The following is a 220,798-nucleotide window of genomic DNA, read 5'->3' as shown; positions in this document are numbered from 1 at the left end:
ATGCAGTACCCAGGATTGGAGCGCTCGCCATCGCGGCGGGATGCTCGGCAGGTCAAGCCTGATACCCATAGCAAGGTGGTACCACTCCTTCCCATCCCGAACAGGACAGTGAAACGCCTTCGCGCCGATGATAGTGGACGGACGTCTGTGAAAGTAGGTCAGTATCAGGCAGTTATTCCAAAAGAAAACCCCGCAGGCTAGCGCCTGCGGGGTTTTTGCTTTCTGGCCGCGGGCGGCTTCTGCTCACATCAACGGGCCTGGCGCTGCGCCGCATCCGGTAGCTGGCGCCGCAGGGCGGTGAAGAACAATTCCGACTGCAGGCGTTCGCTCTGGATCTGCTCCGCGACCTTGGCGGCGATTTGCGGATCCGCCGGCGCCATGGGCCGGCCAGTGGATTGCGCCAGCACCTGGGCGGTACAGGCGCGCTCGAGGAAGAACAGGTCATCGTAGGCATAGTCCAGGCGCTCGCCGCAGACCACCACGCCGTGATTACCGAGGAATGCGATATCGGCGCCTTGCATGGCGTGGGCGATGCGTTCGCCTTCGCTGGCATCCAGGGCCAGGCCGTTATATTCGCGATCGACGGCGATGCGGCCGTGGAAGCGCATGGCATTCTGGGACAGCGTGGTGTCCAGCGTCCGATCGACCGTCAGCGTCAGGGCCGTGGCGTACGGCATGTGGGTGTGCAGCACACAGGCCTTGCCGGCGATGCGGTGGATCGCGGCGTGGATGAACATGGCGGTGGGCTCGACTTCGTGGCGTCCCGCGAGCTTCCGCCCCTGGGCGTCGACCAGCACGATATCGTCGGCCTGGACCTCGTTCCACATCAGGCCGCGAGGATTCAGCAGGAAATGGTCGGTGTCGCCGGGCAGCGCCACGCTGAAGTGGTTGCAGACGCCTTCGCCGAGTCCGTGCGCGGCGGCCGCGCGCAGGGCCAGCGCCAGGTCGGCGCGCAGGGCAGCGACGCGCTCGGCATGAAAGAGCGCATCGGCGAAGTGGGGATCTTTGTTCATGGGCAACCCGAAGTCAGAGTCGAAAGTGATGGGAGGGTGGAGGAATGCCGAAGTCCTGATGCCCATCGCAGTGCCTTGTGGGCGCGCGGGCCGGGATCTTGTCGGGCGGGGCCGGCAACGGTGTTCGCCGCCGGCCCGCGGATTCAGATCCAGCCGGCCTGTTGGAACAGGCTGGGGACTTTGTCCAGACTCGATACAGTAGCGTCGGGGCGATAGTCCGGCAAGGGTTGGCGGCCGGTGCCGCGGTCGATCCAGATGCAGCGAAAGCCAATATCGCGCGCGGCGGCATGGTCCAGGTGCGGACTGGCGCAGATGTGCACGACCTCATCGGGCGTGACGCCAAGGCTGTCGTGGGCATGGGCGAAGATGCGCCGCGACGGCTTGTAGGCGCCGGCCTGCTCGGCCGTGATGACGCGGTCGATGTGGCCGCCCAGCTGCGCCACGTTGCCGGCGATGATGGCGTCATCGGTGTTGGAGATGATGCACAGGCGGAATCCGGCGCGTTTCAGTGTGGCCAGGGTGTCGACCACCTCGGGAAATGGCGGCATGGCCGAGATGCTGCCCGTCAGCAGCTCGGCGTCCTGCGGCCGATAGGCCAAGCCGAGATCGCCCATGGTGAGCCGTAGCGATTCGCGGGTGACGTCGACGAAGCGCATATGGGGCGGCGTGCGTTCCAGGCGGTGTTCGTGTTCGTCGTAGACGTGCAGGAATTGCGCCGGCGTGGGCGTGTGCTGGCGTGCTTCGCCCGCGGCCAGGATTCGAGCGGCCGCGGCCTGCAGGCCTTCATCCCATTGGATCAGGGTGCCGTAGCAGTCGAACGTGAGCCATTGCGGGCGGGGGAGATGGTCCAGGGGCATGGGAATTCCTTTGTGGCGCCGTTGGAGATGGGACCAGCTTAGGGTTCGGTCAAGTGAGTTGTAAAATTAATAATTGGACTCTCATCAGTGGAATAATAAATATCTTTGGGGCGTGGCTCCTGATCCGTGCGCGAGTGCACACCACGAGTGCACACCACGAGAACACACCAAGAGAACACACCCGAGGACACATCCGAGGACACACCATGCTTGATCTTGAATTGTTGAGGACCCTCGTCTGCGTGGTCGATGAAGGCAGTTTCACGCGGGCCGCGGGGCGGGTGCATCGGACGCAATCGACCGTGAGCCAGCAGGTGCGCAAGCTGGAGCAGACCGTGGGCAAGACCTTGCTGCTGCGCGACCGGGCCGGCAACCAGGTGCAGGCCACCGAGGATGGCGAGTTGATGCTGGCCTATGCGCGCAAGCTGCTGGCGATGGCGGACGAGGCCGAGCTGGTGCTGTCGGCGCCACGGCGGATGCAGGCGATCCGGTTGGGCATTCCGGAGGACTTCGATGTGTCGCGGCTGGCGGCGCTGCTGGCTGGTTTTGCCGCCAGCCATCCGGAGATCCGTCTTGAAACCGGCAGCGGCATGAGCACCGACCTGAAGGCGGGGCTGGCCGCGGGGGAGCTGGATCTGGCGTTGATCAAGCGTGAGCCGGGTGATGGCCCGTGCCTGGCGTCCTGGCCCGAGCGCCTGGTCTGGGTGGGGGACAAGGCCCTGCTGCGGGGTGATGAGGCACCCGTGCCGCTGGTGCTGTTTCCGCAGGGCTGCATCTATCGCAAGCGCATGATCTACGCGCTGGAAAGCGCCGGCCGGCCTTGGCGCGCCGCGTATCACAGCCAGAGCCTGGCGGGCGTGCAGGCGGCGGTGGCGGCGGGACTGGGGATCTCGTTGCTGCCGGCGTTCGCCTGCCTGCCGGAGCACGGGATACTTGGCGCGGCGCAAGGGCTGGCGCCGGCGCCGCATACCGAACTGGCGATCGTGGGCGAGGCGCGGGCCGCGGCGGGTGGCGCGGTGGCGAATCTGATCGAGGTGTTGAAGCGGGCCGTGGGCGATGACGGCGCGGTGCCGCGCCGCCGGTTGGCGTCAGCTTAGGTCGCCGTCGACGTAGTACCAGCGTCCGCCTTCGCGCACGAAACGGCTGACTTCGTGCATCCGGCTGGCGCGTCCGGCCAGGCGGCTGCGCGCGACGAATTCGACGGTGGCGTGATCGGCATCCTGGTCGCGGGCCTGCTTGACCGTCAGGCCCAGCCATTTCAGGCCCGGCGGGTTCGGTTCAAGCGAGGCCGGCCGGGTGCCGGGATGCCAGGTGTCGAGCAGGTAGGCGAGCCGGTCCAGCACGAAGGCGCTGTAGCGCGAGCGCATCAGGTCTTGCGCGGTGGGGGCCTGCAAGGCCTGCGGGCCCTGGTGCCAGCGGCCGCAACAGGCGGCGTAGGGCTTGGCCGTGCCGCAGGGACAGGCAATCGGGTCTGGCGTGGTCACGGTGAATCAGGCGAGCAGGTCGTTGTATTCGGGATGGCGGCGCATGTAGACGTCGGCGTAGGAGCACTGCGGCCGTACCTTCCAGCCCTGCGCGCGGGCCGAGTCCAGCGCGACGCGGGTGAGTTCGGCGGCGATGCCGCGGCCGCCGACCTGGCTGGGCACGCCGGTATGGGTGATGGTCATCACGCCGTCGCGCAGATGGTAGTCGAGCACGCACAGTACGCCGTCGACGGTGGCGGTGTAGCGTGAGTGCTCGGTATCGTGGATGACGGAAACCATGGGGCCTTCCTGCGTGGGAGTGGGGAGCCTGCGTGGCAGGGTGTCGATATAGGATACCAGCGGCGGCAGGCGGCCCGGGTCAGCGTTGCAGGATCTTCAGCAGCGCCGTCAGTTGCGCATCGCGCGTTTCGACCAGGTCGGCGATGCTGCGCGTGCCGGCCTCGGCGTTGACGCCGTCGATCAGGCGGCGTTGCAGTTCGGGCGTGACCTCGGGCGAGCCCAGGTCGTCCCACCAGGTCTGCACCGGTCCCAGCAGGTGGTCCATGAAGTTGGCCAGGCCGCCGGCGCCGCCGCCGAGGTTGAAGGTCATGTGCGGGCCGAACAGGGCCCAGCGCAGGCCGGGGCCTTGCGACACGGCGGCGTCGATGTCGGCCACGCTGGCGACGTTGTCGGCGGCCAGGTGGATCGCTTCGCGCCACAGGGCGGCCTGCAGGCGGTTGGCGATGTGACCCGGCACTTCCTTGTTCAGGCGGATCGGGTGCTTGCCCAGCTGGCGATAGAAGGTGATGCAGCGCTCGATGGTGGCGTCGGAGGTCTGCTTGCCACCCACCACCTCCACCAGCGGAATCAGGTGCGGCGGATTGAACGGGTGGCCGATGACGAAGCGCTCCGCGTGCTGGCAACGCGCCTGCAGCCGGCTCATGATGAGTCCGGACGAACTGGAGGCGACGATTGCATGGGGCGCGAGCAGCGCGTCCATGCGGGCGAACAGCTCGGTCTTGAAGTCTTCGCGCTCGGGCGCGTTTTCCTGCACGAAGTCGACGCCTTGCAGCGCGGTGGCCAGGTCGGGCTCGAAACGCAGGGTATCGGGCGTCGCGCCGGCGGCGACGCGGCCCAGTTCGGCCAGCACCGGCCAGGCGGCGGCGACGCGCGCGCGTGTCAGCGGCTCGGCGTCGGCGGCGGGATCGCAGACCACGACGTCGAGTCCGTGCGCCAGGAACAACGCGGCCCAGCTGGCGCCGATGGTGCCGGCGCCGACGATGGCGACGCGGCGGATGGCGGGGTGGGGGGACGAATCGGTCATGCGGCGCTCCGGAGGATGTCGATGGGAAGGCCCATTGTGAAGCAAAGCGGGCAGGGTTGCCACGCGCGGGGCCGGCGGGCAAGATAGCGCAGCCCCGGCGCCATCGTGGCGGCTGCGTGGCGTGTTTTTCCGCGGCGCGGCCCGGCGTGGGCCGGCCGCGCGCATCTTCACTGCTGACTGGAGCGTTTCATGGAGTCGTCGCGATCCGGCGAAGGGCGAGCGGTGCCGTACTTCTGCCAATGGGAATCGGCGCATCGGGCGGGCGAGATCATCCGGCAGGAACTGCGCCTCGAGGATGACCCGGCGTGGCGCGCGTCGGGCGCGCGCGACGTCGAGGAATATGCGCGCTGGGCCAGCCATGTCTGCGGCATGGCCTGCCTGAAGATGGTGCTGGCCGCCGAGACCGGGCAGGTCCATCCGACGCTGGAGCTGGCGCGTCGCAGCCTGCCATACGGCGCCTACACGGAGAACGCCGAGGGGCACATCAAGGGAATGATCTACGCGCCGTTCGTGCGCTTCGTGGCCGAGCAATTCGGGCTGCGGGCGCAAGTGCGGGTGGATCTGCGCGCGGACGAGTTGCCGGCGCTGATGGGCAGCGCGGCCTATTTCATGGCGTCTGTGCATCCGTGGATCCGCTGGCCGGAGCGCGAGCCGCCGGCCAGGGGCGGGCACCTGGTGCTGGTGACGCGGGCCACGCCGGCGCATGTGACCTTCCACAATCCTTCCGGCGAACCCGGCGCGCAGGCCGATGCCTGTGTGCCCATGGCGGCGTTCGAGCGCGCGTTCGCCGGGCGGGGCGTCGCGATCCTGCGCGCGGCCTGAGGGGCCCGGCGCGTCAGGCGTTGCGGGCGCGGCGCAGATAGCGCCACACCAGCACCGCGGCGCCGAGATAGCCCGCCGTGATGATGGCGTAGGCGGCGGGCAGGCTGGCGTGCCAGTCCGGCAGCAGGTGCAGGATGGTGCCCATGATCGCGACGCCGACCAGCGCGCCCGATTGGCGGTTGGCGTTCAGCGCGGCGGCCGCGCTGTTGGCGTGGTGCTTGCCCGAGACCTGCATCACCACGCTGGTCATGGCGGGCACCGCGATGCCGACGCCCAGGTTCGCCAGCGCCACGATCACCGCGAACGGCCAGTAGCGCATGTCGGGCGCGAAGGCGAACAGGCCGACCGCGCTCATGGCGGTGGCCAGGGAGATGCCGCCCAGCAACGCGGCCGAGACGTTCCAGCGCGCCGACACGCGGCTCGACAGCAGGTTGCCGATCGAGAACACGGCCAGCATCGGCACCAGCTGGATGCCGGTCTGCAGGGCGTCGGCGCCACGCGCGTGCTGCAGGAACAGGCTCAGCAGGAATAGCTGGCCATAGGCCGCGAGGTTGATCAGGAAACCGACGCCGTTGGCCGCCGCGAACTGCGGGGTCTGGAACAGCGTGCGCGGCAGGATGGGCTCGGCATGGCGCCGCTCGCGGCGCACCAGCGCCAGCGTGGCCGCCGCGCACAGGGCGACCGCGCCCAGGATGGGCGCCGACGACCAGCCGTAGGCGTTGCCCTGGATCAGCGCGAAACACAGCGCGGACAGCGCCACCACGCCGAGCACGTGGCTCAACGGGTTGAGCGCGCGCGGACGGCGCGGTGCGGCCTGGATGCGACGCCGCGCCAGCCACAGGCCGGCCAGGCCCAGCGGCAGGTTGATGAGGAAGATGCCGCGCCAGCCGAACTGGTGGATCAGCACGCCGCCCAGCAGCGGGCCGGCGGCGCCGGCCACCGCCACGATGGCCGACCAGGCGGCCAGCATGCGGTTGCGCACCTGCTCGTCTTCGTAGGCATGGGTCAGCAGGCTGAGCGAGCTCGGCATGAACAGCGCCGCGCCCAATCCCTGCAGCATGCGGGCGGCGATCAGCAGGTCGCCGCCGGGCGCGATGCCGCAAAGCAGCGAGGCCAGCGTGAAGACGCCCAGCCCGGCCAGGTAGATGGTCTTGGCGCCGTAGCGGTCGGCCAGGGCGCCGGCCACCAGCAGCAGGGCGGCGAAGGTCAGCGTGTAGCCGTCGACGATCCAGACCAGGTCGGTGAGCGGCACGGTGAATTGCTGCGCGATGCTGGGCAGGGCGACGTTGACGACGGTGACGTCCAGCATCGCCATGACGAAGCCGATGGCCAGGGTGACCAGGGGCAGCAGGCCGGTGGCGGCGGGACGCGGGACGGGATCCGCCGGGACGGGCGGGAGAGGGGCGGTGGAGCAGGCGGTGCGCATGGGGGGGGACTTCCGGGGACTATCCGAGGCGCACAGCTTAGGGCGTTTCTGTGATGCAAAAAATAGGAGAATCTGCTCTATAGTGATGCAAAATTGCATCACGCAATCGCTCTATGCTCTGATCGTTTCTTGAAGGCATCCGTCACCATGGATTGGGACAACGCGCGCATTTTCCTGGCGATCTACCGCAACGGCACCCTGCGTGGCGCCGCGGCGCTGTTGCAGATCGACCAGGCCACGGCCGGCCGCCGGCTGGCGGCGCTGGAAACCTCGCTGGACGCTCGCCTGTTCCTGCGCACGCCGTCGGGCTATGTGCCGACGGCCGCGGGCGAGCAGGCCTTCGCCGCGGCCGAGCGCATGGAGCAGGCCGCCGACCAGCTGCAGCGCCAGATGCAGGGGCTGGACCACCGGCTGTCGGGCGTGGTGCGGGTGGCGACGTCGGAGACGGTGGCGAGCCACTTCATCATGGAGGCGGTGCGCCGCCTGCACCTGCAGCATCCCGATATCCGCATCGCGCTGTCGACCTCGATCCAGCTCAGCAATCTGACTCGGCGCGAAGCCGACCTGGCGATCCGCAACGTCAAGCCGGACAACCCCGACCTGATCACGCGCCACCTGACGCGCAGGGAGGTTGGCCTGTTCGCGTCGAAGTCCTACATCGCGGCGCGAGGTGAGCCGCGGCCGGGGACCGCGTTTGCCGGCCATACGCTGGTGACCTATCAACAGTCGGTACTGCCGGGCTGGTCGGACAGCTTTTGCGGTGAACCGACGGGCAATGGCCACATTGCGATGGAATTGAATTCGGGGCTGATGATCATCGAGGCGGTCGCGGCGGGGCTGGGCATCGGTGAACTGTCGGTCCACATCGCCGAACGCTGTCCGGACCTGGTGCGCATCTGGCCCCACCGCAGCGAACCGTATGACCTGTGGCTGGTGATGCACGGCGACCTGAACCGCACGGCGCGGGTGCGCGCGGTGGCCGACGCCATCGTCGAGGTGTTCGAAGCGGGCTGAGGCGCGGGCCTCGTGGCAAACCGCGGCTTGTGGCCGCGGGCCGGCGGCGCTAAGGTTGACCGTCCGGCGGCGTCAGGCTGGCCGGTCGTGTTCCATGACCTGAACGAGGAGTCCCGCGTGTCCGATCTTTGGCGTTTGTCCGCAGTTGAACTTGCCGCCCGTATCCGCCGGCGCGACGTATCCGCGGTCGAGGCCGCGCAAAGCGCGCTGGCGCGTCTGGAGGCGGTGAATCCCCGCATCAACGCCGTGGTCGACCATCGCGCCGAAGACGCGCTGGCGCAGGCCGCGCAGGTCGACGCGGCGCTGGCGCGCGGCGAGGATCCCGGCGCGCTGGCGGGCGTGCCGGTGACGGTCAAGGTGAACGTGGACCAGGCGGGCTTCGCCACCACCAACGGCGTGACGCTGCAGAAGGACGTGATCGCCACCGTCGACAATCCGGTGGTGGCCAACCTGCGCAAGGCCGGCGCGGTGATCGTCGGACGCACCAACACGCCGGCGTTTTCGTTGCGCTGGTTCACCGGCAACCTGCTGCACGGCGATACGTTGAACCCGCGCAATCCGGCCCTGACGCCGGGCGGGTCTTCCGGCGGCGCGGCGTCGGCGGTGGCGGCCGGCATCGGCCATCTGGCGCACGGCACCGATATCGCGGGCTCCATCCGCTATCCCGCCTATGCCTGCGGCGTGCACGGACTGCGGCCGTCGCTGGGCCGTGTGCCGGCCTACAACGCGGCTTTGCCCGAGCGCACCATCGGCGGCCAGATCACGGCGGTGTCGGGGCCGTTGGGCCGCAGCATCGCCGACCTGCGGCTGGGCCTGGCGGCGATGGCCGCGCCCGATCCGCGCGATCCGTGGTGGGTGCCCGCGCCATTGGAAGGCCCGGACGTGCCGCGTCGCGCGGCGCTGTGCCTGAACCCGGACGGAATGGAAACCGAGCCCGCGGTGGTCAAGGCCTTGCAGGATGCCGCCCGGCGCCTGAGCGAGGCCGGCTGGTCGGTGGATACGGTGGATACCCTGCCGCCGTTGCGCGAAGCCGCCGACCTGCAGATTCGCATGTGGATGGCCGATGGCTACGAGGGCATGGTCGAGGCCGCGCGCAAAGAGGGCGACCGCGGCGCGCTGGCGGCGCTGGAAGGCCAGCGCGAGCATGTCGCTGGCATGGACCTGGCGAAATTCTCGGCGGTGCTGACGCGCCGAGCCACGCTGACGCGCCTGTGGGAACTGTTCCTGGCGGACTATCCGGTGCTGCTGTTGCCGGTGTCGGCGGAACTGCCGTTCGAGGACAACCTGGACCTGCGGGGCGAGGCCGACTACCGCCGCGTGTGGCGCGCGCAGATGACCCAGATCGGGCTGCCCTTCATGGGCCTGCCGGGACTGACGGTGGCGATGGGCAGCGCGGGCGGCAGCCCCGTTGGCGTGCAGGTCGTGGCTGGGCGCTATCGTGAAGACCTGTGCCTGGCGGCCGGCGAGGTGATCGAAGCGGCCGGGCCCGCGGTCGAGATCGCGGAGCCGGTCGCGCGTTAGGCGCGGCGCGGTCCGGTTCTTGGCCGCCATTCGGATCGCAACAGCCCCATCATGCCGGTATCCCAGCGCGCCTCGCCGGCGCGGGTGGAGGAGCGGCGCACGCCTTCGAGCGTGAAGCCCAGCGCCTGGTAGGTGCGGATCGCGGGCGTATTGAACATGTAGACGTTCAGCTCCAGGCGCTCGATGCCGGGCGTGCGGAAGGCCTCGTCGATCATCAGCGCCACCATCGGCCGCGCCAGGCCCTGGCCGCGCGCGTCGGGGGCGATGGCGACACGGCCCAGGCGGGCGTTGCCGTCGCGCCAGTCGTAGGCCAGTTGGGCGTGGCCCACCGGCGTGTCGTCGTTGCAGGCCATCCAGCAGCGCCGCGAGGGCGGTTGCGACTGGCCTTCGCGCAGCATGGCGTCCATGTCGGCCGCGGTCAGCGGATACGACACATGCGAGCCGCCCCATTGCACGACCTCCGGCAGGCTGGTGAACCAGCTGGCGAGCAGGGGGTAATCCGAGGTCGAGAAGGGGCGCAGGGTCAGCATGGAAAGGGGGCCGTGGCGGTGGACGGCCCCCAGCTTAACCGGCGCGGGCGCGGGGCTTCAAGACGCGGTTCAGCGGAAGCTGAAACGCACCTTCAGGACGCCGAGATCGCCGTAGGCGAGTTCGACGTCGCGGTTGGCGGGCACATCCAGGTAGCCGGCGTACGAACCGGTGATGACGTGCTGGCCGGCGGTCAGGCCCTGGCCCTGCTCGCGCAGGAAATTGGCAAGCCAATACAGCCCGGCCTTGGCGTGGCCGTTGGGATGGATGCCGGCGTGCTGCTCGACCTCGGCGCCGTCGACCGACAGCGTGATGGCCATGCTGGCGGGGGCGGCGTCCGGCGAAGCGATGCGAGGCCCCAGCACCAGGCCGGCATTGAACATGTGGTCGGCCAGCAGCTCGGGCAGGCTGGCGTGCTCGGGCGCGGCGTAGCGGCAACCCAGCACTTCCAGCGCCAGCCGCGCGCCGGCGATGGCGGCGTCGATCTCGGCGTGGCTGTACGGTTCGTCGCGCGCGGGCAGGTCGTGCGCCAGCTCGAAGGCGATCTCGGGCTCGACGCGGACCAGGGGCGCGGGCGTCTCCAGCGTGCCGGCCAGCGCCACGGTCGAGGCGTAGATCGGCGCGACCACGGTCTTTTCGGGCGACGGCAGCGCACTCTTCCAGGCGCCGATGCCGTCGCGGCGGGTCTCGCGCAACAGCCGGGCGGTGCATTGCTGGACGGCGAACGCCTGGCCCAGCGTCTGCGGGCGGCAGGCCGCGGGCAGGCGCGGACCGGCCACGCCCGAATCACGGGCCGCGATCAGCGTGCGGGCCGCGTCGACGCAGCCGGGATAGTCTTCGATCTGGATCTGCATGCGCGTCAGGCTCCCAGGAACAGCAGGGTCCACAGCACGATCATGGCGATCAGGCCCAGCCAGCAGGAGCCCCAGAAACCGACGATCGGCCATTTCAGGGCCAGCGGCGTCTTCTTGGGATCGACGTGGCCCAGCAGGTCATTGGCGTTGCCGATGAGCCAGAAACGGGTGCCGGGGAACATCAGGCGGAAGAAATAATCCAGCATGATGGCGGCCTTGATCGCCAGCGGATACTGTTCGAAGGGGCGGTGCTGCAGATAGGGGTGCTTGAGCGTGGCGTTGATCTGCTTGCTCTTGACGAAGAACAGCACCAGGCCGCTCAGCGAGCAGGTGATGAAGCACAGCACGAAGAGGCTGAAGGCCATGGCCATGGCGGGTGAATGCATGGAAATCCCGGTAACGCGCGGCGCGGCCGCGAACAGAAGGTTGTAGGAAAGGGCGGTCAGCCGCGGGTCTGGCCTTCACCGGTCAGCACCCACTTGAGCGTGGTCAGGCCTTCCAGGCCGACCGGGCCGCGGGCGTGCAGGCGGTTGGTGGAGATGCCGATTTCAGCGCCCAGGCCGTATTCGAAGCCGTCCGCGAAGCAGGTCGGCAGGTTGACGTAGACCGAGCTGGAATCGACTTCGCGCTGGAAGCGCTGGGCCGACGACAGGTCTTCGGTGACGATCGCGTCGGTGTGGCCGGAACCCCAGCGGGCGATGTGCTCGATGGCGTCGTCGAGCGAGTCGACGATGCGGATCGCCAGGATCGGGCCGAGGTATTCGGTGCCCCAGTCTTCCTCGGTGGCCGGCTTGGCGTGCGGCAGCAGCGCCAGCGTGCGCGGGCAGCCGCGCAGTTCGACGCCGTGTTCGGTCAGCGCGGCCGCCAGGCGCGGCAGGATCGAGACGGCCGCCACGGCGTCCACCAGCAGCGTTTCCATGGCGCCGCAGATGCCGTAGCGGTAGGTCTTGGCATTGAAGGCGATGGCGTGGGCCTTGTCCGGATCGGCGGCGGCGTCGATGTAGATGTGGCAGTTGCCGTCCAGGTGCTTGATGAGCGGCACGCGGGCTTCCTGCGCCAGGCGCGCGATCAGGCCCTTGCCGCCGCGCGGCACGATGACGTCGATGTGCTCGGTCATGGTGATGAGCTTGCCGACCGCGGCGCGGTCGGCCGTGGCGACGACCTGTACCGCGTCTTGCGGCAGGCCGGCGGCCGCCAGGCCCTGCTGGACGATGCGGCCCAGCGCCACGTTGGAGTACAGGGCTTCGCTGCCGCCGCGCAGGATGGCGGCGTTGCCGGACTTCAGGCACAGCGCCGCCGCGTCGATGGTGACGTTGGGGCGCGATTCGTAAATGATGCCGATGACGCCGAGCGGCACGCGCATCTGCGCCACGCGCATGCCATTGGGGCGCACGCTGGTGGCCGTGACGCTGCCGATCGGGTCGGGCAGGGCGGCGATCTGGCGCAGGCCCTCGGCCATGTGCGCCAGCGTCTTTTCCGACAGGGTCAGGCGGTCGAGCAGGGCCGGCTCCAGGCCGTTGGCGCGGGCGGCGGCGACGTCCTTGGCATTGGCGGCGAGCAGCTCGGCCTGGTTGGCGGCGAGCGCGTCGGCCATGGCCAGCAGGGCCTGGTTCTTGGCGGCGCTGTTGGCGCGCATCATGGCGCGCGAAGCCCGGCGCGCGTTGTCGCCCAGGGTCAGCATGGCTTGTTCGATGGAGGACGAGGACATGGCGGCGTCGATCATGGTGAGGGGGCGGCCAGGGCGCCGCTTGCGATGGGGGTAGTTTATCCGGCCGGGGCCGGGAGGATCAGGAGGCGGCCGGTGCCGCCTTCACGGTCGGTTGCCGGCGGCGGCGACGCGCAGGGCCAGGCGGGTCATTTCTTCCCAGGGGTCGGATAGCCGGCCCGGGACGGACAGCCCCTTGATGAGGCGGTCCACTTCGTGCGCATGCTGCACCGCGGCGGGCCAGACGTCGGGGCGGACCCGGCCCAGCGCCTGCAACGCGAGGCGTTCGTGCGCGCCGAAAATGCGCAGCCGGCGCATCAGGCCGTTGGCATCCTGCCCCAGGCTGCGGGCCTCGGCCACGCGCGCCAGCAGGCGGATTTCCTCGCCCACCGCCCACAGCACCAGCGGCAGGGCTTCGCCCTCGGCGCGCAGGCCGTCGATCATGCGGATGGTGCGGGCGATGTCGCCGGCCAGCATGGCGTCGCGCAGGCCGAACACGTCGTAGCGGGCGACGTTGAGCACGGCGCGCTCGACGTCCTCGGCCGCCAGCTGGCCTTCGGGATAGAGCAGGCCCAGTTTCTGGATTTCCTGGTGTGCGGCCAGCAGGTTGCCTTCGACCTTGTCGGCCATCCATTGCAGGGTGGCGTTGTCGGCGCGCTGGTTCTGCCGCGCCAGGCGCTGGCCGACCCAGGCGGGCAGGCGGCCGCGTTCGACGCTGGCGATGTCGACCATCATGCCGCCGCGCGCCAGGGCCTGCACCCAGCGGCCTTCACGGGTGGCCTTGTCCAGGCGCGGCAGCGATACCAGGATCAGCGTGTCGGGGTTGTCGGCCTGCTTTTCCGCCTGCTCAGCCAGGCGCGCCAGCGTATCGGCGCCGGGCTTGCCGGGCTTGCCGGTGGGAATCTTGAGCTCGAGGATGCGGCGGTCGCCGAACAGCGACACGCTCTGGGTGGCGGCGATCACCGCGCTCCAGTCGCTGCGCGCATCCATCACCATCGACAGGCGCTCGGTGTAGCCCGCCGCGCGTCCGGCGGCGCGCAGCGCGTCGACCGCCTCGGTCACCAGGAGAGGCTCGTCGCCGGACACCGTATACAGCGGCGCGAGACGGTTGCCCGCCCGCTGCAGGTGGTCGGCCAGGCGATCCGCGTCCAGGACTTGTGCCATCGGTCAGCGCAGGTTGGCCGGGTCGGTGGTGGACGGGGTCTGCCACGGTGCCGGGGTGCTGCGCGGCATCGGCGCGGTCGGATCGTACAGCGGGGTTTCGCCGTCTTCGCCAAGCTGTTCGCGGTTCTCGAACGCCTTGCGCACGTCTGGCGCGGTCATGCGGCGCAGCAGACGCGAGACCAGGTCGCGTTGCATGGCGATGTAGAGCGTCTCGATCTGGCCTTGCTTGGCCTGGACGATCTGGTCGTCGTACGGCATTTCGCGGTAGATCGACAGGGTCGTATCCGGGATCAGGGCACGGCCCTTGGCGTCGATCAGGCGGAAGGTGTAGTTGATGCCCAGTTCGTATTCCTCGACACGGCCCTGGGCGTTCAGCGATACCTCGCGCAGGGTACGGTCATTGCCGACCTGCTGCAGGATGGCCTGCGCTTCCTTCGGCGCCGTAACGAGCTTGGTATTGGGGGACGCGGCCCGCAGTGCACGGCGCACGTCGGCGCCGAACTGGGTGTTGTCCGGGATACCGATATACAGCGTATCGAACGGCAGCGGCGTGACGCCGCGCAGTGTGAAACCGCAAGCGGAGATCAGCATGAACAGCGCCAGGCAGGCGCCGCGCAGCAGCCAGGATTGGCGGGGGGAGTGCGTTTGTTGCCCGGCGAAGTACATGCTTGACCTCATCAGCCTACGACGTTGACCAGTTTGCCCGGAACCACGATGACCCGCTTGGGCGGGCGGCCTTCCAGGTAGCGGGCGACTTCGTCCTGGGCGGCGGCGAGTTTCTCGATGTCTTCCTTGGCGGCCTTGGCGGCGACGCGGATCGAGCCGCGCAGCTTGCCGTTGACCTGTAGCATCAGTTCGATTTCGTCCGCCACCAGCGCGGCCTCGTCGACGTGCGGCCACGGCGCGTCGAGCAGGTCGCCCAGCTCGTTCGAGTAGCCGAGATCGCGCCACAGGTGCCAGGTGACGTGCGGCACCACCGGGTACAGCACGCGCAGCAGCACGCCCAGCGTTTCGGCGTAGGCGGCATCGGCGTGCGCGCCTTCCGGCAGCTTGGCGTCGTCGATGGCGTTGAGCATCTTCATGCACGCGGACACGACGGTGTTGTACTGGATGCGCTGGTAGTCGTAGTCGGCCTGCTTGAGCAGGTTGTAGACCTCGCGGCGCAGATCCTTGACGGCGGCGGGCGCGTCGGTCCAGTCGGCGCCGGCGGCCAGGCCGCGGGCGACGGTGTCGCGCTGCGCGTAGCTGATGGACCACAGGCGGCGCAGGAAGCGGTTCGAGCCTTCGACGCCGGAGTCGGACCACTCGAGCGTCTGCTCGGGCGGGCTGGCGAACATGACGAACAGGCGGGCCGTGTCGGCGCCCAGCGTGTCGATCAGCGATTGCGGATCGACGCCGTTGTTCTTGGACTTGGACATCGTGCCCACGCCGCCGTAGGTCACGTCGGAACCGTCGGACTTGAGCTTGGCGCCGGTGATGGCGCCGCGCGCGTCGTAGACGTTCTCGACTTCCTCAGGCCAGAAATACTCGATGCCGCCCTGGGCGTTCTTGCGCGAGTAGATGTGGTTCAGCACCATGCCCTGGCACAGCAGCTTGGTGAAGGGCTCGTCGAAATTGAGCAGGCCCATGTCGCGCATGACCTTGGTCCAGAAGCGCGCGTACAGCAGGTGCAGGACCGCGTGTTCGATGCCGCCGATGTATTGGTCCATCGGCATCCAGTAGTCATTGCGCGCGTCGACCATGGCGTTGTTGTTGCCCGGCGAGGTGTAGCGCATGAAGTACCAGGACGAGTCCACGAAGGTGTCCATCGTGTCCGTCTCGCGGCGCGCCGGCTTGCCGCAGCTGGGGCAGGCGCACGACAGGAAGGCTTCGTTCTTGGCCAGCGGATTGCCGCTGCCGTCCGGGATCAGGTCGGCCGGCAGCACCACCGGCAGGTCCTTTTCGGGGACCGGCACCGGGCCGCAGTCCGGGCAGTGGATGATCGGGATCGGGGTGCCCCAGTAGCGCTGGCGCGAGATGCCCCAGTCGCGCAGGCGCCAGGTGGTCTGCTTCTCGCCCAGGCCTTGCGCGCCCAGGTCGGCGGCGATGGCGTCCACGGCTTCCTTGTGGGACAGGCCGTCGTACTTGCCGGAATGGATGGTGCGGCCGCTCTGCTTGTCGCCGTACCATTCCTGCCAGGCGTCGGTGGAATAGGCCTTGCCGGCCACGTCCACGACCTGGCGGATCGGCAGGTCATATTTCTTGGCGAAGGCGAAGTCGCGTTCGTCGTGGGCGGGCACGCCCATCACGGCGCCGTCGCCGTAGGTCATGAGCACGTAGTTGCCGACCCAGACCTCGACCTGGTCGCCGGTGACCGGGTGCGTCACGAACAGGCCGGTGGGCAGGCCTTCCTTTTCGCGCGTGGCCAGTTCGGCCTCGGTGGTGCCGTCCAGCTTGCACTGTTCGATGAAGGCGGCCAGCGCCGGGTTCGACTGCGCGGCGTGGGTGGCCAGGGGGTGTTCCGGCGCCACGGCGCAGAAGGTCACGCCCATGATGGTGTCGGCGCGGGTGGTGAAGACGTACAGCTTGCCGTCCTGGATCAGCTGGCCGTCCTGGCCGGCGATCTGGTGCGGGAAGGCGAAGCGCAGGCCCTCGGACTTGCCGATCCAGTTTTCCTGCATCAGGCGCACGCGCTCGGGCCAGCCGGGCAGATCGTTCTGCACCGCGCCCAGCAGTTCGTCGGCGTAATCGGTGATGCGCAGGTAGTAGCCGGGGATCTCGCGCTTTTCGACCGGGGCGCCCGAGCGCCAGCCACGGCCGTCGATGACCTGTTCGTTGGCCAGCACGGTCTGGTCGACCGGGTCCCAGTTCACGACCTGGGTCTTGCGGTAGGCGACGCCCTTTTCGAGCATCTTCAGGAACAGCCACTGGTTCCACTTGTAGTACTCGGGGTCGCAGGCGCACATTTCGCGCGACCAGTCGATCGCCAGGCCCATCGCCTTCATCTGCTTCTTCATATAAGCGATGTTGTCGTAGGTCCACTTGGCCGGCGGCACCTTGGACTTGATGGCGGCGTTCTCGGCCGGCATGCCGAAGGCGTCCCAGCCCATCGGCATCAGCACGTTGTAGCCCCGCATGCGCAGCTGGCGCGCCATCATGTCGTTGATGGTGTAGTTGCGCACGTGGCCCATGTGCAGCTTGCCGCTGGGATACGGCAGCATCGAGCAGGCGTAGAACTTTGGCTTCTCGGAGCCGTCCGGGTTCTTCGCGTGTTCATGGACCAGATAGGCGTCGCGGGCCTGCCAGTCTTGGTGGGCGGCCGCTTCGACGGTAGTGGGGAGGTAACGTTCCTGCATGGGCTCGTGCGCGATGGCGAAAAATGGGTGAACCGCCCCCGCGCGCCAGGCGCGGGGGCGGCCAAAACCCCTGATTATAGGAGGTGCTAGGCGCGGATAGGGGACGGGGCGATTTCCGGGATGCGGGCACTGGCCCCCAGCATGCCGTAAGCCAGGGTCATGGCCCCCAGAACCGCGCCCGCGGTGACCACGCCGGGCCAGCCGTAATGGGAGTAAAGCCAGGACGATACCAGCGATCCGGTCGCCCCGCCGATGAAGTAGCTGGTCATGTAACCGGCCGTCAGGCGGCTGCGGGCCTCGGGCCGGGTGCGGTACAGCGAGCTGGTATTGGTGACATGGACGCCCTGGATCGCCAGGTCCTGGATCAGGATGCCGACCAGCAGCGCGATGACCGAGGCCTGGCCGAAGGCCATCAGCCCCCAGGAGGCCAGCAGCAGCAGCAGGCCGATGCGGGTGGCCTGGTTGCCCAGGCCGCGGTCGGCCAGGCGGCCGAAGCGGTTGGCGGCATAGGCGCCGGCCGCGCCGGCCAGCCCGAACAGCCCGATGGTGGTGTTGTTGAAACCATAGTCCGGGCCCGACAGCAGGAACGTCAGCGGCGTCCACAGCATGCTGAAGGCGGCGAACAGCAGGCCGCCCAGCAGCGAACGGCCGCGCAGCAGCGGTTCCTCGGCGAACAGGCGGAAGATCGAACCGAGCAGGCGCGGATAGCTCATGGCGGCGTGGCTCTTGTGGCGCGGCAGCACCTTCCAGAGCGCGGCGGACATGGCCAGCATCAGGATCGCGGCGACCCAGTAGACGGTGCGCCAGCTGCCCAGGTCGGCCAGCACGCCAGCCGCGGTGCGGGCCAGCAGGATGCCCAGCAGCAGGCCGCTCATGACGGTGCCGACCGCCTTGCCGCGCTCATGCGGCGCCGCCAGGGTGGCCGCGAACGGCACCAGCACCTGCGCCACCACCGACAGCATGCCGGTCACGGCGGTGCCGAGCATCAGCATCTGGATATTGGGGGCGAAGGCCGACACCAGCAGGCCGCCGGAGGACAGCAGGGTCATCAGCACGATCAGGCCGCGGCGCTCGAACAGGTCGCCCAGCGGCACCAGCAGGATCAGGCCGAGCGCGTAGCTCAGCTGCGCGATCATGACGATGCTGCCGGCGGTGGCGTTGGACAGCGTGAATTGCTGGCTGATGGTGTGCAGCAGCGGCTGCGCGTAATAGTTGCTGGCGACCGCCAGGCCGGTGGCGACGGACATCAGCAGGATGACGGGCGCGGTGAGCGGGGCGGGTTGGGCGGGAGCGGCGTTCATGTGAGGCGGGGCGTTGGCGTGTAGGGAAAGGAGAGCTCAGGCGATGCCGCCGGGCGTTTCCTGGTCATGCGGGATCAGCAGTTTCTTCAGCAGGCCGGCCATCTGGCGGCGTTCGGTGGCGTTCAGGGGGGCGAGCAGCGTTTCCAGTTCGCGCAGGTAATCCTTGAGCACCTGCTTGATGACGCGCAGGCCTTCGGCGGTCAGCGCCACGATGACGCCGCGGCGGTCGTCGGGGTTGGGCGTGCGCGCCAGCAGGCCGGCCTGTTCCAGGCGGTCCAGCCGGTTGGTCATGGCGCCCGAGGTCAGCAGCAGCGCCGCGACCAGTTTCTGCGGATTCATGGCGTACGGCGCGCCGGTGCGGTACAGCGTCGCGAGCACGTCGAATTCGCCCTGGTGCAGGTGGTAGCGCTTGAACGCCTGGCCCACGTCACGCGCGGCGAAGGCGTGGAAGCGGAACACGCGGCTCAGGACGCTCATGGGCGAGATGTCCAGGTTGGGGCATTCCTGCTCCCATTGCGACAGCACCAGGTCGACCAGATCGTTCATGATGTTTTTATATAAAGTATCTTTACGTGAAGATAAATTCTAGCAGGCCGGCCACGGATCATGCAAGGCGCGCCAGCCGGCAGGCGCGGGCGCGCAAAAAAGAAAGGGCCCGCCCCTTGCGGGGCAGGCCCTTTCCGGCTTGACCGGATAACCGTGCGGAATTACTGCGCGGCGTCCTTCAGCTTCTTGAGCGGGCGAACCTTCACCTTGACCGAAGCCGGCTTGGCGGGGAACCAGCGTTCTTCGCCGGTGAACGGATCCTTGCCGAAGCGCTTGGCCTTGGCGGGAACCTTCTGCACGGCAACCTTGAACAGGCCGGGCAGCGTGAATTCGCCAGCGCCCTTCTTGTCCACGGAGCTCAGCACCGAGGTTTCCAGGCTGGCCAGGACGGCCTTGACCGACTTGGCTTCAACGCCGGACTGCTCGACGATGTAGGCGACCAGCTGGGTCTTGTTCAGAGCAGCCTTGATAGCCTTGGGGGCGGCAGCGACCTTCTTGGCGGCAACGACCTTCTTGGCTGCCGGCTTCACAGCGGGTTTGGCGGCGGTAGCCTTCTTTGCGGGCGCCTTGGCGGCGGGCTTGGTGACTTTCTTGGCAGGAGCTTTAGCTTTCGTGGCCATGGTCAAAATCCGTATGTTGAGGACATGGGGCAGCGCGCGCGCCGGGTATCGGCGTTTAACGCTACGCGCCCGATGATAGCGGAAGAGTGGCGGTTGTAGCCGCTTTCGCAAGGCCTTTCGCGCAATCTTTGTTGTTTTCAAGGCAGAAAAACCCCTTCTACAAGGGGTTCTGCAAAATGCAGTGACATTCACTGCGATTTTTTCAATGCCGCGTGCATCGCGCAAAGTGCTTCTGCAATGGGGTTTTGAACCATCCGCGGCCGGCGTGTTCCAATGCTTCGCGCCGCGCGTTGGCGGTGCGCGTGGGCGGCCGGTTGCCGCCTGCCCGCATTGCCGGCGCGCCATCCTTACCCCGCATGGAAGTGAAGCACCCTATGTTGATGAAGAAGTTGGCGGCGAGCCTGCTCGTTGCAACCGCATGCATGTCAGGCGCCCTGGCGCAATCGATGCCCCAGCCCGACCTGTCCGCCAAGGCCTGGTTGCTGCTGGACGAGACCAGCGGCCAGGTGATCGCCTCGCACGCGGCCACCGCCCGGATCGAGCCGGCCTCGCTGACCAAGATCATGACGGCGTACGTGGTGTTCAGCGCCATCCACAACAAAGAGCTGTCGCCGGACCAGAAGGTGACCATCTCGACGCGCGCCTGGAAAGTGCCGCCCGGCAGTTCCAAGATGTTCCTGGAGCCGGGCTCCAGGGTGTCGGTGGACCAGTTGCTGCGCGGCCTGATGATCCAGTCCGGCAATGACGCGGCCATCGCGCTGGCCGAAGCGGTGTCGGGCAGCGTCGAGGCGTTCGTGGCGCGCATGAACGACACCGCCGTGCAACTGGGCCTGCATGGCACGCACTTCGCCAGTCCCCACGGGTTGCCGGATCCGGGCACGTATTCCACGGTCAGCGACCTGTCGATCCTGGCCACGCGCTTCATCCGCGATTACCCCGAGCTGTACAAGACCTACGATTCGGCCAAGACCTTCACCTACAACAACATCACGCAACCCAACCGCAACCGGCTGCTGTGGCTCGATCCCAGCGTCGACGGCCTGAAGACCGGCCATACCGACGCGGCGGGCTACTGCATCGTGGCGACCGCGCACCGGCCCAACGGCCGCGACCAGCGGCGCCTGATCACGGTGGTGGTCGGCACGGCCTCGGACAAGCTGCGCACCCAGGAAAGCCGCGAGTTGCTGGAATGGGGCTTCCAGGGGTTCAATACCATCAAGTTATATGCAAAGGGCCAGGCGGTGGCCACGCCCGAGGTCTGGAAGGGCCAGGCCGACACGCTCAAGGCGGGTTTCGCGCGCGACGCCTATGTCACGGTGCCGGCCGGCGCCAAGGTCGAGCCGGTCTGGACGCCGCAGGATCCGCTGGTGGCGCCGATCGCGGCCCAGGCCACGGTCGGCTCGCTGCGCGTGATGGTCGACGGCAAGCCCGCCATGCAGTTCCCGGTGGTGGCGCTGGAGCCGGTGGCCGAGGCCGGATTCGCCGGCCGCGCCTGGGATTCCATCCGCTTGTGGTGGCGCGGGCATTCTTGATCCGACGGGAGGGGACATGGCGGTGAGTTTTCCGGGTGGGCCGGCCGCGGCGCCGACCACCGATGATCCCCTCGGGCTGCTGTCAGCCTGTCATGGGCGCATTGCGCGGCAATGCGCCACCTTGCGGCGCCTGGCCGCGCATCTGCCGATGCATGGCAGCGACGACGCGGCCCAGGTCGCGGCCGCGGGCGTCGCGCGTTATTTCCAGACGGCCGCGATCCACCACCACGAGGACGAGGAAGAGGACCTGTTTCCGGCCCTGATCGAGTCCATGGCCGGTTCCGACGCCGTCTGCCTGCATGCGCTGGTCGACGGGCTGATCGCCGATCACGCGCGGCTGGCGGCCTTGTGGGCGCCGCTGCGGCGGATCCTCGACGAGATCGCGGCGGGCCGTCCCGCGGCGTTGCCGCCGGCGCAGGTGGAGGCGTTCGCGGCGGCCTATGCGGCGCATATCCAGCGGGAAGAGGACGAACTGCTGCCGCTGGCCGCGCGCCTGATCGGCGATGACGCGCTGGCCGCGATCAGCCGGGCGATGAAGGCGCGGCGCGGCGGCGAGGCGGGCTGAACCTCGTCGCGCGCCCGGCGGGCGCCCGCCGTTTTTAGTGTTAAATGGTCGCAGCCGGGGCAATCCGCGCCGGATCTCGAACCGCCACGCCATGCACCGCAACGCACGCTTTCGCCGGAAACTGCAGGATCCCGCCCTGATGCACGCCATGTCGGCGCACAACCCGCTGTCCGCCCGGCTGGCGGCGGACGCCGGGTTCGACGCGATCTGGGGCAGCGGCTTCGAATTGTCGGCCAGCTACGCGGTGCCGGACGCCAACATCCTGTCGGCCGGCCTGCACCTGGACATGATGCGCGCCATCGCCGCCACGGTCGACGTGCCGGTCATCGCCGACATCGACACCGGCTTTGGCAACGCCATCAATGTTTCCTACGTCGTGCCGCAATACGAGGCCGCGGGCGTGTCGGCGGTCGTGATGGAAGACAAGACCTTTCCCAAGGACACCAGCCTGCGCACCGATGGCCGCCAGGAACTGGTGCGCGTCGAGGAATTCCAGGGCAAGATCGAAGCGGCCTGCGCCGCCCGCCGCGATCCGGATTTCTGCGTCATCGCGCGCACCGAAGCGCTGATCGCCGGGCTCGGCCAGGCCGAGGCCCTGGCGCGCGCCGCGGCCTATGAAGCGGCCGGCGCCGATGCCATCCTGATCCATTCCAAGCAGGCCACGCCCGACGAGGTGCTGGCCTTCATCGCGGCCTGGTCCGGCGGCGTGCCGCTGGTGCTGGTGCCCACCGCGTACCCGCAACTGCGCGAGCGCGACATCCAGGCGCTCGGCAAGGTGGGGCTTGTGATCTACGGCAACCACGCGATCCGCGCGGCCGTGGGCGCGATGCGCGAGGTCTTCGCCCGCATCCGCGAGGATGGCGGCATCCATGCCGTCGATGCCGGCCTGCCGACGGTGCGCGATATCATCGGCCTGCAGGGCGACGCGGACATGCGCGAGCTGGAACGCAGGTTCCTGCGCTGAGCGCGCGGGAATACAAAAAAAACGGGGCAGGGGATCGATGGCGGCGGGAAGCAAAGCGTGGTTGGCGCGCGTATTTGGCGATTGGGTGCCGGAAGTCGGCCCCGCGACCCTGCGCGCGGACCTGGCGGCCGGGCTGCTCGGCGCCCTGCTGGTGCTGCCGCAGGGCGTGGCCTTCGCCACGCTGGCGGGGCTGCCGGCGCAATACGGCCTGTATTCGGCCATCGTGCCCTGTATCGTGGCGGCGTTGTTCGGCTCCAGCCGCCATGTCATGTCCGGCCCCACCAATGCCAATTCGCTGGCGCTGTTCGCGGTGCTGACGCCGCTGGCGGTGGCGGGCAGCCCGGGCTACATCGAGCTGGCGCTGGCGGTGACGGTGCTGGTCGGGCTGATGCAATGGCTGGTGGGCGCGCTGCGGCTGGGCTCGCTGGCGCACTTCATTTCGCCGTCGGCGCTGTTCGGCTTCACCAGCGGCGCGGCCCTGCTGATCGCGGTGCATGCGCTCAAGGATGCGCTGGGCCTGCCGGCGCCGGATTCGCATGGCGCCGGCGCGTTGCTGGCCAGCCTGGCGGGCCATTGGGACCGGCTGCAGGCGGGCGCGCTGCTGGTGACGGCCGTGACGATCGCCGCGGCCCTGTTGCTCAGGCGACTGGACAAGCGCAAGCCCTACATGCTGGCCGGGCTGGTGGCGGGGGCGCTGGCCGCGGCGGCGTTCAATGCGCTGGCGCCGCGCTTCGGCGCCGCGCCGGTGCCGCTCCTGGGCGACCTGGCGCAGCCGTGGCCGCCTTTCCACGTGCCCAGCATCGACTGGCGCGCCTTGCCGGATCTGCTGAGCCTGGCGTTCGCATTGACCATCGTGGCGCTGGCGCAATCGATTTCCATCGCCAAGGCGGTGGCGACGCGGTCGGGCCAGCGCATCGACGCCAATCGTGAATTCGTCGGGCAGGGCCTGTCCAACGTGGTCGGCGGCTTCTTTTCCTGTTATCTGTCCTGCGGCTCGCTCAACCGTTCCATTCCCAACTACGAGGCGGGCGCGAAGACGCCGCTGGCCGCGGTGTTCTCGGCATTGCTGCTGATGGCGCTGGTGGCGCTGAGCGGTCCCCTGCTGGCGCGGATTCCGCACGCGGCCATCGCGGGCCTGTTGCTGCTGGTGGCCTGGACCCTGCTGGACGTTCCGCGCTGGCGCCTGCTGATCCGTACCCAACCGGGTGAAAGCGCGATCGCCGCGGCCACGCTGGCGGCCACCGTGACCATCCGCATGGAGGTAGCGATCCTGCTGGGCACGGTGCTGTCGCTGATGGCGTACCTGCATCGCACCTCGCGGCCGGCGATGCGCACCATGGGCTTCGATTCGCGCGGGCTGGACCGCCGTTTCGTGGTGCTGGCGCAGCAGCCCGAGGCATTGCCGGAATGCCCCCAGCTCAAGCTGTTGCGCATGGAGGGATCGGTCTATTTCGGCGCCGCCGCGCACGTGGCGCAGCGCCTGCAGGAACTGCGCACGGGCGTGGATGCGCCGCGCCATCTGCTGGTGATGGCCAAGAGCATGAATTTCATCGACCTGGCCGGCGCGCAGGTCTGGGAGGACGAACTGGTGGCGCGCCGCGCCATGGGGGGCGACCTCTATTTCCACCGGCCGCGCCCCGAGGTGCTGGCGATGTGGCGCCGCACCGGCTTCCTGGAGCGGCTGGGCGCGGACCACGTGTTCCCTGACAAGGCGACCGCGCTGCACGCGATCTACGCGCGGCTGGACCGGAGCATCTGCGCCGGTTGCCAGGCCAGGGTGTTCTGGGAATGCCAGCCGGACAGCCCGCAGGCCGGCCACTGAGCCGGTCTCAGCCAGGCGCGTCGGTGCCGAGGTAGGCGGCCTGGACGCGCGCGTCGGCCGCGATCAGGTCCGGCGGGCCTTCGGCCAGCAGGCTGCCGCGCACCAGCACGGCGATGCGGTCGGCATGCTTGAAGACCACGTCCAGGCTGTGCTCGGTGAACAGCACCGCCAGGCGCTGGGTGTCCGCCAGTTCGCGCGTCAGGCGCATGAGCGCGTGGCGTTCGTTGGTGGCCATGCCGGCGGTGGGTTCGTCCATCAGCAGCAGCTTCGGCCGGTGCGCCAGCGCCATGGCCAGCTCGACCCGCTTGACGTCGCCGTAGGCCAGTGCGCCGCAGTGCGCGCCCGCCTGGGCGGCCATCCGCACCTGTTCCAGCAGCGCCATGGCTTCGTCGGCGCGGTGCGCCGCGGCGCGGCGCCAGGGGCGCAGCAGCAGGCGGTCGCGCGACAGCAGGGCCGTCTGCACGTTTTCCAGCACGGTCATCGAGCGGAAGGTGGCGGCGGTCTGGAAGGTGCGCCCGACGCCGAGGCGGCAGATCTTGCCCGCCGGCAGGCCCACCAGCTCGCGGCCGTCCAGGCGCACCGAGCCGGCATCGGGCCGCAACTGGCCGCCCAGCACGTTGAAGCAGGTGGACTTGCCGGCGCCGTTCGGGCCGATCAGCGCCAGCATGTGGCCGGCCTCCAGCTGGAACGAGACGTCCGCCAGCGCGTCGATGCCGCCGAATGATTTGCGCAGTCCCTGGACCCGCAGCAAGGCATCGGCCGCGGTCATGCGCGCCTCCGCGTCCAGCGCGCGGCGGCGCCCGCCAGGCCCGCCGGAAACAGCATCACCAGCGCCAGGATGGCGAGCCCCAGCACGGCGTGCCAGTAGTCCGTGCTGCGCGCGGCGGCGTCCTGCAGCCAGGTGTAGGCGGCCGCGCCGACCAGGGGGCCGGCCAGCGTCTGCAGGCCACCCAGCAGCACCATCACCAGCCCGTCCACCGAGCGGCTCACGCCGAGCACGTCGGGGGCGATGCTGCCCTTCGAGAACGCGTACAGCGACCCGGCCAGGCCCGCGGCCAGCGACGCCGCCACGAAGCCAGCCCACTGGACGCGGCGCGTGTCCATGCCCAGCGCCTCGGCCCGCAAGGCCGAATCGCGCGCGCCGCGCAGCGCGTAGCCCAGCGGCGAGAACGCCAGGCGCCGCAGCCAGGCAATGCCCAGCGCGCACAGCGCCAGCGTCAGGTAGTAGAACCAGGGGCCCTGCGTCAGCCAGCGCGACGGCCACAGGCCGATCAGGCCGTTGCTGCCGCCGGTGACCTCGTCCCATTGATAGGCCAGCGCCCACAGGATCTGCGCCACCGCCAGGGTCAGCATCGCCAGGTAGACGCCGGACAGGCGCACGCAGAACCAGCCGAACACCACCGCGCCGAGTCCGGCGGCCAGCGGGCCCAGCAGCAGGGCGGCTTCCATCGGCAGCGCCGCCAGTTTCAGCAGCAGCGCGGCGCCATAGGCGCCCAGGCCGAACCAGGCGGCGTGGCCGAAGGTGGTCATGCCCGCCAGGCCGGTCAGGAAATGCAGGCTGGCGGCGAACAGGGCGGCGATCAGCACCTCGGTCAGCAGGATGCCCAGATAGGGCCACTGCGCCGCCGCCAGCGGCGCCAGGACCAGCAGCGCCAGCAACGCGCCGTAGGCCAGCCGCAGGCGACGGCCGGCGGGGGCGATGGGGGCTTCGGCCGCCAGCGCATGCGAGGAGGGCGCCGGCGGCTGGCCCAGCAGGCCCCACGGACGCGCTACCAGCACGACCGCCATTACGGCGAATTCGGCCAGCAGGGTGAGCTTGGACAGGTTGAACAGCCAGGGGCCGATCTGCACCTGGCCCAGGAAGACGAAGACGGCCTTGACGCAGCAGATCAGGACCGCCGCCAGGAAGGCGCCAGGAATCGAGCCCAGGCCGCCGACGACCACGACCACGAAGGCGCTGGCGATGATCTCCAGGTCGAGCCCGAGCGTGGCGGGCACCCGCGGCGCGGCCAGCGCGCCGCCCAGCCCGGCCAGGAACGCGCCCAGCGTGAAGGCCGAGGTGAACAGCCAGGCCTGGTTGACGCCGAGCGCGGCCAGCATGTCGCGGTTCTCGGCGGCGGCGCGCAGCAGCCGGCCCCAGCGGGTGCGCATCAGCAGCAGCCACAGCAGGCCCAGCACCACCGGGCCGGCCACGATCAGCAGCAAGTCATATTGGGGAAAGCGCCGGCCCAGGATCTCGATCGCGCCGGACAGGCCGGGGGCGCGGGCCGAGAACAGGTCTTCCGGGCCCCAGATCGCCAAGGCGGCGTCGCCGATGATCAGCACCAGCGCGAACGTTGCCAGCAGCTGGAACAGTTCCGGCGCGCGGTACAGCCGCTTGAGCACCAGCAGTTCGGCGGCGGCGCCGACCAGGCCGGTGGCGAGCGCCGCCAGCAGCAGGCCGGCCCAGTAGCCCGGGCCATCGCCGAAATACCGGGTGAAGCTCCAGGCCAGGTAGATCCCCAGCATGTAGAAGGAGCCGTGCGCGAAATTGACGACCCGCGTGACGCCGAAGATCAGCGACAGGCCGGCGGCCACCAGGAACAGCGCACTGGCGTCCGCCAGGCCGTTGAGCAGCTGCGACAGCAGCCCGGACAGGCTCATCAGTGCGGGCGCATCTTGCGAACTTGTTCGTCCGGCGGTTGCAGGCGCGCACCGTCGATGTAGGCGAAGTCCTTCATGATGCCCTTGCCGTCCTCGACCGCGGTGACGCCGATGTAGACGCCCATGGTCGACTGGTGGTCGATCTTGCGGTACTGGATCGGGCCGTAGGGCGTGTCCACTTTCAGGCCGGCGAAGGCGTCGACCAGTTTTTCGGTGTCGACCTCGCCGGCCGCCTTCAGGCCCTGGGCGATCGACATGAGCGAGGCGTAGCCGACCACCGAGCCGACCTTGGGCGTCTCGTTGTAGCGCTTGCGGTAGGCCTCGACGAAGGTCTTGTTGGCCGGGGTGTCGATGGCATACCAGGGGTAGCCGGTGACGATCCAGCCCGACGGCGTGTCGGCGCCCAGCGGCTCCAGGTATTCCGGTTCGCCGGACAGCACCGAGACCACGGCGCGGTTCTCGAACAGGCCGCGGGTGTTGCCTTCGCGCACGAAGCGCGTCAGGTCGGCGGCGAACAGCACGTTGAAGATGGCGTCCGGCTTGGCGTCGGCCAGGGCCTGGACCACCGCGCCGGCGTCGACCTTGCCCAGCGGCACGGCCTGCTCGGCGACGAATTCCACGTCGGACTGGAACGACTTCATCATGGCCTTGAAGGTGGCCACGGCCGATTGCCCGTACTCGTAATTGGGGTAGACGATGGCCCAGCGCTTCTTGCGCAGCGCCAGCGCCTTGGGCGCCAGCGCGGCCACGTGCATCCAGGTGGACGGGCGCAGGCGGTACGTGTAGCGGTTGCCTTCCTGCCAGGTGATCTTGTCGGTCAGCGGCTCGGCGGCCAGGAAGAACACCTGCTGCTGCTTGGCGAAATCGGTCAGCGCCAGGCCGGTGTTGGACAGGAAGCCGCCGAACAGCAGGTCCACCTTTTCGCGCGCCAGCAGTTCCTGGGCGGCGCGCACCGAGTCGCCGGGGTTGCCATTGTCGTCGCGCGAGAACACCTCGAGCTTGCGGCCCAGCACGCCGCCGGACGCGTTGACTTCCTCCAGCGCCAGCTGCCAGCCCTTCTTGTACGGGCCCAGGAAGGCGGGAATCGCCTTGTAGCTGTTGATCTCGCCGATGCGGATCGGCGGTTCCTTGTCTTTGGTGTCTTTGGCGGACGCGACGGGAGTCAGCGCCAGGGCCAGGAGCGCGGGGGCGAGCGCGCGGCGCAGCAGGGTCAGGCAGGGACGGAGCATGGCGGGTATCGCTGGCAAGAAGGCCCGGCCAGAGCCGAGACTTGTAATGGACGATTGCTGTTGCGGCCCAATTGAAGCATGCGCGGCGCCCGGGCGTCAAGAAAAACGGCGGGGACAGGCCCGCCGGGTTGTATCCCGCCAATGCAAAAGGCCCTGCGATGCAGGGGCCGTCAATGAAAAAACCCTGCGATGCAGGGGCCATCAATGAAAAAGCCCTGCGAAAGCAGGGCCTTTTCGACTTTCCGGAGACCGGCTGAATTACTTCAGCTTGGTTTCCTTGTAGTCAACGTGCTTGCGAGCGACCGGATCAAACTTCTTGATCAGCATCTTCTCGGGCATGTTGCGCTTGTTCTTGGTGGTCGTGTAGAAATGACCCGTGCCGGCAGTCGACTCGAGCTTGATCTTTTCGCGGATACCTTTGGCCATGTCGTGCTCCTAGTATGTCAGATTGGCGGGGGGCCGATTAGGCCAGTTCGCCGCGGGCACGCATGTCGGCCAGCACGGCGTCGATGCCGTTCTTGTCGATCGTGCGGATGGCCTTGGCCGAGACGCGCAGACGCACCCAGCGGTTTTCGCTTTCAACCCAGAACCGGCGCGATTGCAGGTTGGGCAGGAAGCGACGCTTGGTCTTGTTGTTCGCGTGCGAAACGTTGTTGCCCACCATCGGGCCTTTGCCGGTCACTTGGCATACGCGTGCCATGGATGCACCTCATTTATTCTTGCGCATCGCCGGGGGGTAGACAGGGCTTCAGCCGCCGGGCTGTGAGAGGCTTGCCGTCGGGTCTTGCCCGAGGTGTCTGCCATCTTGCCGGCCACCCAGTCTTAGTGGATGAGGGGGAATCCTGAGATCCCACCCAGTGCTTATACCCGCTGCCTGCCATCCGCAAAAATGCGCTGGGGGTCAGAGTGTTGAACTACAAAGCATAGTAGTCCAGCACGGGAAACTTCATGTGAAGACTTAGATTCTAATACGAAAAATCCAGATAAATCAAGTGGTAGGGTGGCTGCACACGGAAAAGCGTGGCGTCCGAGCCGCGCCAAGCGCGTCCGCGCGGTGCGCATCGGCCAGATTTCAGCTGGCCGACGGCGCCTTCGCGCCAGTCACCCAGCGTCCCTGTAATCAGGCCGGGTGCGATTGCGCCACGCGCCCCGACAGCCAGGACAGGCAGGCGCAGGTGGCCAGCGTGGTCGTCAGGGGCAGGGCGCTGTCGGTCTGCCAGGCGCTGACGGCGAAACCGGCCAGCGCGCCGCACGACAGTTGAAGCGTCCCCAATAGCGCCGAGGCCGCGCCCAGCCGCTTGCCCTGGTCGGACAGCGCCAGCGCCGCCGAGTTGGGATTCACGAAGCCCTGGCTGCCCATGTAGCAGATCAGGCACGCCATCAGCAGCGGCAGCGTCATCCAGCCCACCAGGGTCAGGGCCACCGCCGCCAGGCTGGCGCAGGCCAGCGAGGTCAGGGCGCGGCGCTGCAGCTGGCGCGGGGTGTGGGTGCGCAGCAGGCGCGCGCTGATCTGCGAGCAGATGATGAGCGACAGCGCGTTGGTGCCGAACAGCAGGCCGTAATACTTGGGGTCGACGCCGTACAGTTCGATGAACACCCGCGGCGAGCCGATGATGTAGGCGAACATGCCGGCCTGGCCGAAGCCGCCGGCCAGGCTGTGCGCCATGAAGCCGCGGTGCGCGAACAGGGCGCGGTAGTTCTGCACGATGGTGTGCCAGCGCAGTGGCACCACCCGTTCGGGCGTCAGCGATTCCTTCATGATGAGGACGACGGCCGTCATCAGCATGGCGCCGCCGGCCAGCATCACCCAGAACAGGCTGCGCCAGCTGGCGATGCCCAGCAGTTGTCCGCCGGCCAGCGGCGCGAGGATCGGCGCCAGGCCCATGATCAGCATCAGCAGCGACATGGCGCGCGCCGCTTCGTGGGTTTCGTAGTGGTCGCGGATGACGGCGCGCGGAATCACGATGCCGGCCGCGCCGCCCATCGCCTGCACCACGCGCCAGCCGGTCAGCGCCTCGACCGAGCCGGCCAGGGCGCAGCCCAGCGACGCGATCATGAAGAGCGCCAGCCCCACCATCAGCGGCGGCTTGCGGCCGAAGCGGTCGGCCATCGGGCCGTAGAACACCTGCGCCAGCGCCAGGCCGATCAGGTAGGCCGCCAGCGTGCGTTCGACGTCGCCGCGCGGCACGCCGAGGTTGGCGGCGATCGTCGGGAACGCCGGCAGGTACATGTCGATGGCGAAAGGACCGATCGCCGTCAGGGCGCCCATGAGAATGAGCCAGCCCGGCAGCGCGCCGCGGGAAGAAAGGGTAGGGGGCATGTGGACCGCGATGGGGATCGCGCAAGGGACAGGGTGCGTCGCGCTGCATTGCGCGTTTTGCACCAAGCCAATGACTTTATCACGCGCTGCCTTACACGCAAATTGCAAGGGATTTCCGATACAGTCTGTCCGTGTCCGTACGTATTCCAGAGGAGATGCTGTGAGTCCTTTGTTGTCTGTTGTGGAACGCAAGCTCCAGGCCTTGCCCGTCACTGTCCAGCTGGTGCTGCCCGATGGCACCGTGGTCGGGCCGCCGGATCCCAGGGTGCGGTTCGTGACGCACGACAAGACCGCGCTGGCCCACCTGGCCGAGGGCGCCGTCGGCGTGCTGGGGCAGGACTACGTCGAAGGCCGCATCGATATCGAAGGTTCGATGCGTGACGTGATGGCGGCGGCCGCGGCGCTGCTGCCGGGTTCGCCGGTGGACGCGGCGCGCGGCGGCTGGCTGACCGAGTTGGTGCGCAAGGTGATGTCGGTGTGGCGTCACTCGGTGGAGCGCGACGCCCGCCAGATCGAATTCCATTACGACCTGTCCGACGATTTCTACGCTCTGTGGCTGGATCCGCGCCGGGTCTATTCCTGCGCCTACTACCGCGAGCCAGGCATGAACCTGGCGCAGGCCCAGGAGGCCAAGCTCGACCACATCTGCCGCAAATTGCGGCTGCGGCCGGGCGAGCGCTTCCTCGACGTGGGCGCGGGCTGGGGCGGCTTGCTGCTGTGGGCCGCCGAGCACTACGGCGTGGACGCCACCGGCATCACGCTGTCGCGCAACCAGCATGCGCACGTCACCAAGCTGATCCAGGAGAAGGGCCTGGGCGACCGGGTGCGGGTGGAACTGCTGGACTATCGCAAGCTCGACGAGGCCGGGCCCTATGACAAGATCGCCTCGGTCGGCATGTTCGAGCACGTCGGCCGGGCCCAGCTGGAAGGCTATTTCGCCAAGCTGCGCCGGCTGCTCAAGCCGGGCGGGCTGATCATGAACCACGGCATCACCGCGGCCGGCGTCTACAACGCCGAGCTGGGCAGCGGCATGGGCGAGTTCATCGAGAAATACATTTTCCCGGGCGGCGAGCTGACCCACATCAGCGTCGTCATGGAGGCCATGACCAACGGCGGCCTGGAAGAGGTGGACGTCGAAAACCTGCGGCCGCACTACGCCCGCACCCTGTGGGCCTGGAGCGACGCGCTCGAGGCCAACCTGGCCGAGGCCGCGCGCATCCTGGGCGGCGAGCAGGGCGAGCGTTCGCTGCGCGCCTATCGGCTCTACCTGGCCGGTTGCGCCATGGGCTTCGAGCACGGCTGGATCGCGTTGCACCAGATCGTGGGCCAACACCCGGCCACGGGGCGTCCCGACGAGCTCGACAATCCGCCCGACCTGGCCTACCCGTGGCGGCGCGATTACATGTATCGGGACCCCGATCCGAAGGCTTGAAACCGCGCTTTTGGGCTTAAAAATGTATTTATAAGAACAAAATATTAACTATATGTATCTTTATTTTCGAGCGGCGATTCCCCAGGGGAAAACGGGGAATCGCCTCTTGGGAATAAGGGTTTTTCCGCACGGTTTTCGGTCTGAATGTATCTGATTCGTTCAGGCTCGGGGTTGGGTCATGCATCAATTTCGGTTAAGATGCTGGCTTCTTCTTTCAGTTTGTTCACTATCTGTGGGTTCTCGAAAACTCCGTTTTTGAGGCTCCTGTCTTGCAAGACCCCGCACCCTGCGGATCCTCTTGTTGCTAGTGTCGGTTTGTATTGGCGGTTCTGCCCGTCTTCCGCACAACCCCCTTAGCTCCATGGCACGGCCGGACCAGCGCCGCCGTGTCCCTGAACCTATGGAGGCAAAAGCCAATGCGTTTCACCCCCGTCAAGACCCTGGCCGCCGCGGCCGTCTTGTTTGCCTTCGCCGGATCGGCCCAAGCCGCCGATGCGCCGCAATGCGAACTCAAGCGTCCGATCAATTTCGGCGCCATGAACTGGGAATCCAACCTGGTCCTGGTCGATGTCGAACGTTTCATCATGGAAAAGGGCTACGGTTGCAAGACCGAAACCCTGCCCACCGAGACCTTGCCGGCCCTGGCCGCGCTCGAGCGCGGTGACCTGGACATCAACACCGAGATCTGGCTGAACAGCGTCGCCGACCCCTGGGAACGCGCCGAAAAGACCGGCCGCGTCAAGCGGATCGGCGATCTCTACATGGGCGGCGAGGCCTGGTACATCCCGCGCTACACCGCCGAGCGCCTGCCCGAGCTGAAGTCCGCGGCCGACCTGCCGAAGTTCAAGGACAAGTTCAAGGACCCCGAGGAACCCGGCAAGGGCCGTTTCTACGGCTGCCCGGCGGGCTGGGGCTGCGAAGTCACCAGCACCAACCTGTTCCACGCCCTCAAGCTGGACGACACCTACACGCTGTACTCGCCGGGCACCGGCGCGGCGCAGAAGGCGGCCCTGATGTCGGCCTACAAGCGCAAGCAGAACGTGGTCTTCTACTACTGGTCGCCCACGCCGCTGGTCGGCGCCATGGACCTGGTCAAGCTCGAAATGCCGCCCTACGACGCCGAAAAGCACAAGTGCCTGACGTCGCCCAAGTGCGCCAAGCCCGAGCCCAGCGCCTATCCCGACAATCCCGTCTTCACGGCGGTGAACACCAAGTTCTCGCAGGAAGCGCCGGTGCTGACCGAGTTCCTGTCGAAGGTCTCGGTGCCGCTGCCCGTGATGAACGAAACCCTGGCCCACATGGAAGAAACCGGCGACGAGTCCGGCGCCGTGGCCAAGTGGTTCCTGAAGAACAAGCCCGACGTCTGGACCAAGTGGGTCCCCGCCGACGTCGCCGGGCGCGTGCAAAGCGCGCTGTAACCCCCGCCGCCTTTCCGGCGGTGGGCCGTTCCGGCTTGCCGGGACGGCCCACCGGGTTGGACTTTTTCCCCTTGGGATGCCCCCAAGGGGAAAAAGCCCTCCGGCAGGCGGACTGCCCGCCCTCGCGGGCAATGCGCGGGAGGTCTTGCTTCCGCGCCGGACTGTAAGCAGTTTTCGCCCTGGCCGATGGCGGCTCCCCGCGAGGGGCGCCGGCCCGGCCACCGTGCCGGATGCCGTGCTGGCGCACGGCATGGCGCGTGGCGAACGCGCTGAAATGGAGTCAAAACATGTTCCCTGAAATCATTCCCGCCCGTCAGGTGCGGGGGGCCATCGACGGATTCGTCGATCACCTGGTCACCAATTACGCCGATACCCTGGAGACGCTGTCCCAGCCCGTGCTGCACGCCCTGGTGTGGCTGGAGCAGGTGCTGCGCAGCTCGCCGTGGTGGGCCGTGGTCGGCGTGACCATCGCCATCGCCTGGCTGGTCAGCCGCCGCATCGGCCTGAGCCTGGCCATGGGCGCGCTGCTGTGCGTCATCGGCGTGCTCGGCCTGTGGGACGCCGGCATGCAGACGCTGGCGCTGATGATCATGGCGGCCGGGCTGTCGGTCATCATCGGCATTCCGCTGGGCGTGCTGATGGCGCGCGTCAACTGGCTACGTTCGATCATGCTGCCGGTGCTGGACGTGATGCAGACCATGCCCAGTTTCGTGTACCTGATTCCGGTCGTGATGCTGTTCGGCCTGGGCAAGATCCCCGCCATCATCGCCACCGTGATCTACGCCGTGCCGCCGCTGATCCGCCTGACCGACCTGGGCATCCGCCTGGTCGACCGCGAGGTGCTGGAAGCGTCGCGCGCCTTTGGCGCCAACCCGCGCCAGCAGCTGTTCGGCGTGCAGCTGCCGCTGGCCCTGCCCAACATCATGGCCGGCATCAACCAGACCACGATGATGGCGCTGTCGATGGTGGTGATCGCCTCCATGATCGGCGCGCGCGGCCTGGGATATGAAGTGTTGCTCGGCATCAACCGCCTGGAAGTGGGCCGCGGCCTGCTGGCGGGCCTGGGCATCGTGGTGCTGGCCGTGCTGTTCGACCGGATCACGCAATCGTATGGACAGCGCATGCGCATGGGAGGCCAGCGATGAGCAAGATCGAAGTCAAGAACATCTACAAGATTTTCGGGCCGCATCCGAAGAAGTGGCTGCAAGCCGCGCAGGGCGGCATGAGCAAGGAAGCCCTGCTGGCCGAAAGCGGCCACACGCTGGGCCTGCGCGACATCAGCCTGTCGATCGAAGAGGGCAGCATCTACGTCATCATGGGCCTGTCGGGGTCCGGCAAGTCGACGCTGATCCGCCACTTCAACCGCCTGATCGAGCCGAGCGCCGGCCACATCCTGGTCGATGGCGTCGACGTGGTCAGCCTGAACAAGCGCGACCTGGAGACCTTCCGCCAGAAGAAGATGAGCATGGTGTTCCAGCGCTTCGGCCTGTTCCCGCACCGCACCGTGCTGGACAACGCCGCCTACGGCCTGGCCGTGCAGGGCGTGGGCCGCGCCGAGCGCGAGCAGCGCGCCCGCGAATGGCTGGAGCAGGTCGGCCTGTCGGGTTTCGAGCAGCAGTATCCGCACCAGCTGTCGGGCGGCATGCAGCAGCGCGTCGGGCTGGCGCGGGCGCTGGCCACCGATGCCGAGATCCTGCTGATGGACGAGGCCTTCTCGGCGCTCGACCCGCTGATCCGCCGCGAGATGCAGGACCAGCTGCTGCAACTGCAGTCCAAGCTCAATAAGACCATCGTCTTCATCACCCATGACCTGGACGAAGCGCTGCGCCTGGGCAACCGCATCGCCATCCTGAAGGACGGCGAGCTGGTGCAGGAAGGCACGCCGGAAGACATCCTGCTGAACCCGGCCAACGATTACGTGCAGTCGTTCCTGCAGGACGTGAACCGCACCAAGGTGCTGAACGCGACCCACGCCGTGAACCCGGCGCGCCTGACGCTGACCATGCGTTCGCGTCCGGCCCATTCGGTGGACCGCATGCGCGCGCTGAACTACGAGTACGCGCCGGTGCTGGACGGCAAGCGCCTGGCCGGCGTGCTGACGCTGGTCGCGGCCGAGCAGGCCGTGCGCGAGGGCGGGCGCGACGTGTCGCGCTTCGTCGAGGACCTGGCCTCGGTGCCGGCCACGGCCGGCCTGGGCGAGGTGCTGGCGCAACTGGTGCACAGCGACCAGCCGGTGGCGGTGACGGGCGAGAACGACGAGTTCATCGGCATGCTGTCGCGCAAGAAGGTGGTCGAACTGGTGACCCCGGTGCTGGCCGAGACGGCGCCGACGGACGAGTCCGCCGTGTCCGCCGAGACGCCGCCGGAGGGCGGCCAGGCGGCGCAAGCCGAACTGCAGGGCCAGCCGCAACCCGCGCAGCGGGGCGAGGCGGCCTGACGGCCAGAGGTTGCCGTCAGGCGGACGGGCGGCGGCTGCCGCCCGTCATGACGATCCGGTTCCGGCGCGGCCAGGCTTGCGCCCGGGGCCAGTCCGGATATGATGGCTGGCCGGCGCCGACTGCCGGCGAGCCACTATTCGGAATATCGGAATCCGTCATGCCAATCTTGAATGTCCAGATCATGCAGGGCCATTCGGCCGCCCAGAAGACCGCGTTGCTGAAGGCGGCCTCGCAGGCGGTCGTGGAAAGCATCGCCGCGCCGCTGTCCAGCGTGCGCATCGTGCTGCAGGAAATTCCCGCCGAGCACGTGATCGTGGCGGGCGAGATCGGCAAGGCCATGGCGCGCGTCGACGCGGCGCTGATCGAGGGCCGCGACGAAGCCAAGAAGTCGGCGCTGATCGCGGCGCTGAACCAGGCCGTGTGCGCCAGCATCGGCATCTCGGGCGAGGACGTGCGGGTGCTGATCCGCGACGTGCCCAAGACCGACATGGGCGTGGCCAACGGCCTGAGCGCCAAGGCCGCGGGCCGCTGAGCGGGACTCCGGCATGGCGACCGGCAAGGACAAGGGTTCCGTCACCGTCGATGACGTGGCGGCCGAAGCGGGCGTGTCGATCAAGACCGTCTCGCGGGTGCTGAACAACGAGCCGAACACCAGCGAGAAGACCCGCGCCAAGGTCATGGCCGCGATCGCCTTGCTGAAGTACCAGCCCAATCCGTCGGCCCGCCGGCTGGCCAGCAAGCGCTCGGACCTGATCATGCTGGTCTACGACAATCCCAGCGACAACTACCTGATCAACATCCAGCACGGCGCGCTCGACGCCTGCAAGCGCTATTTCTACAGCCTGCTGCTGCATCCCTGCGACTACCGCGCGCCCGACCTGGCCGCGCAGATCGTGCAGGCGGCGCGGCAGCACGCCAGCGCCGGGCTGGTGCTGACGCCGCCGCTGTCCGACGTGCGCGCGCTGATCGAGGCGCTGGACCACGGCGACGTGCCCTACGTGCGGCTGGCGCCGGGTTCGCCCAGCGCCCGGGGGCTGGAAGTCAGCACCGACGATCGCGCCGCGGCGCGCGACATGACCCGCTACCTGCTGGACCTGGGCCATCGCCGCATCGGCTTCGTGGCCGGCCATCCCGACCACGGCGCGGTGGGCGAGCGCCTGCACGGCTACCGCGACGCGCTGGCGGAGCAGGGCGTGGCCTACGACCCCACGCTGGTGGAGCAGGGCCTGCATTCGTTCGACTCGGGGGTGCAGTGCGGCCAGCGCCTGCTCGATCGCGCGCAGCGCCCGACCGCGATCTTCGCGGCCAACGACGACATGGCGGCGGGCGTGCTGTACACGGCGCACGCGCGCGGCCTCAAGGTGCCGCAGGAATTGTCGGTGGCGGGCTACGACGACACGCCGCTGTCGCGCCAGACCTGGCCCAAGCTGACCACGCTGCGCCAGCCCATCCGCGAGATGGCCTACGCGGCGGTCGAGCAGCTGGCCTCGCGCGAACCGCAGGCGCGGGTGCGCACGCTCGGCTACGAGCTGGTGGTGCGGGATTCGACCCGTCCGCCCGGCTGAGCGCGGCGCGCGCGCCGGCGGTCAGCGCAGGCGCTTCTGCACGTCATCCTGCGGCGCATAGCCGATGCTGTCGCGGGCGTCGGCTACGTTCCACGCGCTGCCCTGGTTGGCCGACACGCCATTCACGGTGACGCTGCCGTCCTGCCAGCCCGACGCATCCGCCGTCAGCGTGGCCAGCAACAGCCGTTCGAAATCCCCGTTGGACAGCCACATGTCGTGGAACCACGCCAGCGCGCGGCGGGCGGGCTCGTCCAGTGATGCGGGCGCCGGCGCGCGCTGGTGCGCCACGCCGGAATAGGTCATGTCGCGCGGATCGTTGTCGTCCGGCAGGATCCAGCCGATGCGCGCGATCACGGTGGACAGCTTGCCCTGCGTGACGGCGGAATAGGCGCGGCACAGCCGCTCGCCCATCACCTTCGAGGTGCCGTAGGCCAGCGAATGCACCTCGCGCTCGCCGTCGAACCAGCGGGTGCCGGGCGCCGGCTCGGTGCGCGCGGTGAGTTTGCCCGGCCCGATCGTGGCGGCCAGCGGCAGGTCCTTGTAGCCGCCCATGGCGTGGTTGGACGACGAGAACACCAGCCGGCGCACGCCGTGCGTGGCGGCGGCGGTCAGCACGTTCAGCGTCATGTCGTAGGAGCCCAGCGCCTCTTCCCAGCTGGCGTCGGGCGTCGAGTGGCGCGCCGCCAGGTGCAGCACCGCGTCCGCCCCGGCGAAGTGGCGGGTCCAGTCGGGATCGGGCCGTTGCAGGTCGGCGGCCACCAGGGTCATGCGGTCGCGCAGCTCGGGGCTGAAGACGCTGGCGTCCGCGTGCAGGTCGATGCCGACCAGGTGCTCGCACCAGGGCTGGCGCGCCAGGATGGCCAGGGCCTTGCGGCCGAGCTGGCCGGTGGCGCCGGTGACGATGATGCGGGCGGGGGGCAGGGGAGTGGTCACGTTGGATGCTTCCGGTTCAAGGCAGGGGGCACAGGCAGGCGGGCGAGCGCAGCGGGTAGGGGGCGCCGTGCGACTGCGCCAGGCCGGTGGCCGGATCGATGCGCACGGCGCGAAGGAGGTGGTCGTCCTGCGCGGCCAGCAGCAGGAATTCGCCATCGGGCGTGAAGGCGATGTCGCGCGGCGCGCGGCCGCCGACGGCGATGAAGCCGAGCGGTTCGAGCCACGGCGCCGCGTGGTGCAGCCGGTAGACCGCGACGCTGTCGTGGCCGCGGTTGGCGGCATACAGCAGGTCGCCGCGCGGATGCAGGCGCAGCGCCGATGTGGTGTTGGCGCCCCGCCAATCGGGCGGCAGGGTGCTGGCGCGGGCCAGGGCGTCGCCGGCGCCGTCCAGCGCGTATAGCGCCAGGGTGTTGGACAGTTCTTCCACCACCGCCGCCAGCGTGTCGCCGGCCGCCAGCACGAGATGGCGCGGTCCGGCGCCGGGCGGCGTGCGCCATTGGCGCATCGGCTCGGGGTCCAGGCCGTCTGGCATGACGCGATGGCAGGCGATCGTGTCGGTGCCCAGGTCGCACAGGTAGACCCGCGTGCCATCGGCGCCGGGCGCCGCGTAGTGCACGTGCGGCCCTTCCTGGCGATCCGCGCGCGGGCCGGCGCCGCGCCGCGCGATGACCTGGGGCGCGGCGCGTGGCAGGCCAGCGGCGTCGAGGGCGTAGCACAGCAGTTCGCCGGAGCCGTAGTTCGACACGTACAGTTGCCGCGCCGCCAGGTTGACGCTGACGTGGCAGGGGGCGGCGCCGGGCACGGCGACGCGCCCGATGGGGCGCAGGGCCGACGCCCCGTCCTCGATCGCGAAGACTTCCAGCGCCGCCTCCCGATCCTGTTCGCTGACGCTGTAGAGGCGGCCGGCCGCCACGCACAGGTAGGAGGGGTTGACCGGGCCGGACAGCACCTGCCGTTGCCGGAACGAGGCCGTCGCGCCGTCGAACGCGAGCAGGTGGATGCCCTGGCCGCGGCCCTGCACGTGGGGCAGGATTTCCGTATAGGTGCCGACGGCGAGCACGCAGCTGCCGGGCGCGGAAGAAAGCATGTCGTTATGCACGTTCGGGCCTCGTCGCCACGTCGATCCACACCGCCAGCACCAGCACGGCGCCCTTGACGATCATCTGCCAGGAGGTGTCCACGTTCATCTGCTGCATGCCGTTGTCCAGGCTGGCCATGACCAGCGCGCCGATCAGCGCGCCGTACACGGTGCCGGAGCCGCCGCGCATCGAGGTGCCGCCGATGAAGCAGGCGGCGATCGCGTCGAGCTCGCCGCCCACGCCGGCGGACGGCGAGCCGGCCGCCGAGCGCGCGGTGGTGACGATGCCGGCGAAGGCGCACATCAGCCCCATCAGCATGAACACCATCAGCTTGACGCGCTTGACGTTGACGCCCGACAGACGGCTGGCCTCGACGTTGCCGCCGACCGCGTAGATGTGGCGGCCGAACACGGTCTGGGTGGTGATCCACGAGAACACGCCCAGCAGGCCCAGCAGGATCAGCACCGGTAGCGGCACGCCGTGGGCCTGGTTCAGCACCAGCACGAAGCCGGCGGCGGTGGCGGTGATGGCGCCGATGCGCAGCGCGTCGATCCAGCGCGGCGCCACGGCCAGCCCCAGGCGGCGATGGCGGCGCCGGCGCGCCAGCGTCAGGCCGCAGGTCAACGCCACGATCAGCGCGGCGAACACCCAGGACAGGGCGGGCGGCACGAAGGCCTGGGCGATCGCGCCCAGGTCGTCGGGCACCGGCGCGATGGTGACGCTGTCGGTGCTCAATTGCAGCAGGCCGCGATAGGCCAGCATGCCGCCCAGGCCGACGATGAACGAAGGCACCCGCAACCGCGTCGTGAGGCAGCCGTTGACCAGCCCAAGCGCGGCGCCGGCGGCCAGCACCACGGCCACCGAGAGCCAGGTGTTCCAGCCCAGGTTGACCGTCAGGATGGCGACCAGGCCGCCGAGCAGCCCGAGCAGCGAGCCCACCGACAGGTCGATTTCACCGGCGATGATGACCAGCACCATGCCGCAGGCCAGCATGCCGGTGACCGACATCTGCAGCAACAGGTTGGAAATGCTGTTGGGCCGCAGGAAGCTGCCATGGGTCTGGTGCCAGAAGAACAGCCAGATCAGGGCGAGCGCCAGCAGCATGGCCAGCAGTTTGTGGCGCGCGAACAGCTGCCGCAACGGCGGGTGGCCGCTGCGCGGGCGCGGTTCGGAGGAAGAGGAAGCGAGCATCTGGGTCATGGCGTTCAGGCGGCGTGCCGCAGCGGGTCGGTGTTGAGGGCGGCGGCGAGCACGCGTTCCGGCGTCAGGCCCTGGATGGGAAAGTCTCCCGCGATGAGGCCGGCATTCATGACCAGCACGCGATCGCTCATGCCGAGGATCTCGGGCAGTTCCGACGACACCATGATGATGGCCACGCCGCGGTCGGCGAGGTCGAAGATCATCTTGTAGATGTCGTACTTGGCGCCGATGTCGACGCCGCGGGTGGGTTCGTCCAGGATCAGGATCTTGGGTTGCTTGAGCGCCATCTTCGCCAGCACCACTTTCTGCTGGTTGCCGCCGGACAGGCTGGCCACCGGTAGGCCGGGGCTGGCCGTCTTGATGCGCAGGCGCGCGATTTCGCGCTCGACCGTGGCCAGTTCCGAATCGCCATCCACCCGCGTGGCGCGGGCATGGTCGGCCAGGCTGGCCAGCGTGATGTTCTCGGCCACGCTCATCAGCGGCACGATGCCGTGGCGCTTGCGGTCCTCGGGCACCAGGCACAGGCCGTGCGCGATGGCCTCGGCGGGCGAGGCGATGCGCACCGGCTGGCCGGCCACCAGCACCTGCGCCTGGTAGCGGCCGGCGTAGGCGCCGTAGATGGCCGACACCAGTTCGGTGCGGCCCGCGCCCACCAGGCCGGCGATGCCGAGGATCTCGCCGGCGCGGACCTGCAACGCGGCGTCGTCCACGCGCTTGCGCCGCGGGTTGGTGACGTCCCAGCAGGTCACGCCGCTGGCCTGCAGCACCACCGCGCCGGGCTGGCGTTCGGTGCGCGGGAAGCGCGATTCGAGCGCGCGCCCGACCATCAGGCCGATGATGCCGTCTTCGTCGAGGGCGGCCGCCGGCTGGGTGGCGATGTGCTGGCCATCGCGGATCACGGTGATGGTGTCACAGACGCGCTTGACCTCGTCGAGCTTGTGCGAGATGTAGATGCAGGCCACGCCGGCGCGCTTGAGGTCTTCGATGATGGCCAGCAGCACCTCGATTTCCTTGGCGCTGAGCGAGGAGGTCGGCTCGTCGAAGATCAGCAGGCGCGCTTGCTTGGCCAGCGCCTTGGCGATCTCGAACAGCTGCTGGTGGCCGTTGCCGTAGTTCATGACGGGGGCGGCCACGTTGACGTCGGTGAGCTTGAGCCGCGCCAGCAGCTCGGCGGCGCGCCGGTGCATGGACGGGTAGTCCATGCGCCCGCCGGGCAGGCGCATTTCGTTGCCCAGGAAGATGTTCTCGGTGACGCTCAGTTGCTGCACCAGCATCAGCTCCTGGTGCAGGATGACGATGCCGGCGTCTTCGCTGTCGCGGGTCGAGCGCGCGCGCAGCTCGCGCCCTTCCCACAGGATCTGGCCCTGGTAGCTGCCGTGCGGGTAGACCCCGGACAGCACCTTCATCAGGGTCGATTTGCCGGCGCCGTTCTCGCCGCACAGTCCCAGGCATTCGCCGGGCCGCACGCTCAGGCTGACGCCCGAGAGCGCGCGCACGCCGGCGAATTCCTTGACGATGCCGCGCATTTCAAACAGCGGTTGCTGCTGCTCCATGGTGCGTCTCCCGGCTACTTGCCCGCGATCTGGTCTGCCGTATAGAACCCGTCCTTGACCAGGATGTCCAGATTGTCGCGCGTGACCAGCGTGGGCGTGATGAGGAGGGAATTGACCTCGCCCTTGCCGTTGTCGAGCTTGGCGTTGAAGGCGGGCGTCTTGCCCTGCACTAGGTTGACCGCCATCTGCGCGGCCGCCTCGGCGATGGCCTTGATCGGCTTGTAGACCGTCATGGTCTGCGTGCCCGCCGCCACGCGGCGCACGCCGGCCAGGTCGGCGTCCTGGCCGGACACCGCGACCTTGCCCGCCAGTTTCTGGCTCGCCAGCGCCTGGATCGCGCCGCCGGCGGTGCCGTCGTTGGAGGCGACGATGGCCTGGATGTTGTTGTCGTTGGCGTTGAGCGCGTTCTCGATGATGGTCTGGGCCTTGGACGGATCCCATTCGGGCGTCCACTGCTCGCCGACGATGGTGATGTCGCCCTTGGCGACCAGCGGCTTGAGCACGTTCATCTGGCCTTCGCGGAACATGCGCGAGTTGTTGTCGGTCGAGGCGCCGCCCAGCAGGTAGTAGCGGCCCTTGGGCACGGCGTCGACCATGCCCTGGGCCTGCATTTCGCCTACCTTGATGTTGTCGAACGACACGTAGCCGTCCAGCGGCGCGCCCAGGATCAGGCGGTCGTAGGCGATGACCTTGATGCCGTTGCGGTGCGCCTTGGCGATGGCGCTGCCCAGCACCTTGGAGTTGAACGGCACGATGACCAGCGCGTCCACGCCCTCGGCGATCAGGTTCTCGACCTGGGCGATCTGGCGCGACTCGCTGGCGTTGGCCGATTGCACGTTGACCTTGGCGCCGAGCGCGGTGGCGGCCTCGACGAAATAGTTGCGGTCGCGGGTCCAGCGCTCGACCCGCAGGTCGTCGATGGAAAAGCCGATCACCGGCGCGTCCTTGCTGGCGTGGGCGGCGGGGCTGGCCAGCAGGACCGCGGGCATGGCCAGCGCGCAGGCCAGCAGGCGGCGGAAGAATGGGGTCATGTCAGTCTCCTAGTGGCGCGTCGCGCTCAGAAAGTGATACCGGTCTTCAAGCCCACGATGAAGGCGTCGTGGTTGGCGCTGGTGCCGCCAGGATGCCTGATGTACTGCAGATTGGGGCGCAGGTAAATGGACGGGATCGGCGACCAGCTGTAGTAGGCCTCGGCCACGTACTCGTAGCCGTCGCCCACCTTGGTGCTGGTGCCCAGGCGCTGGTCCTGCTGGCGCACGTAGTCGGCATAGCGGCCGTTGTTGTGGGTCGCGCCGATCGCCACGCCGATGACGTCGCGCGCCAGGCCGAACGGTCCTTTGTACTGCAGGCCGAGCGCGACCTGGTGATCCTGCGCGGCGGTGGCGCGGTCGGCCTGCGACACGTTCAGGAACACCGAGGCGCCGCGGCCGCCGGCGGTGCCGCTGACCTGCTGCTCGAAGTTGATGTAGAAGCCATACTGGCCGTTGCGTTCGCGCGGCGCCAGCCCGGTCTGGCCGCGCGGCGCGTGGTTGATGTCCTGGTACAGGTCCTTGCCGTCGGAGGTGTTGTACCAGGCGCCGAACTTGTACGAGCTGGGCAGGCCGTTCCAGGCCGGCAGCCAGCCGACTTCGACCGGGATCAGGGCGCCGGTGGTGCCGCCGGGGTTGTCCAGCGACAGCCCGTGGCGGCGCGCGTAGCCGTCGTCCACGTAGTTCGGGTTGACCTGGTAGACGCCCGCCTGCACGTAAGTCTGCTCGGACGTGTTGACCTTCAGGCGCGTGGCCCACTGACTGGTCGGCCAGTTGACCCAGTAGCTGCCCACCAGGTTGCCGGGCTGCGAGCCGCAGAAGGTCAGGTTCTGGAAGTCGCAGGAAAAGCTGGCGAAGTCCTCGCCCACCGTGAGGCGGCCGATCTTCCACTGCACCCGGTTGTCCAGGAAGGCCTGGTTCAACCAGAACTGCGTCATGTGCCAGGTCTGGCCGCGGCCGTAGACCTCCTGGATCAGCATGTTGTTGCCGATGCCGGCGTCCGCGCCCAGGTTGCGGCCGTTGCGGTCGGTGATGGTCATCTGGAAGGTGCCGCCATGCCAGCCGAGCAGCTTGTCCAGGTCCATCGTGGCGCCGATGACCCACTGGTCGGTGTAGCGCGTCAGCTTGTCCTGGCCGCCGCTGAAGTTGTGCGCGGCCTCGCCGGTGTAGCCCAGGTTCAGGGTTACGCCGCTTTCGGCCAGGCGGGTGCGCAGGCCACCCCAGTCGCCCAGCAGGTAGGGGCTGGTCTGCAGGTCGTAGGCCTGGGCGGCGCCGGCGGCCGACAACAGGCCGGCCATCAGCAGCCGGGGCAGCCAGCGGCCGGATGGCGCGGGAGGGGACGGGAAACGCAGGGGCCGCAGGTGCACGCCGGTCCCTGCCGCTGCCGGAAGGCAGGGAGGTATTGCCATGACTTTGTCTCCTGATGCCGCCCGTGCCGTGGGCCGTCGCGGCTTGTTTTCGTTGACCGGCAGGTACCGGCGAAGCTAGTGTCTGTAAAAATGACAGCGCTGTCAATTGTGATCGGGATTAGGGATTGCCCGGGGAGGGCGGTGTTTTTCCAGGGGCCGGGAAAGGCGACTTTCGCCTGGCGAGAGTGGTGCGTCGAGGGGCGGCGGGAGGCGCCGGGCGCGCGAGTATGATGGGCAGATAACCAGGAGGAAACATCATGAATGAAGTCATCGTCGCGTCCGCCGTCCGTACCGCCATCGGCGACTTTGGCGGCGCGCTGAAGGACGTGCCGCCCTGCGATCTGGGCGCCACGGTCATCAAGGCCGCGCTGGAACGCGCGGGCGTCAAGGGCGACGAGGTCGGCCATGTGGCCGTGGGCCACGTCATCAATACCGAACCGCGCGACATGTACCTGTCGCGCGTCGCCGCCATGAACGCGGGCATCGCCAAGGAAACGCCGGCCTTCAACGTCAACCGGCTGTGCGGCTCGGGCCTGCAGGCCATCGTCTCGGCGACCCAGACTATCCTGCTGGGCGACGCCGAGATCGCCATCGGCGCCGGCGCCGAGAGCATGAGCCGCGCGCCGTACATCGCGCCGGCGCAGCGCTGGGGCGCGCGCATGGGCGACAGCGTCATGCAGGACATGATGACCGGCGCGCTGTCCGATCCGTTCGGCCGCATGCACATGGGCGTGACCGCCGAGAACGTCGCGGCCCAGTTCGGCATCAGCCGCCAGGACCAGGACGCGCTCGCCGCCGAATCGCATCGCCGCGCCGCCAACGCCATCGAGGCCGGCTATTTCCGCGACCAGATCGTGCCGATCGTGCAGAAGACGCGCAAGGGCGAGGTGGTGTTCGATACCGACGAACACGTGCGCCGCGACGTCACGGCCGACAGCCTGGCCACGCTCAAGCCGGTGTTCCAGAAAGAAAACGGCACCGTCACCGCCGGCAACGCCTCGGGCCTGAACGACGGCGCCGGCGCGCTGGTGCTGATGAATGCCTCGGTCGCCGCCAAGCGCGGCGTCAAGCCGTTGGCGCGCCTGGTGGCGTACGCCCACGCGGGCGTCGACCCGACCATCATGGGCATCGGTCCGGTGCCGGCCACCCAGGCCGCGCTCAAGCGCGCCGGCCTGACGGTGGACCAGCTGGACGTGATCGAGGCCAACGAGGCCTTCGCCGCGCAGGCGTGCGCGGTGGCCCGCGAGTTGAAGCTGGACCCGGCCAAGGTCAACCCGAACGGCAGCGGCATCGGCCTGGGCCATCCGATCGGCGCCACCGGCGCCATCATCACCGTCAAGGCGCTGCATGAACTGCAGCGCGTGCAGGGCCGCTACGCGCTGGTGACCATGTGCATCGGCGGCGGGCAGGGCATCGCGGCGATCTTCGAGCGCATCTGAGCGAGGCGTCATCGATGCGCCATTGACGGCGCATCCCGCATCCGGGGCGGGCCGCAATGGCCCGCCCTTGTCGTCACTGGCGCCGGCCCTACAATCGCGCCATGTACAAATCCAAATTCCCCTCCGAACTCGACCAGCCGACCCTGTCGGAAGTGGACGGCGTGCGCTATCTGCACTTCAACACCGAATGGGTCCAGGGCGCCATGCGCATCAAGAACCCGGCGGAACTGGTGCTGGAATACACCAGCCAGATGATGGCCTGGCTGCTGTTCCTGGAACCGCCCAAGGACGAGGCCATCGGCATGTTCGGCCTGGGCGCCGGTTCGCTGGCGCGCTTCTGCGCCAAGCAGACGCGCGCGCCGCTGCTGGCGGTGGAATGGAACCCGCGCGTCACCGCCGCCTGCCACATGTTCTTCCGCCTGCCGGGCGAGAACCGACTGCGGGTCGAGCACGCCGATGCCGCCGAATGGGCCGCCGATCCGCTCAACGCCGGACGCTGCCCGGTTCTGATGGTGGACCTGTACGACGCCTCGGCCCAGGGGCCGGTGCGCGACAGCGTCAAGTTCTACCGCGATTGTCGCCGCGTGCTCGGCGAGGTCGGGGTGGTGGCGGTGAACCTGTTCGGCCGTCACGAAAGCTTCGGCAAGAACATCGACAATCTGTCCAAGGCCTTCGACGACCGCATCGTGCTGCTGCCCGAGATCGACGCCGGCAACCAGATCGTGCTGGCGTTTTCCGGGCCGCGCCTGGCGGTCACGCCGGCCGACCTGCTGGCGCGGGCCGAGGTGGTCGAATCCCGCTACGGCTTGCCGGCGCGCCGCTGGGCGCGCTCGCTGACCCGCCACGCGGTCGACGGCATCCTGCATTTCTAGGCCGTCCCTGTTTCCCGTGGCCGGTGCGGCCGCGGGCGACAGTTCCCGCTCGCATGTTTTCGTCCCCCGCGAACGGCGCCTTAGGGCAAGTCCTTACAACATCCGACTAGTCTGATCCATTGGGGCAGGACTATGATGGGCTTATTCATAATTATGAATTACGGCGCTGTCAGGCCGTCTGCCCATGACCTCACCCATCGTCCGGCAAGCCCTGTACCTGGAAGTCGCGGATCGCCTTCGCGCCATGATCCATGCGCGCGCGCTGCGCAATGGCGAGTGGATCGACGAGCTGCGCCTGGCCGGCGAACTGGGCATCTCGCGCACGCCGCTGCGCGAGGCGCTGAAGGTGCTGGCCACCGAGGGCCTGGTGCGGCTGGAGCCGCGCCGCGGCTGCTTCGTCAATGAACTGTCGGCGCAGGACCTGGAAGACATCTTCCCGCTGATGGCCATGCTGGAAGGGCGCTGCGCCCACGAGGCCGCATGCAAGGCGTCGGACGCGCAGCTGGAGGCGCTGGCGCCGCTGCACGAGGCGCTGGCCGGCCATGCCGCCGCCGGCCGCATCGACGCGTATTACCAGACCAATTACCTGATCCACGAAGCGGTGCAGGCGCTCGCCGGCAACCAGTGGCTGGTCGACATGGTGGGCAACCTGCGCAAGGTGCTGAGCCTGTCGCGCCACCGCAGCCTGGCCTGGCCCGGCCGCATCGAGGAATCCTGCGCCGAGCACCTGGCCATCTTCGAGGCCCTGAAGGCCCGCGATCCCGAACGCGCCGAGGCGCTGGCGCGCCATCACCTGATGCGCCAGCTCGAAGTGCTGCGCGCACTGGCCGCCGATGACGAGGCGCCACCGCTTTCCGATCTTCCCGTTGCAGAGGAGTCCGTCCATGAACGCACCCGTCCATCTCGAGTCCGCGCGCGGCGCACGCACGCCTGACACCGACGCCGAGTCGGGCGAGACCGCCGCGGATGCCGGCGACAGCCTGATCACGCGCCTGGGACGCCTGTGGGAACGCGGCCGCCTGCCGAGTGAATCCGAAGTGCGGCGCCTGTTCGAGGCCCGCCTGACCGACGTGGCCGCCAACAAGCTGGCGCGGCGCTGGCGCGAGCTGTACGTGGCCGCCGACGGCAAGGACCGCCGCCTGATGCTGGCCGCGCTGACGCAGGTGCGCGGCACCTTCGCCGGCGATGGCGGCGAGGGCGTGCGGTTCTTCAAGCGCCTGAACGCGCAGCCGGCGGGCCTGCGCTTCCTGGTGGAGCTGCGCGCCGACATGCTGCGCTGGCGCAAGCAGGTGGCGGGCGTGCAGGCGCTCGACAAGGACCTGGAAGGCCTGCTGTCGGCATGGTTCGACGTCGGCCTGCTGGAGTTGCGGCCGCTGACCTGGGATTCGCCGGCCTCGCTGCTGGAAAAGCTGATCATCTACGAGGCGGTGCACGAGATCCAGTCGTGGGACGACCTGCGCCACCGCGTGGCGCCGGATCGCCGCTGCTACGCCTATTTCCATCCGCAGATGCCGGACGTGCCGCTGATCTTCGTCGAAGTGGCGTTCGCCGGCAGCATGGCCGACAACGTGCAGGCGGTGCTGGACAGCGCCGCGCCGCGGCAGGACCTGGGCAAGGCGCGCTGGGCGATCTTCTATTCGATCTCGAACACGCAGGCGGGCCTCAAGGGCATTAGCTTCGGCAATTTCCTGCTCAAGCGGGTGGTCGAGCAGTTGCTGGAGGAACTGCCGCAGCTCAAGTCGTTCGCGACCCTGTCGCCGATTCCGGGTTTCGCCGACTGGCTCGGCAAGCTGGACGCCGACGCGGTCGAGGCCATCGTGCGCGAGGACAAGTCGCGCGCCAAGACGCGCCAGCGCGCCGGCGTGCCGGACGGCCAGCGCTGGGTGGCGCGGCTGGCGCGCGCCGCGCAGGGCAAGGCGACGCCCGACGTGGTCAAGCGCGCCGGCTTCCGGCTGGCCGCGCACTATCTGCAAGCCATGAAGAACGGCCTGCCGCTGGACGCGGTGGCGCGCTTCCACCTGGGCAACGGCGCGCGCATCGAGCGCCTGAACTGGGCGGCGGACCTCTCGGCCAAGGGCCTCAAGCAGTCCTGCGGCCTGATGGTCAATTACCTGTACGACCTGGATGAACTGGACGGCAACCTGGCGCGCCTGCACGACGGCAAGCCGCAGGTCAGCCGCAGCGTGGGGCGCGCGGCCTGAGCGGCGGCGCGCCGCGACCCATAAAACACATAACCAGCGAGGGGACATGACGGACGACACGGCAGGCCGTGTGCGGCTGCACCGCGACGGGCAACTGGCCTGGGTGACGCTGTCGCACCCGGGGCGGCTGAACGCCATCACCGTGGGCATGTGGCGCGAATTGCGCGATGTGTTCACGCGCATCGCCGCGGACGACACGCTGCGTTGCGTGATCGTGCGCGGCGAGGGCGGCAATTTCGCCGCGGGCGCGGACATCCGCGAGTTTCCGGTCGAGCGCGCCGACGCCGCGGGCGTGCAGCGCTACCACCGCGAGATACTGGCGCCCGCGTTGATGGCCGTGGCGCAATGCCCGCATCCGGTGGTGGCGCAGATCGAAGGCGTGTGCGTCGGTGGCGGGCTGGAGATCGCCTGCCAGTGCGACCTGCGCATCGCCGGCGAATCGGCGCGCTTCGGCGTGCCGATCAACCGGTTGGGCTTTCCCATGGCGCCCGATGAAATGCGCGGCCTGCTGGCATTGGCCGGCCGCGCCGCGACCCTGGCCATCCTGCTCGAAGGCCGCGTGTTCGGCGCCGCCGAGGCGCGCGACCTGGGCCTGCTGACGCGCATCGTGGCCGACGCCGAGGTGGCCGCGCAGGCCCAGCGCAGCGCCGAGCGCATCAGCCAGGGCGCGCCGCTGGCCGCGCGCATCAACAAGCGCCTGTCCGCCCGCCTGGCGCAGGGCGGCGCCTTGACCGAGGCCGAATACCAGGATTATTTCTCCTACGCCGACAGCCACGACCACAAGGAGGGCGTGCGCGCCTTCCTGGCCGGCGTAGACCCCCACTTTTCCGGAGACTGAAGACGGTGAGCAACGCCAATCTATATGCTGTGCTGGAGGGCGGATTCCCCGCCGATCGCAAACAGGTCGCGCTCGAAACCCCCGAGCTGGCCTACACCTGGGACGACATCGACCGCGCCACGGCCTGCCTGGCGAATCTGCTGACCTCGCTCAAGCTGCCCGCGGGCGCGCGGGTCGCGGTGCAGGTCGAGAAATCGCCCGAGGCCCTGCTGCTGTACCTGGCCACGCTGCGCGCCGGCCTGGTGTACCTGCCGCTGAACACCGCCTACCGCGAAGCCGAGATCGAATACTTCCTGGGCAACGCCGAACCGGCGGTGGTGGTCTGCGCCGGCAAGAACCGCGACTGGGTCCAGCGCGCCGCCGACAAGGCCGGTTGCGCCCACGTCTACACGCTCGACGAAGACCGCACCGGCACCTTGCTGGATGCCGCCGGCGGCCTGTCGCAGGCCTTCAAGACCGTCAAGCGCAAGCCGGACGACCTGGCCGCGATCCTGTACACGTCCGGCACCACCGGCCGCAGCAAGGGCGCGATGCTGTCGCATGGCAACCTGGCGTCCAACGCGCAGGTGCTGCACAAGTACTGGGGCTGGCGTTCGGACGACGTGCTGCTGCACATGCTGCCGATCTTCCACGTGCACGGCCTGTTCGTGGCCTCGCACGGCGCGCTGCTGGCCGGCGCCAAGATGATCTGGCTGCCCAAGCTGGACGCCGACCAGGCGCTGCGCTATCTGCCGCAGAGCACGGTGATGATGGGCGTGCCGACCTATTACGTGCGGCTGCTGGCCGACAAGCGCTTCAACCGCGACGCGTGCGCCAACATGCGCCTGTTCATCTCGGGTTCGGCGCCGCTGCTGTCCGAGACCTTCAACGATTTCCGCGAGCGCAGCGGCCACGCCATCCTGGAACGCTACGGCATGAGCGAGACCGTCATGCTGACCTCCAATCCGTATGACGCGGCCGATGGCGAACGCCTGGCCGGCACCGTGGGCCGGGCCTTGCCGGGCGTGCAGGTGCGGGTGGTGGACGACGCCGGCATCGCGCTGGCGCCGGGCGAGATCGGCAATGTGCAGGTGCGCGGGCCCAACGTGTTCTCGGGCTACTGGCGCATGCCGGAAAAGACCCGCGAGGAATTCACCCAGGACGGCTGGTTCAAGACCGGCGACGTGGGCCGCTGGGGCGGCGAATCGGCCGGCCGCGACGTGCCCGCCGACTACCTGTCGATCGTCGGCCGCAGCAAGGACCTGATCATCTCCGGCGGCTTCAACGTCTATCCGAAAGAGATCGAGACGCTGATCGACGACATGCCGGGCGTGGCCGAGTCGGCCGTCATCGGCGTGCCGCACGCCGACTTCGGCGAAGCGGTGGTGGCGGTGGTGGTGCCCAAGGACGGCGTGTCGCTGGACGCCGCCGCGATGCAGGCGGAGCTGAAGGCGCGCATCGCCAACTTCAAGGTGCCCAAGCGCGTGCACATCGTCGACCAGTTGCCGCGCAACACCATGGGCAAGGTGCAGAAGAACGTGCTGCGCGAAACCTATCAGGCGCTGTAGCGCCATCATGCCGGGCCGGTCCATCGGGACCGGCCATTTTTTTCAAGGAGCCCGATCCCTTCCAGAACGATTCCCGAACCAGGCAGCATCCCAACCCAAGAACACAAGAGACGAGACGCGGGAAACGCGCCGTCCCCACGCTGCAGCAAGAGGAGACAATATGAAATACCGCACACTCGCCGCGGCCCTGCTGGCCACGCTGGCCGCCGGTTTCGCCGGCAGCGCCGGCGCCGCGTCCTGGCCGGAACGGCCCATCACGCTCATCGTGCCCTTTCCCGCCGGGGGCGGCACCGATACCTTCGCCCGGCCCCTGGCCCAGCAGTTGACGATGCAACTGGGCCAGTCGGTGGTGATCGACAACAAGGGCGGCGCGGGCGGCACCGTCGGCGCGGGCGTGGCCGCCAAGGCCCGGCCCGATGGCTACACCTTCTTCATGGGGGGCGCGCACCACGCGCTGGCGCCGTCGCTGTACAAGAGCCTGAACTACAACATCCAGAAGGACTTCGTGCCGGTGGCGCTGGTGGCGCAGCCGCCGCAGGTGGTGGTCATCAACGCCACCAAGCTGCCGGTCAAGACGCTGCAGGAATTCATCGCCTACGCCAAGCAGCATCCTGGCGACGTCAACTTCGGCACCGCCGGCAAGGGCAGCACGCACCACCTGGCCGGCGAGCTGTTCGCGATGCAGACCGGCATCAAGCTGGTCGACGTGCCGTACCAGGGGGCCGGCCCAATGCTGACCGCGCTGATCGGCGGGCAGGTGGACCTGGCCTTCGACGGCCTGGGTTCGTCTTCCGGCCACATCCGTTCGGGCGCGATCAAGCCGCTGGCGGTGGCCGCGGAGCAGCGCTCGCCGTCGCTGCCGGATGTGCCGACCGCGGCCGAGGCCGGGGTGCCGAACTACGTGGTGTCGACCTGGTATGCGATCTGGGCGCCCGCCGGCACGCCGCAGGTAGCGGTGGACCGCATGACCGCCGAGATCACCAAGGCCCTGAACACGCCGAAGATCAAGGAGACCTGGGAGAGCAACGGCACGTCGGTGCCGACGCTGACCGGTCCGGCCTTCGGCAAGTTCGTCGACAGCGAAGTGGCGCGCTGGGCCAAGGTGGTGTCGGACTCGGGCGTCAAGCTGGATTGACGCCCGCAGGGCGCTGGCGCGGCCCCGTCAGCGCCAGTCGCTGGCCAGGCTCAGCCTGGCCAGCTGGTCGCGCGTCAGCGTCAGGCTGGCGGCCTTGACCAGTTCGTCCAGCTGCGCCAGCGATGTCGCGCTGACGATCGGCGAGGTGATGCCCGGCTGCGCGATCTGCCAGGCCAGCGCGGCCTGCGCGGGCGTACAGTTGGCATCCTCGGCGACTTCATCCAGCGCCTTCAGGATGCGGTAGCCGCGATCGTTCAGGTAGGTGTCGACGATCTTCTTGCCGCGCGCGCTCTTGCCGACGTCGGCCGGGCTGCGGTACTTGCCGCTGAGAAAGCCGCTGGCCAGCGCGTAATAGTTGATGGTGCCCAGGTCCTGCGCCTTGACCAGCGCCTGCAGGTGGCCTTCGAACGGCTCGCGGCTGTACAGGTTGTATTCGGGCTGGATGCTCTCGTAGCGCGGCAGGTTGTGCCGTTCGCTGGCGATCAGCGCTTCGGACAGGCGCACCGCGGTGTAGTTGGAGGCGCCGATGGCGCGCACCTTGCCGGCCTCGATCAGCTTGGCGTACTCGCCCAGCGTGTCGGTCAGCGGGGTGTCGGGGTCGTCCTTGTGCGACTGGTACAGGTCGACGTGGTCGGTCTGCAGCCGCGCCAGCGACGCGTCCAGCGAGCGCCTGATGTAGGCCGGCGCCAGGCCCTTGGCGTCCGGGCCCATCTCCATGCCGACCTTGGTGGCGATCAGCACGCGGTCGCGCTTGCCCGAGCGCTTGAGCCATTTGCCGATCAGGGCTTCGGATTCGCCGCCCTGGTTGCCGGGCACCCAGCGCGAATAGACGTCGGCGGTGTCGATGAAATTCAGGCCCGCGTCGACCAGGGCGTCCAGCAGCGAGAAGGTGCCGGCTTCGTCGACGGTCCAGCCGAAGACGTTGCCGCCGAAGGTGAGGGGAGGGATCTGCAGGCCGGAACGGCCCAGTGCGCGTTTGATCATGATGTGGCCCTTTGGATGTCGCGGATGTCGTGTCGCGCGGGGGCGGCGCTTTTAGTATATTGGCGCCGCGCGCCCCGGCATGGGGCAGGCGTGCCGCGCATGCACCATTTCAGGGATTCCCCCCAAGTGAATTTGTGTTGCGACACGTTAGACTATACGGCTTTACGACTGTCCGGACCGTGGGGAAGCCCGCGGAACAGCCGTAATAATGAACAAATACCAAGGGTTCAAGGAGCTTACCTATGCTGATCGGAAAAAAACATTTTCTGACGGTTGGCGCGATGGCGCTGGCGATGGCGATCGCCGCGCCGGTGGCGGCGCAGCAGAAGTCGGTGGCGATCACCGCCATCGTCGAGCATCCGGCGCTGGACGCCGTGCGTGACGGGGTGCAGGACGCCCTCAAGCAGGCCGGTTACGAGCCGGGCAAGAACCTGAAGTGGCAATACCAGAGCGCGCAGGGCAACACCGGCACCGCCGCCCAGATCGCGCGCAAGTTCGTTGGCGACAAGCCTGACGCCATCGTCGCCATCGCCACCCCGTCGGCCCAGGCCGTCGTGGCCGCCACCAAGGACGTGCCGGTGGTCTATTCCGCCGTGACCGACCCGGTCGCCGCCCAGCTGGTGCCCAGCATGGACGCCTCGGGCACCAACGTCACCGGCGTGTCCGACCTGCTGGCGCTGGACAAGCAGGTCGAGCTGATCAAGAAGATCGTGCCCAACGCCAAGCGCGTCGGCATGGTCTACAACCCGGGCGAGGCCAACTCGGTCGTGGTGGTCAAGAAGCTGCAGGAACTGCTGCCCAAGTCGGGCATGAGCCTGGTCGAAGCCGCCGCCCCGCGTTCGGTCGACGTGGCTTCCGCCGCCCGCAGCCTGATCGGCAAGGTCGACGTCATCTACACCAACACCGACAACAACGTGGTCTCGGCCTACGAGTCGCTGGTGAAGGTCGGCAACGACGCCAAGATCCCGCTGATCGCCTCGGACACCGACAGCGTCAAGCGCGGTGGCATCGCCGCCCTGGGCATCAACTACCGTGACCTGGGCGTGCAGACCGGCAAGGTCGTGGTGCGCATCCTCAAGGGCGAGAAGCCCGGCGCCATCCCGTCCGAAACCATCTCCAAGCTTGAGCTCTACGTGAACCCGGGCGCCGCCGCCAAGCAAGGCGTGACGCTGTCCGACGCGATCATCAAGTCGGCCGCGGTGGTGGTAAAGTAAAGCGCAAGTCGTTCGGCCCCGCCCGTGCCCACCCGGCATGAGCGGGGTTTTGTTTTATCTTGTTTTCTTGTGTTTTCCCCGCGCCGGTACGCGGGGTCCACAGGGCGGCAGCATTCACAAGATGCGCGCGGCCCGGCGCGATGGCGTTGGCCTTGAACGGCAGGTCGGTCACGGACCGCATGCCGCGTTTTGCTCCCCTGGAGCGTCCATCAAGCAGCCCGCTTGCGGCCCTGGCCGCCAAGCCCGGCAACGCCTTGGCAGGAATCGAGAGAAAATCGCACGGCAGGAAACGTTTATTGCGAAAGCTCGGGTAAAACTGGCCCCGAAACGCAAGAATTTGGACGTTCCCAATCTCTAATATGCTCGTTCCTTACCTGATTGGATTTGACCCATGTCATTGTTCTCGTTGCTAGGCGCGCTGGAGATCGGCCTGATCTTCAGCCTGGTGGCCTTGGGCGTATATATCTCCTTTCGCCTGCTGCGCTTTCCGGACCTGACCGTTGACGGCAGCTTCCCGCTGGGCGGCGCCGTCTGTGCCACGCTGATCGCCTCGGGCACCGACCCATTCGTGGCCACCATCGCCGCCACCTTCGCCGGCGCGGCCGCGGGGCTGGTCACAGGCTGGCTCAACGTCAAGCTCAAGATCATGGATCTGCTGGCCAGCATCCTGATGATGATCGCGCTGTATTCCGTGAACCTGCGCATCATGGGCAAGCCCAACGTGCCGCTCATCACCGAACCCACCGTCTTCACCATCCTGCAGCCGGGCTGGCTGTCGGACTACGTGGCCCGGCCGCTGATCCTGGTGGTCATCGTGATCCTGGCCAAGCTGGCGCTGGACTGGTTCTTCGCCACCCAGACCGGCCTGGCGGTGCGCGCCACCGGCTCGAACGGCCGCATGGCGCGCGCGCAGGGCGTGAACACCGGCCGCATGATCCTGGGCGGCATGGCGCTGTCGAACGCGCTGGTCGCGATGGCCGGCGCGCTGTTCGCGCAGACCCAGGGCGGTTCCGACATCTCCATGGGCATCGGCACCATCGTCATCGGCCTGGCCGCGGTGATCGTCGGCGAAAGCATCCTGCCGTCGCGCAAGCTGGTGCTGGCCACGCTGGCCGTCATCATCGGCGCCATCGTCTACCGCTTCTTCATCGCGCTGGCGCTGAACAGCGATTTCATCGGCCTGAAGGCGCAGGACCTGAACCTCGTCACCGCGGTGCTGGTCACGGTCGCCCTGGTCATTCCCATGCTCAAGCGCCGGCTGTTCGGCAAGAAGGGGCGCTGATATGCTGTCCGCAAAAGACCTCAAGATCACCTTCAACGCCGGCACGCCGATCGAGACGCGCGCGCTGCGCGGGCTGTCGCTGGACATTCCCTCGGGCCAGTTCGTCACCGTCATCGGTTCCAACGGCGCCGGCAAGTCGACCTTCCTGAATGCCGTGTCGGGCGACCTGCCGATCGATTCCGGCCGCATCGAGATCGACGGCGCCGACGTCACGCGCCAGCCGGTCTGGTCGCGCGCCTCGCGCGTGGCGCGCGTGTTCCAGGATCCGATGGCCGGCACCTGCGAAGACCTGACCATCGAAGAGAACATGGCGCTGGCGCAGTTGCGCGGCGCGCGCCGCGGCTATGGCCGCGCGGTCAAGGCCTCGATGAAGGAAGGCTTCCGTGAACGCCTGGCCACGCTTGGCCTGGGCCTGGAAAACCGCCTGACCGACCGCATCGGCCTGCTCTCGGGCGGCCAGCGCCAGGCCGTGAGCCTGTTGATGGCGGCGCTGCAGCCGTCGCGCATCCTGCTGCTGGACGAGCACACTGCCGCGCTCGACCCGCGCACCGCCGACTTCGTGCTGCAGCTGACGGCGCGCATCGTGTCGGAAAGCAAGCTGACCACCATGATGGTCACGCACAGCATGCGCCAGGCGCTGGATGTGGGCGACCGCACCGTGATGTTGCACCAGGGCCAGGTGGTGCTGGACGTGTCCGGCGACGAACGCCGCGGCATGGACGTGCCGGACCTGCTGGCCATGTTCGAGCGCGTGCGCGGCGAGAAGCTGTCGGACGACGCCTTGCTGCTGGGCTGATCGACCGGTCCGGCCGCCGTCAGGCGCAAGACCCGGCGTGGATCCCTCGGGATCACGCCGGGTTTTTTCATGCCGGCGCGTGGGGCAAAAGGCCGTCAGGCCGCCAGCGCGCGCCAGGTGCGCAGCAGCAGCGTCTCGATGTCGTGCACCGGCAGGCCGGTGGCGCGCGCCACGGCCTCGCGGTAGGGCGGCATGTTGGTGCATTCGAGCACGATGTCGCTCAGGCCCGGGGCGCGCCGCGCTAGCCGTTCGGCCGCGGCGATCACGTTGCGCTCGGCCTCCCGCAGGTCCATGTCGATGGCGTTCTCCAGGATACGCGCCTGCATTTCGCAGCCGGGCTCCAGGCCTTCGACCACGGCGTTGGCCGGCACGCCGGCCGCGTCCAGCACCGCGCGGTCGAGCGAGGCCGCGTCGAAGGTGACGATGCCCACCCGCGCCAGCCCGCGGCATTGCAGCAGGCTCGACGTCACCACCGGCACCGGCACGGCCGCCTGCAGGGCATTCTGGTAGCGCGCCAGGAAGCCGCAGCTGGTGGAGATCAACGCCGCGCCGTCGCGCGCCAGGCCGACGGCGGCATCGATGAACGGTTGCAGGAAGGCCGGGTCGGCCTCCTGCACGATCTTGCGCGGCGAGGCGCCCCGCACCGTGACGAAGCGCGCCGGGATGCCGGCGCGGGCATAGGTCTGGGGATTGCCGACGTCGCCGGGCGGGCGCGGAAAGCGCGTGTCCAGCATCAGCAGGCCGAGGAAGCCGGCGGGAGCGGTGGTGGTCGGATCCATGCGGGCTGGCGGCATGTCAGAGGAAGCGTTCCGGGCGGAATGCGCCGTGGCGGCTCGCGGCGGCGCCGTCGGTCATCAGTTCCCCCAGTATCTGCGCGGTGCCGGGCGCCGTGCTGAAACCGATGTGCTGGTGGCCCAGCGCCAGCCACAGGCCCGGATGGCGCGGCGCCTGGCCGATCATCGGGCGGCTGTCCGGCAGCGTGGGGCGGCGGCCGAGCCAGGCCTGCGGATCCAGCCGCGGGCCCAGGCCGATGGCCTCGCGTGCCCGGGCCTCGGCCAGGTCCAGCTGGACGGGACGGGCGGGCGCGTCGCAGTCGTCCAGCTCGACCCCGGTGGTCAGCCGCAGGCCGCGCGCCATGGGCGACAGCACGTAGCCGCCGCCAGTGTCGTAGATGGGACGGCCCAGCGCCGGGCCGTCGGCGGCGCCGTAATGCATGTGATAGCCGCGCTCGAACGCCAGCGGCAGGTCGATGCCGGTGGTCTTGAGCAGGGCCTTGGACCACGGGCCCAGCGCCACCACCAGGTCGGGGGCAGCCAGGGTTTGCGCGCCGGCGTCGCCCTGCACGACCCAGCCGCGCCCGCCGTCGCGGCGGATGGCGGCGGCCCGCAGCGTGCGCAAGACGCCGCCCGAGCGCTGGAACAGGTCGGCGTAGGCCGCGGTCACGGCGCCGGGATCGTCCACCGAATACGAGCCCTGGATCCACAGCGCGCGCGGAAAGATCGGCGCCAGGGCGGGCTCCAGCCGCGCCAGGTCGGCGCCATCCAGCGCCTGGGTCGGCACCTGGTGGCGGGCGTAGGCCTCGCGCGCCAGGGCGCCGCCCTGCCACGCCTGTTCGCTGCGGAACAGGAAGATCCAGCCGCTGTCGCGCAGGCGGTGACGGGCGCCGGCCTGGTCCAGCAGGCGCAGGTGTTCGGTCGCGGACCGCCGGATCAGGCTGTCGAGCGCCGCCGTGGTTTCGCGGAACACCGATGGCCGGGCGCGCGCCAGGAAGCCCGCGGCCCAGCCCAGGTTGCGGGCCAGGTACGAGGCGCGGTAGCGGAACTGGACGGTGTCATTGCCCAGCAGCCGGGGCAACTGGCGCCACAGGCCGGGGTGGTTGAAGGGCATGAGGGAGCTGCGGGCCAGGACGCCGGCATTGCCGAAGGACGTCTCCCGGCCGGGATCCTGGCGGTCGACCAGGGTGACCTGCATGCCGCGGCGCTGCAGTTCCAGCGCGCAGCAGACGCCGACGATGCCGGCGCCGAGCACTATGACTTGCTTTCCCATCGTCGCTGTCGCTGCTTGAGTCGGTACGGGATCAAGGGAGGGTAAGCGGCCGATTGTAGGGCAGCGGGCGGGCGTCAGCGAGAGCGGACAATCCATGATTGCGACGCCCCGCCGGGCGGCCGCCAGGCGTGTCCGCCAGCGGCGGTCAGGCCGGCGGCCGCTGCCCCAGGATACGGCCGGCCGCCGCCACGCCCCACCACGCCGCCTCTTCGAACACCGAATACCCGGACAGGTCGGCATGGGCGAACAGCACCGGGCCGTCGACCTCGCGCAATGCCGCCAGGCCGGCATTCGACAGGTAGCCGCAATAGGGCGACGCCATGGCGTGGCCGCGCACGGTGATCTCCAGCTGGCGGGCGCGGCGCCAGAACTCTTCGCCATAGGCGGCGACCAGGTCGGCGGCGGCCTCGTCGCGCAGCGCCTCGGGCGAGGCGCCGGCCAGCCATTGGCGCGCGTCCTGCGGCGTGCGGGCGCTGAGCGCGTGATAAGCGGTGAACACGGTGCGGGGCGAGCGCGCCACGCGCAGCAACTGGTGGGTCGAGACCACGTAGCCCAGGGCCTGGCCCTGGTAGACCACGTTGTCCCACGACAGCGGTTCGCCCGGCGCCTCGCGCGGATAGCCGTCCATCACGAAGTTCGACACCAGCCAGGGCGCGTGCGGCGAGGCATGCGTGGCCGGATCGTAGCCATAGGCGCGGATGTCCGGCAGGATGCGCTGCGCCACGAACAGCGGCATGGCGCAGACCGCGCGTTGCGCTTCCAGCGTATAGACGCTGGCGGCCGCGCCCGGGGCGAGGCAATCGATGCGCGGGCCGGCGGCGCTTTCGCGCAGCCGCACGGCGGTGCCCGGCAGCAGCCAGCCGCCGTGGCCGAGGCGCGCGCTGATGGCGTCGCGCAATCGCTGCGCCAGCGGCGCCAGGCCGCCCGGCCAGGTCAGCACCGCGCCTTCGTTGGCGTTGGCGGCATGGCCGTCGCGGCTGGCGAAATAGTGCAGGCCGGCCCAGGCCGAGACCCGGTCGTAGGGCGCGCCGTAGTCGTCGCGGCAGCAGTAGTTCAGGTACCAGTGCAGCGCGGGCGAGGTATAGCCCTCGCGTTCCAGCCACTGTTTGAAGGTCAGCGCATCCAGCGCGCGCCAGGCCGGATCGCGCGAGGACAGCACGATCGGGATGCAGAAGACCTTGCGGCCGTCGTTGCCGGTCGCGCCGTGCAGCTGGTCGACCCGCGCCAGGAACTTGCGGTGCTGTTCGATATCGGCCTCGGGCAGCCCGTGCATCGGCAGCAGGCCGTCTTCCCAGCGGCCGTCGCGCAGCAGGCGTTCCTGCGGCGAATGCGCCAGGATGGCCTCGTCGTAATAGGGCCGTTCGCTGAAAGCGTCGCGTTCGGCGATGCCGAAGTCGGCCAGCATTTCGCGCACGTGGGTGGACTGCATCGACGGCAGCGGCAGGTAGTGCGCGCCAAGCGGATAGTCCAGGCCGTCGCGCGCGCCGGCGGCGGCGTTGCCGCCGTACTCGGGGCCCTCGACCACGACGAAATCGGTAAAGCCTTCGCGCGCCAGTTTCCAGGCGCACGACAGGCCGGCCACCCCGGAGCCCAGGATCGCCACCTGGCAGCGGCGGCTGCCTGAGGACGGCGGCAACGCCGCGCCATCGCGCAGCGCGTGGCCGGCCTGCATGCCGGGATAGCGCACCTCGGGCGTGGTCTCGACCACGCGCGAGCGGTAGTAGCCCGCCGTGCCCGCGGCGGCGGCGGTGGCCGCGCCCAGCAGGAAGGTGCGGCGGCGCATCAGCGGATGACCCTGCGCCAGTCCTCGTCGAAGTAGCGCACGAGCGACTGTTCGTTCAGGCGGTTCGGCGGCATGGCCAGCGCCGGCATGTCGGCGGGAAAGTGGAACAGCTCGCGCAGGGTGGCGGGGTCGAGGTAGCGGGTGGACACGCTGATGGCGTCCGGCGGCGTGTAGTCGCGGCGCTTGCCGGCCAGGATGAAGCCCCAGTCGCCGAACGACGGCACGTAGGCGTGGTATGGCCAGGTGTTCAGGCCGGCTTCCTTGAGCGTGGCGTCCACGCTCCAGAACGAGCGCGGCGCGAAGTAGGGCGAGGTCGACTGGATCACCATGTAGCCGTTCTCGGCCAGGTGGCGCGCCATCAGGTGGTAGACCGGCACCGAGTACAGCCGGCCCAGGCCGAAGTTGGACGGATCCGGAAAGTCCACCACGATGAAGTCGTAGACCTCGGCGTGGCTTTCGAGCCAGCGGCCGGCGTCGTCGTTGATGACGGTGACGCGCGGATCGGTCAGCGAGCCCTGGTTCAGCTTGGTCAGCGGTTCGGAACGCGAGAACAGGCCGGTCATGGCCGGGTCCAGGTCCACCAGCGTGACGTGCTCGACGTGCTTGTACTTGAGGATCTCGCGCACCGCCAGGCCGTCGCCGCCGCCCAGCACCAGCACGTTGCGGGCCCACGGCAAGGCCTGCAGGCCCGGGATCACCAGCGACTCGTGATAGCGGTGTTCGTCGCGCGACGAGAACTGCAGGTTGCCATTGATGTAGAGCCGCAGATCGTCGTGCCAGCGCGTCACGATCAGGCGCTGGTAGGGCGTGGTCTCGGCGTGCACCACGTCGTCGCCGTACAGGCCTTTCTCTGCCCAGGCCGTCATCTGGCCGGAAAACAGGAAGCCCAGCGCCAGCAGGCCCAGCACCACGCCGCCGCGCACGGCGCGTTCGGCCGGGCGCCGGATCTCGTTGCGGAACAGCCAGGTGGTCCACAGCGCCACGCTGGCGTTGAGCATGCCGAACAGGAAACCGGTGCGCAGCAGGCCCAGCTTGGGCGCCAGCAGCAGCGGAAAGATCAGCGACACGGCCAGCGCGCCGAGGTAGTCGAAGGTCAGCACGCGGCTGACGATCTCGCGGAACTCGGCCTTGCGCTGGTTGAACACCCGCATCACCAGCGGGATCTCCATGCCGACCATCAGCCCGATGATGAATACGCCGACATACAACGCCGCGCGAAACGGCGCCGACAGCCAGGCGAACACCAGGAACAGGACGGCGGCGGAAACACCTCCCAATAATGCGACGGCCAGCTCGACGTCGATGAATCGATTCAAAACGTCGTCGTCTTTTACATATTTTGACAACCACGATCCGATGCCCATCGCGAACAGGTAGCAGCCGATGACGGACGAGAACTGGAGAATGGAATCCCCCAGCAGATAGCTGGCGAGCGCGCTGCTGATGAGCTCGTAGCCCAGGCCGCAGGACGCGACGATCAATACCGACAGGATGAGAACGCGGTCGCGCATGGGGGTTCCGACTCTGAAAATGCGTTCGCAGTATATCGAAAGCGCCGTATATACTGCGCGCAATTAGGGGCCTGAAGGGGGCGAATATGGGAGAAGCAATGCATCCGGCCGTGACCTATCTGATCTACATCGTTTCGGCGTTGGTGATGCTGGGCATTTTCACCGCGGTCTACACCACGGTGACGCGCTACAAGGAATTCGAGCTGATCCGCCAGGGCAACATTGCCGCGGTGCTGTCGTACGGCGGCGCGCTGGTGGGCTTTTCCTTCACCCTCTGCTCCAGCATCGCCATTCATGCGAGCTTCGTCATGTTCCTGGTCTGGGGCGTGGCCGCCATGGTGGTGCAACTGGTGGTCTACGCCGTGGTGGCGCGCGCCATCCGCGGCCTGAACGAAGCCATCGAGGAAAACAACATCGCCATGGGCGGCCTGATCGGATCGATCTCGCTGGCCGCCGGCGTGGTCAACGCCGCCTGCCTCACCTGAGCCGCCGGGCGCGCTGATTCGTATCTGACACAGGAGAACTAGCCATGAGTCTCGGTTCATTTATCCGCAAGCAGTTTATCGACATCCTGCAATGGAACGAGGACGGCGACGGCGTGCTGGCCTGGCGCCATCCGATGCAGGATTTTGAAATCCAGTACGGCGCCAGCCTGACGGTGCGCGAGTCGCAGATGGCGGTGTTCGTCAACGAAGGCAAGGTGGCCGACGTGTTCGGCCCCGGCATGTACAAGCTGACCACCCAGACCCTGCCGGTGCTGACGTACCTGAAGAACTGGGACAAGTTGTTCGAGTCGCCCTTCAAGTCGGACGTGATCTTCTTCAGCACCCGCCTGCAGCTGGGCCGGCGCTGGGGCACGGCGCAGCCGGTGACGCTGCGCGACAGCGAATTCGGCATGGTGCGGCTGCGCGCCTTCGGCGTGTATTCGTACCAGATCACCGACCCGGCCAAGTTCTACCGCGAGATCAGCGGCACGCGCGACGTCTACACCGTCGACGACCTGGAAGCGCAGTTGCGCAACATGGTGGTCGCGGCCATGACGACCGCGCTGGGCGGCTCGAAGGTGCCGTTCCTGGACATCGCCGGCAACCAGGGCCTGATGTCGCAGAGCATCGGCGAGCAGCTCGGCCCGGTGTTCGACCGCTACGGCGTCAAACTCGACAACTTCACGGTCGAGAACGTGTCGTTGCCGGAAGAATTGCAGAAGGCGCTGGACACGCGGATCTCGATGGGCATGGCGGGCGACCTGGGCAAGTTCACCCAGTACCAGACCGCCACCTCGATTCCGCTGGCGGCGCAGAACGAAGGCGGCATCGCCGGCATCGGCGCGGGCCTGGCGGCCGGCGCGGCGCTGGGCCAGACCATGGCGGCCGGACTGGGCGTGGCCCCGGGCCAGCCGGCGGCGGGAGCCGCGACGGCCGGCGCCGCGGCGGGTGCGGCGGCCGCCGCGCCGGCATCCGGCGGCGGCGATCCGGTGCAGCGCCTGCAGCAGCTCAAGGATCTGCTCGACAAGGGCCTGATCACGTCGGCCGACTACGACACGGCCAAGGCGGAAGTCCTGAAGAAACTCACCAGCTGAGCGCCGAACGCCCATGCAGCAGGTCCTGTGTCCGCAGTGCGGAGCGCCCGTCAAGTTCACCTCCACGGCATCGGTCATGGCGGTTTGCGGCGCCTGCCGCAGCACGCTGCTCAAGGATGCCGAGTCGGTCAAGCGCATCGGCGAGACGGCCGATGTGCTGGAAGACTATTCGCCGCTGTGCCTGGGCGCCGCCGGCCAGTTCGAAGGCAAGCGCTTCGACCTGATCGGCCGCATCCAGCTGCGCTACGAAGACGGCTTCTGGAACGAGTGGTACCTGTGGTTCGACGACGGCTCCGATGGCTGGCTGTCGGACGCCTCAGGCCAGTACGCCATCACCCGCCGCCGCAAGGCCAAGACGGTGCAGGGCCTGCCGGCGTTCGCCGACATCTCGCCCGGCGACGACATGAAGCTGGACGGCCAGCGCTTCACGGCCTCGGACGTGCGCCGCTGCCGCGCCGGGGGCGCGCAGGGTGAGCTGCCGTTCGTGCCGGGCGACGGCTGGGAGGCCAAGGTCGCCGACTTCCGCAGCCTGGATGCGTTCCTGACGCTGGACTTCTCCGACGGCCCCGAACCCGAGCTCTATATCGGCAAGGCCTTCGACCTGGCGGGCATGCAGGCGGCCTCGCTGCGCCCGAACGAGCAGGTCGAGGAAACCGCCGGCCGTTTCCGCGGCCAGATCAAGGCGCTGGATTGCCCCAGCTGCGGCGCGCCCATCAGCTTCGTCGCCGCCATGGCGACCCAGGTGGTGTGCCCGTCGTGCGCGGCCACGGTCGATTGCGCCGGCGACACCGCCGAGGTCATCGAGAAGGCGCGCAAGGTCAAGGCCATCAAGACCACGCTGGCGCTGGGCGCCACCGCCCGGATCGATGGCGCGGTCTTCACCCTGATCGGCCTGATGAAGTGCGCCGACCCGGATCCCGAGGAGCCGTCGGACTGGATCGAATACCTGTTGTTCAACCCGGCCAAGGGCTTCATCTGGTTGGTGGAAACGGACGAGGGCTGGGAGCGCGTGCAGGTCTGCGACACCTGGCCCAGCTACAACAACGCCACCAGCGTGCGCTGGCGGTCCAAGCTGTACCAGAAGCTGTACGACTACACCTCGCGCGTCGACCTGGCGCTGGGCGCCTTCAACTGGCGCGTCAAGGTTGGCGACAGCACCAAGATCACCGACTTCAAGGCCGGCAACCTCAAGCTGACCCGCGAGCAGGGGCCGGCCGAGCTGGGCTGGTCGGCCTCGGCGCCGGTGGCGCCGGCGCAACTGGCGGAATGGTTCGGCAATCCCGAGCTGGCCAGGCAGAAGGCGATGCCACGGGCGGCCGCGGGCGGCGGCTACCGCAAGTGGGCCTGGTTCGCCACCATCGCCATGGGATTCCTCAACATGGGCAACATCTTCAGCGGCCGCATCCTGCCGCTCGTGATCGGCCTGGCCTTCCTGTGGCTGCCGGCCAGCCTCGCGGACAAGATCTCGGCAAAGGACGACTGAGGCATGGGCAAGTTCATCTACGCGATCTACGCCGTCATCGTGGTCATGGCCGCCACCGGCGCCAGCTCTCCCGGCGCCCGCTTCACCAGCGGCGGCGGCGGCAGTGGCAGCAGCAGCAGCTGGGGCGGCGGTTCTTCGGGCAGCTCGGGCTGGTCATCGGGCGGATCGCACAAGTGACGCCGCACGCGACGCCCGGCCGCCACATCCTGGCCGATTTCCGCGGCGTGTCCGCGAGCCTGCTGGCCGATGCCCGGGCGCTCGAACGCGAACTGATCCTGGCCGCCGAGGCCGCCGGGGCGCGGGTGCTGGGCGCGCACTTCCACCATTTCGGCGAAGGCGCGGGCGTGACCGGGGTGGTCATGCTGAGCGAGTCGCACATCAGCGTGCATTCCTGGCCCGAGCACCAGTTCGCGGCGCTGGACATCTTCATGTGCGGGGCCGCCCGCCCCGAACTGGCGCTCGAGCGCCTGCGGACCGCGCTGGGTCCGGACACGGTGCGCGTCACCACGGTCGAGCGCGGCTGAGCGCCGCTTTCCCTTTTGGCGTTGATCTGGCGCAAGCCGGCCGTTCGCGGCAAATTGACGAGCGTTATATACCTATATATATTTCGTTACCGAGATTGATCTTGTCCGAGGAGAGATTCATGTTCCGCAAACACCCGATCCTGGCGGTATCGCTGGCCCTGGCCGCCGTCTGGGGTCCCAGCGCCCACGCCGGCGACCTGGTCGTGTCCGCCGCCGCCAGCCTGACCAACGCGTTCAAGGACGTGGCCCAGGCGTACGAGAAGGAGCATGCCGGCACCAAGGTCATCCTGAACTTCGGCGCTTCCGACGTGCTGCTGCAGCAGATCGTCAAGGGCGCGCCCGCCGACGTGTTCGCGTCCGCCGACCAGAAGGCGATGGACAAGGCCGTCGAGGAAAAGGCCGTCAAGCCCGAATCGCGGGTGGATTTCGCCGCCAACCAGATCGTGCTGATCGTGCCGACCGACAGCAAGGCCAACATCACCGCGCTCAAGGACCTGACGCGCGACGACGTCAAGCGCATCGCCTACGGCAACCCGGCCTCGGTGCCGGTGGGCCGCTATACGCAGGGCGCGCTGCAGGCCGCCGGCCTGTGGGACGCGGTGCAGGCCAAGAGCGTATTGGCGCAGAACGTGCGCCAGAGCCTGGACTACGTGTCGCGCGGCGAAGTGGACGCGGGCTTCGTGTTCGCCACCGACGCCGCCGTGATGCCGGACAAGGTCAAGGTCGCGGTGCGCGTGCCGTCGCAGACGCCGGTCACCTATCCCATCGCCGTGACGGCGCGTGACACCGCCGCCAAGGAAGCCAAGAGCTTCGTGGCCTACGTGATGTCGCCCGCCGGACAGGAAATCCTGTCGCGCTACGGCTTCCAGAAGCCCTGAGGCCGCGGCCGGTATTCAATCGCGGTCAGTGATGAGCGATCCAGTATGGGTGCCCCTGCTGCTTACCCTGAAAGTGGCGGGCTGGGCAACGTTGTTGGCGACCGTGGCCGGCACCGCGGCCGCTTACGGTTTGTCCCGTTGGCGTTGGCCGGGGCGGGACCTGCTGGATGCGATCCTGACCCTGCCGCTGGTGCTGCCGCCCACGGTGCTGGGCTATTACCTGCTGGTGCTGCTGGGACGCCGCGGCGTGCTGGGCGAAAAGCTGGCTGAAATCGGCATCGAGCTGGTCTTCACCTGGCAGGGCGCGGTCATCGCCGCGTCGGTGGTGGCCTTCCCGCTGGTTTTCAAGTCGGCCCGCGCCGCCTTCGAGAACGTCGATCCCCAATTGGAAAGCGCGGCCCGGGTATTGGGCGTGTGCGAGGCAGGCGTGTTCTTCCGCGTGACCTTGCCGCTGGCGGCGCGCGGCATCGTGGCCGGCGTGCTGCTGGCCTTTGCCCGCGCGCTGGGCGAGTTCGGCGCCACCCTGATGATCGCCGGCAACCTGCCGGGCCGCACCCAGACCCTGTCGGTCGCCATCTATGAGGCGGTGCAGGCGGGCGACGACGCCACCGCCAATTTCCTGGTGATGGTCACGTCGATTACCTGCATCCTGGTGCTGCTGGCGGCCGGCAAGCTGGTGCCGATCCGCGGCCGGCGCGGCGGAGACGGGCAATGAGCGTCGATCTGCGCATTCGCAAGAACATGGTGTCCGGCGACCGGCATTTTTCGCTCGACGTGGCGTTTTCGTCGGCCTCCAAGCGCATCGCGCTGTTCGGGCCGTCGGGCGCCGGCAAGAGCCTGACGCTGCGCGCGGTGGCCGGCCTGTTGCGGCCCGATGCCGGCCGCATCGAGGTCAACGGGCGGGTGCTGTTCGATTCCGACGCCCGCGTCAGCGTCGCGCCGCAGGCCCGCCGCGTGGCCTACCTGTTCCAGGACTACGCCTTGTTCCCGCACCTGACGGTGGCGCAGAACATCGCCTTCGGTTCGCGCCGCGGCTGGCTCAATCCGCCGCGGCGGGCCGTGTCGGCCGAGGCGCGGCGCTGGGTCGACGCCTTCGAGCTGGGCGCCATCGTGGGCAGCTATCCGCACGAGATCTCGGGCGGCCAGAAGCAGCGCGTGGCGCTGGCGCGCGCGCTGATGCTCAAGCCGGAAATCCTGCTGCTGGACGAACCGTTCTCGGCGCTGGATTCGCAACTGCGCGGCAAGATGCGCCAGGAACTGAACACGCTGCAACGCCAGCTGGACGTGCCGATGCTGCTGATCACGCACGATCCGGCCGATGTCGAGGCGCTGGCAGACGAGGTTTTCGAAGTGCGCGAGGGCAAGGTGCGCCGCCGCGACGAGGACGTGGGCGTGTGAAGGCCGGGGCGGCATTCAGGGCGTGAATGCCGCTGCCGCCCGAGGAAGCATGCCGCGCCGGGCGGGCGCCTGGCCGCGGCGGGCCGCAATCAGTCCAGCACGCCCAGGATCACGCTCGAGGCCTTGAAGATGGCGACCGCTTCGGCGCCTTCGCCCAGTCCCAGGTCCTGCGCGCTTTCGTTGGTGACGATCGCCACCAGCGTGGTGCCGCCTTCCAGCCCGATCAGGATCTCGCTGTTGACCGCGCCGGTGCGCACCGCCGTGATGGTGCCGGGCAACTGGTTGCGGGCCGACAGCCGCAGGCCGGGGCCGGGCGCGCCGACGATCACCGACGAGGCCTTGACCAGCGCCAGCGCTTCCTTGCCGGGCGCCAGTTCCAGTTCCTGGGTGCTTTCGCGGGTGATGGTGGCCGTAATGACCTGGCCGCCGGCGATGCGCAGCAGGATTTCGTCGTTGACGGCCCCGGTGCGGACTTCCATCACGGTGCCCATGAGTTTGTTGCGTGCGCTGGTTTTCAACATAAATCGCCTCATCAAGTCGATGTCGCCGCTGGCGTCCAGGCCGGCGCGCGCCAGGTTTTCCATGAATTTGCGGTGTTCGGACTCGAGCGCCCGGAAGGTCGCGATCAGGCCGCGCGCCCGGTCGGTCAGGCGCGTGCCGCCGCCGCCCTTGCCACCGGCCGCGCGCAACACCAGCGGTTCGCCCGCCAGGTTGTTCATGGCGTCGATGGCGTCCCAGGCGCCCTTGTAGCTCATGCCGACCGCGCGCGCGGCGGCCGTGATCGAGCCGGTGGCGTCGATCTGCGCCAGCAGGTCTATGCGGTTCTTGCCGCCCCAGTTCTGGGCGCCGGAACGAAACCAAATCGAGCCGTCGAGTTCCAACATCGGTATCAGGTGTGGTCAGGGTCTGGAAGTAACCCCCGAGTGTAATGGAGCCCGCGCCGCCGTCGTTTGAGATATATCCGATGAGAATGAGATGCTGTTGAAACTTTATCCGCTTCGCGGCACTATGGACGCGCTCAGGATGTGTTGATGGGTGTTGACATCGGGGGGCCGGCTCGCGGCCCCGCTTCTTGGAGATCGACATGAAAGCGCTGAAAATGCTGGCATCGGGTTCCATGGCGGCACTGCTGGCGGCCTGCGCATCGGGCCCCACCGTCAAAAGCGATTACGACCATCAGGCGGATTTCTCGCGCTACCGGACCTTCGGCTATATGTCGCCGCTGGGCACCGACAAGGCCGGCTACAGCACCCTGCTGACCGAGCGGCTCAAGGACGCCACCCGCGGCCAGATGGAAATGCGCGGCTATGTCTACGCTGCCGCCAACCCCGACCTGCTGGTCAACTTCAATGGCAAGCTGCAGCAAAAGACCGAGGTGAGCCAGGCCCCGCCGCCGCCGATGGGGCCGTACTACGGCTATCGCAGTGGTTTCTATGGAGGCTGGCCCGGCTACGGCTGGAACGACACCGTCTACCAATACACCGAGGGCACCCTCAACATCGACCTGGTCGATCCGCGCCGCAAGCAACTGGTGTGGGAGGGCGTCGCGGTCGGCGAAGTCCGCGATCCCGAGGCCGCGACCTCGCCGCAGAGCATCGAGAAGGCGGTCGCCCAGGTCTTCTCCCAGTATCCGTTCCGCGCCGGCGTTGCCGCGCCGCAGTTGCCGGACAAGAGCAAGCCCAAGCCCTAGGGCCTGTTCAAACTACAAGGAACCCCGCATGAGCACCCGCCGCAAACCCGCGTCTTCCGATACCGGCGCCACGCCGTCCTACGATACCGTGGCCCTGGTGCTGCAGGGCGGCGGCGCCCTCGGCTCGTACCAGGCGGGGGTCTACCAGGGCCTGCACGAGGCCGGCATCCGCCCCAACTGGATCTCCGGCATCTCGATCGGCTCGATCAACGCGGCGATCATCGCCGGGTCGCGCGAGGACGAGCGCATCGAGCGGCTGCGCGGTTTCTGGGAAAGCATCTGCCGGCCGACGGGGTTCGCCTCCGTTCCCTGGGGCGACACGCTGGCCGGCATGTTCGAGGGCATCCCGTTCGGCTTCGGCTCGCCCGCCATGAACGGCCAGCTGTCGGCCTTCCAGGCGCTGTTCTCGGGGCAGCCGGGCTTTTTCAAGCCGCGCTTTCCGCCGCCATACTGGGTGCACGGCAAGGGCGCGGCGTCCACCAGCTTCTACGACACCACGCCGCTGGCCGCGACGTTGCGCGAGTACGTGGATTTCGATCTGCTCAATTCCGGCGCGGTGCGCGCCAGTTTTGGCGTGGTCAACGTGCGCAGCGGCAATTTCGCCTATTTCGACAGCCTCAAGGACACCCTGCGGCCCGAGCACATCATGGCCTCCGGCGCCTTGCCGCCCGGCTTCCCGTCGGTGGAGATCGACGGCGAGCATTACTGGGACGGCGGCGTGGTGTCCAACACGCCGCTGGCGCAGGTGCTGACCAGCGACACGATGCGCGACACGCTCGCTTTCCAGGTCGACCTGTGGCCCGCGCGCGGCTGGCTGCCGACCACGCTCGAGGAAGTGGCCGAGCGCCAGAAGGACATCCAGTATTCCAGCCGGACCCGCATGGTCACCGACCAGCTGCGGCGCGTGCTCAAGCTGCGCCATGGCCTGCAGCAACTGCTGGAACGCCTGCCCGACGCGGAGCGCGGCGCGCCCGATCTGGCGGAAATCCGCCGCCTCGCCAAGACCCCGGCCACCAACATCATCAACCTGATCTACGAGTCCAAGCACCGCGAGCGCTTCTCCAAGGACTACGAGTTCGGCACCGAGGCCATGCGCGAGCACTGGGAGTCGGGGCTGGCCGACATCCGCCAGACGCTGGCCAAGCCGGGCATCCTGGCGCGTCCCACCCAGGACAGTTGCTTCGTGGCCCACGACATCCACCGCAACGGCAAGCACACCGCCTGAGGCGCGGCGGGGCTGGTGGGATCCGTCTGATTCCAGGGGAAACCCGCCGCACAACGGCGTCAGCAACGGTAGTCTTTCGGCAAGACTTGAAACCTTGTTCCGGGTCCGGGCCGCCGTCTTCCGCGCTGCGCCCGCGCCCGGTGGAGACGCCGACATGACCATCGCTTTCCCCCAATCCCCCGTCCGTGGCCCGCAGTCCGCGGCCGCGGTTCCCGGCGCCGCCGCGCCCGCCACGCCGGCCGAAGCGGCGGACGGCGCCTTCCCGGTCCGGCTCGATGGCTGGTGGAGCCTGCTGTACCACGGCTGGACCCTGCTGACGCCGCAGGGCACGCGCCTGGACCTGACCGAGGTCGAGCGCGCCTGCTTCCAGTGCCTGCTGCGCAATCCGCGCAAGGAGCTGTTGCGCGAAGAACTCGCGGTGCTGCGCGAGGAATTGATGCTGCCGCGCCAGAGCACCAACCTGCGCGCCCTGAACGTGGCGATCTGCCGCCTGCGCCGCAAGGTGCGCCAGGCCGGTGGCCGCCTGCCGCTGCATACGGTGCACGGCGTGGGCTACGTATTCCTGGGCAATCTGCAAGAGGTTGCCGACGTGTGATCGCGGTGAACGGATTTTCCCCGGATCCGTTTGTTTTACGCCGCGCTTCGTGTCGCGCGCCGTCGTGAAAATCAGTGATTTCCCCAATAACTGAGTTACATTAACGGGCTATTCACGTGTCAGTGGCGGGGCGCAGGATTTTGCTTTGATCGCAATCACGTATTGCGGTCAAATACGGCGGTCGGACACGGCCGCGCAAACCCAAGGCCGCCCTTCGGCAACCGGACACGGCGGTCAGCAGACGCCGTTACATTGTTGCGGTCGCTTGACGCGGTTAACTTCGCGGGGGTTTCAATGCGGTTTTCGCCTAAACGTGTCTCAGGTCTGGCTTTTTCCGGCGGCGTCCTCGCGCTGTTGTTGGCGGGTTGCGGTGAAAAGCCGCAAATGAACCCCGGCATGCCGCAGGTCAGCGTCATCACGGTGCAGCCGCAACGCACACCCATCATCTCCGAACTGCCCGGCCGCGTCGACGCGGTGCGCGATGCCCAGATCCGCTCGCGGGTCACCGGCATCGTCCAGAAGATCGCCTTCGAGCAGGGCGGCGACGTCAAGGAAAACCAGCTGCTGTTCAAGATCGATCCGGCGCCCTACAAGGCCGCCTACGATCAGGCCACCGCGCAGCTCAAGCAGGCGCAGGCCAACCTGTTCAGCGCCAAGCTGCTGGCCGACCGCTACGCGCCGCTGGTCAAGGCCAACGCCGTCAGCAAGCAGGAATACGACAACGCCGTGGCGGCCTACCGCCAGGCCGACGCCACCGTGGCCGCGGCCAAGGCGGCGCAGGACAACGCCTCCATCAACCTCGGCTACACCGATGTCACCTCGCCCATCACGGGCCGCATCGGCAAGCCGCTGGTGACCGAGGGCGCGCTGGTCGAGGCGACCTCGGCCACGCAGATGGCGACCGTGCAGCAGCTCGACCCGATCTACGTGGACTTCACCCAGTCCACCGCCGACCTGGCCGCGCTGCGCCGCGCCTTCGCCAGCGGCAAGCTGCAGCAGGTCGGCAAGGACGCCGCCCGCGCCACCGTGGTGCTGGAAGACGGTTCCGAATACGACAAGCCGGGCAAGCTGCTGTTCACCGGCATCACGGTCGATCCCAGCACCGGCCAGGTCAACCTGCGCGCCGAAGTCCCCAACCCCGACGGCATCCTGCTGCCCGGCATGTACGTGCGCGTGCGCCTGGAGCAGGGCGTGGACGATCAGGCCCTGATGGTGCCGCAGCAGGCGCTGCAACGCACCGCCGACGGTTCGCAGAGCCTGATGCTGGTCAAGGACAACAAGATCGAACAGCTGCCCGTGACCACCGGCGGCGCCATCAAGAACGACTGGCTCATCACCAGCGGCCTGAAGGCCGGCGACGTGGTCGTGGTCGAGGGCTTCCAGAAGATCCGTCCCGGCGCCCCGGTGCAGGCCAGTCCCTGGAACAAGGACAAGGCGGGCGGCGCGCCCGCCGCGGGCGGTCAGCCGCCGGCACAGCCTGGCGCCAAGCCGGCGGATCCCGCGGCCAAGCCCGCGGACCCCGCCAAGCCGGCGCAGCAGGCCCCGGCCGCCGGCCAGAAATCGTAAGCGGCTCGCAGCGCAACGCGCTGCGTTCCTCTTTGGTGAGCATCGCTTTCAGAGTCAGCCCACATGCCGCAATTTTTTATTGATCGACCAATTTTCGCCTGGGTAGTCGCCCTGTTCATCCTGCTGGCGGGGGTGCTGGCCATCCCCAACATGCCGGTATCGCAGTATCCCGACGTGGCGCCCCCGGCCATCACCATCACCGCGACCTATCCCGGCGCGTCGGCCAAGGAAGTAGCCGAATCGGTCACCAGTATCATCGAGGACAAGCTCAACGGCGCCAAGGGCCTGATCTACTACGAGTCGGTCAGCGATTCCTATGGCACCTCGACCATCACCGCCACCTTCGCGCCCGGCCGCGATCCCGACCTGGCGCAGGTGGACGTGCAGAACCGCGTGTCCAACGTGATCGCCCAGCTGCCCTCCGCGGTGCAGCAGCAGGGCCTGAAGTACGAGCAGACCAGTACCGGCTTCCTGATGATCGTGACGCTGTCGTCCACCGACGGCTCGCTCGACCAGACGGCGCTGGCCGACTACATCACCCGCAACATCCAGAACCCGGTGTCGCGGGTGTCCGGCGTGGGCCAGTTCCAGCTGTTCGCGGCGCCGCGCGCCATGCGCATCTGGGTCGACCCGGCCAAGCTGGTCGGCTTCAGCCTGAGCATGGCCGAGGTCAACCAGGCCATCGCCGCGCAGAACGTGCTGGTGTCCGGCGGCAGCATCGGCGCGCCGCCCAACCCCGAATCGCAGCGCATCACCGCCACCGTGGTGGCCAACGGCCAGCTCAGCACCGTCGAAGGCTTCGGCAAGATCGTGCTGCGCGCCAACACCGATGGCTCCAAGGTGCTGCTGCGCGACGTCGCCCGCATCGAGGTCGGCGCCGACAACTACCAGTTCGGCGCCCGCCTGAACGGCAAGCCGACGGCGGCCTTCGCCATCGTGCTGTCGCCGGACGCCAACGCGCTGGCCACCGCCCAGGGCGTGCGCCAGCAGATGGACGAGCTGTCCAAGTACTTCCCGGGCAACATCACCTACGCCATCCCCTACGACACCGCGCCGTACGTCAAGGTCTCGATCGAGCAGGTGCTGCACACACTGGCCGAAGCCATGGTGCTGGTGTTCCTGGTGATGTACCTGTTCCTGCAGAACGTGCGCTACACCCTGATCCCGGCGCTGGTGGTGCCGGTGGCCATGCTGGGGTCGTTCGCGGTGATGCTGGGGCTGGGATTCTCGATCAACGTGCTGACCATGTTCGCCATGGTGCTGGCCATCGGTATTCTGGTGGACGACGCCATCGTGGTGGTCGAGAACGTCGAGCGGATCATGGCGACCGAAGGGCTGCCACCCAAGGAAGCCACCAAGAAGGCCATGCCGCAGATCAGCGGCGCCATCATCGGCATCACGCTGGTGCTGGTGACGGTGTTCCTGCCGCTGGCCTTCATGAGCGGGTCGGTGGGCGTGATCTACCGCCAGTTCTCGGTGGCCATGGCCGTGTCGATCTTCTTCTCGGCGCTGCTGGCGCTGACCTTCACGCCGGCGCTGTGCGCGACCATCCTGAAGCCGGTGCCCAAGGGACACCACAACGACAAGAAGGGTTTCTTCGGCTGGTTCAACCGCAAGTTCGACGCCACCACGCACGGCTACCAGAACTGGGTCTCGCGCATGCTGCACAAGGGCGGCCGCATGATGCTGGCCTTCCTGGTGCTGGTGATCCTGCTGGGCTGGCTGTACCTGCGCCTGCCGTCCTCGTTCCTGCCGGAAGAAGACCAGGGCTACGTCATCAGCAACATCGAGCTGCCCACGGGCGCCAGCGCCAACCGCACGGTGCAGGTGATCGAAGAGGTCGAGGCCTACTTCCGCCAGATTCCCGCGGTCGAGAACATCATCACGGTGCAGGGCTTCAGCTTCAACGGCAACGGCCTGAATGCAGCCATCGCCTTCACCACGCTCAAGGACTTCAAGGACCGCAAGGGCAAGGGCGATTCGGCCGGCGCCATTGCGTTCAATGCGTTCCAGAAGCAGCTGATGGGCGTGCACGACGCCATGGTCTTCACCCTGGTGCCGCCGGCGATCTCGTCGCTGGGCAACGCCACCGGTTTCGACCTGCGCCTGCAGGACCGCGGTTCGGCCGGCACCGATGCGCTGGCCGCGGCCACCGGCCAGCTGATGGGCATGGCCATGAAGAGCCCGGTGCTGTCGCAGGTACGCATTACCGGCCTGTCGGCCGGCGCGCAGCTGACCCTGGACATCGACCGCGACAAGGCCGCCGCGCTGGGGGTGAACTTCGACGAGGCCGCCTCGCTGATCTCCACCGCCGTCGGTTCGGCCTACCTGAGCAAGTTCCCCAACCTGGGCCGGATGCAGAACATCTGGGTGCAGGCGGATGCGCCGTACCGCATGCAGCTGTCGGACGTGCTCAAGCTGAACGCCCGCAACGTGCAGGGCGGCATGGTGCCGCTGTCGACCTTCGTCACGGCCAAGTGGTCGCAGGGTCCGGTGCAGGTGGTGCGCTACAACAGCTATGAATCCATGCGGATCGGCGGCAGCGCCGCCGCCGGCTACACGACCGGCCAGGCCATGGAGGAAATGCAGAAGCTGGTGGGCCAGCTGCCGCAGGGCTTCGGCTACGAGTGGACCGGGCTGTCCTACCAGGAACGCCAGGCCGGCAACCAGGCCCCGATCCTGATGGGCTTGTCGCTGCTGGTGGTGTTCCTGGTGCTGGCCGCGCTGTATGAAAGCTGGGCCATCCCGATCTCGGTGATGCTGGTGGTGCCGCTGGGCATGCTGGGCGCGGTGGCGCTGGTCAGCGCGCTGGGCATGTCCAACGACGTGTACTTCCAGGTGGGCATGGTGACCGTGATCGGGCTGGCGGCCAAAAACGCCATCCTGATCGTGGAATTCGCCAAGGACCAGTACGCGCGGGGCATGGGCCTGTACGAGGCGGCGGTGGAAGCCGCGCGCCTGCGGTTCCGGCCGATCCTGATGACCTCGCTGGCGTTCATCCTGGGCGTGGTGCCGCTGGCCATGGCCACCGGCGCCGGCGCCGCCAGCCAGCGCGCGGTGGGCCTGGGCGTGTTGGGCGGCATGCTGGCCGCCACGCCGTTCGCGGTGATTTTCGTACCGACCTTCTTCGTCGTGGTGCTGGGCCTGTTCAAGACCAAGCCGCGCCTGCTGGGCGCCGAGCTGCGCGCCTTCGAGGAAGAGCAGGCGGCCAAGAAGGCGGCCGCGGGGCAGACCCCGCCGGACGCTCCCGCACAACCCAACGGTGGCCAGGAGGGCAAGGAATGAGCGCCCTGATGTTCAAACAGACCGCCTTGTCCGCCTTCGTGGCGGTGGCGTTGGCCGGCTGCTCGCTGGCGCCCGACTACAAGCGTCCCGATGCGCCGGTTTCCGGCAATTGGCCGGACCAGCCCAAGGTGCAGTACGGCGCGTACGCCAATCCGATGACGCTGGGCACGCAGCCCGCGTCCGCGGTGGCGCCGCAGGCGGCCACGGCCGCCGCCGACCTGGGCTGGCGCGAGTTCTTCCATGACCCGCGCCTGCAGCGCCTGATCGAGCTGGCGCTGGTCAATAACCGCGACCTGCGCGTGGCGGTGCAGCGCGTCGAAGAGGCGCGCGCCCAGTACGGCGTGCAGCGCGGCGCGCAATGGCCGAGCATCGGCGCCGGCATCCAGGGGCAGCGCCAGCGCTTCCCCGAGAACATGCGCCAGCCGGGCGCCGGTTCGGTCACCAGTTCCTATCAGGCCGGCATCGGCCTGACCACGTTCGAGATCGACCTGTTCGGCCGCTTGCGCAGCCTGTCGGAAGCGGCGTACCAGCAGTACCTGTCGACCGAGCAGGCGCAAAAGAGCACCCACATCACGCTGATCGGCGCGGTGGCGCAGTCGTACTTCAACCTGCGCGCGGCTCAGGTGCAGCTGGAACTGACCCAGCGCACGCTGGCCTCGCGCCAGGAGTCGTACAACCTGGTCAAGCGCCGCTTCGATGGCGGCGTGGCGTCCGAACTGGACCTGAACCAGTCCAAGTCGCTGCTGGATACGGCCTCGGCCGACCTGGCGCAACTGGCCCGGGCCCAGGCCCAGGCCGTCAACGCGCTGGTGCTGCTGCTGGGCACGCCGTTGCCCGAGGACCTGCCGGCGCCGGCGACGTTCGGCCGCGACCAGTTGCTGGCGACGGTGCCGGCCGGATTGCCGTCCGACCTGCTGGAGCGCCGCCCGGACATCCTGGCCGCCGAGAACAACCTGAGGTCGGCCAACGCCAACATCGGCGCGGCGCGCGCGGCGTTCTTCCCGACCATCTCGCTGACCGGTCTGTTCGGCGTGGCCAGCCCGTCGCTGGATACGCTGTTCAAGGGCGGGCAGGGCTACTGGAGCTTCTCGCCATCGATCACGACGCCGCTGTTCGCGGGCGGCAGCATCCGCGAGGGCCTGAACCTGGCCCGCGCGCGCGACAACATCGCGGTGGCGCAGTACGAGCAGACCATCCAGCAGGCGTTCCGCGAAGTCTCGGACGCACTGGCGGGCGAGGCCACCTACGGCGCGCAGCTGGACGCCCAGCGCGCGTTGCAGGATTCGTCGGCGCGCACCCTGGAACTGTCGAATCTGCGGTATACCAATGGTGTCGACAGCTACCTGCAGGTGCAGACCGCGCAAGTGGACTTTTTCAATGCCCAGCTCGCGCTGGTGCAAACCGGCCTGGCCGCGCTGATCAACCGTGTGGAACTCTACAAGGCGTTGGGCGGCGGCTGGGAAGAAACAACGAAAGTGCAATGATAGAACTTGGTGTAAACATCGATCACGTCGCGACCCTGCGGCAACAGCGCCACACGGCCTATCCCGACCCGGTGGCGGCGGCGCTGCGCGCCGAAGACGCCGGCGCCGACCTGATCACGCTGCATCTGCGCGAAGACCGCCGCCACATCCAGGACGCCGACGTCTACGCCATCCGGCCGCAACTGCGCACGCGCATGAACCTGGAGTGCGCGGTCACGCCCGAGATGCTGGAGATCGCCTGCGCGGTCAAGCCCAATGACGTCTGCCTGGTGCCGGAAAAGCGCACCGAGCTGACCACCGAGGGCGGGCTGGAAGTGGCGGGCGCGCTGTCGGCGGTGTCGGACGCGGTCGGCCTGCTGGCCGAGGCCGGCATCCGCGTGTCGCTGTTCATCGATCCGGACCCGGCGCAGATCGCGGCGGCCGCCCGCGCGGGCGCGCCGGTCATCGAGCTGCACACCGGCGCCTACGCCGAAGCCGAGGGCGAGGCCGCCCTGGCCGAACTCGAACGCATCCGCGTGGCGGTGGCCGAAGGGCTGCGCCACGGCCTGCGCGTCAATGCCGGCCACGGCCTGCACTACGGCAACGTCAAGCCGGTGGCGGCGCTGGACGGCATTTCCGAGCTCAACATCGGCCACGCCATCGTGGCGCAGGCGGTGTTCGACGGCTGGGAAAAGGCCGTGCGCGACATGAAGGCGCTGATGGTGCAGGCCCGCCTGGAAGCGCTGCGCGGCCGTTGAGCCCGGGCCCGATCCCTTTCCACGACGCCGCAGCGATGTCCGAGTCCGATCCCCCTCTCGCCGTCCCCGCGCCGGCCGCCATCGGCGGCATCGGCATGGACCTGCTGCGCATCGACCGCATCGAGCGCGCCCTGGCGCGCCACGGCGACCGTTTCGCCGAGAAGATCCTGGGACCGCAGGAACTGGCCAAGTTCCACGCACGCCGCGCCCGCGACCCGGTGCGCGGCGTGCGCTTCCTGGCGACGCGCTTTGCCGCCAAGGAAGCCTTTTCCAAGGCGGTGGGATTGGGCATGCGCATGCCCATGACCTGGCGCCGGGTGCAGACGCTGAACGCGCCCGGCGGCCGGCCGGTGCTGGTGATCGCGCCCGAACTGCTGGAATGGTATGTGCAGCGTTTCGGCGCCGCGCACGTTTCCATCACCGATGAATCCGACATGGCCGCCGCCTACGTGGTGGTCGAACGCAAGCCCTGAGCCCGCGGGCCGGCCTGCAAGACACAGACTGAAGGACACGCCGATGGCCAAGAAGAAATCCCGGGCGCTGCCGCCCGGTCCCGTGATGGTCGATGTGGCCGGCACCGTGCTGACCAAGGAAGAAAAGAAGCGCCTGCGCCACCCGCTGGTGGGCGGCGTGATCCTCTTCGCCCGCAATTTCGAGAACCGCCGCCAGCTGACCGAGCTGACCCGCCAGATCCACAAGGCGCGCAAGGAGCGCCTGCTGATCCTGGTCGATCACGAGGGCGGCCGGGTGCAGCGCTTCCGCGAGGACGGCTTCACGCCGTTGCCGGCGATGCGCGACCTGGGCGTGCTGTGGGACCGCGACCCGCTGACCGCCATGCGCCTGGCGACCGAGGCCGGTTACGTGCTGGCCGCCGAGCTGCGCGCCTGCGGCGTGGACATGAGCTTTACGCCGGTGCTGGACCTGGACTACGGCGTCAGCAAGGTGATCGGCAACCGCGCCTTCCATCATGACGCGCGGGTGGTGACGATGCTGTCGCGCGCGCTGATCCAGGGCCTGACGCTGGCCGGCATGTCGGCCTGCGGCAAGCATTTCCCGGGCCACGGTTTCGTCGGCGCGGATTCGCACCACGAGATCCCGGTCGATCCGCGTCCGCTCGAACGCATCCTGAAGGACGACGCGGCGCCCTACGCCTGGCTGGGCGACGCGGTGCTGCCGTCGGTGATGCCGGCGCACGTGATCTATCCCAAGGTCGACAAGCATCCGGCCGGCTTTTCCAAGCGCTGGGTGCAGGACATCCTGCGCACCCGCCTGGGCTACGATGGCGTGGTGTTCTCGGATGACCTGACCATGGAAGGCGCGTCCGTCGCCGGCGATATCCTGGCGCGCGCCCAGGCCGCGCTCGGCGCCGGCTGCGACATGGTGCTGGTGTGCAACCGGCCCGACCTGGCCGACGAGCTGCTGGCGCGGCTCGAATTCGACCATGCGCCCGAGTCCGTGGCCCGCATCCGCCGGTTGATGCCGCGTTTCGACGCGCTCGACTGGGATTCCCTGCAGGCCGAAAGCCGTTACCAGAATGCCCGACGACTTCAATCTCAAATCGTTCCTGGCTGACCTGCCGCATCTTCCGGGTGTCTACCGGCACCTGGATGCGGCCGGCGAGGTCATGTATGTCGGCAAGGCGCGCGACCTGAAAAAGCGCGTCTCGTCGTATTTCCAGAAGAACCTGGCCAGCCCGCGCATCGCCCAGATGGTGGCGAAGGTGGCGCGGCTGGAGGTCACCGTCACGCGCTCCGAAGCCGAAGCGCTGATCCTGGAAAACAACCTCATCAAGAGCCTGAAGCCGCGCTACAACATCCTGTTCCGCGACGACAAGTCCTATCCCTACCTGCTGATCACCGGCCACGACTGGCCGCGCATCGCCTATTACCGCGGCGCCACCAACAAGCGCGGCCAGTACTTCGGCCCGTTCCCCAACGCCTGGGCGGTGCGCGAGACCATCCAGATCCTGCAGAAGGTGTTCCGCCTGCGGACCTGTGAGGACACCGTCTTCGCCAACCGCTCGCGGCCCTGTCTGCTGCATCAGATCGGGCGCTGCTCGGCGCCCTGTGTCGGCGCCATCGCGGCGCAGGACTACGCTTCGGACGTGCAGCGCGCCGTGCGTTTCCTGAACGGCGAGGCCAAGGACGTGATGGGCGAGATCGAGGCCCGCATGCTGGAGGCCGCCGAGGCGCTGCGCTTCGAGGAAGCGGCCGCGCTGCGCGACCAGATGGGCTCGCTGGCGCGGGTGCTGCACCAGCAGACCATGGAAAACGTCAGCGGCGAGGACACGGACATCGTCGCGGTCGCCATCGCCGGCGGCAAGGTCTGCGTCAACCTGGCGATGGTGCGCGGCGGACGCCACCTGGGCGACAAGCCGTTCTTCCCGACCCACGCCGAGGGCGAGGCCGCGCCGCAGGTGCTGGAAGCCTTCGTGGCCCAGCACTACACCGACAACGCGCTGCCGCCGGTGCTGGTCTGTTCGCACGCCTTGCCCGACGCCGGCCTGATCGACCTGCTGGTGGAGCAGGCCGGCGGCCGCCCGTCGCGCGTGCTGACCCGGCCGCAGGGCGCCCGCCGCGCCTGGCTGGAACAGGCGGTCAAGAATGCCGAGATGGCGCTGGCCCGCGCCCTGACCGAATCCGGCGCCCGCGCCGCCCGCACCCTGGCGCTGGCCGAGACGCTGGACCTGGATACCGACGAGGCGGCGCTGGACGCGTTGCGCATCGAGTGCTTCGACATCAGCCACACCGCCGGCGAGGCTACCCAGGCCTCCTGCGTGGTGTTCGAGCACCACGACATGCAGCCGTCGCTGTACCGCCGTTACAACATTGCCGGCATCACGCCGGGCGACGACTACGCCGCCATGCGCCAGGTGCTGACGCGGCGCTTCGCCAAGGTGGCCGACGGCGAGGCCCAGATGCCCGGGCTGGTGCTGATCGACGGCGGCAAGGGCCAGGTCGAGGTGGCGCGCCAGGTGTTCGCCGAGCTGGGGCTGGACATCCAGGCGCTGGTGGGCGTGGCCAAGGGCGAAGGGCGCAAGGTCGGCCTGGAAACCCTGGTATTCGCCGACGGCCGCCCGCCGGTGGCGCTGGGCGGCGAGTCGGCCGCGCTGATGCTGATCGCCCAGGTGCGCGACGAGGCGCACCGTTTCGCCATCACCGGCATGCGCGCGCGCCGCGCCAAGACCCGCAACGTGTCGCGGCTGGAGGAGATCGAAGGGGTCGGGGCGCGCCGCCGGCAGCGCCTGCTGGCCCGTTTCGGCGGTTTTTCGGGGGTGGCGTCGGCCAGTATCGAGGATCTGGCGTCGGTGGACGGGATTTCCGAGGATCTGGCTGAACGGATCTATGAGGCGCTGCGTGGATAAGGCCCGGAACGCCCGTTTCGCGGCCGTCCGGCGGCCGCGAGACAGCCAGTGCAACTCGGCTGATGTAGCATACGGACACTATGCCAATTAACGTACCCATAATCCTGACGTGGCTGCGGATCGCCATGATCCCGCTGGTAGTCGGGCTGTTCTACCTGCCTGAAAGCTGGTTGTCCGTGCCGGTGCGCGATACCTTCGCCGCCTGGGCGTTCATCATCGCCGCGCTGACCGACTGGTTCGATGGCTGGCTGGCGCGCCGCTGGAACCAGACGTCGGCGTTCGGGGCGTTCCTGGATCCGGTGGCCGACAAGCTGATGGTCTGCGCCGCGCTGATCGTGCTGCTGGACCTGAGCCGCGTCGACGCCTTCATTTCGCTCATCATCATCGGCCGCGAAATCACCATTTCGGCGCTGCGCGAGTGGATGGCCAAGATCGGCGCCAGCGCCAGCGTGGCGGTGCACCGGCTGGGCAAGTTCAAGACCGCCGCGCAGATGGTCGCGATTCCGTGCCTGCTGTACAACCAGCCGATCCACGGCATTTCCACCAAGATGCTGGGCGACGTGCTGATCATCGTGGCCGCGGTGCTGACGGTCTGGTCGATGCTGTATTACCTGCAGCGCGCCTGGCCCGCGATCCGCGAGAAAGCGCAGTAAACCACGGCGGCCCGGCTCGCGTCCGGGGCCGTCCTGACAGATCAAGAGCGATGCCGGCGGGGTGAAAGACCGCGACCGGCCCGGCCATGCGCCGCATTCGCCACTGGGACAACGCCGGCCAGGCCGGACGTTGCTGGAGACAACCCGCGAGCCGCCCCGAGGCGGCCGCCTTTCGCCGCTGCCCGCGGCCTTGCGCAATGACTACCGCTGCATCTACCCTGGCCTCGGACGCCGCCGTCCGCCGCCGCGACTGGCAGATCATCCTGTTGATCGGCGTGGCCCACGCCTCGTCGCACTTCTTCCAACTGGTCCTGCCGTCGCTGTACGTGTCGCTCGGCAACGAGTTCGGGCTGGATTTCGCCCGCCTCGGCCTGCTGGTGTCGACCTTCTACGTGGTGTCGGGCATCGGCCAGGCCTCGTCGGGCTTCGTGGTGGACCGCATCGGCGCGCGGCCGGTGCTGTGGTTCGGCCTGTCGTGCTTCGTGCTGTCGGGCCTGCTGATCGGCTCGGCCACCGGCTACACCATGCTGATGGCGGCGGCCGTGGTCGGCGGCATCGGCAATTCGGTGTTCCACCCGGCCGACTATTCCATCATCAACCACCGCATCACCGCGCCGCGCCTGGGCCATGCCTTTTCGGCCCATGGCCTGACCGGCAACCTGGGCTGGGCGCTGACGCCCGTGTTCATGACCTCGATCACGCTGCTGGCCAACTGGCGCGTGGCGGCCTACAGCGCCGCCGCGCTGGTGGCCTTCGTGCTGCTGCTGACCGTGCTGGGCCGCAACCTGCTGGGCGGCGCCGAGCCGGCCCAGGCCGACGACGCCAAGGCCGGCGCGCGCGCCGCGCCCAAGCCGCAGGACGGCGTGCTGACGACCCTGGCCACGCTGCTGTCCAAGCCGGCGCTGTGGGGCGCGTTCCTGTTCTTCGCCTGCACCTCGATCGCGCTGTCGTCGGTGCAGAACTACACGATTCCGCTGCTGGGCCAGCTGTACGACCTGTCCAAGGTGGCGGCCAGTTCGGCGCTGTCCGGCTACATGGTGGCGTCGGCGGTGGGCATGGTGGCCGGCGGCTTCCTGGTGTCGGCCAATCCGCGCACCGAGCGCACGGTGATGGTGGCGCTGATCCTGGCCGGCCTGACGCTGGTGGTGCTGGCGCTGGGCCTGGTGCCGGCGCTGTTCGCCGCGCCGGTGGTGGCGCTGGCCGGCTTCTGCTCGGGCGTGGCCGCGCCGTCGCGCGACATGCTGATCCGGCGGGTGACGCCCAAGGGCTCCACCGGCTCGGTCTATGGCCTGGTGTATTCCGGCATGGACGTCGGCTCGGCGCTGGGGCCGCTGGCCTTCGGCCTGCTGCTGGACGCGGGCCTGCGCCAGGGGCCGTGGATTGGCGCGGGCGTGGCGTTCGCCGCCGCCGCGCTGCTGGCGCAGTGGATCGCGGTGCAGGCGCGCCGCGCCGATCCTGCCGCCGCGGTGCCGGCGCGCTCCTGACGCGCCGACCCCGCGCCGCCGCGCCAAGCAGAACGCCGCCCTCGGGCGGCGTTTTTTCTTGGGCGCGGCGGATCCGCCGTCGCCCGGAAAAAAGGGGGCGCCTGCCGCGCCCGGATCAGCCGTGCGCCTCGATATGGGCGGCGATGGCGCAGCCGATGTCCTCGGTGCGGGCCTGGCCGCCCAGGTCGGGCGTGCGCGGGCCGTCCTTCAGGCAGTGCTCGATGGCCGCCAGGATGGCGTCGTGCGCGTCCTGGCTGCCCAGGAACTGCAGCATCAGCGCGCCCGACCAGATCATGGCGATCGGATTGGCGATGCCCTTGCCGAAGATGTCCGGGGCCGAGCCGTGCACCGGCTCGAACAGCGAGGGGAAGGCGCGTTCCGGGTTCAGGTTGGCCGACGGCGCGATGCCGATGGTGCCGGTGCAGGCCGGGCCCAGGTCCGACAGGATGTCGCCGAACAGGTTGGAAGCCACCACCACATCGAAGCGCTGCGGCTGCAGCACGAAGCGCGCGGCCAGGATGTCGATGTGCTGCTTGTCGGTCTTGACGTCCGGATACTGCTGGCCGACGGCGTCGGCGCGTTCGTCCCACCAGGGCATGCTGATGGCGATGCCGTTGCTCTTGGTGGCGACCGTCAGCTGCTTGCGCGGGCGGCGGTTGGCCAGGTCGAAGGCATAGCGCATGACGCGGTCGGTGCCGTGGCGAGTGAAGACCGACTCCTGGATCACGATCTCGCGCTCGGTGCCGGAGAACAGGCGGCCGCCCAGGTTGGTGTATTCGCCTTCGGTGTTCTCGCGCACGATGAAGAAATCGATGTCGCCGGGGCGCTGGCCGGCCAGCGGGCACGGCACGCCCTCGAACAATCGGACCGGGCGCAGGTTGATGTACTGGTCGAACTCGCGGCGGAATTTCAGCAGCGAACCCCACAGCGAGACGTGGTCGGGCACCGTGGCGGGCCAGCCCACCGCGCCGAAGTAGATGGCGTCGTAGCCCTGCAGCTGTTCCTTCCAGTCGGGCGGCATCATTTCGCCGTGCTGCGCGTAGTACTCGCAGTTGGCCCAGGGGAAGGTGTCGATCTGCAGCGTCAGGCCGAAGCGGCGGGCGGCGGCCTGGACGGCGCGCAGGCCTTCGGGCAGGACTTCATTGCCGATGCCGTCGCCGGCGATGGCTGCGATTTTGTGGACGTGGGACATGGAGGGACCTGAAAAGGGAAGGGGGAAGGGCGTCCCGCGCCACGCCATCGGGCGCGTCGCAGGGGATGGCAGCCATGGTAGGCGTGCCTACAGTCCATCTACAATGACCCATCGCGTGAAATGAATATGCACGAATCATGAATAATGACCTCTTGCCCGCCGACCTGCGCGTGTTCAACGCGGTGGTGCGCGCCTCCAGCTTTTCCCGCGCCGCCGAGGACCTGGGAATGTCGGCCGCGTATGTCACCAAGCGCATCCGGTTGCTGGAAGCCAGCCTGGGCACGCCGTTGTTCCACCGCACCACCCGGCGGGTGGTGGTGAGCGAGGCGGGCGAGCGCGTCTACCACTGGGCCCAGCGCATCCTCGACGACGTCGACCACCTGGTCGAGGAGGTCGGCGTCACGCGCCGCGAGCCGCGCGGGCTGCTGCGCATCTGCAGCAGCTTCGGCTTCGGCCGGCGGGTGGTGGCGCCGGCGCTGTCGGCGTTCGTGTCGCGCCATCCGGCGGTGCAGGTGCGCTTCGAGGTGTTCGACCGCCTGATTGACGTGGCGGCCGAGGGCTATGACCTGGACGTGCGGGTCGGCGACGACATCGCGCCGCACGTGATCGCCCGCAAGCTCGCCGCCAACCACCGGCTGCTGTGCGCCGCGCCGTCGTACCTGGCCGAACGCGGCGTGCCGCGCAAGCTGGACGACCTGGCGGCGCACGACTGCCTGGTGATCAAGGAGCGCGATCACCCCTTCGGCGTCTGGCGCATGCGGCGCGGCGAGCGCGAGCACACGGTCAAGGTGCGCGGGCCGCTGTCGGCCAACAACGGCGAGATGGTGGTGCAGTGGGCGGTGGACGGACGCGGCATCATCCTGCGCTCGGCCTGGGACGTGGGCCCGCTGATCGCCGCCGGCAAGCTGGTGCCGGTGCTGCCGCAGTATCGCCAGGAGGCCAATATCTGGGCGGTGTATCCGGCGCGCGTGAACGCCTCGGCCAAGGTGCGGGTCTGCGTGGATTTCCTGGAGGCGCATCTGCGCCAGCTGGACGCCGGCGTCTGACGCGGTCAGGCGTGGCGACAGGCCGGCATGCCCGGCTTGCGTCAGGTCAAGCCGCCATGGCGGGGCGCGATGGGGCGCTGGCGCGCTTGACGCATCGCAAGCCGCCTGCCGGCCGGCTCCGATGTAATGACCTTGAGAACGACAAGGTTATTCAACAGGAGAAAGCCATGGGAAAGAAGCACGCGATGCTCGCGGCGGGTGTCGTCATCGGATTGTGGGCGTGCCAGGCGTCGGGGGCGCCCCGGCAGGAGCCGATCCAGCCGATCGAGGCGGCGGTGGTCAAGGACCCGGCCAAGGTGGAGCTGGGCAAGAAGCTGTTCTTCGACCCGCGCCTGTCGCGCTCGGGCGCGATCTCCTGTAATTCATGCCATAACCTGGGCATGGGCGGCTCCGACAACCTGAAGGCGTCCATCGGCCACAAGTGGCAGCAGGGGGGGATCAACTCGCCGACGGTGCTCAATTCCAGCCTGAACATCGCCCAGTTCTGGGATGGCCGCGCCAAGGACCTGCGCGAGCAGGCCGGCGGCCCCATCGCCAACCCGATGGAAATGGCCTCGACCCACGAGCTGGCGGTGCAGGTGCTCAACTCCATTCCGGGCTACCGCGCCGAATTCAAGCAGGTGTTCGGCAAGGACGGCATCACCATCGGCGAGGTGACCGGCGCGCTGGCCGCCTTCGAGGAAACGCTGGTGACGCCGAATTCGCGCTTCGACCAGTGGCTCAAGGGCGACGACAAGGCGCTGACGGTCAAGGAGCTGGCCGGCTACACCCTGTTCAAGAACAGCGGTTGCGTCGCCTGCCACAACGGCGTGGCGGTGGGCGGCAACTCGTTCCAGAAGATGGGGCTGGTGGCGCCGTACCAGACCGACAACAAGGCCGAGGGCCGCGCCGCGGTCACCGGCAAGGACGCCGACCGCTTCAACTTCAAGGTGCCGACGCTGCGCAACGTGGCGCTGACCTATCCGTACTTCCATGACGGCGAGGCCGCCACGCTGACGCAGGCGGTGGACGTGATGGGGCGCCTGCAACTGGGCCGCACCTTCACGCCGGACGAGAACGCGCAGATCGTGGCGTTTCTGAAGACGCTGACGGGCGACCAGCCGGCGATCCAGTATCCGCTGCTGCCGCCGTCGGCGGACGACACGCCGCGGCCGGCGCCGTTCGTGAAGTAAACCGGCGCGGCGCCACCGTTGGCAGGTGGCGCCGCCTTGGGGTTCACGAGGTGGCGCGCCCCTGGAGGCGCGCGCCGCCCGTTATTGGCGCACCGTGCGCACGTCGGCCGGCGGCGCCGTCTCGACGTTGCTGCGCCACGGGTTGATGTCCAGCCCGCCGCGCCGCGTGTAGCGGGCGTAGACCGTCAATTGCTCGGGCGCGCAGGCCTGCATGATGTCGGTGAAGATGCGTTCCACGCAATGCTCGTGGAATTCGGCGTGCTGGCGGAACGAGATCACGTAGCGCAGCAGCGCTTCACGGTCGATCGGCTGGCCGCGGTAGCGGATCTGCACGCTGGCCCAGTCGGGCTGGCCGGTCACCGGGCAGTTGGACTTGAGCAGGCGCGAGCACAGGGTTTCCTCGACCACGTCGCCGGCGCGCGTGCGCAGCAATTCGGGCGCCGGCTCGTAGGTGTCGATCTCGATGTCGAGCTTGTCTATATAGATACCGTCCAGCTCGCCCATCCGCAGTTCGCCGAAGCGCTGCGGCAGGATGAAGTCCAGGCCCACGGGCGCGCCGGCGGCGGCGCTCAGGTCGCGTTCCAGGCGGCCGCGCAACGCGGCCGAATTGACCAGCCGGGTCTGGTTGAACGAGTTCAGGTACAGCTTGAACGACTTGGACTCGATGATGTTGGGGCTGTCGGCCGGCACCGAGAACGTCGCCATCGCCACCCGCGGCTTGCCCTTGGCGTCGAGCCAGGACAGTTCGTAGGCGTTCCACAGGTCGACCCCGGTGAACGGCAGCGGTCCGCGCGCCAGGTTGAGCGCCTCGCGGTTGTGGGCGCGGGCGATGGGAAACAGCAGCGAAGGGTCGTATTGCGAGACGTAGGTCACGCTCTGGCCCAGCGGGCCGTGAGACAGCGTCATGGAAAGGTCGTCGGAAAACGTGGAGATGACCGCATTGTAGGCGCTCGCGAACGGTCCATTTTTCGCATCATGAAACGCCGATCCCGGCATGTGAAAGTTCGTGCTGCGCAGCAGCGCGCGGTCATTTCACGGATGACAATTCCGTTCCGCAATGCGGAATGATTCAAATAACTTATTGATTTTTATGAATAATATTTTTCCTCTTATATAAGAGGCACGGCCACATTGCTCCGCAGCACAGGCATAGACTTTGTCCAACGATTCACGCAATGCAACCCCGAAGTTTTCTTGCCTTTTCAGCCATAGACCAAGGAGCATGACCATGAGCAACCGCGAAACCGAAATCCGCAATCTGCAGAAAGACTGGGCCGAGAACAGCCGCTGGCAGGGCATCAAGCGCGACTACAGCGCCGAGGATGTCATCCGCCTGCGCGGCTCGATCGCCGTCGAGCATTCCCTGGCTCGCCGCGGCGCGACCCGCCTGTGGGAACAACTGCACAGCGAGCCTTTCGTGAATTCGCTGGGCGCCCTGACCGGCAACCAGGCCATGCAGCAGGTCAAGGCCGGCCTCAAGGCCATCTACCTGTCGGGCTGGCAAGTGGCCGGCGACGCCAACCTGGCCGGCGAGATGTACCCCGACCAGTCGCTGTACCCCGCCAACTCGGTGCCGCAGGTCGTGCGCCGCATCAACAACTCGCTGACCCGCTGCGACCAGATCCAGTGGATGGAAGGCAAGAACCCGGGCGACGAGGGCTACATCGACTTCTTCGCGCCCATCGTGGCCGACGCCGAAGCCGGTTTCGGCGGCGTGCTGAACGCCTTCGAACTGATGAAGGCCATGATCGAGGCCGGCGCCTCGGGCGTGCACTTCGAGGACCAGCTGGCGTCCGTGAAGAAGTGCGGCCATATGGGCGGCAAGGTGTTGGTGCCGACCCGCGAAGCCGTGGCCAAGCTGGTCTCGGCGCGCCTGGCGGCCGACGTGATGGGCACGCCCACCTTGCTGCTGGCCCGCACCGACGCCGATGCCGCCGACCTGGTGACCAGCGACGTCGACGACAACGACCGCCCGTTCATCACCGGCGAGCGCACCGTGGAAGGCTTCTTCCGCACCCGCGCCGGCATCGACCAGGCGATCTCGCGCGGCCTGGCCTACGCGCCGTACGCCGACCTGATCTGGTGCGAAACGTCCACGCCCAACCTGGAATACGCCCGCAAGTTCGCCGATGCGATCCATCGCCAGTTCCCGGGCAAGCTGCTGGCGTATAACTGCTCGCCGTCGTTCAACTGGAAGAAGAACCTGGACGACGCCACCATCGCCAAGTTCCAGCGCGAGCTGGGCGCCATGGGCTACAAGTTCCAGTTCATCACGCTGGCCGGCTTCCATGCGCTGAACTACGGCATGTTCGAGCTGGCCCACGGCTACGCCCGCCGCCAGATGAGCGCCTTCGTCGAATTGCAGCAGAAGGAATTCGCCGCCGCCGACCTGGGCTTCACCGCGGTCAAGCACCAGCGCGAAGTGGGCACCGGCTACTTCGACGCCGTCACCCAGACCATCGAGGGCGGCAAGTCCTCGACCACCGCGCTGACCGGCTCGACCGAGGAAGCGCAGTTCGAGCACGGCAAGGAGCAGAAGGCCGCCTGAGCCGGACGGGATTGATTTTGCAGTTGCAGTTGTAGTGCTGTTGTAGGGTGGATTCAGGGTGCCTGCGGGCACCCTCTTTTTTTGGGATGGCGGCGGATAAAGATGCGCTAGCGCCGCGCCGCCAGGTACGCGCCGGGCGCCTGGCCCAGCACGCGCCGGAACGCGCTGGTGAAGGCGCTGGGGCTGGCGTAGCCCAGGTCCAGCGCGACGCGCGTCACGGGCTGGCCCTGGCTCAGGCGTTCGATCGCGGCCAACAGGCAGGCCTGCTGGCGCCAGGCGCCGAAGCTGATGCCGGTTTCCGCGCGGAACTGGCGGGTGAAGGTGCGCCGGCTCATGCCGGTGGTGGCCGCCATCGTGTCCAGGTCCGCCGTGATCGACGGCGCCGCGAACAGTGCGCGGCAGGCGCGCGCCAGGCGCGGATCGGCGGGCAGCGGCGCGTGCAGCGACAGCGCCGGCATGGCGGCGATTTCGGCCGCCAGCAGCGCCATCAACTTGCCGGCGCGGCTATCCAGGTCGTACAGCGCGGGCAGGTCGATGGCTTCATCGAGCAGGTGGCGCAGCAATGGCGAGACCGCATGGACCTGGCATTGCGCCGGAAGGCGCAAGGCCCGCGCGGCGGCGTCTGTGAGGAAGGTGTTGAGCATGGTCACCGGGCCGCCCATGGTCATCTGGTGATCCACGCCCGCCGGCACCCAGCAGGCGCGCTGTGGTGGCACCAGCCAGCGGCCCGTCGGCGTGGTCACGCTGATGGTGCCGCGCGCGGCGAAGGCGAACTGGCCGCGGCGGTGGGCGTGCCGCGGAAACGTCAGGCCCGCGGGGTAGTCGCAGGCCGTCACGACCACGTCGCGCGGGAGGTCCTCGTACGGATCGACCAGGGTATTGCGCATGGCCCGAATTCTATAGGAAATAGCCCGATATCGAAGGCGGGCCGGCCGCGCCGAGCCTAGGATACCGGCATTGCCAATCGCGTCCGCCGCCAGGGCGCGGCGGATCGCCTGACCTTCCGGAGCCGACATGGCCAATACCTTCCATCGCGTGGGCCACGGCCCGCATCCCGTCATCGTGCTGCACGGCTGGTTCGGCGACGCGCGCGCCTTTGGACCGATCGAACCGTGGCTGTCGGGCGCGGATTTCAGCTATGTCTTCATGGACTATCGCGGCTACGGCGGCAGGCGCGACGTGGCCGGCGATCATTCCATCGACGAGATCGCCGCCGATACGCTGGCGCTGGCGGATACGCTGGGGTTCCACCGCTTCAGCCTGGTGGGCCATTCGATGGGCGGCATGGCGATCGAGCGGGTTGCCACGCTGGCGCCCGAGCGGGTACGCGCGCTGGTGCCCGTGGCGCCGGTGCCGTGCGGCGGCATCGCCATGGCGCCGGCCACGCGCGCCCTGTTTGACGACGCGGCGGCGGACCTGGCCGCGCGCCGTGCCATCATCGACCGCAGCACAGGCGGCCGCCTGCCGGCGGCGTGGGTCGCGTGGAAGGCCGCTTATTCCGCCGCGCATTCATCCGCAACGGCCTTTGCCGCCTACTTGCCCGCCTGGGCCGGAACCGATTTCAGCGACGACATCGATGGCCGTCATCCGCTGCTGGCCCTGGTGGGCGAGCACGATCCGGTGTTCACGCCGGCGTTGATGGCGCAGACCTACGCGCGGCGTTATCCGCGCGCGATGGTCGAAGTGTTGCGCAATGCCGGCCACTATCCGATGAATGAAACGCCGCTGGCGCTGGTGGCGGCCATCGAGCGTTTCCTGCGGACATCGGCCACGGCGTGAGCGCGGCCGATGCCGTCAGGCCGCGGCGCGCATGGCCGCCAGGCACTCCGCCAGCGGCGGCACGGTGCGCGCCAGCGCTTCGACGGCGGCCGCGTCGACCCGGTCCTGCGGCGGGATCTCGGCCAGCACCCGCACGTTGCCGAAGCGTTCGATCGCCTCGCGATTGCCGGCCGACAGCGGGCCGCTCATGATCACGCCCAGCACCGGGATGGCGCGGCGGCGCAGCGCTTCCAGGCTGAGCAGGGTGTGGTTGATGGTGCCCAGGCCGCTGCGCGCGGCCAGCACCACCGGCATGCCCAGGCGCGCGATCAGGTCGATCATCATGTGGCTGTCGTCGATCGGCACGTACAGGCCGCCGGCGCCTTCGACGATCAGCGGCGCGCGGGTGGCGGGCGGCACGATGGCGGTGGCGTCGATCACCGCGTCTTCCAGCGGCGCGGCGGCCCAGGGCGACAGCGGCGCCTGCAGCACGTAGGCCGGCAGGTGCAGGCGCTCGGGCGGCAGCTGCGCCAGGCGGGCGACGGTCTCGGTGTCGCCCGGCTCCTCGGCCACGCCGGTCTGCACCGGCTTCCAGTAGTCGGCCTGCCAGGCGCGCGTCAGGATGGCCGACACCAGGGTCTTGCCGATGCCGGTATCGGTGCCGGTGACGAATACGCCTTGGGCGGGGGAGTCAGTCATGTTTTTCCATATGCCATAGGCCAGGTGGTAGGTCACCGTGGCGCCTTGTTTGTCGAATTGCGCCAGCACCCGCCGCAGCGCGGCCGCGCCCAGCGGCGCCGTGCCGGGGGCGGGCGTGGTGGCGCCTATGCCCTTCAATGCCTTCAGGAAGTGCAGGCCGTCAGGATGATCTTGTATCAGCCGTTCGCTGTGCACGCCACCGGCCAGATCGGCCATGGCCGGACGGATGGCGCCGCTTGGGGGATACGCCGGCGTGGCCGCGGCCAGGCCGACAGCGTCGTGGGCGGCGCGCCATTCCGCGAAGGTGCCCTCGGCCAGCGTGGCCACCGCCAGGTGGCCGCCGGGCGCCAGCAGGCCGGCCAGGCGGCCCAGGCCGCCGTTCAGGTCGGCGAACCACTGAACCGCCAGGCTGGAGCAGATCAGGTCGTAGTCTCCCGGCAGCCCTTGCGGATGCTCGCCGTCCAGGACCTGGTAGCGGGCGGCGCCGGGCAGCGCCGGGCCCTGCCGGGCCCGCGCCAGCATGGCGGGGGAGATGTCGGTCACGGTCCAGTCCGCCGGGCCCAGCCGCGCGGCCAGCGCCTGCGTCAGCAGGCCGGTGCCGCAGCCGATCTCCAGGATGCGCGGGCGCGGCGGCAGCGCCAGCCGGCCGATCGCGTCGGCCAGCCGCGCGGCGGTGATGCGCTGGGCGGGGGCGTGGTCGTCGTAGCGGGTGGCGGCGGCGCCGAAGCGCGCGCCGACCCGGGCATTGCGCGGATCGGCGCTCATGCGGCGGGCGCCACGCGGGCCAGGAAGGCGCGGATGCGCTGCGCGCACCAGTCGGTGTCGGTCAGCGGCAGCAGGTGGCCGCCGGCCTCGCGCCAGTGCAGTTCGGCGGCGGCGCCGAAGCCCGCCGTCGTCATCGGCGCGGGGGCGATCGGATCGGCCGCGCCCGCCAGCGCCAGCAGCGGCATGGGCAGCGTCGCCAGCGCGGCGCGCTGGTCGGCGTCGCGCAGGATCCGCAGGTCGCGCGCCAGCGGTTCGAGCTGGGGCGGGCCGAAGGCGCCGGCGTCGCCGCAGCGCTGGCGGAAATCGCGCAGCACCGTGTCGGGTTGCGCCGCCAGCCGGTTCAGCATGCGGTCGAGCATGCGCGCCGGCACGCCGTCGGGGAAGTCGTCGGCCGCGCCGAAGCAGGCGAAGCCGTTGATCGCCACCAGGCCCAGGCAGGCGGGCGGCGGTTCGCCCAGCAGGCGCAGTGCGCCCAGCGAGTGGCCGATGGCCAGCACCGGCCCGGCCGGCGCGGGCGCGTGGGCCGGGCCGAAATAGCCGGCGTCGGCCACGGCCTGCGGCCAGTCGGCCAGCGCGGCGGCCAGCGGCGCCCAGAACGCGGCGTCGAAGGCCCAGCCGTGCAGGAACAGCAGGGTGGGGCGAACGGACGGAGCGGCGGCCGGCATCAGGCGAGCGCGGCCGTCAGGCCGTCTATCAGTTGGTCGATATCGCCGTCGCGGTGCGCCGCGCTCAGGGCGATGCGCAGCCGGCTGGTGCCGGCCGGCACGGTGGGCGGGCGGATCGCCACGGCCAGCAGGCCGCGCTGTTCCAGCGCCGCCGCCAGCGCCAGGGCGCGGGCCTCGTCGCCGACGATGGCGGGCACGATCTGGGTGGACGAGTCGCCGGTGTCCACGCCCAGGCCGTGCAGCGCGGTGCGCAGGCGTTCACCTGAGGCCGCCAGCCGGGCGCGTTCGGCGTCCAGCGTCGGCACCAGGTCCAGGGCGGCATCCATGGCGCCCAGCACGGCGGGCGGCAGGGCGGTGGTGTAGATGAAACCGGAACAGGCGTTGACCAGGTAGTCGCAGAGCGCGCGCGAGCCCGCCACGTAGGCGCCGAAACCGCCCAGCGCCTTGCTGAAGGTGCCCATGGCCAGGTCGACGCCACCGGGCGCCAGTCCGGCCAGCCCCATGCCGCCCGGCCCCAGCACGCCGGTGGCGTGGGCCTCGTCCAGGTAGACGAAGGCCTGGTAGCGTTCGGCCAGCGCCGCCAGCCGGGCGACGTCGGTGCGGTCGCCGTCCATGCTGAAGACGCTTTCAGTCAGGATGAAGCGCACGGCGGGCGCGGCCGACGGGTCGGCGCGCGCCGCCAAGAGCGCCTCGAGGTGGTCCAGGTCGTTGTGGCGGAAGCGGATCTGGCGCACGCCCGCCGCCTGGCAGCCGTGGTGCAGGCTGGCGTGGTTGAGCTTGTCGGCGTAGACCTGCACCTCGCCCTGGCCGGCGGCCGCGCGCAGCAGCGCGGGCAGCACGGCGGCGTTGGCCTGCCAGCCGGAGGCCAGCAGCAGCGCGGCCTCGGTGCCCTTCAGGCGCGCCAGCTTGGCCTCGACCTGCTCGTGCAGGTCGAGATTGCCGCACACCAGCCGCGAGGCCTGCGCGCCGGCGCCGTGGCGGGCGGCCCATTCGCGCGAGCGCTCGATCAGCAGCGGGTGGCGGGACAGGCCCAGGTAGTCGTTGCTGGAGAAGTTCAGCAGCGTCGCGCCGTCCAGCGCGATGCGGCCGGCGGGGGCGGCCCCGGCGGCGCGCAGCCGGCGGCGGACGCGGCGCGATTCGGCTTGCGCCAGTTCGGAAGAAAAGAGGGGATCCAGCTTGGACATGACGATTTCCTGCGGCGGCCGGCGGCGGGTGCCCCGCCCCAGGGCCGCGGCCGCGAAGCGCGCCGTCAGGCCCCCGGCCGTAGAATGCGAGCCATTGTAGTGGAGGTGAAACATGCATACCCCCGACTGGATGGCCCGGGGCCAGCCGCATATCTGGCAGCCTTACGCCCAGATGAAGACCGCGACGCCGCCGCTGCCCGTGGTCCGCAGCCACGGCAGCCGCCTGGAACTGGCCGACGGCCGCCAATTGATCGACGGCGTGGCGTCCTGGTGGACCGCCTGCCACGGTTACAACCACCCACACATCGCCCAGGCGGTGCGGGCGCAGCTGGACGCCATGCCGCACGTGATGTTCGGCGGCCTGACCCACGAACCCGCCCTGACCCTGGCGCGGCGCCTGGCCGGCCTGCTGGGGCCGGGGCTGGACCGGGTGTTCTACACGGACTCCGGCTCGGTGGCGGTGGAAGTCGCCATGAAGATGGCGGTGCAGTTCTGGCTGAACCAGGGCGAACGCGGCCGCAGCCGCTTCCTGGCGTTCCGCGGCGGCTATCACGGCGACACCTTCGGCACCATGGCGGTGTGCGACCCCGACGAGGGCATGCACAGCCTGTTCCGCGGCATGCTGGCCGAACACGACATCGTCGACCTGCCGCGCGACGAGGCCGCCATGGCCCGGCTCGACGCCTTCCTGGAGACGCGCGGCCCGCAACTGGCCGGCATCCTGGTCGAGCCGCTGGTGCAGGGCGCCGGCGGCATGCTGCTGCACGACCCCGAGGTGCTGCGGCGCCTGCGCCAGCTGGCCGACCGCCATGGCCTGCTGCTGATCTTCGACGAGATCTTCACCGGCTTCGGCCGCACCGGCACGATGTTCGCGTTCGAGCAGGCCGGCATCCGCCCCGACATCATCACACTGTCCAAGGCCCTGACCGGCGGCACGCTGCCGCTGGCCGCCACGGTGGCCAGCAGCCGGGTGTTCGACGCCTTCTGGTCGGACGACCCGTCGCACGCGCTGATGCATGGCCCTACGTTCATGGGCAACGCGCTGGCCTGCGCCGCCGCCAACGCCTCGCTCGACCTGTTCGAGAGCGAACCGCGCCTGGCCCAGGCGCGGGCGCTGTCGTCGGCCCTGGAAGCGGGGCTGGCGCCGTGCCGCGAGCTGGCCTGGGTGCGCGACGTGCGGGTGCTGGGCGCGATCGGCGTGGTCGAGCTGGACCGCATCGACGACCGCGAGGCCCTCAAGCGGCGCCTGGTCGAGGCCGGCGTCTGGGTGCGGCCGTTCGGCAACGTGGTGTATTTGACGCCGGCGCTGACCATCGCCCCGGACGAGCTGGACACCCTGATGCGGGCGGTCGTGACCGTGCTGCGCGCGCAGCGGCCCTGAATCGGCGGCGCCCCCGGCCGGTTGACGGCGCCGCCGCCGGGATTCCCGCCGTCACCGGGCGGGGTCGCGGCAAGGCGCCGGGGGCTGCTTGATCCAGGTCAAGGCGGGCGCCGGCGGCGCTGGGTAGCATCGGCGCATGCGAGCAAAATCCATTTTCGCCGTCCCTTCGTCCCTGTCCGACGCCGAGCGCCAGCAGCGCCGCCACGCGCTGGTGCGCCTGTCGCTGGCGTGGCTGGCGATGATGCAGGTGATGATGTTCGCCTGGCCCGGCTACCTGCGCCACGAAGGCATTCCCAGGGACGCCCTGGACACGCTCGACTGGGCCATCGTGCTGATGAACTGGGCCAGCCTGGCCCTGACGGTGCCGGTGGTGCTGTATTCGGCCTGGCCGATCTGGCGCCACGCCGGCGCCAACCTGCGCCAGGGCCGCGCCGGCATGGACGTGCCGGTGGCGCTGGGCATCGTCGCCGCCTTCATCCCCAGTGTCTACGCCACCTACTCGGGCCACGGCGAGGTCTATTTCGATTCGGTCACCATGTTCGTCGCGTTCCTGCTGACCGCGCGCTACCTGGAACTGTGCGCACGCCAGTCGTTCGGCGGCACCGCCGGCGGCCAGCGCCATGCCAGGGTCGAGGCCCAGCGCCAGCGGCTGGGCGCGGGCGCCGACCGGCTGGCGTCGCGCTTCGTGATGGCGCAGGTGGCGCTGGCGCTGGGCGCGGCGGCGGCCTGGGCCTATATCGACCCGGCCCACAGCATCCCGGTGATGGTGGCGCTGCTGGTCATGAGCTGTCCCTGTGCCATGTCGATGGCGGTGCCCACCGCCATGGCGTCGGCGCATTCGGCGCTGGCGGCGCATCCGTCCATGCCCGACGCCGCGCTGGACGCGCTGCTGGCCCAGGCGCAACGCAAGGCGCGCCAGAACCTGCACGGCTCGCTGGTCTGGCACCTGCTGATGACGCCGCTGGCGCTGGTCGGCTGGGTCACGCCCTGGCTGGCGGCCATCACCATGCTGGTGTCGTCGCTGGCGGTGGCCTACAACTCCTGGCGGCTGTCGCGCCAGGACTGGTCGGGCAGCCTGGCGCCCGGCGGCGCGCTGGAAGCCGCGCCATGACCATCCTTTATCTGCTCCTGCCGCTGTCCCTGCTGTTCGTGCTGGCCATCGGCGTGTCGCTGTGGTGGGCCGTGTTCAACGGCCAGTACGACGACACCGACAACGCCGGCACCGCCATCCTGCGCGACGACGACAGCGGCCCGGCCGCGCGCGGCTAGATCCCCCTCTGGCACCGGGCATTGCGCAGGCGGCGGCCATCGGGCAGCCGTCCGATCCGCCGTGTCCGCCGCCCGGCCATGGACGTTGCGCCGGCGCTGCGGGTTCCCCTGCACGGCCAATAGGGTTTGATTCACATCAACCCCGGTTTACGCGCGACCCCCCATCATTGAAACCTGAAGCTAATTGTTTCTTTTGGGGGAAGGGTGATGAACGATTGCGCCGCAATCGCAAGCAAGGCCGATACCTTCAACTATCGCATCGTGAGGCAGTTCGCGCTCATGACGGTGGTCTGGGGCATTGTCGGCATGGCTGTGGGCGTTTTTCTCGCCGCGCAGCTGATTTGGCCTCAGTTGAATTTCGACACCGCCTGGCTCAGCTACGGCCGCCTGCGTCCGCTGCACACCAATGCCGTGATCTTCGCCTTTGGCGGCAGCGCGCTGTTCGCGACCTCGTACTACGTGGTCCAGCGCACCTGTCAGGCCCGCCTTTTCTGTGACCGGCTGGCCGCGTTCACCTTCTGGGGCTGGCAGGCGGTCATCGTGGCCGCCGCCATCACGCTGCCGCTGGGCTACACCAGCAGCAAGGAATACGCCGAACTGGAATGGCCGATCGACATCCTGATCACCCTGGTCTGGGTGGCCTACGCGATCGTGTTCTTCGGCACCATCATCAAGCGCCGTTCCAAGCACATCTACGTGGCCAACTGGTTCTTCGGCTCGTACATCCTCACCATCGCCATCCTGCATATCTTCAACAACATCGAGATGCCGGTGACGCTGTGGAAGTCGTACTCGGCCTACGCCGGGGTGCAGGACGCCATGGTGCAGTGGTGGTACGGCCACAACGCGGTCGGCTTCTTCCTGACCACCAGCTTCCTGGGCATGATGTATTACTTCGTGCCCAAGCAGGCCGGCCGTCCGATCTACTCGTACCGCCTGTCCATCGTCCACTTCTGGGCGCTGGCCTTCACCTACATGTGGGCCGGGCCCCACCACCTGCTGTACACCTCGCTGCCCGACTGGACCCAGTCGCTGGGCATGACGTTCTCGCTGATCCTGCTGGCGCCGTCGTGGGGCGGCATGATCAACGGCATCATGACGCTGCAGGGCGCCTGGTACAAGCTGCGCACCGATCCGATCCTGAAGTTCATGGTGACCGCGCTGTCGTTCTACGGCATGGCCACGTTCGAAGGCTCGATGATGTCGATCCGCACCGTGAACGCGCTGTCGCACTACACCGACTGGACCATCGGCCACGTGCACTCCGGCGCGCTGGGCTGGGTCGCGATGATCTCGTTCGGCTCGCTCTACTACCTGATCCCGCGCCTGTATGGCCGCGAGAAGATGTACAGCGTCAAGGCCATCGAGCTGCACTTCTGGATCGCCACCATCGGCGTGGTGCTGTACATCGCCGCGATGTGGATCGCCGGGGTGCAGCAGGGCCTGATGTGGCGCGACACCGCCGCCGACGGCACGCTGGTCTACAGCTTCGTCGAGGAACTCAAGACGCGGGTGCCGTACTACCTGATCCGTCTGCTGGGCGGGGCGCTGTTCCTGTCAGGCGTGCTGGTCATGGCCTGGAACGTGTGGAAGACGGTGCGCGGCGCGCAGGCGGTCAACCCCGCCATCCCGCAGGACGACCCCCACGCCACCCGCGCGCCGGCTGTCGCCGCGCCCGCGCCGGCCACCGTTTGACGAGGACATCATGGCCAACAAGCAACAAGGCTTTTTTTCCCACCAGACGCTCGAGAAGAACATCGGCTGGATGATCATCGCCAGCATCCTGGTGGTGTCATTCGCCGGGCTGGTGCAGATCGTGCCGCTGTTCTTCCAGCACAGCACCACGCAGCCGGTGGCGGGGGTCGAACCCTACAGCCCGCTGCGCCTGATGGGCCGCGACGTCTACATCCGCGAAGGTTGTGTCGGCTGCCACTCGCAGCAGGTGCGCCTGCTGGCCGCCGAAGTGCAGCGCTACGGCTCGTACTCGCTGGCTTCGGAGTCGGTGTTCGACCACCCCTTCCTGTGGGGCTCCAAGCGCACCGGTCCCGACCTGGCGCGCGTGGGTGAACGCTATTCCGACGACTGGCACCGCATCCACCTGCGCAACCCGCGCAAGGTGGTGCCCGAGTCCAACATGCCTGCCTACCCGTGGCTGGAAAAGACCGTGATCACCGGCCAGAACGTCGAGCAGCGGATGCGCGCGCTGCGCGCCCTGGGCGTGCCGTACACCGACGAGGAGATCGCCGCGGCGCCCAAGGCCATCGAGGGCAAGACCGAAGAGGACGCGCTGGTGGCCTACCTGCAAGGGCTGGGCGTCGGCGTGCGCAAGGCGCAGCAGGCCAGGAAGGCGGAAGAGGCCAGGAAGGCCGAGGAAGCCAGCAAGGCCGCGCAGCCGCCGGCCGCCGCCGCGCAACCCGCGGCCACCGGAGGCTGACCATGGCCCTGCTGAGCGCAATCGTCACCGCCATCTCGATGGCAACCTTTTTCGGCATCGTCTGGTGGGCCTGCTCGCGCGGCCGCCAGCATGCCAACAGCGAATCGGCCATGTTGCCGTTCGCGCTGCCCGATGAGTTCGGGCCGGCACAACAAGATGGAGCGGATCGGTCATGAGCGATTTCGTCAATGGCTTCTGGGGGTATTTCATCTCGATCGTCGCGGTCGGCGGCGTGGTCTGGTGTGTGTGGCTGCTGTACACGCAGCGCCGCTGGCTCAGCACCAAGCCGGCCAACGGCCAGGTCGAGGACACCGGCCACGTCTGGGACGGCGACCTCACGGAACTGAACAACCCGGTGCCCGGCTGGTGGACCTGGATGTACCTGCTGGCCTGCGCCTTCGCGCTCGGCTACCTGTTCTTCATGCCCGGCCTGGGGTCGTACAAGGGCCAGCTCGGCTACAGCAGCGCCGACGAAGTGGCGCAGCAACAGGCCAAGATGGCCGCGGCCGTGCGCCCGATCTATGCGCGCTTCGAGACCATGACCGTGCCGCAGATCGCCGCGGACGCGGGCGCCCGTGAAATCGGCCAGCGCCTGTTCCTGAACACCTGCGCGCAGTGCCATGGCTCCGACGCCAAGGGCGGCCCGAGCTTTCCCAACCTGACCGACGGCGACTGGCTGCACGGCGGCTCGCCCGAAGCCATCATGCAGACCATCACCAACGGCCGCATCGGCATGATGCCTCCCTGGAAATCGGCCATCGATCCCAAGACCGCCGCCGACATCGCGCAGTACGTGCGTTCGCTGTCGGGCCTGACCGCCGATCCGGTGCGGGTGTTCCGCGGCCAGCGCGAGTTCGCCAATTTCTGCGTGGCCTGTCACGGTGTCGACGGCAAGGGCAACCAGGCGCTGGGCGCGCCCAACCTGACGGACGACGTCTGGCTCTACGGCAGTTCGGAGGCCACCATCGTCAAGACGATCCTGGACGGCCGCGACAACCGCATGCCGGCGCACGGCGACATCCTCAGCCCGGAACAGATCAAGATCCTGACCGCCTGGGTCTGGGGCCTGTCCAACAAGCCGGATGCGCAACAACCGGCCACGGCAGCCGCCTCGGCCAAGTAGGCATCGCCACATAGGTGGGGGCGCGCCGCGATGGCGGCCCCCATATCACATGGACTTACCGCACGGAGCAGCACATGGATGATGGGTCAAGCGCAAGCGTCAGCAGTTCGCCTGGCGGCGACCCGCCACCCTGGCGGCCGCACGTGCGGCCGCCGCGTCCTGGCCATGAAACGCTGGAGCAGACCCTGGCCGACGTGCGCGGCAAGATCTATCCGCGCTCGGTCAGCGGCATCTTCGCGCGCTGGCGCATCGCCTTCGTCTTCCTCACCCAGCTGATCTTCTACGGCCTGCCGTGGCTGCAATGGAACGGCCGCCAGGCGGTGCTGTTCGACCTGGGCGCGCGCAAGTTCTACCTGTTCGGCCTGGTGCTGTGGCCGCAGGACGTGGTCTACCTGGCGGTGCTGCTGGTGATCTCGGCGCTGGCGCTGTTCCTGTTCACCGCGGTGGCGGGTCGGCTGTTCTGCGGCTACGCCTGTCCGCAAACCGTCTACACCGAGATCTTCATGTGGATCGAGCGCAGGGTCGAAGGCGACCGCGTCGCCCGCATCCGGCTCGATGAATCGCCCTGGACCTGGCGCAAGGCGCGCCTGAAGGTCACCAAGCACGTCCTGTGGATCGCGCTGGCCTGGTGGACCGGCTCGACCTTCATCGGCTATTTCGCGCCGATCCGCGAGCTGGGCCACGAACTGTTCACGCTGCAGCTGGGGCCGTGGCAATGGTTCTGGATGGTGTTCTACGGCTTCGCCACCTGGGGCAACGCCGGCTTCATGCGCGAGTCGGTGTGCAAGTACATGTGCCCGTACGCGCGCTTCCAGAGCGTGATGGTCGACCCCGATACCTTCGTGGTGACCTACGACAAGCGCCGCGGCGATCCGCGCGGCGGCCGCTCGCGCAAGGTCGACCACAAGGCCGCCGGGCTGGGCGACTGCGTCGATTGCAGCCTGTGCGTGCAGGTGTGCCCGACCGGCATCGACATCCGCGAAGGCCTGCAATACATGTGCATCGGCTGCGGCGCCTGTATCGACGCCTGCGAACAGGTGATGGACAAGATGCAGTACCCGTCGGGGCTGATCCGCTACACCTCCGAGCGGGCGATGCTGGACGGACTGTCGACCCAGAGCGCGCGCTCGCACCTGCTGCGGCCGCGGGTGCTGATCTATGGCTCGCTGATCCTGGCGCTGGCGGTGGCGTTCGTGGCCTCGCTGGCGATGCGCAACCCGTTGCGGGTCGACGTGATCCGCGACCGCGGCGTGCTGGGGCGCGAAGTGGCCGGCGGCATGATCGAGAACGTGTACCGGCTGCAGATCATCAACACCTCGGATTCGCCGCTGCGGCTGCGGCTGTCGGCCGACGGCGTGCCGGGGCTGGCGGTGCGCGCCGGACAGGGCGAGTCGGACGTGGTGGAGGTCGAAGCGGCGGCCAACAAGCTGGTGCCGATGGTGATCCGCGCGCCGGCCGGCGTCGAACCCGGTGCCCACCCGATCACGTTGCGGGCCCGCGCCCATGACCAAGAGAACCGGCCGGTCGAGACCGACGAGGCCGCAAGTTTCTATGTGCCCGATTGATTCGGGAAAAAGGATGCCGACGATGACTACTGCCCATGCTGCCGCGCCGATGATGGTGAAACCCTGGTACCGCGAGTTCTGGCCCTGGTTCCTGATGGCCGGGCCGTTCCTGGCGGTGATCGGCTGTTCGATCACGATCTACCTGGCCTATACCCAGTTCGGCGACCAGCCGATCCAGGAAGGCGTGGTCAAGCGCGGCTTGGTGATCGAGCAGGCGGACACGCCGCCGGCCGCGAGCGGCGTTCGTTGATGATTTCCGGAGGCACGCCATGGGGTTGAAGTCGTTGATGTGGATACTGTGGCCGTCGTTCCTGGCGGCGGCCGTGGGCAGCGCGATTGTCTTTGCCCTGATCGATCCGCTGGATGTGGCGGTGTTCGGGTATGTGCCGACGGGGCGGGTGGGGTTTTATACGGTGTCGTTCTTTCTGCTTTGGGGGATGGCGGGGGCGTCGAGCGCGTTGACGGCCTACCTGATGCCCAAGGTCGAGGAAGACCCGGATCTCTAGGGTTCGCGGCGGCGCCGAGCGCATTCACGGCATCGGGCAACAAAAAACCGGCTTCGCGGCCGGTTTTTTTTGTTGCGGGATCCATGCGCCCGTAGCGCCGGCGGCCTTCTCAGGGCACCAGCGACAAGCCGATGCGGAACTGCGATTCGTTGCGCTGGTTGTAGCCCAGCAGCGTTTCGCCGTAGCCGTTGAAGTACTGCAGGTGCAGGTAGCCGTTCATGTTCAGCCAGGTGCGCTGCAGCGGCCAGGCGAAATCGAGCTGGGTGGTGCGGCGGCGCTGGTCGCCCTGGCGGTACATGGCCGAGACCACCGCGCCGTTGTCCTGCGCCCAGCGCAGGTTCCAGTCGACGCGGCCGGCGTAGTCGGCGTAGTCGGAGTTCTCGCTGGCCACGCCGAAATAGGCCTTGACCTTGGGCGCGAAGGTCAGCGTGCTGCCGCCGTCGAAGCGGTAGTTGAACTGCGGCTGGATATAGGCGTTGTTGACCGAGCGCGAGTCGTCGCCGGCCTTGCCGTTGGAGTTGTGTTCGACGCCGGTGTTCAGCCCCAGGCGCCAGCTCTGGTTTTCCGACTGCCACATGTTGTCCGACAGCCAGAACAGGCTGGGGTTGAAGGTGGTGTCGATGAAGGGCATGGAATCGCCCTGCAGGTCCCACAGCGAGGTCTGGGTATAGCCCAGGTAGAAATTCTCGCCCCAGGTGGCCGGGCGGTTGCCGGACGGGCTGAACAGGCGGTACTTGGCGCTGATCTGGAAGCGCGCGGTGGTCTGGCCACGGGTGCCGATGTCGAAGTACACCGGCTTGTATTCCGAGATCGCGCTGCGGAAATGATCGAAGGCCGATTGCTGGTAGTTCGAGACGGCCACGGCGTCCGGTGCCGGGCCGCCTTCGGGCGACGCGCCGGCCGCGGCCACCACGGCGGGCGGCACCGGCTGGCCGGTGCGCGCGTCGACCACGGGCCCTTGCGCGGGCGTGCTGGCCAGCGTGCCGCTGTCGCGGCCGGTGGCGTCCAGCGCCATCATCGCCGGCTGGCCTTCGATGGCGATCGCCTGCAGGCCGCGCGCCGTGGCCGGCACGACGGCCGTCCAGGCCATCCGCGCGAAATTGTTGACCGGCACGCTGTAGTTGGCCTTGCCGCCCTGCAGCTTGGCCAGGCTGCGCACGATCTGGCCGTCCTGGCCGCGCCATTGCAGCACCAGTTCGGACGGGGCCTCCCAGGTGGCGCGGGCATTGCCTTCGTTGAAGTACACCGCCTCGATGGTGACGGTGTCGCCGGGCGCGGCCGATGGCCGGTCGAGCCGGTACGACACGCCGGCGGCGGCGGTGCCGGCCAGGCCCAGCGCCAGGGCGGCGGTCAGGGTGCGCAGGGGAAGGGCAATGCGTCGGGACGAAGTCATGGGAGGCCGGTGGTATCTGTGACGCTGCAATGTAGCATCGGCCCGGCCTACATTTTGTAAGTCGGGCTTATCGGATGTAGGACTTGCAACATGGGCGCGGTAGCGTGGACGCGCCGCCGGCTGTGCCCGGCGTGAGTGGCGCGCGTGCCGGCGCAAGGCCGCGGGCCGATATCGGCGCCCCGCATGGCACGAGGCCCCGCGCATCATCGGCGATGCGCGGGGCCTCGTGCCGTTGGGTTTGCGGCTTATTCGCCGAACTTGATGCCCTGCGCCAGCGGCAGGTTGCGCGAGTAGTTGATGGTGTTGGTGGCGCGGCGCATGTAGTTGCGCCAGGCGTCCGAACCCGATTCGCGGCCGCCGCCGGTTTCCTTTTCACCGCCGAAGGCGCCGCCGATCTCGGCGCCCGACGTGCCGATGTTGACGTTGGCGATGCCGCAGTCCGAGCCCGAGGCCGACAGGAAGGTCTCGGCCTCGCGCAGGTCGTTGGTGAAGATGGCCGACGACAGGCCCTGCGGCACGCCGTTCTGCAGCGCCAGCGCCTGGTTGAAGTCGCTGTAGCGCATCACGTACAGGATCGGCGCGAAGGTCTCGTGGCAGACCACGTCGGTCTGGCCGGGCATCTCGGCGATGGCGGGGCGCACGTACCAGGCGTCCGGGTACTGGTCGGCCAGCACGCGTTCGCCGCCGCTGACCTTGCCGCCCTGTTCGCCGGCGGCCTTGAGCGCGGCCTGCATGGCGTCGAACGAGACGCGGTCGATCAGCGGGCCAACCAGGTTCTTGCCGTCCAGCGGGTTGCCGATGGGGGCGCTGGCGTAGGCCTTGTGCAGGCGCTGCAGCAGGTCGTCGGCCACGCTTTCGTGCACGATCAGGCGGCGCGTGGTGGTGCAGCGCTGGCCGGCGGTGCCGATGGCGCCGAAGACGATGCCGCGCGCGGCCATGTCGAGGTCGGCAGTGGGGCCGACGATGATGGCGTTGTTGCCGCCCAGTTCCAGCAGCACGCGGCCGAAGCGCTGCGCCACGCGCGGGCCGACCTGGCGGCCCATGCGGGTCGAGCCGGTGGCCGACACCAGCGCCACCGCGTGCGAATCCACCAGCGCCTCGCCGATGTCGCGGCCGCCGATCAGCACTTCGGACAGGCCGGCCGGGGCGTCGCCGAAGCGCTGCACCGCCTGCGCGAACAGCGCCTGGCAGGCCAGCGCGGTCAGCGGCGTCTTTTCCGACGGCTTCCAGACCACGGCGTTGCCGCACACCAGCGCCAGCGCGGCGTTCCAGGACCACACCGCCACCGGGAAGTTGAAGGCGCTGATGACGCCCACCACGCCCAGCGGATGCCAGGTTTCCATCATGCGGTGGCCCGGGCGCTCGGACGCGATGGTCAGGCCGTACAGCTGGCGCGACAGGCCCACGGCGAAGTCGCAGATGTCGATCATTTCCTGGACCTCGCCTTCGCCCTCGGCCACGATCTTGCCGGCTTCCAGGCTGACCAGGCGGCCCAGCTCGCGCTTGTGCTGGCGCAGCGTTTCGCCGAACAGGCGCAGCAGTTCGCCGCGGCGCGGCGCCGGCACGTCGCGCCAGGCCAGGCTGGCCTGGCGGGCGCGGGTGATGGCCGCGTGGGCCTGCGCCACCGTGTGTTCGTGGACCTGGGCCAGCTCGGCGCCGTCGATCGGGCTGCGGGCGGTGAGCGTGCCGCCGGTCAGGGTCGCGGGATTCAGTCCGAGTGCGCGCAGGATGTCTTGGGGCGTGTCCATACCGGTTCCTTGGAGATGCCGGCGAAGGGCGGGCCTTCGCTTAAGGGTTATGCCTAAGTGGCGATTCTGGAAATAAATTTACTATACGAAACTCCAGCGCGAAATGCGAAACCTTTTTTGAAGGCGATGCGCGTGTCAGAACCCCTGCTGCTAGTCGAGTCGGTCACCAAGACCTACCAGCGAGAAGGCCAGCCCGATCATCTGGCGCTGGCGGGCATCGACTGCCGCCTCGATCGTGGCGAGGTGCTGGTGGTGGTGGGGCCGTCCGGCTCGGGCAAGAGCACGTTCCTGCGCACCCTCAATGGCCTGGAGCGCATCGACAGCGGCACCATCCGGGTCGACGGCGTGTCGCTGACCGACCCGGCCACCGACGTCAACCGCTGGCGCACCGACGTCGGCATGGTGTTCCAGCACTTCAACCTGTTCCAGCATCGCACCGCGCTCGACAACGTGGTCCTGCCGCAGCGCGTGGTGCGCGGCCGTGACCGCGTCCAGGCCGAACGCCACGCGCTCGAACTGCTGGACCGGGTCGGCATGGCCGACTTCGGCCCGCGCTATCCCAGCCAGTTGTCCGGCGGCCAGCAGCAGCGCGTGGCGATCGCCCGCGCCCTGGCGATGGACCCCAAGCTGATGCTGTTCGACGAGGCCACCTCGGCGCTCGATCCGGAGACCGTCGGCGGCATCCTCGAATTGATGCGCGCCCTGGCGCGCGACGGCATGACCATGGCGGTGGTGACGCACGAAATGGGCTTCGCCCGCGACGTGGGCGACCGCGCCCTGTTCATGGACGCCGGCCGCGTCGTCGAAGCCGGCACGCCGGCCGAGGTCTTCGGCCAGCCGAGAGAGGCGCGCACCCGCGCCTTCCTGGAAAAGATCCTGTAGCGGGCCGGCGGCGCCGTTGGCGCCCGGCCCGGGTTTTCGTCGGCATTGGCGCGGCACGCAGTCTTGGCAGCAAGTTCTACGCAGTACGCACTACGCAGCAGGCAACACAGCGCACCCGTATCACGCAGCAACCGCAGCACACCGCATCCGCATCAGGCAGCAACCGCAGCAAGCAGCAACCGCAGCAAGCAGGGCCGGCCCGGCCTGACCGGGCGCCGCCGGCATCAGGTGTACGCCCGGAACGACACACGTCATCCATCTTGAAGGGGAAGCAAATGCTGAAAATCAAACAATGGCTGGGCGCCGCCGGCGTCGCGCTGGCCGTGGCCGCGATCGCCCAGCCGGCCCGCGCCGACGAGCTGTCGGACATCATCAAGCGCGGCGAACTGCGGGTGGCGGTGCAGACCTCCGGCCCGCTGATGAGCTTCATGGACAAGAGCGGCAAGCGCACCGGCCTGGCGGTCGAGGTGGCCAGGCGCATGGCCGACGACCTGGGCGTCAAGCTGGTGCTGCAGGACTATGAATGGAAGGGCCTGATCCCGGCGCTGCTGTCGGGCAAGGCCGACATGGTGGCCGCCGACATGACGCCGACGCCGGCGCGCGCCGCCCAGGTGCTATTTTCGGCGCCGATGTTCTACGCCGACACCGTCGCCGTGGTGCCCAAGGACTCTCCCTACAAGTCGTACGCGGAACTGGACAAGGACGGCGTGACCGTCGGCGCGCTGGGCGCCAGCACCTACGCCGAGGTCGGCAAGAAGATGCTGCCCAAGGCCACGCTCAAGGAATTCTCCGGCGGCAGCGCGCCGGTCGGCCAGGCGCTGTCCACCGGCCGCCTGGACGCCGGCATCATGTCGCTCTCCACCGCCAACCAGTTCCTGGTCGACTTCGGCAACCTGCGGGTGCTGGACGGCGTCATGGTGCGCGAGCCGCTGGCCTTCGCCGTCGGCCCCAACGCCTTCCGCCTGAAGTTCTGGCTCGACAACTGGCAGACGCTCAAGACCGCCGACAACACGCTGCCCGAGCAGATCAAGTACTGGTATTCGACCGACTGGAAGAAAGACCACTGATCGCGCGCCTTTCCCACCACTGACCGACAGGACCTGAATGGACTGGCTGATCGACTACTACAACTGGCGCATCGTCAGCCAGTACACGGGCCAGTTCGCCACCGGGCTGGCCAACACCCTGATCGCGGCCGGCGCCAGCCTGGTGCTGTCGGTGCTGGCCGGCATTCCGCTGGCGCTGGCGCGCATGTCGCCGCGCGCCGCGGTCTGGCGGCCGGTGGCGGGCTACGTGCAGTTCATCCGCTCGACCCCGCTGCTGGTGCAGATCTACCTGGTGTATTACGCGGTGCCGATGCTGGTGCCCGGCGCCAAGGGCTGGAGCGAGATGCTGCTGGGCATCCTGGCCATGACGCTGCACCACGCCGCCTACATGAGCGAGATCATCCGCGTCGGCATCGAATCGGTGCCGCGCGGCCAGATCGAAGGCGCCAAGGCCTGCGGCATGAACTACCACCAGCGCCTGCGCTATGTGGTGCTGCCGCAGGCCTTCGCCAACACGCTGCCGCCGCTGCTGGGGCAGACCGCGGTCCTCATCAAGGACACGTCGCTGCTGTCGCTGATCACCGTGTTCGAACTGGTGGCCGCCGGCGTGCAGATGAACAGCGACCGCATCGTGCCCACCGAGAGCTTCCTGACCATCGCGGCCGGCTATCTGCTGATCTACGCCGTGATGCTGATGCTGTCGCGCGGCGTGAGCCTGTGGCTGGCGGGTCCCGCCTGGAACGCGAGGTAAGCATGCTGGATTCCTACCTGTCCACCGCCGGCGTCGTGCTGCCGTTCCTGCTCAAGGGCTTCTGGGAGACGCTCAAGATCTCGTTCATGGCGATCATCGCCGGCTCGCTGCTGGGCTTCGTGATCGGCGTGATCCGCAGCTACCGCATCCGCGGCCTGCATCAAGTGCTGGGGCTGTACATCCACGTGCTGCGCGGCACGCCGTTCCTGGTGCAGCTCTACATCTTCTACTTCGTGCTGCCCAGCACCGGCATCGAGCTGCTGCACTGGGAGTCGGGCACGGCGGCGTTCGTGTCGCTGTCGGTTTACACCTCGTGCTACGTGGCCGAGATCGTCAGCGGCGCCATCCGCGCCGTGCCGCGCGGCCAGACCGAGGGCGCCATGACGCTGGGCCTGCGGCCGTTGCAGATCCTGCGGCTGGTGATCCTGCCGCAGGCCATGCGCCTGATCGTGCAGCCCATGAGCGGCGTCTACGTCATGCTGATCAAGAGCACCGCGATCCTGTCGGTGGTCGGCATCACCGAGCTGACGCGGCAGGGCGAGGTCTTCATCATCACCTTTCCGGCGAAATCGCTGTTCATCTACAGCATGATCGCCGCCATCTACTTCCTGTACTGCTATCCGCTGCTGCGCCTGGCCACCTGGCTGGAGAAGCGCCTGACCGGCGGGCTGCAGGGCGCCGGGCTGAACTGACACGACCATGGCCACCGAGTACATCGATACCTACTACAAGCGCACGCTGGGCGATGCGCAGACCTACTACCCGCCGCTGGCGGGCGCGGCCGAGACCGATGTCTGCGTCGTGGGCGGCGGGCTGGCCGGCCTGTCGACGGCGCTGGAACTGGCCCGGCGCGGCCGCGCCGTGACGCTGCTGGAAGGGCGCCGCATCGCCTGGGGCGCCTCGGGCCGCAACGGCGGCTCGGTGTCGCCGGCGTTCTCGGCCGGCGCCGACGCCATCCGCAAGCACGTCGACGAAGACCACTACCGCCAGTTGTACCGGCTGTCGATCGAGGGCGTCGACATCATCCGCGACAACATCCGCGACCTGCGCATCGCCGACGCCCACAAGGTCGACGGCCGCCTGCGCGTGGTGCGCTACGAGGCCACCGACGCGCTGCGGCGCCATTGCGAAGACCAGTGGCGCGACTTCGGCCGCGACGTGCGCCTCTTGGGCCGCGCCGAGGTGCGCGAGCGGCTGCTGTCCGATGCCTACTTCCAGGGCATCGAGGACCTGTCGTCGTTCCACTTCCATCCGCTGAACTATGCCCGCGCCCTGGCACGGGAATGCGCGCGGCTCGGCGTGCGCATCCATGAGGATTCCCCCGTCACCCAGGCCCGCTTCGAGGGACCGTCGCGGCAGTTGCGGACCGCCGCCGGCCAGGTCGATGCGCGCACCGTGGTGCTGGCCACTGGCGGCTACACCGGCGACGTGGTGCCGGCGTTGCGCCGGGCGATGCTGCCGATCGCCACCTACATCATGCTGACCGAGCCGCTGGGCGATCGGGTGCGCGAGGCCATCCGCACCCCCGCCGCCATCGGCGACGACCGCCGCGCCGGCAACTACTACCGGGTGCTCGATGGCGGCCGCATCGGCTGGGGCAGTAGAATCACCACCCGTGTCGACGATCCGCCCGATCTGGCCGAGTCCCTGCGCCGCGAATTGCTCAGCGTCTACCCCCAATTGCAGGGGCTGCGCGTCGAGACCGCGTGGTCCGGGCGCATGGCCTACGCGCGGCATCTGATGCCGCAGATCGGCAAGCTGGCTCCCGACGTCTGGTATTGCACGGCTTTTGGCGGGCACGGCATGAACACCACCGCCATCGGCGGCCGCGTCGTGGCCGAGGGGATTTCCGGCGACAGCCAGCGCTACCGGCTGTTCGAGCCCTTCGGACTGGCCTGGAACGGCGGGGCGCTGGGCACGGCGGCGGTTCAACTCACATATTGGTCTTACCAGGCGCGCGATTGGTGGCGGGAGCGGCAGTCGCGGGCATGACAGGGTGTACAGATGCAAGGCAACAAACAGAGCGTGTTGGCACAACGGCTGCGAGCCCTGCGCCAGGCGCGCGATTGGACGCTCAAGCAGGCGGCGCAAGCCACCGGCGTATCCGCGTCCACGCTCTCGAAGATCGAGAACAGCCTGCTTTCGCCCACCTATGACAACCTGATCAAGATCGCCGCGGGCCTGGACCTGGACGTGGCCGAACTGTTCACCGCCTCGGACGCCCACATGGGCACCGGCCGCCGCAGCCTCAGCCGCCAGGGCGAGGGCCGCCAGTACGAAACCCCGTACTACGACCACCGCCTGCTCTGTACCGCGCTGTCGCACAAGCGCATGATGCCGTTCCACACCCGCGTCAAGGCGCGCTCGTTCGACGAATTCCAGGACTGGAGCCGCCATGGCGGGGAGGAATTCGTCTACGTGCTGGAAGGCGAGGTCGAGCTGTATACCGAGTTCTACGAGCCGGCCCGGCTGAAGGCGGGCGAAAGCTTCTATATCGACAGCCGCATGGGCCACCGGGTGATCAGCCTCAGCAAGCAGGACGCGCTGGTGCTGTGGGTGTCCACCCACGCCGACCTGGGCGAGGAATGAGCCGTTCTTCCGGCCGATAAACCCGGGCGCATGGGCCGACGCCGCCACGCGCCGTCCGCAACAGGGTAAAATGCGCCGCCCGGACATGTTCCGGGCAACCACACGCCGCGCGGCAGTAGCTCAGCTGGATAGAGCACGGGCCTTCTAAGCCCGGGGTCGGGGGTTCGAGCCCCTCCTGCCGCGCCATGCTCCCCCGATCGACCCTATAAACAGCACGCGGATGCCGTTTGTATCCCGCATGACCGTCACGGTATAGTCTGCCCCGCAAACGCAACGGGAGAGGCTATGACTCGCAATCTGTTGGTAGGGGTGTTGTTGGCGGCGCTTGCAGGCTGCGGGTCGATACCCGTGAATATCGAGACCGCGCAGCGCGCCAAGCCGTCGTCGGTGATGGACCCGGCCTATCTGGTGGCGGGGGCGGACAAGGGCGTGGTGCGCATCGTCAGGGACGGCGGTATCTTCGGATCGGCCCTCAATGCGCTGCTCTATGTGGATGGCCGCTTCGTTGCCAATATCGATTCCAACCGGGTATTGGAATTGCAGGTGCCCGCGGGAGCGCGCAAGCTCGGGCTGCAGATGATGCATGTCAGCGAACCGATCCAGTATCTCGATCTGACGGTGGTCGCGGGCCAGACTTATGATTTTCGTATCAGCATCACCGGCAACGGGATCAGCCCCGACGCGCACCTGGATCGCCTCAAGTAATTGCCCGAGGCGGCTTGCGCGTTGAATGTGTTCCGATTCGCGTCAACTGTCAGAGGGAATCAGCATGTTTCGCGATTTGGGATGGTCTTTCTATAGTGTCCTCGCACTGATTTGCGGCGTCGCGACGGCGTGGTTGCACTGGTGGGTGGTAATGCACCTGGGGCTATGGCCTTACATCATCTTCGAATTGATTCCCGGGCTGCCTGGGGTCGCTTTCGGGGTCTACGCCATTCACCAGAACCAGAGCAAGATAGCGTGGGCCGGCGTTCTACTGTCGCTGTCACCGCTGCTGACCTGGCTCGCTATCTGACATCCGCCGGACGCGCTCCGTAGCCGGCGGCAGGCGCTCGGTATGATGACGGCCAACTGCAACCGCGGGGCGACGGCATTCGCCGCCGGGTTGCCTGAACCGGATTTCCAATGACCGCCGAACACACCTACCTCGTCATCCAGCCCCACGTCAGCGAATTTCCCGAGCCGATGGTCTTGAAGCAGGGCGACCGCGTGTCGGTCGGGCAAGTCTATGACGGTCCCGAGGGCTGGCCCGACTGGTTTCTTTGTTCCGCGCCTGGCCAGCAGCCGGGGTTCGTGCCGGGGCAGATCCTGGAGCGCCACGCGGACGGGACCGGCACCTTGCGAGAGGACTTCACCAACCGCGAGCTGGATGTCGCCGAGGGCGAGGTGTTGCGTGGCGAGCGCCGCTTGAACGGCTGGCTGTGGGCGACGCGGCCGGCCGATGCCGCGACCGGATGGGTGCCGCTGGACAATCTGCGGCAGCGCGGGGCGGGGGAATCCGCGCAGTGATGTCGCGTCTGCTCCTGGCAGCCGCGGCCGCCCTGGCCGCCTGCCTGCCCGCGCATGCCCAACTGATCGAGCACGGCCTGTTGCCGCGCCCCGACGGCTCGTCGATCGCGTACTACCTGAAGCAGCGCGACGCGGCGCGGGCCGCCGACAGCCTGCTGGTGGTGGTGCAGGGCTCCGACTGCAACAGCGTCGCGCACAACCGCGCGATCCGCGAGCAGTTGTGGCGGGCGTTGCCGGCGGCCGATGTGCTGACGGTCGACAAGTACGGCATCGACGCGGGCTTGCCCTACCGGCAGGACGATGGCGAGAACCGCGCCGATTGTCCGCAGGCGTACCTGCTGCACGACAACTTCGAACAGCGCGTGCAAGACTACGAGGCCGTCATCGCGTTGCTGCGCCGCCATGGCGCGTACCGGCGCGTGGTGGCGTTGGGAGGCAGCGAAGGCGCGGTGGTGGCCAACCTGCTGGCCACGCGCGGCGGGTCGGTCGACGCCAGCATCGCGTTCAATGGCGGCGGGCGCTGGTTCCTCGACGACGTGCTGCACACCATCGAGGCCGCCGACACGCCGGCCGACGCCAAGGCGGCATCGGCGGCGGGGTTCCGGGAGTTCGCCGCGTTCCTGCGCGATACGCCGTCGTCGGACCTGGTGGCCAGCAGCCATGGCCATGCGTGGTGGCGGCAGGCGCTGGCGCTGGATCAACAGGCGGTGCTCGGGCGCGTGCGCACGCCGTTGCTGATCGTCCAGGGCGGGCGGGATGCCTCGGTGTCACCGGGGGCGGTCGAGCGCATGGTCGAAGACCTGCGGCGCGAGGGGCGGCGCAATATCGCGTATCGCGTCTATCCGCGGCTGGACCATGGCCTGCGCGACGCGGATGGCGCCAGCCGCATGGGCGAGGTGGCCGACGACATGGCCGCGTGGCTGCGCGATCTGCCCGTGTACTGACGCGGGCTTCCTACAATAGCGGTTCATTGCACCTGGACGCGCCATGCCCACTCCCGAAGACATCATGCGGCACTACGACTCGGATCCCGACGAGGATCCGTGGGTGCGCGGCAAGCCGGCGCCGGAAGCGGTGGCGGTGGTGCCTTACGACCCGGACTGGCCCGCGCGCTATGCGCGCCTGGCCGCCGACATCGCGGCGGCGCTGGGGCCGGCGGCGCTGCGCATCGACCACGTGGGGTCGACGGCGGTGCCGGGCCTGGCGGCCAAGCCGGTGGTGGATATCGATGTGGCGGTGGCCGACCCGTCCGACGAGGCCGCGTATGTGCCCGCGCTGGAGGCCTTGGGCTACGTGCTGACGATCCGCGAACCGTCCTGGCACCAGCATCGCTGCCTGCAGTTGGCGGCGCCGCGGGTCAACCTGCATGTGTTCGCCCCGGACTGTCCCGAGAACATCCGCCACCGCATGTTCCGCGACTGGCTGCGCGCGCATGACGATGACCGCGACGGCTATGCCGACGCCAAGCACGCCGCGGCGCTGGGGGTGGATCAGGTGGCCGACTACAACCTGCGCAAGCAGGCGGTGATCCGCGAGATCTATGCGCGCATGTTCCGCGCCGCCGGCTTCCTCTAGCCGTGCGCCACCGACCCGAGCGATAGCGGCCTTGGCGCGCTGACGGCGCGGCGGAATTTGCCGCCGCCGCGCCCGCCCGGGTCCGGCGCGATCAGCCGCCGCTCAGGAACAGCTTGTCGCAGTAGCCGCCCAGGAGGTCGTAGGACACGATGGTCTTGTTGGCGTCGGTGGTGAACGACATGTAGCAGGACTCGCCTTCCTGGGTGTAGTAACCCGTCGGCGCGGTGTTTTCCTGGTAGATGGGGATGGCGCCCTGGCCGCCGCCGGCCGGCAGCACCGTGACCAGCGTGCTGCCCGCGGACGCGGTGCCGGTCTGCACGAAGCGCCGGTGCTGGGTCGAGCCGTAGCGGCTCCAGGTGTGCACGTAGCGGGGATTCTGCGGAGTGCCGATATTGGGATAGGCGGCCGAGCCGCCCTGGGCATCCTCGGGGCCGAACTGCGAGGTGACCACGTCGAGGTTCTGGCCGATCATGCTGTTGGCGTAGCGGTTCAGCTGGTTCGCGGGCGGGTGGTAGACGCAACCGCTCACCAGGGCGAAACCCAGGGCGGCGGAACACAGGGACAGGGTGCGGCGGATCATGAGGCGCTTCTCGTGAAGTCCGAAAGCGCGAATTCTATTTCCTGGTATGCCCAGACAGGAAATTGTCAGCGTAAAAGACGTAACCAGGTTTGTGTGGCGTGGCTCGCGGCGGCGCCTACGTCCTGGTCATCGCGCGCGCATAGGCGTCCAGCGTGCGCTGCATCTGGCTGGCCAGGCGGAAGTGCGATTCGGCGTAGCCGCGCGCATGGGCCACGGCGGCGGCGGTGGCGGCGGGGTCGGCGCGGATCTGCATGATGCGCTCGGCGAAGCCGGCGATGTCGCCCGGTTCGGCCAGCCAGCCGGTGTCGCCGGGCCGGACGATCTCGGGCAGGCCGCCGACGTTGCTGGCCACCACCGGGCAGCGCACCGCGAATGATTCCGGCACCACCCGCGACCAGGCTTCGGTGGCGGACGGCACCAGCACCACGTCGGAAGCGTGGATCAGGTCGGCCACGTCGGCGCGGTGGCCGGCGAACACCACGTGCTCGGCGATGCCGAGCTGCGCGGCCAGGATGCGCAGCTCGTTCGCGTACGCCTGGGTGGCGGCGGTGGCCATGCCCACCACCAGCGCGGTGGCCGGCACCGCGTGGCGGCGCAGCCGCAGCACCACGCGCAGCAGGTCGGCCTGGCGTTTCTCGGGGCGCAGCATGCCGATGGTCGAGACCACGTAGTCGTGCGGGTTCATTGCCAGCTCGCGTCGCACCTGGCGGCGCACGCCCGCTTTGTCGGCGGCGCGGAAGAACTCGTCGCCGGCCCACTCGCCCACCACGCTGATGCGGTCGGCCGGCGCCAGCCGGGCGTCCAGCAGCGCGTCGCGGCCGGCCGCGCTGGTGGCGATCACGTGGTCGCAGCCCAGCTTCCATTCCAGGCGCCGGCGCGCGCTGCTGCGCATGGGCTTGGCGAAATGGCGCGTGCGCACCACCGCGCACAGGTCGCGGCACAACGCGCTGGTCTTGCCGTCGGCGCGGCTGTGGCTGTCGATGACGTCGATGTGCAGGCGCCGCACGGCGCGCCGCAGCCGCAGCACGGTGACTGGCGAATAGGGGGCGTCGAAATTGATGTCGACGGTGGCGATGCCGCGCTGGCGCGCCGCCAGGTTGATGGCGCTGCCGGCGGGGGCGGCGATGGCCGCGTCGTGGCCGTGGCGCGCCAGCCAGCTGGCCTGGTCGAGGGTGCGGAACTCGAGTCCGCCCAGGCTTTTTTCGCCGAGAGTATGCAGGATCCGCATGGTCTGAACAGAGCTGTGAAGGCGGCCGCCGCGTCAGGCGCGGGCCGTGGGGGCGTGCGACAGGACCTGCGCGCAGGCGTGCGCGACCTGATCCGGGGTGATCGAATTGATGCCGTCGCGCGGATGCTGCGGCACGACGTCGGCCGCGCCGCGGCGGCGCCAGAACCATTCGGGATTGCGGCTGTTGAAGATGCCGACGTAGGGCACGCCGGCGGCCTGCGCCACATGCGACGGGCCACAGTCGTTGGCCACCACCAGCCGCGCGCGCAGCATGATCGCGCTCAGCTCGGACAGCGGACGGCAGTAGGCCACCTCGATGTCGGCGCGCCGCAGGGCGTCCAGCTCGGCGCGTTCGCGCGCTTCCTGCTGGCCCAGCACGAAGGTGTAGCGGGTGTCGGCGCCCAGCAGCGGCTTGAGCCGGTCGGCCAGTCGCAGGTAGTGCGCCAGGCTCCAGCGCTTGAAGGGGCCCGATCCGCCGCCCGGAATGAACACCACGTCGGCGCCGAGCGTGGTGTGCCGGTGCGCGCGGGCCAGTTCGGCGAAGCAGCGGCGCGAGGCCTCTTCGGCGTTCAGCGGACGGTACGAGGCCAGCAGGCGCAGGTTGGCCAGGCCGATGTACTCGGCCTCGTCCTTGCGATGGCAATGGGTCCACACCACGTCGCTGAAGCGGGCGTTGCGAAAGCCCAGCCGGATGGCGGGCAGCCGCAGCAGGTTGATGAGGCCGAAGCGTTCGCTGCTGTGGTGCAGGCTGACCGAGACCTGGGTCCGCGCGCTCAGGCTGCGGGCGTAGTCCAGCAGGCTGCGGGCGCGCAGGAATTCGTCGACCCAGGGCAGGCCGCGGTAGATGTGCCCGACGTCGTCGCGCGCGACAACCTTGACCTGCCGCGCGGGCCACCAGGCCTTGAGCTGGTAGAGCGTCGCGAAGGCGACGATCTGGTCGCCCAGCTGGGGCTGGCTTCTGACGTAGACGACGATGTCCGACACGCTTTGCCTCTCCTTCGGTAGCTTGTGCAATGGCTACGCAATCTAAAGGAGCGGGCGGCCAAACCTTCTTCGATAAATTTAAGGAATGTGAAAATTTGGCGGGGCCGGCTTAATAGAAATACATATCTGCCCCCGCCGGCCGCGGCCGGCGGGGCGCGCCGGGCGGATTCAACTGATGTTCTCCCAGCCGCGCATGTCGTAGGCGTCGGCGGGGCGGGCCGGCAGCGGCCGGGTCAGGCGTCGCGTCAGCGCCACGGCTTCCTCCAGCGTGGCCACGGCCTCGTGCGGGATGCCGAAGGCGCGCGCCGCCAACTGCCCCTGCCGGTCGGCCTCGGCGCGGCGGCCGGCGTCGGGCTCGACGCTGATCTGGGCCTTGCACAGCTGTCCCAGGCGCGCCTTGTTGTGCTTGAGCCAGAGCCCGCGCTGCTTGCGGTCCTCGTGCGGTTCGGCGGGGTCGAGTTCGACGTAGGCCACGGTGAAGGGCTGGCCGGCCGCCAGCAGGGCTTCCATTTCGGTTTCCCACTGGGCGGCATAGCCGGGGTGGACCTGGGCCGGGTCGAACAGGCAGAGCGGATAGCGGCGTACGTCGTGGATGCGGAAAGTATCGGGTTGGATGCTCATGAGGGGCTCCGGGTAAGTGGGGAGGGGGGAACGAGGGGGCTTGCGACAGGCCGCGCGACAGGCCGCGCGTCGGCGGACGGCGGCTGCCAGCCGGCGCCGAGCGCCTTGTACAGGCCGATGGCGTGGCGCACCCGCGCCAGCTGGCTCAGCGCCAGGGCGTCGCGCGCCTGGTAGGTGGCGCGCTGGGCGGTCAGGACGCCGAGATAGCCGCTCAGGCCGTTGCGGTACAGCCGCGTGGCGCGGTCGAGCGCGTCCTGGCTGTCGTGGACGGCGGCGGCCAGCGCCTGCTGGCGCGCCCGTTCGGCGTTCAGGCCGGCCAGCGCGTCCTCGACATCCTGGAACGCGCGCCGCACGCTGCGGGCGTAGGCCAGCTGGCTGGCCTGGGCCTCGGCCTCGGCGGCGCGCACGCCGGCCGAGGCGCGGCCGCCGTCATAGACGGACTGCTGGACGCCGGCGCCCAGCGACCAGACGGCGCTGGCGTCGCGGAACAGGTCGTGCACCAGGCTGGCCGCGCTGCCCACGCCCAGCGGAATCACGAAGGTCGGAAACCGCGCCGCCGTGGCCACGCCGACGCCGGCCGTGGCCGCCGCCAGCCGGCGTTCGGCCGCGCGGATGTCGGGGCGGTTGCGCACCACCTCCGAAGGCAGGCCGGCCGGCAGCGCGGGTGGCGTCGGCAGGGGCCGTCCGCCGGCCAGCAGGCGGTCCTTGAGGTCGCCGGGGAAGCCGCCGGCCAGCACGCCGATGGCGTGTGCCAGCCGCGCTTCGTCGCCGGCCAGCTCGGGCACGCGGGCCTCGGCCGATTCGCGTTCGGCGCGCGCCTGGGAGGCTTCGGCGCGGGTGCCCAGGCCGTGGCTGGCGGCGCGCTGCGCCAGGCGTTCGGCGGCCGCCAGCGTGGCGATGTTGTCGCGGGCGATGGCGCCGCGCGCCTGCGTGGCGCGCAGCGCGGCGTAGTCGCCGGCCAGTTCGGCCAGCAGGCTGATGCGCAGGGCGTGGCCGTCTTCCTCGATCGCCTGCACGTCGGCGTCGGCGCGCTCGACGGCGCGGCGGCGGCCGCCGAAGACGTCGATTTCCCAGCTGGCGTCCAGTCCCAGCTGATAGGCGCGCGATTCACCGACGCCGGGCGGGCGCAGGGCCAGGGACGTGCGCGAGGCGGTGGCGTCGGCGCGGGCGCCGACGTCGGGGCCCAGGTGGCTGGCGACCTGGTCGCGTTCGGCGCGGGCCTGCAGCAGGCGCAGGCGGGCGATCGCCAGGTCCTGGTTGTGCGCCAGCGCCTGTTGCAGCAGTTCATCGAGCATCGGATCGTCGAAGGCGCGCCACCATTGCGCCAGCGCGGCCGGGTCGGCGGGGGCGGCGCCGGCCAGCGGCGTCGACCAGGCCTGCGGGTGGATCGGGGGCTCGGCGCGGTAGTCCGGTCCCACCGCGGCGCAGCCGGCGAGCGCCGCGGACAGCGCGGCGATGGCGGCGGCGCGGCGCGGCGTGGCGCGGCGGTCCGGGTGAAGGCGGGGCAGGGTTCGCATGGCGCCTCCTACATCAGGTTGTGCAGCCAGCCGGCCAGGCGGCCGCGCGCCACGCGTTGTTCGCCGGGCGCGCCGACGTCGACGCTGCACGTCATGCCCGCCGCCAGCTGGACGCCGTCGGGCACCGCGTCGATCTCGATGCGCACCGGAATGCGCTGCGCCAGCCGCACCCAGCTGAAGTTGGCCTTGACCGCCGGCAGTCCGTATTCGTCGGGGCCGTCGTTGTCGTCGGCGATGCCGTGTCCGATCGAGGCGACGCGGCCGGTCAGCAGCGGCGCGTAGCCCATCAGCTTGATCTGCGCCGGCGCGCCGGGCCGGATCCGCTCCAGCTTGGTTTCTTCGAAATAGCCGGTGATCCAGAAACTGTGGGCGTCGAGGATGGCGATGTCGGGCTTGCCCGCCACCGCATAGTCGCCGCGGCGCAGGCGCAGCCGGGTGACGAAGCCGTCCACCGGAGCGCGCAGCACGCTGCGGGCCAGGTCCAGCTCGGCCACGTCCAGCGCGGCGCGCGCGCGTTGCGCCTCGGCCTGGGCGATGGCGACGGCGCGGGCGGCGCGCTGGATGTCCTCGCGCGAGACCAGGTCGTCCAGGCCGTGGCGGCGGCGCGCCTCGTCCTGGCGCTGGCGCAGGGCTTCGTCGGCCGCCGCGGCCAGGGCGCGGGCCTGGGCCACCGCCAGTTCGAAGCGGCTGGGGTCGATGCGGTAGAGCACGTCGCCGCGCTTGACCGGCTGGTTGTCGTCGACGGCGACCTCGGCCACGGTGCCCGAGACTTCGGGCGCGACCCGCACCACGTGCGCGCTGACGCGCCCGTCGCGGGTCCACGGCGCCAGCACGTAGGCGTTCCAGAGCGCGGCGACGAGGGCGCCGGCCAGGGCGAGCGCGGCCAGGGTCAAGACCACGCGGAAGGTTTTCTGTAATGACTGAGACATGGGAATACGGCAATCAAAGGGTCAGGATCAACAGGGACACCAGCGCCAGCGACACGGCGAATTCGAACAGGGCGGGATGCCAGACCCGCCGCAGCAGTCCGCTGCGCGCCATCACGACACGCGCCAGCCAGTACAGCGGCACGCTCACGCAGGCATAGAAAAAGAACGGCGGCACGTAGATGCCGGCAATGGCGAATTCACTCAGCATGGGGCGGCTCCTCGAAGGGGTGGGCATCGAAATAGGCGGCATGGCCGTGGATCAGCCAGTGGATGTCGGCGAAGGCGGCCATGGCTTTCTGCACGGCCGGACGCCGCGGTCCGGCCGGGTCCAGCTGCCCCGCCAGCAGACGGGCGGCGCGGCGCGCGTGCAACGACCGGCGGGACGCGGGGGCGCCGCCGCGGGCGAGGCGATCCAGGCCCTGCTGGGCAAGGTGTTGCGCCTGCGGCGGCAGCGCGCGGCTGGCCAGCAGCCGCTGGATGCGCTGCGTTTCCAGGCCGACGCGCAGCGCCGCCAGGCTTTGCGCCAGCGCATCGGCCAGTCGCGCCGGCCGGCCCTTGAGCAGCGCGCCCAGTTGCGCCACGCGGTGCTGCTGGCGTTGTTGCCAGCCGGCGTCCGCGAGCCGCTTGCCGCGCAGCAGCGCCAGCGCGTCGTCGCGGATGGCGAGCCGCAGGCGGGCGATGTCGCGGCCCGGGTGGCGCGGCAGGATCACCTGGAAGCACAGCAGCGCGAAGTACGTCGCCAGCACCCAGGCCACCGCGTGGTTGGCGAAGGCCTGTATCGAATACTGCATGGGGTTGTCGGCCGCCGTCAGCGTGTTGAACGCGACCAGGTAGGCCAGTCCGCCCAGCATCGTGCGCGGCGAGCTGGTGGCGAGGACGCCGGGCAGCCAGAACACGGCCAGCGCCACGGCCAGCAGCGCGAAGCCGTCCAGGTGCGGCAGCACGCCGAAGGCGCAGACCCAGGCCGCGGGGACGGCATAGAGCACGCCTCGGACAAAGGCGCGCGCGCCGGCCGGCGGATCGCCCGCGGTGGCCAGCAGCGAGCAATAGGGCGCCAGCACCAGCAGCATCATGTCGCCGTCGGTCCAGCCGCTCCAGAGCCAGAACAGGCCGGCCAGCACGATGGCGGCCATCGAGCGCAGGCCGTTCTGCAGCGCGCCGGCGTAGTCGCGGTGAAAGCGCACCGGCGCGGCGCCGGCGGGCGGGCGCTGGCGCGCCAGGGCGGCCAGGCCGCCGAGTGCGTCCAGGTAGGCGTCGAGCTGTTCGCCCAGGCGGTCGGCGGCGATCAGCAGCGTCGCTTCCTGGCGCGCATCCGCCAGGCGCACGTCGGACAGCGAGGCGGCCAATTGCTGGCGGGCCTGGCGCAGCAGGCCGATCGCGCGCGGCAGGTCGCCGTCCGTCAGCGCCTGGCTGGCCTCCTCCCAGGCCTGCCGCAGCGGCGCGCGCAGCGCGGCCACGGCCTGCGCGGCGGGGCCGTCGTCCGCGCGCGCCGGGATGCCGCCCACCAAGGCGCCGAACAGCGCCGCCATGCCGTTGCGCACGGCGGCCGCGCGTTGCGCCAGGTCTTCCGATTCGGCCTTGCCGGCGGCCAGCAGGTCGTCCACGCCATACACCTCGGCGATCAGCGCCTGCCGCGCCGCCAGCGCGTCGGCGGGCGCGGCGCCTTGCTGGCGCGCGATGGCGCCGGCCACGCTGGCCGCCAGCCGCTGGTAGTGCGCATGCAGGCGGGCGCGCAGGGTGCGGGCGCTGAACAGGCTGCTGACCAGTCCCAGGCAGACGACGCCGATCATCACGGTGGCGCTGCGGCCCATGACGTGCTCGAAGGTATGTTCGGGATGGCCCATGGCGCCGTAGGTCGCCAGGCCGATGGTGTAGCCGGCCACCACCGCGCCCGAGGCGCGGAAATGGCGCAGCAGGGTCATGGCCGCGACGCACAGTCCGAGCCAGGCGCCGAAGCCCAGCACGAACAGCAGCGGTTGCTGGCCGGCCACGGCCATCAGCGCCACGGCCGCCAGCATGCCCACCAGGGTGCCGATGAAGCGCCAGGCGCCCTTGCCGATGACCGCGCCCTGGACCGGGTTGATGACCAGCAGCACGGTGGAGGCGGCCGAGAACGGCGTGTCCAGTTCCAGCAGATAGGCCACGGCCAGCGCCAGCAAGGCGGCGGCGGTGGAGCGGGCGACGTAGGCGCTGCGTGGCGTGGCCAGATCCAGCCGCGACAGCAGGGCCAGCGCGCGGCCGGGCCACGAGACAGGGGTGTCCGCGATGGCGGACCGGACTTCAGACATGAGCGCATCGCTCCTGAATGCTTGCGATAAGCCAGTCTAGGAGCGGGTCCGGGCGCGGAGAAGTCGAGAGTTCGCACGCCAGGCATGCGTCGCGCGCACGCCTGGCGCGCGGGCCGCGTCAGCGCGGCGCGGCGTCGGCGTCGCGCGCGTCTTCGGTCAGCGCGCGGATGGTGCGGCGCAGCCACTGGTGCGCGGGCGCATGCTGGAAGCGCGGGTGCCAGGCCTGCATGATCAGCACCGGCTCCAGTTCCAGCGGCATTTCGAACAGGCGGATCTTCATGCCCATGTCGACGGCGGTGCGGGCCAGCTGTTCGGGCAGCGGCAGGATCAGGTCGGAACCGTGCAGCGCCAGCAGCGCCGCGCTGGGCGTGGGCACGGTGAGGGTGACCTGGCGGTCCAGCCCCTGGCGGGCCAACGCCTCGTCGATCGGGCCGTGCGACTTGCCGCGGCGCGAGACGCTGATGTGGCCCCAGCGCGCCACCCGCCGCGCGCTGATCTCGTCCTTGAACAGCGGATGGTCCGCGCAGGCCACGCCCACCATGCGGGTGGTGAACAGCGGCTGCACGCGGATCTCGTGGCCCAGCTGGCGCGAGGCGCTGATGAACAGGTCGACGCGGCCGGCGCGCAGCATCTCGTCGTCGACGTCGTCCTCCTCGGGCATGAAGCGCAAGGTGGCGCGCGGCATGTCGTTCTGCAGCGCGTCGAGCAGGCGGCCGGCGTAGATGCCGGTGAAGATGTCGTTGGCGCGCACGTTGAAGCGCGTGTCCAGCAGCTTGAGGTCGACCTGCTCGCCGGGCGCGAGCACGCCGCTGGCCTGCTGCAGCGCGTCTTGGATCTGCTCGCGCAGTTGCAGCGCGCGAGGCGTCGGCACCAGCGCGCGGCCGGACTGCACGAAGATCGGGTCGCCGGTGGTTTCGCGGATGCGCGCCAGGGTGCGGCTCATGGCCGGGGCGCTCAGGTTCATGCGGCGGGCGGCGCCGACGACGCTGCCTTCTTCCAGCAGGGCTTGCAGCGCGTACAGCAGGTTCAGGTCGGGTCGCATGGGATCGGCGGGAGGGGCGCGGGCGTTGATCTTGTTCAGCCTGATTATGCATCGCCCGCCGCGGTCGTCGCCCGCGGCGGCGTCAGGACCGCCTGGGGAATGGGCGTACAAAAAGGCCGTACAAGATTCCCGATGTATGGACTCAAGTGGCGTTTGTCGCCATACTGATCGCCTCATATCATCCATACATTGCGACATTCTTGCGCAATAGAACCAATGCATAACGACGACATGTATGCATCCTGGACGTTGGCGTTCGTGCGCGGCGCCGGCCCCCGCTACCGCCAGATCGCCGATTTCATCGAGACGTCAGTGGCCGCCAACCGCATGCAGCCGGGCGACCGCCTGCCGCCTCAGCGGGGCTTGGCGCAGCACCTGGGGGTGGACCTGACGACCGTGACGCGCGCCTACGCCGAGGCGGGCCAGCGCGGGCTGCTCGAACCGCGCGGGCCGCTGGGCACCTTCATCGCGCGACCGGCCGAGCAGCCGCTGCTGCAGATGCTGGACCTGGGTATGAACATGCCGCCGCTGCCGCTCGGTTGCGACCTGCAGGACCTGCTGCGGCACGGCCTGGCCAAGACCATGGAGCGCCACGATGTCGGGGTGATGATGGCCTACCACCAGGCCGGCGGCGGTCCGGCCGAGCGCGAGGCCGGCGCCCAGTGGCTGGCGCAGTCGGTCGAACGGGTCGACCCGGACCGCGTGCTGGTATGCCCCGGCGCGCAGGCCGCGCTGGCGGCCGTGATGCTGGCCTACAGCCAGCCCGGCGACGGCATCATCGCCGAACCGCTGGTGTATCCCGGCCTGCTGACGGCGGCGCAGCAACTGGGCCGCCGCGTGCTGGTGGCCGAGTCCGACGCCGACGGCATGACGCCCGCCGGGCTCGAACGCGCCTGCCGCGACGGCGGCCGGCTGGTCTACCTGAATCCCACGCTGCAGAACCCCACCGCCCACACCATGAGCGCGGCGCGCCGCCGCGACCTGGTGCGCTCGGCCGTGGCCTGTGGCGTGCGCATCATCGAGGACGATCCCTATTCGCTGTTCCTGGACGGCGCGCCGCCGGCGCTGGCCAGCCTGGCGCCGGCCTCGGTGTTCTACATCGCCACGCTGGCCAAGACCCTGACGCCGGGATTGCGCACCGCCTTCGTGCTGGGCCCCGACCTGGACAGCCGCCGCAACGTGCTGGCGGCGATGCGGTCGTTCGCGGTGATGGCCGCGCCGTTGATGGGCGCGCTGACCACGCAGTGGATCGCCAGCGGCGTCGCGCAGCAGATCCTGGACGGCGTGCGCGCCGAGTCCCATGCGCGCCAGCAGCTGGCGCGCCGCCTGCTGCCGGGGCCATTCCCGGCCACGGCGGCCGGCATCCACCTGTGGCAGCCGCTGCCCGACCGCTGGACCGCGGCCGACCTGGAGCGGGTGGCGCGCGACGAGGGCTTGAGCGTGACCTCGTCGGAAGCCTTCCACCAGGGCCCCGGCGCGCCCAACGCCATCCGCATTTCGCTGGGCAGCATTCCCGAGCGCGAGGCGCTGGCGCAAGCGCTGGAGCGGCTGGCCGGCCTGGTGCTGCGGCGGCCGCGCGACCAGCGCGACGTCATCGTCTGAGGCGCGGGCCGCGTACTATGGGCCTGATGCCTGCCTGGTGCTGACGCCGCATGCTGTTCGAGACTTTCCATTCCCTGCAGGAGACCCTGGTCGACTTCGCCCGGACCCACGCCGACTGGCTGGCGCCGCTGGGGTTCGCGTTCGCGTTCCTGAAGTCGCTGCCGCTGGTGGCGCTGGTGATTCCCGGGACCGCGCTGCTGCTGTCGATCGGCGCCATCCTGGGGCTGGGCGACGCCGGTTTCGTGCCGGTATGGCTGGCGATCGCGGTGGGCGCGGCGCTGGGCGACTGGGTGCAGTACGCCTGCGGCGTGTGGTTCGGGCCGAGCCTGATGCGCTCCAGGCCGCTGCGCAAGCGCCCCGCGCTCCTGCATCGCAGCACGATGTTCATCCAGAAGTGGGGCGTGCTCAGCATCGTGCTGTGCCGCTTCTTCGGCCCCTTGCGCGCCACCGTGCCGATGATCGCCGGCATCTGCGGCATGCGCGCCGCGGCGTTCCAGGCCGCCAACTGGGCTTCGGCCTTCCTCTGGGCCGCGGCGCTGCTGCTGCCCGGCTGGTGGGGCACGCGCACGTTCCTGTGAAGACGGGCGCGCCGCATTGCGGTCGCGCCCGGCGCGCGCGGCGCGCTGACTTGCCGCGTCGCCTGGCGATGCCCGTCAGAAATGATGCCGGATGCCGACCGAGGTCTGCAGCGTGTGCGACTCGCGGATGTCCAGGCGGTTGACGTAGGCGTACAGGTTGGTGCGCTTGGACAGGTCGTACTGGTAGCCCAGGGCCCAGCCGGTGATGTCCGAGCCGGTGCCGCGCTGGTACGAGGCCATCACCGAGCCGGCCTTGCCCGTCGGCACCGTGACGCCCGCGATGAACGAGTTGACCTTGTCGTAGCCCGCCGACGGGCCGGTGTTGGGATTGCGCAGGTTGCCGTAGGTGCCGTGCAGCTTGAACCACTCGAAGTCATAGGACCCGGCCACCTGCAGGTTGGCGGCGGTCTTCTTGTTCGGCTGTTGCGAATTCGGATTGAGCCGCTCGTAGGTCAGCGCCGCCGCCACCGGGCCGCCGTTGTAGCGCAGGCCGGTGGTCAGCACGCGGTCGTGGGCGCTGGTGGCGAAGGCCTCGCCGTCGTGGGCCTCGAAGCTGTAGCCCAGGCCCGCCTGCCAGCCGCCCACGCGCGGCGTGGTGTAGAACACCGCGTTGTTGACGCGGCCGCCGGCGCCGAAGTCGCCATCGTTGTAGCCCAGGCTGGCATTGTTGGACGACTGGCCCCAGCCGGTGCCGAACGGCGATCCCACCCCGGCCCACTCGAAGCCGTAGACCCACTGGCGCCCCAGCCGCACTTCGCCGAAGCCGCCGGCCAGGCCGACATAGGCCCAGCGGCCGAACATGCGGCCCTGCGCCTGCGTGCCGTTGTTGGCGTTGAAGCCGCTTTCCAGGCGGAACACGGCCTTGTAGCCGTTGCCCAGATCTTCGGAGCCGCGCAGGCCCCAGCGCGAGCCCGACTGGTTGCCGCTCATTTGGCGCAGGCTGGAGGCGCCGTCCTTGCGTTCATAGGTGGTGCCCAGGTCGACCAGGCCATACAGCGTCACGCTGCTGGTCTCGGCGGCCTGCGCCGGGTTGAGGCAGCTCAGGGCCAGGGCGGCGCTCAGCGTGCTGCGATGGCGGATGATTCTTTTCATGGTGTGATCCCCTCGATCGGTATGGCGTTGGACAAAAGAAGCCCCTGCCGCCGGCGCGCCGGCGGCAAAGGGTGAAGCAAGCGGAGGTGGGGCGGGGGCGCTAGCGGATCATGGCTGCGCACCGTGTGCGGGCAGTGGCGCCAGGTCCCGCGGCGCGGCCACGCACAGCGTGACGCTGGACGGGTGCGCGGCCGACAGGTGCACCGTGTTCAGCGCGATGCGCCGTTCGCGGGCGTCGGCGGCCGATTCGCCGCTGTTCGGGTTGACGTCGTACTTCGGGAAATTGCTGCTGGAGATGTCCAGGCGGATGCGGTGGCCGCGCTGGAACAGGTTGCAGGTGGCGAACGGCTCGATGGTGATCTCGTAGACCTTGCCGGGCGTCAGCGGCCGCGCCTCGTCCCACGTCTCGTGGAAGCGGCAGCGGAAGATGCCGTCGGTCAGGTTCAGCGCGTAGCCCTGCGGGTAGTCGGCGCTGGGCGGGTAGACGTCGATCAGCTTGGCGGTGAAGTCGGTGTCGGGGCAGTCGGACGAGATGTGCAGCCGCACGGTCACCGGCCCGGCCACCGCCAGGTCCTCCGGCAGCGGGTCGGTCTGGAACACCAGCACGTCGTCGCGCGCGGCCAGCGGCAGGCCGGGCTGGCGCACGCCGAAGAAGCGCGCGTCCTCGCGCTGGTCGAACCCGCCGCCCTCGAACACCGGCTGGCCCGAGGTCAGCGCGCCGCCGATCGTCGGCACCGGGTCGCGCGGATCGTACTGGTAGCGCAGCCGGTCCGCCTCGCCCGTCGGCGCCCGTGGGTCCAGGCGGCCGTCGGCGTGCAGGTAGAAGGCGGTGGCGCGGGCCTGCGGCACCGGCCAGGCGTCGGCCTGGATCCAGGCGCCGCCATGGTCGAAGCGGCCGTGCGCGTCGCGCGCGCCGCTGCCGCCGCCCATCAGGAACAGGCGCGCGGCCGGGTCCGGCGCGGCGCCCGCCGGGGCGTCCTGCAGCCAGCGCTGGAACCAGGCCAGCCGGAAGCCCAGCCAGTGTTGCGCCAGGTTGCCGTCGAAGGCCGCGCTGGCGCCGAATTCGGCGTCGCCGCTATGCGTGGTGTTGCGGTCGCCGTGCAGCCACGGCCCCATGATCAGCCGCACCGGCGACTGGCGGCCCTGCGTCAGGCCGGCGTAGTTCTCCATGGTGGTGCGCACGTAGGCGTCGTACCAGCTGGACATCAGCGCCACCGGGATGTCGGGAATCGCGTCGTAGTAGCCCTGCGCGTAGATGCCCAGCTGGCGCCAGGATTCGTCGAAGGCGTCGGCGCGCCATTGCTCGAACAGGTAGTCCTCGTACTCGGGCACGCTGGCCAGCGGCGAATGGCCGGGGCGCCACGGCATGCGCGTGAACCACTGGCGGATGTCCTCGGCCTCGAGCGCGGCCAGCACCAGCGGGTCCTGTTGCGCCGCGGGGCTCAGCTTGGCCTGCTTGTAGGCCCAGGTGGCCTGCTTCAACTCGAACGCGCCCGACTGGCGGATGCCGCACTGGTAGCCGTTGGAAAAGCCGCCCGAGTCCAGCACCATGCACGCCAGGCCCGGCGGGTTCAGGCAGGCCAGCGCCATCTGCGTATGCGCGGCGTACGACAGGCCCATGGTGCCGATGCGGCCGTTGCACCACGGCTGTTGCATGATCCAGGCCAGTGTGTCGAAGCCATCGGGCCCTTCCGACAGGTACTTGGTGAAATGGCCTTCCGAGCCATAGCGGCCGCGGCAATCCTGGAACACCACGGCAAAACCCCGCGCGGTGAAATGGCGCGCCACCTCGGGCCGCGGCACGCCGAGGCGGCCGTCGATCTGCTCGGAACGCGACACCTCCGCCTTGCCGTAGGGCGTGCGTTCCAGGATCACGGGCAGCGGCGCGTCCTGGCCGGGGCGGTAGCCGGCCGGCAAGTGCACGTCGGTGGCCAGGCGCACGCCATCGCGCATGCGCACCATCTGGTCCGCCAGCAGGACGGCGGGAGAAACTTCGGGGGCGGTCATTTTGCTTCCTGTATGTACAGCATTGAGGTGCGTTCGAGCTTGTTGGCGCGCATGACGGTGCCGTCGCGCGCGGCCCAGAAGGCCACCGGGAAATACAGCGGCACGATGCCGACGTCGTTGAAGGCGGCCTCGGCGGCCTGGCGCAGCAAGGCGTCGCGCTGCGCCGGGTCGAACTCCACCGCGGCCCGCGCCAGCAGGCGGTCCACGACCGGGTTGGAATAGCGCGCGCGGTTGAAGGCGCCGGTGCCGGCGGCCTTGTCATAGGTGGCCAGCACGTTGGTCAGGCCGTTGGACGAATCGCCGGTGCTGTTGCCGTACGAGAAGATGAAGGCGCTGTACTGCTGCTTGCCGCTGGCGCCGGCGTAGACGTTGTAGGGCTGGGTCACCACGCCGTTGATGCGCAGGCCGGCGCGCGCCATCATCTGCGCCAGCGCCTGGGCCAGGTCGCTGTCGCCGGCGAAGCGGTCGTTCGACGAATGCAGCGTCAGGCCGAAGCCATGGGGATAGCCGGCCTCGGCCAGCAGGGCGCGCGCGCCTTCCAGGTCGTAGGCGGGCGCCGGCAGGTTGGGGCTGTAGCCGCCGAGCCCCTCGGGCACCATCTGCCCGGCCGGCACGCCGGCGCCGCTGAGCAGGCGCTCGGTGATCGGGCCGCGCATGAACATCTTCGAGATCGCCTGGCGCACCCGCACGTCCTTGAGCGGGTTGACCGTCATCGGCTTGCCCTGCGCGTCGGTGACGAACGGGCTGGCGTCGCGCGCCGAGTCCAGCGCCAGGTAGATCAGGCGCGCGGACGGCGAGCGGTACAGCGTGTAGCCGGCCTTGCCCTGGATCGCCTTGGCATCGGTCGGCGGCACGCTGTCGATCAGGTCGACCGTGCCCGACAGCAGCGCCGAGATGCGCGCCGCGTCGTTGGCGATGTAGCGGATCACCACGCGCTCGAAGTCCGGCCGCGCGCCCCAGTAGGCATCGTTACGCGCCAGCTCCAGGCTGTCGCCCGGCTGCCAGCGCACGAACTTGTAGGGCCCGGTGCCGATGGTCGCCACGCCGCTGTTGAAGTCCTCCGAGCGCTTGTCCCGCGCCGCGTGGCGCGACAGGATGTAGACCAGCCCGATCTGTTCCATGAAGTCCGGCGTCGGTTCCTTGGTGCGGATGCGCAGCGTCAGCGGATCGACCACCTCGACCGCGGCGATGGACCGCACCGCGCCGCTGAAGGGCGCCGGGCTGTTGGGCACCTTGGGCGCTCGCGCCAGCGAGAACACCACGTCGTCGGCGCTGAACGGCGTGCCGTCATGGAAGCGCACGCCGGGGCGCAGCTTGATCTCCCAGGTGTCGGGCGCCAGCACCCGCCACGACAGGGCCAGGCCCGGCCGCGTCTGCATGTTCTCGTCGGTCGACACCAGCCGCTCGAAGATGTTCTCGGCGGCGGCCTGGTTGTTGCCGGTGCGCGAGAACAGCGGGTCCATCGACGACGGTTCGCTGGAATGGCCGATGGTCAGCAGCGGCCGCGCCACGGCGGGCGCGGCGCCGGCCAGCAGCGCCAGCAGGGCCAGCGCCGCGGCGCCGCGGCGGATCGGGGTAAGCAGGGCATTCATGCGGCGGGGGTTCCTTGTGGGCGCGCGGCGCCGGCGCCGTCGAGCAGGTGACAGGCGGCCTGGTGGCCATCGGCCGTGACGCGCAGCAGCGGTTGTTCGGTCTTGCAGCGCGCCATGGCCTGCGGGCAGCGCGGATGGAAATGGCAGCCGGCCGGCGGGTTCAGCGGCGACGGGATCTCGCCCTTGATGGCGTGAAAGCGCCGCTTGCGGTTCGACAGCCGCGGCACTTCCTCCAGCAGGGCCTGGGTGTAGGGATGGCGCGGCGCGGCGAACACCTCGGCGGTGGGGCCCGATTCGACCACGCGGCCCAGGTACATGATGACGGTGCGGTCGCTGATGCGCCGCACCACCCCCAGGTCATGGCTGATGAAGAGATAGGTCAGGCCCAGGTCCTGCCGCAGGTCCATGAAGAGGTTCAGGATCTGCGCCTGGATCGACACGTCCAGCGCCGCGATCGACTCGTCGCAGATCAGGAAGCCGGGCTTGACCGCCAGCGCCCGGCCGATGCCCACTCGCTGGCGCTGGCCGCCCGAGAACTGGTGCGGGAAGCGGTTGCGGTAGTCCGGGTCCAGCCCCACGCGCCGCATCACCTGCACCACGTAGTCGTCGTAGTCGCGGCGCGCGATGATGCCGTTGGCCAGCGGCGCCTCGCCGATGATGTCGCGCACCCGCTTGCGCGGATTGAGCGAGGACATCGGGTCCTGGAAGATCATCTGCGTGGCCATGCGCTGCGCGTGCGCGGCGCGGCCGCTCAGGGCGGACCGCTCGCCGGCGGGCGTCCGGATGCTGCCCGAGGTGGCCGGCAGGATGCCCGCCAGCACCCGGCCCAGCGTCGACTTGCCGCAACCGGACTCGCCCACCAGGCCGACCACTTCGCCCTGGTGGATAGTCAGGTCGACGCGGTCGACCGCGTGCACGGTGTGCGAGGCCACCTTGGCGCCCAGCAGGCCCGCCAGGCGTTCGGCGTAGTCGGGCCGCTTCACGAACAGGCGCGACACCTGGTTGGCCTGCATCAGGATCGTCGGGCTCACGAAAGGGCTCCTGTCTGGGGATGGAAGCAGCGCAGGCCGCGGCCGCCGGCGGCCTCCAGCGGCGGCTGTTCGGCGCGGCAGCGCTCGGTCGCGTGGCCGCAGCGCGGGTTGAAAGCGCAGCCGGCCGGCAGCGCCAGCGGCGACGGCGCCATGCCGGGGATCTGGTACAGGCGGTCGCCGGTGTGTTCGTTGCTGGGCACCGAACCGATCAGGCCGATGGTGTACGGGTGGCGCGGACGGTCCAGGATGTCATCGGTGCCGCCGGACTCGACCACGCGGCCGGCGTACATCACGCAGACGCGGTCGGCCAGGCCCGCCACCACCGCCAGGTCGTGGCTGACCCACACCATGGCGGTGCCGGTCTCGGCGCACAGCTTTTGCATCTCGGCCAGGATCTGGGCCTGGATGGTGACGTCCAGCGCCGTGGTCGGTTCGTCGGCGATGATCAGGTCGGGCTTGTGCAGCATGGCGATGGCGATCGCCACGCGCTGGCGCATGCCGCCCGACAGCTGGTGCGGATAGGCCTTCAGGCGCTCGGCCGGCGACGGGATGCCGACCGCCGCCAGCGTGTCGCGGGCGCGGTCCCAGGCCGCCTTGCGGCTGCAGCGCTCGTGGCTCAGCACCGTCTCGACCATCTGGGTCTCGATGCGGAACACCGGGTTGAGCGTCATCATCGGGTCCTGGAACACCATGGCGATGCGGTTGCCGCGCAGCTGGCGCAGTTCTTCGCGCGACAGCGTCGCCAGGTCGGTGCCCTTGAACAGGATCTGGCCGCCGTCGATGCGCCCGGGCGGATCGATCAGGCCCAGGATGGAAAAGCCGGTGATGGACTTGCCCGAGCCGGACTCGCCGACCAGGCCGAGGATCTCGCCGGGGTGGACGTCGAAGCTGACGTCGTCCACCGCCCGCACCAGGCCGGCGCGGGTGTGGAACCAGGTGCGCAGGTTGCGCACGGAAAGGGTGGGGGTTGCCGATTGCATGGCGCTTCCTATTTCTGCAGGCGCGGATTGAGCGCCTCGCGGACGCGGTCGCCCACGATGTTCATGGTGAAGACCACGGTCAGCAGCAGCACGCCGGGGAACACGCTGATCCAGTACAGGCCGGCCAGCATCTGCTGGTAGCCATTGGCGATCAACAGGCCCAGCGACGGCTCGGTGACCGGCAGGCCGATGCCCAGGAAGCTGAGCGTGGCCTCGGCGGCGATGGCGTTGGCGGTCTGGATCATGGCGATGACGATGACGGGCGGGATGCAGTTCGGCAGCAATTGGCTGAACAGCGCGCGCCGGTGGCTCAGCCCCAGGCACAGGGCGGCTTCCATGTATTCCTTGCGCCGCTCGACCACGGCGGTGGCGCGCACCGCGCGGGCGAAGTAGGCCCACTGCACCACCACCAGCGCCAGGATCACCTTGTCCACGCCCTGGCCCAGGATGGCCAGCATCATCAGCGCCACCAGGATGGTCGGAAAGCCCAGCATCAGGTCCACCAGGCGCATGATCAGCGCGTCGATGCGGCCGCCGAAATAGGCCGCCGTCAGGCCCAGCACCGTGCCCACGGCCATGGCGAACAGGCCGCTCAGCACGCCGACGGAAAGGCTGGTGCGCAGGCCATACATCATGGCCGACAGCATGTCGCGGCCCTGGGCGTCGGTGCCGGCCCAGTAGATGTCGCCATAGATGCCCTGGCTGCCCGGCGGCATGCGCCCGTCCAGGATGGTGATGGCGGCCAGGTCATACGGGTTCTGCGGCGCGATCCACGGCGCCAGCAGCGCGGCCAGCACCAGCAGCAGGAAAAGGATCGCGGCAAGGGTCGCGGGGCGGCTGTCGAGCACGCCGTGCAGCGCCTGGCCGAGGGTGGTGTCGCGGCTGGGCAGCCACTTTTTCGCAAGCAATGTCATTCGGAGGCTCCCACGCGGACACGGGGATCCAGCACGGAATAGATGATGTCCACCAGCAGGTTGAGCACGATGAACATGGTGACGACGATCAGCAGGTAGGCGACCACCACCGGGCGGTCCAGCTTCATGATGCTGTCGATGATCAGCTTGCCCACGCCGGGCCAGGCGAAGATGGTCTCGGTGACGGTGGCGAACGCGATCAGCGAGCCGAACTCCATGCCCACCACGGTGACGATGGGGATCAGGATGTTCTTGAGCACGTGCATGTAGATCACGCGCGATTCGCGCAGGCCCTTGGCGCGCGCGAATTTCACGTAGTCCAGCGGCATGGTCTCGCGCACGCCGCTGCGGGTCAGGCGCACGATCAGCGCGATCTTGAACAGCGCCAGGTTCAGCGCCGGCAGGATCAGGTGGCGGATGCCGTCCCATGACGCCAGGCTGGTGTGGATGCCGAGGATCTCGCCGGTGGGGCCGCGGCCGGTCGACGGCAGCCAGCCCAGCGTCACCGAGAAGATCAGCACCAGCATGATGCCCTGCCAGAAGTTGGGCAGGCTGAACCCGAGGATCGAGCCGGTCATGATGCCGCGGTCCAGCGCCGAGTCCGGCTTCAGGCCGGCCACCAGGCCCAGCGGCAGGCCGATGGCCAGCGCCAGCAGCAGCGCCACGCAGGCCAGCTCCAGCGTGGCCGGCAGGCGTTGCAGGATCAGCTGGATGGCGGGCTGGTTGAAGACGAACGAGTTGCCCAGGTCGCCGTGCAGCGCGTTGCCGACGAACTTCAGGTACTGCTGGTACAGCGGCAGGTCCAGGCCCAGCGACTGCACCGCCTGCGCGATCTCGGCCTGCGTGGCGTCGGCCGGCACCAGGATCTCGATCGGGTCGCCGATGGCGTAGACGCCGGCGAACACGATCAGCGACGTCAGCGCCAGGATCACCAGGCTCTGGCACAGCCGGCGGATAATGAACGCGGTCATGGCGCCTCGCGGCGACAGGAAGCGGGGAACGGAACGGCGCGCATCGGGGGGCTCCTTGCCGGACAATATCGGCGATATCGCGTATTGATTGCGGATTCATGAATGGCGAGAATCCGGATGGGCGGAATGTTCGATCCATCGCGCCTGGCTGGCAACCGTATGCCAAGCCGGCATACGCCTATGTGAATGACGAGAAATTTGGTGTTAACCCTAGGCCCCGCGCATCGATACGCCGCGCGGGGCCGGCATTGCGGACCCCGCGGAACAGGATGAATTTCAAGCAGCTCGAGGCCTTCCTCGCCTTCATGACCACCGGTTCGACCATCGAGGCCGCGCAGCGGCTGGGCTCGTCGCAGCCGGCCGTCAGCCGCCTGCTGAGCCAGTTCGAGACCGACCTGGGCGTGCCGCTGTTCGTGCGCCGCAAGGGCCGCCTGCATCCCACGGCCGAGGCCGAGTCGCTGCTGCCGGACGTGCAGAACATGATCTCGGACGCCGAGTCGTTGCAGCGCCACGTCAACCAGCTGCGGCTGGGCGGGCAGCGGCGCACGCTGATCCGGGTGCAGCTGCCCAGCACGGTGGCGCAATCGGTCATGCCGGCCGTGGCCGACGCCTTCCTGGCGGACCATCCCGAGGTGGCGCTGGAAGTGCTGGTGGGCACCTACGAGACCAGCGAGGTCGCGGTGCTGGGGCGCGAGGCCGACCTGGCGCTGGTGCGTTCGCCGCCCGTGAATTCGGGCCTGTCGATGCTGCTGCGGCTGGCCACCGAGGCGGTCTGCATCATGCCGCCGGGGCATCCGCTGCAGGCGCTCGACGAGATCGGCCCGGCGGACCTCATCGGCGTCGACCTGGTGCTGCTGGGGCGGCAGCGCTCGCTGCGCCAGCAGATCGACCAGGCTTTCCGCCAGGGCCGCATGATGCCGCAGATCAAGGCCGAGGTGCACTCGGTGGAGATGGCCTGCCGGCTGGCGGCGCAGGGCATCGGCGTGTCGATCGTCAACGGCCTGTTCGCGGCGCTGTGCCAGGACATGGGCATCGTGCGGCGGCCGTTCCGGCCGGTCATCGACTATTGCGTGGGCATGGCCACGCTGGCGGGCCAGCCGCCGCATCCGCTAGTGCCCGAACTGATCCAGCGCATCCTCGACGCCATGACCGAACGTGCCGGACCCGGGGCGTTCACGGTGCTGGCGGCCGAGTCCGGCGCGGGGCCTACGGCATCAGCTTGAGCAGCGCGGCGATCAGCGCCCAGCGGCGCGTCACGTAGACGCGCTTCTTGCGCAGGCGGATGGCGGCGGCGATCTGCCGCGCGGCCTTCTCCGGCGACGCCACCCAGAACAGGCCCTGGCCTTGCGCCATGGCGGTGGCGACGAAGCCCGGGCGCACGTCGGTCACCGCGATCGGCAACTGCAGCCGCCGCACCTTCTGCCGCAGCCCATCCAGGTAGTTCGACACGAACGCCTTGGAAGCGTTGTAGGCCGGCGCCGCGCCGCTGCCGCGCAGCGCCGCGACCGACGAGATGCCCACCAGGTGGCCCTTGCGGTGCAGGATGAAATGCCGCAGCGCGACGTGGGCCATGGCGGCGAAACCCTGCACGTTGACGGCGATGGTGTCGGCTTCCTTGTCCCACTCCAGGTCGGTGTTGATGAACCCCACGCCGGCGCTGATGACGAACAGGTCCAGGCCTTCCATGCGGGCGATCAGGTCGCGCACCGCCTGCGCCGCGCCATCGTCGCGGGCGATGTCCAGCGCCAGCGTGTGGGCGGGGCGCGGCAGTTCGGCCTGCAGGCTGCCGAGCAGCTCGGCGCGGCGGCCCACCAGGCCCAGCACGTAGCCCTCGGCCGACAGCCGCTTGGCCAGTTCGCGGCCGATGCCGGAAGTGGCGCCGATGATGATCGCTCGTTTCATGCGGGGGGAAATTCCTTGGGAAGAAGGGGCGCGGATACAGTACGACGCAAAACCCGCGGCGGGCGGACACAGGCAGGATACAGCGCCTTGGTGCAATCCAGGTTCCCACTTTTTCCGACACCAGGAGCCATCATGTCCCATTCGCTGGAAACCGTGCTGTACACCGCCCACACCCACACCACCGGCGGCCGCGACGGCGCCGGCCGCACCGACGACGGCGCGCTGCTGCTGCCGCTGAGCCCCCCGGGTTCGGGCAGGCCCGGCACCAATCCCGAGCAGCTGTTCGGCATCGGTTACTCGGCCTGCTTCATCGGCGCGATGCAATTGGCCGGCGCCAAGCTCGGCATCGCCGTGCCGCGCGACGCGTCGGTCGACGCCGAGGTGTCGCTGGGCAAGACCGACGGCGGCGCGCGTTACGCGCTGGCGGTCAAGCTGAATATCGCGTTGCCGGGCCTGCCGGCCGAACAGCAGCGCCAGCTGGTCGACACCGCGCACCAGACCTGCCCGTACTCGGGCGCGATCCGCGGCAACATCGACGTGGAACTGGCGATCCTCTGACCCTGCCGGCGCCAGAAGCAACGCCCCGCGATGGCGACATCGCGGGGCGTTTTTCATGGGGTCGGGGAACCGTAGCAGACGGAAGCAGGCCGCGTCGATGCGCCGGCCGGTGCCCAGGCTCAGGCGGCGGGCCGCAGCAGCACTTGCGCTTCCAGGCCGCCGCCCGCGCGGTTGCGCAGCCGCAGTTCGCCGTCGATCACGTCGGCCAGTTGCCGCGCGATCGCCAGGCCCAGGCCGGTGCCGCCGCTGTCGCGGTTGCGCGAGCCTTCGAGCCGGTAGAACGGTTGCAGCACGGCCTGCAATTCGTGCTCGGGAATGCCGGGGCCGCGGTCCAGCACGCGGATCGACACGCCGCGGCCATCGTCGGCCGCGCCAACCTCGACTTCGGCCGCGCCGCCGAATTTCAGCGCGTTGTCGATCAGGTTGCCGAGGATCCGGCGCAGCGCGCGCGGCCGCGTCTGCCACGGACCGGGGCAGTGTCCTTGCAGCGTCACGGGCTTGCCGATGTCGGTGTAGTCGCACACCAGGCTGTCCAGGAACGCGTCCAGGTCGATGCGCGCGGGCGGCTCGGTGGCGGCGCCGGCGCTGCGCGCATAGGCCAGGCCGTCGCGCACCAGTTGCTCGACCTCCTGCAGATCGTGCGCCAGCTTGTCGCGGTCGGCGGAATCGTCCATGAATTCCGACCGCAGCTTCATGCGCGTGATCGGCGTCTGCAGGTCATGCGAAATGGCGCCCAGGATCTGCATGCGTTCGGCCAGGTGCGCGGCGATGCGGTCCTGCATGGCGTTGAAGGCGGCCGAGGCCTGCGCCACCTCGGCCGGGCCGTCCTCGGCCAGGCGCGGGCTGCGGCGGTCGGGGCTCATCGCGTCGGCGGCCCCGGCCAGGCGTGTCAGCGGCCGGATCGCCAGCCGCACCGCCAGCCAGGCGCACAGGATCAGCAGCGCCAGTTGCGCCAGCAGCACCGCCGGCAGCCACATCGCCAGCGGCATCACGGCCATGTGGATGTCGAGCGTGACGGCCTGGCCGTCGGCCAGCGTAGCGCGCGCCTGGATGTGCTTGGGGTCGTCGCCGACGGTGCCGAAGACCAGCGGGTAGGCGTTGCCCAGCGCCGCCTGGATCGAGTCGCGCACGGCCTCGGCGGCCGGGGTCTGCAGCGGCCGGTCGAAGTCGCCGGGGCCCAGCAGGTACTGGCGGTTGCTGGCGCTCAGCCGCGGCAGCCAGGCGGCGCGCTCATCGGCCGGCAGGCGGTTCAGGATCGCCAGCGCCACCACCACGTCGCGCTCCAGGTTGTCGAGCATGACGCTCTTGGCCGACTGGTAGCGCTCGTAGAACTGCAGGCCGAACGACAGCGCGTGCGCCAGCACCAGGCCCACCAGGAAGATCAGGAACAGCCGGCTCGCCAGGGTGCGCGGCCAGCGGCGCAGGGCCGGAACCAGCGTGGCCATCTACGTCGCCTCGGACACGTCGACCTGCGCCGCGAACACATAGCCTTCGCTGCGCACGGTCTTGATGTACATCGGCTCGCGCGCATCCTCGCGCAGCCGCTGGCGCAGGCGGCTCACCAGCAGGTCGATCGAGCGGCCGAAGAAATCGGCGTCGCGCCCCTGCGTCAGGTTCAGCAGCTGGTCGCGGTTCAGCACCCGGTGCGGATGGTCCAGGAACACCCGCAGCAGCCGGTATTCGGCGCCGCTGAGCGACACGATGGTGCCTTCCGCATCCAGCAGGTGGCGCGCGGTGGTGTCCAGGGTCCAGGCGCCGAAGCGCACGGCGCGGCCCGGCTCGGTGACCTGGAAGTTGGGCGGCAGCATGCGGGTGCGGCGCAGGATCGCCTTGATCCGCGCCAGCAGCTCGCGCGCCACGAACGGCTTGACCAGATAGTCGTCGGCGCCCATCTCCAGCCCCAGCACGCGGTCCATGTCCTCGTCGCGCGCGGTCAGCAGCAGGATCGGAGTGCGGCGGTGCTTGCCGGCGCGCAGCTCGCGACACAGCACCAGGCCGTCGTCGCCGGGCATCATGATGTCCAGCACGATCAGATCGACGGTCAGGGTTTCGAGCAGCGCGCGCATCTGCCGGCCGTCGGCGGCCAGGGTGACGTTCAGGCCGTTCTTCTTGAGGAAGTTGCCGGCCAGTTCGCGGATCTCGCGGTCGTCGTCGACGATCAGAATGTGGTCTGGATTATCCATGGCGCATTCTACTCACCGGGCTGGGCGCGGCGGCGCACCTGGCTGTTGACGATCAGCTGGCAGGGGCCGGGCTGGACGGCCTCGGCGCCCAGGCCGCCGGCCAGCAGCGCCAGCACGGCCAGCAGGCGCCGCAGGGTGGAACGGGGGCGGGGCAGGGGGACGGTGTTCATGGACAGGCTCCGGCAACAGGTGTCCGGCAGGTTATAGCGCCGCCCGCGCCGCGAAGTGTGTCGTAGTGTATGCAGGGCCGGACACGATACAAAAGCCGGGCAAAAACCCCCTTTCCGGGCACAGGACGGATACCCGGCGCGCGTCCAATGCGGTCATCGAGACACAAACGGACCGCCGCGCCATGACCACCTTCATCGACACCCCCCTCGCCCTGGCCGCCGGCATGCTGACGGTGGCCTCGCCCTGCGTGCTGCCGCTGCTGCCGATCCTGCTGGGCAGCGCGGTCGAGCGCGCCGGCCGGCTGCGGCCCCTCTTCATCGTGTTGGGCTTCGTGGCGGCGTTTTCCGGGCTGGGCATCGCGCTCAGCCTGCTGTCGGGCGCGGTCGAATCGGCGCACGAGGCGGTGCGTTCGGTGTCGGTGGCGGCGCTGGCCCTGTTCGGCCTGGCGCGCATCTGGCCGCGGCCCTACGACTGGCTGGCGGCGCGCCTGAGCGGTCCGCTGCAAGGCGTGATCGGCCTGGGCGACAAGGGCGGGTCAAGCAATGCCGGCGGTTTCCTGCTGGGCATGTCGCTGGGCGCCGTCTGGACCCCCTGCGCCGGCCCGGTGCTGGCTTCCATCCTGATCCTGGCCGCCCGCGCCGACAACCTGGCGCATTCCAGCCTGCTGCTGCTGGTCTACGGACTGGGCGCGGGCATCCCGATGCTGGCCATCGCCTATGGCGGCGGCTTCGCCGCGCGCCGGGTTGGCGCCATCGCCCGCCACGCCGTGCGCCTGCAGCGCGCCTTCGGGGTGCTGCTGGTGGCCTCGGCCATCGCCATCCATTTCCAGTACGACGTCCTGGCCTATGCCTGGATCAGCCGCCTGTTTTCCTGAGCCGTTGTTCCGACCTGACCGTTTTTCCGTGACCCGCTTACACGCAACCTGAAGGAGCGCACCATGCTGTCCATCCGCCTGCCGGCCCGCCGGGCCCTCGTTTCCGCCAAACTGGCCCTGGCCAGCCTGCTGCTCGGCACCGCCGCGCACGCCGCCGCGCCCGCGCCGGCCCCCGCCCCGGAGTTCACCGGCATCCAGACCTGGCTCAACAGCGAGCCGCTGACCCTCGCCAGCCTGCGCGGCAAGGTGGTGCTGGTCGATTTCTGGACCTACACCTGCATCAATTGCATCAACACGCTGCCGTACGTGAAACAGTGGAACCAGAAGTACAAGGACCAGGGCCTGGTCGTGGTCGGCGTGCACACGCCGGAATTCCCGTTCGAGCGCACTACCAAGAACGTGGCCGACGCCATCAAGCGTTTCGGCATCGAATATCCGGTGGCGCAGGACAACCAGTACAAGACCTGGGACGCCTACCGCAACCAGTACTGGCCCGCGTTCTATCTGATCGACAAGGGCGGCAACATCGTCTATCGCCATTTTGGCGAGGGACGCTATGCCGAGACCGAGGCCGAGATCCAGCGCCTGCTGGCCCAGCCTGGGGCCTGAGCCGGCCGCGTTGGGCGTCGGGCCGCGCCGTCCCCAGGACGCGCGCCCCGGCACGGCGCGGCGCCGCGTGACGGCGCCGCGCGTTTCAGCCGCCGGCCAGGGCCAGCATCAGCAATGCGCCCAGCAGCGCGAGGGGCATCACCCAGGCGCCCAGCTTGAGAAAGCGCAGCGCGCCGACGTGCTGGCCCTCGCGCCGCACCGCGATCAGCCACAGCAGTGTCGCCAGCGAACCGGTGATCGACAGGTTGGGCCCCAGGTCCACGCCGATCAGCAGGGCGCCGGCGGTCTGCGCGGGCAGGTCGGCGATCTGGCCGACCGAGCCGGCGATCAAGCCCGCCGGCAGGTTGTTGATGAGGTTGCTGGCCAGCGCCGCCACGATGCCGGCGCCCCACAGCGCGCCGCCGGCCGAGTCGCTCGCCAGCCGCAGCAATGCCTGGGCCAGCGCGTCGATGGCGCCGCTGCGCGCCAGGCCCTCGACCAGCACGAACAGGCCGGCCACCATCGGCAGCACGCCCCAGGCCACGTGGCGCAGCACCGGCAGCGGGCTGAGCCGCTGCTTCAGGTGGATCAGGGCGGCGGTGGCCAGCCCGGCGATGAAGGTCGGCAGGCCCAGGTCGGCGTGCAGCGCCGAGGCCAGCATCAGCACCGCGGCCGTCAGCAGGATGCCGATGCCGGTCAGGCGCGCGCCCGCGGCCAGCGGCTGCGGCACGATGTCGGTGCGCAGCGGCTCGCGCAGCGCGTCGCGCTGGCTGAAGCGCAGCGCCAGGTAGGTCAGGCCGATGGCCGCCAGCGATGGCAGCGTGAAGCGTTGCAGCCAGTCCAGCAGCGGCGGCATCTGGCTGCCGTAGACCACAAGGTTGGCGGGGTTGGAGATCGGCAGCACGAAGCTGGCGGCGTTGGCGATGAAGGCGCAGATGAACAGGTACGGCAGCGGCCGCGCGCCGGCGGCCCGCGCCGCCGCGTACACCGCCGGCGTCAGCACCACAGCGGTGGCGTCATTGGACAGGAACACGGTGACCAGGATGCCCACCAGGAACACCAGGTCGAACAGCCGCCGCGCCGAGCCGCGCGCGTGGCGCGCCGCCACCATCGCCAGCCAGTCGAACAGCCCCTGCTGGCGCGCCAGTTCGGCCAGCACCATCATGCCGATCAGGAACAGGTACACGTCCAGCCCCTTGCCGACCGCGCCCAGCGCCGCCTGCCATGGGATCAGTCCGGTCGCCGTCAGCAATAGCGCGGCGCCGCCGGCCCAGACGTATTCGGGCAGCTTCCAGGGGCGCAGCAGGATGCCGAGGATGGCCAGGGCGGAAATGCCCCACAGGGCGAGGGAAGCGGCGGGAAAGGGCATGGGGGGCGATGGCGAGTATCCGGTGCGGGAAGCATTATCGCCGGATCGGCGTCCGGGCGGCCCGCCGCGCCCGGTTGCCCGTTGGCCGCGCCTATTGGATCTGCAAGGTGTACATCGCCTGCCCGCGCACCAGCGTCAGCAGCAGCGGCTGTCCGGGCGCCGCGCCGCCCAGCAGGCCGCGCAGGTCGGCCAGCCGGCTGACCGGGCGCTGGTTGACGCCGATGATGATGTCGCCGCGCTGCATCCGCGCGGCCACCGCGCCGCGCTCGGGATAGGTGGCGCTGACCGCCACGCCATCGTTGCCCTTCATGCGCTGCTCGCGGCCGATCTCGCTGAACTCCACGCCGTTCAGGCGCGCGTCCAGCGAACCGCCGTGCAGCCGCTCGTTCTTCTCGGGTTCGATCCGCAGCGTCACGTCCGAGCGCTGGCCGCCGCGCGACAGCGTCAGCCGCACCTGCTTGCCCACCGGCAGCAGGCCCTCGGCGTTGCGCAGCTGGGCGCTGGTGCCGATCGGCTTGCCATCCAGCGCCAGGATCAGGTCGCGCGCCTGCACCCCGGCCTGCTGCGCCGGCGAGCCGTCCGCCACGCGCGCCACCACCACGCCGCTGGCGTTCGGCGCCATGCCCAGCTGGCGCGCGTTGCGCGGCGTGACGTCGATAGTGTCCAGCCCCAGGCCGCCGCGCTGCACCTGGCCGTGCTGCAGCAGCTGGCGCATGACCTCGCCCGCCAGGTTGGACGGAATCGCGAAGCCGATGCCGACGTTGCCGCCCGACGGCGTGTAGATCATGGTGTTGATGCCGACCAGCTCGCCGTTCAGGTTGACCAGCGCGCCGCCCGAGTTGCCGGGGTTGATGGAGGCGTCGGTCTGGATGAAGTTCTGGTAGCCGGCCGCGCGCAGGCTGGAACGCTCCAGCGCCGACACGATGCCGGACGAGGCCGACTGGCCCAGGCCGTAGGGGTCGCCGATGGCCACGACGAAGTCGCCCACGCGCAGGTCGCTGGAATCGGACAAAGTCAGGGCCTGCAGCTTGTCGGGCGGAATGCGCAGCACCGCTAGGTCGGTGTCCGGATCGCTGCCGACCACGGTGGCGGTGAAGCTGCGGCCGTCCTGCAGCGACACGCGGATCGAGGCGGCGCCGCGCACTACGTGGTGATTGGTCAGGATGTTGCCCTGGGACGCGTCGACGATCACGCCCGAGCCGATGCTCTGGCGCCCGGGCGCGCGGGCCTGGCCGCCTTCGCCCTGGGCGGAAATGTTGACCACCGCGGGCGTGACGCGCTCCAGCATGGGCGCCAGCGACGGCAGGGGCTGGCCGTCCACGGCCATGGGCAGGGCCGCCTGGGCGCCGGCGGGAAGGGCGAGCGCGGCGGCGAGCGCCACGGCGGACAGGATGCGGTTCATAAGGGCCTTGGGAAGTCTGCGCGGCAGTATCGCCGCGCCCCGCGTCGCCCATATGACCGATCAAGCGCCTTTCCGGCGGCGTGTTCGGCCGCCGTGCCCGTCTTTCCTAGAAGCCGACCGCCTGGCCGTCGCGGCGCGAATCGGACGCGGCCACGTAGCCGCCGTGCGGCAGCCGGCAGATCAGCTGCGCCGAGCCGAATTCCAGGCTGTCGGCCGGCGCCACCGCCACGTTGTGGCCGCGCTGGCGCAGCGTGTCGACCACGTCGGCGGGCAGGTGCGATTCGACGTTGACCACCGGGCCTTTCTCCACCCGGAAGCGCGGCGCATCGCTCATGGCCTGCGGATTCTGGCCGAAGGCCGCCAGGCGCGTCACCATCTGCAGGTGGCCTTGCGCCTGCATCGAGCCGCCCATCACGCCGAACGACATCACCGGCTCGCCGCCGCGGGTGATGAAAGCGGGGATGATGGTGTGCATCGGCTTCTTGCGCGGGCCGACCTGGTTGGCGTGGCCGGGCGTCAGCACGAAGTTCAGGCCGCGGTTGTGCAGGCTGATGCCGGTGCCTGGCACCACCACGCCGGAACCGAAGCCGTGGTAGTTGGACTGGATGAACGACACCATGGTGCCGGCCGCGTCGGCGGCGGTCAGGTAGACCGTGCCGCCGGTGGCGGGCGTGCCGGCCACCGGGATCGCGGCGCGGTCCATCGAGATCAGCCGCGCGCGCTCGGCCAGGTAGGCCGGGTCGAGCAGGGCGCGGGCGTCGGTGCGCATGTGGCGCGGGTCGGCCACGTGCTGGTGCAGGTCGGCGAAGGCCAGCTTCATGGCCTCGATGCTGACGTGGTAGTAATCGGCGCTGTCGCGGCCCATCGCTTCCAGGTCGAACTGTTCCAGCATGCCCAGCGCCATCAGCGCCGAGATGCCCTGGCCGCTGGGCGGGATTTCATGCAGCTGGTAGCCGCGGAACGATTGCGAGATCGGTTCGACCCACTCGGGGCGGTGCTGGTCCAGGTCGTCCGCGGTCAGCGCGCCGCCGGTGCGGGCGGCGAAGTCGGCGATCTTGTTGGCCAGCGCGCCGCGGTAGAAGCTGTCGCCGCCGCTTTCTGCGATGTCGCGCAAGGTGCGCGCCTGGTCCGGAAAACGCCACCATTCACCCGCCTGCGGCGCCCGGCCCTGCGGCAGGAAGGCTTCGGCGAAGCCCGGCTCCTGCGCCAGCTTGGGCATCTGCGTGGCCCATTGGCGGGCGATGGTGGGGCTGACCGCGAAGCCGTGCTCGGCGTAGGCGATGGCCGGCTCGAACAACTGCGCGAATGGCAGCTTGCCGAAGCGGTCGGACAGCGCCTTCCAGCCCGCCACCTGGCCGGGCACGGTGACCGTGCCCCAGCCGGTGGCCGGCATCGCCTCGCGGCCGGCGAAGTAGTCCGGCGTCCACGCCGCCGGCGAGCAGCCGCTGGAGTTCAGGCCATGCAGTTTTCCATCGTGCCAGACCAGCGCGAACATGTCGCCGCCGATGCCGTTCATCACGGGCTCGACCACGGTCAGCGCGATGGCGGTGGCGATGGCGCTGTCCACGGCATTGCCGCCGGCCAGCAGCATGCGCAGCCCGGCCTGCGCCGCCAGCGGCTGGCTGGTCGCGACCGCGTTGGCGGCCAGCACCGGCATTTTTCGGGAAGCGTACGGAAAAGACCAATCGAAGGAAGAAGACATGGTGGCGTGGAAGGTGTCGAAGGAAATTACTGCGGAGTGATGCCGGCCTGGTCGATCAGCTGCTTGGTGCGCGGGATCTCGGCCTTGATGAAGGCGGCGAATTCGTCGCGGCTGCCGCCACGCGGCTCGGCGCCGGCCTCGGCCAGCTTACCGCGCAACGCGGGATCCGCAAGCACCTTGTTGACGGCGCGGTTGAGCTTGTCGAGGATCGGCGCGGGCGTGCCTTCCGGCGCCACCAGGCCGTACCACGGCGCGATGTCGTAGCCGGCGTAGCCCTGCTCGGCGATGGTGGGAATGTCCGGCGCCAGCGCCGAACGCTGCGAATTGGACATGCCCAGCGCCAGCAGCGCGCCGCTCTTGACCTGCGGCAGGCCGGTCATGATGGTGTCGAAGTACATCGACACCTGGCCGCTCAGCAGCGCCGGAATGGCTTCGCCGGCGCCCTTGTAGGGCACGTGCAGGATGTCGATGCCGGCCACCGACTTGAGCATTTCGCCCGCCATGTGCGAGGTGGTGCCGGTGCCGAACGAGGCGTAGGTCAGCTTGCCCGGATTGGCGCGGGCGTAGGCGATCATCTCGGGCAGGGTCTTGAACGGCTGCTGCGGATTGGCCAGCAGGATGTTGGGCGTGTAGGCCACCATCGACACCAGCGCGAATGCGTCCGGGTCATAGGCCAGGCGCTTTTGCAGGAAGCGGTTGGTGACGATGGCGGCCGGGCCGCCCATCAGCAGCGTGTAGCCGTCGGGCGCCGAGCGCGCCACCGAGGCGCTGCCGATCGCGGCGGCGGCGCCGGGGCGGGCTTCCACCACGAACGGCTGGCCCAGTTCGGTCGACAGCGCCGCGCCCAGCTGGCGCGAAATCAGGTCGGTGGCCGAGCCGGCCTGGAACGGCACCACGATGCGCACCGGATGCTGCGGCCAGTCGGTGGCCTGGGCGCCGGCTTGCGCGGCGAAGGCCAGGGCGGCGACGCCGGCCAGGGCGCGGATGAGACGGAAAGGCATGGATTCCCCTTGAATGCGTAATGTCGACGCGTGGCGTCGGTAAGACGATGGCGCCAGGCGGGTCTGCTGCCCCTTGCTCTGCCGGCGGACGCACCCGGCCGGCGCGCCAGGGGCAGATTTGACGCGAGCGCCGCCGCGCCGGCCATTGGTGTTTGCATCCATGGATCACTGGATCCAATTTGTGTTATTTTTGCGTTTATCTATCATGGCGGCTTTGAAAACCCGGGGACGAGGATGCTGCAGTACCAGAAGACAGCCGTCAGCGCCGAAGAAGAGGCCTACCAGCACCTGCAGCGCGAAATCCGGCTGGGCAACTACCCGCCGGGCCATCGCCTGGTGCCCGAGGTCATCGCCAGCGAGATCGGCACCAGCCGCATGCCCGTGCGCGGCGCGCTGCGCCGGCTCGCCTCCGAGGGCCTGGTCGAGATCCGCGCCAACCGCGGCGCCGTGGTGCGCGGCCTGAACCAGCAGGAAATGCGCGAAGTCTTCGAGATGCGCTCGGTGCTGGAAGGGCTGGCCATGCGCAATGCCGTGCGCAACATGAGCGCCGAGCACATCCGCCGCCTGGCCAACATGCTGGACCAGCTAGAGCAGGGCTCGGGCGACTACCTGGACTGGACCAGCGCTCACCGCGACTTCCACGAATACCTTTGCAGCTTCTGTCAGCAGCCGCGCCTGTTGCGGCAGATCTCCGAACTGCATTCCGTGGTCGAGCCCTACATGCGCCTGTGGGCGGCCCAGCCGGGGCGCGTGCTGCGCGTGCGCGAGTCGCACCAGGAACTGATCGACGCGCTGCTCACCGGCGACCCCGACCGCTGCGAGGCGGCGATGCGCCAGCACGTGTTGAACACGGTGCCGGCGTTACAGGCTTTCCTGCGGCAGCCCGACTGAAGCCTGCCCGCCCGCGCGGCGCCGCTCAGGTCTTGCCCAGCGCCGGCTTGGCGCGGCGCTTGAACTTCACTTCGCTGGCCAGGACGCCCGCCACGATCAACGCCGCGCCCACCAGCGCCAGCCCCGGCAGGCGTTCACCGGCCAGCCGGCCGACGATGCCGCCCCACACCGGTTCGCCGGCATAGATCACCGTGGCGCGGGTCGGCGACACCGACTTCTGCGCCCAGTTCATGGTCAGCTGAATCACCGCGCTGGCCAGGCCCAGGCCGATGGCGCCGCCCGCCCACAGCCATGAGAACGCCGGCACCGGCTCGCCCAGCACCGGCATCAGCGCGAACGACACCAGCCCTGCCGTCAGCAACTGCACCGCCGTGACGCGGCGGCTGTCCACCGAGCTGGCGAAATGGCCGATCAGGATGATCTCGGCGGCAATCGCCACCGCGCCGGCCAGCGTGGCGATCTCGCCGGGGCTGAAATGCAGCGCGCCCGCTTCAGGCCCGGCCAGCAGCACCAGCCCCGTGAACGCCAGCGCCACGCCGACCCAGCTCATCAGGCCGGGCGGACGCTTTAGCACCGCCCATTGCAACAGCGGCACGATCGGCACGTACAACGCGGTGATGAAGGCAGACTGGCTGCTGGTGATGGTGCGCAGGCCATGGGTCTGCAGGTAGTACCCCAGGAACAGCGCGCAGCCGATCGCCACGCCCGCGCCCGTCTCGCGTCGCGTCAGCCCGGCCATGTGCCGTCGGAACAGCAGCATCGACACGGCGCCGGCGATGGTGAAGCGCACCCCCACGAAGAACAGCGGTCCGCTATGCTGCATGGCGATATGGATAATGAGGAAGGTGCTTCCCCACAGCATGGTGACCAGCACCAGGGCGATTTCCTGGCGCGACAAGGCAAACATCGATTCGGGCTTCACGGCGGACTTCACGGCGGATTTCAGGTGTCACTAATTTGAGCAATATACTGCACATTACCAATTCCGACAGCGATGTCCTCACGCACGTCGGGGCCAATCTCAAACGCCACCGCAAATTGGCCGGCCTGAGCCAGGGCGCGCTGGCCGAGGCCTCGGGCATCAGCCGCCGCATGATCGCCGGCCTGGAGGCGGGCGGGGCCAACATCAGCCTGTCCAGCCTCGACAAGCTGGCGCAGGCGCTGGGCGTGGGATTCGTGGACCTGGTGAGCGATCCGGCGCGCGAGCGGCGGCGGATCGAGGCGCGAGCCTGGCGCGGCAAGCGGCCCGGCAGCCAGGCCGTGCTGCTGGGCGCGGCGCCGGCCAGTTGCGAGGCGCAGTTGTGGATCTGGACGCTCGGGCCGGGCGAGACCTATGTGGCCGAGCCCGACCCGGAGGGCTGGCACGAGATGGTCTACGTCATCGAGGGCACGCTGCGGCTGGACCTGTCGGGCCAGGTGCAGCAGGTGCAGGCCAATGATTTCGCCATCTACAGCAGCGCACAGCCGTATGCCTATGGCAACGATGCCGACACGCCGCTGCGCTTCGTGCGCAATGTGCTGCGCTAGGACCGCGCCGGCCGCGCTGGCCTCGGTTTGGTGCGCCAGCAGCGTCGGTTTGCCGCAACGGCCCGAATTTTCCCGCGCCACGACGACTGGCCGGTCGGCTAGAATCGAGAATAATATTCATTCCTAGGCCGCTCGGTTGCATGGGCGTCAAGTGCATCCCATGTCCGATCAGGCTCCCGCTCCCACCCTCGAAGCGCTGTATTGCGATCACCATTCCTGGCTGGTCGGCATGTTGCGCCGCAAGCTCGGCAACGGCGACAGCGCCGCCGACCTGGCCCAGGACACCTTCCTGCGGGTGCTCGCCAACCGCAACGTCGATGCGATCCTGCGCCCGCGCGAATATCTCGCCACCATCGCCCGCGGCCTGGTCACCGACGCCTACCGCCGCCAGGCCATCGAGCGCGCCTACCTCGAAACCCTGGCGGCGCGCCCCGAGCCGGTCGCCATCTCGCCCGAGACCCGCGCCATCCTGCTGGAAACCGTGCTGGCCATCGACCGCATGCTGGACCAACTGGGCCCGCGCACCCGCGAGATCTTCCTGCTGGCGCAGTTCGAGGAGTTGACCTACGCGCAAGTCGGCGCGCGCCTGGGCGTTTCCCTCACCACCGTCAAGAAACACATGGTGCGCGCGCTGACGCAATGCCTGTTGCTGGCCGCCGACTGATGTCGCCCGGTCCCGAACTGCTCGAAGCGGCCGCGCACTGGTACGTGGCCTTGCGCGATGCCGACGCCGACGACCCGGCGCGCGCCGCCTGGCGCCGCTGGCTGGACGCCGACGCGCGCCATCGCCAGGCCTGGGCGCGGATGCTGGCCTTGCAGGAACGGCTGGGCAGCGTGCCCGGCGACCTGCTGCTGCCGACGCTGCGCGGCGCCCGCCAGCAGCAGCGCCGGCGCTTGCTGGCGCTGGCCCTGCTGGCCGGGGGCGGCGCCTCCTTCGGCTGGTATGCCGCGCCGCCCTGGCGCGTCCTGTCCGCCGGATTGCGCACCGCCACCGGCGAGCGCCGTACCGTCACGCTGCCCGATGGCGGCACCCTGTACCTGAACACGGCGTCCGCCGTCGATATCGACTACGGCCCCGAGCGCCGCGTGCTGCGCCTGCACCAGGGCGAAGTGCTGGTGCAGACCGCGCCCGACCCCGCCGGCCAGCGGCCATTCGAGGTGTGGACCGTGGACGGCAGCGCGCGGGCGCTGGGCACCCGCTACGCCGTGCGGCGCGAGCCCGCCGGCACCCGCGTTGCCGTGTTCCAGGACGCCGTGCTGCTGCGGCCCGCCGATCCGGCGGCGCCGTCGTTGCGGCTGGCGGCCGGCCAGCAGAGCCTGCTGACCGCGCGCGCCGCCGCCGCGCCCGAGCCCGTGATCGCGGGCCAGGCGGACTGGGTCGAGGGCAGGCTGGTCGCCATCGACCAGCCGCTGGGCGACTTCATCGCCGAGCTGGCGCGCTATCGCCAGGGCAGCCTGAGCTGCGATCCGGCGGTGGCGCACCTGCGGCTGTCGGGCGCTTTCCGCCTCGCCGACACCGACGCGGCGCTCGAGAACGTGGCCGCATCGCTGCCCGTGGCCCTGCGATACCGGACCCGCTACTGGGTTCGGGTCGTGCCGCGCTGATTTTTTTTCTTCCCCGGGGTTGCTCTTTTTCATTCTCATCCGGCCTACCAGACAGAACCGCCTGGACGATGACCGGGCGGTGTCCCGTGTCCCGTCCATGAGAGCCATCGTGTCCCGCAAGCCGCAAGCCCCCGTGTCCCGACCCCTCCCGCGTCCCGCCCATCCGGCCGCGCCGCGTCCGCCGAGCCTCCCGGCCGCGCCGCGCCTGTTGCCGGCGCTGTTCGCCGCCGCCCTGTGGAGCGCCAGCGCCGCCGGCCCGCTGGCGCCCGTAGCGCTGGCCCAGTCAGCGCCAGCGGCGCGCAGCTACGACATCGCCGCCGGTCCGCTGGACGTGGTGCTGAGCCGCTACGCCGCCGCGGCCGACATCACCCTGTCGTTCAACGCCGACCAGACCCGCGGCCGCCAGTCCGCCGGCATCCGTGGCGCCTATACGGTGGACGCCGGCCTGGCGCATCTGCTGGCCGGCAGCGGCCTGGAAGCGCGCCATCGGGGCGGCGGCAACTACGTGCTGCGCGAGGCGCCAGCCGCGGGCGTGTCCACGCTGCCCGCCGTGACCGTCACCGGCGAAACCGCCTTCAGCGCGGTGCCGGGCTATGCCGCCAGCCGCAGCGCCAGCGCCACCAAGACCGACACCCCGATCCTGGAGATCCCGCAGTCGGTCTCGGTGATCGGGCGCGAGGAAATGGAGGCGCGCGGCGTGCTCGACGTGATGGACGCCATCCAGTACACCCCGGGGGTGGCCGTCAACACCTACGGCCCCGACAACCGCGGCTGGGAATACATCAGCCTGCGCGGCTTCTCGACCTATAACGTGTCCATGCGCGACGGCCTGGCGCAGACCCCGTCCGGCGTCACCTACTATTCCACCGAGCCCTACGGCCTGGAACGCATCGAGGTGCTGCGCGGCCCGTCGTCGATGACCTTCGGCCAGAGCGATGCCGGCGGCCTGCTCAACCGCGTCAGCAAGCTGCCCAACGGCGAGCGCATCCGCGAGGTCGAAGTCCAGTACGGCAGCTTCGAACGCAAGCAACTGGCATTCGACCTGGGCGATGCCTTCGGCGCTGGCGACGCGCTCAGCTACCGCCTGGTGGGCGTGGCGCTGGACAGCGACGACCAGGACAAATATCCCACCGGCGACAAGATCAACCGCAAGCGCCTCTACCTGGCGCCGTCGCTGCGCTGGCAGCCCAGCGCGGCCACCTCGCTGACGCTGCTGGGCGAATACATCAAGGACAAATCCGGCGAGGATCCCTACTACTTCGCCAAGGACTACAAGCTCACCGACGTCAAGATGGGCGACCCGGGTTTCAGCCGCATCAACCGCGAGCAGTCCTCGATCGGCTACCAGTTCGAGCACCGCTTCAACGACGCCTGGACCTTCCGCCAGAACTTCCGCTACAGCCACCTGTCGCTCGACCGCCGTGTGGTCTGGACCGACGAGGTCAACGAGGATGTCACCGCCATCACCCGGGTCGCCCGCAGCTGGGACGATCCGCTGAGCCAGTCCGTGCTGGACACGCAGATGCAGGGCAAGTTGCGGCTGGCCGGCGCCGAGCACACGGTGCTGTTCGGCGTCGACTGGAACGACCAGCGCGCCAAGGCCAACCGTTATATCGGCCCCGCGCCCGGCCTGGACCTGCTGAACCCGGTCTACGGGGTGCCGATCCCCACGCCCACCGATCCGCTCGCCAACTATCGCCAGACGATCCGCCAGGCCGGCCTCTACCTGCAGGACCAGATCAAGCTGGACGACCATTGGATCGTGACCCTGGGCGGACGCCAGGACCGCGTCACCTCCACCACCGACGACCGTCTCAACGGCACCTACACGCGGGTCCGCGACAACGCCTTCAGCGGCCGCGCCGGATTGACCTACGTGGCCGACAATGGCGTGGCGCCGTATGTCAGCTACTCGGAATCGTTCCTGCCCAGCAGCGGCGTGGATGGCGACGGCAATCCCTTCAAGCCCAGCCGCGGCAAGCAGGTGGAAGTCGGCGTCAAATACCAGCCGGTGGGCTCGCGCAGCCTGTATACGCTGGCCGTGTTCGACCTGAACAAGACCAACATCGTCAGCTACAACCCCATCACCAACGAGCAGCGCCAGATCGGCAAGCAGCGCGCGCGCGGCATCGAGTTCGAGGCCAAGGGCGAGCTGGCGCGCGGCCTGAACGTGGCGGCCTCCTACACCTGGCTCGACATCACCGTGCGCAACAGCGGCGACGCGCTGGAAGTGGGCAAGATCCCGATCGGCATCCCCAAGCAGACCGCGGCGCTGTGGCTGGACTACACGCTGGCCGAGGGCCTGGGCGTGGGCGGCGGCCTGCGCTATATCGGCCGGCGCCAGGACGACGAGCACAACACCACCAGCCGACCCGGCGTGACGCTGGCCGACGCCGTCGTCCACTACGAGAAAGGTCCATGGCGGCTGGCCCTGAACGCCACCAACCTGTTCAACCGCGACTACTACTCGATCTGCTACATGGGCGAGTGCTATCGCGGCGCCGAGCGCACGCTGATGCTGACGGCGCGCTATCGCTGGTAAGGCCCGCGCGGTGGCTGGGCGCGCGGCAGGGGACCGCGCGGCGCCTGACCGCTCACCGGACAGGATTTCAACGCCCTCGCGTCGCCCGCATATAGCCGGGAGTAATATGGCGCGTCTGGCGGCCGGCTTCCGTCTCCTCGCATCCCTCGTGGTGTCTGCACCGAAGCGCCCCAGCGCGACAAGAAGACACAAGGAGAGAGGCAAGTGGAGAAGCAAGAATCGGCCGGCTGGTATTTCGGCTGGAACATCGTCGGCGCCGCCACGGTGCTGACGCTGTTGACGGTGGGGCTGCGCATGGGCATCGGCCCGTTTTTCCTGCCCATGGCGGACGGCCTGGGTTTTTCGCGCAGCCTGCTGTCGGGCATCGTCGCGGCCGGCATGCTGTGCTACGGCCTGGCGATGCCGCTGGCCGGCTACCTGGTCAGCACCCGCGGCACCCGCTTCGTGCTGCTGACCGGCGCCGCCATCGTGGTGGCCTCGTCCATCTGGACCGTCTTCGCGCGCGGTCCCATCGAATTCCTGCTGGCCTTCGGCGTGGCCCTGTCGGTCGGCCTGGCCTTCACCAGCCCGGTGGCGCTGACCCCGGTGATCAGCCGCTGGTTCACGCGCCAGCGCGGCATGGCGCTGTTCTTCCTGTCCACCGGGTCCATGGCCGGCATCGCCCTGATGACCCCCACGCTCACCTTCGCCATCAGCGCCGTCGGCTGGCAGGAGACGCTGCTGGCCTTCGCCGCCCTGTTCGCGCTGTTGACCGTGCCGGTGGCCCTGTTCGTCATGCGCGACCAGGCGCCCGAGCACACCGACCTGCTGCCGCACCAGATCGTCGAGAAAAAAGCCGCGTCGCGACCCGCCGCCAAGGGCCCCGAGCCGCGCATCAAGGACGCCGTGCGCACGCTGCCGTTCTGGCAGGTGGCGCTGGGCCTGTTCGCCTGTGGCTTCAGCATGAACCTGCTGGGCACGCACGGCATGCCCATGCTGATGGACCATGGTTTCGACGCCACCACCAGTTCGCTCGGCATCGGCCTGATCGGCCTGGTGGCGATCTTCAGCACCCTGGTGCTGGGACGCATGTCGGATCAGGTCGAGCGGCGCAACATCCTGGCCGTCATCTACCTGGTGCGCGGGCTGGGGTTCTTCGCGCTGGTCATGGTCGGCGCGCATTGGGAACTGTACGCGGCGGCCACCATTGGCGGCATCGTCTGGGCCGGCAGCATCGCGCTGTCCTCGGCCATCCTGGCCGACGTCTATGGGGTGCGCCTGGTGGGCGTGCTGTACGGCCTGACCTACCTGGGCCACCAGATCGGCGGCATGATCAGTTCCTGGCTGGGCGGCTGGGCCTTCGAGGCCTTCCATACCCACTGGGTGGCGTTCGGCGCGGCCGGCGCCCTGTTGCTGCTGGCCGCGGCCATCTCCCTGCAACTGCCGCGGCGCGGCGCCTTGCGCGCCGTGCCGGCAATGGCGGCGGGCGGGCGCTGAGCCCGCGCCGCCGTCAGGTTCAGCGGTCCTTCAGCAGCGACACCAGCTCGGGCACGTAGCGTTCGCCGCCGCCCTGGCTGACCGCCTGATCGTAGGTGTGCAGCACGGCGGCGCCGATCTCGCGCACCGCGCCGGTCTCGGCGGCCATCGTGTTGTAGTACGACAGGTCCTTTTGCGCGTTCGACATGAAAAAGCGCAGCGACGACGGATCCTGCTCCAGCAGATACGGCTTGAGGCGTTCCAGCGCCACGCCGCCGCCGCCGCCCTTGGTCAGCACCTCGGCGAACACCGCCGGGTCGATGTCGGCGCGCAGCGCGCAGGCGGCCGCTTCCGACAGCAGCGCGATCGCGCCCAGCGACACATAGTTGTGCAGCAGCTTCATGCGGTGGCCCGCGCCCACCGGACCGGCGTGCGCGATGTTCTCGGCAAAGCACGCCAGGATCGGCTTGCATTCCTCGAACAGCGCGGCGTCGCCGCCCACCAGCAGGTTCAGGCGGCCTTCGGCGGCTTCCTTCGGCGTGCGCGTCATGGGGGCGTCGAGGAAACGGCCGCCCTTTTCGGTGACGGCCTCGGCCACCTTGACGGTAGAAGAGGGGATCGCCGTCGAGCAGTCGATGATCACCGTGCCCGGACGCAGGCCTTCCAGCACGCCGGCCGGCGACAGCAGCACCGCCTCGACCTGCGGGCTGCCCGTGACGCACAGGATGATCACGTCGGACTGCGCCGCCAGCGTGGCGCCGTCGGCGCAGCTGGTGGCGCCCGCCGCCTTCAGGGCGTCCAGCGGCTGGTTGCCCGGATGCTCCAGCACCGTCAGCGTGTGACCGTGCTTGACCAGATTGCTTGCGATGCCATGGCCCATCAGGCCGATGCCCACCATACCGATTTTTGCCATCTTCCACTGCTCCTGCCACACGGGCTGTTTGTTATGGCGTAAATCTTACTCTCAGATCCGCGAGGGTCCGGCCGCCGCACCGTCGTGGGGCACGGTCGCCGCGACCCTTGCCGGACGGCCTTACGGCGCCCCGCCGCATGCCGGGCGGCGGGGCGCCAAGACCAGGCTGGCGCCGGGGAGGGCGGCAGGGCCAGCCTGTGCCGCGCATCACACGATGCGGATGCTCAGTTCCGGCAGGCCGTCCACGTGCGCCACGATCACGTCGCCGCGCACCACCGGGCCCACGTTCTCCGGCGTGCCGGAATAGATCACGTCGCCCGGGAACAGCTCGAACGCCTGCGACAGCCGCGAGATCTGCTCGGCCACCGACCAGATCATGTGCGACAGCGTCGCCTGCTGCTTGCGCTCGCCATTGACCGCCAGCCAGATGTCGCCTTCGCGGTAGTGGCCGGTCTGGGCCACCGGATGGATCGGGCCGATCGGCGCCGCGTGGTCGAAGCTCTTGCCGATTTCCCACGGCTTCTTCTGGTCGCCCATGCCGCGTTGCAGGTCGCGCCGCGTCATGTCCAGTCCCAGCGCGTAGCCGTAGACGCAGTCCAGCGCCTGGTCCAGGGGAATGTCGCGGCCGCCCTTGGACAGCGCCGCCACCAGCTCCACCTCGTAGTGATAGTTCTGGGTCAGCGGCGGGTAGGGATGGTCGGCCACCGTGTCCGGCAGCACCACCTGGATCGCGTCCGTCGGCTTCTGGAAGAAAAACGGCGGCTCGCGGCTCGGGTCCGAACCCATCTCGATGGCGTGCGCGGCGTAGTTGCGGCCGATGCAATAGATGCGGCGCACCGGAAAGCGCAGGTCGCTGCCGGCGATCGGCACGGTGGTCTGCGCCACGGCAAACGGGGTCTGGACGGCTTGGGTCATCGCGGGTCTCCTGAAGGTTGCGAGGTCCAGGCCAGCTTACGGCCGCCCCGCCCGCCCCGGCAGGAGACGATTACGCAATCCCTGGACGATTCCGCGTATCCGCCTCGCCGCCGCGCAGGCGCTCGCGGTAACCGGTCGGGCTGACCCCCTCCAGCTGGCGGAAGCGGCGCGAGAAATACGCCTCGTCCGCGAAACCGGCGGCATGCGCCACCTGCGCCACCGTGCGCGCCGTATGCGCCAGCAGGTCGCGCGCCAGCGCCATGCGGCGCTCGGCCACCAGTTCGGTGAAGGTCTTGCCGGTCTCTTTCTTGAGCAGGTGCGCCAGGTAATTGGGCGACAGGAACGCCGCCGCCGCCGCGTCGTTCAGCGTCAGGTTCTCGGCCAGGTGCGCGCCGATGTGCGCCAGCACCCGCCGCACGCTCTCGCGCCGGCTGCTGCCCGCGTGGTGCCGCGCCAAGTGCAGCAGGTCGGTCTCGTAGCGCCCGCAGGCCAGCCCGATCAGCTGCAGCAGCAGGCCGCGTATGGTCGTCGACGAACCGAAGCCGCGGCGACGGTTCTCGTCCATCAAGCGTCCGATCAGCGCCTCGGCCTGCGCCAGCCCGTCCTCGTCCAGCGCGAAATCCAGGTACTCCTGGAACAGGAACGGCGCCAGCGCCGGCGCCTGCGACACCGGCACCTCCTCCAGGTCCAGCGGATCGACCGCCAGCTCCGGCCACAGGAAACGCTGCGCGAAATTGATGATGACGTAGCGCGCGCCCGGCGGATGCGGCACCAGGTGCACCCGGTACGGCAGCACGAAACTCATCCCGCCGCGCGGAAACGGCCGCGTGGTGCCGCTGATGGTCTGGCGCGTGTCGCCCTCCAGGTTCACCTGGATCTGGAAATACTCATGGCGGTGCGGCTGCTCCAGCGGCTCGCGCACCTGCTGCGCGCGGATGTCGAAATCGAAGTAGTCCGCGCGCTCGGCCATGCCGTAGGTCTTGATGGGGGTCATGCGGGCGGTCGGGAAACGGGCAATTGCATGGGCAGACTGTAGCGCTGGCGCGACGCCCGCGCCAGTCGCGCACGATATTGTCCGCTCACCGGTCAGCCCGGGCCGGCGCTGGCGCGCGCCGCCCGCTTTGCGCTACCGTGGGGCATTGCGCAGCGCACACTCCCCATCGCCATGACAGACACCATTCCCGCCGGCTTCGCGCCCTGGCTCCCCAGCAGCCAATTCATGCGCCACCTGGCGGACCTGGGCGGCTTCTACCGGCGCGAGGCCGACGACGTGCTGGCCATGCGCATCGGCCCGGCCCACGGCAACATGCACGGCATGGCCCACGGCGGCCTGCTCGCCACCCTGGCCGACAGCGCCCTCGGCTTCGTCATCGCCCACCAGTGCCAGGCCTCGGTCGTCACCGCCCAGATGTCGGTCGAATACCTCAACGCCGTCATGCCCGGCGACTGGCTCGAAGCCCACGTCACCATCGACAAGCGCGGCAAGCGCCTGATCTACGCCACCTGCCACCTGAAAGTGGACGAGCGCCTGGTGCTCAAGGCCAGCGCCGTCTTCGCCGTGCGCCAGGCGGCGGTGCCGACCTCGGACGGTTGATCCGCCGCCTGTCCATGTGCAATCGGCGGCCCAGGGGCCGCCGATCGGTTCTCGTGCGCGGGCCGCGCCAGCCGGCCCATGGGCCGCGGATACGGCGTCGCCCAGCCAGGCCTACAGATACGGCGTCGCCAGCCAGATCACCTTGTTGCGCAGCCGCTTGGCGAACGGCGCCTGCAGCAGTTCTTCCAGCGTCTGGCGGCGCGCCCCGGCCACCTGCGCGTCGATCCGCGCGCCGACCCAGCGCGCCACGTCCACGTCGTAGATCTCCGTGTCCAGCTCGAAATTGAGCCGCAGGCTGCGCGGATCCAGGTTCGACGACCCCACGTAGGCCCAGCCGTCGTCCACCGTCATCAGCTTCGAGTGATCGAACGCCCCTTGCGAGCGCCACACCCGGCAACCCGTGCGCACCACCTGGTCCAGCTGCGCCGTCATGGCGTAATCGACCAGCCGCAGGTTGTTCTTGCCCGGAATCACGATATCCACCACCACCCCGCGCCGCGCCGCCGTCGCCAGCGCCCCGATCAGCGGCTGGTCCGGCAGGAAGTAGGGCGACTGGATCCGCACGTGCCGCTGCGCCACCGCCAGCGCGCCCAGCAGGATGCTGTGCGCGCTGCCCAGGGCGCGGTCCGGCCCCGACGGCACGCAGCGCATCGGCACCGCCCCATGCGGCGGCTGCGCCTGCGGATCGAACCACGGCTGCGCCGGCAGCGACTCATGCGTCGTGAAATTCCAATCGTGCGCGAACACCGACATCAGCTGTGTCACGATCGGCCCTTCCACGCGGAAATGCGTATCGACATTGGTCACCGCGCCCGACAACGCCGTCACGAACGCCGCCCGCACATTCATGCCGCCGGTGAAGCCGACGCGCCCGTCCACCACCAGCACCTTGCGGTGGCTGCGCAGGTTGGCGTACGGCATGCGCAGCACGCCCAGGGGATTGGTCATGAAGCGCGCCACCGGCACCCCGCCGCGCGCCAGCATCCGCACGATCGGCGGCCGCGAATACTTGGCGCCGATCGCGTCGATCAGCACCCGCACCTGCACCCCGCGCTCATGCGCCTCGATCAGCGCCTGCGCCATCTCGCGCCCGATCGCATCGTTGTCGAAGATATAGCTCTGCATCGCCACCGCGTGCCGCGCCTCGCGGATCGCCTGCAGCATCGCCGGATAGGCCTCGTCGCCGCCGGCCAGCGGCCGCACCGCGTTGCCGCCCAGCAGCCGGAAGCGGCTGACCCGGTCGCCCAGCACCTTCAGCGACGCGAACTGCGGCCCCGAGATCGGCGCCACGTCCACGCTGGGCGTCTCCACCAGCGCCGCGTCCACCAGCATCGCCTCGTCGCGCTGCTGCGACAGCCGCGTCTTGCGGATCCGGTTGATCCCCGCCACGAAATAGACGGCCGCCCCGAACAGCGGCGAAAACAGCGCCAGCCCGACCCAGCCGATGGCCGACCGCACATCCTGCTTGGTCATGGCCGCATGCACCGCCGCGCCCGCGCCCGCCACCACGCTGATGGTGAACACCATGTGGGGCCAGTAATCGATCAGTAGTTGGTGTATGCGATCCATAGCGACGGCGAAGCGCTGGCCTCCAGAGGGGTGATCCGAGCGCCAAGGATAGCAAGGTCGGCGGTGGCGGCAAATCCGGCCAGGGCGGGCCGTTGGTGGCGGCGGATCACCGGCGGGGGACAGACCGTTTTACACGGCCCGAAAAATCGTGCTATAGTTCGGCCTCTTCGCGGTTGGACACGAAACAACGGGTCCGGCGGCAAAGAGAAACACCCCAGTGGTGGCTGTAGCTCAGTTGGTAGAGTCCTGGATTGTGATTCCAGTTGTCGTGGGTTCGAGTCCCATCAGCCACCCCAAGAATTCGCTGGAAACAGCACAAAAAGGCACTTACGCTACGGCGAAGTGCCTTTTTTTGTTTTTCGTGGCGGAATTGCTAGCAGCCTGCGAGTTTTCCAATGCGCTTGCGGCGCGGCGAAAACCGCCGATATCAGGACGCGCGTCCCAAGAGGCCGGCTCCACCGATTGATTGCACCGGTGGAGCCTGTCCTCACTTCACATTCCGGTCCAGAAACCCCCGGATAACCCCGCCGATCTCCACCCCATGCGTCTCCAGCGCCAGGTGCCCCGTGTCATAGAACCGTACGTCCGCGCCCGGAATATCGCGCTTCCACGCCTCGGCGCCGGCAGGCAGGAAGAACGGATCGTTCTTGCCCCAGACGGCCAGCAGCGGCGGCTGGTACTGGCGAAAGTACGCCTGGAACGCCGGATACTTCTCCACGTTCGACGCATAGTCCAGCAGCAGGTCGAGCTGCACCTCGGCGTTGCCCGGACGGGACACCAGATGGCTTTCCAGCGCGATCGCATCGGGCGCGACCAGGGTCTTGTCCGGCACGCCTTCGAGGTACTGCCATTCGATCGATGCCGGCGTGGGGAAGTCGCGCAGGGCCTCGCGATTGGCCTGTGACGGTTCCTTCCAGTACCGCTGGATCGGCGCCCAGCCCTGGCCCAGTCCTTCCTCGTACGCATTGCCGTTCTGCGAAACGATGGCGGTGATGCGGTCGGGATGCGCCGCCGCGAGGCGCCAGCCCACCGGCGCGCCGTAGTCGAAGACCTGGATGGCGTAGCGGTCCAGCTTCAGCTGCTGGGTGAACTGATCGATGGTCCTGGCCAGCTGGTCGAATGTGTAGGCGTACTTGCCGCGGGCGGGCGACTCGGTGAAGCCGAAACCCGGCAGGTCCGGCGCGATGACGTGGTACTTGTCCGCCAGCATCGGGATCAGATTGCGGTACATGAACGACGAGGCCGCATAGCCGTGCAGCAGCAGCACCGCCGGCGCGTCGGGCGCGCCCGCCTCGCGATAGAACACCTTCACGTCGCCCACCTGCTCGAAACGGTGGTGGACCTGGAGGTCGGCGGCCTGCGCGCTGCCGGCCAGCACCAGCGCCGCCAGCCCGGCCGCGCTCTTTGATGTCTTCGAAGCCATGACAAATTTCCTTGGTAACCGATAAATTGGATTTTAAAGGTTACCCATGATTCATGTAACTGGTCAAATTATTTTTTATAGGTTACATTGGACGAATGCAAGAAGACGCCAAAACTTCCAGGGCCCCGCAATTCATCGGCGACGATCTCGCGCTCGACTTCATCAACAGTGAATTCGGGGTGGGGGCGGCGCATCACGATTGCTTCGCCGACGACGAGGCCGTGCTGGCCTGGCTCAAGCTTGCCGGCGTGCTGCCGGACGACGTTGGCGTGGCGCCCAAGGGGTTGCAGGCGCTGGCCGTGCGACTGCGCGACAATGCCCGATCGCTGGTGCATGCCGCCAAGCAGGAAGAGGGCGCCGCGGACGCCGCCGTCGTCAACCAGGTGCTGCAGGCCGGCCGCGCCGCCGAGGCGCTGCAGTGGGACGACGCCAGCGCGTCGTTCAAGGTGGTCAGGCGGCGCCGCCACGACGATGCGGCCGGCTTTCTCGAACCGATCGCGCAGGCCGTCGTCCGTCTGCTGACCGACACGCAGCTTGAGCTGGTGCGGCAATGCGAAGCGCACGACTGCACGCTGATGTTCCACGACAAGACCAAGTCGCACCGGCGCCGCTGGTGCAGCATGGCCGTGTGCGGCAACCGCATGAAGGTGGCGGCGTTCCGCTCGCGCAAGAAGGGCGAATGACGCGGCTATGAAGCCCGCTTGCTGCGCATCCCCGCCACGATCTTCAGGTCGGCGCGCGCGCTGAGTTCGCGGTAGGCGTCGCTGCCGACGCCATAGGCGGCGACCTTCGCGTCCGCGTCGTGGTGCAGGCCCCAGCCGAATTGCTTGACCAGCGGCGAAGCGCGCAGGCAAGCCTGCGGCTTGGCGAAGAACGCCTCGCGCGCCGGCTTCCTGTCCTTGGCCGCGATGCCTTGGCGGATGGCGTGCACCTCGAACAACAGGTCGTCGCTGGTGTAGTGATAGGGCTGCCGCGTCAGCAGTTCGTGCTGGATCTGCGCGATCGAGCCCGCCTTGGTCGGCGTGGTCCCCGCCGTGGCGGTGCTGTCGGGAGAGACCGTGATGAAGGCTTCCGTGTAGTTGGTCGTCATGGTGCGAGCGCTCGTGCGGTGGGACGATGGCGGCGGATCATGATCCAGCATAGCCGTTCAAGCGGGCTCGCCGCCAGCCGGCGCATGATTCGGGCCGGCGCGAGTCGCCTTGCCGCGCCGGCAGGCCCTAGCGGTGAAACAGGGCCATGAAGCCCGCCGCCATGAGGATCATCCCGCCCGCGGCGCTGTCGACCAGGCGCCGCCGCGCATCGCTCAGGCCCGCGCCGCCGAAACGGCCCAGCGCGACGCAGATGCCCGAATACACCACCGCGCACCAGAACATGAAAGCCGCCGACAGCATCACGGCCTGCAGCGTGGTGTCGCCCAGCCGCGGGTCCATGAACTGCGGCAGGATGGCCAGGTAGACCATCATCCCTTTCGGGTTGAGCAGCGACGTCAGGAAGCCCTTGCGCAACTGGTCCTTGACCCGCGTGCCCGGCACCTGGACGCCGCCGGGCCGCAAGGCCGCCCGCACCAGCTTGTAGGCCAGGTACACCAGGTAGGTGATGCCGACCCAGCGGATCGCCTCGAACAGCGCCGGCGACGCGGCCACGACCGCGGCAAGGCCCAGCGCCACCAGCAGCGAGTGCACGCAATAACCCAGCACCACGCCGGCCGTGGCGCGAAACCCCGCCGCCGTGCCGCTGGAAACCGCTTGCGAGGCGATGAAAAGGATATCCGGGCCGGGCGTGCAGACCAGCGGGATGACCGTTGCCGAAAACAGGAAAAGTGTCGAGAAGTCCATGGCGAAAGCTTATCGGCGAGCGCCCGGAAGGTGCTTCCAATATCTTGCAGGGAATTCTCGATCCGAGGCAAACTACCGCGCATGGACGATATCGACAGAAAGATTCTTGCGGAGCTGCAGGCCAACGGCCGGCTTTCGCTCACCGACCTGGGCGAGCGCATCGGCCTGAGCTTGTCGCCCTGCCACCGGCGCGTCCGCGCGCTGGAAGAGGCCGGCGTCATCGCCGATTACCGCGCCAACATCGACCCCGTGGCGGTGGGGCTGAGCTTTTCCGCGATCGTGTTCGTCACGTTGCGCAGCACCGACCGGGCCGCCGTAAAGGCCTTCGAGGATGCCGTGCCGCAGGTGCCCGAGATCATCCAGGCGCAGCGCCTGTTCGGCGATCCGGACTTCATGCTGCACGTCATCACCACCGACCTCGCCGCGTACCAGAAGCTGTACGACTACAGCCTCTCGACATTGCCGAGCGTGCAGCGGCTGTCGTCCACCCTGGTCATGAAGAACATCGTGCTGAACCGGCCGTTGCCGCTTTGATCCCGCCGGCCTAGCGCGTCATTTTCTCCGTCAGGTTTTCCATCGGCGTGTAGTGGATCACGAGCACCCCGGACGGGGAATCCTGCTTGTTGGGATCGCGTCTGAGCGTGGCGCCGACCAGGTTGTCGTCCACGGCGCCGCGCCAGTTCTCGTCGCCCGGGCGGGTCGTGTCCGCCTTGCGTCCCATGAGCGCGACCGCGAGCTGGCGCAGCGCGGCGACGCCGGCCGCGGTGGACGCGGATTCGACCACGGCATACGAGAACCGTGACTCCGCGAAGCAATAGCTGATCCGCGCCGGCTTGGCCGCCTGCCAGTGGTAATCCTTGGGCGTGGGCGCGGCATAGCACACCGCGTCGGCCCCCTTGGCGGGTGAGGGATCGGACAGGGACAACGACGGAGGCGCCGCCCATTTCTGTTCGCCGATGCCCGCGTCCAGCTTCGCTTCGACGGGCAGCGGCGGCCAGTCCAGGCCGGACGTATCGAACAGGAACTGCTGGTTCCCGGCGCCGGCGACGGACACCTCGAAGGTCACGCTTCGGGCCAGCCGGATCGTCTCCAGCATCACCTTGGGTTGGGACAGGTGGATGCTGGCCGTGTCCTGGATGGGCGCCGTGCTCGATTCCTGGACGGGCGCGGTGGACACCTCGACCCATTCGCCCTGGTCGAAGCGCGCGGAAACCTTGCAACCCGTCGAGGGGCAGCGGAAGCGCCCGTTGTCGATCGCCAGATAGGGACTGATGCTCTCCGAGGTCGCGCGGATCACCAGGCTGACGCGGATGTCCGCCTTGCCGACCGTCGCCGACGGCACGCTGTTCGAGGATTGCAGGATCGCCAGGCGCTCGGGAATGTCGCACGCATCGGCGCCGCAGGTCTTGTAGGTCCAGGCGGCCTGGGCCAGGCATGGCACGGCGAGCAGCACCAGGGCGAGAGATCGGAGGTTTTTCATTGGCATCATCGAGGGTCACGCAAGTGGCTCTGATGCCTTGATTCTACGAGGCTGAAGCCGCCCGGGGCAATTTGGCGGGGCCGTGCAGCCGCGACGGGACGCATCCTGGATCGACGGCGTGTCGATGATGACGAAAACGTCCCAAGGTCGTGCGCCTGTTACGCGCAGGAGGGCCATGATTCATGACAGTCTGCGGATGCGGGGCCACGATCGCCGGCGTCCGTCAGCATCGGGCCAACTTGATTTGTACGTCATTGACGTATATTGTGACCCATGGAATTTGTAGAAACGCCGCTGTTCACCAAACAGATCACCGCGCTGCTATCCGACGATGAGTACCGTGGATTGCAGATGCTCCTCGTAGAGAATCCAGAGCGCGGTGATCTCGTCAAGGGCGGGGGCGGCATTCGCAAGATCCGCTATGCACGCCCGGGCACGGGAAAAAGCGGTGGTTTGCGCGCGATCTATTACTGGATCTCTCGCGACGACACGGTCTACATGCTTGTCGCGTATCCCAAGTCACGCAAGGACGGCCTTACGCGCGAAGAAACCGCGATTCTGGCCGCCAAAGTGAAGGAGCTATGAAATGCCCAAGAAGGCCAAATCAAAGACGACGGAACGGTCCACCTTCGATCTGTTGAACGAAGGGTTGGACCAGGCGCGAGCCATTCGCAGGGGGGAGCTGGCGCCCGGCCGGGTCACGAAGTTCGAGCCGATCGACGTGCGGGCCATTCGTGAGCGTGTCCAGATGTCCCAGGCCGAATTCGCCGCGGCCATCCATGTCAGTACCCGCACGCTGCAGAATTGGGAGCAGCGGCACCGAAATCCAACCGGGCCTGCCATCGCGCTGCTCAAGATCGTGGAACGCGCGCCCGACGTCGCCGTGAAAGTGCTTCAATCCGCATGACTGCATCAGTGCATCAGTGCATCACTGCATCACTGCATGACTGCTTGCGAGATCGACGGCCGTATCGGCGTCGCCTACCGGATCGCCGCCAGCTTCACCGCGAATCCCAGCAGGAACACCCCCGCCAACCGCTCCAGCAGGTTGGCGACGCGCGGATTGGCGCGCATGCGTTGTGCCAGGTGGTGCGTCAGCAGCACGGCCACCAGGCCGTAGAGAAACGTCAGCGCCGCCACCGTGACCGCCATGAACGCGAACGTCACGATCCCCTGATGCCGGACCGGATCGATGAACAGCGGAAAGAACGCCATGTAGAACATGATCGCCTTGGGGTTCAGCAAGGTGATCATCGCGGTCTGGCGCAGATAGTGGCCATTGTCCATGCGGCTCGGGCGCGGCGGCGCGCCGGGCTTGCTGCGCATCATCTGCAGGCCCAGCCAGGCGAGATACGCGGCGCCGGCCCATTGCACGATATGAAACGCCGTGGGATAGGCGGCCAGCAGGGCCGAGACGCCGGCCACCGCCAGCCACATCAGCACCTGGTCGCCCAGGATCACGCCGCAGGTCGCGGCCAGGCCCGCCTTGACGCCGCCCTTGCCGGTGGCCGTGAGCAGGGCGAAATTACCCGGGCCGGGGATGATCAGCAGCATGATGAAGGCGAGCACGAATGCGCCATAGTCGGTGACACCGAGCATGGAAAGACTCCCGAGAAGGTAGCGGGCATTGTAGATCCGCCGGGCGCGACGCGCGGCGGAGCTCGGCGGACAAGAAAAAAAAGCCGGCCACCGCTCGCCGCGATGCGCGGCGAGCGGTGGCCGGCCCGATGGGCTGGCCTACGCGATCAACGCAGCAGCGACAGCACGGTCTGCGGCACCTGGTTGGCCTGCGCCAGGACCGACGTGCCGGCCTGCTGCAGGATCTGGGCCTTCGACATGTTCGACACTTCCGTGGCGTAGTCGGCGTCCTGGATGCGCGAGCGCGCGCCGGACAGGTTGTTGATGACGTTGTTCAGGTTGGCGATCGTCGATTCCAGACGGTTCTGCACGGCGCCCAGTTCGCCGGTCAGCTTGTCCAGCTTGGTGAAGGCGGCGTCCAGCGTCTTCATGGGATCGGCGGTCAGCGTGCCCTTGCTGGTGGTGTCGGTGGTCAGCTTGCCCGACGCGCTGACATAGGCGAGCGAACCGATCTTGGGCGCGTAGTCGCCAGCGCCAGTGCCGCCCGTCACGGTGGCTTTGCCCGAGGTGGGGTCGACATGGTAGTCCGTGTTGAAGGTCTTGGTGGTGGTGAACGCATCCTTTGCATCGACGTAGGTGTCGGTCGATACGCCGGCGGTGAATCTCACCGTGGCGGAGGCGATGCCTGAGCCAAGCGTGACGGTCGTGTCGCTGGCGGTGGTGTTGGCCTTGACCTTGGCCAGCAGCGCATCGGACGAGATGGTATTGGCGTACGTCAGGGCGTTGGCCGTGGTGGTGTTCACGTACGTCTTGCCGCCGATGGAAAGCGACGAGTTGCCCGCTGCCGAGGTGTTGGTCGACACGGCGGTCAGCACGGTGTTGAGCGTGGCGACGGTGGCGCCGGCGCTGTTGTTGGTCATGTTGCCGCCGGCATCGAGGTACGCCGTCGAGCCATTCAGCTTGATGGCGCCCGTGGCATCGACTTCGAAGGTGCTCGACGCCGTACCGTTGTTGTGGACGTAGACGCCGGTGGTGGTGCCGGTGGCCGGTCGCAACGAGGTGGCCAGGGCCGTGACGCCAGCGGCGTTCGAGGCCGACTTGTCGGTGAACGTGAAGTTCTTGTTGGCGGCATCGTAGGTGTAGGTCGTGCCGGTAGCGGCAGTGCCCACGGTGACCTTGTTGCCGTCTTCAAGCTTGCCGAACACCTGGTCGGCGGTCGCGGCGGCGTGCGTCGTCGTGACTCGCCATTCATTGGCGGCGGTGGTCACGCCGCCCGCGGCCGCCAGGTCGGTGACGGTTGCCGTGTTGTTCTTGGTCACGCCCGAGCCGTTGACGTTGAAGCCGTCCAGGCCCAGCGTCTTGATGCTGATTTCCGACAGGTTCAGGCTGATGGTTTCGTTGTCATTGGCGCCGACCTGCAGCGTCAGGGGCTCCGCCTTGGCCGACAGTACCTTCACCCCGTTGAAGTCGGTTTGCTGCGAGATGCGGTCGATGTCCGACAGGCGCTGATTGATTTCGTCCTGCATCGAGTTGCGCTGCTCTTGCGAGTAGCTGCTGTTGCCGGCCTGCACCGCCAGTTCGCGCACGCGTTGCAGGTGGGTGTTGATCTCGGCCGCCGCGCCTTCGGTGGTCTGCGCCAGCGAGATGCCGTCGTTGGCGTTGCGCGCCGCCTGCGTCAGGCCCTTGACGTTGGCGGTGAAGCGGTTGGCGATGGCCATGCCGGCCGCGTCGTCCTTGGCGCTGTTGATGCGCAGGCCCGACGACAGGCGTTCGATCGCGGTGCCGAGCGCCGACTGCGATTTGTTGAGATTGTTCTGCGCGACCAGCGACAGATAGTTGGTATTGATGACTGCGGCCATGTGTAAGCTCCTAGGCAGAGAAAGGCTTGATCGCACCAGGCAGGGAACTGCCCGGTTGCCAACGTGATGAACTGATTCTCAGCATTCAGGTTCGTCCGTTGCCAGGACTACGACATGGCGAAAATGATCTTTAGATAACCGCCGGCCAAACGGCAGTCTTATGATTTTTTATGAGATTTGCTGGCCGCCGCATGCAATGCGAGCGCATGCGTGTGCGCCAAAAAAAGAAGGCCCCACACGCGGATAAGCGGGTGGGGCCTTCGGGCCTTGTCTCTCTTGGGGAAAGTTTGCAAGACACATGTAGTGTAGGCATTTGGCGCGGCGAGAAACTCACAAATACTCGACGCCATGTAGATCAGGCATGCATGGCGATGCGGATCATGCTTTCACGCATCACCAGCAAGGAGCCTTCGGAATAGATGTTGCGGATCTGCATGGGCGCGTCGCGCAGGGTCGCGAGTTTCTTGCGCACCCGGTAGAGCAGCGCGTCGATGCGGTGCTGGTCGTAGATGACTTCCGGATAGCCGAGGATCTGCGACATCCGTTTGTGGCTGACGGGAAATTTCGGGCTCTGGATCAGCGTTGCCATGACGATGGATTCCTTTGCCGTCAGGCTCAGCTGTTCGCCGTTCGATGATCGCAGCTGGCGCGCCTGCACGTCCAGGGTCCAGTGGCCGCGCGAGACCGGGCCGGGCGTCGCGGTCACGAGCCGGCGTTCGAGCGCGCTGACGGTGGCGGCCAGCAGCGCGAGCTGGATCGGCTTGATCAGGTAGTGGTCGGCGCCGTCGCTCAGGCTTTGCAGCTGCGCGGGCATGCGCACGTTGTCGGTCAGCACGATGATGCCCATGGCGGGAAGCGCGCGGCGCAACGCGGCGATATGGTCGAGCATGTCGCCGTCGGGCAGCGATGCCGCCGTCACCAGGATGCCGGGCGGGTCCTGCCGGATGCGCGCCAGCGCGTCCCGCAGGGTGCCGCAGACCTGCACGCCACGTCCGAGCCCGGCGATGTGGCTCGACACGCTTTCCGCCCATTGCGGCGGATCTTCAACGACAAGGACGCGCATACCTGCACTTGATTTCCCGGGCCACGGATTGCGTTGGCGGCTGGATGGCGGGCCTTCTTCCTCCAGCGCCGCATCGTGGAAACGATGCCAATCCGATTCTAGATTTGTCAGTGGCGGAAAACGCGATCAGCAGTCTTACTCGTAGTCTGATAACGATGGCGAAAAGGCAGTGTGATGCCGCGCAACGCAACAGGCGCCAGGCACGACACCAGGATGAGGAAGCCGACCTGCGCCCGCGCACCGGCGCGTCCGGGACGTAGCGACCCTTCAGAAACAATCGCAACAATAGTTTTCGAGCCATCCGGCAAGCGACGGGCTCTCGCGATGGCGGATGGCCGCGCATCGTCCCGCCACGGCCCGCGTCATTGCTGGCGTTGCGTCCGCCAGTACACCCCGGCCGCGCGAAATCCCGCCGCGCCTTCCGGGCCATCCGATGTTTCAACCCGCCACGCGGCCATTGCGATCCGGCCCCCAGCCGGTAGCATGCGCCCTCAATACGATTCAGCCTCATTTAAGGACCGATCCATGACCTTGCCGCGCCCGCGCCTTGCCTTGTCCCTCCTGACGCTTACGCTGGCCCTGTCGGGGTGCGTGAACATTCCGTCGTCGAATGGGTACGGCACTCGCGACGATCCGCGCTACGGGCAACTGCTGGACCTGATCAACGAGGCGCTGAAGGCGGACATGGCCGTGGTGCTGGTGGCCGACCTGATGCCGCATGCGTCGCTCAAAGACGCCATGACCATGACGCAGTGGACGCCGACCGTGATCTGGATGCACGAGAAGGCGCCGCAGGTGACCTTCAGCCGCAAGTTCCAGACCAATTCGCTCAAGCGCGATCCCAAGGAAACCTACCTGTTCCAGGCGTTCGAGGTGCATATCCTGCCGCCCGGCAAGTACCTGCTGACCGGCGGCGACGACTACAAGCTGAATGCGCTGCTCGACCAGGTCGGTGCCAAGCGCGGACCCGAGGGATCGGGCCGCGGCGCCAACGGCACCGCCTATCTGTCGCCCGAGCTCTATCGCGAGTTCTACCGGCAGCAAGCGTGGCGCGACGCCACCACCCACACCGAGACCAAGACGCGCCAGGTCTGCACCGCCGTGCACATGGCGTCGGGGGCGTGCGTGAGCTGGGGCCAGCAGCAGTACAGCGAGACCACGGCCGGCATGCCGGCGGGCTACTACGAGGAAACCGATTCCCGCGACATTCCCGCCATCAAGGTGCAGGCGCGCATTCCGCCCAAGCAGGCGCTGGCGAGCTTCACGCTGCAAGGCGGCCAGCTGGTGCTGAGCCAGCGCATGCACCTGAAGACGCCCAGCTACAAGTTCCGCCAGCAGTCCTGCCGCGCGGTCGATCCCAAGATGATCGAGTGCCCGCTCGAGGACCTGACCGTCTACACGCGCCCGGCGCCGATGGAGTTCACGCAGAAATTCATCGCGCAGCGCACCAACCTGAGCGCCGAGCACCAGGCGCTGCTGGCCAAGCTGCAGCCCATGCAGATCACGCCGCTGGGCAAGCAGGGCATGGAGGATCCGATCTGGGGCGTGCCGCTGTCGATGGACAAGGGCCACTAGGCCAGCGGGCGCCTGAAAAAGGGGCCCGGCGGGCAAGCCAATATTGCGTTTGGCGGGGGTAAACTCCTCGGGCGTCCCGTCGCATCGGGGCGCCTGGCCGCCGCCATGCAACTGCCCCACCCGGAACGAGGAGTGGACGATGCAACGCTATGTCCTTGTCCTGCTGCTGCTCGCGCTGACCCAGATCGTCGGCTGGGGCGTGGTCGGCGTGCTGCCGGTCATCGCCGTCCCGGTCGCGTCCGACCTGGGCGCCACCTTGCCTTCGATATTCCTGGGCACTTCCGTCATGTATGTCGCGATGGGGCTGGCCGCGCCGCTGGCCGGCCGCGCGTTCGGCCGTTTCGGCACGCGCCGGACCATGGCGGCGGGCGCCGCGCTGATCGGACTGGGCCTGGCCCTGCTCGCGCTGTCTCCCGGCCTGTGGGCCTTCTGGGCCGCCTGGACGCTGGTCGGCGTGGCGGGCGCGGCGTTCCTGACGACCGGGGCATATGCCTACGTCGTGGAATACGCGCAGGACCGGGCGCGCGGGCTCATCGGCACGCTGATGCTGGTGACGGGCCTGGCGGGCAGCGTGTTCCTGCCGGTCACGGCTTTCCTCGATCATCTGATGGGCTGGCGGGCGACACTTGGCGTCTACGCCATCTGCATGCTGGCGCTGGTCGGCCCCTTGCTGTGGTTCGGCCTGCCGTCGACCGGTGCCGCGGCGGCCGCGGCCCCGCGCGGCGCGGGCCAACGCAAGGGCCCGGTGTTCGCGTTGCTGGTGGCCGCCATCGCGCTGAACAGCTTTGTCACCTTCGGCATCCAGGCGGTGGGCGTGCCGCTGCTGCAGGCCATGGACATGGATCTGCCTCGCGCTGTCGCGGTCGCCTCGCTGTTGGGCGTCTTCAAGGTCGGCGGGCGCGTGCTCGACCTGCTGGGCGGGCGGCGCTGGGACGGGCTGTCCACCGGCATCGCTTCCGGCGCGATGATCCCGCTGGGGCTGGCCGTCATCGGGATTGGCGGCGCCGGCCTGCTGCCGGTGATCGGCTTCCTGCTGCTGTTCGGCGTCGGCAGCGGCGCCTTCGCGGTCGCGCGGGCCACCATGCCGCTGGTGTTCTTCGACAAGGCCGGCTATGCGGCGGCGATGGCCACCATCGCGCTGCCCATGAACCTGATCAACGCCTTGGCGCCGCCGCTGCTCGCGGCGTCCATGGACGCCGCCGGCGCGCCGGCCACGTTTGCCATGCTGGGCGGCTTGAGCGTGCTGGCGCTGGCGGTGTTGCTGCTGCTGGGCCGCATGCGGCCGCGGCAGCACGAGGCTCGGGCGGCCTGACGGCCCGGCGCCGCCCGAGCCTTCTCCGGCGTCACCCGGCGCTTTCACAAGCGCCACCCGAGCTTTCCCAGGCCCCGGGCAGGCTGCCGCGGCCCTTGTCCGCGCCGCTGCCGTCAGCCGCTCACCACCGGTACGTGGCGCTGCCCATCACCACCCGGCGCGTGCCGTAGGCGCACTGCGTCGGCGTCACGCAGATCGCGTACACCTTGTCGAACAGGTTGCTGGCGTTCAGGTCGAAGCGCCAGTGCTGGTTCGCCACGTAGCGCAGGCCCAGGTCGATCAGCGTGCGCGGCGGCGCCTTGCCCATGTCGTTGTTGGCGTCGATGAAGGTGGTGCCGACATAGCGCGCGCCCACGCCGCCGCCCAGGCCGGCCAGCGGGCCGCTCTGCACCGTGTAGTCCAGCCACAGCGAGGCCATGTGGGCCGGCTGCTGGGTCGGGTGCTTGCCTTCGGTGCCGTCGTTGGCTTTGGTGATCTTGGCGTCCACGTACGAATACGAGCCCAGCATGCGCCAGCCGCCGCCCAGCACCGCCGTGCCCTCCAGTTCCACGCCGCGCGAGCGCTGTTCGCCGGAGGTGGCGGAGTAGGTGGGGTCGACGCTGTCGGTGGTCAGCACGTTGGTCATGCGCAGGTCGAACAGCGACAGCGTGGCGAAGCTCTGGGCGCCATCCGGCTGGAACTTCATGCCCACTTCGTACTGCTTGCCGCGGCTGGGCGAAAACTGGTTGCCGTTGCGATCGCTGCCGATGTTGGGCTGGAACGACTCGGAATAGCTGAAGTACGGCGCCAGGCCGATGTCGCTGCGGTACATCAGCGCGCCGCGGAAACTGTTGGCCGCGTCGCGCTGCTCGGTGCGCGCGCCGGTCAGGCGGTTGTCGAGCTTCTGCTCGGCCCAGTCGCGCCGCGCGCCCAGCGTCACCAGCCAGTGATCGCCGTACTTGACCTGGTCCTGCAGGTAGGCGCCGGTCTGGCGCAGGTGCGAGCGCTGGCTCGAGGCAATGCGCGTGATCGCGGGCGATCCGTCGTAGTTCGGCTGGTACAGGTCCAGCACGCTGTTGGCGCCGCGGCCCTGGGTGCGCAACTGGTCGTAGTCGTAATAGTCCAGGCCGGCCAGCACCGTGTGCTTCCAGTCGCCGTGGGTGAAGCGGCCCTGCAGCTGGTTGTCCAGGCCGAACACGTCCACCTCGCGCATGTCCGAGAAGGGCAGGCGGTTGACGTACCGGAAGTTCTCGGCGGCATCGGGATCGGCCGCGTTCTTCTTGACGAAACCCAGGCCGTAGCCGGCGGTCTTGACGCGGTAGCTCAGGTGCGAATAGCGGAAGTTCTGGCGGAACTGGAAGGTGTCGTTGAACTCGTGGTTGAGTTCGTAGCCGAACATGGTCTGCTCGCGCTTGGTGTTGTCCAGGTCCGGGTCGCCGACGAAGGTGTTGGTCGGGATCTTGCCATTGGGGTTGCCCAGCACCGTGCCCTGCGCCGGCAGGAACTGGCCGAAGCCGACGCGGTCCTTCTGGTAGCTGGCCAGGATCGTGAGCGAGGTGCGGTCGCCGGGCCGGAAGGTGAACGACGGCGCGATGTAGGTGCGGTCGTCCGGCGTGTAGCGCACCTGGGTGTCGGCCTCGCGCACCAGGCCCGTCAGGCGGTACAGCACCTTGTTGTCGTCGTCGAGCGGGCCGCTGAAGTCGAACGCCGCCTGCCGGTTGCCGTAGCTGCCGCCGGACAGCTGGATCTCATGCAGGGGGCTGTCGGTGGGGCGCTTGGACACCATGTTGATCAGGCCGCCGGGGGCGTTCTGGCCATACAGCACCGACGACGGGCCGCGCAGCACGTCCAGCTGTTCCAGTCCGTAGGGCTCGATGCGGAACTCGGTGTTCGATTGCAGCCGCAGGCCGTTCAGGTACAGGCCCAGCGTCGATTCGCTGACGCCGCGGATGTTGATCCAGTCGTAGCGGGTCTCGGCGCCGGCGTTGTCGGGCAGCACCCCCGCGCTGTAGCGCAGCGCCTGGCTGACGGTCTGCGCGCCCAGCGTGTCCATGGTCTCGCGGGTGATGACCGACACCGATTGCGGCGTCTCCAGCAGCGGCGTGTCGGTCTTGGTGGCGGTGGCGGTGTTGGTCGGCACGAACCCCGGATTGGCGGCCTCGCCTTCGCGCCGCCCGGTCACCGTCACGGCGGGCAGCTCCGCCGTCGCGCCGCTGGCCGGCGCCGGCTGCACCACATAGGCGCCGGGCTGGGAGCCGGGGCGCACCGTCAGGCCGTGGCGCGCCAGCAGCGCGGCGAAGCCGTCCTGCACGCCGTAGCTGCCATGCAGGCCGGCGCTCTGGCGCCCGGCGGTCAGGGCGCCGTCGGCGGACAGGGTGACGCCGGCCTGGCGGGCGTAGGCGTTGAGCACCTGTTCCAGGCTGCCGCCCGGGATGTCGTAGCGGGCGGTCTGGGCCAGCGCCGGCAGCGCCATGGCGGCCAGCGCCAGCGCGGTCAGGGTGGTGAGGGTCTTGCGCGAAGGCATGTCGGGTCCTTGATGAGAGTGAAAGCCGGGGGCTCGCGGATATGGGCGAGGCCCCTCTACTCTCTATCCCGGACGAGATCGCAAAATCTGCAATGGCATCGGTGTCAGCGCGGGCGGACTACGGTCCACCAGCGCGTGTAGGTGTCGATCCGCACCGGCAGGGCATCGGCCAGCGCCCGCAGCGCGCTGTCGGTGTCGCGCAGGCTGAAGACGCCGCTGACGCGCAGGTGCGCCAGCGCCGGCTCGCCGCGCAGCACGCCGCGGCGATAGCGGCCGATCTCGTCCAGGAACCGCGGCAGCGGCATGGATTCGGCGGCCAGCACGCCATTGGGCCAGCCTGGTTCGCGCGCCTCGCGCGGCCCGTCCTGGCGCAGGCCGTGCGCGTCGTAGCGGCCGGCCTGGTTGCGCGACAGCAGCCGTGTCGCGCCGCCCGCGGCCGGCTGCAGCTCGACCTGGCCTTCCAGCACTTCGACGTCGGTGTAATCGGCGCCCAGCGACACCGTATAGCGGGTGCCGTGGGCCACCGCGTTGCCGTCGCGCGTGGCCACCAGGAAGGGCCGGGCTGCCGGGTCGGAATGGGTGCGCGCCAGCAGGCGGCCGCGCAGCAGCACCACGCGCCGCAGGCTGGAGGAATAGTCGATGTCCACCGCGCTGTCGCTGTCCAGCACCAGCTCGCCGCCATCCGGCAGGCGCAACGCGGTGATCTCGCCGAGCCCGCTGCGGGCATCGGCCCAGACCGCCTGCCACGGCGACTGCGGCCACCAGCGCGCGCCGCAGACGGCCACGCCGCCGCCCAGCGCCAGCGACAGCAGCGCGCGCCGCGACAGCCGGCGGCCGCGCCGCAGCGCCGGGCCGGCGATGTCGCCGGGCAGCTCGCGCAGCCGTGCGCACAGGCCGGCCACGCGCTGCCAGGCCAGTTCGTGGTCGGGATGCTGGCCGCGCCAATGGGCGCAGTCCTGGCGGTCGGCGGCGGTGGCCTCTTCGGACCAGAGCCGCGCGCTCCAGGCGATGGCGGCGTTGACGATGGCCGGGTCCAGGCGCCGCTGGTCTTGCAGCGCGTCAGCCATACACCGCCTGGTAGCAGGCGCTGAGCGCGGTCACCATGTACTTCTGCACCGAACTGACGGACACCGCCAGCCGCGCCGCGATCTCCTTGTAGCCGAGGCCGTCCAGTTGCGACAGCAGGAAGGCCTCGCGCGCCTTGGCGGGCAGGCGGTCGAGCATGGCGTCGACTTCGGTGAGGGCCTCGAGAATCAAGGCGCGGGTTTCGGGCGAGGGCACCGAATCGGGCGGCAGCGCCGCGATGGCATCGAGATAGGATTGTTCCAGCGCGCGCCGGCGATGCAGGTCGATCACCAGGCCCTTGGCGACCTGTACCAGGAACGCCCGCGACTGCTCGTCGCGCGCCGGCAGGCGGCCGGAATGCATCAGGCGCAGGTAGGTGTCCTGCGCCAGGTCGGCGGCGTCGCCGTGATTGCCGAGCTTGCCTTGCAGCCAGCGCTTGAGCCAGCCATGGTGCCGGGAATACAGAAGACCGATGTCGAGGGCGTCCGCCATGGCGCGCAGGAATGGATACAAATAAGAACAATTATCATTTTATGGGTAGCGCCTGGCGAAGGCAATCCAGGGCTACTTATTACTGGAATTTATGTAGGGCTTAAGAAATTGCTTGAACCAGCGCAGTGAATAGTCGGAAAAACACGCCGTTCCTAGGGTTATCCCTAATTCAATGCCCGCCCTACCATGCCCGTCCGGCTCAACAAGGCCCCGGGACAACAACAGGCGGCAATCCGCCATCCGGCCGGGGCGATATAGGAAGCAAGCATGTTTCGGCTATTTTCTGGTCTGCGTATCCGCGCCCGCCTGTCTGGCGCATTCCTGATGGTGGCGCTGCTGGGCGGCGCCATCGGCGCCTTCGGCGTATGGGGCCTGGCCCGCATCAACGAGATGAACAGCCAGCTCTACGAAGTCGAATTGCGTGGCCTGTCCGAGATGAAGGACGCCAACCTGCAGCTGGTGTATGCCGGCCGCGCCCGCAACGGCTACCTCGGCGCCGCCAGCGAGCGGGAACGCGAGGCCATCCGGGCCCAGTTCGACAGCGCCGTGCGGCGCATGGACGCGCTGCGGGACCGCGCCGACGCCTACTACCAGACCGACGACGGGCGCCGCCTGCTGGCCAGCTTCAGGCAGATGGAAGATGCCTGGAAGCGCGACGCCGAGGCCTTCTTCGCCGCCGCCCGCGCGCTGCCGCTGATGCCCAAGGACCCGCGCGCCATCGAGATCGAGAAGCACGTGATCGCGTCGTCCGAACGGCTGGACAGCCTGATGGACCAGCTGGCCGCGTCCAAGGAAGCCAGCACCGCCCGGTCGGTGCAGGACGGCACCGACCTGTACCAGCGCATGCGCGCCATCATGATCGCGTTGTCGATCGCCGGCGTGGCGCTGGGCATGCTGCTGGGCTGGCTCATGACGCGCGGCATCGTGCGGCCGCTGGGGCTGGCGGTGGATACCGCGCGCCGCGTGGCCGCCGGCGACCTGACTGGCGACATCCGCGTCGCCACGCGCGACGAGACCGGCGACCTGATGGCCGCGCTCAAGGCCATGAACCACAGCCTGTCGCGCATCGTGCTGGACGTGCGCGATGGCTGCGAGGGCATCGCTTCGGCTTCCTCGCAGATCGCGCAAGGCAATGCCGACCTGTCGCAACGCACCGAGGAGCAGGCCGCGTCGCTGGAACAGACCGCGGCGTCGATGGAGGAACTGACCAGCACCGTGCAGCAGAATGCCGGCAATGCCAGCGCGGCCGAAACGCTCGTCACCCAGGCCTCGGCGGTGGCGGAGCGCGGCGGCGAGGTGGTCGAGGGCGTGGTGCGGACGATGGACGCGATCGCCGACAGCTCGCGCCGCATCGCCGACATCACCAGCGTGATCGACAGCATCGCGTTCCAGACCAACATCCTGGCGCTGAACGCCGCGGTCGAGGCGGCGCGCGCCGGAGAGCAGGGCCGCGGCTTCGCGGTGGTGGCGGGCGAAGTGCGCACGCTGGCGCAACGCTCGGCGGTCGCGGCCCGGGAAATCAACGCGCTCATCAACGAGTCCGTCAGCCGGGTCGAAGACGGCACCCGCCAGGCCGACGAGGCCGGCCGCACCATGCGCGACGTGGTCGACAGCGTGCGGCGCGCCGTGACCCTGGTGCGCGAAATCGCCAGCGCCTCGGCCGAGCAGTCCAGCGGCATCGGCCAGGTGAACGTGGCCGTGACGCAGATGGATGGCGTGACGCAGCAGAACGCCGCGCTGGTCGAGCAGGCCGCCGCCGCGGCCGCCAGCCTGCGCGAGCAGGCGGCGCGGCTGTCGCAGCAGGTCGGCCGCTTCAAGGTCGATGCGGGCCTGCTCGCGCTGCCCGCCGTGCAGGTGCGGGCGCCTGGCGCATAAGCCGCGGTCAGCCGTGCCGCGTCCGGCTCAATCCTTGACGCGTTCCTCGAATGCGCACAGCCCCGCCTCGCAGCGGTAGCGGTTCATGCGCAGCCCGCCGTAATCATCGACGTTGCCCAGCATCAGCTCGCGCAGGCCGGCCGGCAGGTCGACCTTCAGCGCCCGCTCCGAAAACGGCGCCAGCATCGTCGGCGAGTCGAAGCCGTGCAGCGGCTGCTTGCGGTCCAGCCCCAGCCAGATCACCGTGACGTGATACGGGGTTGGATTCTTCAGCGTCAGCGTGCCGCCGGCGGCCTGCGCCTGCAGGCTGCGTTCGGGTGCCACGTCTTCGCCATCCTTGGTCAGGCCGGCCGGCCGCAGGAACAGCTTCAGCTGGCTCTGCGTCGTCAATTGCAGCAGGCTGGCGTTCTTGTCTTCCGGCTCCGGCGGGATTTCGCGCACGACGAAATAGAACAGGCTCTCGCGGTCCTGCGGCAGGCGGTCGAGCGCGGCGCGGTTCATCTGCGTGATGCGCACCTGCGCCTTCTTGCCGGCGTCGAGGCGTTGCAGGGGCGGCAGCGCCAGCAGGTCGTTGCTGGTCTTGCCGTCCTGGTCCTCGATCCAGGACTGCGCCAGGTAAGGCTTGCCGCCGCTTTCGTTGGTCAGCACGACGGACACCGATTTCTGGTTGGCGCCCATGATGACGCGGGTGCGGTCGACGTTGACAGCCGCCTGGTTCGCCAGGGGCCATGCCAGCAGGGCGCCAAGAAAGGGGGCTGCCAGGAGGTTGGGTTTCATGTGCGTGCGCTCAAGTTGGGAAGGGGGAATCGGAATCGCCGCGGGCCAGGGGCCGTGCGAGGCTCCTTTTTTGTGTGAACAGGCCCTAGCGGCAGGGCAGTGGTTTCGGTCCGTCGGCGAGCGCCGCCGGGTCGGGCAGCGCCAGGCGGCATTCCTTTTCGCCGCCCCAGGTCACCGTCAGCGCGTCGCGGTCTTCCGCCTCCACGCCGCTCAGGTACACCAGCCCGCCGTCGCCCACCATGCCGGCCGTGCGGCCGGTGCGGGTGGACAGCACCAGCGCGCCCAGCGGCGGGCGGCCACCATCGGCCAGCTGCACGTTGCCCAGGATCTGTTCGCCCTGGCTGGCGCGGACGCGTGAATAGCCGATGGCGCCTTCGGTCAGCACCTGGCTGATGATCGAGTCGAGCACGTCGACGTCTTCGGGCAGCGCATTGACATCCACCGACACGGCACTCTCGTGATAGCTCGAGACGCCGTTGACGACGGCGATGCCGAAGCGGTTGGTGACGGCGTTGCCGTTGTCCACCGCGATGCCGCCGATGCCATCGGTGTCGATCATCATGCGCGGCTCATTGCCGGCGGCCGGCGGGCCCAGCGCCATGCCCTCGGCCGTGGCCGTCACCGAGCCATACCAGTTCAGGCCGATGTTGCGGTACAGCCCCGGCTGCAATGTGAAATCGGCGCTGGCGCGGCCGTACGGCGTGCGGCCCTGGAGGTTGCCGCTCAGGCTCTGGTGCTGCGTGTCGCCGCTGCGGGTGTTGCCCGCGTTGACGTTCCAGGTGACGTCCGGACTGGTGTAGTCGGTGTAGCCGATGGTCTGCTGCAGACGGTCCTGGCCGCTGCGTTGGTAGCCGTAGCTGAACTGACGGTTGTCGCCCAGCGGGATGCTGACGGACGCGTAGATCTGGTTCTCGGTCTCGCCGTACAGGGTCTGGTTGCGCGCCAGCGACAGCGACATATTGACGTTGCGCAGCGGGCCAAAGCTGGCGCTCTTGCTGAGCGAGAGCGAATAGTGGTTGTTGACGCCGTCGTGCCAGTAGTTCTGGCGGCTCAGGGACAGCGCCACGCTCATGTCGAACGCGCGCAGGTACTGGCTGTAGGACACGGTATAGCTCTGCTTTTCCGAGCGAAAGGATTCGCCGCGAAACGCCGAGCGCGCGATGTAGTCCTGCAGCGACAGGAAATGCTGGCCCGAGAAGCGGTAGCCCATGAACGCCACCGTGCTGCTCAGGGCGTCGAACGTCTTGGCGTAGTTGACGCGGTAGCTGTAGTCGGCGCGGCGCGGCGCCGATGAATAGGGCAGGCGCGCGTCCGAGCGCGTGACGTCGGCGGACACCGCGCCCAGCATGCCCAGGTTCTGGCCGATGCCGAGCGCCAGCGCCTGGTAGCCGCCATTGGTGGCGATCAGGCCGCCGTAGAACGAGGTGTCGTTGAACGCGCCCCAGGTGGCCTCGCCCTGCAGGAAGCCGGGCGCGATCGTGTGATTGTTGTTGTGGCCGCCGAACAGCGGACGCCCTGCCGACACCTGGTAGCGCACGCTGCCCTTGCGCGTCATGAAAGGCACGTTGGCGGTGGTGATCTGCCAGCTGCGCTTGGTGCCGTCGCTTTCTTCCACCGTCACGTCCAGGTTGCCGCTCAGGTTCTGGCTCAGCGCCGGCAGCATGAACGGGCCGGGCGACACGCGGGTCTGGTACAGCAGCCGACCGTTCTGGCTGATGGTCACCTGGGCGTTGCTGTTGGCGATGCCGCTGACCTGCGGCGCGTAGCCCTGCAGCGACGGTGGCAGCATGCGTTCGTCGCTGGCCAGGGTCACGCCGGCGAAGCGGAACGAATCGAAGATGGCGGACGACAGATAGGTCTGGCCCAGCGTCAGCTTGGCGCCCCACTGCGGCAGCGGCCGGAACAGGTAGGTCTGCGGCAGCGTGAAGCGCGCCATCGACTGGCCGCCGTTGTCGTAGCGGTTGTACTGGTAATCGCTGCGCAGGCGCCAGGCGCCCAGGTTCAGGCCGGCGGTGCCGTACAACGTGTAGCTGGATGCGGCGACGCCCTGCTGCGGCATGTGGCGGTTGGCCAGCAGGTTGTAGTCCAGGATCACGCCGTTCACCCCGTTGCTCCAGCGCGCCGGCGGCACCCAGTCGGGGTCCTGGTACTGGAGCCAGGCTTGCGGCACGGTCAGCGTCAGCGATTGGTGTTCGGCGTTGTAATCGACGCGGCTGTCGGCGGTGGCGAGGTCGATGCAGGGACCGCCCTGGGCGGCGTTGACCTGGGCCAGGCGGGCGGCCGCCTCATCCTTGAGCGACAGCATGTCGAGCATGGCCGGCGTGACACAGAACACCGTGCCGTCGCCGATGACGGGCACGGCCTGGACCGGATAGCGGGCCTGGATCAGGCGTTGATTCAGATAGAAATCGACCAGGTAGGCGCCGGGCAGGATGTAGCCCGCGTGGCTGAAGCGCGACAGGTCGATGTTGCTTTTGTCTTTGGTATTGAGAAACCCGCTGCTGAATTCGGTGGCTTGCGCGGACAGCGCGAGGAGACTGAGAACCAGGAACGAAGCCAAACGGGGCAGGATCATGATATCTATTGCCGAGTCTCCGGCATGAAGGGGTGCCGGACAGCTTCGGCGTCGATGCGGCGCGTGGTGGCCGCGTCGGGATGGAATCGCTTGCGAACGCCCGGATCACCCCGCCGCCACGGTGGGCGACGGGGCTCGCGCGCGCAGCGATGCGGCGGGATCTGCGGGTCAGCTGTAGGTCAGCGTGAACACGACCTGGGCGCCGATCTTCCCCGCGGTGGCGGCCACGTTCGCGCCCGTACCGGTATTGATCAACCTGACGCCGTAACGCAGCGTATTGAGATTGCCGGCTGCCAGCGTCTGCTGGGCGGCCGGGGTGGCGCTGATGACATTGCCGCTGTTGTCGACGATCTGGATGCCGACGTTGCTGGCGCCGTTCGCGGCCGTGTTCGTCAGGATGGCCTTGGTGGCGTCCGAGAACGTACCGGTGAAGGCGATCTTGAGCTTGTTCAACTGCGGGGCAGGGGGTGTGCCGCCATTGGTGAAGTTGCAGCCGGTCAGGTGGATCTCGATCGGCAGGGTGGCGGAGGCGGCGTTCGCCGTGGTCAGGTCGTTCTTGGAAATCTGGCCAAGGTCGATGGTCTGGTTCAGGTCCGCGGCCGGGATGCTGCACGGCGCGTCCAGGACCGAGCCGGTGAACGTGATGGTGCCCTGGCCGAAGTCGGCGGCGAATGCCGCGGCCGGGCCGATCAGGGCGGCGGCAGTGGCGGTGGCGAGGAGCGTTTTCTTGAGCATGGATAGTCCTTCTTGATATCCGTGGGAGGGTTGGCCCGCGCTGACTGCCGCGCGGTGGTTGAGGAAATCGAAAGGGCATGGCGGCGCGGCGCGCGTCGGCATGCTCGCGCCGGTCGGCCGTTCACGAGCGGCGCCGGGGCATCCGTGGAGCGGGCGAGCCATGACGGTCAGGCTTAGGAGACGAGGGCGGCGAGGGCGCGGTCAGCGCGCCACTGCGAGGCGCCGGCGTGAGAGCCGGACGCGATGCCGAACAGCGGTGCGCGGCGGCCAGGAAACGCCCTAGCCATGGCGAAGGACGGACGCGCCGCTGGCGCGCAGATCCATGCCTGTCGGGCGTGGGGAGGGATATGAGAGGTTTTCATCATGCAAGCGATCTTGCATGGGGCCGATTATCTGAGCGTTAACACGGCCAGGGGCGGAGAATGCGGCCGCGTGGCGCGGCCGTCATGCAGTGAGAATACGCCAACGCGGCGGGCGATCCCGCGGCAGGCGCTCCCGCGGCGGGCGATCCCGCACGGGCACTCCCCGCGGGCGCCCCCGCGTCTGCGGAAGGATCAGGCGCGCCAGGCGAGCACGGCGGCGACCGCCACGCAGACCACGGCGAAGACCCGTTGCAGCACGGCCTGCGGCACGCGCGGCGCCAGCGTGCGGCCCGCCACCATGCCGGCGATGGCGGCGCCGACGAAGGCCCATTGCGCGGCGGTCAGCGTCAGGCCATGCAGCAGCGCCGAGCCGACCGTGGCGGCCGACACCAGCGCGATGACCATGAGCGAGGTGGAGACGATGCTGATCATGCGCGCGTCGCTGAAGTGAGTCAGCGCCGGCACGATGATGAAGCCGCCGCCCACGCCCAGCATGCCGGTGCACAGGCCTGACACGGCGCCGATGGCGCCGAGGGTGGCGGCGGTCAGGCGGTTCCAGACGAAGCGGCCGGTCTCGGGCGAGAGCCGGCAGGCCTTGGGCGGGGGCTCGGCCGCGCCCTGCGCGGCGGCGCGGTGGCGCGACTGCTGCACCATGCGCGCGGCCACCAGCAGCATCACCCCCGCAAAAGTCAGACTAAGCCAATGCGCCGGCAGGCGGTGCGCCAGCGACAATCCCAGGGGTGCGGTCAACGCGCCCACCGCGGCCATCAGCATGGCGGCCTTGTAGCGCACCAGGCCGCGCATCAGGCCCTGCAGGGCGCCGACCGCCGACGCGATGCCCACGGCGATCAGCGCCACCGGCGCCGCCTGCGTCAGCGTCAGGCCCAGGCCGAACATCAGCGCGGGCACGGCCAGGATGCCGCCGCCGGCGCCGGTCAGGCCAAGGGAGACACCGATGCACAGCCCCAGCAGGGTCGCGGTCATCATCATTAATTACTTTTTTAATTACTTTTGGAAATTAACTTATTACTTCTAATAAGTATAACGTGCCGGGACGGGATTTCTGCGATGCGGATTTTGTTGGTCGAGGATGACGCTTCCATCGCGCTGGCCATCCAGGCCGGGCTGGGGCTGCAAGGGTTCGTGGTCGATGTCGTCGGCAACCTGCGCCAGGCCGATCTGGCGGTGCAGACGTCGCACTTCGGCGCCTGTGTGCTGGATCTTGGCCTGCCCGATGGCGACGGCATGGCGCTGCTGGCCCGCTGGCGGGCGCGGCGCCTGAACCTGCCGGTGCTGGTGCTGACGGCCCGCTCGGCGGTGCCGCAGCGGGTCGACGCGCTGCGCGCCGGCGCCGACGACTACGTCCCCAAGCCGTTCGACCTGGACGAACTGGGCGCGCGCCTGCAGGCGCTGATGCGGCGGACCGCCGGGCACACCACCGACCGCATCGAGCACGGCCGCCTGACGCTGTTCGTGTCGCGCGGCGAGGTGCTGCTCGACGGCAAGCGCATCACGCTGCAGCGGCGCGAGCTGACGCTGCTCAAGACGCTGCTGCAGCATCCCGGGCAGATCCTCACCATGGATCAGTTGCGCGACAGCCTGTACGGCTTCGACGACCGGGTCGAGAGCAACGCCGTCAACGTCCACATCCACAAGCTGCGCCGCAAGCTCGGCGCCGATCTGATCGAGACCGTGCGCGGCTGGGGCTACCGGCTGGGGATGCCGGCGCCATGAGCCTGCGCGCGCGCCTGTCGCTGTTGCTGGGCGTGGTCTGGCTGGTGGTCGGCGGCGCCGTCACGCTGTGGATGTTCGAGCACGCCAGCGCCACGCTGGACGCGGCGCTGGAGGCGGCGTCGCTGGGGGCTGGCTCGCTCGGGCAGGCGGACGCCACCGGGCGCGCCTACGCCGTCGAGGCCGAGGGCCTGCGCGTCGCCGCGGCCGGCCGCACGGACATCCGCGCGGCGCTGCGCCGCGAAATGGCCTGGACCGCGCTACTGCCCGGCGTGGCCGGCCTGTTGGTGGGCTTCGCGCTGCTGTGGTTCGGCGTCGGCCGCGGCCTGGCGGTGATCGAAGGGCTGCGCCGCCGGCTCGCGTGCGAAGAGCCGTGGTCGGCGCGCGACCTGCCGGGCCCCAACGTGCCGCGCGAACTCATGCCTTTCACGCAGACGCTGGCGCACCTGTCGCGGCGCATGGAGGACATGTTGCTGCGCGAACGGCATTTCTCGGATCACGCGGCGCACGAGATGCGTTCGCCGGTGACGGCGATCAAGGCGCACCTGCAGGTGCTGGAACGCCTGCCGGCGATGGCCGGCGATGCGGCCAGCCGGCAGGCGGTCGCGCATGCGCTGCAGGGCACCGCGCGGCTTGAACGCCTGATCGAGCAATTGCTGCTGCTGGCGCGCGCCGATGGCGATGATGCCGACGCCGCCTGCGACGCGCTCGCGGTGCTGGCGCGGGTGGCCGGCCGCAAGCCGGCGCGGGTGCGCTGGCATCTGCCCGCCAGCCGGCCCTGGGCGGCGTTGCCGGATGCGCTGCTCGATTGCGCGGTGCGCAACCTGGTGGACAACGCGCTCAAGTATTCGCCGGCGCAGGCCGATGTCGAGGTCCACGTCTCGATCGTGGCGGCCAATCTGGTGGTGACGGTGCAGGACCTCGGGCCGGGGCTGACCCCGGCACAATGCGCGCGGGCGGTCGAGCCGTTCTGGCGCGGCGGGCGCCAGGGAGAGGGCGCGGGGCTGGGGCTGTCGATCGTGGCCGCCATCGCGCGGCGCCATGGCGGCGCGCTGGCGCTGGAATCGGCGCCGGGCGCGGGCCTGCGCTGCCGCCTGAGCGTGCCGCTGGCCCAGGCCGCGGGCCTCAGTCCCAGGAGCGCGAATAGCGGTGATCGAGAAACAGCTCGGGCAGGCCCGAGACCTGCTTGAAGCGCAGGACCTCGTCGTCGTCCATGCCGAGCTGGCGGGCGATGTCGGCCTCGTTCCAGCCGGCCTTGAGCAGCCGCACCACGATGTCGGTCATGGGCATCACGCCGTGCACGCCGCGGGCGCGGTTGTGGCGGATGGTGGCGGCGATGCGGTCGGCGGCGCCGGCGCGTCCATGACGGATGACGACGATGGGCAGGTAGCCCTGCAGGCGCTGGCGGATGGCGCCTTTCTTCTTGCCCACGCGCTGGCGGTGAAAGCCGTCGACCACGACGTATTGGGCCGGGCCGGCCTGGTGCGCGACGATGGGCTGGGTGTAGCCGTCGGCCTCGATCGACAGCTCCAGCAGCCGCATCTCGGGCGGCGCGACGCTGTTGGGGTTGTAGTCGTTGGCCTCGATCAGGTCGCCCGGAATCCACTGCACGCAGTCGACCGGCTCGGCGGCGAAGGGGCTGTGTTCATGCAGGCACAGGCGGATCCGGTTGATGGCTTCGATCCGTTGCCGGATCGGCAGGCTGTCCAGTTCGCTGAACAGGGCCCGGGCCCGGCTCTCCAGGGTGTCGGGAAGTGGCATGCGCATTCCTTTTCAAGGTGATCCAGTTGCCCCGGGTGCTGTGGGGCTGGAAGCCGTGCGGCTGCAGCAGCGCGGCGCTGTGCCACGGCACGCGCACGGTGCACGGTTGATCGAGTTCGTCGATATGGTCGAGCACTCGCTGGCGCAGCGCGCGGAACAGGCCGAGCTGGCGCGCCTCGGGGCGCACGTAGCCATCGCGGATGCGCACCGCGCCGCTCTGCAGTTCGATGCTGACGAAGCCCAGCACGCGGGCATGGTGGTGACGCCGCACGATGAACCAGCGATGCCGCGGGCCATCGTTCAAGGGGTAGCCGCCGCAGTCGCGGCGCACCGTGGCGCTGGCGAAAAAGCGGCCCATCTGCGCGAAGAACGCGGCTTCGTCGTCGTACGAGCGCAGCAGCAGGAAATCGTAGTGTTTCAGGGGATGGGTCATGACGCGGGCCGCTCGGTGGCGGGGATCAGGCGGTCGATGTCGCGGCGCGCCGGTCCGAACGACAGCGAGCGCGCCATGTCCTGCTTGAGCAGCGACAGGCCGATGCGGCGCCACGACGGCTGCGCCTTGCGGTTTTCGAGGTCGGGGATGCCGGCGTCGGGCCACAGGGCCAGCGGATGGCCGCGCTGTTCCCACCAGGCGATGAAGACGTCGATGCGTCGCGCGTACACCTGGCGCAGCGTGGCCGGCATGCTGTCGAGCAGGAACTGGCTGTACTGGCGCCAGGTGGGGAAGGTGGGCGGCAGGCCGAGGCCGCCGCGGTAGCCGAGGAAGCGCTGGCGGCAATAGCGCGCCGCGTAGTTGGCGCCCTGCACGCGCTTGACCGCGCGGAACCAGGTTTCGGGCTCGAGCTTGTGGAACAGGTCCAGCCCCTTGCGCTGGTCGTCGCCGTACGGCTGGCAGATGCGCATCTGCGAATACGGCACGCCGGCGCGCAGCATCTGGTCGTAGAGGTGGTTGTAGGCGTGGCCGTTTTCGCCGGTGTAGCGCCACAGGTCTTCGAACTTCCAGTCGTAGATCGGGAAGAAGGTGACGCCGTTGTCGCGCTGCTTGTCGCGCGTGCTCCAGGCCAGCGGCTTGTGCGTGCCGGGCGGCGTCCAGGCGCATTTCTTGGTGCGGCGCTTGATGGCCAGATAGCGGTTGAGCGATTCGTCGGAACGGATGCCGACCAGGAACGCGGTGGGCACGTCGCGCGCCAGCCATTGGTTGAATTCGGGCACGAATTCCTCGAATTCCATGCGATGGCGGTAGAACGGAAAATAGCCGGGGTCGTTGATGACGGACGGATGCCGCGGCAGCGGCCGGATCCAGTCGGCCTCGCGGCCGGGCTCCCAGGTGCACCAGTAGGGTTCGCGCAGGCTCGAGGCATTGCGCAGGTTGATGGGCAGGCAGATCCACCAGGGGTGGACGTCGGCGCGGTCGAACATGTGCGTGACGTGCGCGATGGTGGCCTGGTATTGCCCTTCGAGGTCGATGAAGACCGCGTGCACCGGCCCGCGCCCCATTTCGCGCGCGACCTCGAGCGCCAGGTGCAGGGTGACGGAACTGTCCTTGCCGCCGGAAAAGGCGACGCAGACCCGTTCGAAGTTCTGGAACACGAGCCGGATGCGGGCCTTCGCGGCTTCGTGGACGTCGAGGTCGCGGTAGTGTTTCAAGGCCATGGGGGGTGCATCCTGTTCGCGTCGTTCGCGGTTGGGCGCGCGGGCCGGCGCGGGACGCGCCTTGGTGGCCGGGCAGGGACGAATCATGCGTTCGCGCCGTAACGAGCGAGTGAGGATAGCCCGATCCCAGGGCGCGATCGGGGTGATTCAGTCTGCTATTGATCGGGCGTGCCGCGCCCGCCCGACGGGGCGGGGCGGCGGGCGGCTTACGCCTTCAGGTGTTCGTACAGGATGGTGGCGCCGATGCCGATCAGCGCCAGGCCGCCGAGCACTTCGGCGCGCTTGCCGGCGACGCTGCCGACCAGCCGCCCGATCATGACGCCGAGGGTCACCATCAGCATGGTCGCCAGGCCGATCGCCAGCGCCGTGACGGCGATGTTGTTGTCGATGAAGGCCAGGCTGACGCCGACCGCCATGGCGTCGATGCTGGTGGCGAAACCGGTGGCGGCCAGCAGCCAGAACGAATGGCGGCCGACCGGCGTGGCCTCCTCCTGGTCGGCGCCCAGGCCGTTGCGGATCATCATCGCGCCCAGCACACAGAGCATGCCGAAGGCGATCCAGTGGTCCCAGTCGCGCACGAACTGGGCGGCCATCGAGCCGAGGGCCCAGCCGATCACGGGCGTAATGGCTTCGATCACGCCGAAGATCACGCCGGTGCGCAGCGCTTCGGACAGCCGTGGCTTGTGCAGGGCGGCGCCCTTGCCGACCGCCGCGGCGAAGGCGTCGGTGGACATGGCGAAGGCCAGGACGAGAGTGGAGAGGGCGTTCATGCGGGAGAGGCTCCGACCGGGCGAAACACACAGACTTTCCATATCGCCCGGTCAGAAGCTATGGAAAAGTCCGTGGTCTCGCCAAACCGTGTCGGTTGCCGGCGCCATGGCCGGAAGGGCCAAGAGTGTTGACGCGGGCGCTTCCGGACGGGCCGGAAGAGGCTACTCCCCAGGGAGGCTTGCAGTGTAGCAAACGGCGCGGCGCGCCGGGCGAAATTTTCAGGTTCAGGTCAGCCGGGCGCCGTTGGGCACGTCCAGCTCGGGCGTCACCAGCACCGTCTGGTCGTCGGCGTCGGCCAGGCCCAGCACCAGCACTTCGGAGCGCACCGGGCCGACCTGCCGTGGCGGGAAGTTGACGATGCCCAGCACGCGCTTGCCCGGCAGTTGCTCGAGCGTGTAGCGGCCGGTGATCTGCGCCGAGCTTTTCCTGACGCCGACGCCGGCGCCGAAATCAATGGTCAGCTTGTAGGCCGGCTTGCGCGCCTCGGGGAAGGGATCGGCGGCGATGATGGTGCCGACGCGGATGTCGACCTTCATGAAGTCGTCGAAGCTGACGGTGGGGGCGGGCGGGGTGGCGGGGTCCTGGGTGTAGTGCATGGGCGCGGGAGATCGGTTCAAGGGGAGCGGGCGGCGGCGCCCGCGATGGCCCCATCATGCCAGATCGATGCCGCCGCGGGTCGCGCGCAGGGTGCGCAGGGTGGCCAGGTCGACGATCGCGATGCGGCCGTCGAGAGTGCCGACGGCCAGTTTGCCGCCATGCGCGGCGAGGGCGTAGAGCACGGTGGCGATGCCGCCGATGCGGACCCTGGCGGCCAGCAGCAGGTCGCCGCTGGCGGCGTCGATCAGCATCAGGCTGCCGTCGAGGAAGGCGGCCAGCACCAGGTCGTCGGCCACCACGATGGCGCTGGCCGAGGCGGGGGTGGCGTGGCGCCAGCGTTCCTGCCCGCGCGCCAGCGATTTGCGGTAGATGAAGCCGCGATAGGCGTTGCCGACCGTGGGCGAGTAGTGCTTGCCGGCGATCACCACGCCGGCGCCGAGCGCGTCGTCGACGTAGGCGCCGCGGCATTCCATGGCGTGGCTGGCCGGCGTGCCGTCCGGCTTGAGCAGCGGCCACAGGCGTTCGAGGCGGCCATCGGCGTGGACCCGGCACAGGTGCTTGCCCTCGTGCGAGTCGGGGGGCGTGCCCTGCAGCGTGAACAGGTCGGGCGCGCCGGTGATGCCGAGGTAGTGATTGAAGCAGTCGTAGTGGCCGAGGTCGAGGCGCCGTGCGTCGGTCAGCGTGGGGTCCAGCAGCACGTCGCCGGCCGCGCGCCGGCGCGTGTCGATGCGGTCGCGGCGGCCCAGCACGCGGCCGTCGGCGCTGGCGCTGAAGGTGTATTGGCCGTCCTCGTCGCGCACAGCCGTCAGCGCGTCGCCGCGCAGCGCGTACAGCCGCGAGTCGCGGCGGAAGCGGTCGGCGGGGTCGGGCGCGGCGATGGCGTGCACGATGAGCGGCGAGGTGCGCAGGATCTCGGCGCCGCGGCCGCCGCCGTCGTGGCGCGCGAGCAACGCGCCGTCGGCTCGGTAGCGCTCGAGCAGGCAGCCGTCGTGGACCGCGGCGAGCGTGTCGGCGTCGAGCCATGCCAGGTCCCAGATGGCGCCGCGCAGGCCCAGGTCGGGCAGGCCCAGCCAGTGCGCCAGGCGCTCGGCGGGGTCGCCGTCAGCGCGCGGCATGGCGGGATCGAGGATGGCGGTGGCGGGGTCCAGCACGGGCGTGACCGGCGCGGCGTCGGCGTCGGCCCGCACCGGCAGCAGCGTCTCGAAGGCCGCGGGGCCCTCGTCGTCCTGTTCGTCCCACGATTCGTCCCAGGGGCGCACCCAGGCCTCGATGCGGCCGTCGTCCTGGTAGCGGCAACGCACCACTTCGGGCACGTTGACGAAGGGGCGGTGGCTGGCGCCGCTTTCCCAGTTCCAGGCGATCAGCTCGCCTTCGAACAGATAGCCGCCGTCGTAGCTGCCCGCGCCGATGGCGATGACGGGCAGGCGGGGATGGAAGGCGACGTCGTTGACGGGCAGGCGCGGCGCGTCGCAGGCCGCGAACGGCACGGGATCGCCGCGGCGGTACAGGCCGACGCGGTAGCGCAACGCGGCGCCGCCATAGGCGGCGCGCGCGGGCGGATTGATCAGGAGGGGAAAGGCCGAGGCCACGGCGACGATGTCGCCGGCCGGGTGGAAGAACACGCCGGTGATCCGGCCGGCGCCTTGCAGCGCCGGATTCATGAACGCGTTCACGATTCTTGCAGCGGCCGCGCTTGCGCGCGCGGCGGTGTCAGGCCTCGCGGGCCGCGGACCGGCCGCGCGAGGGCGGCGGGGATGGGCGCGGTGGCGGGCGGGCGCATGGCGGGATGGCCGTCAATGACGCGTCATGATTTGGCGGCGGCGGCCGTGGTGGCGCTTTTCTTGCCGCGCGGCTTGGCCGCCGGCGTTTCGCTCACCGGCGGCGTGTCGAACTCCTGTTTGTTTCGTTCGCCCCGCGGGGTGTTTTCCGGATGGGGTTTGGGAAAGGCCCAGGGTTTCGTTTTCTGATCCATTGCTTGTACTCCTTGCACAGGCGGAACAGTAGCATTTGCCGTGGCCGTGAGTAAGTGAGGGTTGACGTCAATATTCATCACATCGTGATATGAGGAAGCGGAGGGCGAGGCGCCGCGTTTGCGGGGCGGCGAAAGGGGCGCGGCGGCGCCGGCTACCCTATGACCACCGCGGCGGCGCCGCGTTCATTTCTGGGGGCGTTGTGTGTGGAGAGTCCTCGAAGGGACTCGTTCTTTCGCCGCATGGTCGCATTGCGTGAAGGGTCGATGCGGACCGCGGCGTCGTGGCGGCGCTGGCGCGAAACCGCGCCCGCGGCATCCATGCCCGGAACCGCGGCGGCGTCTGCCGCTCAACCGGTCCCGAGTGGATTCGATGATTTTACCTTGGTCGCGCGGCACGACCCGGAACGGGTCCAAGGACGGGCGGGCCGCTGCTGGCAGGCCGCAAGTCGCCATCCGGATGGCGTCCGGGCTCATCCATTTGCGTCGCTGAAAGGGCTAGCCGCCGCCGGCGCGGGCGGGACTACGATGGGGCCGTGCACATAGGGAGGGAACTATGGACACGACCAAGGAATGGTACGCGGCGGTCAAGGAATGGCAGCGCGCGCGCGACGAATTGACCGCGGCGGTCGCCGCGATCAAATGGCCCGATCCGACGGCGGCCTGCCTGGCCACCTACGACCGCGCCTATGCCCATGAAACCGACGCGCGCGAGCGCATGAACCAGGCCTACGAACGCGTCCGACGATAACGGCCGCGCGCGGTTGCTACACTGCCGCGCATGACGCAGACCCGGACTTCCCTGACGATCCGACCGGCGCGCCCCGACGATGTGGCGGCGCTGGAGGACATATTGACGCAAACCTACGAAGGCACCTGGCGGCCGCAGATGACGCCGCTGAAATACCAGCACTTCCTGGACAGCGGCAAGATCCCGCAATACGTCGCCGAGCGTGGCGCGCTGTTCCATGTGTGCGAGGCCGGCGGCCGCGTGGCGGGCATGGTGGATTGGGAGAAGAACTTCATCTGGGCCCTGCACGTGCATCCGGCGCAGCAGCGGCGCGGGGTCGGCGCGGCGCTGCTGGCGCTCGCCGAGGACGGCATGCGCGCCGCCGGATTCGACGAGGCGCGGCTGGAGACCGACACGTTCAATACGCAAAGCCGCGCGTTCTACGCCAAGCACGGCTATGCCGAGGTCGACACCTATCCCGACGAGGAATGGGACAGCGGTTTCACCACGGTGCTGCTGGTGAAGGCGCTGGGGTGATCCAGTGGCCGTGATGGGGTGGCCGTGATGCGGTTGCGGGATCCGGTGGCGGGATCCATTGGCGTGATCGGGCCGCCGGCGCGCCGTTGCCGGCGAGCCACGCGCATTGTGGCTCCATGAATTGAGGGTTATATGGCTCTGGCAATGGAGCCAGCACGGCGCTATGGTGTGTTTTTCCTTTCCACCGCCCATTCCGCCATGTACCTGCCGTCAGCCTTTCGCGAAGACTCCCTCGAGGTCCAGCACGATTTCATCCGCACGCATCCCCTGGGGGTGCTGATGACCAGCGGGGAGGGCGGGCTGATGGCCAACCACATCCCCTGTCTGCTGTATCCGGAAGGGCCGCACGGGGTGCTGCGGCTGCACATGGCGCGCGCCAATCCGCAATGGAAGGAACTGGCCGCCGGCGGCGACTGCCTGCTGGTGTTCCATGGCGCGCAGGCCTACATCACGCCGTCCTGGTACGCCACCAAGGCCGAGACGCACAAGGTCGTGCCGACCTGGAACTTCGTGGCCGTGCATGTCTGGGGCACGCCGACGGTTCACGACGATCCCACCTGGGTGCGGGCGCAGATCGGCGCGCTGACCGATGCGCAGGAGAAGGCGCGGGTGCAGCCGTGGCGCGTCGAGGATGCGCCCGAGGATTTCATCGCCGCGCAGATGCGCGCCATCGTCGGCATCGAAATCGCGATCACGCGCATCGAGGGCAAGTGGAAGGTCAGCCAGAACCGCAACGCCGCCGACCGCCAGGGCGTGGCGGCCGGGCTGGCCGGCGAACAGGGCGATGCCGTCATGGCCGGCCTGGTGGCGCGTCGCGGCGGGCTGGATTAAGCGGCCCTCGAGCCGCGGCCCCAGGCCAGGCAGACGATAGCCGCCGCCTGCAGGCCCGCCGCCACCGCCAGGAACCAGAACAGCGGATGCTGCCCCTGGCCGGACAGCGTGCGCAGCACGCCGAAAACGGCGGGCGCGAAGGCATAGGCGCCTTGCGACATGGCCACGATCAGCGGCACCACCCGCACCGCGTCCTCGCGCGCGAATTCGGTTTGCGCGATCAGCGGCGGCAGCGAGGTGGCGTTGCCGATGCCGGCGCCGAACAGCAGCACGCCCAGCCACACCGCCCAGGTGTGGTCCACCGCCAGCATCAGCACCAGCGAGCCGGCGATCTGCGCGCCATAGGACAGGCACGCGACCACGCGGCGGTCGGCCGAGGCCGGCATCAGCCAGCCCACCAGGCTGCGGCCGGCGATGGCGCTGGCGGTGGCCAGGCCCATCGCGATGCCGGCGGTCTGCGCGCCCAGCAGCGGCGCCAGCAACGACAGCAGGTGCGCGATCAGGCCGATCTGCGCGAACAGGCCCAGCGCCATGCCCGCGCCCAGCGACAGGAAGGCGCGGTCGCGCCACAGGCGCGGCACGCGCGCCAGCGCGGCGGCGGCGGCCTGCGCCGGCGCGTCCGGCGACTCGCCGTCGGGATGCTGGCCGAGCTGTTGCGGCGTGACGGCGAACACCTTGCGCGCCAGCGCCGCGATCACCAGCACCATCGCCGCGCCGACCCACCACGCCGCCTGCGCGAAACCGTAGCCCGCGATCAGGAACACCCACAGCGGCGAGAACACGATGCCGCCGACGCTGGCGCCGTTGTAGGCCATGCCCAGCGCGGCCGGCCGGCGCTTGACGAACCACGGCGAGATCAGCGCGTTGACCGCCGCGGCGCCGAGTGTGACCCAGCCCATGCCGGAGAACAGCGCGGCCGCGTACAGCTGCCACGGCGCGGCCGCGCGGGCCCAGCCCGACACGCCCAGCGCTAGCGCGATGGCGCCCGCCAGGGTCACGGCCGGCATGCCCCAGCGCCGGTACAGGCGCGGCAGGTTGGCCACGATCAGCGTGCCGCACAGGAAGTGCAGCGTGACCGCGGCCGACACCAGCGCCACGCTCCAGCCAGTGCGCTGCACCACCGCGTGCAGGAACACCGGCGGGCCATAGAAGCCGACGCCCCAGCCGAAGATGGCCAGCACGAAGGTGGCGTAAAGGACTTTCCGGCCGAAAAAACGCTGTGGGGTGCGCATGGTGGGCGGCGGGCGATGGCGCCGGCTGTCTTGTTGGGATGACTCGCAGTATGCTTGGCCCTGTAGACAACACTTTGGCCAGGACCGAATCATGGAATCCGAGTTCGCCGATATCAATCTGTCGGCCGTCGCCGGCGCGATCGCCGATCCGGCGCGGGCACGGATGCTATGCGTGCTGCTGGACGGCCGCGCCCGCACCGCCACCGAGCTGGCCGCGGCCGCCGAGATCGGCGCCTCCACCGCCAGCAGCCATTTCCAGCGCCTGCGCGAGCAGGGGCTGGTGGAGCAGGCGGCGCAGGGCAAGCATCGTTATTACCGGCTGGCCAATGCCGAAGTCGCGCGCGCGCTGGAGGCGCTGCTGGTGGTGGCGGGCGCCGAGCGCACGCCGTTCAAGCCCAACACGCCATCGGCGTTGCGCGAGGCGCGCACCTGCTACGACCACATGGCCGGCACGCTGGCCGTGCGCATCCATGACGCGATGCTAGCGCGCCAGTGGCTGGCGGCCGATGGCCGCGATTACGCGCTGACGCCGCTGGGCGAGGCCTCGCTGGCGCAGGTCGGGGTGGACGTGGCGCGGGCGCGCCAGCGCCGCCGCCGGTTCGCCTGCCCCTGCCTGGACTGGAGCGAACGCCGCTCGCACCTGGGCGGCGCGCTCGGCGCCGCGCTGCTGGAGGCGCTGCTCGCGCGCGGCTGGGTCGACAGGGACCTGGATTCGCGCGCGCTGTCGGTCACGCGCAAGGGGGTGCGCCAGTTTCCCGCGTTCTTCGGCATGCCGGACGAAGCCTCCGGCGATAGCGCGGACTGGCGCCGTTCCGGCGGCCACGCCGCCTAGCTCGCCATGACGCCGCTTTGCCGCGACCGCGAGGCCGCGGCGGTTTCCGCACGACCCCATCGATATCACGCGTTGCCCCTTGGCCGGCAGGCCGGGGCGGCGCACGAACCGCTTTTTTCATCGGGCATTTGCCCTGCACAGGAGGTGGCCTTGCCTACGCTGGCCCTGCACGCTTTCCGCCGCATTCTGCCAATCGCGACGGAACTGCGCATCGACGTCAACCATGCTCCGCGCGAAGTGGAAACGGAACTCGATGCCATCCACGACCGCATGAATCGTCCTTCGGACCGCTTGTATGGATTGCCGGAGGTTCAAACCGACATCCCTGGCATGGTGCTTCGCTACCGCGAAGCCGATGGCGAGTATTACGTGTATGTGGTGGACGCGCGGCGCGGCCGGCTGGCGGGCTACACGGTGTTCAACCGGCTGATCGAGGTGGGGCGGCGCGCCGATCCGTACGTGCGCGCGCCGCACTCGAAATACGCCGCGCCCTATCAGGGCATGGGGCTGGCCACCGCGGTCTATCGCTGGGGGCTGGAGGCCGGCCTGTGCATCATGAGCGGCGCGCGCCAGTCGACCGGCGCCCACCGCCTGTGGCTGGGGCTGGCGCGTGACTACGAGCTGGGCTACGTCGATCTGCGACGCAAGCGCCTGACCTACCTGGGGGCCACGGTGACGCCGTCCGTGCTGGGCGACCTGCATACCCGCATGTTCCTGCTGGGACGGGGCTGGACCCGGCCCGACTATCTGCGGGCGACCGGCATGCAGGCGCCCGAAAGTGCGCTTTCGCAACAGTCATAGGGGAAATCCCCGGGACGGATCAGCGCGGCGGCGGCCAGATGACAGTGTCATCGAGTGTCATCTGGCTGTCAGCCGCGCACCGCCTGCCTGTCCGGCCTGTGCCACGAGTCCAGCGGAAACGGGGACGTAATTCGTGCAATGCAACAATGTTTCTATCGAATGCCAGGGTTACAAAACTTATCCGAACTGTCATGAACAGCCGGGGTATGCTGGTTCGCAGAAAGAGGGCATCCGAAGTGCATCAGAACAACTTGATCTACAAGGGATACCGGCTGACGGCCAAGGTGTCCCGGGGCGCGGGCGAAGAAGTTCAGACGCTGCCCAGCGGCCCCGTTTTCATCGCATCGATCATGGTGGTCCAGGCGGGCGCCGTGCTGGAAGGCGGCGACGAATACCCCGTGCCACGCTTTGCCGAAGGCGGCTTCGTCTACAGCCCGCGCGAGGCGGTGCATGCCGCCATCCTGCATGGGCGCGAAATCGTCGACGGCCTGACCCACGTGCCATCCTGACGCCTGACGGCCAGGGAATCCCCGCGGCGCCCATGCCGCGGCGCGCTGGTCGCCATGAAGCGCCGCCTGGCGGCGCCGGTGTTCATTCGGCCGCGAACACGGCCTTCCAGTCGCGCGTCTTGGCCAGCGTCAGCACGCTGGCCGACTGTTCCAGGATGGCCACGGCCTTCTTGAGTTCCTCGGCCGACGCGCCGTCTTCCAGGATCACCATGCGCGAGTTGCGCGCATCGGCCATTTTCACGTCCGACATCTTGCCGTGGGTCTGGTAGACCTGGGTCCAGTCCATTTTCTTGCCGGCCTTGAGCGCGATCGGCTCGATGTACGTCAGCGCGGTGCTGCCGGCCGCGCGCACGGCGAAGGCGAAGTCGGCGGTGTGGCCGCTGCTGCCCTTGGCGCGCGCGCCCTTGACCATGCGGTTGGGGCCGACGCCGGCCGCCAGCGCCCGGCCCACCTGGGCGCGAAAGCGCAGCTGGCTGAAGCGCGGCATCCACTTGGCGCACTGGAACGACAGCGCCATGGCCAGCTTGACCGCGTCCCACAAGGCTTCCTGCAACTGCTCGTTGGGCCCGGAGGCGACGATGGCGCCCGACTTGTCGAAGTGCGCCAGGCTCACGCCCGGCGTCTCGTTGAGGATGTCGATGCGCTTGGGCGCCAGCTCGATGCCGTAGCTGGAGGCATGCATCGACGTCTCACAGGCGTCGGTGAGATAGAACGTGGCGTCGTCCGGGTACGCGATGAAGAACGCGGCATGCTGGCCGTCCAGGCCCAGCGTCATCGGCGAGATGGCGCGGATGGCGTGTTCGCCCGCCGGCAGGACGGTCCAGCCGGAGGCTTCCAGGAAATTGCTCATAGGATCAGTTCGATTTGACGGCCCTTGAGCGGATGCGCGAAACCGCCGGTCAGGGCCAGGTTGGCCCTCGGCAGGAAATACTGCATCAGCTCGGCGACCGTGTGCAGGGCGGGCACGATGGGCTCGGCATAGCCTTCGCCTTCGTCCACCCAGATGTGTTCATGGCTGCGGTCCGCCAGCGGCTTGCGGTATTGCGGCCGGCCTTCGCCCACCAGGCTGGTGTGGAACGAGTCGTCGGTATCGACGCCGAACACGCGGTGCGGGCCGACGAACAGGCTGGCGCAGAAGGCCTCGGCCAGGAAGATGGTGGCCTGGCCGTGCACCACGGTGCGGGCGCCGCGGTAGATGGCGCGGAAGATCACGTCGTCGCGCACCTCGCCCTTGACGCGGCACGGGCTGGCGAATTCCATCCATTGGATGCTGGTGGCGGCCGGTTTCGGGATCCAGGTGATCTGCTTGACCGTTTCCTTGGGCTCCGCAAGGATCTCTTGCACCTCATCAACGGTGATTAACGGTTCGAACTTGTTGGCCATGGAACGGATCTAGTAACTGGAAATGCGCCGTGCCACCCCTGTCGCCGCGGCAGCGCGCGCGGGGCGGGAGCACGCTTTTCCCGTTGGGCCGGCCAACGGGAAAAGCCCCCTCGCTGGGGAGCTCTGGCCCGCGCAGCGGAGTGCGCGGGGGCGTAATCTTACAAGATGAAGACGGTCTCGGCTTTTGGCTGTATGGATATACAGCTTCCATCGCGTCGCGGCCAGCGCCCTACAGCGAGCTGGCGGCGAAAGTATCGCATTGCTTGAGATCGCCGCTGTCCAGGCCGCGCTTGAACCAGCGCACACGCTGCGCCGACGAGCCGTGGGTGAAGGCGTCGGGCACCACGTAGCCCTGGCTCTGCTTCTGCAGCCGGTCGTCGCCGATGGCGGTGGCGGCGGCCAGCGCTTCCTCGACGTCGCCGCCTTCCAGGATGTTGCGGGCGGCGTTGGCGCGCTGCGCCCACAGGCCGGCGAAGCAGTCGGCCTGCAGTTCCATGCGCACCGACAGCGCGTTGGCCTGCGACGGGTTGCGCCGGCGCAGGTTGTCGACCTGGTCGGAAATGCCCAGCAGGTGCTGGACGTGATGGCCGACCTCGTGCGCGATGACGTAGGCCTGGGCGAAATCGCCGGGGGCCTTGAAGCGGTTCTGCAATTCGTCGAAGAACGCCAGGTCGATGTAGACCTTGCTGTCGCCGGGACAGTAGAACGGCCCCATCGCCGCCTGGCCGGTGCCGCAGGCGGTGGGCGTGGCGCCGCGGAACAGCACCAGCTTGGGCGGCACGTACTGGCGGTTCAGGTCTTTCTGGAAGATGGCGCTCCAGGTGTCCTCGGTCTCGCCCAGCACCTTGGATACGAAGCGCGCCTGCGGGTCGTTGGCGGGCGGGCGGCTGGCGGGGGCCTGCTGTTGCTGCGTGGCCGGCCCTTCGGCCATCTGCAGCACCACGCTGGGGTCGACGCCGAAATACATGGCCACCAGGGCCAGCACGATGGTGCCGATGCCGATGGTGCCTCGGCCGCCGATGCGCGGACCGCTGGCGCGGCGGTCTTCCACATTGTCGCTTTCGCGTGAGTCGTCCAGGCGCATACTGTTTCTCCGGGCGGCCGGGCGGCCGCCATGTGTTGCGTCGGCCGCGGTTGGCGATGCGGCCTTCAAGAGTGTTAGGATAATCCCATGGCCCTTCATTTAGATATCCACCCCGCGAATCCCCAACCGCGCCTGCTCAAGCAGGCCGCCCAATGGCTGAACGACGGGGGGCTGGTGGCGGTGCCCACCGATTCCAGCTACGCGGTGGTCGCGCGCCTGGACGACAAGAACGCCGCCGACGGCCTGCGCCGCCTGCGCGGCCTTGACGACCGCCATCACCTCACGCTGCTGTGCCGCGACCTGGCCGAGATCGGCCACTTCGCGCGGGTCGACAACCGCCAGTACCGCCTGCTCAAGGCCGCCACGCCGGGGCCGTGGACCTTCATCCTGGAGGCCACCAAGGAAGTGCCGCGGCGCGTGTCGCACCCGTCGCGCAAGACCATCGGCATCCGCGTGCCGGACCATGCCGTGATGCTGGGCTTGCTCGAACAGATGGGCGCGCCGCTGCTGTCGACCACGCTGATCCCGAAGGATGAGACCGACGCGCTGAACGACGCCGAGGCCATCCGCGAGCGCTACGACCATGAGCTGGCGGCCATCATCGACGCGGGCGCCTGCCCGCATTCGCCGACCACCGTGATCGACCTGACCGGCGACGACCCCGTCGTGGTGCGGGTGGGGCGCGGCGATCCGGCCACGCTGGGCCTGGCCTGAAGCGGTGACGCGCGCGTTCGTCACGCGGCTCCTCTACAATCCGCATCGCCATGAATGACATCATCCAGACGATCGCGGTCTACGCGATACCGGTTATCTTCGCCATCACCCTGCACGAGGCCGCGCACGGCTACGTCGCGCGCATGTTCGGCGACCCGACGGCGTACCAGGCGGGCCGCATCAGCCTGAACCCGGCGCGCCACATCGACCCGGTCGGCACGCTGCTGGTGCCGGCGGTGATCCTGCTGATGTCCAAGCTGCTGGGCAGCCCCGGCATGCTGTTCGGCTGGGCCAAGCCGGTGCCGGTCGATTTCGGCCGGCTGCGCCGTCCCAAGAAGGACATGCTGTGGGTGGCGCTGGCCGGTCCCGCCGCCAACCTGCTGATGGCGATCCTGTGGGTGTTTTCGCTGCGCCTGTTTCTCGAAACCGGCATGCAGGAGAGTTTCTGGTTCGAGATGGCCATGGCCGGCGTGCAGGTCAACCTGGTACTGATGGCCCTGAACCTGCTGCCGATTCCGCCGCTGGACGGGGGACGCATCCTCTTCAGCCTGCTGCCCAACCGCCTGGCCTGGCAATACTCGAAAATCGAGCCGTATGGCCTGGTCATCGTGGTGGTGCTGCTGGTGACCGACGTACTCTGGATATTGATGCGTCCGGTATTGGCGTTGGGAACGGCAATCGTTCAGTGGTTTCTGTAGGATTTCGGCCAATATCCGTTAAACTCAGCGGTTTCACTGATTCTGGCCCTGAGGCATCCCGCCACCGGGCTTTGGAGCCCCTCATTTATGGCATCCCCTGCAACCGCCGCAGGCGTTAATTTCCAGGGCAGCATGGTGGCCCTCGTCACCCCGATGCAGCCCGATGGCAGCCTTGACTACGCTGCCTACCGGTCGTTGATCGACTGGCATATCCAGGAAGGAACCGATGCACTGGTGGTGGTGGGCACCACCGGGGAATCGCCGACGGTCTCCATGGAAGAGCATGCGGAGCTGATCCGCGTGGCGGTCGAGCATGCCGCCGGCCGCATTCCGGTCATCGCCGGCGTGGGCGCCAACTCCACCGACGAAGCCATCCACCTCACGCGCCACGCCAAGGCGGTGGGCGCGCAGGCCGGCCTGTCGGTGGTGCCGTACTACAACAAGCCGTCTCAGGAAGGCCTGTACCGCCACTTCCGCGCCATCGTGGAAGCGGTCGACCTGCCGACCATCCTGTACAACGTGCCGGGCCGCACCGTGGCCGACATGAGCAACGAAACGGTGCTGCGCCTGGCCCAGGTGCCGGGCATCATCGGCATCAAGGACGCCACCGGCGACATCGCGCGCGGCGGCCTGCTGCTGCGCGAAGCGCCGGCCAGCTTCCAGGTTTTCAGCGGCGATGATCCCACCGCGGCCGCCCTGATCCTGCTGGGCGCGCGCGGCAACATCTCCGTGACCGCCAACGTCGCGCCCAAGCTGATGCGCGACTTGTGTGCCGCCGCCCTGGCGGGCAACGTGCCGAAGGTGCGTGAACTTAATGCGCACCTGGCCCGTCTGAACAAGGCTTTGTTCGTTGAAGCCAATCCTATTCCCGTCAAGTGGGCGCTGGCCGAAATGGGCCGCACCGCACTGGGCTACCGGTTGCCGCTGGTGGAACTGGGCGCACCGCACCACGAAACGGTGCGTCGCGTGCTCCAGGAAACGGGCCTGCTCTAAATATCGTGAGGATACGTATGAACAAGCGTCATGCCGGTCTGTCGGCATTGATGTCTCTGGTGTTGTTGGCCGGCTGCAGCGAGGTCAACCAATTCCTGGGCAATGAAGAGTCCGTCAATTACAAGAGCGCCGTCACGCAACGTGGCGAGCCGCTGAGCATCCCGCCCGACCTGACCCAGGCCGCCAGCGATCCGCGCTACCGCGCGCCGGCGTCGGGCTCGACCACCTATTCGCAATTCCAGCAGCAGGGCCAGGCCCAGGCCACCGCGCCCAAGGCCAGCAACGTGCTGCCCGGCCGCCAGGACATGCGCGTCGAACGCGACGGCGACCTGCGCTGGCTGGTGGTCGACCGCGCGCCCGAGGACGTGTTCCCGCGCCTGGTCGACTTCTGGACCGAAAACGGCTTCACCGTCGCCAGCAACAACCCCGGCGCCGGCCTGATCGAAACCGACTGGGCGGAAAACCGCGCCAAGATCCCGGAAAGCTGGCTGCGCCAGGCCCTGGGCGCGGTGCTGGAATCGGCCTGGGACAGCGGTGAGCGCGAGAAATTCCGCACCCGCGTCGAGCGCGTCAACGGCCACACCGAAATCTACGTCAGCCACCGCCAGATGCTCGAAAAGCGCGTCGGCGGCGACGGCTCGCAAGTGCAGTGGCAGAACGGCAAGGAAGATCCGGGCCTGAACGCCGCCATGCTGGCGCGCATGATGGTCTACCTGGGCACCGACGTCGACAACGCCCGCAAGCTGGTGCAGCAGGCGGAAGCCGCGCCGCAGAAGCCCACGGTGCAGCAGGATGTCCGCACCCAGGGCGCCGCCCTGGTGGTGAGCGAATCGTTCGACCGCGCCTGGCGCCGTGTCGGCGTGGCGCTGGACGGCGGCGGTTTCTCGGTGGACGATCGCGATCGTTCGGCGGGCGACTACTTCGTGCGCTACGTCGATACCGACACCGGCGAGAAGATCGACCAGCCGGGCTTCTTCAGCCGCATGTTCTCGGGCGACAAGAAGGCCGAGGCGCCGCAGTACCGCATCCACCTGACCGCCAGCGGCGAGCAGACCACGGTGACGGTGCTGGACGCCAAGGGCGAGCGCGACAACAGCGCCACCGCCCAGCGCCTGCTGAGCGTGCTGAAGGACAAGATGTAATGCGTCCGCCGCGAGGCGCCCGCGGGCGCTTCGCGACAGCACGAAAAGGCCCCTGCGGGGGCCTTTTTCCTTTCTTGCGCCGCCGCTCTCGCCGGCAGGCGCGCAAACAAAAAGCCCTGGCACGTGGCCAGGGCTTTTTTCGTGATCAGCGGCGGGGGTGGTTCGCTGACTACGATGCGATCAGGATGCCGGCGTGGTCGAACCACCGGGGGCGTTGGAACCGCCGCCAGGCGTGGTGCCAGGCGTGGGAGCCGGCGCCGGCGAGGTGGCCGGCGGCGTGCTGGACGGCGCGGGCGTGCTTGCGCCCGGCGTGGGGTTGTTCGCGGGCGCCGGGGCATCTTCCTTCTTGTTGCACGCGCTGAGCGAGACCGCCAGCACCGACGCAATAATCAAGGTTTTGCTCATCATTTTTGGACTCCTGTAGATGACGACTCTTGAAACCCCGTCAGGGGAAACCAGAATCCAGGCTACAGGAACACGTCAGCGATGCGAGTGTGGAAATTAAAAAGGTCGCATCCCAATGGCAACAAACCTTTCCGCGCGGTGTGATGTCTTGCTTTATGTGACCCTGCGCATAGACCTCATTGCGTTCTGTGCAAGTTGGATACGCGCAGGTGTCCGGATACTACGATTCGACGTAATGGATCCAGCCCGAGTCGAGCCAGTCGGCTAGGCATGAGCGCGCCTCGTCGGACAGGCGCGCGCAGGCCGGATCGGCGCAGTCCAGGCTGCGCGCGTCGGCCAGCTTGCACAAGGCGGGCGAGGCCGGCGTCATGGCGGTCTCGCCGTTGATGAAGAGCTGCTTGCCGCGATAGAGCATGCGGCTGCGGCGGTCCAGCACCAGCTTGCCATGGGCGGGCCAGTCTTCTTCCAGGTCGACGTCCAGGCCCTCGGGGCCGTCGAACACGCTGAGGTTGCTGGGCTCGGTCAGCCAGCAGCCCAGGAAGCGCGAGGCCAGCGCGTCGTCGAAGCGCAGCTTGCCGACCGTTTCCAGCGTGGCCTCGACCAGCGCGTCCGGCACCTGCGCCGGCGTGGCCACGGCGGCCTGCGCGGGGTCGCGGTAGACGGCCGACAGCTTGGGGCCGGGCAGCGCCGGTTCGCCGTAGGGGCCGCCCAGCAGGCCGACGCGCGCCATCACCTGGTCGGCGGCGGCTTCGAGCAGGCCGCGCGCCAGCGTGGCTTGCGTGGGGGCGCGGAAACCGATGGAGATGGTCATACAGCCGTCGCCCGCGGCGATGCCGTCGTGCGCGGCCTGCGGCGGCAGGTAGAGCATGTCGCCCGGCGCCAGCACGGCCTGTTCCTCGGGCTGGAAATGGCTGAGGATCTTGAGCGGCAGGCCGGGTTCGAGCGACAGGTCCTTCTGGCGGCCGTAGCGCCATTCGCGCTCGCCGGCGGCCTGCAGCAGGAACACGTCATAGCTGTCGAAGTGCGGGCCGACGCCGCCGCCGTGGCTGGCGATGCTGATCATCACGTCGTCCAGGCGCGCGTCGGGGATGAAGCGGAACTGCTGCATCAGCTCGGCCGCGGCGTCGCTGTGCAGGTCGACGCTTTGCACCAGCAGGGTCCAATCGCCTTCGTTGTCCTTGGGCAGGCGGGCGAAGGGGCCGTTCTCCATCTGCCATTCGCCGTTCTCGCGCCAGATCAGGCGCGATTCGACGTCGTCGCGGCGCGCCAGCTTCTTGATCGCGGCGATGGTGACCGGCGGCTTGAAATTCGGGATGGCCTGGCGGATCAGCAGCGGCTTCTTCTGCCAGTAGCGGCGCATGAAGTCGTTGGGGCTCTGGTTGCCCAGCAGCGGCAGGGGATGGTCGAGGTTCATTGCAGGTGCTTTTTCAGGCGGTAGAGGGCGTCCAGCGCTTCGCGCGGGGTCAGGCTGTCGGGGTCGATGCCGGCGAGTTCCTCGCGCAGCGTGTCCAGCGCCTCGATGGCGTCGGCGCGGTCGGCCTCGGCGTAGGCTTGCGCGTCGGCGTCGGCCGCGGCGGAGAACAGGCCGAGCTGCGGCGTGGGCGCGCCTTGCGCCTCGAGCCGTTCGAGTTCGCGGGTGGCCTGGCGGATCACGGCGGCGGGCACGCCGGCGCGCTGCGCCACCTGGATCCCGTAGCTGCGGCTGGCCGGGCCTTCGCGCACTTCGTGCAGGAACACGATGCCGCCGGCCGATTCGGCCGCGGCCAGGTGCACGTTGGCCGAGGCGGGCTGCTCGGCCGGCAGGCGCGTCAGTTCGAAGTAGTGGGTGGCGAACAGCGTCAGGGCGCGGTTGTGCGCCAGCAGGCGGCAGGCGATGGCCCATGCCAGCGCCAGGCCGTCGTAGGTGGAGGTGCCGCGGCCGATCTCGTCCATCAGCACCAGGCTGTTGGGCGTGCTGGCCGCGAGAATGGCGGCGGCCTCGGTCATCTCCATCATGAAGGTCGAGCGTCCGCCCGCCAGGTCGTCGGCGGCGCCGATGCGGGTGAAGATGCGGTCGATGCGGCCGATGCGGGCGCGCGCCGCCGGCACGAAGCTGCCGATGCGCGCCAGCAGCACGATCAACGCCACCTGCCGCATGTAGGTCGACTTACCGCCCATGTTGGGGCCGGTGATCAGCAGCATGCGGCGCGCCGGGTCGAGCCGGCAGCCGTTGGGCGTGAAGCGTTCGATGGCCTGCTCGACCACCGGGTGGCGGCCGGCGTCGATGTCGATGTCGGCCTGCTCGGACAGCTCGGGGGCGATCCAGTCGTGGCGCCGGGCGTGTTCGGCCAGTGCCGCCAGCGTGTCGAGCTCGGCCAGCGCGCCGGCGCAGTCGGACAGCGGGCGCACGTGTTCGGCCAGCACGTCCAGCAACTGCTCGAACAGCCACTTCTCGCGCGCCAGCGAGCGGTCCTGCGCCGACAGCACCTTGTCTTCCCAGGTCTTGAGTTCCGGGGTGATGTAGCGCTCGGCGTTCTTGAGCGTCTGGCGGCGGCGGTAGTCTTCCGGCACCTTGGCGGTCTGGCCCTTGGTGACTTCGATGTAGAAGCCGTGCACGCGGTTGAATTCGACGCGCAGGTTGCTGATGCCGGTGCGCTCGCGCTCGCGCGCTTCCAGTTGCACCAGGAAGTCGCCGCCGTCCGCGGCCAGGCCGCGCAGTTCGTCGAGTTCGGCGTCGAAGCCGGCGGCCAGCACGCCGCCGTCGCGGATCGCCACGGCCGGTTCGGCGGCGATGGCGCGCACCAGCAGGGCGGCCAGCGCCGGGTCCACCGACAGGTGCGAGATCAGGTCGTTCAGGCGCGGAGAAGCGGCCATGGGCGCGACCAGGTCGCGCAGCGCGGGCAGCGCCTGCAGCGCGTCGCGCAGGCTGGCCAGTTCGCGCGGACGCACCGAGCGCAGCGCCAGCCGCGCGGCGATGCGTTCGATGTCGGGGAAGGCGTTGAGGGCGCCGCGCAGCGTCTCCAGCAGGCCGGCGGAGCCGAAGGTCTGTTCGACGTCCATGCGGCCGGCCAGTAGCGTCGAGATGGCTTGCTGGCGGGCGTGGGCCTGTTCGTTCTCGCGCAGCGGATGGTGCAGCCAGCGGCGCAGCAGGCGGCTGCCCATCGGCGTGCGGCAGCCGTCCAGCAGCGAGAACAGCGTGGGCGAATCCTCGCCCGACAGCGTCTGCGTCAGTTCGAGGTTGCGGCGCGTGACGGGATCGAGCAGCACGAACTGGCCGGGGCGCTCGGCCGACAGGCTCTGCACGTGCGCCAGCGCCTGCGACTGGGTGCGGGCGGCGTAGCGCAGCAGCGCGCCGGCGGCGCAGATGCCGGCCGGCATGTCTTCGATGTCGAAGCCCGCCAGCGTGTCGGTCTTGAAATGCGCCAGCAGGTGCGCGCGGGCGCCGTCGCTTTCGAAGTGCCAGTCGGGCACGCGCGAACGGGCGCCCTCGAACGGGAAGTCGAATTCGGCGCTGTCGGCGCAGACGATCTCGGCCGGCGCGACGCGGTGCAGTTCGGATTCGAGCTGCGCGGGCGCGCATTCGGTGACGCGGAAGTCGCCGCTGGCCAGGTTCAGCCAGGCCAGCCCGGCGCGCGGCGCGCGGGCGTTGCCGGACACAAACACGGCGGCCAGCGCGCGGTCGGCCTTGGCCGGCAGCAGGGCGTCGTCGGTCAGCGTGCCGGGCGTGACGATGCGCACGATGCGGCGCTCGACCGGACCCTTGGAGGCCGCGGGATCGCCGATCTGCTCGCAGATGGCGACGGACTCGCCCATCGCCACCAGCCGCGCCAGGTACTGCTCCATCGCGTGCACCGGCAGGCCGGCCATCGGGATGGGCGTGCCGTTGGACGAGCCGCGCTTGGTCAGCGTCAGGTTGAGCAGGCGCGCGCCGCGTTCCGCGTCTTCATAGAACATTTCATAGAAGTCGCCCATGCGGTAGAACAGCAGCAAGGGGCCCGCCTCCGCCTTCAGACGGAGGTATTGCTGCATCATGGGGGTATGGCCCGCGTGGGCCTCGGCGGCGGTGGTCTGTGTTGCGGAATTCATGCCCGTGATTGTATCGGGCCGGGGCGGGGTGGGGGGAGGCGCGGCAGGACTCTTGCCGCGGCGGCTTGCGTGCTAGACAAGAAACGGCAACAGGACGATGCCGTGCATCAGGACGAACATGCCAAATAGGCTCATGGTGGCTTCGCAGCAATGCGCCTGGCGCTTCACGCAGATCGGGACGACGGCGCCTTTCGCGGGGTTTCCGAGCCGCGGCCGCGACGTGTGTCGAAGCCTGGGCATCGATGGGGTGGGCTGCCTCGAACGACAGCATGAGGAAGCCGACACCGAATTCTAGCCAGACACGATCGCTCGTGGCACGCCGCCATGCGCTCGCGCGGTGCGAAAACGCGACAGGCGCGGGTGGGTTGGCGGGATCTGTTTTGAAATGAGAGTGGTTATCATTTATGATCCGCTGTCTTTCGATAATCCCGCCGCCCGTGTCGATCCGTCCATCCTCCAGCAGTTGGCTCGCCAAGTACGCGACGATGTTTCGCGACTGGACGCGCCGCAGCGAGCATCCGCAGGAGGCCGAGGACGCGTTGCAGGATGCCGCGCTGGGCATGTTGAAGCGGCAGGGGCCGGCGCTGGCCGACCCGTGCGCCTATCTGTACCAGTCCAGCCGCAACAACCTGGTGACGGGGCTGCGCAAACTGAATCAGCGCGCGGGGCTGCCGTTGCATGATCTGGATGATGGTGAGCATCCGCATGCGGCCGACGCGGCGCAGGACCTGGACGGCGTGCAGTTGGCCCGCGCCATCGATGCCGCCTTGCGCCAGTTGCCGGAAAGATGCCGTCAGGCCTATGTCTGGCATCGGCTCGATGGCCTGACGCAGGTCGAGATCGCGGCCCGCATGTCGGTGTCGCTCAACACGGTCGAGCGCTATATCATGCGTGCCATGCGCCACCTGCGTGATGCGCTGGATGACGCCGGCGCGGCCGTGCCTTCCCTTCCTTCCTCCTCGAAATGAACCCTTCGTTCGATCCTCGCGATTATTCCGACCCGCGCGACGCCGCGGCGGCATGGTTCGCGCGAGCGCGCTCGGGCCGCATGGACGCGGCGCAGCGCCAGGCCTTCGAGAGCTGGCTGGGGGCGGATGCGGCGCATCGCCGCGAGTACGCCCTGCTGGAACGGCTGTGGGAAGACACCGCGCAGGTCGGGTCCGCGCGCCTGCGCGCCCTGGCCGGCACGCCACCGGCCAGGCAAGGCCGGCGCCAGTGGCTGGGCTGGGCGCTGGCGGGCGGGGGCGCGTTGGCCGCCGCAGGCCTTGGCGTCGGGGTGGGCCTGCCGTGGGGCGAGTCCGCCGGGTACGAGCAGGCGCTGGCCACGGCCCACGGCAAACGCCAGGCGCTGATGCTGCCGGACCAGTCAGAGATCGAACTCAATACCGACAGCCGCGTGCGGGTCCGTTATTACGCGGATCGCCGTGAAGTGGAGCTGGAGGAAGGCGAAGCCAGTTTTTCCGTGTCGCCCGACGCGGCGCGGCCGTTCATCGTGCGGGCAGGACGCGCGGCGGTGCGTGTCACGGGCACGCGCTTCAATGTGCGCAGGCTGGGCGACGACGCGACCGAAGTCGTCGTCAGCCAGGGCAGCGTGGAAGTGGGCGCGAGCGGCTGGCGCTTCTGGCAGCGCGAGGCGCTGGGGCCGGGGCAGGGGTTGCTTGCCAGCGCCAGCGGCTTGATGCCGATCGCCACCGTGGATGTGGCGGCGGCGACCGCTTGGCGCGAGGGGCGGGTGATCTTCAACAACACCCCTCTGTCCAAGGCCGTGGCGGAACTGAACCGTTATGCGCCGTTCTCGATGCGGATCGAGGGCGCGGCGCTGGAGCGCGTGCGGGTGGCGGGGACGCTGAACGTGGATTCGCCCGGCACGCTGCTGGAGTTGCTGCCGCGCATCGCGCCAGTGCAGGTCCGCGCCGACGGGCCGGCGCGCTACGTGCTGGTGCCGCGCTGACGGCAGCGGCCGCTCGACGCGCGGTTGCTCGCCACCGAACCGCGATCAGTACAAGGTGCTGGCCACGCGCGCCGGCTGGTCGCGATCGTAGGTGACGCCGTCGAAGGTGCCGGCGGTCAGGTCCGACAGCATGCGGCCGACGCTGGGCAGCGCCGTGCGCGGGATCTGGGTGGCGGGATCCCACAGGCGCGAGCGCAGCAGCGCGCGCGAGCACTGGAAATAAACCGTCTCCACGTCGACCACCAGGACCGAGCGCGGCGACTTGCCATCGATGTCGAAGCGCGCCAGCAGCGCCGGATCCACGCTGATGCGCGCGCGGCCGTTCACGCGCAGCGTCTCGTTGACGCCCGGGACCAGGAACAGCAACGCCACCCGGGAATCCGCGAGGATGTTGCGCAGGCTGTCGATGCGGTTGTTGCCGCGTCGGTCAGGCAGCAGCAGCGTTTTTTCGTCCTCGACGACAACGAAACCCGCGGGGTCGCCGCGCGGCGATACGTCCAGGCCGTCCGGTCCGCAAGTGGCCAATGCCGCGAACGGCGCGGCTTCGATGAAGGCCCGGTAGTGCGGATGCACGTGATCCACTTCTTTCTTCAAAGAGGCTTCGCCGGGTTCGCCGTAGAGCGCCTGCAATGCTGCGGCGTCGGTGACGAGATGAGCGGGATCGGTGTGCATGGTGGCAGGTCCGTTTGCGGGGGAGGGCCCGGCGGCCCGGCGGCTTGCCGCAGGCTCGGGGATGGCATGAGCGGCTTTATAACCCGTGCGGCGCGTTTCGCCGCCGATACGCGGCGGCCGGGCATCGCCTGGCGCACTCGTCGACCGGCATGCGCGCCAGGCGTTTTGACGGCGCCAGTCCGGCGCGACGCCCCGTGTCGGGATGGCTGGTAGGATTTTGTTTCAATTTTCGCGCTGCCGTTCTTCAGGGTTCCGGGCATCCGCGCACTCGTTATCAATGAGTGCCGGCTTGCGAGGGGCAAGCCGCGGTTAACCGTTGGAACCCATAACTCATGACCGTTCGATCCACCCGCCTGCGTCGCGCGCTTGCGCATGCGCGCTTCCTGCCCGGCCGGCTGTCGCTGGCGCTGTGCCTGCTGCCGTTGGCGCCCGCCGTCGTGAGCGCGGCCGAATCCGCCATCGTGGTCAATTCGGCGCGCCAGCCGCTGCACGAAGCCCTGGTGGACATGGCGCGCCAGATGTCGCTGGAGCTGTTGTACGACCCCGCCCTGGTGGCGGACAAGATCGCGCCGCCGGTGGCGGGACGCTTGACGCCGCAGCAGGCCCTGGACCGGCTGCTGGCCGGCAGCGGCCTGGTCGCGGTGGTGGAAAACGGCAAGGCCGTGATCGAACGCGCGCCCGCCAATCTCGACGCGGCGACCCTGTCGGCCATCATTGTGACCGCGCGCCGCGCGGAAGACGGCACCACCGAAGGCACCGGTTCCTACACCAGCCGCGTCACCAGCACCGCGTCCAAGACCGATCTGGCGTTCCGCGAAGTGCCGCAGTCGGTGTCGGTGGTGACGCGCCAGCAGATCGACGACCAACATCTCACCAATGTCAGCCAGGCCCTGGAGCATGCCGCCGGCATCACGGTGCGGCGCGCCAACTACAACTCGTACGACTTCTATTCGCGTGGCTTCCAGATCACCAGCCTGCAGATCGATGGCGGCGCGCCGTTGGCCCTGGGGGCGTATACCTACGATGCCAGCCAGGACCTGGCCTTCTACGACCGGGTCGAAGTGATGCGCGGCGCCTCGGGCCTGCTGGGCGGCATGGGCGATCCCGGCGGCATCGTCAACCTGGTCCGCAAGCGGCCGCTGGCCGAATACCAGCTGACCGTTGAAGCCTCGGCCGGCAGCTGGGACAACTATCGCAGCATGATCGACGCGACCGGACCGCTGGGTTTCGACGGCCGCCTGCGGGGCCGGGCGGTGGCGGTCTACAGCGATAGCGATTCGTTCCTGAAGAACCGCCATTCGGACTCGCCCAAGTTCTATGGCGTGCTGGAGGCCGACCTGACGCGCGATACCTTGCTGACGGTGGGCGGCAGCTACGCCAAGCGCCACGAGCGCGGGTCCGGCGACGGCCTGCCGCGCTATGCCGACGGCCGCGACCTGGGATTGTCGCGCTCCGCGTCGTTGACGCAGCCATGGAGCCATGCGAACACCGAGACCGCGCAGCTGTTCGCGCAGCTGGAGCAACGGTTTGCCGAGCGCTGGAAGCTCAAGCTCAACTACACGCACGAGCGCAACAATACACGCTCGACCACGGCCTTCGCGTATGGCGCGATCAACCCGGCCGATGGGTCGGGCGCGACCTGGGGCGGCGGCCGCTACGCCATGGAAAACACGCAGAACCTGTTCGACGCCAACCTCAGCGGCGGCTTCGATCTGTTCGGCCAGCGCCATGAGATCCTGCTGGGCGCGGACTGGCAGCGTACGCAGGGCACGTGGGCCACGGGCAAGCCGTCGGACAACTGGATGGTGCCGGTCGACGTCTTTGACCGCAACGCCTGGAATCCCGACATGGACGTGCCGCTGACCACGCGCTACGACCCGTGGGGCCAGGAGCAGAAGGGCCTGTATGGCGTGTTGCGGCTGAACCCGACGTCGCGCCTTCACCTGATCGCGGGCGCCCGCGTCAGCCGCTACAAGTTCTTCCAGACCGTCTCGATGCGCCAGGGCGAGGGCGCGCCGTGGGCCGTGACGTCGCGCACCGACTACGAGGAGCCGACCAAGACCACGCCCTACGGCGGCATCATCTACGACCTGGACGACACCTGGTCGGCCTATGTCAGCTATTCCACCATCCACAAGCCGCAGGGCCTGCTCAAGGCCGGGCCGGCGCCGGGCACGTCGTTGCCCGCGATCAAGGGCCGCAGCTACGAGGCGGGGCTGAAGGGCGAGCTGATGGACGGCCGCCTGAACGCCACCTTCAGCCTGTTCAATGTCGAGCGCAAGGGCACCGGGGTGCTGGATCGCCGTTATCCCGAATCCTATGACGTGTGGGCCGGCAGCTGCTGCTACCAGGCGCAGGGCAAGGTGGTCAGCCGCGGCTTCGATATGGAGATTGGCGGTGAAGTGACGCCGGGCTGGGAACTGGCGGTGGGCTATACCTTCAACAATACCCGCGACAAGAGCAGCGACGCGATATTCAGCTCGATCACGCCGCGCCACCTGTTCAAGCTGTCGACGGCGTACACGCTGCCGGATGCGCTATCGCGCTGGCGCGTGGGCGGCAACGTCATCATGCAGAGCGCCACCTTCGTGTCGGGCTCGATCTATTCGGCCGACGGCAAGGCGAGCCCGTACAAGTTCACGCAGCCCGGCCATGCGGTGGTGGGATTGATGGCGCAGTATCGCTTCGATCCGAGCTGGACCGTCACGCTCAATGCCAACAACATCTTCGACAAGGTCTACTACGAGCGGGTGGGCGGGGCCGACGGCGGCAATTGGTATGGCGCTCCGCGCAACTGGATGCTGACGCTGCGGGGAACCTACTGACCAGGGCTTGCAGGGCGGCGGGCTATTGCACCCGTACCGGCATGCTGCAATCGGAGAAGAATACCTCGCAGGCGCCGCCGCTTTCCCGCTTGCACTCGGCGAGCGTCATGTCCGTCGCGGCCTCGAGCGTGGGGGCGAAGCGGGAGACGGCGATGCCGTTGCCCCAGACGATCACGCCGCATTGGTTGGCGTACGAGACCTGCACGCGGCAGTCGCCGCCGCCCTTCTTGGCGCATTGCGCCACGGAGTCGTCCTCGGCCCGTTGCCGGCTCGTCCTGCTGCCGGCCACGCCAACCTTGCCGCTGACCGCATCCATGGCGATAGCGCCCCAGCGTTGTTCCCAGCGGACCTGCGGCGGTGGTGGTGGCGGTGGCGCGGAGTCGCCACCCGGTACCTGGTACAGGCCGGGAATCGGAATGCACTGGGCGGTGCCCAGCGCCGCCATGGTGTAGCCGTCCGGACAGCCTTGCTCGGCCGTTGCCGGGCGCGTCAAGGCCAGCCCGAAAGCCAGGGTCGCGAATGCCAGGATGGGAAGAGAACGACGTTTCATGGGAACGCCCCGCGATGACCGACGCTGTCGGGATGCGCGGATACTAGCGACTCCGGCAACGGGTGGCAATATGCGCCGCGCAAGGGGGACGGGTCGGCCGCCGCGGCTTCAGCTGCCGACGGGGTCGACGATCACCAGCACCCCGTGGCTGCCCGCGGCGACGGCATGCGGCACGCCCGCGGGCGCCAGGTACATCTCGCCCGCCGCCACCGCGATTTCTTCTCCCTGCACCGACAGGCGCAGCGCGCCGCTGATGACGATCAGGGCTTCGTTGTAGTCGTGCGTTTCGGCCGGGGAGGATTGGCCGTCCATCTTCAGGACCTTGATATTGCAGTCGCCGGCTTCGCCGAGCACGCGCGATTTCCACGTGGCGGACAGGCTGTCGGCGAGGTCGGCGAGATTGAGCAGGGGCATGGTGGGCTCGGAGTGGGAAAGGGCGTAGCGCCTTGATGTCACGTCATGCGTACAGGAGCTTATAGCGCGACTGGACGAATCCGAACGGGTAGGCCTGGGTGACGATGTGCTGCAACGCCACGTCGGCGTCGAGTTCGCCAAACAACCGGCGGCCGCCGCCGATCAGGACCGGGATGGTGGTGACGGTGATCTCTTCCAGCAACCGCGCCTGGATGAAGGCCTGCACCGTCTTGCCGCCATCGATGTACAGGCCGCGGCAGCCGTCTTGCGCGGCGCGCGCCAGCAGCTCGTCGAGGGAGCCGTTGTGCAGCCGGACCGAGGCGGGCGTCTCCGTCGGCAGGGCCGTCCAGCCGCGGCTCAGCACGTAGACGGGCAGGTCGCCGTAGGGCCATTCCGGGAAGGACGCGACCTTTTCAAAGGTCGAGCGGCCCATGACCAGCGCGTCGATGGTGCGCATGTAGGCGGCGTAGCCGCAGTCCTCGCCAGCCGTGACGGACTGGTTGGCGGCGTCGAGCCAGTCGAGGCCGCCATCCTGGCGAGCGATGTAGCCGTCCAGGCTGGTGGCGATGAATGAGGTGCAAGCGGGTTTCATTGGGCTCGGAAATCGGCGGCGCGGCGGGCCCATGAACGGCCGCGGGCAACAGGCGGGCGACCGGCCAGGGCCGGCGATGGCCTGGGTTCAGCGGGTAGGGAGGGGCGACAGGGCTGGCCGGGAGGAAACCTGGCCGGAAACGATGAAAGTGGCGGGTCGCGCAGCGCCGCGGCCGTGTGCTCACGGCGGGGAAGACCCGAGGAATGGCGGGGGAACGGCCTGCCTGGCGCGTGGCCGGGCAGCGGCGATGGCCGGCGGGAGAGACGCGGCCTCAGGCTTCCTGGCCGTACCCGAAGGGCCAGCGGCGGCGGGTGGGTTCGGGCTTGGCGGTATCTTCTTGCATGTTTTTCTCCGTAGGGTGCATTCGGGGGAATTCTATTTCCCAAGATGTAACAGCATTGCAAGGGATGGTTAGCACTCGCTCGGGGCGGGCCCAGCGGGCGAGGCGCTTTCTCGGAACGGGCCCTAGTCGGCCGCGAACAGCGTGACCTGGCGCTCGAGCGCGTAGGTGGCGCGGTAGCTGGCGGGCGTGGCGCCGCGGTCGATCAGCAGCAGGCCTTCGCGCTCGGCGGCGGCCAGCACTTCGCGCAGCTTCTGACCGCCTTCAAGGCCGGTGGCTTCGCACAGGCGGTCCAGGGGCAGGTAGTCGCCGTTCTTGACGCCGGACAGGCGCGGGAAGGCGCTGAGCCAGATGCTGCGGCTGGGCGGGGAATTGATCAGACTGGTCATGGGTCGGGGTTCCCTTGCGGTCGGATAACTGTATGGATGAACAGTATATCCGAACGTCGGACCAAGTCCCGGTGGGGATGTCGCAGCGCCGCCGGCGCGGGCGGCGAGCGCTAGCCGCCCGCGCCGGTATGGGCCAGCAGGCAGGCCACCAGCGCGTCGAAGACCGCCTTGCACCGGGGGCTGGCGCGCAGGTCTTCGTGCATGGTGATCCAGGTTTCCAGCTGGAACGCGGCCTGCTTCGGCAGCACGCGCACCAGCTGTTTGTCGCGGCGCGCCAGCGCCGCCTGGCAGACGCCGATGCCGGCGCCGGCGCGGATCAGGGCCAGTTGCGCCAGGTCGCTGTCGGCGCGCAGGGCGAAGCGGTCGCGGCTCCAAGGGATCGGAAAGCGCTTGCTGGCGCCGCGCAGGAAGGGCGTCTCGGTGTCGTAGCCGATCAGGGCGTGGCTGGCCAGGTCGGCCAGCGTGGCGGGCGTGCCGTGGCGGCGCAGGTAGTCCTTGCGGGCGTAAAGGCCGATCTCGACATGGCCGACCGGACGCGCGATCAGCTGTTCCTGTTTCGGCGGGGCCATGCGCACGGCGATGTCGGCCTCGCGCAGCAGCAGGTTCTGCACGCGGTTGGTGGGCGCCAGTTCGATGGTCAGGCGCGGGTGTTCCTGGCGCAGGCGTGCCAGCACCGGGGGCAGCACTTCGATGCCGATGACTTCGCTGGCCGAGATCCGCACGGTGCCGGCCACGCCCGGGCCCTGCGCGGCGGCCGCGCGTTCCAGGGCCGCGGCGTGGCTGTGCATGGCCTCGGCGTAGCCGCGCAGCGACTGGGCGGCGTCGGTGGCCAGCAGGCCGGTCTGCGAGCGGGTGAACAGCACCTGGCCAAGGGCGCGTTCGAGCGCCGCGATGTGGCGGCCGACCGTGGGCTGGGTGATGTCGAGCGTGCGCGCGGCGCCGGACAGCGAGCCCTCGGCGAGCACGGCGAGAAAGCTGCGGTAGAGTTCCCAGCCGATCGGTTTGGTCATGCATAAATGTATAGCTGCGAGGCTAGGTTCGGCAATTTATTTTGTATGGCCGCCGCGCCAGAATGGTCGCCATGGACTCACGGGAGATGACCATGACGACGATCGAATCGGGCCGGCCCGGCACCGCGCTGGTGCTGGGCGCCACGGGCGGGGTGGGCGGCGAGGCGGCGCGCCAGTTGCGCGACGCCGGCTGGGGCATCCGCGCCCTGGCGCGCGGGCTGGTGACGGAAATGGCGCAGCGCGACGGCATGACGTGGCTGCGCGGCGATGCCATGAACCGCCAGGACGTGGCGCGGGCGGCGCTGGGATGCGAGGTGATCGTGCATGCGGTCAATCCGCCCGGCTACCGCCGCTGGGGCGAGCTGGTGCTGCCGATGATCGACAACACCATCGCGGTGGCGAGCGCCCAGGGCGCGACGATCGTGCTGCCGGGCACGATCTACAACTACGGACCGGACGCGTTTCCGCTGCTGCGCGAGACCTCGCCGCAGCATCCGCTGACGCGCAAGGGCGCGATCCGGGTGGAGCTCGAGCGCCGCCTGCAGGTGGCCAGCGCGCATGGCGCGCGCGCCCTGGTGCTGCGGGCCGGCGATTTCTTCGGTCCGCGGGCCGGCAACAACTGGTTCTCGCAAGGGCTGGTCAAGCCGGGGCGGCCGTTGAAGCGGGTGAGCGTGCCGGGCGCGCCCGGGGTGGGGCATCAATGGAGCTACCTGCCGGACGTGGGCCGGACGCTGGTCGAACTGCTGGGGCGGCGCGAGGCGCTGGCGCCGTTCGCGGCGTTCCACATGGCGGGGCATTGGGATCCGGACGGCACGCGGATGGCCGAGGCGATCGTGCGGGTGGCGCGCCGCCACGGGGCCGAGCCGCGGGTGGGCGCGTTTCCGTGGGGGCTGCTGCGGCTGGCGGCGCCGTTCTCGCAGACGCTGCGCGAAATGATGGAGATGCGCTACCTGTGGCGCCAGCCGCTGCGCATGGACAACACGCGCCTGATCGATGTGCTGGGCGCCGAGCCGCACACGCCGCTGGACGACGCGGTGGCGGCGACGCTGCGCGGGCTGGGGTGCCTGCCGCAAGCGCTGCCGGCGACGCCCGCCACGGCCTGACTCGGGTTGCGGCGCGCGCGGCTTGCTGGCGCCGGACCGCGCCATGCACAATGGCGCCACGCGGCCGTTCGCAGCGCCGCGGGAGCGCCTGATGCCTGATTTGCCTTTTCCCGCCACGCTGGACGCCAGCGAACGCGTGACCATTGCCCACGGTTCCCACCGCGCCGAGTTCGCGCCGGGCGGGGGCGGACGCCTGACCCGGTTGTCGACGGGCGAGCATGACTGGATCGTGCCGCTGGCCGAGACGGATTGGCCGCCGGCGCAATGGCCGCGCGCCGGGTCGTATCCGCTGACGCCGTACTCGAACCGGGTGCGCGATGGCGTGTTCACCTTCCAAGGCGAGCGCCACGCGCTGCAATCGCTGCCGGGGCGGCCGCAGGCGATCCATGGCGGCGGCCTGTACCTGCCCTGGCAGGTGCGCCACCTGGCCGATGACGCGGTCGACCTGGTGCTGCAACAGCCGGCCGGCGTGCTGGGCTGGCCGTGGCCGTATGAGTGCGTGCAGCGCTACCGGCTGGATTCGCGCGGCCTGTCGCTGACGCTGTTGATGATCAACCAGGGCGATGCGCCGATGCCGTTCGGCTGCGGCATCCATCCGTATTTCACCGCCGAGCGGGTGGCGCTGCATGCGCGCCGCGCGTGGCCGACGGACGCGGACGGCCTGCCCGGCGCCAGCCAGACGACGCACGTGCGCGAGCTGGGCCAGTCGGCCGAGGGCTGCGATACCTATCTGTCGCAGTGGGGCGGACGCGCCACGCTGCACTGGTCGGACGGGCACGAACTGGCGTTGCACGCCGACGCGGCGTTCGCGCACCTGGTGGTCTACACCGCGCCGGGCTCGGATTTCCTGTGCGTGGAGCCGGTGACCAACGTGGCCGATGCCTTCAACCTGGCGGCGGCGGGCGAGACCCGCACCGGGCTGCAAGTGCTGGCGCCGGGCGAGCGCTTCAGCGCGACGATGCTGCTGGGGCTGCGGCCGCCGCGCGGCGCGCGTTGAAGCCGGCGGCGATGCCGCTGGCAACGGCCGGAAGCTCCGGCGATAATCCGGCAAAACCCAATCCAGGAGTCGTTACGTGAAAAAGCTCAGCACCGAACAATTGCAGGCGGCGGCCGAGACGCTGCGCCGGGTGCAGGCGAGGCTGGCCCGTTCGGGCAGCCTGCCGCTTGAGCCGACCATCTATGCCAGCGCCAAGGGCTTTCGCCGCACCGTGCCCGACTACGTCTGGTCGTGGCTGTCGGGCCTGCTGGCGCCGCACAAGAGCCTGTCGGCCTGGATGGACGCGCACCAGCCGGGCTGGCGCGACGGCAAGACGCCGGCCGCGGCGGTGTATGCCCGCACCGAGAACGGCTGGTTCGAGTGGCTGATCAGCCAACTGGAAACCGAGATCAACGATCCCCACGCCCGCGCCCGGCGCGACGGGCACGCCTGACCGGGGAAATTCGGAAAGGAACGCGGCGCGATTGCGGACGGCCATGTCCGTACTCTCGCGCCCGCCGGCCTCTTTTTCGCGGCGCCGCGCCGGGCCATAGTGTTGCCTGTTTTTCACCGCAGGAGCCGACATGGCCTTTCCCGTTTCAGCCAGCTTCAAGCCCGCGCCGGATGGCACGGTGTTCATCGTCAACGTGATCCATGCCCACCCGGGCCGGCAGGAGGACGCCTTCCTGGCGATCCAGGACGTGGTGCATTACGTCGCGCGCACCAAGCCGGGCTTCCTGTGGAGCAACCTGGCCAAGAGCACGGACGGCAAGACCGTGGTGAACATCGAGGCGATCTCGGGCGCGGGCAAGGTCGACGAATTCTTTTCCGATCCGGTGTTCCTGGAGAAATTCCGCAAGCTCGATGCGGTATCGACCAGCGAGTTCCACACCTACCAGGTCGATGACCTGGTGTTGCCCGGGCTGCCGGCGGCCTGAGCCGGCCGGCGCGGCGGCTAGGGCGGCAGCGTCGGCAGGCGCATGGCCTGCCAACGGCCCGCCGCGGCGCTGCGCCAGAGCCATTCACAGGGCCCCAGGGCGTAGCGCCCGAGCCACCAGGCGCTGGCCAGCGCCTGGACCATGAACAGCAGCACGCCCAGCGCCAGGATGCGCGGCAGGCTGGCGTCGGGCCCAAGCCCCAGGCCGATTCCGTAGAACAGGCCGATCGCCAGCACGCTCTGGCCCAGGTAGTTGGTCAGCGCCATGCGGCCGACCGGCGCGAACAGCGACAGGACGCGGCGCGCCCGCGGCGACTGGAACAGCAGCACGAAGCCCGCCATGTAGCCCAGGCCCAGCGCCAGCGACGCCAGGCCGCGCAGGACGCGCGCCAGGTCGCGTCCCGGGCCGCCGGCCCACCAGCCATCGGTGAACAGGATGGCGCCGTCGCGCAGCAGCACGAAGGCAGTGGCGGGCACCCCCACCAGGAAGGCGGCGCCCGCCAGCCGGCGCCAGGCGGCCAGATGCGCCGCCGGGTCGAGGAACAGGCCGGTGCGGCCCAGCGCCGCGCCGATCATCAGGCGGCCCATCACGAAGAGCAGCAGGCTCCAGTTGGCGATGCGCATGCGCAGGTCGTAGTCGAGATTGGCGGCCCAGGCGCGCATCAGGTCGGGCGCACTGAAGGCCGAGAGCGCGGCGGCTGCCGCCTGCGCCGAGGGCGTTTGCGGCGGCAGCGCCTGGCGCGCCAGCGGCAGCAGCAACGGCCAGGCGAACAGGGCCAGGGCCGCGCCGACGATCGCCAGCCGCCGGGCGGACCAGCCGGCCATGGGCAGCATCAGCAGGCCCAGCAGCGCGTAGTAGCGCAGGATGTCGCCCCACCACACCAACCACGCGTGTAGCAGGCCGATGGCGAGCAGCAGCAGCAGGCGCACGGCGTGGCGCGGGCGGCGGCCCGGCGCGCACGGCGCCGGACCCAGCTGCAGCGCGAAGCCGACCCCGAACAGCAGCGCGAACAGGGTGGCGGCCTTGGCGTCGATCAACGCCGCCATCAACCCCTGCGCGGCGAGATCGACCGGGCTGGCGCTGGCCGCCGGCGGCAGGAAGTCATGCAGCGAAAAGGCGCGCAGGTTGGCCAGCAGCACGCCCAGCAGCGCGACGCCGCGCAGCGCGTCCAGCACCTCGAGCCGGGCCGGCGCGCCGGCGCGCGGCGGCGTTGCCGCGGGAGATGCCATGCCTACTTGACGAGGATGGCGCGGCCTTCGACGAACTGAGCCGTGGTGCTGTTGCTGGAGATCTGGCCCGAGTCCTTGTTGTAGGTGACGTCGGTGCCGGTGGTGCGCGCGCCGTTGCCGGTCAGCAGCACGCCGTTGGCGCCCAGGCTGGCGGCCTGCTTCTTCAATTCCTCGATGGCGTATTCCATCGATTCCTGGGCGGTGAGGCCGGCCGAACTCTCGGCCTTGACCAGGCCGACCACTTCATACGGCGCACGCGGCGGATCGGAATAGAACCTGACCGCCGACGCCAGCGAGGGCGCATGGCGGTTGCCGGTGGGAATGGCGGTGCCGTCGGCGCACCCGGCGCACAGGGCCGCCATCGACATGAGCATGGCTGCTCTGGCTACTTTCATGGATCGATCTCCTGGAGGCGTCGCGGGCCGTCGGCCGGCCGGACACGTGCCATTCTGGCGCCGGCGGCGCGCCAGGCTTTGCGCAATTTGATCGAGCTGTGTGAAGAAACGTAGAGCGGCGCCGACAGGATGTAACGGCGGCGCGGGGAGGGGTCAGGCGCGGGCCCGGGCGCGCGCCAGGGCGGCGCGCACGTGCCGCGCCACCAGCACCAGCAGTTCCTGCACCGCGGCCACCAGCAGGGCGGCCAGGATCGAGCCGAGCACCAGCGCGTCCCACAGGCGGGGCGGGCCGACCCGGAACTGGATGGTGTCGAACACCAGCCCGGCGGTGATGCCGGCGACGATGACGGCCTTCCAGCCTTGCAGCGGCACCAGCCGCAGCATCAGCAGGGCGACCGCCACCATGCCCCAGAGCATCGGTTCCAGCGCTTGTTCGAACAGGTGAGAAATCAGAGCCAACTCCCGAAAGCGCGGCGGCGGGCTGGCAGCCCGCGGCGCGCAGTCGAGTTTTTACCTCTTTCTTCGTTGTAATGCGAGACGCCCGTCCCAATTTTTTCGGGGGACGGGGAGGACGCCTCAGAAGCCTTCCAGCACCACCTTGCCGCGCGCCTTGCCGCTTTCGATGAAGGCGTGGGCGCGGCGCAGGTTTTCGGCGTTGATGCGGCCGTAATGTTCGCCCAGCGTGGTGCGCAGGGTGCCGTTGTCGATCAGTCGCGCGGCCTGGTTCAGCAGTT

Annotated in this window: 217 protein-coding genes, 2 tRNA genes, 1 rRNA gene and 1 riboswitch (1 of these 221 cut by a window edge); of the genes, 111 read left to right on the top strand and 109 right to left on the bottom strand. The window is 69.0% G+C overall.

The genetic code is table 11. The features are described from left to right. Nucleotides 1–57 precede the first annotated feature (57 nt). Nucleotides 58–170: ribosomal RNA gene (gene rrf / locus AC1HFW_RS16640) — 5S ribosomal RNA — on the top strand. A gap of 78 nt (nt 171–248) precedes the next feature. On the opposite strand, the gene AC1HFW_RS16635 is transcribed toward rrf, so the two are convergent. Beyond that, nucleotides 249–1,013: an aldolase gene (locus AC1HFW_RS16635; protein ID WP_479284491.1), complete on the bottom strand. Its 765-nt coding sequence runs from the start codon at nt 1,011–1,013 to the stop codon at nt 249–251. A gap of 143 nt (nt 1,014–1,156) precedes the next feature. Continuing rightward, the gene (locus AC1HFW_RS16630; RefSeq protein ID WP_479284489.1) at nt 1,157–1,870 is read right to left on the bottom strand and encodes a haloacid dehalogenase type II; all 714 of its coding nucleotides are present in this window, start codon (nt 1,868–1,870) and stop codon (nt 1,157–1,159) included. A 206-nt stretch (nt 1,871–2,076) separates the two neighbouring features. On the opposite strand from AC1HFW_RS16630, the gene AC1HFW_RS16625 reads away from it, so the two are divergent. Then, on the top strand, nt 2,077–2,967 hold the full coding sequence (locus AC1HFW_RS16625; RefSeq protein WP_479284487.1) for a LysR substrate-binding domain-containing protein: 891 nt from the start codon (nt 2,077–2,079) through the stop codon (nt 2,965–2,967). On the opposite strand, the gene AC1HFW_RS16620 is transcribed toward AC1HFW_RS16625, so the two are convergent. From AC1HFW_RS16620 to AC1HFW_RS16610, 3 genes are all read right to left on the bottom strand, one after another. Continuing rightward, complete coding sequence (locus tag AC1HFW_RS16620) at nt 2,959–3,354, bottom strand: YchJ family protein (protein ID WP_006390627.1); 396 nt, start codon at nt 3,352–3,354, stop codon at nt 2,959–2,961. The two genes, AC1HFW_RS16625 and AC1HFW_RS16620, sit on opposite strands and share 9 nt — an antisense overlap. 6 nt (nt 3,355–3,360) lie before the next feature. Then, complete coding sequence (locus tag AC1HFW_RS16615; protein WP_006390626.1) at nt 3,361–3,633, bottom strand: GNAT family N-acetyltransferase; 273 nt, start codon at nt 3,631–3,633, stop codon at nt 3,361–3,363. Between the two features lie 79 nt (nt 3,634–3,712). Continuing rightward, a complete protein-coding gene (locus AC1HFW_RS16610) occupies nt 3,713–4,657 on the bottom strand; it encodes a 3-hydroxyacyl-CoA dehydrogenase NAD-binding domain-containing protein (protein ID WP_479284486.1) in 945 nt (314 codons plus the stop codon). A 189-nt stretch (nt 4,658–4,846) separates the two neighbouring features. On the opposite strand from AC1HFW_RS16610, the gene AC1HFW_RS16605 reads away from it, so the two are divergent. Then, nucleotides 4,847–5,479, top strand: coding sequence for a cysteine peptidase family C39 domain-containing protein (locus tag AC1HFW_RS16605; RefSeq protein ID WP_479284484.1), 633 nt, complete (start codon nt 4,847–4,849; stop codon nt 5,477–5,479). A 13-nt stretch (nt 5,480–5,492) separates the two neighbouring features. Here AC1HFW_RS16605 and AC1HFW_RS16600 read toward each other — a convergent pair whose 3' ends face one another. Further along, nucleotides 5,493–6,905 carry an MFS transporter gene (locus AC1HFW_RS16600; protein WP_479284482.1) on the bottom strand — a complete coding sequence of 471 codons (1,413 nt, stop codon included), beginning with the start codon at nt 6,903–6,905 and terminating at the stop codon, nt 5,493–5,495. Nucleotides 6,906–7,052: 147 nt separating this feature from the next. Between AC1HFW_RS16600 and AC1HFW_RS16595 the strand changes: the two genes are divergently transcribed. Beyond that, on the top strand, nt 7,053–7,919 hold the full coding sequence (locus AC1HFW_RS16595) for a LysR family transcriptional regulator (RefSeq protein ID WP_061073715.1): 867 nt from the start codon (nt 7,053–7,055) through the stop codon (nt 7,917–7,919). 117 nt (nt 7,920–8,036) lie between these two features. Next, nucleotides 8,037–9,440: an amidase family protein gene (locus AC1HFW_RS16590; protein WP_479284480.1), complete on the top strand. Its 1,404-nt coding sequence runs from the start codon at nt 8,037–8,039 to the stop codon at nt 9,438–9,440. On the opposite strand, the gene AC1HFW_RS16585 is transcribed toward AC1HFW_RS16590, so the two are convergent. From AC1HFW_RS16585 to AC1HFW_RS16540, 10 genes are all read right to left on the bottom strand, one after another. Then, a complete protein-coding gene (locus AC1HFW_RS16585) occupies nt 9,437–9,970 on the bottom strand; it encodes a GNAT family N-acetyltransferase (protein ID WP_479284477.1) in 534 nt (177 codons plus the stop codon). The genes AC1HFW_RS16590 and AC1HFW_RS16585 overlap by 4 nt on opposite strands. A gap of 69 nt (nt 9,971–10,039) precedes the next feature. Continuing rightward, entirely contained in the window at nt 10,040–10,822 is a 783-nt protein-coding gene (locus AC1HFW_RS16580; protein ID WP_479284473.1) for a 2-keto-4-pentenoate hydratase, read from the bottom strand. Nucleotides 10,823–10,827: 5 nt separating this feature from the next. Further along, complete coding sequence (locus tag AC1HFW_RS16575; RefSeq protein WP_192579548.1) at nt 10,828–11,208, bottom strand: hypothetical protein; 381 nt, start codon at nt 11,206–11,208, stop codon at nt 10,828–10,830. A gap of 56 nt (nt 11,209–11,264) precedes the next feature. After that, entirely contained in the window at nt 11,265–12,545 is a 1,281-nt protein-coding gene (locus AC1HFW_RS16570) for a glutamate-5-semialdehyde dehydrogenase (protein ID WP_479284470.1), read from the bottom strand. 87 nt (nt 12,546–12,632) lie between these two features. Further along, on the bottom strand, nt 12,633–13,691 hold the full coding sequence (gene holA / locus AC1HFW_RS16565; protein ID WP_061073720.1) for a DNA polymerase III subunit delta: 1,059 nt from the start codon (nt 13,689–13,691) through the stop codon (nt 12,633–12,635). Nucleotides 13,692–13,694: 3 nt separating this feature from the next. Next, nucleotides 13,695–14,357 (bottom strand): LPS-assembly lipoprotein LptE, encoded by a 663-nt coding sequence (locus AC1HFW_RS16560; protein ID WP_479284466.1) that lies wholly within the window; start codon nt 14,355–14,357, stop codon nt 13,695–13,697. A gap of 11 nt (nt 14,358–14,368) precedes the next feature. After that, complete coding sequence (leuS, locus tag AC1HFW_RS16555) at nt 14,369–17,026, bottom strand: leucine--tRNA ligase (protein WP_479284461.1); 2,658 nt, start codon at nt 17,024–17,026, stop codon at nt 14,369–14,371. Between the two features lie 86 nt (nt 17,027–17,112). Further along, nucleotides 17,113–18,327 (bottom strand): MFS transporter, encoded by a 1,215-nt coding sequence (locus AC1HFW_RS16550; protein WP_006390613.1) that lies wholly within the window; start codon nt 18,325–18,327, stop codon nt 17,113–17,115. A 36-nt stretch (nt 18,328–18,363) separates the two neighbouring features. Next, a complete protein-coding gene (locus tag AC1HFW_RS16545) occupies nt 18,364–18,873 on the bottom strand; it encodes a MarR family winged helix-turn-helix transcriptional regulator (protein ID WP_006390612.1) in 510 nt (169 codons plus the stop codon). Between the two features lie 161 nt (nt 18,874–19,034). Then, complete coding sequence (locus AC1HFW_RS16540; RefSeq protein ID WP_035359312.1) at nt 19,035–19,493, bottom strand: HU family DNA-binding protein; 459 nt, start codon at nt 19,491–19,493, stop codon at nt 19,035–19,037. A gap of 374 nt (nt 19,494–19,867) precedes the next feature. On the opposite strand from AC1HFW_RS16540, the gene AC1HFW_RS16535 reads away from it, so the two are divergent. The 4 genes from AC1HFW_RS16535 (at nt 19,868) to AC1HFW_RS16520 (ending at nt 24,376) form a co-directional block, all read left to right on the top strand. Continuing rightward, the gene (locus tag AC1HFW_RS16535; RefSeq protein ID WP_116521226.1) at nt 19,868–21,025 is read left to right on the top strand and encodes a D-alanyl-D-alanine carboxypeptidase family protein; all 1,158 of its coding nucleotides are present in this window, start codon (nt 19,868–19,870) and stop codon (nt 21,023–21,025) included. A gap of 16 nt (nt 21,026–21,041) precedes the next feature. Beyond that, on the top strand, nt 21,042–21,590 hold the full coding sequence (locus AC1HFW_RS16530) for a hemerythrin domain-containing protein (RefSeq protein WP_479284456.1): 549 nt from the start codon (nt 21,042–21,044) through the stop codon (nt 21,588–21,590). 91 nt (nt 21,591–21,681) lie between these two features. Further along, nucleotides 21,682–22,554: a phosphonopyruvate hydrolase gene (locus AC1HFW_RS16525; RefSeq protein ID WP_006390608.1), complete on the top strand. Its 873-nt coding sequence runs from the start codon at nt 21,682–21,684 to the stop codon at nt 22,552–22,554. A gap of 37 nt (nt 22,555–22,591) precedes the next feature. Next, nucleotides 22,592–24,376, top strand: coding sequence for a SulP family inorganic anion transporter (locus AC1HFW_RS16520; RefSeq protein WP_479284452.1), 1,785 nt, complete (start codon nt 22,592–22,594; stop codon nt 24,374–24,376). 7 nt (nt 24,377–24,383) lie between these two features. Here the strand turns inward: AC1HFW_RS16520 and AC1HFW_RS16515 are convergent, their stop codons facing one another. The 6 genes from AC1HFW_RS16515 to AC1HFW_RS16490 form a co-directional block, all read right to left on the bottom strand. Continuing rightward, nucleotides 24,384–25,145: an ABC transporter ATP-binding protein gene (locus AC1HFW_RS16515; protein ID WP_479284449.1), complete on the bottom strand. Its 762-nt coding sequence runs from the start codon at nt 25,143–25,145 to the stop codon at nt 24,384–24,386. Next, nucleotides 25,142–27,019, bottom strand: coding sequence for an ABC transporter permease (locus AC1HFW_RS16510; RefSeq protein WP_479284447.1), 1,878 nt, complete (start codon nt 27,017–27,019; stop codon nt 25,142–25,144). Before AC1HFW_RS16510 ends, AC1HFW_RS16515 begins: the two co-directional genes overlap by 4 nt. Further along, on the bottom strand, nt 27,019–28,248 hold the full coding sequence (locus AC1HFW_RS16505) for an ABC transporter substrate-binding protein (protein ID WP_006390602.1): 1,230 nt from the start codon (nt 28,246–28,248) through the stop codon (nt 27,019–27,021). Before AC1HFW_RS16505 ends, AC1HFW_RS16510 begins: the two co-directional genes overlap by 1 nt. Before the next feature lie 258 nt (nt 28,249–28,506). Next, a complete protein-coding gene (gene rpmG / locus AC1HFW_RS16500; RefSeq protein ID WP_003810296.1) occupies nt 28,507–28,674 on the bottom strand; it encodes a 50S ribosomal protein L33 in 168 nt (55 codons plus the stop codon). Between the two features lie 37 nt (nt 28,675–28,711). Beyond that, nucleotides 28,712–28,948, bottom strand: coding sequence for a 50S ribosomal protein L28 (rpmB, locus tag AC1HFW_RS16495; RefSeq protein ID WP_006390601.1), 237 nt, complete (start codon nt 28,946–28,948; stop codon nt 28,712–28,714). A 420-nt stretch (nt 28,949–29,368) separates the two neighbouring features. After that, the gene (locus tag AC1HFW_RS16490; protein ID WP_061073727.1) at nt 29,369–30,517 is read right to left on the bottom strand and encodes a Bcr/CflA family multidrug efflux MFS transporter; all 1,149 of its coding nucleotides are present in this window, start codon (nt 30,515–30,517) and stop codon (nt 29,369–29,371) included. A gap of 211 nt (nt 30,518–30,728) precedes the next feature. On the opposite strand from AC1HFW_RS16490, the gene AC1HFW_RS16485 reads away from it, so the two are divergent. From AC1HFW_RS16485 to AC1HFW_RS16460, 6 genes are all read left to right on the top strand, one after another. Further along, nucleotides 30,729–32,000 carry a class I SAM-dependent methyltransferase gene (locus AC1HFW_RS16485; protein ID WP_479284445.1) on the top strand — a complete coding sequence of 424 codons (1,272 nt, stop codon included), beginning with the start codon at nt 30,729–30,731 and terminating at the stop codon, nt 31,998–32,000. A 416-nt stretch (nt 32,001–32,416) separates the two neighbouring features. Beyond that, a complete protein-coding gene (locus AC1HFW_RS16480; RefSeq protein ID WP_006385636.1) occupies nt 32,417–33,418 on the top strand; it encodes an ABC transporter substrate-binding protein in 1,002 nt (333 codons plus the stop codon). 287 nt (nt 33,419–33,705) lie between these two features. Beyond that, the gene (locus AC1HFW_RS16475) at nt 33,706–34,563 is read left to right on the top strand and encodes an ABC transporter permease (RefSeq protein ID WP_006385635.1); all 858 of its coding nucleotides are present in this window, start codon (nt 33,706–33,708) and stop codon (nt 34,561–34,563) included. Further along, nucleotides 34,560–35,855 (top strand): quaternary amine ABC transporter ATP-binding protein, encoded by a 1,296-nt coding sequence (locus tag AC1HFW_RS16470; protein ID WP_006390596.1) that lies wholly within the window; start codon nt 34,560–34,562, stop codon nt 35,853–35,855. The genes AC1HFW_RS16475 and AC1HFW_RS16470 overlap by 4 nt, the downstream gene beginning before the upstream one ends. Before the next feature lie 158 nt (nt 35,856–36,013). After that, on the top strand, nt 36,014–36,388 hold the full coding sequence (locus AC1HFW_RS16465) for a tautomerase family protein (RefSeq protein WP_006390595.1): 375 nt from the start codon (nt 36,014–36,016) through the stop codon (nt 36,386–36,388). A gap of 13 nt (nt 36,389–36,401) precedes the next feature. After that, nucleotides 36,402–37,421 (top strand): LacI family DNA-binding transcriptional regulator, encoded by a 1,020-nt coding sequence (locus AC1HFW_RS16460; protein ID WP_116521219.1) that lies wholly within the window; start codon nt 36,402–36,404, stop codon nt 37,419–37,421. Nucleotides 37,422–37,442: 21 nt separating this feature from the next. Here AC1HFW_RS16460 and AC1HFW_RS16455 read toward each other — a convergent pair whose 3' ends face one another. From AC1HFW_RS16455 to AC1HFW_RS16430, 6 genes are read right to left on the bottom strand one after another with little or no spacing between them, the layout of a single operon-like run. Then, a complete protein-coding gene (locus AC1HFW_RS16455; protein WP_479284442.1) occupies nt 37,443–38,354 on the bottom strand; it encodes an NAD-dependent epimerase/dehydratase family protein in 912 nt (303 codons plus the stop codon). A 16-nt stretch (nt 38,355–38,370) separates the two neighbouring features. Then, nucleotides 38,371–39,441 (bottom strand): lactonase family protein, encoded by a 1,071-nt coding sequence (locus AC1HFW_RS16450; protein ID WP_479284440.1) that lies wholly within the window; start codon nt 39,439–39,441, stop codon nt 38,371–38,373. Between the two features lie 4 nt (nt 39,442–39,445). Further along, entirely contained in the window at nt 39,446–40,633 is a 1,188-nt protein-coding gene (locus AC1HFW_RS16445) for a sugar ABC transporter permease (RefSeq protein WP_479284438.1), read from the bottom strand. Nucleotides 40,634–40,638: 5 nt separating this feature from the next. Further along, complete coding sequence (locus AC1HFW_RS16440; RefSeq protein WP_479284437.1) at nt 40,639–42,186, bottom strand: xylose ABC transporter ATP-binding protein; 1,548 nt, start codon at nt 42,184–42,186, stop codon at nt 40,639–40,641. Nucleotides 42,187–42,200: 14 nt separating this feature from the next. Beyond that, on the bottom strand, nt 42,201–43,217 hold the full coding sequence (xylF, locus tag AC1HFW_RS16435; RefSeq protein WP_006390589.1) for a D-xylose ABC transporter substrate-binding protein: 1,017 nt from the start codon (nt 43,215–43,217) through the stop codon (nt 42,201–42,203). A gap of 26 nt (nt 43,218–43,243) precedes the next feature. After that, nucleotides 43,244–44,512, bottom strand: a complete 1,269-nt coding sequence (locus AC1HFW_RS16430; protein WP_479286514.1) for a carbohydrate porin — start codon at nt 44,510–44,512, stop codon at nt 43,244–43,246. Nucleotides 44,513–44,880: 368 nt separating this feature from the next. On the opposite strand from AC1HFW_RS16430, the gene bktB reads away from it, so the two are divergent. From bktB to AC1HFW_RS16395, 7 genes are all read left to right on the top strand, one after another. Next, on the top strand, nt 44,881–46,062 hold the full coding sequence (bktB, locus tag AC1HFW_RS16425) for a beta-ketothiolase BktB (protein WP_479284436.1): 1,182 nt from the start codon (nt 44,881–44,883) through the stop codon (nt 46,060–46,062). A gap of 101 nt (nt 46,063–46,163) precedes the next feature. Continuing rightward, nucleotides 46,164–46,934: a class I SAM-dependent methyltransferase gene (locus tag AC1HFW_RS16420; protein ID WP_006390586.1), complete on the top strand. Its 771-nt coding sequence runs from the start codon at nt 46,164–46,166 to the stop codon at nt 46,932–46,934. Nucleotides 46,935–47,118: 184 nt separating this feature from the next. Beyond that, nucleotides 47,119–47,868: a GntR family transcriptional regulator gene (locus AC1HFW_RS16415; RefSeq protein WP_006390585.1), complete on the top strand. Its 750-nt coding sequence runs from the start codon at nt 47,119–47,121 to the stop codon at nt 47,866–47,868. Beyond that, nucleotides 47,819–49,135, top strand: coding sequence for a malonyl-CoA decarboxylase domain-containing protein (locus tag AC1HFW_RS16410; protein ID WP_241069796.1), 1,317 nt, complete (start codon nt 47,819–47,821; stop codon nt 49,133–49,135). The genes AC1HFW_RS16415 and AC1HFW_RS16410 overlap by 50 nt, the downstream gene beginning before the upstream one ends. Nucleotides 49,136–49,181: 46 nt before the next feature. Continuing rightward, nucleotides 49,182–49,973 (top strand): enoyl-CoA hydratase/isomerase family protein, encoded by a 792-nt coding sequence (locus tag AC1HFW_RS16405; protein WP_479284435.1) that lies wholly within the window; start codon nt 49,182–49,184, stop codon nt 49,971–49,973. A gap of 5 nt (nt 49,974–49,978) precedes the next feature. Further along, nucleotides 49,979–51,520: a malonate--CoA ligase gene (locus tag AC1HFW_RS16400; protein ID WP_061073739.1), complete on the top strand. Its 1,542-nt coding sequence runs from the start codon at nt 49,979–49,981 to the stop codon at nt 51,518–51,520. A 160-nt stretch (nt 51,521–51,680) separates the two neighbouring features. Then, nucleotides 51,681–52,655: a Bug family tripartite tricarboxylate transporter substrate binding protein gene (locus AC1HFW_RS16395; RefSeq protein ID WP_061073740.1), complete on the top strand. Its 975-nt coding sequence runs from the start codon at nt 51,681–51,683 to the stop codon at nt 52,653–52,655. 27 nt (nt 52,656–52,682) lie between these two features. On the opposite strand, the gene AC1HFW_RS16390 is transcribed toward AC1HFW_RS16395, so the two are convergent. Continuing rightward, entirely contained in the window at nt 52,683–53,639 is a 957-nt protein-coding gene (locus AC1HFW_RS16390; protein WP_061073741.1) for an aldo/keto reductase, read from the bottom strand. 242 nt (nt 53,640–53,881) lie between these two features. On the opposite strand from AC1HFW_RS16390, the gene AC1HFW_RS16385 reads away from it, so the two are divergent. The 3 genes from AC1HFW_RS16385 to AC1HFW_RS16375 all read left to right on the top strand — a co-directional run bounded on the left by AC1HFW_RS16385 (nt 53,882) and on the right by AC1HFW_RS16375 (nt 56,931). Further along, a complete protein-coding gene (locus AC1HFW_RS16385; protein ID WP_061073742.1) occupies nt 53,882–54,853 on the top strand; it encodes an ABC transporter substrate-binding protein in 972 nt (323 codons plus the stop codon). Between the two features lie 391 nt (nt 54,854–55,244). Next, nucleotides 55,245–56,135 (top strand): ABC transporter permease, encoded by an 891-nt coding sequence (locus tag AC1HFW_RS16380; RefSeq protein WP_006390578.1) that lies wholly within the window; start codon nt 55,245–55,247, stop codon nt 56,133–56,135. Nucleotide 56,136: 1 nt separating this feature from the next. Continuing rightward, nucleotides 56,137–56,931, top strand: a complete 795-nt coding sequence (locus tag AC1HFW_RS16375) for an ABC transporter ATP-binding protein (RefSeq protein ID WP_006390577.1) — start codon at nt 56,137–56,139, stop codon at nt 56,929–56,931. A gap of 95 nt (nt 56,932–57,026) precedes the next feature. Here the strand turns inward: AC1HFW_RS16375 and AC1HFW_RS16370 are convergent, their stop codons facing one another. The 4 genes from AC1HFW_RS16370 to AC1HFW_RS16355 form a co-directional block, all read right to left on the bottom strand. Next, entirely contained in the window at nt 57,027–57,725 is a 699-nt protein-coding gene (locus tag AC1HFW_RS16370; protein ID WP_479284433.1) for an aspartate/glutamate racemase family protein, read from the bottom strand. A 1-nt stretch (nt 57,726) separates the two neighbouring features. Then, nucleotides 57,727–58,977, bottom strand: a complete 1,251-nt coding sequence (locus tag AC1HFW_RS16365) for an NAD(P)/FAD-dependent oxidoreductase (RefSeq protein WP_479284431.1) — start codon at nt 58,975–58,977, stop codon at nt 57,727–57,729. Between the two features lie 145 nt (nt 58,978–59,122). Beyond that, nucleotides 59,123–60,760, bottom strand: a complete 1,638-nt coding sequence (locus AC1HFW_RS16360) for an NAD(P)-binding protein (protein ID WP_241074190.1) — start codon at nt 60,758–60,760, stop codon at nt 59,123–59,125. Then, a complete protein-coding gene (locus AC1HFW_RS16355) occupies nt 60,760–62,271 on the bottom strand; it encodes a polyamine aminopropyltransferase (protein ID WP_061073746.1) in 1,512 nt (503 codons plus the stop codon). Before AC1HFW_RS16355 ends, AC1HFW_RS16360 begins: the two co-directional genes overlap by 1 nt. A 98-nt stretch (nt 62,272–62,369) precedes the next feature. Here AC1HFW_RS16355 and AC1HFW_RS16350 point away from each other — a divergent pair, with 98 nt between their 5' ends. The 8 genes from AC1HFW_RS16350 (at nt 62,370) to AC1HFW_RS16315 (ending at nt 68,133) form a co-directional block, all read left to right on the top strand. Further along, a complete protein-coding gene (locus tag AC1HFW_RS16350) occupies nt 62,370–62,756 on the top strand; it encodes a DUF350 domain-containing protein (RefSeq protein WP_006390571.1) in 387 nt (128 codons plus the stop codon). A 44-nt stretch (nt 62,757–62,800) separates the two neighbouring features. After that, nucleotides 62,801–63,850: an SPFH domain-containing protein gene (locus AC1HFW_RS16345; RefSeq protein WP_479284430.1), complete on the top strand. Its 1,050-nt coding sequence runs from the start codon at nt 62,801–62,803 to the stop codon at nt 63,848–63,850. Nucleotides 63,851–63,863: 13 nt separating this feature from the next. Then, complete coding sequence (locus AC1HFW_RS16340; RefSeq protein ID WP_479284428.1) at nt 63,864–65,333, top strand: DUF4178 domain-containing protein; 1,470 nt, start codon at nt 63,864–63,866, stop codon at nt 65,331–65,333. A 3-nt stretch (nt 65,334–65,336) separates the two neighbouring features. After that, nucleotides 65,337–65,510, top strand: a complete 174-nt coding sequence (locus AC1HFW_RS16335; protein WP_479284426.1) for a hypothetical protein — start codon at nt 65,337–65,339, stop codon at nt 65,508–65,510. Beyond that, entirely contained in the window at nt 65,507–65,857 is a 351-nt protein-coding gene (gene speD / locus AC1HFW_RS16330; protein WP_479284424.1) for an adenosylmethionine decarboxylase, read from the top strand. The genes AC1HFW_RS16335 and speD overlap by 4 nt, the downstream gene beginning before the upstream one ends. Nucleotides 65,858–65,976: 119 nt before the next feature. Then, nucleotides 65,977–66,735 carry a molybdate ABC transporter substrate-binding protein gene (gene modA, locus AC1HFW_RS16325; protein ID WP_006390565.1) on the top strand — a complete coding sequence of 253 codons (759 nt, stop codon included), beginning with the start codon at nt 65,977–65,979 and terminating at the stop codon, nt 66,733–66,735. 31 nt (nt 66,736–66,766) lie between these two features. After that, complete coding sequence (gene modB, locus AC1HFW_RS16320; RefSeq protein WP_116521203.1) at nt 66,767–67,450, top strand: molybdate ABC transporter permease subunit; 684 nt, start codon at nt 66,767–66,769, stop codon at nt 67,448–67,450. Next, a complete protein-coding gene (locus AC1HFW_RS16315; RefSeq protein WP_006390563.1) occupies nt 67,447–68,133 on the top strand; it encodes an ATP-binding cassette domain-containing protein in 687 nt (228 codons plus the stop codon). Before modB ends, AC1HFW_RS16315 begins: the two co-directional genes overlap by 4 nt. 89 nt (nt 68,134–68,222) lie before the next feature. Here the strand turns inward: AC1HFW_RS16315 and AC1HFW_RS16310 are convergent, their stop codons facing one another. After that, nucleotides 68,223–69,017, bottom strand: coding sequence for a TOBE domain-containing protein (locus AC1HFW_RS16310; protein WP_116521202.1), 795 nt, complete (start codon nt 69,015–69,017; stop codon nt 68,223–68,225). 200 nt (nt 69,018–69,217) lie between these two features. On the opposite strand from AC1HFW_RS16310, the gene AC1HFW_RS16305 reads away from it, so the two are divergent. The 12 genes from AC1HFW_RS16305 (at nt 69,218) to AC1HFW_RS16250 (ending at nt 84,216) form a co-directional block, all read left to right on the top strand. Then, entirely contained in the window at nt 69,218–69,823 is a 606-nt protein-coding gene (locus AC1HFW_RS16305) for a DUF4136 domain-containing protein (protein ID WP_116521201.1), read from the top strand. 28 nt (nt 69,824–69,851) lie between these two features. Beyond that, nucleotides 69,852–71,048 (top strand): DUF3734 domain-containing protein, encoded by a 1,197-nt coding sequence (locus tag AC1HFW_RS16300; RefSeq protein ID WP_479284420.1) that lies wholly within the window; start codon nt 69,852–69,854, stop codon nt 71,046–71,048. A 154-nt stretch (nt 71,049–71,202) separates the two neighbouring features. After that, nucleotides 71,203–71,643: a winged helix-turn-helix domain-containing protein gene (locus tag AC1HFW_RS16295; protein ID WP_006390559.1), complete on the top strand. Its 441-nt coding sequence runs from the start codon at nt 71,203–71,205 to the stop codon at nt 71,641–71,643. A gap of 294 nt (nt 71,644–71,937) precedes the next feature. After that, nucleotides 71,938–73,209 carry an efflux RND transporter periplasmic adaptor subunit gene (locus AC1HFW_RS16290; RefSeq protein WP_035359294.1) on the top strand — a complete coding sequence of 424 codons (1,272 nt, stop codon included), beginning with the start codon at nt 71,938–71,940 and terminating at the stop codon, nt 73,207–73,209. Between the two features lie 63 nt (nt 73,210–73,272). Beyond that, entirely contained in the window at nt 73,273–76,494 is a 3,222-nt protein-coding gene (locus AC1HFW_RS16285; RefSeq protein WP_006390557.1) for an efflux RND transporter permease subunit, read from the top strand. Beyond that, nucleotides 76,491–77,978, top strand: coding sequence for an efflux transporter outer membrane subunit (locus AC1HFW_RS16280; RefSeq protein ID WP_061073753.1), 1,488 nt, complete (start codon nt 76,491–76,493; stop codon nt 77,976–77,978). The genes AC1HFW_RS16285 and AC1HFW_RS16280 overlap by 4 nt, the downstream gene beginning before the upstream one ends. Next, entirely contained in the window at nt 77,975–78,715 is a 741-nt protein-coding gene (gene pdxJ, locus AC1HFW_RS16275; RefSeq protein ID WP_006390555.1) for a pyridoxine 5'-phosphate synthase, read from the top strand. The genes AC1HFW_RS16280 and pdxJ overlap by 4 nt, the downstream gene beginning before the upstream one ends. 35 nt (nt 78,716–78,750) lie before the next feature. Beyond that, a complete protein-coding gene (acpS, locus tag AC1HFW_RS16270) occupies nt 78,751–79,188 on the top strand; it encodes a holo-ACP synthase (RefSeq protein ID WP_006390554.1) in 438 nt (145 codons plus the stop codon). 43 nt (nt 79,189–79,231) lie between these two features. Continuing rightward, nucleotides 79,232–80,287 carry a beta-N-acetylhexosaminidase gene (gene nagZ / locus AC1HFW_RS16265; protein WP_479284413.1) on the top strand — a complete coding sequence of 352 codons (1,056 nt, stop codon included), beginning with the start codon at nt 79,232–79,234 and terminating at the stop codon, nt 80,285–80,287. Next, a complete protein-coding gene (gene uvrC / locus AC1HFW_RS16260; protein WP_006390552.1) occupies nt 80,250–82,079 on the top strand; it encodes an excinuclease ABC subunit UvrC in 1,830 nt (609 codons plus the stop codon). The genes nagZ and uvrC overlap by 38 nt, the downstream gene beginning before the upstream one ends. 80 nt (nt 82,080–82,159) lie before the next feature. Then, nucleotides 82,160–82,732 (top strand): CDP-diacylglycerol--glycerol-3-phosphate 3-phosphatidyltransferase, encoded by a 573-nt coding sequence (pgsA, locus tag AC1HFW_RS16255; RefSeq protein WP_006390551.1) that lies wholly within the window; start codon nt 82,160–82,162, stop codon nt 82,730–82,732. 197 nt (nt 82,733–82,929) lie between these two features. Then, complete coding sequence (locus AC1HFW_RS16250; RefSeq protein WP_479284410.1) at nt 82,930–84,216, top strand: MFS transporter; 1,287 nt, start codon at nt 82,930–82,932, stop codon at nt 84,214–84,216. A gap of 115 nt (nt 84,217–84,331) precedes the next feature. Here AC1HFW_RS16250 and AC1HFW_RS16245 read toward each other — a convergent pair whose 3' ends face one another. Continuing rightward, nucleotides 84,332–85,408 (bottom strand): tartrate dehydrogenase, encoded by a 1,077-nt coding sequence (locus tag AC1HFW_RS16245; protein WP_479284408.1) that lies wholly within the window; start codon nt 85,406–85,408, stop codon nt 84,332–84,334. Between the two features lie 137 nt (nt 85,409–85,545). Here AC1HFW_RS16245 and AC1HFW_RS16240 point away from each other — a divergent pair, with 137 nt between their 5' ends. Together AC1HFW_RS16240 and AC1HFW_RS16235 are read left to right on the top strand one after the other, a co-directional pair. Beyond that, a complete protein-coding gene (locus AC1HFW_RS16240; RefSeq protein ID WP_479284403.1) occupies nt 85,546–86,454 on the top strand; it encodes a LysR substrate-binding domain-containing protein in 909 nt (302 codons plus the stop codon). Nucleotides 86,455–86,621: 167 nt separating this feature from the next. Further along, nucleotides 86,622–87,626: a cytochrome-c peroxidase gene (locus tag AC1HFW_RS16235; protein WP_479284401.1), complete on the top strand. Its 1,005-nt coding sequence runs from the start codon at nt 86,622–86,624 to the stop codon at nt 87,624–87,626. Between the two features lie 81 nt (nt 87,627–87,707). On the opposite strand, the gene queF is transcribed toward AC1HFW_RS16235, so the two are convergent. After that, complete coding sequence (gene queF, locus AC1HFW_RS16230; RefSeq protein WP_241114401.1) at nt 87,708–88,532, bottom strand: NADPH-dependent 7-cyano-7-deazaguanine reductase QueF; 825 nt, start codon at nt 88,530–88,532, stop codon at nt 87,708–87,710. Between the two features lie 322 nt (nt 88,533–88,854). Here queF and aceA point away from each other — a divergent pair, with 322 nt between their 5' ends. Then, complete coding sequence (gene aceA, locus AC1HFW_RS16225) at nt 88,855–90,174, top strand: isocitrate lyase (RefSeq protein WP_006390545.1); 1,320 nt, start codon at nt 88,855–88,857, stop codon at nt 90,172–90,174. Nucleotides 90,175–90,281: 107 nt separating this feature from the next. Here the strand turns inward: aceA and AC1HFW_RS16220 are convergent, their stop codons facing one another. Continuing rightward, nucleotides 90,282–91,061 carry an AraC family transcriptional regulator gene (locus tag AC1HFW_RS16220; RefSeq protein ID WP_479284399.1) on the bottom strand — a complete coding sequence of 260 codons (780 nt, stop codon included), beginning with the start codon at nt 91,059–91,061 and terminating at the stop codon, nt 90,282–90,284. 127 nt (nt 91,062–91,188) lie between these two features. Between AC1HFW_RS16220 and AC1HFW_RS16215 the strand changes: the two genes are divergently transcribed. Next, nucleotides 91,189–91,953, top strand: coding sequence for an alpha/beta fold hydrolase (locus tag AC1HFW_RS16215; protein ID WP_479284397.1), 765 nt, complete (start codon nt 91,189–91,191; stop codon nt 91,951–91,953). A 15-nt stretch (nt 91,954–91,968) separates the two neighbouring features. Here the strand turns inward: AC1HFW_RS16215 and bioD are convergent, their stop codons facing one another. Genes bioD through bioF form a run of 3 tightly spaced genes read right to left on the bottom strand, consistent with a single transcriptional unit; the run spans nt 91,969 to nt 95,245 of the window. Beyond that, the gene (gene bioD / locus AC1HFW_RS16210; protein ID WP_479284395.1) at nt 91,969–93,396 is read right to left on the bottom strand and encodes a dethiobiotin synthase; all 1,428 of its coding nucleotides are present in this window, start codon (nt 93,394–93,396) and stop codon (nt 91,969–91,971) included. Next, nucleotides 93,393–94,061, bottom strand: coding sequence for an alpha/beta fold hydrolase (locus tag AC1HFW_RS16205; RefSeq protein ID WP_479284394.1), 669 nt, complete (start codon nt 94,059–94,061; stop codon nt 93,393–93,395). The genes bioD and AC1HFW_RS16205 overlap by 4 nt, the downstream gene beginning before the upstream one ends. After that, complete coding sequence (bioF, locus tag AC1HFW_RS16200) at nt 94,061–95,245, bottom strand: 8-amino-7-oxononanoate synthase (protein WP_479284393.1); 1,185 nt, start codon at nt 95,243–95,245, stop codon at nt 94,061–94,063. Before bioF ends, AC1HFW_RS16205 begins: the two co-directional genes overlap by 1 nt. A 112-nt stretch (nt 95,246–95,357) precedes the next feature. Between bioF and AC1HFW_RS16195 the strand changes: the two genes are divergently transcribed. From AC1HFW_RS16195 to AC1HFW_RS16150, 10 genes are all read left to right on the top strand, one after another. Further along, entirely contained in the window at nt 95,358–96,626 is a 1,269-nt protein-coding gene (locus tag AC1HFW_RS16195) for an adenosylmethionine--8-amino-7-oxononanoate transaminase (RefSeq protein ID WP_006390535.1), read from the top strand. A gap of 136 nt (nt 96,627–96,762) precedes the next feature. After that, a complete protein-coding gene (locus AC1HFW_RS16190) occupies nt 96,763–97,737 on the top strand; it encodes a hypothetical protein (protein WP_479284391.1) in 975 nt (324 codons plus the stop codon). Next, a complete protein-coding gene (gene ccoS / locus AC1HFW_RS16185; RefSeq protein ID WP_238908893.1) occupies nt 97,734–97,895 on the top strand; it encodes a cbb3-type cytochrome oxidase assembly protein CcoS in 162 nt (53 codons plus the stop codon). Before AC1HFW_RS16190 ends, ccoS begins: the two co-directional genes overlap by 4 nt. 207 nt (nt 97,896–98,102) lie before the next feature. Next, complete coding sequence (ccoN, locus tag AC1HFW_RS16180) at nt 98,103–99,590, top strand: cytochrome-c oxidase, cbb3-type subunit I (protein WP_061073761.1); 1,488 nt, start codon at nt 98,103–98,105, stop codon at nt 99,588–99,590. 10 nt (nt 99,591–99,600) lie between these two features. After that, the gene (ccoO, locus tag AC1HFW_RS16175; RefSeq protein WP_006390530.1) at nt 99,601–100,329 is read left to right on the top strand and encodes a cytochrome-c oxidase, cbb3-type subunit II; all 729 of its coding nucleotides are present in this window, start codon (nt 99,601–99,603) and stop codon (nt 100,327–100,329) included. 2 nt (nt 100,330–100,331) lie between these two features. Then, nucleotides 100,332–100,505 (top strand): cbb3-type cytochrome oxidase subunit 3, encoded by a 174-nt coding sequence (locus AC1HFW_RS16170; protein WP_006390529.1) that lies wholly within the window; start codon nt 100,332–100,334, stop codon nt 100,503–100,505. Further along, complete coding sequence (ccoP, locus tag AC1HFW_RS16165; protein WP_479284382.1) at nt 100,502–101,452, top strand: cytochrome-c oxidase, cbb3-type subunit III; 951 nt, start codon at nt 100,502–100,504, stop codon at nt 101,450–101,452. The genes AC1HFW_RS16170 and ccoP overlap by 4 nt, the downstream gene beginning before the upstream one ends. 74 nt (nt 101,453–101,526) lie before the next feature. Next, a complete protein-coding gene (gene ccoG, locus AC1HFW_RS16160; RefSeq protein ID WP_479284379.1) occupies nt 101,527–103,017 on the top strand; it encodes a cytochrome c oxidase accessory protein CcoG in 1,491 nt (496 codons plus the stop codon). Nucleotides 103,018–103,039: 22 nt separating this feature from the next. Further along, nucleotides 103,040–103,267, top strand: a complete 228-nt coding sequence (locus AC1HFW_RS16155; protein ID WP_061074518.1) for a FixH family protein — start codon at nt 103,040–103,042, stop codon at nt 103,265–103,267. 19 nt (nt 103,268–103,286) lie between these two features. After that, the gene (locus AC1HFW_RS16150) at nt 103,287–103,523 is read left to right on the top strand and encodes a hypothetical protein (protein WP_061073763.1); all 237 of its coding nucleotides are present in this window, start codon (nt 103,287–103,289) and stop codon (nt 103,521–103,523) included. Between the two features lie 109 nt (nt 103,524–103,632). Here AC1HFW_RS16150 and AC1HFW_RS16145 read toward each other — a convergent pair whose 3' ends face one another. Next, entirely contained in the window at nt 103,633–104,916 is a 1,284-nt protein-coding gene (locus AC1HFW_RS16145) for a phospholipase A (protein WP_479284376.1), read from the bottom strand. Nucleotides 104,917–105,161: 245 nt separating this feature from the next. Next, the gene (gene amaB, locus AC1HFW_RS16140; protein ID WP_479284374.1) at nt 105,162–106,664 is read right to left on the bottom strand and encodes an L-piperidine-6-carboxylate dehydrogenase; all 1,503 of its coding nucleotides are present in this window, start codon (nt 106,662–106,664) and stop codon (nt 105,162–105,164) included. A 126-nt stretch (nt 106,665–106,790) separates the two neighbouring features. On the opposite strand from amaB, the gene AC1HFW_RS16135 reads away from it, so the two are divergent. From AC1HFW_RS16135 to AC1HFW_RS16080, 12 genes are all read left to right on the top strand, one after another. Further along, nucleotides 106,791–107,546, top strand: coding sequence for an amino acid ABC transporter ATP-binding protein (locus AC1HFW_RS16135; protein WP_479284372.1), 756 nt, complete (start codon nt 106,791–106,793; stop codon nt 107,544–107,546). A gap of 275 nt (nt 107,547–107,821) precedes the next feature. Next, nucleotides 107,822–108,613, top strand: coding sequence for an ABC transporter substrate-binding protein (locus tag AC1HFW_RS16130; RefSeq protein ID WP_061073766.1), 792 nt, complete (start codon nt 107,822–107,824; stop codon nt 108,611–108,613). A gap of 37 nt (nt 108,614–108,650) precedes the next feature. Continuing rightward, nucleotides 108,651–109,343 carry an amino acid ABC transporter permease gene (locus AC1HFW_RS16125; protein ID WP_006390517.1) on the top strand — a complete coding sequence of 231 codons (693 nt, stop codon included), beginning with the start codon at nt 108,651–108,653 and terminating at the stop codon, nt 109,341–109,343. 2 nt (nt 109,344–109,345) lie between these two features. After that, a complete protein-coding gene (locus AC1HFW_RS16120; RefSeq protein WP_006390516.1) occupies nt 109,346–110,035 on the top strand; it encodes an amino acid ABC transporter permease in 690 nt (229 codons plus the stop codon). A gap of 7 nt (nt 110,036–110,042) precedes the next feature. Beyond that, the gene (locus tag AC1HFW_RS16115; protein WP_479284368.1) at nt 110,043–111,335 is read left to right on the top strand and encodes an NAD(P)/FAD-dependent oxidoreductase; all 1,293 of its coding nucleotides are present in this window, start codon (nt 110,043–110,045) and stop codon (nt 111,333–111,335) included. Nucleotides 111,336–111,347: 12 nt separating this feature from the next. Then, nucleotides 111,348–111,932 carry a helix-turn-helix domain-containing protein gene (locus AC1HFW_RS16110; RefSeq protein ID WP_006390514.1) on the top strand — a complete coding sequence of 195 codons (585 nt, stop codon included), beginning with the start codon at nt 111,348–111,350 and terminating at the stop codon, nt 111,930–111,932. 109 nt (nt 111,933–112,041) lie between these two features. Then, a tRNA-Arg gene (locus AC1HFW_RS16105) sits at nt 112,042–112,118 on the top strand. A gap of 99 nt (nt 112,119–112,217) precedes the next feature. Continuing rightward, nucleotides 112,218–112,637 (top strand): DUF2846 domain-containing protein, encoded by a 420-nt coding sequence (locus tag AC1HFW_RS16100; protein WP_241074377.1) that lies wholly within the window; start codon nt 112,218–112,220, stop codon nt 112,635–112,637. 64 nt (nt 112,638–112,701) lie between these two features. After that, entirely contained in the window at nt 112,702–112,947 is a 246-nt protein-coding gene (locus tag AC1HFW_RS16095) for a hypothetical protein (RefSeq protein ID WP_238891402.1), read from the top strand. 110 nt (nt 112,948–113,057) lie between these two features. Further along, nucleotides 113,058–113,441 (top strand): SH3 domain-containing protein, encoded by a 384-nt coding sequence (locus AC1HFW_RS16090; RefSeq protein WP_479284365.1) that lies wholly within the window; start codon nt 113,058–113,060, stop codon nt 113,439–113,441. Further along, nucleotides 113,441–114,385: an alpha/beta hydrolase family protein gene (locus AC1HFW_RS16085; protein WP_479284363.1), complete on the top strand. Its 945-nt coding sequence runs from the start codon at nt 113,441–113,443 to the stop codon at nt 114,383–114,385. The genes AC1HFW_RS16090 and AC1HFW_RS16085 overlap by 1 nt, the downstream gene beginning before the upstream one ends. A 43-nt stretch (nt 114,386–114,428) precedes the next feature. Further along, nucleotides 114,429–115,016: a GrpB family protein gene (locus tag AC1HFW_RS16080; protein WP_479284361.1), complete on the top strand. Its 588-nt coding sequence runs from the start codon at nt 114,429–114,431 to the stop codon at nt 115,014–115,016. Nucleotides 115,017–115,107: 91 nt separating this feature from the next. On the opposite strand, the gene AC1HFW_RS16075 is transcribed toward AC1HFW_RS16080, so the two are convergent. The 9 genes from AC1HFW_RS16075 to AC1HFW_RS16035 all read right to left on the bottom strand — a co-directional run bounded on the left by AC1HFW_RS16075 (nt 115,108) and on the right by AC1HFW_RS16035 (nt 124,205). Further along, nucleotides 115,108–115,596, bottom strand: a complete 489-nt coding sequence (locus tag AC1HFW_RS16075; protein WP_006390508.1) for a hypothetical protein — start codon at nt 115,594–115,596, stop codon at nt 115,108–115,110. Nucleotides 115,597–115,711: 115 nt separating this feature from the next. Then, on the bottom strand, nt 115,712–116,824 hold the full coding sequence (locus AC1HFW_RS16070) for a glycosyltransferase family 4 protein (protein ID WP_479284359.1): 1,113 nt from the start codon (nt 116,822–116,824) through the stop codon (nt 115,712–115,714). A 33-nt stretch (nt 116,825–116,857) separates the two neighbouring features. Next, nucleotides 116,858–117,808: a glycosyltransferase family 9 protein gene (locus tag AC1HFW_RS16065; RefSeq protein WP_006390506.1), complete on the bottom strand. Its 951-nt coding sequence runs from the start codon at nt 117,806–117,808 to the stop codon at nt 116,858–116,860. Between the two features lie 168 nt (nt 117,809–117,976). After that, nucleotides 117,977–118,429, bottom strand: coding sequence for a hypothetical protein (locus AC1HFW_RS16060; RefSeq protein WP_479284356.1), 453 nt, complete (start codon nt 118,427–118,429; stop codon nt 117,977–117,979). Beyond that, nucleotides 118,426–119,946, bottom strand: coding sequence for an efflux transporter outer membrane subunit (locus tag AC1HFW_RS16055; RefSeq protein ID WP_479284354.1), 1,521 nt, complete (start codon nt 119,944–119,946; stop codon nt 118,426–118,428). Before AC1HFW_RS16055 ends, AC1HFW_RS16060 begins: the two co-directional genes overlap by 4 nt. 8 nt (nt 119,947–119,954) lie before the next feature. Continuing rightward, on the bottom strand, nt 119,955–120,875 hold the full coding sequence (locus AC1HFW_RS16050; protein ID WP_479284353.1) for an efflux RND transporter periplasmic adaptor subunit: 921 nt from the start codon (nt 120,873–120,875) through the stop codon (nt 119,955–119,957). Nucleotides 120,876–120,888: 13 nt separating this feature from the next. Further along, nucleotides 120,889–121,083, bottom strand: coding sequence for a DUF1656 domain-containing protein (locus AC1HFW_RS16045; protein WP_035360774.1), 195 nt, complete (start codon nt 121,081–121,083; stop codon nt 120,889–120,891). Next, a complete protein-coding gene (locus AC1HFW_RS16040; RefSeq protein ID WP_479284351.1) occupies nt 121,073–123,163 on the bottom strand; it encodes an FUSC family protein in 2,091 nt (696 codons plus the stop codon). The genes AC1HFW_RS16045 and AC1HFW_RS16040 overlap by 11 nt, the downstream gene beginning before the upstream one ends. 118 nt (nt 123,164–123,281) lie before the next feature. Further along, nucleotides 123,282–124,205 carry a LysR family transcriptional regulator gene (locus AC1HFW_RS16035; protein ID WP_238891410.1) on the bottom strand — a complete coding sequence of 308 codons (924 nt, stop codon included), beginning with the start codon at nt 124,203–124,205 and terminating at the stop codon, nt 123,282–123,284. Between the two features lie 216 nt (nt 124,206–124,421). Here AC1HFW_RS16035 and AC1HFW_RS16030 point away from each other — a divergent pair, with 216 nt between their 5' ends. Beyond that, entirely contained in the window at nt 124,422–125,807 is a 1,386-nt protein-coding gene (locus AC1HFW_RS16030) for an aminotransferase-like domain-containing protein (protein ID WP_479284348.1), read from the top strand. A gap of 50 nt (nt 125,808–125,857) precedes the next feature. Further along, nucleotides 125,858–126,385, top strand: coding sequence for a DedA family protein (locus AC1HFW_RS16025; RefSeq protein ID WP_006390499.1), 528 nt, complete (start codon nt 125,858–125,860; stop codon nt 126,383–126,385). Nucleotides 126,386–126,460: 75 nt separating this feature from the next. Here AC1HFW_RS16025 and AC1HFW_RS16020 read toward each other — a convergent pair whose 3' ends face one another. The 7 genes from AC1HFW_RS16020 to AC1HFW_RS15990 all read right to left on the bottom strand — a co-directional run bounded on the left by AC1HFW_RS16020 (nt 126,461) and on the right by AC1HFW_RS15990 (nt 134,972). Further along, the gene (locus tag AC1HFW_RS16020; RefSeq protein ID WP_479284346.1) at nt 126,461–127,477 is read right to left on the bottom strand and encodes a porin; all 1,017 of its coding nucleotides are present in this window, start codon (nt 127,475–127,477) and stop codon (nt 126,461–126,463) included. A gap of 108 nt (nt 127,478–127,585) precedes the next feature. After that, entirely contained in the window at nt 127,586–129,484 is a 1,899-nt protein-coding gene (locus AC1HFW_RS16015; protein ID WP_479284343.1) for a CocE/NonD family hydrolase, read from the bottom strand. After that, entirely contained in the window at nt 129,481–131,076 is a 1,596-nt protein-coding gene (locus AC1HFW_RS16010) for an ABC transporter substrate-binding protein (RefSeq protein WP_479284342.1), read from the bottom strand. The genes AC1HFW_RS16015 and AC1HFW_RS16010 overlap by 4 nt, the downstream gene beginning before the upstream one ends. Then, nucleotides 131,073–132,107, bottom strand: coding sequence for an ABC transporter ATP-binding protein (locus AC1HFW_RS16005; RefSeq protein WP_479284340.1), 1,035 nt, complete (start codon nt 132,105–132,107; stop codon nt 131,073–131,075). Before AC1HFW_RS16005 ends, AC1HFW_RS16010 begins: the two co-directional genes overlap by 4 nt. Further along, complete coding sequence (locus AC1HFW_RS16000; RefSeq protein ID WP_006387567.1) at nt 132,104–133,087, bottom strand: ABC transporter ATP-binding protein; 984 nt, start codon at nt 133,085–133,087, stop codon at nt 132,104–132,106. The genes AC1HFW_RS16005 and AC1HFW_RS16000 overlap by 4 nt, the downstream gene beginning before the upstream one ends. 8 nt (nt 133,088–133,095) lie before the next feature. Continuing rightward, complete coding sequence (locus AC1HFW_RS15995) at nt 133,096–134,001, bottom strand: ABC transporter permease (protein ID WP_006390494.1); 906 nt, start codon at nt 133,999–134,001, stop codon at nt 133,096–133,098. Next, nucleotides 133,998–134,972: an ABC transporter permease gene (locus tag AC1HFW_RS15990; RefSeq protein WP_006390493.1), complete on the bottom strand. Its 975-nt coding sequence runs from the start codon at nt 134,970–134,972 to the stop codon at nt 133,998–134,000. Before AC1HFW_RS15990 ends, AC1HFW_RS15995 begins: the two co-directional genes overlap by 4 nt. A 269-nt stretch (nt 134,973–135,241) precedes the next feature. Between AC1HFW_RS15990 and AC1HFW_RS15985 the strand changes: the two genes are divergently transcribed. Then, nucleotides 135,242–136,195 carry a LysR family transcriptional regulator gene (locus tag AC1HFW_RS15985; RefSeq protein ID WP_479284337.1) on the top strand — a complete coding sequence of 318 codons (954 nt, stop codon included), beginning with the start codon at nt 135,242–135,244 and terminating at the stop codon, nt 136,193–136,195. Here the strand turns inward: AC1HFW_RS15985 and AC1HFW_RS15980 are convergent. Then, entirely contained in the window at nt 136,179–136,874 is a 696-nt protein-coding gene (locus AC1HFW_RS15980) for an SDR family NAD(P)-dependent oxidoreductase (RefSeq protein ID WP_479284335.1), read from the bottom strand. The genes AC1HFW_RS15985 and AC1HFW_RS15980 overlap by 17 nt on opposite strands. A gap of 132 nt (nt 136,875–137,006) precedes the next feature. On the opposite strand from AC1HFW_RS15980, the gene AC1HFW_RS15975 reads away from it, so the two are divergent. Then, nucleotides 137,007–137,432, top strand: coding sequence for an organic hydroperoxide resistance protein (locus tag AC1HFW_RS15975; protein WP_061073784.1), 426 nt, complete (start codon nt 137,007–137,009; stop codon nt 137,430–137,432). 119 nt (nt 137,433–137,551) lie between these two features. On the opposite strand, the gene AC1HFW_RS15970 is transcribed toward AC1HFW_RS15975, so the two are convergent. Genes AC1HFW_RS15970 through AC1HFW_RS15960 form a run of 3 tightly spaced genes read right to left on the bottom strand, consistent with a single transcriptional unit; the run spans nt 137,552 to nt 139,785 of the window. Then, the gene (locus tag AC1HFW_RS15970; protein ID WP_238891415.1) at nt 137,552–138,877 is read right to left on the bottom strand and encodes an ATP-binding protein; all 1,326 of its coding nucleotides are present in this window, start codon (nt 138,875–138,877) and stop codon (nt 137,552–137,554) included. After that, nucleotides 138,878–139,615 (bottom strand): response regulator, encoded by a 738-nt coding sequence (locus tag AC1HFW_RS15965; protein WP_479284332.1) that lies wholly within the window; start codon nt 139,613–139,615, stop codon nt 138,878–138,880. Between the two features lie 8 nt (nt 139,616–139,623). After that, on the bottom strand, nt 139,624–139,785 hold the full coding sequence (locus AC1HFW_RS15960; protein ID WP_162876216.1) for a hypothetical protein: 162 nt from the start codon (nt 139,783–139,785) through the stop codon (nt 139,624–139,626). Nucleotides 139,786–139,967: 182 nt separating this feature from the next. Between AC1HFW_RS15960 and AC1HFW_RS15955 the strand changes: the two genes are divergently transcribed. Both AC1HFW_RS15955 and AC1HFW_RS15950 read left to right on the top strand, forming a co-directional pair. Then, nucleotides 139,968–140,660: a cytochrome c biogenesis CcdA family protein gene (locus AC1HFW_RS15955; protein WP_116520593.1), complete on the top strand. Its 693-nt coding sequence runs from the start codon at nt 139,968–139,970 to the stop codon at nt 140,658–140,660. 63 nt (nt 140,661–140,723) lie between these two features. Continuing rightward, nucleotides 140,724–141,269 carry a thioredoxin family protein gene (locus AC1HFW_RS15950; RefSeq protein ID WP_006390485.1) on the top strand — a complete coding sequence of 182 codons (546 nt, stop codon included), beginning with the start codon at nt 140,724–140,726 and terminating at the stop codon, nt 141,267–141,269. An 85-nt stretch (nt 141,270–141,354) separates the two neighbouring features. On the opposite strand, the gene AC1HFW_RS15945 is transcribed toward AC1HFW_RS15950, so the two are convergent. From AC1HFW_RS15945 to AC1HFW_RS15930, 4 genes are all read right to left on the bottom strand, one after another. After that, entirely contained in the window at nt 141,355–142,617 is a 1,263-nt protein-coding gene (locus tag AC1HFW_RS15945; RefSeq protein WP_479284329.1) for an arsenic transporter, read from the bottom strand. 91 nt (nt 142,618–142,708) lie between these two features. After that, complete coding sequence (locus AC1HFW_RS15940; RefSeq protein ID WP_479284328.1) at nt 142,709–144,019, bottom strand: trypsin-like peptidase domain-containing protein; 1,311 nt, start codon at nt 144,017–144,019, stop codon at nt 142,709–142,711. A 106-nt stretch (nt 144,020–144,125) separates the two neighbouring features. Continuing rightward, on the bottom strand, nt 144,126–145,721 hold the full coding sequence (gene ggt, locus AC1HFW_RS15935; protein WP_479284326.1) for a gamma-glutamyltransferase: 1,596 nt from the start codon (nt 145,719–145,721) through the stop codon (nt 144,126–144,128). A gap of 26 nt (nt 145,722–145,747) precedes the next feature. After that, on the bottom strand, nt 145,748–146,722 hold the full coding sequence (locus AC1HFW_RS15930) for a Bug family tripartite tricarboxylate transporter substrate binding protein (protein WP_006390481.1): 975 nt from the start codon (nt 146,720–146,722) through the stop codon (nt 145,748–145,750). A gap of 234 nt (nt 146,723–146,956) precedes the next feature. On the opposite strand from AC1HFW_RS15930, the gene AC1HFW_RS15925 reads away from it, so the two are divergent. After that, complete coding sequence (locus AC1HFW_RS15925) at nt 146,957–147,613, top strand: GntR family transcriptional regulator (RefSeq protein ID WP_061073788.1); 657 nt, start codon at nt 146,957–146,959, stop codon at nt 147,611–147,613. 25 nt (nt 147,614–147,638) lie between these two features. Here the strand turns inward: AC1HFW_RS15925 and AC1HFW_RS15920 are convergent, their stop codons facing one another. Then, nucleotides 147,639–148,520: a DMT family transporter gene (locus AC1HFW_RS15920; RefSeq protein ID WP_035360767.1), complete on the bottom strand. Its 882-nt coding sequence runs from the start codon at nt 148,518–148,520 to the stop codon at nt 147,639–147,641. A gap of 50 nt (nt 148,521–148,570) precedes the next feature. Between AC1HFW_RS15920 and AC1HFW_RS15915 the strand changes: the two genes are divergently transcribed. The 5 genes from AC1HFW_RS15915 to AC1HFW_RS15895 all read left to right on the top strand — a co-directional run bounded on the left by AC1HFW_RS15915 (nt 148,571) and on the right by AC1HFW_RS15895 (nt 154,763). After that, nucleotides 148,571–149,140 (top strand): helix-turn-helix domain-containing protein, encoded by a 570-nt coding sequence (locus AC1HFW_RS15915; RefSeq protein ID WP_479284323.1) that lies wholly within the window; start codon nt 148,571–148,573, stop codon nt 149,138–149,140. Nucleotides 149,141–149,300: 160 nt separating this feature from the next. Continuing rightward, the gene (locus AC1HFW_RS15910; RefSeq protein ID WP_061073790.1) at nt 149,301–149,804 is read left to right on the top strand and encodes a sigma-70 family RNA polymerase sigma factor; all 504 of its coding nucleotides are present in this window, start codon (nt 149,301–149,303) and stop codon (nt 149,802–149,804) included. Next, the gene (locus AC1HFW_RS15905) at nt 149,804–150,745 is read left to right on the top strand and encodes a FecR domain-containing protein (protein WP_061073791.1); all 942 of its coding nucleotides are present in this window, start codon (nt 149,804–149,806) and stop codon (nt 150,743–150,745) included. Before AC1HFW_RS15910 ends, AC1HFW_RS15905 begins: the two co-directional genes overlap by 1 nt. A 133-nt stretch (nt 150,746–150,878) precedes the next feature. Beyond that, nucleotides 150,879–153,287 carry a TonB-dependent siderophore receptor gene (locus AC1HFW_RS15900; RefSeq protein ID WP_479284319.1) on the top strand — a complete coding sequence of 803 codons (2,409 nt, stop codon included), beginning with the start codon at nt 150,879–150,881 and terminating at the stop codon, nt 153,285–153,287. A 204-nt stretch (nt 153,288–153,491) separates the two neighbouring features. Continuing rightward, the gene (locus AC1HFW_RS15895) at nt 153,492–154,763 is read left to right on the top strand and encodes an MFS transporter (RefSeq protein ID WP_479284317.1); all 1,272 of its coding nucleotides are present in this window, start codon (nt 153,492–153,494) and stop codon (nt 154,761–154,763) included. 19 nt (nt 154,764–154,782) lie between these two features. Here the strand turns inward: AC1HFW_RS15895 and AC1HFW_RS15890 are convergent, their stop codons facing one another. From AC1HFW_RS15890 to AC1HFW_RS15880, 3 genes are all read right to left on the bottom strand, one after another. Then, nucleotides 154,783–155,655: an NAD(P)-dependent oxidoreductase gene (locus AC1HFW_RS15890; protein WP_035360766.1), complete on the bottom strand. Its 873-nt coding sequence runs from the start codon at nt 155,653–155,655 to the stop codon at nt 154,783–154,785. 207 nt (nt 155,656–155,862) lie between these two features. Then, a complete protein-coding gene (locus tag AC1HFW_RS15885) occupies nt 155,863–156,570 on the bottom strand; it encodes a fumarylacetoacetate hydrolase family protein (RefSeq protein WP_198487349.1) in 708 nt (235 codons plus the stop codon). Nucleotides 156,571–156,640: 70 nt separating this feature from the next. Continuing rightward, nucleotides 156,641–157,564 (bottom strand): helix-turn-helix transcriptional regulator, encoded by a 924-nt coding sequence (locus AC1HFW_RS15880; RefSeq protein WP_006390470.1) that lies wholly within the window; start codon nt 157,562–157,564, stop codon nt 156,641–156,643. 171 nt (nt 157,565–157,735) lie between these two features. On the opposite strand from AC1HFW_RS15880, the gene AC1HFW_RS15875 reads away from it, so the two are divergent. Further along, entirely contained in the window at nt 157,736–158,164 is a 429-nt protein-coding gene (locus AC1HFW_RS15875; protein ID WP_006390469.1) for a PaaI family thioesterase, read from the top strand. A gap of 111 nt (nt 158,165–158,275) precedes the next feature. On the opposite strand, the gene AC1HFW_RS15870 is transcribed toward AC1HFW_RS15875, so the two are convergent. Next, nucleotides 158,276–159,733 carry a phospholipase D-like domain-containing protein gene (locus tag AC1HFW_RS15870; RefSeq protein ID WP_479284314.1) on the bottom strand — a complete coding sequence of 486 codons (1,458 nt, stop codon included), beginning with the start codon at nt 159,731–159,733 and terminating at the stop codon, nt 158,276–158,278. Between the two features lie 220 nt (nt 159,734–159,953). On the opposite strand from AC1HFW_RS15870, the gene AC1HFW_RS15865 reads away from it, so the two are divergent. Next, nucleotides 159,954–160,029 (top strand) — tRNA-His (locus AC1HFW_RS15865). Nucleotides 160,030–160,220: 191 nt separating this feature from the next. On the opposite strand, the gene AC1HFW_RS15860 is transcribed toward AC1HFW_RS15865, so the two are convergent. Further along, complete coding sequence (locus tag AC1HFW_RS15860) at nt 160,221–161,156, bottom strand: alpha/beta fold hydrolase (RefSeq protein ID WP_479284312.1); 936 nt, start codon at nt 161,154–161,156, stop codon at nt 160,221–160,223. Between the two features lie 95 nt (nt 161,157–161,251). Between AC1HFW_RS15860 and AC1HFW_RS15855 the strand changes: the two genes are divergently transcribed. After that, nucleotides 161,252–161,839 (top strand): CGNR zinc finger domain-containing protein, encoded by a 588-nt coding sequence (locus AC1HFW_RS15855; protein ID WP_241070514.1) that lies wholly within the window; start codon nt 161,252–161,254, stop codon nt 161,837–161,839. A gap of 5 nt (nt 161,840–161,844) precedes the next feature. Here the strand turns inward: AC1HFW_RS15855 and AC1HFW_RS15850 are convergent, their stop codons facing one another. Together AC1HFW_RS15850 and AC1HFW_RS15845 are read right to left on the bottom strand one after the other, a co-directional pair. Beyond that, entirely contained in the window at nt 161,845–162,246 is a 402-nt protein-coding gene (locus tag AC1HFW_RS15850; RefSeq protein WP_241074987.1) for a DUF6157 family protein, read from the bottom strand. 127 nt (nt 162,247–162,373) lie between these two features. Further along, nucleotides 162,374–162,991 carry a LysE family translocator gene (locus AC1HFW_RS15845; RefSeq protein WP_479284311.1) on the bottom strand — a complete coding sequence of 206 codons (618 nt, stop codon included), beginning with the start codon at nt 162,989–162,991 and terminating at the stop codon, nt 162,374–162,376. 81 nt (nt 162,992–163,072) lie between these two features. On the opposite strand from AC1HFW_RS15845, the gene AC1HFW_RS15840 reads away from it, so the two are divergent. Continuing rightward, on the top strand, nt 163,073–163,525 hold the full coding sequence (locus AC1HFW_RS15840; protein WP_479284309.1) for an Lrp/AsnC family transcriptional regulator: 453 nt from the start codon (nt 163,073–163,075) through the stop codon (nt 163,523–163,525). A gap of 10 nt (nt 163,526–163,535) precedes the next feature. Here the strand turns inward: AC1HFW_RS15840 and AC1HFW_RS15835 are convergent, their stop codons facing one another. Continuing rightward, nucleotides 163,536–164,471 carry a hypothetical protein gene (locus AC1HFW_RS15835; RefSeq protein ID WP_479284307.1) on the bottom strand — a complete coding sequence of 312 codons (936 nt, stop codon included), beginning with the start codon at nt 164,469–164,471 and terminating at the stop codon, nt 163,536–163,538. A 273-nt stretch (nt 164,472–164,744) separates the two neighbouring features. On the opposite strand from AC1HFW_RS15835, the gene AC1HFW_RS15830 reads away from it, so the two are divergent. Together AC1HFW_RS15830 and nadS are read left to right on the top strand one after the other, a co-directional pair. Beyond that, the gene (locus tag AC1HFW_RS15830) at nt 164,745–165,056 is read left to right on the top strand and encodes a type II toxin-antitoxin system RelE/ParE family toxin (protein WP_061073800.1); all 312 of its coding nucleotides are present in this window, start codon (nt 164,745–164,747) and stop codon (nt 165,054–165,056) included. Between the two features lies 1 nt (nt 165,057). Next, a complete protein-coding gene (nadS, locus tag AC1HFW_RS15825; protein ID WP_116520568.1) occupies nt 165,058–165,378 on the top strand; it encodes a NadS family protein in 321 nt (106 codons plus the stop codon). A gap of 74 nt (nt 165,379–165,452) precedes the next feature. Here the strand turns inward: nadS and AC1HFW_RS15820 are convergent, their stop codons facing one another. The 3 genes from AC1HFW_RS15820 to AC1HFW_RS15810 all read right to left on the bottom strand — a co-directional run bounded on the left by AC1HFW_RS15820 (nt 165,453) and on the right by AC1HFW_RS15810 (nt 168,971). Continuing rightward, entirely contained in the window at nt 165,453–166,070 is a 618-nt protein-coding gene (locus AC1HFW_RS15820) for a LysE family transporter (RefSeq protein WP_006390459.1), read from the bottom strand. 146 nt (nt 166,071–166,216) lie between these two features. Further along, entirely contained in the window at nt 166,217–167,908 is a 1,692-nt protein-coding gene (locus AC1HFW_RS15815) for a flagellin N-terminal helical domain-containing protein (protein ID WP_479284303.1), read from the bottom strand. A 355-nt stretch (nt 167,909–168,263) separates the two neighbouring features. Continuing rightward, complete coding sequence (locus AC1HFW_RS15810; RefSeq protein ID WP_479284301.1) at nt 168,264–168,971, bottom strand: response regulator transcription factor; 708 nt, start codon at nt 168,969–168,971, stop codon at nt 168,264–168,266. A gap of 525 nt (nt 168,972–169,496) precedes the next feature. Here AC1HFW_RS15810 and AC1HFW_RS15805 point away from each other — a divergent pair. Together AC1HFW_RS15805 and AC1HFW_RS15800 are read left to right on the top strand one after the other, a co-directional pair. Continuing rightward, the gene (locus tag AC1HFW_RS15805; protein ID WP_479284299.1) at nt 169,497–170,546 is read left to right on the top strand and encodes a hypothetical protein; all 1,050 of its coding nucleotides are present in this window, start codon (nt 169,497–169,499) and stop codon (nt 170,544–170,546) included. Between the two features lie 139 nt (nt 170,547–170,685). Next, nucleotides 170,686–171,858, top strand: coding sequence for an MFS transporter (locus AC1HFW_RS15800; protein WP_479284297.1), 1,173 nt, complete (start codon nt 170,686–170,688; stop codon nt 171,856–171,858). A gap of 121 nt (nt 171,859–171,979) precedes the next feature. On the opposite strand, the gene AC1HFW_RS15795 is transcribed toward AC1HFW_RS15800, so the two are convergent. From AC1HFW_RS15795 to AC1HFW_RS15785, 3 genes are all read right to left on the bottom strand, one after another. Then, nucleotides 171,980–174,361: a TonB-dependent siderophore receptor gene (locus tag AC1HFW_RS15795; RefSeq protein ID WP_479284295.1), complete on the bottom strand. Its 2,382-nt coding sequence runs from the start codon at nt 174,359–174,361 to the stop codon at nt 171,980–171,982. Nucleotides 174,362–174,465: 104 nt separating this feature from the next. Beyond that, entirely contained in the window at nt 174,466–175,428 is a 963-nt protein-coding gene (locus AC1HFW_RS15790; RefSeq protein ID WP_479284293.1) for a FecR domain-containing protein, read from the bottom strand. Beyond that, complete coding sequence (locus AC1HFW_RS15785; RefSeq protein ID WP_035360761.1) at nt 175,421–175,918, bottom strand: sigma-70 family RNA polymerase sigma factor; 498 nt, start codon at nt 175,916–175,918, stop codon at nt 175,421–175,423. The genes AC1HFW_RS15790 and AC1HFW_RS15785 overlap by 8 nt, the downstream gene beginning before the upstream one ends. A gap of 267 nt (nt 175,919–176,185) precedes the next feature. Here AC1HFW_RS15785 and AC1HFW_RS15780 point away from each other — a divergent pair, with 267 nt between their 5' ends. Beyond that, entirely contained in the window at nt 176,186–177,793 is a 1,608-nt protein-coding gene (locus AC1HFW_RS15780; RefSeq protein ID WP_479284291.1) for a methyl-accepting chemotaxis protein, read from the top strand. A 27-nt stretch (nt 177,794–177,820) separates the two neighbouring features. Here the strand turns inward: AC1HFW_RS15780 and AC1HFW_RS15775 are convergent, their stop codons facing one another. The 4 genes from AC1HFW_RS15775 to AC1HFW_RS15760 all read right to left on the bottom strand — a co-directional run bounded on the left by AC1HFW_RS15775 (nt 177,821) and on the right by AC1HFW_RS15760 (nt 183,232). Next, nucleotides 177,821–178,570 (bottom strand): fimbria/pilus periplasmic chaperone, encoded by a 750-nt coding sequence (locus AC1HFW_RS15775; RefSeq protein WP_479284289.1) that lies wholly within the window; start codon nt 178,568–178,570, stop codon nt 177,821–177,823. An 85-nt stretch (nt 178,571–178,655) separates the two neighbouring features. Beyond that, the gene (locus AC1HFW_RS15770) at nt 178,656–181,145 is read right to left on the bottom strand and encodes a fimbria/pilus outer membrane usher protein (RefSeq protein WP_479284287.1); all 2,490 of its coding nucleotides are present in this window, start codon (nt 181,143–181,145) and stop codon (nt 178,656–178,658) included. A 168-nt stretch (nt 181,146–181,313) separates the two neighbouring features. Beyond that, nucleotides 181,314–181,880, bottom strand: coding sequence for a fimbrial protein (locus AC1HFW_RS15765; protein WP_479284285.1), 567 nt, complete (start codon nt 181,878–181,880; stop codon nt 181,314–181,316). Nucleotides 181,881–182,434: 554 nt separating this feature from the next. Next, entirely contained in the window at nt 182,435–183,232 is a 798-nt protein-coding gene (locus AC1HFW_RS15760; protein ID WP_116520546.1) for a sulfite exporter TauE/SafE family protein, read from the bottom strand. Between the two features lie 78 nt (nt 183,233–183,310). Between AC1HFW_RS15760 and AC1HFW_RS15755 the strand changes: the two genes are divergently transcribed. Together AC1HFW_RS15755 and AC1HFW_RS15750 are read left to right on the top strand one after the other, a co-directional pair. Beyond that, complete coding sequence (locus AC1HFW_RS15755) at nt 183,311–183,976, top strand: response regulator (RefSeq protein ID WP_061073812.1); 666 nt, start codon at nt 183,311–183,313, stop codon at nt 183,974–183,976. Continuing rightward, nucleotides 183,973–185,163 carry a sensor histidine kinase gene (locus AC1HFW_RS15750; protein ID WP_479284282.1) on the top strand — a complete coding sequence of 397 codons (1,191 nt, stop codon included), beginning with the start codon at nt 183,973–183,975 and terminating at the stop codon, nt 185,161–185,163. Before AC1HFW_RS15755 ends, AC1HFW_RS15750 begins: the two co-directional genes overlap by 4 nt. Here AC1HFW_RS15750 and AC1HFW_RS15745 read toward each other — a convergent pair. From AC1HFW_RS15745 to AC1HFW_RS15715, 7 genes are all read right to left on the bottom strand, one after another. Next, nucleotides 185,099–185,734 (bottom strand): IbrB-like domain-containing protein, encoded by a 636-nt coding sequence (locus AC1HFW_RS15745; RefSeq protein WP_479284280.1) that lies wholly within the window; start codon nt 185,732–185,734, stop codon nt 185,099–185,101. The two genes, AC1HFW_RS15750 and AC1HFW_RS15745, sit on opposite strands and share 65 nt — an antisense overlap. Next, nucleotides 185,619–186,167 carry a GNAT family N-acetyltransferase gene (locus AC1HFW_RS15740; protein ID WP_146075489.1) on the bottom strand — a complete coding sequence of 183 codons (549 nt, stop codon included), beginning with the start codon at nt 186,165–186,167 and terminating at the stop codon, nt 185,619–185,621. The genes AC1HFW_RS15745 and AC1HFW_RS15740 overlap by 116 nt, the downstream gene beginning before the upstream one ends. Next, nucleotides 186,164–187,474, bottom strand: coding sequence for a phosphoadenosine phosphosulfate reductase (locus tag AC1HFW_RS15735; RefSeq protein WP_479284279.1), 1,311 nt, complete (start codon nt 187,472–187,474; stop codon nt 186,164–186,166). The genes AC1HFW_RS15740 and AC1HFW_RS15735 overlap by 4 nt, the downstream gene beginning before the upstream one ends. 119 nt (nt 187,475–187,593) lie before the next feature. Beyond that, nucleotides 187,594–188,157 carry a manganese efflux pump MntP gene (gene mntP, locus AC1HFW_RS15730; RefSeq protein WP_006390441.1) on the bottom strand — a complete coding sequence of 188 codons (564 nt, stop codon included), beginning with the start codon at nt 188,155–188,157 and terminating at the stop codon, nt 187,594–187,596. Nucleotides 188,158–188,161: 4 nt separating this feature from the next. Continuing rightward, a riboswitch (yybP-ykoY riboswitch) is annotated at nt 188,162–188,340 on the bottom strand. A gap of 42 nt (nt 188,341–188,382) precedes the next feature. Next, nucleotides 188,383–188,754 (bottom strand): tRNA-binding protein, encoded by a 372-nt coding sequence (locus AC1HFW_RS15725; protein WP_479284277.1) that lies wholly within the window; start codon nt 188,752–188,754, stop codon nt 188,383–188,385. Between the two features lie 54 nt (nt 188,755–188,808). Beyond that, complete coding sequence (locus AC1HFW_RS15720) at nt 188,809–190,428, bottom strand: hypothetical protein (protein WP_479284275.1); 1,620 nt, start codon at nt 190,426–190,428, stop codon at nt 188,809–188,811. Nucleotides 190,429–190,559: 131 nt separating this feature from the next. Next, on the bottom strand, nt 190,560–190,727 hold the full coding sequence (locus AC1HFW_RS15715) for a hypothetical protein (protein ID WP_006390438.1): 168 nt from the start codon (nt 190,725–190,727) through the stop codon (nt 190,560–190,562). A 553-nt stretch (nt 190,728–191,280) separates the two neighbouring features. On the opposite strand from AC1HFW_RS15715, the gene AC1HFW_RS15710 reads away from it, so the two are divergent. The 3 genes from AC1HFW_RS15710 (at nt 191,281) to AC1HFW_RS15700 (ending at nt 192,822) form a co-directional block, all read left to right on the top strand. Further along, nucleotides 191,281–191,475: a hypothetical protein gene (locus tag AC1HFW_RS15710; RefSeq protein ID WP_006390437.1), complete on the top strand. Its 195-nt coding sequence runs from the start codon at nt 191,281–191,283 to the stop codon at nt 191,473–191,475. Nucleotides 191,476–191,505: 30 nt separating this feature from the next. After that, nucleotides 191,506–191,991, top strand: coding sequence for a GNAT family N-acetyltransferase (locus AC1HFW_RS15705; protein WP_035359270.1), 486 nt, complete (start codon nt 191,506–191,508; stop codon nt 191,989–191,991). Between the two features lie 198 nt (nt 191,992–192,189). Continuing rightward, entirely contained in the window at nt 192,190–192,822 is a 633-nt protein-coding gene (locus AC1HFW_RS15700; RefSeq protein ID WP_479286511.1) for an FMN-binding negative transcriptional regulator, read from the top strand. Here the strand turns inward: AC1HFW_RS15700 and AC1HFW_RS15695 are convergent. Then, on the bottom strand, nt 192,819–194,054 hold the full coding sequence (locus AC1HFW_RS15695) for an MFS transporter (protein WP_479284272.1): 1,236 nt from the start codon (nt 194,052–194,054) through the stop codon (nt 192,819–192,821). The two genes, AC1HFW_RS15700 and AC1HFW_RS15695, sit on opposite strands and share 4 nt — an antisense overlap. A 91-nt stretch (nt 194,055–194,145) precedes the next feature. Here AC1HFW_RS15695 and AC1HFW_RS15690 point away from each other — a divergent pair, with 91 nt between their 5' ends. From AC1HFW_RS15690 to AC1HFW_RS15680, 3 genes are all read left to right on the top strand, one after another. After that, nucleotides 194,146–194,886, top strand: coding sequence for an ArsR/SmtB family transcription factor (locus AC1HFW_RS15690; protein WP_479284270.1), 741 nt, complete (start codon nt 194,146–194,148; stop codon nt 194,884–194,886). A 150-nt stretch (nt 194,887–195,036) separates the two neighbouring features. Next, nucleotides 195,037–195,687, top strand: a complete 651-nt coding sequence (locus AC1HFW_RS15685) for a hypothetical protein (protein WP_061073818.1) — start codon at nt 195,037–195,039, stop codon at nt 195,685–195,687. 236 nt (nt 195,688–195,923) lie between these two features. Further along, nucleotides 195,924–196,196, top strand: a complete 273-nt coding sequence (locus tag AC1HFW_RS15680) for a hypothetical protein (protein WP_006390430.1) — start codon at nt 195,924–195,926, stop codon at nt 196,194–196,196. Nucleotides 196,197–196,278: 82 nt separating this feature from the next. Here AC1HFW_RS15680 and AC1HFW_RS15675 read toward each other — a convergent pair whose 3' ends face one another. The 3 genes from AC1HFW_RS15675 to ypfJ all read right to left on the bottom strand — a co-directional run bounded on the left by AC1HFW_RS15675 (nt 196,279) and on the right by ypfJ (nt 198,663). Next, a complete protein-coding gene (locus AC1HFW_RS15675) occupies nt 196,279–197,046 on the bottom strand; it encodes a hypothetical protein (protein ID WP_006390429.1) in 768 nt (255 codons plus the stop codon). Then, nucleotides 197,043–197,579: a hypothetical protein gene (locus tag AC1HFW_RS15670; RefSeq protein ID WP_054431556.1), complete on the bottom strand. Its 537-nt coding sequence runs from the start codon at nt 197,577–197,579 to the stop codon at nt 197,043–197,045. The genes AC1HFW_RS15675 and AC1HFW_RS15670 overlap by 4 nt, the downstream gene beginning before the upstream one ends. Before the next feature lie 229 nt (nt 197,580–197,808). Beyond that, nucleotides 197,809–198,663 (bottom strand): KPN_02809 family neutral zinc metallopeptidase, encoded by an 855-nt coding sequence (gene ypfJ, locus AC1HFW_RS15665; RefSeq protein ID WP_006390427.1) that lies wholly within the window; start codon nt 198,661–198,663, stop codon nt 197,809–197,811. 87 nt (nt 198,664–198,750) lie between these two features. Here ypfJ and AC1HFW_RS15660 point away from each other — a divergent pair, with 87 nt between their 5' ends. From AC1HFW_RS15660 to bamC, 4 genes are all read left to right on the top strand, one after another. Further along, complete coding sequence (locus AC1HFW_RS15660) at nt 198,751–199,377, top strand: L-threonylcarbamoyladenylate synthase (RefSeq protein ID WP_006390426.1); 627 nt, start codon at nt 198,751–198,753, stop codon at nt 199,375–199,377. 50 nt (nt 199,378–199,427) lie between these two features. Beyond that, nucleotides 199,428–200,075, top strand: a complete 648-nt coding sequence (locus AC1HFW_RS15655) for a site-2 protease family protein (RefSeq protein ID WP_006390425.1) — start codon at nt 199,428–199,430, stop codon at nt 200,073–200,075. Nucleotides 200,076–200,162: 87 nt separating this feature from the next. After that, a complete protein-coding gene (gene dapA, locus AC1HFW_RS15650) occupies nt 200,163–201,068 on the top strand; it encodes a 4-hydroxy-tetrahydrodipicolinate synthase (RefSeq protein ID WP_061073819.1) in 906 nt (301 codons plus the stop codon). A gap of 17 nt (nt 201,069–201,085) precedes the next feature. Next, nucleotides 201,086–202,210, top strand: a complete 1,125-nt coding sequence (gene bamC, locus AC1HFW_RS15645; protein ID WP_061073820.1) for an outer membrane protein assembly factor BamC — start codon at nt 201,086–201,088, stop codon at nt 202,208–202,210. Between the two features lie 180 nt (nt 202,211–202,390). On the opposite strand, the gene AC1HFW_RS15640 is transcribed toward bamC, so the two are convergent. The 3 genes from AC1HFW_RS15640 to mutS form a co-directional block, all read right to left on the bottom strand. Then, nucleotides 202,391–202,618 (bottom strand): endopeptidase, encoded by a 228-nt coding sequence (locus tag AC1HFW_RS15640; RefSeq protein WP_081105178.1) that lies wholly within the window; start codon nt 202,616–202,618, stop codon nt 202,391–202,393. Between the two features lie 217 nt (nt 202,619–202,835). Next, the gene (locus AC1HFW_RS15635; protein ID WP_479284265.1) at nt 202,836–204,029 is read right to left on the bottom strand and encodes a ribosomal protein uL16 3-hydroxylase; all 1,194 of its coding nucleotides are present in this window, start codon (nt 204,027–204,029) and stop codon (nt 202,836–202,838) included. After that, nucleotides 204,026–206,680 (bottom strand): DNA mismatch repair protein MutS, encoded by a 2,655-nt coding sequence (gene mutS, locus AC1HFW_RS15630; protein WP_006390420.1) that lies wholly within the window; start codon nt 206,678–206,680, stop codon nt 204,026–204,028. Before mutS ends, AC1HFW_RS15635 begins: the two co-directional genes overlap by 4 nt. Before the next feature lie 437 nt (nt 206,681–207,117). Here mutS and AC1HFW_RS15625 point away from each other — a divergent pair, with 437 nt between their 5' ends. Both AC1HFW_RS15625 and AC1HFW_RS15620 read left to right on the top strand, forming a co-directional pair. Continuing rightward, the gene (locus AC1HFW_RS15625; RefSeq protein WP_241073172.1) at nt 207,118–207,648 is read left to right on the top strand and encodes an RNA polymerase sigma factor; all 531 of its coding nucleotides are present in this window, start codon (nt 207,118–207,120) and stop codon (nt 207,646–207,648) included. Then, nucleotides 207,645–208,631 (top strand): FecR family protein, encoded by a 987-nt coding sequence (locus AC1HFW_RS15620; RefSeq protein ID WP_241073171.1) that lies wholly within the window; start codon nt 207,645–207,647, stop codon nt 208,629–208,631. Before AC1HFW_RS15625 ends, AC1HFW_RS15620 begins: the two co-directional genes overlap by 4 nt. A 45-nt stretch (nt 208,632–208,676) precedes the next feature. Here the strand turns inward: AC1HFW_RS15620 and AC1HFW_RS15615 are convergent, their stop codons facing one another. Continuing rightward, complete coding sequence (locus tag AC1HFW_RS15615; protein ID WP_061073825.1) at nt 208,677–209,303, bottom strand: pyridoxamine 5'-phosphate oxidase family protein; 627 nt, start codon at nt 209,301–209,303, stop codon at nt 208,677–208,679. A gap of 332 nt (nt 209,304–209,635) precedes the next feature. On the opposite strand from AC1HFW_RS15615, the gene AC1HFW_RS15610 reads away from it, so the two are divergent. Then, nucleotides 209,636–212,128, top strand: a complete 2,493-nt coding sequence (locus tag AC1HFW_RS15610) for a TonB-dependent siderophore receptor (protein ID WP_479284261.1) — start codon at nt 209,636–209,638, stop codon at nt 212,126–212,128. 22 nt (nt 212,129–212,150) lie between these two features. Here the strand turns inward: AC1HFW_RS15610 and AC1HFW_RS15605 are convergent, their stop codons facing one another. The 5 genes from AC1HFW_RS15605 to AC1HFW_RS15585 all read right to left on the bottom strand — a co-directional run bounded on the left by AC1HFW_RS15605 (nt 212,151) and on the right by AC1HFW_RS15585 (nt 215,423). Further along, complete coding sequence (locus AC1HFW_RS15605) at nt 212,151–212,678, bottom strand: DUF4189 domain-containing protein (RefSeq protein WP_479284259.1); 528 nt, start codon at nt 212,676–212,678, stop codon at nt 212,151–212,153. Nucleotides 212,679–212,786: 108 nt separating this feature from the next. Further along, nucleotides 212,787–213,092 (bottom strand): cupin domain-containing protein, encoded by a 306-nt coding sequence (locus tag AC1HFW_RS15600; RefSeq protein WP_479284257.1) that lies wholly within the window; start codon nt 213,090–213,092, stop codon nt 212,787–212,789. Between the two features lie 43 nt (nt 213,093–213,135). Beyond that, complete coding sequence (locus AC1HFW_RS15595) at nt 213,136–213,684, bottom strand: dihydrofolate reductase family protein (RefSeq protein WP_479284256.1); 549 nt, start codon at nt 213,682–213,684, stop codon at nt 213,136–213,138. A gap of 465 nt (nt 213,685–214,149) precedes the next feature. Then, nucleotides 214,150–214,413, bottom strand: a complete 264-nt coding sequence (locus AC1HFW_RS15590) for a hypothetical protein (RefSeq protein WP_006390414.1) — start codon at nt 214,411–214,413, stop codon at nt 214,150–214,152. Between the two features lie 110 nt (nt 214,414–214,523). Next, the gene (locus AC1HFW_RS15585; protein ID WP_479284254.1) at nt 214,524–215,423 is read right to left on the bottom strand and encodes a LysR family transcriptional regulator; all 900 of its coding nucleotides are present in this window, start codon (nt 215,421–215,423) and stop codon (nt 214,524–214,526) included. A 92-nt stretch (nt 215,424–215,515) separates the two neighbouring features. Here AC1HFW_RS15585 and AC1HFW_RS15580 point away from each other — a divergent pair, with 92 nt between their 5' ends. The 4 genes from AC1HFW_RS15580 (at nt 215,516) to AC1HFW_RS15565 (ending at nt 218,440) form a co-directional block, all read left to right on the top strand. Further along, a complete protein-coding gene (locus AC1HFW_RS15580; RefSeq protein WP_479284252.1) occupies nt 215,516–216,526 on the top strand; it encodes an NAD-dependent epimerase/dehydratase family protein in 1,011 nt (336 codons plus the stop codon). A gap of 91 nt (nt 216,527–216,617) precedes the next feature. Further along, entirely contained in the window at nt 216,618–217,523 is a 906-nt protein-coding gene (locus AC1HFW_RS15575; protein ID WP_479284250.1) for an aldose epimerase family protein, read from the top strand. 76 nt (nt 217,524–217,599) lie between these two features. Then, nucleotides 217,600–217,956 (top strand): hypothetical protein, encoded by a 357-nt coding sequence (locus tag AC1HFW_RS15570; RefSeq protein ID WP_061073829.1) that lies wholly within the window; start codon nt 217,600–217,602, stop codon nt 217,954–217,956. Between the two features lie 130 nt (nt 217,957–218,086). Continuing rightward, a complete protein-coding gene (locus AC1HFW_RS15565) occupies nt 218,087–218,440 on the top strand; it encodes an antibiotic biosynthesis monooxygenase (protein ID WP_006390409.1) in 354 nt (117 codons plus the stop codon). A gap of 17 nt (nt 218,441–218,457) precedes the next feature. Here the strand turns inward: AC1HFW_RS15565 and AC1HFW_RS15560 are convergent, their stop codons facing one another. From AC1HFW_RS15560 to AC1HFW_RS15545, 4 genes are all read right to left on the bottom strand, one after another. Next, a complete protein-coding gene (locus tag AC1HFW_RS15560) occupies nt 218,458–219,669 on the bottom strand; it encodes a DUF418 domain-containing protein (protein ID WP_479284249.1) in 1,212 nt (403 codons plus the stop codon). A 2-nt stretch (nt 219,670–219,671) separates the two neighbouring features. Next, entirely contained in the window at nt 219,672–220,064 is a 393-nt protein-coding gene (locus AC1HFW_RS15555) for a DUF4156 domain-containing protein (RefSeq protein ID WP_479284247.1), read from the bottom strand. A 153-nt stretch (nt 220,065–220,217) separates the two neighbouring features. Next, nucleotides 220,218–220,523: a hypothetical protein gene (locus tag AC1HFW_RS15550; protein WP_225856572.1), complete on the bottom strand. Its 306-nt coding sequence runs from the start codon at nt 220,521–220,523 to the stop codon at nt 220,218–220,220. A gap of 117 nt (nt 220,524–220,640) precedes the next feature. Then, nucleotides 220,641–220,798: the 3' portion of a zinc-binding alcohol dehydrogenase family protein gene (locus AC1HFW_RS15545; RefSeq protein WP_479284245.1), read on the bottom strand. 856 nt of this gene lie beyond the right edge of the window; the window shows 158 of its 1,014 coding nt (coding positions 857–1,014); its start codon lies off the right edge, out of view; it ends in the stop codon at nt 220,641–220,643.

The sequence above is a fragment of the Achromobacter sp. ISS7 genome, assembly GCF_056523125.1.
Note: the sequence above shows the minus strand (reverse complement) of the source record. Positions and strands in the feature narration are given on the sequence as shown.

Bases quoted from the DNA above. Each gene is read 5' to 3' on its own strand.
- bioD (WP_479284395.1), bottom strand. From the start codon at position 93,396: ATGAGCGCCGATCCGCGCAATGCCCGGGTCGGCGCGCGCTTCGGCGCC.
- AC1HFW_RS16505 (WP_006390602.1), bottom strand. From the start codon at position 28,248: ATGCTCCGTCCCTGCCTGACCCTGCTGCGCCGCGCGCTCGCCCCCGCG.
- AC1HFW_RS15830 (WP_061073800.1), top strand. From the start codon at position 164,745: ATGGAATTTGTAGAAACGCCGCTGTTCACCAAACAGATCACCGCGCTG.
- AC1HFW_RS15810 (WP_479284301.1), bottom strand. From the start codon at position 168,971: ATGCGCGTCCTTGTCGTTGAAGATCCGCCGCAATGGGCGGAAAGCGTG.
- AC1HFW_RS16245 (WP_479284408.1), bottom strand. From the start codon at position 85,408: ATGTCCCACGTCCACAAAATCGCAGCCATCGCCGGCGACGGCATCGGC.
- AC1HFW_RS15700 (WP_479286511.1), top strand. From the start codon at position 192,190: ATGTACCTGCCGTCAGCCTTTCGCGAAGACTCCCTCGAGGTCCAGCAC.
- AC1HFW_RS15930 (WP_006390481.1), bottom strand. From the start codon at position 146,722: ATGCCTTTCCGTCTCATCCGCGCCCTGGCCGGCGTCGCCGCCCTGGCC.
- pdxJ (WP_006390555.1), top strand. From the start codon at position 77,975: ATGATAGAACTTGGTGTAAACATCGATCACGTCGCGACCCTGCGGCAA.
- AC1HFW_RS16135 (WP_479284372.1), top strand. From the start codon at position 106,791: ATGCGCGTGTCAGAACCCCTGCTGCTAGTCGAGTCGGTCACCAAGACC.
- AC1HFW_RS16240 (WP_479284403.1), top strand. From the start codon at position 85,546: ATGAATAATGACCTCTTGCCCGCCGACCTGCGCGTGTTCAACGCGGTG.
- AC1HFW_RS16145 (WP_479284376.1), bottom strand. From the start codon at position 104,916: ATGACTTCGTCCCGACGCATTGCCCTTCCCCTGCGCACCCTGACCGCC.
- AC1HFW_RS15750 (WP_479284282.1), top strand. From the start codon at position 183,973: ATGAGCCTGCGCGCGCGCCTGTCGCTGTTGCTGGGCGTGGTCTGGCTG.
- AC1HFW_RS15725 (WP_479284277.1), bottom strand. From the start codon at position 188,754: ATGCACTACACCCAGGACCCCGCCACCCCGCCCGCCCCCACCGTCAGC.
- ypfJ (WP_006390427.1), bottom strand. From the start codon at position 198,663: ATGCGCCTGGACGACTCACGCGAAAGCGACAATGTGGAAGACCGCCGC.
- AC1HFW_RS16420 (WP_006390586.1), top strand. From the start codon at position 46,164: ATGTACAAATCCAAATTCCCCTCCGAACTCGACCAGCCGACCCTGTCG.
- bktB (WP_479284436.1), top strand. From the start codon at position 44,881: ATGAATGAAGTCATCGTCGCGTCCGCCGTCCGTACCGCCATCGGCGAC.
- AC1HFW_RS15575 (WP_479284250.1), top strand. From the start codon at position 216,618: ATGCCTGATTTGCCTTTTCCCGCCACGCTGGACGCCAGCGAACGCGTG.
- AC1HFW_RS16340 (WP_479284428.1), top strand. From the start codon at position 63,864: ATGCAGCAGGTCCTGTGTCCGCAGTGCGGAGCGCCCGTCAAGTTCACC.
- AC1HFW_RS16550 (WP_006390613.1), bottom strand. From the start codon at position 18,327: ATGAACGCCGCTCCCGCCCAACCCGCCCCGCTCACCGCGCCCGTCATC.
- AC1HFW_RS16130 (WP_061073766.1), top strand. From the start codon at position 107,822: ATGCTGAAAATCAAACAATGGCTGGGCGCCGCCGGCGTCGCGCTGGCC.
- AC1HFW_RS16470 (WP_006390596.1), top strand. From the start codon at position 34,560: ATGAGCAAGATCGAAGTCAAGAACATCTACAAGATTTTCGGGCCGCAT.
- AC1HFW_RS15960 (WP_162876216.1), bottom strand. From the start codon at position 139,785: ATGAACACCGTCCCCCTGCCCCGCCCCCGTTCCACCCTGCGGCGCCTG.
- AC1HFW_RS16405 (WP_479284435.1), top strand. From the start codon at position 49,182: ATGACGGACGACACGGCAGGCCGTGTGCGGCTGCACCGCGACGGGCAA.
- amaB (WP_479284374.1), bottom strand. From the start codon at position 106,664: ATGGACACGCCCCAAGACATCCTGCGCGCACTCGGACTGAATCCCGCG.
- AC1HFW_RS16095 (WP_238891402.1), top strand. From the start codon at position 112,702: ATGTTTCGCGATTTGGGATGGTCTTTCTATAGTGTCCTCGCACTGATT.
- AC1HFW_RS16195 (WP_006390535.1), top strand. From the start codon at position 95,358: ATGCATACCCCCGACTGGATGGCCCGGGGCCAGCCGCATATCTGGCAG.
- AC1HFW_RS16560 (WP_479284466.1), bottom strand. From the start codon at position 14,357: ATGTACTTCGCCGGGCAACAAACGCACTCCCCCCGCCAATCCTGGCTG.
- AC1HFW_RS15565 (WP_006390409.1), top strand. From the start codon at position 218,087: ATGGCCTTTCCCGTTTCAGCCAGCTTCAAGCCCGCGCCGGATGGCACG.
- AC1HFW_RS16300 (WP_479284420.1), top strand. From the start codon at position 69,852: ATGAGCACCCGCCGCAAACCCGCGTCTTCCGATACCGGCGCCACGCCG.
- AC1HFW_RS15820 (WP_006390459.1), bottom strand. From the start codon at position 166,070: ATGCTCGGTGTCACCGACTATGGCGCATTCGTGCTCGCCTTCATCATG.
- AC1HFW_RS16575 (WP_192579548.1), bottom strand. From the start codon at position 11,208: ATGCATTCACCCGCCATGGCCATGGCCTTCAGCCTCTTCGTGCTGTGC.
- AC1HFW_RS15870 (WP_479284314.1), bottom strand. From the start codon at position 159,733: ATGGATCGCATACACCAACTACTGATCGATTACTGGCCCCACATGGTG.
- AC1HFW_RS16410 (WP_241069796.1), top strand. From the start codon at position 47,819: ATGAACGCACCCGTCCATCTCGAGTCCGCGCGCGGCGCACGCACGCCT.
- AC1HFW_RS15635 (WP_479284265.1), bottom strand. From the start codon at position 204,029: ATGAACCTCGACCATCCCCTGCCGCTGCTGGGCAACCAGAGCCCCAAC.
- aceA (WP_006390545.1), top strand. From the start codon at position 88,855: ATGAGCAACCGCGAAACCGAAATCCGCAATCTGCAGAAAGACTGGGCC.
- AC1HFW_RS16055 (WP_479284354.1), bottom strand. From the start codon at position 119,946: ATGCGAACCCTGCCCCGCCTTCACCCGGACCGCCGCGCCACGCCGCGC.
- AC1HFW_RS16630 (WP_479284489.1), bottom strand. From the start codon at position 1,870: ATGCCCCTGGACCATCTCCCCCGCCCGCAATGGCTCACGTTCGACTGC.
- AC1HFW_RS16015 (WP_479284343.1), bottom strand. From the start codon at position 129,484: ATGACCGCCCCCGAAGTTTCTCCCGCCGTCCTGCTGGCGGACCAGATG.
- AC1HFW_RS15615 (WP_061073825.1), bottom strand. From the start codon at position 209,303: ATGCACACCGATCCCGCTCATCTCGTCACCGACGCCGCAGCATTGCAG.
- AC1HFW_RS16100 (WP_241074377.1), top strand. From the start codon at position 112,218: ATGACTCGCAATCTGTTGGTAGGGGTGTTGTTGGCGGCGCTTGCAGGC.
- AC1HFW_RS15740 (WP_146075489.1), bottom strand. From the start codon at position 186,167: ATGACCCATCCCCTGAAACACTACGATTTCCTGCTGCTGCGCTCGTAC.
- AC1HFW_RS16375 (WP_006390577.1), top strand. From the start codon at position 56,137: ATGCTGTCCGCAAAAGACCTCAAGATCACCTTCAACGCCGGCACGCCG.
- AC1HFW_RS15835 (WP_479284307.1), bottom strand. From the start codon at position 164,471: ATGAAAAACCTCCGATCTCTCGCCCTGGTGCTGCTCGCCGTGCCATGC.
- AC1HFW_RS15755 (WP_061073812.1), top strand. From the start codon at position 183,311: ATGCGGATTTTGTTGGTCGAGGATGACGCTTCCATCGCGCTGGCCATC.
- AC1HFW_RS16475 (WP_006385635.1), top strand. From the start codon at position 33,706: ATGTTCCCTGAAATCATTCCCGCCCGTCAGGTGCGGGGGGCCATCGAC.
- AC1HFW_RS16115 (WP_479284368.1), top strand. From the start codon at position 110,043: ATGGCCACCGAGTACATCGATACCTACTACAAGCGCACGCTGGGCGAT.
- AC1HFW_RS15970 (WP_238891415.1), bottom strand. From the start codon at position 138,877: ATGGCCACGCTGGTTCCGGCCCTGCGCCGCTGGCCGCGCACCCTGGCG.
- AC1HFW_RS16615 (WP_006390626.1), bottom strand. From the start codon at position 3,633: ATGGTTTCCGTCATCCACGATACCGAGCACTCACGCTACACCGCCACC.
- AC1HFW_RS16345 (WP_479284430.1), top strand. From the start codon at position 62,801: ATGAGTCTCGGTTCATTTATCCGCAAGCAGTTTATCGACATCCTGCAA.
- AC1HFW_RS15785 (WP_035360761.1), bottom strand. From the start codon at position 175,918: ATGGCGGACGCCCTCGACATCGGTCTTCTGTATTCCCGGCACCATGGC.
- AC1HFW_RS16380 (WP_006390578.1), top strand. From the start codon at position 55,245: ATGTCATTGTTCTCGTTGCTAGGCGCGCTGGAGATCGGCCTGATCTTC.
- AC1HFW_RS15760 (WP_116520546.1), bottom strand. From the start codon at position 183,232: ATGATGATGACCGCGACCCTGCTGGGGCTGTGCATCGGTGTCTCCCTT.
- AC1HFW_RS15910 (WP_061073790.1), top strand. From the start codon at position 149,301: ATGTCCGATCAGGCTCCCGCTCCCACCCTCGAAGCGCTGTATTGCGAT.
- rpmG (WP_003810296.1), bottom strand. From the start codon at position 28,674: ATGGCCAAAGGTATCCGCGAAAAGATCAAGCTCGAGTCGACTGCCGGC.
- AC1HFW_RS15795 (WP_479284295.1), bottom strand. From the start codon at position 174,361: ATGCCTTCGCGCAAGACCCTCACCACCCTGACCGCGCTGGCGCTGGCC.
- AC1HFW_RS15855 (WP_241070514.1), top strand. From the start codon at position 161,252: ATGCAAGAAGACGCCAAAACTTCCAGGGCCCCGCAATTCATCGGCGAC.
- AC1HFW_RS16335 (WP_479284426.1), top strand. From the start codon at position 65,337: ATGGGCAAGTTCATCTACGCGATCTACGCCGTCATCGTGGTCATGGCC.
- AC1HFW_RS15590 (WP_006390414.1), bottom strand. From the start codon at position 214,413: ATGACCAGTCTGATCAATTCCCCGCCCAGCCGCAGCATCTGGCTCAGC.
- AC1HFW_RS15985 (WP_479284337.1), top strand. From the start codon at position 135,242: ATGAATTTCAAGCAGCTCGAGGCCTTCCTCGCCTTCATGACCACCGGT.
- AC1HFW_RS16010 (WP_479284342.1), bottom strand. From the start codon at position 131,076: ATGAATGCCCTGCTTACCCCGATCCGCCGCGGCGCCGCGGCGCTGGCC.
- AC1HFW_RS16355 (WP_061073746.1), bottom strand. From the start codon at position 62,271: ATGCGCGACCGCGTTCTCATCCTGTCGGTATTGATCGTCGCGTCCTGC.
- AC1HFW_RS15790 (WP_479284293.1), bottom strand. From the start codon at position 175,428: ATGGCTGACGCGCTGCAAGACCAGCGGCGCCTGGACCCGGCCATCGTC.
- leuS (WP_479284461.1), bottom strand. From the start codon at position 17,026: ATGCAGGAACGTTACCTCCCCACTACCGTCGAAGCGGCCGCCCACCAA.
- AC1HFW_RS16310 (WP_116521202.1), bottom strand. From the start codon at position 69,017: ATGTTGGAACTCGACGGCTCGATTTGGTTTCGTTCCGGCGCCCAGAAC.
- AC1HFW_RS16370 (WP_479284433.1), bottom strand. From the start codon at position 57,725: ATGCCGCCAGCCCGCATGGATCCGACCACCACCGCTCCCGCCGGCTTC.
- ccoS (WP_238908893.1), top strand. From the start codon at position 97,734: ATGACCATCCTTTATCTGCTCCTGCCGCTGTCCCTGCTGTTCGTGCTG.
- AC1HFW_RS15920 (WP_035360767.1), bottom strand. From the start codon at position 148,520: ATGTTTGCCTTGTCGCGCCAGGAAATCGCCCTGGTGCTGGTCACCATG.
- AC1HFW_RS15940 (WP_479284328.1), bottom strand. From the start codon at position 144,019: ATGAACCGCATCCTGTCCGCCGTGGCGCTCGCCGCCGCGCTCGCCCTT.
- AC1HFW_RS15620 (WP_241073171.1), top strand. From the start codon at position 207,645: ATGAACCCTTCGTTCGATCCTCGCGATTATTCCGACCCGCGCGACGCC.
- AC1HFW_RS15965 (WP_479284332.1), bottom strand. From the start codon at position 139,615: ATGGATAATCCAGACCACATTCTGATCGTCGACGACGACCGCGAGATC.
- AC1HFW_RS15845 (WP_479284311.1), bottom strand. From the start codon at position 162,991: ATGGACTTCTCGACACTTTTCCTGTTTTCGGCAACGGTCATCCCGCTG.
- AC1HFW_RS16030 (WP_479284348.1), top strand. From the start codon at position 124,422: ATGCATAACGACGACATGTATGCATCCTGGACGTTGGCGTTCGTGCGC.
- holA (WP_061073720.1), bottom strand. From the start codon at position 13,691: ATGGCACAAGTCCTGGACGCGGATCGCCTGGCCGACCACCTGCAGCGG.
- AC1HFW_RS16025 (WP_006390499.1), top strand. From the start codon at position 125,858: ATGCTGTTCGAGACTTTCCATTCCCTGCAGGAGACCCTGGTCGACTTC.
- AC1HFW_RS16510 (WP_479284447.1), bottom strand. From the start codon at position 27,019: ATGAGCCTGTCCGGGCTGCTGTCGCAGCTGCTCAACGGCCTGGCGGAC.
- AC1HFW_RS15975 (WP_061073784.1), top strand. From the start codon at position 137,007: ATGTCCCATTCGCTGGAAACCGTGCTGTACACCGCCCACACCCACACC.
- AC1HFW_RS16450 (WP_479284440.1), bottom strand. From the start codon at position 39,441: ATGCTTTCTTCCGCGCCCGGCAGCTGCGTGCTCGCCGTCGGCACCTAT.
- AC1HFW_RS16080 (WP_479284361.1), top strand. From the start codon at position 114,429: ATGCCCACTCCCGAAGACATCATGCGGCACTACGACTCGGATCCCGAC.
- uvrC (WP_006390552.1), top strand. From the start codon at position 80,250: ATGCCCGACGACTTCAATCTCAAATCGTTCCTGGCTGACCTGCCGCAT.
- AC1HFW_RS16480 (WP_006385636.1), top strand. From the start codon at position 32,417: ATGCGTTTCACCCCCGTCAAGACCCTGGCCGCCGCGGCCGTCTTGTTT.
- AC1HFW_RS16125 (WP_006390517.1), top strand. From the start codon at position 108,651: ATGGACTGGCTGATCGACTACTACAACTGGCGCATCGTCAGCCAGTAC.
- AC1HFW_RS16385 (WP_061073742.1), top strand. From the start codon at position 53,882: ATGCTGATCGGAAAAAAACATTTTCTGACGGTTGGCGCGATGGCGCTG.
- AC1HFW_RS15595 (WP_479284256.1), bottom strand. From the start codon at position 213,684: ATGAAACCCGCTTGCACCTCATTCATCGCCACCAGCCTGGACGGCTAC.
- AC1HFW_RS16305 (WP_116521201.1), top strand. From the start codon at position 69,218: ATGAAAGCGCTGAAAATGCTGGCATCGGGTTCCATGGCGGCACTGCTG.
- rpmB (WP_006390601.1), bottom strand. From the start codon at position 28,948: ATGGCACGCGTATGCCAAGTGACCGGCAAAGGCCCGATGGTGGGCAAC.
- AC1HFW_RS15675 (WP_006390429.1), bottom strand. From the start codon at position 197,046: ATGAGCAATTTCCTGGAAGCCTCCGGCTGGACCGTCCTGCCGGCGGGC.
- AC1HFW_RS15880 (WP_006390470.1), bottom strand. From the start codon at position 157,564: ATGACCCCCATCAAGACCTACGGCATGGCCGAGCGCGCGGACTACTTC.
- AC1HFW_RS15990 (WP_006390493.1), bottom strand. From the start codon at position 134,972: ATGACCGCGTTCATTATCCGCCGGCTGTGCCAGAGCCTGGTGATCCTG.
- AC1HFW_RS16610 (WP_479284486.1), bottom strand. From the start codon at position 4,657: ATGACCGATTCGTCCCCCCACCCCGCCATCCGCCGCGTCGCCATCGTC.
- AC1HFW_RS16150 (WP_061073763.1), top strand. From the start codon at position 103,287: ATGGGGTTGAAGTCGTTGATGTGGATACTGTGGCCGTCGTTCCTGGCG.
- AC1HFW_RS15580 (WP_479284252.1), top strand. From the start codon at position 215,516: ATGACGACGATCGAATCGGGCCGGCCCGGCACCGCGCTGGTGCTGGGC.
- AC1HFW_RS16605 (WP_479284484.1), top strand. From the start codon at position 4,847: ATGGAGTCGTCGCGATCCGGCGAAGGGCGAGCGGTGCCGTACTTCTGC.
- AC1HFW_RS16595 (WP_061073715.1), top strand. From the start codon at position 7,053: ATGGATTGGGACAACGCGCGCATTTTCCTGGCGATCTACCGCAACGGC.
- AC1HFW_RS16570 (WP_479284470.1), bottom strand. From the start codon at position 12,545: ATGATCGACGCCGCCATGTCCTCGTCCTCCATCGAACAAGCCATGCTG.
- AC1HFW_RS16460 (WP_116521219.1), top strand. From the start codon at position 36,402: ATGGCGACCGGCAAGGACAAGGGTTCCGTCACCGTCGATGACGTGGCG.
- bamC (WP_061073820.1), top strand. From the start codon at position 201,086: ATGAACAAGCGTCATGCCGGTCTGTCGGCATTGATGTCTCTGGTGTTG.
- AC1HFW_RS16445 (WP_479284438.1), bottom strand. From the start codon at position 40,633: ATGACCCAGATGCTCGCTTCCTCTTCCTCCGAACCGCGCCCGCGCAGC.
- AC1HFW_RS15735 (WP_479284279.1), bottom strand. From the start codon at position 187,474: ATGATTCGTCCCTGCCCGGCCACCAAGGCGCGTCCCGCGCCGGCCCGC.
- AC1HFW_RS15660 (WP_006390426.1), top strand. From the start codon at position 198,751: ATGGCCCTTCATTTAGATATCCACCCCGCGAATCCCCAACCGCGCCTG.
- ccoO (WP_006390530.1), top strand. From the start codon at position 99,601: ATGGCCAACAAGCAACAAGGCTTTTTTTCCCACCAGACGCTCGAGAAG.
- AC1HFW_RS16020 (WP_479284346.1), bottom strand. From the start codon at position 127,477: ATGAAAAGAATCATCCGCCATCGCAGCACGCTGAGCGCCGCCCTGGCC.
- AC1HFW_RS16035 (WP_238891410.1), bottom strand. From the start codon at position 124,205: ATGCGACCCGACCTGAACCTGCTGTACGCGCTGCAAGCCCTGCTGGAA.
- AC1HFW_RS15875 (WP_006390469.1), top strand. From the start codon at position 157,736: ATGACAGACACCATTCCCGCCGGCTTCGCGCCCTGGCTCCCCAGCAGC.
- AC1HFW_RS15955 (WP_116520593.1), top strand. From the start codon at position 139,968: ATGACCACCTTCATCGACACCCCCCTCGCCCTGGCCGCCGGCATGCTG.
- AC1HFW_RS15695 (WP_479284272.1), bottom strand. From the start codon at position 194,054: ATGCGCACCCCACAGCGTTTTTTCGGCCGGAAAGTCCTTTACGCCACC.
- AC1HFW_RS16075 (WP_006390508.1), bottom strand. From the start codon at position 115,596: ATGATCCGCCGCACCCTGTCCCTGTGTTCCGCCGCCCTGGGTTTCGCC.
- AC1HFW_RS16040 (WP_479284351.1), bottom strand. From the start codon at position 123,163: ATGTCTGAAGTCCGGTCCGCCATCGCGGACACCCCTGTCTCGTGGCCC.
- AC1HFW_RS16190 (WP_479284391.1), top strand. From the start codon at position 96,763: ATGCGAGCAAAATCCATTTTCGCCGTCCCTTCGTCCCTGTCCGACGCC.
- AC1HFW_RS15770 (WP_479284287.1), bottom strand. From the start codon at position 181,145: ATGATCCTGCCCCGTTTGGCTTCGTTCCTGGTTCTCAGTCTCCTCGCG.
- AC1HFW_RS15715 (WP_006390438.1), bottom strand. From the start codon at position 190,727: ATGGATCAGAAAACGAAACCCTGGGCCTTTCCCAAACCCCATCCGGAA.
- AC1HFW_RS15775 (WP_479284289.1), bottom strand. From the start codon at position 178,570: ATGAAACCCAACCTCCTGGCAGCCCCCTTTCTTGGCGCCCTGCTGGCA.
- AC1HFW_RS16280 (WP_061073753.1), top strand. From the start codon at position 76,491: ATGAGCGCCCTGATGTTCAAACAGACCGCCTTGTCCGCCTTCGTGGCG.
- ggt (WP_479284326.1), bottom strand. From the start codon at position 145,721: ATGTCTTCTTCCTTCGATTGGTCTTTTCCGTACGCTTCCCGAAAAATG.
- AC1HFW_RS16110 (WP_006390514.1), top strand. From the start codon at position 111,348: ATGCAAGGCAACAAACAGAGCGTGTTGGCACAACGGCTGCGAGCCCTG.
- AC1HFW_RS15840 (WP_479284309.1), top strand. From the start codon at position 163,073: ATGGACGATATCGACAGAAAGATTCTTGCGGAGCTGCAGGCCAACGGC.
- AC1HFW_RS16090 (WP_479284365.1), top strand. From the start codon at position 113,058: ATGACCGCCGAACACACCTACCTCGTCATCCAGCCCCACGTCAGCGAA.
- AC1HFW_RS16415 (WP_006390585.1), top strand. From the start codon at position 47,119: ATGACCTCACCCATCGTCCGGCAAGCCCTGTACCTGGAAGTCGCGGAT.
- AC1HFW_RS16520 (WP_479284452.1), top strand. From the start codon at position 22,592: ATGGCGGCGGGAAGCAAAGCGTGGTTGGCGCGCGTATTTGGCGATTGG.
- AC1HFW_RS16580 (WP_479284473.1), bottom strand. From the start codon at position 10,822: ATGCAGATCCAGATCGAAGACTATCCCGGCTGCGTCGACGCGGCCCGC.
- AC1HFW_RS15800 (WP_479284297.1), top strand. From the start codon at position 170,686: ATGCAACGCTATGTCCTTGTCCTGCTGCTGCTCGCGCTGACCCAGATC.
- AC1HFW_RS15670 (WP_054431556.1), bottom strand. From the start codon at position 197,579: ATGGCCAACAAGTTCGAACCGTTAATCACCGTTGATGAGGTGCAAGAG.
- queF (WP_241114401.1), bottom strand. From the start codon at position 88,532: ATGACGCTGTCTCACGGCCCGCTGGGCCAGAGCGTGACCTACGTCTCG.
- AC1HFW_RS16440 (WP_479284437.1), bottom strand. From the start codon at position 42,186: ATGGAGCAGCAGCAACCGCTGTTTGAAATGCGCGGCATCGTCAAGGAA.
- AC1HFW_RS15850 (WP_241074987.1), bottom strand. From the start codon at position 162,246: ATGACGACCAACTACACGGAAGCCTTCATCACGGTCTCTCCCGACAGC.
- AC1HFW_RS15705 (WP_035359270.1), top strand. From the start codon at position 191,506: ATGACGCAGACCCGGACTTCCCTGACGATCCGACCGGCGCGCCCCGAC.
- AC1HFW_RS16585 (WP_479284477.1), bottom strand. From the start codon at position 9,970: ATGCTGACCCTGCGCCCCTTCTCGACCTCGGATTACCCCCTGCTCGCC.
- AC1HFW_RS16390 (WP_061073741.1), bottom strand. From the start codon at position 53,639: ATGATCAAACGCGCACTGGGCCGTTCCGGCCTGCAGATCCCTCCCCTC.
- AC1HFW_RS15885 (WP_198487349.1), bottom strand. From the start codon at position 156,570: ATGACCCAAGCCGTCCAGACCCCGTTTGCCGTGGCGCAGACCACCGTG.
- AC1HFW_RS16315 (WP_006390563.1), top strand. From the start codon at position 67,447: ATGAGCGTCGATCTGCGCATTCGCAAGAACATGGTGTCCGGCGACCGG.
- AC1HFW_RS15995 (WP_006390494.1), bottom strand. From the start codon at position 134,001: ATGACATTGCTTGCGAAAAAGTGGCTGCCCAGCCGCGACACCACCCTC.
- AC1HFW_RS16365 (WP_479284431.1), bottom strand. From the start codon at position 58,977: ATGGGAAAGCAAGTCATAGTGCTCGGCGCCGGCATCGTCGGCGTCTGC.
- AC1HFW_RS16350 (WP_006390571.1), top strand. From the start codon at position 62,370: ATGCATCCGGCCGTGACCTATCTGATCTACATCGTTTCGGCGTTGGTG.
- mntP (WP_006390441.1), bottom strand. From the start codon at position 188,157: ATGAACGCCCTCTCCACTCTCGTCCTGGCCTTCGCCATGTCCACCGAC.
- AC1HFW_RS15950 (WP_006390485.1), top strand. From the start codon at position 140,724: ATGCTGTCCATCCGCCTGCCGGCCCGCCGGGCCCTCGTTTCCGCCAAA.
- AC1HFW_RS15815 (WP_479284303.1), bottom strand. From the start codon at position 167,908: ATGGCCGCAGTCATCAATACCAACTATCTGTCGCTGGTCGCGCAGAAC.
- AC1HFW_RS15600 (WP_479284257.1), bottom strand. From the start codon at position 213,092: ATGCCCCTGCTCAATCTCGCCGACCTCGCCGACAGCCTGTCCGCCACG.
- AC1HFW_RS16530 (WP_479284456.1), top strand. From the start codon at position 21,042: ATGGCGGTGAGTTTTCCGGGTGGGCCGGCCGCGGCGCCGACCACCGAT.
- AC1HFW_RS15560 (WP_479284249.1), bottom strand. From the start codon at position 219,669: ATGGCATCTCCCGCGGCAACGCCGCCGCGCGCCGGCGCGCCGGCCCGG.
- AC1HFW_RS15805 (WP_479284299.1), top strand. From the start codon at position 169,497: ATGACCTTGCCGCGCCCGCGCCTTGCCTTGTCCCTCCTGACGCTTACG.
- xylF (WP_006390589.1), bottom strand. From the start codon at position 43,217: ATGACCCCATTCTTCCGCCGCCTGCTGGCCTGCGCGCTGGCCATGCCC.
- AC1HFW_RS16490 (WP_061073727.1), bottom strand. From the start codon at position 30,517: ATGGGCGCCCTGACGGCGATCGGTCCTTTCGCCATCGACATGTACCTG.
- AC1HFW_RS16525 (WP_006390608.1), top strand. From the start codon at position 21,682: ATGCACCGCAACGCACGCTTTCGCCGGAAACTGCAGGATCCCGCCCTG.
- AC1HFW_RS16155 (WP_061074518.1), top strand. From the start codon at position 103,040: ATGACTACTGCCCATGCTGCCGCGCCGATGATGGTGAAACCCTGGTAC.
- AC1HFW_RS15925 (WP_061073788.1), top strand. From the start codon at position 146,957: ATGCTGCAGTACCAGAAGACAGCCGTCAGCGCCGAAGAAGAGGCCTAC.
- AC1HFW_RS16515 (WP_479284449.1), bottom strand. From the start codon at position 25,145: ATGACCGCGGCCGATGCCTTGCTGCGGGTCCAGGGACTGCGCAAATCA.
- ccoN (WP_061073761.1), top strand. From the start codon at position 98,103: ATGAACGATTGCGCCGCAATCGCAAGCAAGGCCGATACCTTCAACTAT.
- modB (WP_116521203.1), top strand. From the start codon at position 66,767: ATGAGCGATCCAGTATGGGTGCCCCTGCTGCTTACCCTGAAAGTGGCG.
- AC1HFW_RS15610 (WP_479284261.1), top strand. From the start codon at position 209,636: ATGACCGTTCGATCCACCCGCCTGCGTCGCGCGCTTGCGCATGCGCGC.
- AC1HFW_RS16535 (WP_116521226.1), top strand. From the start codon at position 19,868: ATGTTGATGAAGAAGTTGGCGGCGAGCCTGCTCGTTGCAACCGCATGC.
- AC1HFW_RS16625 (WP_479284487.1), top strand. From the start codon at position 2,077: ATGCTTGATCTTGAATTGTTGAGGACCCTCGTCTGCGTGGTCGATGAA.
- AC1HFW_RS15765 (WP_479284285.1), bottom strand. From the start codon at position 181,880: ATGCTCAAGAAAACGCTCCTCGCCACCGCCACTGCCGCCGCCCTGATC.
- nadS (WP_116520568.1), top strand. From the start codon at position 165,058: ATGCCCAAGAAGGCCAAATCAAAGACGACGGAACGGTCCACCTTCGAT.
- AC1HFW_RS15945 (WP_479284329.1), bottom strand. From the start codon at position 142,617: ATGCCCTTTCCCGCCGCTTCCCTCGCCCTGTGGGGCATTTCCGCCCTG.
- AC1HFW_RS15980 (WP_479284335.1), bottom strand. From the start codon at position 136,874: ATGAAACGAGCGATCATCATCGGCGCCACTTCCGGCATCGGCCGCGAA.
- AC1HFW_RS15555 (WP_479284247.1), bottom strand. From the start codon at position 220,064: ATGAAAGTAGCCAGAGCAGCCATGCTCATGTCGATGGCGGCCCTGTGC.
- AC1HFW_RS15905 (WP_061073791.1), top strand. From the start codon at position 149,804: ATGTCGCCCGGTCCCGAACTGCTCGAAGCGGCCGCGCACTGGTACGTG.
- AC1HFW_RS16600 (WP_479284482.1), bottom strand. From the start codon at position 6,905: ATGCGCACCGCCTGCTCCACCGCCCCTCTCCCGCCCGTCCCGGCGGAT.
- acpS (WP_006390554.1), top strand. From the start codon at position 78,751: ATGTCCGAGTCCGATCCCCCTCTCGCCGTCCCCGCGCCGGCCGCCATC.
- AC1HFW_RS16540 (WP_035359312.1), bottom strand. From the start codon at position 19,493: ATGGCCACGAAAGCTAAAGCTCCTGCCAAGAAAGTCACCAAGCCCGCC.
- mutS (WP_006390420.1), bottom strand. From the start codon at position 206,680: ATGAATTCCGCAACACAGACCACCGCCGCCGAGGCCCACGCGGGCCAT.
- AC1HFW_RS16395 (WP_061073740.1), top strand. From the start codon at position 51,681: ATGAAATACCGCACACTCGCCGCGGCCCTGCTGGCCACGCTGGCCGCC.
- AC1HFW_RS16465 (WP_006390595.1), top strand. From the start codon at position 36,014: ATGCCAATCTTGAATGTCCAGATCATGCAGGGCCATTCGGCCGCCCAG.
- AC1HFW_RS15780 (WP_479284291.1), top strand. From the start codon at position 176,186: ATGTTTCGGCTATTTTCTGGTCTGCGTATCCGCGCCCGCCTGTCTGGC.
- AC1HFW_RS16250 (WP_479284410.1), top strand. From the start codon at position 82,930: ATGACTACCGCTGCATCTACCCTGGCCTCGGACGCCGCCGTCCGCCGC.
- AC1HFW_RS15640 (WP_081105178.1), bottom strand. From the start codon at position 202,618: ATGATGAGCAAAACCTTGATTATTGCGTCGGTGCTGGCGGTCTCGCTC.
- bioF (WP_479284393.1), bottom strand. From the start codon at position 95,245: ATGTCCAAGCTGGATCCCCTCTTTTCTTCCGAACTGGCGCAAGCCGAA.
- AC1HFW_RS16060 (WP_479284356.1), bottom strand. From the start codon at position 118,429: ATGAGCATCCAACCCGATACTTTCCGCATCCACGACGTACGCCGCTAT.
- AC1HFW_RS16045 (WP_035360774.1), bottom strand. From the start codon at position 121,083: ATGCTGAGTGAATTCGCCATTGCCGGCATCTACGTGCCGCCGTTCTTT.
- AC1HFW_RS16285 (WP_006390557.1), top strand. From the start codon at position 73,273: ATGCCGCAATTTTTTATTGATCGACCAATTTTCGCCTGGGTAGTCGCC.
- AC1HFW_RS16205 (WP_479284394.1), bottom strand. From the start codon at position 94,061: ATGCCGGCCGCCGCTCCGTCCGTTCGCCCCACCCTGCTGTTCCTGCAC.
- AC1HFW_RS15890 (WP_035360766.1), bottom strand. From the start codon at position 155,655: ATGGCAAAAATCGGTATGGTGGGCATCGGCCTGATGGGCCATGGCATC.
- AC1HFW_RS15585 (WP_479284254.1), bottom strand. From the start codon at position 215,423: ATGACCAAACCGATCGGCTGGGAACTCTACCGCAGCTTTCTCGCCGTG.
- ccoP (WP_479284382.1), top strand. From the start codon at position 100,502: ATGAGCGATTTCGTCAATGGCTTCTGGGGGTATTTCATCTCGATCGTC.
- AC1HFW_RS16120 (WP_006390516.1), top strand. From the start codon at position 109,346: ATGCTGGATTCCTACCTGTCCACCGCCGGCGTCGTGCTGCCGTTCCTG.
- AC1HFW_RS16000 (WP_006387567.1), bottom strand. From the start codon at position 133,087: ATGCAATCGGCAACCCCCACCCTTTCCGTGCGCAACCTGCGCACCTGG.
- pgsA (WP_006390551.1), top strand. From the start codon at position 82,160: ATGCCAATTAACGTACCCATAATCCTGACGTGGCTGCGGATCGCCATG.
- AC1HFW_RS15655 (WP_006390425.1), top strand. From the start codon at position 199,428: ATGAATGACATCATCCAGACGATCGCGGTCTACGCGATACCGGTTATC.
- AC1HFW_RS16215 (WP_479284397.1), top strand. From the start codon at position 91,189: ATGGCCAATACCTTCCATCGCGTGGGCCACGGCCCGCATCCCGTCATC.
- AC1HFW_RS15860 (WP_479284312.1), bottom strand. From the start codon at position 161,156: ATGGCTTCGAAGACATCAAAGAGCGCGGCCGGGCTGGCGGCGCTGGTG.
- ccoG (WP_479284379.1), top strand. From the start codon at position 101,527: ATGGATGATGGGTCAAGCGCAAGCGTCAGCAGTTCGCCTGGCGGCGAC.
- AC1HFW_RS16170 (WP_006390529.1), top strand. From the start codon at position 100,332: ATGGCCCTGCTGAGCGCAATCGTCACCGCCATCTCGATGGCAACCTTT.
- AC1HFW_RS16220 (WP_479284399.1), bottom strand. From the start codon at position 91,061: ATGCGCAATACCCTGGTCGATCCGTACGAGGACCTCCCGCGCGACGTG.
- modA (WP_006390565.1), top strand. From the start codon at position 65,977: ATGTTCCGCAAACACCCGATCCTGGCGGTATCGCTGGCCCTGGCCGCC.
- AC1HFW_RS16085 (WP_479284363.1), top strand. From the start codon at position 113,441: ATGTCGCGTCTGCTCCTGGCAGCCGCGGCCGCCCTGGCCGCCTGCCTG.
- AC1HFW_RS15745 (WP_479284280.1), bottom strand. From the start codon at position 185,734: ATGCCACTTCCCGACACCCTGGAGAGCCGGGCCCGGGCCCTGTTCAGC.
- AC1HFW_RS15710 (WP_006390437.1), top strand. From the start codon at position 191,281: ATGGACACGACCAAGGAATGGTACGCGGCGGTCAAGGAATGGCAGCGC.
- AC1HFW_RS16290 (WP_035359294.1), top strand. From the start codon at position 71,938: ATGCGGTTTTCGCCTAAACGTGTCTCAGGTCTGGCTTTTTCCGGCGGC.
- AC1HFW_RS16545 (WP_006390612.1), bottom strand. From the start codon at position 18,873: ATGAACGATCTGGTCGACCTGGTGCTGTCGCAATGGGAGCAGGAATGC.
- nagZ (WP_479284413.1), top strand. From the start codon at position 79,232: ATGGCCAAGAAGAAATCCCGGGCGCTGCCGCCCGGTCCCGTGATGGTC.
- AC1HFW_RS16430 (WP_479286514.1), bottom strand. From the start codon at position 44,512: ATGGCCGGCCTGTTGTCGGCCGCCGGCGCCGCCCAGGCCTACGACCTG.
- AC1HFW_RS16295 (WP_006390559.1), top strand. From the start codon at position 71,203: ATGACCATCGCTTTCCCCCAATCCCCCGTCCGTGGCCCGCAGTCCGCG.
- AC1HFW_RS15605 (WP_479284259.1), bottom strand. From the start codon at position 212,678: ATGAAACGTCGTTCTCTTCCCATCCTGGCATTCGCGACCCTGGCTTTC.
- dapA (WP_061073819.1), top strand. From the start codon at position 200,163: ATGGCATCCCCTGCAACCGCCGCAGGCGTTAATTTCCAGGGCAGCATG.
- AC1HFW_RS16050 (WP_479284353.1), bottom strand. From the start codon at position 120,875: ATGTCTCAGTCATTACAGAAAACCTTCCGCGTGGTCTTGACCCTGGCC.
- AC1HFW_RS16070 (WP_479284359.1), bottom strand. From the start codon at position 116,824: ATGCGGATCCTGCATACTCTCGGCGAAAAAAGCCTGGGCGGACTCGAG.
- AC1HFW_RS16360 (WP_241074190.1), bottom strand. From the start codon at position 60,760: ATGCGCCGCCGCACCTTCCTGCTGGGCGCGGCCACCGCCGCCGCCGCG.
- AC1HFW_RS16635 (WP_479284491.1), bottom strand. From the start codon at position 1,013: ATGAACAAAGATCCCCACTTCGCCGATGCGCTCTTTCATGCCGAGCGC.
- AC1HFW_RS15690 (WP_479284270.1), top strand. From the start codon at position 194,146: ATGGAATCCGAGTTCGCCGATATCAATCTGTCGGCCGTCGCCGGCGCG.
- AC1HFW_RS16235 (WP_479284401.1), top strand. From the start codon at position 86,622: ATGGGAAAGAAGCACGCGATGCTCGCGGCGGGTGTCGTCATCGGATTG.